We start from the raw sequence: 230,686 nt of genomic DNA on the forward strand, positions 1-230,686 counted from the left end.
TGCAGCTCCGGGGGAGTCTCCTCGAAGCGGACGAATTTGCGGTAGGCGTACACGCAGAACCAGGCGAACAGCGGCCACTGCAGCGCGTAACCCAGATTCTGAAAGGTGCCGTTGACCTCCTGGAACCGTGTCCACTGCCACCAGCCCAGTCCCAGACAGGCGCTGGCGGCGACGATCACCAGCACGACCAGTGCCGGTCTCCGACGCCGTGTAGTGGACACCCCATGACGGTACCGCGCGACCTGGTGCGATGGCCGTGGGGAAGGGGTTCGCGTTGTGGGATGCGGCGGGCTGGACGCTACGATGACTGCGTTTGCGGGCGTGGTGGAATTGGCATACACGATGGCTTTAGGTGCCATTGCGCGAAAGCGCGTGAGGGTTCGAGTCCCTCCGCCCGCACAAAATTTAACCCGATAATCCCATGTAGCGGGTGTTCGTCGGTGCCAGAATGGACGTCTTAGCCCTCCGCGTGATTGGTGCAGCGCTATGGACCGACGGCTGCTCGCAACGGTGTTCACTGTGGTGTCTGTGTGCCTTGCCGGGGCGGCCGCTCCGGCGGCATCTGCTGATCCCAGCGTTGATCCCCAGAACCAGGTGTTCTTCGACGAGCTGGAGCGTGAGGGGCTGCACCCCGACTACGACAAGCAGATCTGCGGCGACATCAAATGCGAATCGCTGCGCACTCTGCTGGTTCAAGAGGGACACGCGGTCTGCGTCGCACTCGCCGATTCACCCCGGCTGGTGCCCCTGTCGGTCATCGCGAATCTGGAAGTCAAACCCGGCGAGGCACACATCATCATCAACGCGGCCCGACAGGCTTACTGTCCGCAGCTGCCGGACCCGTACGGACATGTGCCCGGGCACTGAATCGTTCAGCGCTCGCCGGCTGCCACCAGCACGGGCTTTTCGCCCAGCGCTTCGGATTCCCGGGCCTTTCGTGCGTAGCTGACCACACCGATGGCGGCAACCGCCCACACGACGTACTGCAGCGTCCAGGCCAGCCGGAACGCGCTGAAGGAATAGCCGCCGGCCAGCGCGATGACCACGCCCATCGCCTGCATGACCAGCAGGGTGGCGATGAAGCCGCCGGTGTTGACCATGCCCTGCGCGGTGCCCAACGCGGCTGGCGGGTTGTAGGTGCGGGCGAAGTCGAAGGCCAGCATCGACACCGGCTGGCCTGCCGAGATCACCAGGATCAGCACCACCAGCAACCAGTGCGGCGCGGGGTGCGGGAGCGCCAACAACACCGTCCAGGTCACAACCATCAGCGCCATCATGGTCAATGCCACCTTCGGCCGGTGCCGGGGCCAGCGTGCGGAGAGGGTTCCGACCAACAATCCGACCACGATGAACGGTGCCACCGACAGCGTCAGCGCCGCACCCGCCATCCCCCGCGAGAGACCCTGCGCGGTGGTCAGGTAGGGCACCCCCCACATCAGCGCGAACACGCCGGGCGAGAACGCGTTGCCCATATGGGTAAAGAAACCAGCCTTGGTGCCCGGCCTCGACCACACCATCTTGATCTCACCGAAGGCCTCACGGAAAGTCCGCGCATGCGCGGCGGCCGGCGCCCCTGCGGGGGCGTCGCGGGCGACGATGATCGTCAAGACGCCAGCGAACAGACCCAGGCCGGCGGCCGAAAGATAGGCGGCCGTCCACCCGCCATGCAGCAGAATCGCCAGAAACGGCACCGCCGAGAGGAACTGGCCGAACTGGCCACAGATTCCGGTCAGCTGGGTGAGCAGGGGAACCCGCTCGGGGGCAAACCAATTGGGCAGCAGCCGGATCACCGAGATGAAGATGAACGAATCCCCGAGGCCGATCACTCCGTAGGCGCCAACCGCCACGGGCAGCGATTGCGTCAGAGCCAGCGCCGCCTGGGCAGCGGACAGCACGGCCACGCCGGTGGCGATCATCACTCGCGGACCGAAGCGGTCCAGCAGCACCCCAGCCGGAATCTGCATGGCCGCGTAGACGATCAGCTGCACGATCACGAACGACGACAACGTGCTGGGCCCGGCGTGGAAGCGCTCGGCGGCATCGAGGCCCGAGACTCCGAACGTGGTCCGGTCCAGCACTGCCACCAAATAGGACAACAGGCCGGTGCCCCACACGATCCAGGGACGCAATCTGGGCCCGCCTTGTCTGTCTGTTGCCGGACAACGCCTATGGTCGCACACGGTTTCACCGGGTATTTCGCCGGTGACCGGCCCCCTGCTGGGCCGGCTCCTGTCCTAGTCTGTTTCGCGTGGTGATTTCCCGGCGCGACTTGTTCAAGTTCGCGGTCTCAGTGCCCGCGGCCACCGGCTTGGGAGCCGGGCTCTCGACGCTGATCGCCGGAATCGCCGAGGCCGCGCCGCTGGGCATCTTGCTGGACTATTCGGCCGGTGTCCTGCCGGCCAGCGCGATCCGGGCCTCCGGGGCAGTGGGGGCCATCCGCTACGTGTCGGATCGCCGGCCCGGCGCCGACTGGATGCTCGGCAAGCCCATGCAGGCGGCCGAGGCGCGTGACCTGCAGGAAGGCGGTTTGGCGGTGGTTTCCTGCTATCAATTCGGCAAACAGGCCACCGCCGACTGGCTCGGCGGCGAGGCCGCCGGTGTCGAGCACGCCACGCGCGGCGCACAGCTGCACAGCGCAGCCGGCGGTCCGGCAACCGCCCCGATCTACGCGTCGATCGACGACAATCCGTCCTATCAGCAGTACCGCGAGCAGGTGGCGCCCTACCTGCGTGGATGGCAGTCGGTGATCGGGCCCGAACGCACCGCCGTCTACGCCAACTCCCCGACGATCGAGTGGGCCGTGCAGGACGGCCTGGGCTCCTTGTTCTGGCAGCACAACTTCGGTTCACCCGGCAGGATCGCCCATCCGGCCGCCAATCTGCACCAGGTGGAGATCGACAGCCGCACCGTCGATGGCATCGGTGTGGACGTTAACCAGATCCTCCAACCGCAGTTCGGTCAGTGGGCCTGAGCCGCGACCGGGCTGCCTAAAGGCCAGCAAACTGGCGCCGCGCCGGGTCTCTGATCGCGGCGTTCGCGGTGCCTGGCTCGGGTTCGATGCCTCAGGGGCCGCCGACGCCGGTTGGCCGGGCCGATAGAAACATAACGATTAGATAACAAAAGAGCCTTGATCTGCGCCGTTGTGGCTACTCGACCGTAACCCCGCGCACGCAGGCCGTTTGTTCTGGATCTTTGTGACGCTCGTAGAGCCCCGAGATATCCGGGGCTGGGTTACCCGAGCGTAGAACTCATCAGTAACCAATTTGCTGCGGAAACAGCACAGGTTCTTATGACACTCTTACTGCTGTAGCGCGGCCGCGGAAACGCGAGAGCCCGCAATAGGCCGGTGATTCCGGCGGGCGTCGAAGAGGACGCGACATTAACCAGTGCAGGGGAGAAACAAAACGTGACGATCCACGAACACGACCGGGTTTCCGCTGAGGGCGCTGGCTCGGGGCCGTTCGCCAGCGCCGCGTCCGCTCTGGTGGATCGCTTGACAGACGGCGAGCCCTACGCGGTCGCCTTCGGCGGGCAGGGCGCGGCGTGGTTGGAGTCGCTGGAGGACTTGGTCTCCTCGGCGGGGATCGAGACCGAACTGGCCACCCTGGCCGGTGAGGCGGACCTGCTGCTCGAGCCGATCGCCCAGGAACTTGTCGTGGTCCGGCCCATCGGTTTCGAGCCGCTGCACTGGGTGCGGGCACTGGCGGCCGAAGACCCCATCCCCTCCGCCAAGGAGCTGACCTCGGCCGCCGTGTCGGTGCCGGGCGTGCTGCTCACGCAGATCGCCGCCATGCGCGCGCTGCAGCGTCAGGGACTGGACCTGTCGGCCAACCCGCCCGTCGCCGCGGCCGGTCACTCGCAGGGCATCCTGGCCGTCGAGGCACTCGCGGCCGGCGGCGCCAAAGACGTGCAGCTGCTCGCGATCGCTCAGCTGGTGGGCGCTGCCGGAACTCTGGTCGCGCGTCGTCGCGGCATCTCGATCCTGGGTGATCGCTCGCCGATGGTGGCCATCTCCAACGTGGACCCGGAACGGATTCGGGACCTGTTGGACGAGTTCGCCCAGGATGTGCGCACGGTGCTGCCGCCGGTGCTGTCGATCCGCAACGGGCGCCGCGCGGTGGTCATCACCGGAACTCCCGAGCAGCTGTCGCGCTTCGAGCTGTACTGCGAGCAGATCGCCGAGAAGGAGGCCGCCGAACGCAAGAACAAGTTGCGTGGTGGCGCGGTCTTCGCTCCGGTCTTCGAGCCGGTCCAGGTCGAGGTCGGTTTCCACTCGCCGCGGCTGGCCGACGGTATCGAGATCGTGGCGCAGTGGGCCGCCAAGGTGGGTCTAGATGTGGAGCTGACCCGCCGGCTCGCCGACTCCATCCTGGTAGGGCAGGTCGACTGGGTTGATGAGGTCACGACGCTGCACGAGGCGGGCGCCCGCTGGATCCTGGACTTGGGGCCCGGCGACATCCTGACCCGGCTGACCGCACCGGTGATCCGCGGCCTGGGCATCGGGATCGTGCCGGTGGCGACTCGCGGCGGCCAGCGCAATCTGTTCACCATCGGCGCCGTCCCGGAGGTCGCTCGGCCCTGGACAAGCTATGCCCCGTCGGTGGTCGCACTGCCCGACGGCCGAGTCAAGCTCGACACCAAATTCACCCGGCTGACCGGCCGGTCGCCGATCCTGCTGGCGGGTATGACGCCCACCACCGTGGACGCCAAGATCGTGGCCGCCGCCGCCAACGCGGGGCACTGGTCCGAGCTGGCCGGCGGCGGGCAGGTCACCGAGGAGATCTTCGACGACCGGGTCGCGGAACTGACCGCGCTGCTGGAGCCCGGCCGCACGGTCCAGTTCAACTCCCTGTTCTTGGATCCCTACCTGTGGAAGCTGCAGGTAGGTGGAAAGCGGTTGGTGCAGAAGGCCCGTCAGTCCGGTGCCCCCTTCGACGGGCTGGTAGTCAGCGCCGGCATACCGGAGCTGGAAGAGGCCGTCGAGCTGATCGCTGAGCTCAACGACGCAGGTATCAGCCACGTGGTGTTCAAGCCCGGCACCGTCGAGCAGATCCGATCGGTGATCCGCATCGCCGCCGAAGTGCCGACCGCCCCGGTGATCGTGCACGTCGAAGGCGGACGCGCCGGCGGTCACCACTCCTGGGAAGACCTCGACGACCTGCTGCTGGCGACGTACTCCGAGCTGCGCTCGCGGTCCAACATCACCTTGTGCGTCGGCGGGGGAATCGGCACGCCCGAGCAGGCCGCCGAATACCTTTCCGGCCGGTGGTCACAGCAGCACGGCTTCCCCTCGATGCCCGTGGACGGCATCCTGGTCGGTACCGCGGCGATGGCGACCAAGGAGGCCACCACCTCGCCGGCGGTCAAGCAGATGCTGGTCGACACCGTGGGCACCGACCAGTGGATCGGTGCAGGAAAAGCCCAGGGCGGCATGGCTTCCTCGCGCAGCCAGCTCGGTGCCGACATCCACGAGATCGACAACGTCGCCTCTCGTTGTGGCCGCCTGCTTGACGAGGTGGCCGGTGACGGCGAGGCCGTGGCCGAGCGCCGAGACGAGATCATCGCCGCGCTGGCCGACACCGCCAAGCCTTACTTCGGTGATGCCACCGAGATGACCTACGCGCAGTGGCTGCGCCGTTACATCGACCTGGCCATTGGCGCGGGCGACTCGACCGCCGATACCGCCTCTCCGGACAGCCCGTGGCTGGCCGACACCTGGCGGGAGCGCTTCGGTTCGATGCTGCAGCGCGCCGAGGCGCGCCTGCACGAGGTCGAGTCTGGACCGATCGAGACGCTGTTCGCCGATTCCGAAGAGGGACAGGCGATCCTGGAACGTCCCGCCGACGCGATCGCAGCGCTGGTGGCCCGCTACCCGGAGGCCGAGACGGTGCGCCTGCACCCCGCCGATGCGCCGTTCTTCACCCAGCTGTGCAAGACCCCGGGCAAGCCGGTCAACTTTGTGCCGGTGATCGACAAGGATGTGCGGCGCTGGTGGCGCAGCGACTCGCTGTGGCAGGCGCATGACGCCCGTTACACCGCCGAGCAGGTCTGCATCATCCCGGGCACCGCCGCGGTCGCCGGCATCACCCGGGTCGACGAGCCGGTCGGTGAGCTGCTGGACCGCTTTGAGCAGACCGCAGTCGAGCAGGTGCTTGCCACCGGTGCCCAGCCCGTGCCGGTCGCTGCCCGTCGCCTGGGACGCGTCGACGTCGCCGGTCCGCTGGCCGTGGTGCTCGACGCCCCTGACGTGCTGTGGGCCGGTCGCACCGCCACCAACCCGGTGCACCGGATCGCCGCTCCCGATGAGTGGCAGGTGCACGAGAACCGCACCGCCACCCACCCGTCGACCGGGGCACGCCTGGAGGTGGCCTCGCAGTCCCACGTGGTGCTCAGCGTGCCGCTGTCCGGCGTCTGGATCAGCATCCGCTTCACGCTGCCGGCCGCCGTCGTCGACGGAGCCGCCCCGCTGGTGTCCACCGAGGACGCCGCTGCCGCAATGCGTTCGGTGCTGGCCATCGCCGCCGGAGTCGACGGCCCGGAGGCCCTGCCGCCGGTGCGCGACGGCGCAGCGACCGTCACCGTGGCGTGGAAGCCCGAAGAGGTCGCCGACCACACCGGGGTGACCGCGACGTTCGGCGCTCCGCTGGCGCCGGGACAGTCGATCGTCCCCGACGTGCTGGTCGGCCGATGCTGGCCGGCGGTGTTCGCTGCCATCGGTTCGGCCACCACTGATGTCGGGTTCCCGGTTGTCGAGGGCTTGTTGTCCCTGGTGCACCTGGACCACGCTGCGCAGCTGCTCGCCGCACTGCCTGCCGAACCGGCTGAATTGACCGTGACCGCAACGGCTTCGGCGGCCACCGACACCGAGGTCGGGCGCGTCGTTCCGGTGTCGGTCGCAGTCCGCGGGGCCGACGGAACACTGCTGGCCACGCTCGAGGAGCGCTTCGCGATCCGCGGGCGCACTGGTGCTGCAGAACTGACTGACCCGGTTCGGGCCGGGGGCGCCGTCTCCGACAATGCCACCGACACTCCGCGACGGCGTCGGCGCGATGTCACCGTCACCGCGCCGGTGGACATGCGGCCGTTCGCAGCGGTCTCTGGGGACCACAACCCGATTCACACCGACCGGGCGGCGGCGCTGCTGGCCGGCCTGGATTCGCCGATCGTGCATGGCATGTGGCTGTCGGCCGCGGCCCAGCATGTGGTGACCGCCACCGATGGGCAGGCTCGCCCGCCGGCGCGGTTGGTCGGCTGGACCGCGCGTTTCCTGGGCATGGTCAAGCCCGGCGACGCCGTGGACTTCCGGGTGGACCGGGTCGGCATCGACCTGGGTGCCGAGGTTCTGGAGATCAGCGCGCGGATCGGTTCGGATCTGGTGATGTCGGCGACCGCGCGGCTGACCGCCCCCAAGACGGTCTACGCGTTTCCGGGGCAGGGCATTCAGCACAAGGGCATGGGCATGGAGGTGCGTGCCCGCTCCAAGGCCGCCCGCAAGGTGTGGGACTCCGCGGACAGGTTCACCCGCGACGTCCTGGGCTTCTCGGTGCTGCATGTGGTGCGCGACAACCCGACCAGCCTGATCGCCTCCGGCGTGCACTACCAGCACCCCGAAGGCGTGCTCAATCTGACGCAGTTCACCCAGGTCGCGATGGCGACCGTGGCCGCGGCGCAGGTCGCGGAGATGCGTGAGCAGGGCGCGTTCGTCGAAGGTGCGATCGCCTGCGGGCACTCCGTCGGTGAGTACACCGCGCTGGCCTGTGTCAGCGACGTCTACGAGCTCGAAGCGCTGCTGGAGGTGGTGTTCCACCGCGGCTCCAAGATGCACGACATCGTGCCGCGTGACGCCATGGGACGATCGAATTACCGGCTGGCTGCCATCCGGCCGTCGCAGATCGATCTCGATGATGCCGACGTCACCGCCTTCGTGGCCGAGATCGCCGAGCGCACCGGGGAATTCCTGCAGATCGTCAACTTCAACCTCCGTGGCTCGCAGTATGCGATCGCCGGCACGGTGGCCGGACTGGAAGCGCTCGAAGCCGAGGTCGAGCGGCGTCGCGAGATCTCCGGCGGCAAACGGTCGTTCATCCTGGTGCCGGGCATCGACGTGCCGTTCCATTCGGAGGTGCTGCGCATCGGTGTCGACGACTTCCGACGCTCGCTGGAGCGGGTGATGCCGCGAGACACCGACCCCGAGCTGATCGTCGGTCGCTACATCCCCAACCTGGTGCCCAAGCCCTTCACCCTGGATCGTGAGTTCATCCAGGAGATCCGCGACCTGGTGCCGGCTGAACCACTCGACGAGGTGCTGGCCGACTACGACACCTGGCGCAACGAAAAGCCGAATGAACTGTGCCGCAAGGTCGTGATCGAGTTGCTGGCCTGGCAGTTCGCCAGCCCGGTGCGCTGGATCGAGACCCAGGATCTGCTGTTCATCGAGCAGGCTGCCGGCGGTCTGGGGGTGGAGCGTTTCGTCGAGATCGGGGTGAAGACCGCTCCGACCGTGGCCGGGCTGGCCACCAACACCCTCAAACTGCCCGAGTACGCCCACAGCACCGTGGAGATCCTCAACGCCGAGCGGGACGCCGCCGTGTTGTTCGCCACCGACACCGACCCCGAGCCGGAACCCGAAGAGGAATCGGCACCGGCTGAGGCGTCGGCGGAGGCCGCCCCGGCGGAGGCCGCCGCACCGGCACCTGCCGCCCCGGTCGCACCGTCGGGGGCTCCGCGCCCCGACGACATCGCGTTTGACGCCGCCGATGCCACGCTGGCGCTGATCGCGCTGAGTGCCAAGATGCGGATCGACCAGATCGAGGCGCTGGACTCCATCGAGTCGATCACCGACGGTGCGTCGTCGCGGCGCAACCAGCTGCTGGTGGACCTGGGCTCCGAGCTGAACCTCGGCGCCATCGACGGAGCGGCAGAGGCCGACCTGTCCGGGCTGAAGTCTCAGGTGACCAAGCTGGCGCGCACCTACAAGCCCTACGGCCCGGTGTTGACCGATGCGATCAACGACCAGCTGCGCACCATCCTCGGCCCGTCGGGCAAGCGGCCCGGCGCCATCGCTGAGCGGGTCAAGAAGACTTGGGAACTCGGTGAAGGCTGGGCCAAACACGTCACCGTCGAGGTGGCGTTGGGCACCCGCGAGGGCACCAGTGTCCGGGGCGGTGCTCTGGGCGGGTTGCACGAAGGTGCGCTGGTCGACGGCGCGGCCGTGGACAAGGTGATCGATGGGGCCATCCAGGCCGTTGCTGCGCGGCGTGGTGTTGCGGTGAGCCTGCCGTCGGCAGGCGGTGGTGGCGGTGGTGCCACCGTGGACGCCGCTGCACTCGGCGAGTTCACTGCGCAGATCACCGGTCGCGACGGGGTTCTCGCCTCGGCCGCCCGCCTGGTGCTCGGTCAACTCGGGTTCGACGACGCGGTGAGCGCTCCGACGGGAACCACCGACAGCGAGCTGATCGACTTGGTGACCGCCGAGTTGGGTTCGGACTGGCCGCGCCTGGTGGCGCCCGCATTCGACGGCCGCAAGGCCGTGCTGTTCGACGACCGCTGGGCCAGCGCCCGCGAGGACCTGGTCAGGTTGTGGCTGGTCGACGAAGGCGAGATCGACGCTGACTGGCCGCGTCTCGCCGAACGGTTTGAGGGTGCCGGCCACGTGGTCGCCACTCAGGCATCGTGGTGGCAGGCCCGCGCGCTGGCAGCCGGACGCCAGATCCATGCCTCGCTGTACGCCCGGATCGCTGCCGGTGCGGAGAACCCCGGCCGCGGCCGCTACAGCGACGAAGTCGCGGTGGTCACCGGTGCCTCCAAGGGCTCGATCGCCGCGTCGGTGGTCGGACAGCTGCTCGACGGTGGCGCGACCGTCGTCGCCACCACGTCGCGCCTCGACGATGAGCGGCTGAGCTTCTACCGCAACCTCTACCGCGACCACGCTCGGTTCGGTGCGGCGCTGTGGGTGGTGCCCGCCAACATGGCCTCTTACGCCGATATCGACGCACTGGTCGATTGGGTCGGTACCGAGCAAACCGAAAACCTTGGGCCGCAGGCGATTCACCTCAAGGATGCCCAGACCCCGACGCTGCTGTTCCCGTTTGCGGCACCGCGGGTGGCCGGCGACCTTTCCGAAGCCGGTGCGCGTGCCGAGATGGAGATGAAGGTCCTGCTGTGGGCGGTGCAACGCCTCATCGGCGGCCTGTCGAAGATCGGCGCAGAACGCGACATCGCCTCCCGGCTGCACGTGGTACTGCCGGGCTCGCCCAACCGCGGCATGTTCGGCGGTGACGGCGCCTACGGCGAGGCTAAGGCGTCGCTGGACGCGGTGGTATCACGCTGGAAAGCGGAGTCCTCGTGGGCATCTCGGGTCAGTCTGGCGCACGCCTTGATCGGCTGGACTCGCGGAACCGGGCTGATGGGCCACAACGACGTCATTGTCGACGCAGTCGAAGAAGCCGGCGTCACCACCTACTCGAGTGAGCAGATGGCGGCCATGCTGCTGGACCTGTGCAGCGTCGAGTCGAAGGTGGCGGCGGCCAACGCGCCGATCGAGGCTGACCTCACCGGCGGCCTTGCCGAGGCGAACCTGGACATGGCCGAGCTGGCAGCCAAGGCTCGCGAGGAGATGACAGGCGAAGCGCCAGCCGACGAAGACGCCGAAGAGGACTCCAACACCATTGCGGCACTGCCGAGCCCGCCACGCGGGTACAACCCGGCGCCGCCGCCGGCCTGGGACGACCTCGACGTCGACCCGGCCGATCTGGTGGTCATCGTGGGCGGCGCCGAACTGGGTCCGCTGGGATCGTCGCGCACCCGCTTCGAGATGGAGGTCTCCGGCGAGCTGTCGGCCGCTGGGGTGCTGGAACTGGCCTGGACGACCGGACTGGTCACGTGGGAGGACGACCCGACTCCGGGTTGGTATGACACCTCCACCGGCGAGTTGGTGGACGAGGCCGACCTGGTGGAGCGCTACCACGACGCCGTGGTGGAACGCGTCGGCGTCCGTGAGTTCGTCGATGACGGCGCGATCGGTGCCGACCACGCCTCGCCGCTTTTGGTCAGTGTGTTCCTGGACAAGGACTTCTCGTTCGTCGTCTCCAGTGAGGCCGACGCGCGCGCGTTCGTCGAGTTCGACCCCGAGCACACCGTGGTGCGCCCGGTGCCCGACTCGTCGGATTGGCAGGTGATCCGCAAGGCGGGCACCGAGATCCGGGTGCCCCGCAAGAGCAAGTTGTCGAGAACGGTCGGTGCCCAAATTCCGACCGGGTTCGACCCGACGGTGTGGGGGATCGGCCAGGACATGGCCAACTCCATCGACCGGGTGGCGTTGTGGAACATCATCGCGACCGTTGATGCGTTCCTGTCGGCGGGCTTCACCCCGACCGAACTGCTGCGCTGGGTGCACCCGTCGCTGGTGGCCAGCACCCAGGGCACCGGTATGGGCGGCATGACTTCGATGCAGACCATGTATCACGGCAATCTCATGGGACGGGCAAAACCGAACGACATCTTGCAAGAGGTGCTGCCCAACGTCGTTGCCGCGCATGTGGTCCAGAGCTACGTCGGGTCTTATGGCGCGATGATCCACCCAGTGGCGGCCTGCGCCACCGCGGCGGTCTCGGTCGAGGAGGGCGTCGACAAGATCCGACTGGGCAAGGCCGAACTGGTGGTCACCGGTGGCTACGACGACCTCACTCTGGAGGCCATCATCGGCTTCGGCGATATGGCGGCCACCGCCGACACCGAGATGATGCGCGCGAAGGGCATCAGTGACTCGAAGTTCTCTCGGGCCAACGACCGGCGCCGGCTGGGCTTCGTCGAGGCTCAAGGCGGTGGCACCATCCTGCTGGCCCGCGGCGACCTGGCCGCGAAGATGGGTCTGCCGGTCTTGGCAGTGGTGGCCTACGCGCAGAGCTTCGCCGACGGCGTGCACACCTCGATCCCGGCCCCTGGGCTGGGCGCCCTGGGCGCGGGCCGGGGTGGCAAGGACTCGATGCTGGCCCGTTCGCTGGCCAAGCTGGGTGTGGGGCCCGATGACATCGCGGTGGTCTCCAAGCACGACACCTCGACGTTGGCGAACGACCCCAACGAGACCGAGCTGCACGAGCGGCTGGCGGACTCGCTGGGCCGCGCGCCCGGTGCTCCGCTGTTCGTGATCAGCCAGAAGAGCCTGACCGGGCACGCCAAGGGCGGCGCGGCGGTGTTCCAGATGATGGGCTTGTGCCAGGTCCTTTCGCACGGGGTCATCCCGCCCAACCGCAGCCTGGACTGCGTCGATGACGAGCTGGCGACCGCCGGACACCTGGTCTGGGTGCGCGAGACCCTCGAGTTGGGGGAGAAGTTCCCGCTCAAGGCAGGGTTGGTCACCAGCCTCGGATTCGGTCACGTATCGGGACTGGTGGCGCTGGTGCATCCGGCCGCGTTCCTGGCGACGCTGGACCCGAGCCAGCGTGCGGCCTACCAGGAGCAGGCAGGCGCCCGGGTGCTGGCTGGTCAGCGCCGGCTCGCATCCGCGATCGCCGGTGGCACACCGATGTATGAGCGGCCCGCCGACCGGCGGTTCGACCACGACACACCGGAGAAGCGCCAGGAGTCGGCCATGCTGCTCAACCCGGCGGCACGGCTGGGCGACGGCGACGTCTACATCGGATAGCGTCGCCGCTATGGGGATCGTGGGTGTCGGGATCGACCTGGTGTCGATCTCCGACTTCGCCGAGCAGGTCGACCAACCGGGGACGGTGTTCGCAGCGACGTTCACCCCCGGGGAGCGCCGCGACGCCTCGGACAAGAGTTCTTCGGCGGCGCGGCATCTCGCGGCCCGCTGGGCGGCCAAGGAAGCGGTGATCAAGGCGTGGTCGGGATCGCGGTTTGCGCAGAAGCCGGTGCTGCCGGAGGCGATCCACCGTGACATCGAGGTGGTCACCGACATGTGGGGCCGCCCCAAGGTGCGCCTTTCCGGTGAGATAGCGCAACATCTGGCCGACGTAACGATCCACGTGTCGCTGACGCACGAGGCCGACACCGCGGCCGCTGTCGCCATCCTTGAGGTGTGATCAGCGGCTAATCTCGACGCCATGAGCGATCTGGTGCAGCTGGTCCGCGACGTCCTGCCGTCGGTGCGCGCCGACCTCGAGGACTTGGTGCGTATCGAGTCGGTGTGGGCCGACCCGGCCCGCCGCCCCGAGGTGCACCGCAGCGCCCAGCGGGTGGCAGATCTGCTGAGCCAGGCGGGTTTTCCCCAGGTAACGATCGTCGCCGAGGGTGGTGCGCCGGCGGTCATCGCCCACTACCCGCCGCCCCCCGGCGCCCCCACGGTGCTGCTCTACGCCCATCACGATGTGCAGCCTGAGGGGGACCCCGCCCAGTGGGATTCGCCGCCGTTCGAGCCCACCGAACGCGACGGGCGCCTCTACGGTCGCGGCACCGCTGACGACAAGGCGGGCATTGCAACGCATCTGGCGGCGTTCCGGGCGCACGGGGGACGTCCGCCGGTGGGTGTGACGGTCTTTGTCGAGGGGGAGGAGGAGTCGGGATCGCCCTCGCTGGGGGCATTGCTCGCCGCGCACCGGGATGCGCTGCGCGCCGACGTGATCATCATCGCCGACTCCGACAACTGGAGCGCCGAGGTGCCCTCGCTGACGGTGTCGCTGCGCGGTCTGGCCGACTGTGTGGTGGAGGTCGCGACGCTCGACCACGGCCTGCACTCCGGACTGTGGGGTGGTGTGGTGCCCGACGCGCTGACCGTCCTGGTCCGGCTGCTGGCAAGCCTGCACGACGACGAGGGAAATGTCGCGGTCGCCGGACTCCACGAAAGCACCGCTGCGCCCGTCGATTACCCCCCGAATCGGGTACGCGCCGACACCGGCCTGCTCGATGGGGTGACCGAGATCGGTACCGGATCTGTGCCGCAGCGGATGTGGGCAAAGCCTGCGATCACCGTGATCGGCATCGACACCACGAGCATCGCCGCTTCGTCGAACACCTTGATCCCGCGGGCCCGCGCCAAGATCAGCATGCGGGTGGCCCCCGGCGGTGATGCTGCTGCACACCTGGACGCCCTGACCGACCATCTGAAGCGCCATACCCCCTGGGGGGCGCAGGTGACGGTCACCCCGGGCGACGTCGGTGCGCCCTATGCCATCGATGCCACCGGACCGGTCTATGACGCGGCCCGGGCTGCGTTCGCCCAGGCGTGGGGGAACGAACCCATCGACATGGGCATGGGCGGTTCGATCCCGTTCATCGCGGAGTTCGCCGCCGCCTATCCGCAGGCCACCATCCTGGTCACCGGTGTCGAGGATCCCGGCACGCAGGCGCACAGCATCAATGAAAGCCTGCATCTGGGCGTGCTCGAACGCGCCGCTACCGCTGAGGCGCTGCTCCTGGCGAAGCTGGGAGCCGTTGCTCGCTTCGCCGGCCCACAACCGTGACTTGTGGTTGCATGAGGCAATGGCGCTGAGCTCCCGCATGCCCGACCTGTCGGCATTCGAGGTGCTGCTGGCCATCGCCAGAACGGGCAGCCTCGGGGCTGCGGGCAGGCAATTGGGGATGACACAGCAGGCGGTTTCAGCCCGCCTGTCAGCCATGGAGGCCCAGACCGGTGTGCGGTTGGCGCTGCGCAGTGCCCGTGGTTCGCAGCTGACGTCCGCGGGTGCCGTGGTCACGGAGTGGGCGGACCAGCTGCTGGAAATGGCCGGCCAAGTAGATGCCGGACTGGCCTCGCTGCGGGCGGAGAGTCGCCAAAAGATGAAAGTGGCCGCCAGCCTGACGGTCGCCGAACAGCTGATACCCCGATGGCTCGTGTCGTTGCAGACCTTCGCCACCCGCGCGGGCCGCGAGATCCCCGAAGTCATTCTGACGGCCACCAACAGTGAGCAGGTGATCGCGAGCATCCGAGCGGGATCGGCGGACCTGGGTTTCATCGAGAGCCCGGGCGCGCTGAGCGGAGTCCGCAGCCGGGTCGTCGCACAGGACAGTCTCGTGGTGATCGTGCCGCCTGACCACAAGTGGGTTCGGCGGGCGAAAGGCGTTACCGCAGAAGAACTCAGCCAGACGCCGTTGGTCGTCCGGGAACAGGGATCCGGCACCCGGGACTGGCTGACAGCGGCGCTGCGCGCAGCCCTGGGCGACGGTGTCGAACAGGCCCGCCCGGTATTGGAGCTGTCCTCCTCAGTGGCTGTTCGCGGCGCCGTCCTGCACGGAGCCGGGCCAGCGGTGATGAGCAGACTCGCTGTCGCCGAAGACCTCTCAATCGGCCGGCTACGTCACGTGGAGGTACCGGAATTGGACCTGCGCCGTGACCTGCGGGCGATCTGGACCGGTGGGCGGACCCCGCCGGCCGGAGCGGTCCGAGATCTGCTGAATCACGTCGGCGGCGCCGGCACACCACGCTGATGGGTGCCGGCGCCCAGGTGGACGCTAGGTGCCGTAGTTCAACCACAGCGGCAGAGCAGTATTGACGCGTTGCATGAACTTGATCAGGCCGATTCGGTACTGGCCAGACCCGAAGGAATCGATGCCGTACTCCGGGAAGGCGATGCCGACGCCGAACAGTCCCGGCGCGAGGATCCCATTGACCGGGTCGTATTCCAGCTCGCCCCACTGTGGGGTCGCCGGGAGCTGACGTCGACTGAAGCCGACGGTGTAGATGGCGTGAGTGCAGCTCTGCAGCTGCTCGGCGAACTCCGGGCTGTTCACCCAATACCGTTGCAGGCGCTCTGGATAGGTTCCATCGATGTTCTCCCGGGACCATACGGCCGCGTTGCCCTTGAGGCCGGTGTCGTCGAAGAGGATCTCCTCACCGAAGTACACCGCGTATTTGGTGGGGCTGCGGTAGAAGTTGACCACCTTGTTCACCTGCGTCGTCAGCAGATTGGGCAGGGCCACCATGGTGGAGTGTGACGATCCGAAGACGGCCACCGTGGCGTCGGTGAGATCTAATTGTCCGAGCTTGTAGGGATCCAACGCCACCTCTACCGGAATCTCTTCCAAGTGAGGGTGATCGAGCTTCTTGGGAATCGAGCCGACGGCAAGAATGACGTTCTTGGCCTCGATCTCGGCATCCGCGGTGCGCACCACCCACCGCCGGTCGTGCAGTGTGAGCTCTGTCGCCGTTCCCCGGAAGGCGTGGACCCGCTCGCGTAGATGTTGCGTGATCCACACCAGTGGTTCGGCAACCAGGCCCAGTAGGCAGGTCTGGCCGGGGTCGATGGTGGTCAGCTCGAACGGGGGTGCCTCGGCGAAGCGAAAAGACGGCGAGGTGTTCAAGTAGTCGAGGAACAGTGAGACGTGCGTGTTGCCGGGAACGGCACGCCATTTGGTACCGACGTCGCCGGCGGCGAAGTCCGGGTCGACCCAAGCGATCTGGTCTCCGCGGATGCCGTGGTCGAGCAACCTGCCCACCGCGGCTATCCCCGCCGGCCCTGCCCCGATCACAGCCCAGCTGTGCACAGTCATATTCCTCACCTTCCAACGGATTGGGAGTGGTGCGCCGTCGTGGCCGCTCGATCGGACGCGCTACCCGACCGTTGGTACCCATGGTTCGCCAGACACTAGCCCGTGGCTAGGGGGTTTGTCCTTGTTAGGCCACAAGTTCGTGTTGTGAGTTGGCCTGTTTGCGGCAGTCAGACGGACAGGTCTCGCCGGAGTTTCGCCACGTGCCCGGTGGCCCGGACGTTGTATTGAGCCTCGGCGATCTTGCCCTGCTCGTCGACCACGAAAGTCGAGCGAATCACGCCCTGCACGGTCTTGCCATACATCTTCTTCTCGCCGTAGGCGCCCCACGCCGTCAACACCGCCCGATCGGGGTCCGAGAGCAGCGGAAAAGTCAGCCCCTCGGCATCGCGGAACTTGGCCAGTTTGGCGGGCTTGTCGGGGGAGATGCCGACGACGTCTAGGCCGGCGTCGTTGAAGTCGCGCAGGTTGTCCCGGAAATCGCAGGCCTGCTTGGTGCAGCCGGGGGTCGAGGCCGCCGGGTAGAAATAGACCACGACGCGGCGTCCTCGGTAGTCCGCCAGTGACACGGTGTTGCCGTCGGCGTCGGGAAGACTGAACGCGGGCGCTTCGTCGCCGGGCGCCAGGCGTGCGGTGTCGGTCACTGAAAAGCCCCTTTCTGCTCGCCGGAGCGGGAGGCTGGCCCCGGCTGCTCTAGGGTAGTTCGACAGGGGCAGCATCGGACAGGGAGGACGACAGTGGCGGAGCGCGATCCCGACACGATCAAAAAGGACATCGATCAGGCCCGCGATCAGCTGGCATCGACGGTCGACATTCTCGCGGACCGGGCCAACCCCCGTCGTCTGGCCGACCGCGCCAAGGCCAGGGCGGTGGAGATCGTCACGCAGCCCGCGGTGCTGGCTTCGCTGGTCGGTGTCGGCGGGCTGGTCCTCGTTCTGGCGATTCGCCGAGTCCGCAACCGCTGAGATCCTCGCGCCCGGCGCGAAAATTGGGTCTGGCGGCGTGACGCTGCCGGGGTGAAGATATTGCGGTGCGCCCCCAACAGCCTCCGGCGCCGCGGCCCGACCCGATCGGCTATTCGCTCAAGCGGCTGCTGCTGGGACGGCCGCTGGTCACTGGTGCCCTGCGCTCCGAGCACTTGTCGAATCCGGTTGCGCTAGGGGTCCTTTCACCCGATGCGATTTCCTCGAACGCCTATGGCGTCGAAGAGATCCTGATCGAGCTGCTGCCGTTCGCCGGCTTAGCCGCATTCGCGCTGCTGTTGCCCATCACCGGGGTGGTGTTGGTGATCCTGGTGCTGGTCACGGCGTCGTATCGCCAGGTGGTGATGGCCTACACCCGGGCCGGTGGCTCCTACATCGTGTCGCGGGAGAACTTCGGGCCCCGGGTGGCCCAGGTCGCCGCCGCCGCCCTGCTCATCGATTACGTGGTGACCGTGGCGGTGCAAGCGGCGGCGGGAACGGTCGCTGTCGTGTCCGCGATCCGACCGCTGGGGCCCTACAGCCTGGAAATCACCGTCGTCGTGGTGATCGTGATGTGTTACGCGAACCTGCGGGGTCTGCGCGAAGCGGGCCGCCTCTTCGCGATACCGACCTACTTTTTCGCGGGCATGCTCGGGCTGATGATCGTCACCGGAGTGGTGCGCGAGATCTTCTGGGGTCTACCGGTTTACGACGCGGAGCATCTCCCCGGAGCGGTGCCGGTCCATCAGGGCAACGGGCTGATCATGGGGGCGACCATCCTGGTGGTGCTGCGAGCGTTCGCCAACGGCGGGTCATCGCTGACCGGTGTAGAGGCGATCTCCAACACCGTCAGCGTCTTTCACAAGCCACAGGGCGCGAATGCCCGGCGGGTGCTCACCACGATGGCGTGCATTCTGGGGTTTCTGCTGGCCGGCGTCACCTATTTGGCCTACCGCACCCACACCCCGCCATATGTGGCCGGATACCCCTCGGTGCTGTCCGAGGTGGCCCGCGCGGTGTTCGGTGGCGGCTGGCTGGGGCAGATCTGCTATGTCCTGGTTCAGACGGCGACGGCACTGATCCTGTTCACCGGCGCCAACACCAGTTTCAACGGGTTTCCTATGCTGGCCAGCTTCGTCGCCGAAGACCGCTTCCTGCCTCGCCAACTGACCAAACGGGGGCACCGGCTGGTGTTCTCCAACGGAATCATGGTTCTGACCGTCTTGGCGGTGGCCCTGCTGATAGTCACCGGTGGTTCGGTCAACGCGTTAGTGCCGTTCTATGCGATCGGCGTCTTCACCGGCTTCGCGATGGCCGGCTACGGCATGTCCAAACATCATGTGAAGTATCGGGAATCGGGATGGCGGTACAAGCTCGCCATCAACTTCTCAGCCGGGCTGCTGTCCACCGTCGTGGTGGGGATCTTCGCGGTGGCGAAGTTCACCGAGGGGGCGTGGTTGGTGGTGGTCGTCTTCCCGGTGCTAGTGCTGGTCCTGATCCGGCTCAACCGCGAATACCGAGCCGAGGCCGCCATCTTGGAGCGATTCCGCACCGACCGGCCGGACGTCGTCAAGTACGCCCGGCACAGTGTGATGGTCTTCGTCCAATCCCTGGACCTCGCGGTTATCGAGGCGCTGCGCTACGGCAAAGGCCTCTACGCCGACGATCTGACGGCGGTGCACCTGGTGGTCGATGCCGCCCATGCCGCAGTGTTGCGTCAGCGCTGGGAGTACTACGGTCTGGACACCCCGCTGCGGGTGGTCGACTGCCCCGACCGCCGGCTGACCCGCACCGCCCAGCAACTGGTCGACGCCGCGCGTGGCCGTTACCCCGATTCGCACGTAACGGTGCTGCTGCCGCGGCGGACCTACGCGCCGCTGCTGGGCCGGCTGCTGCATGACCGCACCGCCGACAAGATCGCCAAGGCCGTGAGCCAGGTTCCCGACGCAGCGGCGACCATCGTGCCCTACGACGTGGAGTCACGTGTACGGCAGGCGTTCCCGGACATGTTTGAACAGCGCCTCGCCCGAGAAGTGGGGAAGGTCCAACAGTGGGTGACGCGCCACGACCAGCGCGAGGTGGACCGCTACCAGCATCCGGCTCCGCCACCGGACGCCATCGCGGTGGACGCGCTGATCGTCGGTCACCTGGCCACGGTGGAGGGCCGCGTCAATGAGGTCGACGACTCTGGCAGTCGCGGCAAGCTGGCCAGGACTGTGGTGATAGGGGACGGTTCCGGAGAACTGCGTGTGACATTTCGTGCGGCGCGCGGCACCGAGATCAGTCCCGGCGACTTGGTGGCCGTTACGGGCAAGGCCCGCCAGAGCGGCAACGGGCCGGTCTACATGTCCGATCCGAGCTACCGGATCGTCCGCGCGGCAGATGAACCGGGACTGTCGCGCTGACCGGCCACGCCGGTGCCAGAAAGTACAGCGGCTGGGAGGGAACCCTAGGGGTTCCGTCCCAGCCGCTGACTGCGTTCTACAACTCTACGAAGCGATAGACCTCCTCAGGTCGACTTCTCCGTTTACCGACTTAGAGGCCGAAGACGTCCAGCAGGCCACCGCTCAGCAGCCCGCCGTCCAGCGCTCCGCTGTCCAGTGCAGCACCGTCCAGCAGGTCAGGACCGGCTTCCGCGCCCGACAGCAGTTCCACGGCGTTGACCGGCAGATCCGCGGTGCCGACCTCGAGAGCCTCGGCCGCGCGTGCCGGCCACTGGTTCAGCAGCAGATCGAAGAGGCCGTTCTCGGTGAGCAGGCCCCGGAAGACGCTCTCGGTCTCAGGCACGATGTAGCCGTTGAGCACGGTGTTCAGCACATCGGCGGGCATGTTGAAAAGTGCACCGATGTCACCGCTGAAGAATTCACTGGTGTTCTGGAGCGTCTGGTAGATGGCGCCGATCGCCGGAGACATCAGCACGTCGGCGACCTGCTTGATCATGGCCCAACCCACAAGCGGCCCGGTGAATTCGTTGAACAGGCTCGAGATGTTCTCCATCTCGCGGGCGGGGATGGACAGCACCGGCCCCAGGGCCTTGCCGGCCTCTTCGATGCCGTACAGCAGCCAGATGTTCACGTAGTTGAAGGCCCCGTAGATGTCGCCATCCTTGAGTGATCCGGAAATCTGCTCGAACAGGCCTTCCAGCCCCGGGTACTTTTCGTGGCCCTGTGCCATGCCAGGGGCGCCGAAGATCATCTTGTCGAGCGCCTCACCGATGCCGGCAAAGCCAGAGGTGATGGTCCGCGGCTCGGGGTCTTGCGGACGGTCGTCCAGGGGGGCGTTCTCCATGCCGATGATCAGGTGGCCGTAGTCGAACCAGTTGCTGCCGACCTGGCCGATCACGTCGAAGACGTTGGCGTTGTTGATCAGATCGGTGACGTTGTCTGCGGTCCGTTCGAACAGCGACGACAAACCGAGGAAGTCTGCGGTGAGCTGCACGGCATGGTGCTGGGTGCTCGGCAGTACCGGTGCGACCGGGGTCGCGGCGATCAGGCTGGCCCCCATCAGGGCAACTCCGGCGGCCGCGAAGCGGGATGTACGTCCGGTATGTGTACTACTGGTATCGGGATGCATAACGCTCTCCATGTCTGTGTCTCCTCATGCTCTGCTGTGCGATGGCTCATGGTTATGGCACAGTTTCCTGCGAACCAGATAATAGCGGTTAGTCTTAGGTCTGCCTAACTTGCAAGGTGAACGCTAGGTAAACTTTCACGGTTGCGCAAATGAGCAACCGACGACGCGGTGTGGCCGCACACGGGACCCCGGGCGGCGCCGAGCCGCCGAGTGGTACGAGTCGAGTTATCTACGGCGACGGCCTACGAGGCTTGGGGGGCCGGTCGCGTTCGTCGGTCGCGTCGGGGCCTGCCGCTGACGCCAATGCTTGCCTAATCAGGCAAACACGCCCTCTGAGCTGGGACTATTTGCATTTGGATTGGCGGTTCACTAATTGTCGTGGTAGTTATATAGCATGAAAATCTTAGGTTCGCTTAAGGAAAACGGGTCTGCGTCGGCACGGCGATTGGCCGCCGCGGGGGCATCTGTTGGGGCATTGGCGGCGTTCGGGTTGGCGCCTACGGCGCAGGCCGACTTTGACGATTTTCTTGCGGACCTGTTGGCTCCCACCGCCTGGGGGACACTGTTTGATCCTGGCTACTGGGATGGTTCAGGCTCAGCCTCAACGTTCGACCTCGCATCGTTGTTTAACGGTGACGACGTAGCTGGGGTGGCTTTGGGCACGGCACTCGACACGTCGTTCGCGGATCTGTACCAGAACCTGATTTACCTGCCGCTGCACGCGGCGATGCAGGATTGGATTGACAGTCCGTTGGGTTCACAGATCAACGATCTGATCAACCCGTTGTTTGCTTTCGGCGGTGCCTGCGGCTTGATCTGCAACGGTATCGACGGCACCGAGACCATTGTCGACGGCGGAAATGGTGGCTGGATCTTCGGCGACGGTGGCGACGGCTGGAGCAGTGCCGAAGACGGCGTGGCTGGTGGCGCAGGTGGCTATGGTGGCTGGCTCGGCAACGGAGGCGACGGCGGTGATGGTGGTGCCGGTGCTGACGGTGGTGCGGGCGGCGCGGGCGGCTGGATCGGCAACGGCGGCATCGGGGGCGACGGCGGCGCAGGCCTTGATGGCCTCATCGCCGGCGACGGTGGCAATGGCGGGGCAGGTGGTCAGGCTGGCTTCTTCTTCAGCACCCACGGTGATGGTGGCAACGGCGGCGACGGCGGCAGTTCGGTCGGTGACGGAGGCACTGGTGGCGTCGGCGGCAAGGGCGGTGACAGCGGAGGCATCTCCAGCCTGTATCTCATCGGTGGTAGCGGCGGTAACGGAGGCAACGGCGGGAACGGTGGCTCGGCCAGCGGGGTCGGCAGTCTTGCCGGTGCCGGTGGTAACGGCGGCGACGGTGGCGTGAGCACAGCGCTTAGCGGCCACGATGGTGGTGCCGGCGGTGACGGTGGAGATGGTGGTAACGGTACCGACGGCGCTGCTGCCAGCCACGGTGGTGCCGGCGGCACGGGCGGCGGCACCGGCGTTGGCGCTAGGGGCAGTGGTGGTCAGGGCGGTGCGGGCGGCGCCGGCGGCGCGAGCGACGGCGGAGTCGGCGGAGCGGGCGGCACCGGCGGCGCCGGAAACAGCGACAACTGGCTCATGCGCGCCGGCGGCGGCGGCGGAGGCGGCGGCGGCGCTGGCACCGGAGGTCAAGGGGGCAGCGGCGGCAACGGCGGTGATGGCGGCAGCGGCCGCGGGTCGGTATTCGGCACCGGTGGCACCGGTGGCACCGGCGGCGGAGCCGACGGCGGAATCGGTGGTGCCGGCGGCAACGGCGGTCACGGCGACGTCGGCTACGGGGGCAACGGTGGCGACGGTGGACGCGTTGGCCCCAACGGCGACGGCTCCGGCGGAAACGGCGGAAACGGCGGCGGCACCAGAGGGGCAAACGGGGCCGACGGCGGCAACGGCGGCGCCGAAGGTGGCCCCGGCGGAAACGGCGGCAACGGCGGAAGCGGTGGTCCCAGCTGAGCTCCCGGGTCGCCAAGCTCCAATCTGACCCACTGAAATAACTCTCGGCTCTAATGCTGACGGCGCCAGGTAGGCGGCGAGCTGTTAGCTATCGGCTAATCGGCGCTCGCGCGCCGGCGGCCGCGTTCAAGTCGAATCCGCCGTGGTGCCTGCACGCTGGATGGTTTTCGTTGTGCGTTGTCGCGCCGTCAGGCATCTCGCCGATTGTGGAGACTTGCACTCCAACGGACTCCACGACCGCCGCTTCGCCGTGGTCCGGTGTCAGGGTTTCGAATCCCGGAACCACTGATTAAGAGACAGGTGGTATCGCAGTGTCGCTGGCGATAGTTGGAAAGTCGGCCCGGTTAGTCGAGCCACGCGTGGACGCCGCCGTGGCGGGCGCACGAACCCCGACGGTGATCAGAAAACGAGTAGGAGCCATCGGTGCAGAGTGCGTTAGCGCCCCTCGGAGGGTAGGGGGCATCGCTGGGAAGCGGGACGCAGACACCCTTGACGTTGCGATAGCACCGAGGGTGCGTTGTCGTCGGCGGGGCGGGCGCCCGATAGGTCACCGTGGGCCTGCTCGTTGTCGTACCCACAGATGACGGAGCAATCGGCTTTCCGCACTGACGCAGAATGCCCTCCAGTGCCTCACGCTCGTCCTCGGTGACCCACAACCGGTATCGGGCTTTCACCTCGACGATGCGTGTCGCATAGGTGCAGCGGTAGGCATCGTTTGCTGGTAGCCAGGTGGCGGCGTCACTGGACCCCTTTTGCTGGTTTGCGGCCGCGGTGGTGGTTTGCAGGTTGATCGGGTCGTTGGCGAAGTTTCGGCGGGTCAAGTCGTCCCAGACCTGGGCGCCCTTCTGCCAGGCATCCAACAACGGCACGACGTGATCGATCTGGATAGGACTGAACTCTTCGGGAACCTGGTGGTAGATAACCGTCTTTCCGGTGTAGGGGTCCTTGAGGACACCGGAGGCGACGGCGCAACCGGAATCAGGCATGACTGCGCCGAGGTCGCGGCGCAGGATGTCGGTTCGGGTATCGCAGTAGTTGTGTCCACCCTCCACGGTGACGTCGTCGGACCAGGGGATCCCGAACAGTGCGCGGTCGTAGCCCGTCTTGGGTGCACGGCCTTTGACGGGGAGCGCATCGAGCCTCTCGAGTGGGGGCAGGGAACTTTTGGGGTAACTCGACGTCAGTGGTGGCTGCGGTGAAGTCGCTCCGGGACGGACGACCAAGGCCACGAGCAGGGCGATGACCGCGCAGACTGCTACGACGGTCAAGATGATGAGTGCGAGCTGGCGGCGGGTCACGGTAGTAACGCCTGACTCGTCTGCCGGTGGGCGCTCGACGTCGACATCGTGGATATCCACCGGGTGGACAGTAATCCACCTATTGGTAGCTCCAAGTTGGATCTACGGAAATCTGCAGGCCCACGGCCTATGCACTGAGATGCCCTGGTCGATGTCAGTCTTTTGCGTCCAGGTGCTTGTAGGCCTGTGTGGGACCGCGCCTAATGACCGCGCCCGCCGCTGCTCGATGTCCGATGGGTTGGACCGGCGGAGTTCCTGATAACGAACAAATATCCGATGGATCGGGCTGTTCTGGTGATGCCCAAAAACGCAAAGAAAGTGCGCCGTCAGGGTTTCGAACCCCGGACCCGCTGATTAAGAGTCAGCTGCTCTACCAACTGAGCTAACGGCGCTTTGCGGTCGTGACCGCGAAAGAGACAATAACAGGCGTCCTGCCGCGAGACGAAATCAGCTGGTGCGAGGGGGCGCAGGTGAAGGGCTCAGCGCGAGGGGCGATTACCCACTAGACTGCCTGCGAGCAGCAGCAGCACGGTCAGGTGGGAAAAGCATGGGGCAGGTTGGTTTGGCACACCGCTGCCGGGGGTTCGGGTCCCGGGCGGCGGCATTGCTGGTGGTTGCGGCCGCGGGGCTGAGCCTGAGTGCGTGCGGCGGCAACGCCGACGCCGAGGCGGCCAAGATCATCACCGACAAGGGCACCCCATTCGCGGACCTGTTGATTCCCAAGGTCACCGCGTCGGTCACCGACAAGGCTGTCGGCGTCGCGGTGGACGCACCGGTGACGGTCACCGCCGAGGACGGCGTGCTGGATTCGGTCACCATGGTCAACGAGTACGGCGCCGTGGTGGACGGCAAGCTCAGTGCTGATGGGTTGACTTGGGCGACTTCTGAGCAGCTCGGCTACAACAAGCGCTACACCGTCAATGCAAAGGCGCTGGGACTCGGTGGCGTCACCAGCCGGCAGATGACCTTTCAGACCCATTCGCCGCAGAACCTGACCATGCCCTACGTCATGCCGCGCGACGGCGAAGTCGTCGGTGTGGGCCAGCCGGTGGCGATTCGGTTCGACGAGAACATCGTTGACCGCGAGGCGGCCGAGAAGGCCATCACGATCACCACCGATCCGCCCGTGGTGGGTGCCTTCTACTGGCTGAGCAATCGCGAGGTGCGCTGGCGTCCGCAGGCGTTCTGGAAACCCGGAACCAATGTCGACGTGCAGGTCAACACCTACGGGGTGGACCTGGGCAACGGGGTGTACGGGCAGGACAACGCCGCCAGCCACTTCGTCATCGGCGACGAGGTGATCGCCACCGTCGACGATGACACCAAGTCGATGGTGGTGCGCATCAACGGCGAAGTGGCCAAGACCATGCCGGTGTCGATGGGCAAGGAGAGCACCCCGACCAACAACGGCACCTACATCGTCGGTGAACGTTTCGCGCACATCGTCATGGATTCGTCGACCTACGGGGTTCCGGTGAACTCGCCCAACGGGTATCGCACCGACGTCGACTGGGCCACCCAGATCTCCTACAGCGGGATCTTCGTGCACTCGGCACCGTGGTCAGTAGGTGCCCAGGGCTACTCCAACACCAGCCACGGCTGTATCAACGTCAGTCCCAGCAATGCCCTGTGGTTCTACGACCACGTCAAGCGGGGCGACGTGGTGCAGATCAACAACACCATCGGCTCGCCGCTGCCCGGCACCGAGGGGCTCGGAGACTGGAATGTGCCCTGGTCGCAATGGCAGGCCGGCAACGCCAAAGAGCCGGTGCGCTGACGTCTAGCCGCCCAGGTATTCCTCGCTGCCGCTGGGATAGCCGCCGCCGAACGTGGTGATGTGCACGTGGTCGAAATGACCGTTGCCGCGGCCGCTGGGCCCTCCCGGGGTGTAGTACGTACCGCGCCAGATCGCGTCCTGCATGGCGAAACGATCAGCATTCTGTCGGACATAGTCGACGATCTGGTCTCCCAGCGCGATGCCCTCCGGGCTGCCGGGATTGGGAATCATCACGTCGATCGCCAGGCCTGAGGGATGCCAGCGCTGGCCGTCCGGCCGCACCCCGATCATGTTGTTGATCTGTGGGAACGTTTCGCTGATGCTGCGCGCGACAAGGATCGTTTTGACCTGCATGCCGTGCTCGTTGACCACGCCCGGCGGCAAGGCATGCGGCGCCGGCATGGACCAGCTCGCCGCGAAATCGGGCGGCGGTGCCCCCCAATCCGGCGGCGGGGGCGGCGGAGCGTCTTCGGGTGGTGGGGGAGGCGCGAACTCCGGGGGCGGAGGCGGCGGGTCAAAGGGCGGCGGAGGCGGCCCGTCTTCTGGGGGTGGGGGTGGAACGTCTTCGGGTGGTGGCGGCGGCGCCTCGGCGGCCGCCGGAGGGGGCGGTTCGTCGTTGTTTCCCGGCTCGGCGCCAACGCTGCCAGCCAGGAACACGGCGGCCGGCAACAGAGTCGTCGCAGCCAGAACGGAGGATTTCATGCGCAGATCAACCAGTCCTTGCGTGAGCACGCAAGGCACCGTAACCAAAACGTTATCTCGACATCAACCCGGCACGCGGAAAGACGGTCGTACATCACACCTCGACCGGCCGCCTCAACTGCTCAGAAACCGAACCCGGCAACTGCCTCGAACAGCGGCGTCGTCAGCAGAATCCAAGGCTGGAACAGGTCGTTGAATGCATTCTGCAGGCCCTGCTGAGCAGCGTCGATGAGTGCCTGTTGGACCGCAGACCAGTCCAGATCGGTGGGGAAGAGCCCGAGCGGAGTCTCCAGATTGGCCGGTGTCGGAGACCAGCCGTCGCCGATATTGCCGTAGCCCAGATTCACCAGAATCCGCGTGGCGGGCTCCAAGAGGTCATAGAGCGGTTGCCCGATCCCCGGTAGGAGCAGCAGCGGTGACAGCACCGGCAGGGTCTGCGCTTGGATCATGTAGTAATTCGTCAGGCCGTCACCGGTGAGATCGGCCGAGCCCGGCAACAACACCGCGTTGCTGATCTGGTCAGCATCAACGCTCAGGTATTTCAGGTGCTGGGTGAAGACACCCATGAACGCGTTGAGCACGGACAGCAGATTGAGCGGGTAGCGGGGGAAGTCCGCGAAGCCGTCGTACTCGAAGTTGTAGATGTCGGTGGGGTAGAGGTTGTCCGGCGTCGCCGGGAACACTCCCAGACCCGACCAGATTCCCCCGTTGGGGGCGACGGGGTCGCCGACCAGCATGAAACGCACGAGGTCGCTGGGCACACTCTCGGCCTGCAGCTGTTGCATGGTCAGCGTGGAGAATCCGGCGCTCTGCGAATACCCGAACACCACCACGGGGTCCTCGGCGGTGACCCCTCCGCCGGCAATCTGTTGGAGGATCGCGGCGGTCACGATCTCAGCGCCCTCGATCCGCGACCCGGCCTTGTCGAAGAACAGGCGCTCGGGTGTGGTCAGGATCTCCATGGTGCCGGTGAAGCCATGCGGTTGCAGGTAAAGGTCATGGGCCAGGTCGGCGTAACGCTGCGGGGGTGTCGGAATCCCGCTGGGACCCACGATCAGGGCGGTGCCACCCCCGAGCTCGCCGGCAGTCAGCCGCACGCCGGCTCGGTGGGTGCCGTCGCTGGGCGACACCGGCACAACGGCCGCGGTCAGGCCTGCGGTGACGGCGACGGCGACGGCGGCGCCCACGATGGAGCACTGGCGGATCAGGAGAGTCGCCGACGACATAAGAGCTCCTCCCTGCGGCGCCAAAGCCGCTGCTCTACACCCTGGGGCGCACCTGCAGAGCTTCAATATCGGGGACGCAGGGGAGGGCGTCAATGCCCATAGTCGGGATTCGGGGCGCCCCGGCCGCCAGGGCGCGGCGTCTCGTTCGAGCGTGCCGCCGGATCCCCGCTGGGCGTTGCACGAGAAAACCCCGCCTACCTGCGTAGACGGGGTTCTCGTTGGGGTGGCTGACGGGACTCGAACCCGCGACACCCAGGATCACAACCTGGTGCTCTACCAACTGAACTACAGCCACCATTGCTGCCCACTAGCAGCAGCGTCGTCGATACTAGCCGCTTGGGCGCTCAGCGACCGAATCGAGCGAGTCAGGCGCGTCCGACGGCGGCCCCAGCTCGCCCGCCACCGCGGCAATATCGCTGGTCGAGGGCCCGGGCGGGGTGACGAAGGCCGTGCGTCGGTAGTACTTCAGTTCCCGGATGGACTCGTGGATATCGGCCAGTGCACGATGCGCCAGGCCCTTCTCCGGCTGGCCGAAGTAGATCCGCGGATACCAGCGACGGCACAGCTCCTTGATCGAGCTGACGTCGATCATCCGGTAGTGCAGGTAATCGTTGAGCGCGGTCATGTCGCGGGCCAGGAAGCCGCGGTCGGTGCCGATCGAGTTGCCCGCCAACGGTGCCGTCTTGGCCTGTTTGACGTGGGCGCGGATGTAGTCCAAGACCATCGCCTGGGCGGTGGCCATATCCACCGTCGAGGCTCTGACCTCCTCGATCAGCCCGGAGCGGGTATGCATCTGGGTCACCACGGGGCTCATCGCGTCCAGATCCGCGTCGTCGGCGTGGATCACCACGTCGATGCCGTCGCCCAGGATGTTCAGCTCACCATCGGTGACCAGGGCGGCGATCTCGATGAGCTTGTCTTTGCCCAGATCCAGGCCGGTCATCTCGCAGTCGATCCAGACCAGTTCGTCACGTGCAGCACTCACAGTTAGCCAACGTTAGCCGTTCCCCACTCCCATAGCCGCACAGCGGTCCCGACCGGCCAAGTAATGTCGTGACCTGTGAGTCCCGAGTCGGCGGCGAACGCCGCGCAGCAGATCGCGGCTGGCTACGCCGCCGACGGCCAGGCCCTGGAACTGGGCACGGTGGTCATTGATGGCGCCGCAGACGCCTCAGCGCAGGTCCGCATCCCCCTGGCCATGATCAACCGCCACGGCTTGGTGGCCGGAGCCACCGGGACCGGCAAGACCAAGACCCTGCAGGTGATCGCCGAGCAGCTGTCCGCCGCCGGTGTCCCGGTGCTGATGGCCGACGTCAAGGGCGACCTGTCCGGGTTGTCGCGAGCCGGGGAAGCGGGCGAGAAGGTCGCCCAGCGCGCCGCTGAGACCGGCGACGACTGGACGCCGACGGCGTTCCCGACGGAGTTCCTGTCGCTGGGCACCGGCGGGATCGGGGTTCCGGTGAGGGCCACGATTTCCAGCTTCGGCCCGATCCTCTTGTCGAAGGTGCTGGGCCTCAACGCCACTCAGGAGTCGACGCTGGGCCTGATCTTCCACTGGGCCGACCAGAACGGCTACCTGCTGCTGGACCTGAAGGATTTGCGTTCTGTCATCACGTTTTTGACCAGCGACGCCGGCAAGCCTCAGCTGAAGAACCTGGGCGGAGTGTCGGCTCAGACCGCCGGGGTGATCCTGCGTGCCCTGGTCAACCTGGAGGCCGAAGGCGGCGACACCTTCTTCGGCGAGCCGGAGCTCAAACCGGAGGACCTGCTGCGCACCGACAGTCAGGGCCGCGGGATCATCTCGCTGCTGGAACTGGGTGATCAAGCGACCCGCCCGGTGTTGTTCTCCACGTTCTTGATGTGGGTGCTTGCTGACCTGTTCACGCTGCTTCCCGAGGTCGGCGACATCGACAAGCCCAAGCTGGTGTTCTTCTTCGACGAGGCGCACCTGCTGTTCGCCGACGCGTCGAAGGCGTTCCTGCAGCAGGTCGAGCAGACCGTGAAGCTGATCCGCTCCAAGGGAGTCGGGGTGTTCTTCTGCACCCAGCTACCCACCGATGTGCCCAATAGCGTGCTGTCGCAGCTGGGTGCCCGGATCCAGCATGCGTTGCGGGCGTTCACCCCCGATGATCAGGCGGCGTTGAGCAAGACGGTGCGCACCTACCCCAAAACGAAGGTGTATGAGCTGGAGTCGGCGCTGACGTCGTTGGGGATCGGCGAGGCGATCGTCACCGTCCTGTCGGAGAAGGGTGCCCCTACACCGGTCGCCTGGACTCGGTTGCGGGCACCGCGATCGCTGATGGCCTCGGTCGGCGACGCGGCGATCACAGCGGCGGCCACCGCGAGCCCGCTGCACGCGGTCTACAGCGAGACCGTGGATCGCGAGTCGGCTTATGAGGTCTTGTCCGGCAAGCTCGCCGCCGGAGAGGGCAGTGCACCGCCGTCCGACCCCATGGGATACGACGAAGTGCCGCCGCCACCGAAAGTGCATTGGTGGACGCGGTTCGGTCGTTGGCTCGCTCACTTCCTCTCCACCCGGGAGGGCAAGCAGGTGACACGTGCTGTCACCACCGTGGTGGTCGGTCAGATCACCCGCGGCGCAATGGGTACCGGCCGCCGTCGGCGGTGAGGGCCGGCCCGACGCAGCATCTATTGCCGCGGGCACGGGAGTTGCCCGGCTTTGAGCGACAACACCGGTTAGGTGAATGAGCTTGTCGTCATGTGTCGCTCAGAGGCGGGCAAATGTCGACATGGGTCCGGCCCGTGTACACGGCGAGCCGCGACGCTGTTCAGTCGTGACTGAACGGGTTGGGCGTTAGCCCGATGGCGGCGACCCGTCCCCGCAAGCGGGAGGTGCCCCAGCGCCCGGCCCGGCCGCCGGAGGCGTTGATCACGCGGGGCTATCCGCCGCCCAGCTTCTTGTAGACCGCGCCCACGATGGGCGTGACGATGGCGCGCGGCGCATAGCCACTGGCCATCGACATGGCCTTGGAGGTGATCCCGGGAACCACGCGCATCTTGTTGCGCGCCAAGGCATCCAGGGACAGTTTCGCGGTGTGCTGGGTTGAGATCCACAGGAAGTCCGGGATCAACCTGTCGACCAGTGACGCCTCGGTGGCATCGGGCATCTCGGCACGCACCGGCCCGGGCGCCAGCAACGTCACATGCACCCCGGTCTTCAACAGCTCCCCGCGCAGCGATTCGCTGAAGGTGTTGGCAAATGCCTTGGTCGCGGCATAGGTGGCGTTGTTGGGAATCGGGGAGTTACCCGCCGCCGAGCCGGAGATCAGGATGCCCCCGGCCTGGCGTGCCAACATGCCCGGCAGCACTGCCAAGACCAGATCGTGCACCGCGACCGCGTTCAGCTGCACCTGCGCCTTCTCGGCCGCCGGATCCAGGCCCGCGATCGGGCCGAACGTCGCCGTACCGGCGTTGGCGCACAGTACCGAGATATCCCGCTCGGCCAACTCGGCGCAGAATGCTTCACGGGCCGGCGGATCGGCCAGGTCGACCGCGCACACCTCCACCGTGACGCCGTACTTCTCGCGCAACCGGGTGGCCACGTCGTTGAGTACCTCTTCGCGGCGTGCGGTGATGATCAGGGCGTGGCCGCGGGCGGCCAGTTCGGTGGCTAGCGCCTCGCCGATCCCCTGGGACGCTCCGGTGACGACGGCGCGGGCATCAGGGCTGGGGGCAGGAATGGGCATGGGGCAATCGTAGAGTGCCTGTCATGGGTGAGCCGGGGGCGGACAAGCCGGGGCGATCCCGGATTGTGGCGTGGGCACTGTGGGACACCGGTGCCGCCGGTATCAGCGCCATCGTCGTCACCTTCGTGTACTCGGTGTATCTGACCAGCAGCGTGGGTCGTGACCTTCCCGGCCAGGTGTCGGCGGCCAGTTGGCTGGGGCGCACCCTGGCCATCTCCGGGCTGACCGTGGCGGCCATAGCGCCGGTGATCGGGGTCTGGGTTGGCGCGCCGCACCGCCGGCGGGTGACGCTGGCGGTGCTGACCGGTACCGCGGCGGTGCTGACCGCCTCGATGAGCCTGATCCGAGACGAGCCGGCCTATCTGGCCCCGGGTTTGGTGCTGCTCGCGCTGACCGCCGCCTGTGGCGACCTGGCCAGCGTGCCCTACAACGCCATGCTGCGGCAGCTGTCGACGCCGCAGAATTCCGGCCGGATATCCGGTTTCGGCTGGGCGGCCGGCTACTGCGGCAGCGTGGTGTTGCTACTGCTGGTCTATCTCGGCTGCATCGCCGGCGACGGTCCCACCCGCGGGTTGCTGGGTCTGTCCACCGAGGGGGGATACAACGTCCGGGTGGCCATGCTGGTGGCCGCGGCGTGGCTGGCGGTGTTTGCGATGCCGCTGCTGTTGACCGCGCACCGTTTGGTCGGCGAGGGCGAGGTGGCGCCGCGGCGGCTCGGATTCTTCGGCGGCTACCGCCAGCTGTGGCGCGACATCAGCGTCGAATGGCACCGCGACCGCAACCTGGTCTTCTACTTGGTGGCCAGCGCGATCTTCCGGGACGGACTGGCCGGGGTGTTCGCGTTCGGGGCGGTGCTGGGCGTCAATGTCTATGGTGTCTCGGCCGGCGACGTCTTGATCTTCGGGGTGGCCGCCAGCGTGGTCGCCGCGATCGGGGCCGTCGCCGGGGGCCTCCTCGATGACCGGATCGGTTCCAAGACCGTCATCGTCGGATCGCTGGTGGCGATGATCATCGTCGGCACCACCCTCATGGTGCTGTCCGGTCCGGGAGCGTTCTGGGCCTGCGGGCTGTTGCTGTGTCTGTTCATCGGGCCGACGCAGTCCGCGGCACGCACCCTGCTGCTGCGGATGGCCGACGAGGGTATGGAAGGGGTGGCGTTCGGCCTCTACACCATGACCGGACGGGCGGTGTCGTTCCTGGCGCCGTTGCTGTTCTCGGTCTTCGTCGACGTCTTTCACACCGACCGGGCGGGCCTGGGCGGGCTGTGCACCGTCCTGCTGCTGGGCCTGTTGGCGATGCTGCCCGTGAAGGTGCCGCGCCGGATGTGACGGCGACCCGCGCCTTAGCCGGCCGCGGCGCACACCGTGAGGATCGACCCGGTGCGTTGACGCACCTGGGCGCCGTCCACCGACACCGAGCAGGTGACCTGCGCGCCGAAGTTGACCACGGTGACCGCGGCGGCGGTCGTCGCCGGCGGAGTCAGTGTCACCTGCTTGGTCCACGGCAGCGTCACATTGAACTCGGTCTGCAGGATCCCGCCGGAATCGATGTAGGCGATGCTGAGTGCCTTGCCGGTCCCGCTGACGCTGTAGACGATGGTCTCCGCGGCGCCGGGGCTGGTCGACGTGGTGGGCGGCGGGGTGGTCGTGGTGGTGCTGGGAGCCGGCGTTCGTGACGGTGGCGGCGTCGGGGTCGGGACGCGCTTAGGGATCGGGGTGCTCGGCGCCGTCGGCAACGGTGTCACGGGCGTCACGCTGGCCGAATTGCGCTGCGAGCCATTGGTGATAACCAACGCGATCACCATGCCCACCACCAGAAGAACGGCCCCGCCGGCTACCAGAAACAGCCAGTTCGGAAAGCGCGGGGGTTCCGGTGGGCCGCCCTCGCCGCCGCCCACCGGCCCGCCGGGCGGAGGCGGGTAGCCCTCCCAAGGCTGCCGCGGCAGTTGCTCGGTCGGATGGGGCGCCTGCGGCGGATAGCCGGGCGGGTACATCGGGAGTTGCCCGGCGTAGGCCGGGTCGACGTAAGGGGGAACGCCATAGGTCGGCGGTTCGGCTGCCCCACCGCGCTGCCAGGGCTGGTTCGAGCCCTCCGGTCGATACGGATCGGTCATGCCCACCTCATGGCTTGCAGGGTACCTGCGTGTGGCGTCCGCGGCCGGGACCTCGGCGCGCCCGGTCAGATTCCGGCCGCACCCAGTGCGCTGATCGTCATCGCCCGCAGCACCGCTCGCGAGCGTTCCGGACCGGCAGACTTGGTGCCGGTGGGCTTCATGCTGTGCGGGGTCGAATTCAACAGACCGAAGGCGGCATGAGCCATCAGCCGCGCGTCGGCTTCGGCTAGGTCGGTGTGCAGTGCGCGCAAGACGCTCACCCACACCTCGACGTACTGTCGCTGGGCGCTGCGCACCTGACGTTGCGCGGCGGCCGGCAGGTGCGTCAGATCGCGGTCTTGGATCCTGATCAGGTCCGGCTCGCCGAGGGCGAAGTCGAGATGAAAGTCGACCAGACCATCCAGCACTGCCTGCGGGCCGTCTCCGCCGGCTTCGACGGCGCGTGCGCCGGCCAGCAACCGGGTGCTGATGCCGACCAGTAGCTCCACCAGTAGTGCTTCTTTGCCCGCGAAGTGGCGGTAGATGGCCGGGCCGCTGACTCCTGCGGCCGCGCCGATGTCCTCCAACCGCACCGCCGGGTAGCCGCCCTGGGCGAACAGACGCTCGGCGGCCGCGAGCAGCTGACTGCGACGGTCGGACTTGAGCCGGCTGCGCCGGCTGGCCGGCTCGTCGTCGTCCGCCGAGCGCGTCGAGATGGACTTCGGATTGGAAGAAGCCATCGCACCTCCGCTCCTCGGTGAATTTCAGTTAATGGCCACTAACGTAACACCCGTGGCGCTGGCGACTATGTGAGTGCAAGCGATCGGAGTCTGCGCGAGCATGTTGTCTACCGTGGGACAGCCTTACGAAGGTGGCCGTGGCCCTCAAGCTCTGCGGGCAGACCATCATCCAAGTGGCCTCGACTCACGAAAATACTCTTGAGCATTGCCCCCATGCTGCAACAGGTTTGACCGCCCGAGGTCATGCATCTGTAGTTACCCGGGCGCTGCGCGTCTAGCACCGGATATGGGCGACCGGGATTGCCGGGAGGGCGGCGTTACCCGCGGTCTTCGCCGTTAACGCCGGGCGTGCCGGGGGTGCCGTCGGAACCACCGGCTCCGCCTGTGCCGCCTGGCTCGCCGACAAAACCGTTGAACCCCTTCCCGCCATCGCCGCCATCGCCACCGCGTCCGTCACCGTTGGGGCCGACGAGACCTCCCTTGCCTCCGTTGCCTCCGTTACCGGCCCTGGTGTTGTCGCCGCCGTCACCGCCGTTGCCGCCATTGCCGCCGGTGGCCCCAGGCGCGCCGGTGCCACCGCTGCCCCCGTTTCCACCGACGACGTACTTGCTGCCGCCACCAGTGCCGCCGGTTCCGCCTTCACCACCGACACCACCGCCGCCGCTCGCACCGCCGGTGCCACCAGTTCCTCCAGGGCCAGCGCGGCCTCCGCTCCCGCCGATTCCGCCGTCACCGCCTATGCCCCCGTCGCCGGCGCCGCCGCCACCGCCGCCGCCGCCACTGCCGCCTGATCCAAAGATGGCGCCGGGTACGGAGCCCTTGGATCCTCCGGCGCCTCCGATTCCGCCCGTACCGCCATTGCTAGCCCCACCAGCACCGCCGTGGCCTCCGCTGCGGGTACCTAGTCCGCCGCTCATGCCTCCGACGCCCCCAGAGCCTCCGTGGCCGGCAAATGCACCGTTGCGGCCGTCCCCGCCGTTGCCGCCGTTGCCACCGTCGCCAGCGGCGCCGCCGCCACCGCCGTTGCCACCGATACCCCCTATATGGCCGGGGCCATCACCGAGTCCGCCGTTCCCGCCGTTCCCGCCGTTGCCGCCCCAATCGTTGCTAGTGGAAACGCCGCTGTTGGCGCCGCCGCCGAGACCTCCGTTGCCGCCGTTCCCACCGGATGCGTTGCTGCCGTCCGGGGCGCTCCAGCCATTGCCGCCGTCGCCACCGGTGCCGAAGCTGCCGGATTTTCCCGAGGTGCCGGGTGGACCGTCGTTTGCGAAGAGGCCGCCCCACGACGATCCGCCCGAGCCGGGATTGCCTCCGTTGCCGCCATTGCCTCCGTTAGGCGCAAGTTCGGTGCCGTCCGCGCCCCTGCCTCCGGTCCCGCCGTTTCCGCCGTTTCCGCCGTCGCCGTTGGCTCCGCTAGGGCCGAACAAGAGTCCGCCTTTGCCGCCAATGCCCCCGGTTCCACCGGAACCGCCATCGCGACCAAAACCACCAGCGCCGTTGTTGATTCCGACTACACCTGAAGCCCCGGTAGCGCCCTCGCCGCCGTTGCCGCCAGCGCCTCCGCTGCCGCCTTTGCTGAATAGCAGCCCGCCCGCACCACCGGTGCCCCCTGCGCCGCCGTTGCCGCCGGTACCGCTGTTTATGCCAAGAACGCCTAAGCCTCCGTTGCCACCGCTACCGCCATTGCCACCATTGCCCCACAGGAAACCGCCGTCACCGCCGGCTCCGCCGACGCCGCCTCGGCCACCGAATTGGCCGTCGCCGCCATCGGTGCCGTTACCGCCGTGACCGAACAAGAACGCGGCGTTGCCACCTTCGCCGGGTCCGCCGTCGACCGGTGCGATTGGATCACTGGCAGCGGCAGCGCCCGGGATGTCTGACTCTGTGTACGCGGTGAAGCTCGGACCGTCGACGGAGCTGCCGGAGTTGCCGCCGTTGCCGAATATCCACCCGGCGTTACCACCGCTGCCGCCATAACCCCATCCGTCTCCGCCGTCGCCGAATAACAGCCCTGCGTTGCCGCCATCAGGGTTGTCGGCGGTCCCCGTGGAACCGTTGCCAATCAGGTACAGCCCCGATGCCTGGTTGATGAAGCCGTTGATCTGCTGTCCAAAGTCGCTGTCGATCCAGTTCGCCATGCCTGCGTGCAGTGGTTGGTAGACATAGTTGTCGAACCAGTCGCCACCGGTCGCCCAGCTCGCGGGCGCGAGACCGAGGCTGGAGGCGTCGCCGAGGCGCGAAGCGAGCCCGTCCCAGGCGGCTGGGTCAACAAACGACGCCCAATCGATACCATCCCATGGCTGAGCCCAGCTCGAAGGATCGACAAGGTCCAAGATCCCGAAGTCTTCGCCGTGAGCCACCGGCGCGGTGGTCAACGGCGTCACCCCGAATGCCAGGAATGCAGCCACCGAACTGGTTGACCCCAACACCAGGCGATGTAAACGACCCCGCTGCTCGCTGCCCTGACGACGATTCATTGAAAGCGTTCCCCACTGTCAAGGCCCACATGGCAGGCCAAGCTGACTCTCAGCAAGCATTAACTTAGCCGCCTGATTGACCTCTCGCCACTTGAGCGGGGAACCTCCGGAGGGGAAGCGGCCGGAAGGAAACAACGTGTCTGGCCGCCCCTTCGGTGGACCCCACAAGGCGTACTGGTTTGCGTCTTGGCTACTTCCCTTCGCCTACCTGCGCGACTACTGTTCAGGCGACACAACTTTGGCGCCATGACTATCCGTCGATGCTGCCAAGGAGCTGCGCGAGCTACGTGAAAATGAATCCCGGTCAATTGAAATGGATAGGGGAGGGCCACATTTCGGCCCATGTTCCACGAGGCTTCCGACATAGGTACATCTTGATACCGGTCTCCCAGATCTTGTCGCCGTTGCGGGCCCCAGGATGGTCAGCGCGCCTGCCTCAATGTAATAACCATTAGAGATGGGTACACGGGCGGGTACGGATGAAGCTACGGGCACTACCTGATTGATGAACTGTGGCCGGGTCTGCTGCACGGTTAGGTGAAGTGACCTGACCCACCGGTTGGGTTCCAGATTTGGTGACCAAGTGACGGCCAGTACGAAAGGCTGACCGTCATGCCACGCCCCTATCCGGCCGAGTTCCTTGCCCGCGTGATCGCGCTGGTCCGAGCAGGGATACCGCAGAAGCAGGCCGCCGACGACCTAGGCATCCATCCCGTCACGCTTTCCAAGTGGATCAAACAGGACGACATCGACCGCGGCGCACGACCTGGCGTGCCAACAAGCGAATCAACCGAGTTGCGCGCGGCTCGCCGTCGAATCCGCGAGCTGGAAACCGAGTTGGCCATCGTGCGCCAGGCCGCGACGTTCCTCGGGGAGGACAAACCCCGCCCAAAGGGATCTACCCGGTGATCGACCGACTGGTCGACGCCGGGGCTCCGGTAGACCGCTGCTGCAAAGTCCTTGCATCGCACGCCAGAACTACTACAAGCACAAACGAAAGCCGACTACTGCCACCGCGTTGCGCCGGCAATGGTTGACCGGACTGATCCGCGAGATCCACGTCGCCTCACGCGCCACCTACGGCTACCGCCGTGTTCATGCCGAGCTGACCCTCGGCATGGGGATCACGGTCTGCCCGCGCACCGCGTCGGTCCTGATGACCTTGGCCGGTATCTACGGCCTACCCGGACCGGTACGAATCAAGCGGCTACGAGGCGTCGCCACTGCCGATGATCTGGTCAACCGCAAGTTTCACCGGCTTGCCCCGAATCAGCTGTGGGTCACCGATATCACCCAACATCGCACCCGCGAAGGATGGCTGTATTGCTGCGCTGTTCTCGATGCGTTTAGCCGCAGGATCGTGGGCTGGTCGATGGATTCGAAGGCAGACGCCACGCTCGTGGTCAACGCGTTGGAGATGGCCATCCGCAACCGCCGGCCATCTCCCGGCGGCATCGTCCATGCTGATTACGGGAACCCAGTTCACCTCTTGGGTTTTCGGGGAGAAGATCCGCTCCGCAGGGTTGGTTCCGTCGTTCGGATCAATCGGTGATGGATTGGACAATGCCATGATGGAAAGCTTCTGGTCCTCGATGCAGATCGAACTACTCGACCGCCAGAAGTGGAAGACCCGTGTCGAGCTGGCCAACGCGATCTTCGATTACATCGAGATCTTCCACAACCGCCGACGCCGCCACTCAGCCCTGGGCTACCGCACCCCGATCGAGTACGAACTATCCTTCACCAACGACACCTTCACCGCCGTCAGTTAGCCACCGCGGCTGGAACCCAACGGGTAGGGCAGGTCAAGATGTCACCTATTCATGCAGCAGACCCGTGTACTGCGACACCACCTAGTGGTTTTCAGAACTGACCGGTATCCCTCCGGCGATGTCCCGTGTGCGCATCAAACTCGGCTTAGCGTGGGAGTGCGTGTTCCCTGGAACGCAAAGAAGCCCCGTTGGAGTGTGCTCAACGCACACCCCAACGGGGCTTCTTCGGCTAGGTTGTGCTGGTGAAACTCATCGCGGTGGCTCGTACCGACGCCAGTTCCTCCCGCAGAGATGCGATCTCCTCCCGCATTTCTGAGACCGGGTCAGACGGCGGTTCGTTCAGTTCGCTTGGGATGTCCAGTGGCGCAGGCCCCAGTCGCGGGGCCTCTCCGGTCTCTTCCACCGGAGTCAACAGCTCTCCGGTCTCCTCATCCCACTCGAACTCATAGTCCAACTGAAGCTCAGTCACGTGGCCCTCCTGTCCGGGTGACACTGAACCGGGTCACTAGACCCGTCGACTCACCCTTGAACGTAATTCCTGCGATGTTCGAGTTGGATACGACATACAACACGGGCAAGATGACCCCGTTGGCTGGGACGTACACAGCTACCGAGCCCTGCATGCGGTAGATCGGGGTGAACGGATTCCCCGACATGACTGTCGAGGTGAACAGGTTCGTGTACCCACCCACCGCTACGCCGATGCCGAACCGGCCGCCTTGGTCCCCGCTGGTATCCAGGCTCATCTCGCACATATAGAAGCCAGCTCGCTCTACCTGTACTGCACTGAACCCGGTGCCGCCGATGGTGACAGCGCCGAAGGCGAGGTCACCCGTCTTCCAGGTCGGGACAGCGTTGAAGAAGCCGGGGTTGAATCCGAAGGTGCCGGTTTGGCCGACTGAGATGGTGGTGGACGCCGTCGCCGTGCGTCCCACCGAGATCCCCGAGCCGATGATGGCGTCGTCCAAGTCTTGGGTCAGGCCTTCAACCTTCGACTGGAAGATCCCGTCTGGGATCGCATCCATGTCGATGACCGATCCGACGGTATTCCCGCCGAACAGCGTGCTCTTCAGCGCGGCGGTATCATTCGACGCCTGCGCGGCATTTGCCTGCGCCGGCTTCCACAGGGCGTCCCACCAGTCGAGGATCCACTGCACGGTGTCGTTGATCGGGTCCACGACCAAGTCGTTGAAGATGTCGCCGATCTGACGCAACGTCTCCTCCAGATCCGGTAGGCCGAAGATGTTGCCCTGCGGTATCTTTGGGAACCACTGGTTCAACAGGTTTTGGAAGAAGTTCGAGGTGTCGAGCGTGGGAATATCCAACGTCTCCAGGAACAATTCCCAGGCTGTGTCCAGCTTCGCCTGGGTCTGACCCGGGGTACCGGCCAGGACTCCAAAGAACACTTCTACGAGATTGGAAGCACGAAGCAAGAACCGCGTCGACCCTAGCGCGAACTTCCAGAAGTCCGATTCCGGGTTCGTAGCCAGCAACGCGTCCAGTGCATCTTCCAAGTCCTGTTGGGTGGCCCGATCCTGCGTCCGCTTGAAGTACACCAGAATCAGATCTGCCAGTGCTTCGGCAAATGGCTCTGACACCCATGGGGAAACGAGGATGGCGACGACGTTGCCCCAGAACCGTCCCGATTCGATGTTCAGGTCGACCAGCGTGTCGGTGATAACACCCCAAGCTTCGACGACGTCGTCCCACGTAGCGTCGCCGGTCACAAACTTGAACAGCGTTACTGCGAGCGTCGTGAACGAACTCCCCACCTTCGGGATGAGCGAGTTCATGACCGCGTCGACGGCGTCGACGACATTGTCGAAGTTGTCTTGGATGTCTTCGTCAAACAGCAACGCGAACGTCTTGAGTGCGTCCAGCGGTATGCGTCTGAGGTACTGGGCCAGCGTGTCTAGCGGGTTGGCCGCGTTGATGCCGGGGGGCCTGATGATGCTGTTGATGCCTTGCTCGGTGAGAGACTGCCCGTAGTCGTGGTCCCCTCCACCGATGATGTAAGCACCTAGGCCGGCTGCCTTCTCAATACTTTCGAGGTAGGGCGGTTGGGGCTTGGTCATCTGTCTCCTAGTAGTTCAGCTCCAGCTCCTTCGGGGGAGCCGGCGGCGTGTGGTCTGGGGCGTGGGTGTAGATCCAGGAATAGAGCGACCGGATGTGTTTGAGGGCCAGCCCCAGGCGGGACTGCGATGCCTCGTACTCGGTCTCCAGGGCCTCAACCCTGCTTTGCAATTCGGCGACCTGGTGCTGCAGGGGCGCCATCAGAGATACCGCGGTATTGGCGACGATCTGAGCTGCCTCGGCGTCGAGCCTAGGTATCGCCGCTGAGGCTTCTTTGGTCTTCAGTTTCCAGTCGAATACCTTCGTGATGAGGGAGCCGAGGACGCCGCTGCCTGCGGCGACCCCGGCCCACTCCAGGAGCGAACTCACTTGTTCTTGCGGTAGAGGTACCAGCCGAGGGAAGGGACCACGGTCAACGAGTAGACGTTGATGAGTGGGTCAAGCCACTCGGAGCCGATCTCTCGCCCCAGTACGGAGCCAGCCAGTGCAAGTGATGCCACGGCAACGGCGCGGACCAGTGCCACGTTGGACAGCGTCCGCAGTACGTCGCCGGTGCCTCCCTCATCCAGACCCAGTAGCGGCGCGGGCACAGGGTTTTGGCCTTCGCTCATGTCTGAGCCCTTTCGTCGTGTAGCTCGCCCGTAGCCGGCCCAGCAGGGTCGGCGGGGACCATCCCCAGCTCTTGGAACTGGTAGAGCAGCGCGTGCTGTTCCTGGATGGTGAGCTCCCGAATGTTGGGGATCCGAACGGGCTGTGGCTCTGGTGTGTCTGTTGCCACCCATGTGGCCGCATTGTTGTAGCCGTGTTGAGGCCCCCTGAACGCCGGCTGGAACCGGATCGCCTGCTCGGGGAGCCGACTGACGGGAATAGTCCCGTCAGCATCAGCTAGCCCGGAGAGATAATCCCGGTGCGCGAATCCGCACTCCCACAGGTGCTTTGACCACCCGCGCAGAATTCCTGGGTGGGTGACGGCGCCCACTCCGGCGAACATCGGCATAGAGCGCAGGGCCCAAACGAAATGCTCCTCGGGGTCCTCCGGATTGTGGTCCCCTTGCGAGGGAATACCGCTCTTGCTCATTTCTTCCTCTCGCTAGAAAGTTCCCGTTGGCCCTAGGCCGGTGAGTTCACGGAACCATTCCTCTACCTGCACCGCCAGATCTTTCGGCTCCCGCCGTCCGATAGTGATATCCCAGCCATTGGAGCCGTTCTCATCCCACTCGTACCGGATCTTGTGGACCCGTTCTACGAACACAAGATGAGGGTCGGGGAACCCGAGCACCGTTGTGCCGACCCGGTTCCCAAGCCAGAAGTGCCCGTAACCAGGCTCACCGATGATGTACGGTGACGCATCGGCGACCTTGAGTGTGTGCGATGTGTGGGCGCGGGTCGCGTAGATCTTCGCCCGAAGCGCAACCATCGCCGAGATCGTGAAAGCGCGATCTGCACCGTCAGCCCAACCCTCGAAGAGGTGGAAGTCGCCGAGACCGGTGACCTTGTCCTCCAGGCCAGGCAGAGGCAATTTGGTGCCAATGGCACGCAGCGTTGGAATCTCCATGAACGCCAGGAAGACATCCTCGTAGAAGAGCTTTGCCACGGCGTCCATCGACCCGCCTAGCGACGGGAAGTCGATAGCACCACCCGCCGCCGCCACGCCCGGAAGAGCGGCTATTTGCGTGCTGATGTACGAGGACAAGAGATCCCCGGCCATGTTCACTCCGGCGCTGATGGCTTCGTTGACACCAGGCATACTCATGCCGCCAGTCAAGAACGAGGTGTCCGTCGCTTCGTGGTAGACGAACTCCGACTGCTTGATACCGGTCAAAGGGCCCTCTTCGAAGACGACCCAAGGGGCCTTCGGTGAGGTTCCCAGGAACCCGGGCTGGTAGTACTCGTCGGGGAAGGTCGGATCCCCCATGAAAATATCGACGCCTTCGGTGTAGCCGTCGGACGCGATGTTCACTACAGACCGAACGAGACCAGTCAGTAGCGATCCGCCGAATGCGGTTTCGGTGCCCCAGCCGGAGTTGTCCACGATGTCCCATACCAGGCAGCCGTGCCGTAGCGGGATCAGATCCTCGATGGTGCTAGCGACACTGGGATCCAGGTTCTTCCAGAGGTCCGAGAACGGGTGTCGGTCTTCGCCTTTGAGGTAACGACGACAGACGACCGTGAGCTGAGCATCCTGCAGGATCTGCTGGACAGTGTCGTGCCATGACCGGAACCGGGAGAACACCACCTCAGTGTTCGAGTTATCCGACAAGATGTCGAACGGCTTGACGATGTTCCGCCAGTTGGCTGCGTTGAACGAGAGCCCCATCCACTCATTGATGTCCGTAGGATCATCAGGCAGCGTCCAGATCGACGACTCGAGTCGAAGAATGTTGACGAAAAGGGTTACCAAGCAACACCATTTTGCAGGACCGAAGATGGTCCACAGCTTCGGGAACTGCAGCTCCGGCCTCAAGAACGGGTTACACCAAACGTAGATATGCTTGGCCTGCTCGTAGTCGTTCAGGAAAGCGATCTCCAGGTAGTTGTCGCCGCCTTCGGTTTTCACTACCTTGTAGTAGTCCATGAATCCCGACCACCGAGAGCCATGCTTTTCGATGGTGACGTGGACGTTCCGCTTCTCGCGGCCCTTGAAGTCCAACACCCACTTGGCTAGGTGGTGCGACAGTGGCAATCTCAGCGTTGCTGTGCCGGTGTCGTTCTCGATGAATTCGTAGGCGAGGGATCGCCAGGTGGCAACCTCACCACGCAGCCGGTAGTCTCCGTCCCACAGTCGAACCGTTGGAGCGGCTAGCCGCGTCCGCTCTCGCTCGGCCCTGCGGTCCTGGAGCAGGTTCCAGAGGTCGTCCGACGCCTCGACAGTCGCTAGCCCGCTCATTCCATACCCCACGGACGCGACCACGGGCGAGGCAGCCTCAAGGTGATGACCTGGCCAGGGGCGCAGCCGCTTACGGTTATCTCGAAGGTCTTCGAGCGAGTGTACGGCGGGATCGCGTTGCGGAATCGAACACCGTTCATCCGCGACCAGATCGGCGCGCCGTTAGCGGCCGAGAACTGCTCTTCCCGCGGGTCGGTGTCGATGACACAGTCCTCGCCGTTGATCAGAGCCGGCGTACGCAGGCGCCTGTTCTCCTGCTCGGGATCCTCGAACGAGTAGTCCGGGATCACGAACTGAGTGAACGGTGCTTTCTCCCAGGGGATGTCGAAATGCCCGATTCCGTTGAAGTCAATTCCCGGGATCGGCTCGGCGGACGCCGGCACAGTCCATTTCGGGAAGATGTACTGGTCGGTCGGGTTCAATCCGCCCCTGGCATCCGAGGGATCGACCGTGATATACAACGTCTCTTTGGGCTGGTTGGCCCAAGACCAGGTGCCGCCGATGAACGCCGGCGTGAACCGCGTGTCGGTCCTCGTCTCAACCGAGTAGACGACGTCCTTTTCGTACCAGAACGGGTCGCCTGCGATAACCGTCATGTCAGCACGGTTGGCGGTGTTCTTCTTTGGATCGGTGAACAGCGAGATGTCGGGGGCCTTGCCCAGCCGACACTTGAGGTACCGGGTGCCGGATTCGTTGGTGGTGACGTGCAGCTTGCAGTCACGATCGAAAGCCCATGCCTTGCGCCACTCTGCATCCCGCGACAACCAGGAGCTGGAAGCTCCGCCGTCGTGAAGGATGTCGACGCTGAAGGCGATGTCTCGCCGAAGAATCCGGTGGTTCAAGTAACGAGCGCCAGGGTAATTTCCCAGCTCCTCGTAGACCACGTTCACTGAGGGGTCATACAGACCTGTGACCCCGGTACCTAGGTACACCCCCCGGTCGCCTGCACGGGGACCGGCGAGGGTGAACCACTCGCCGTCGACCCCTTCGAGCTCAACGACGGTTTCCATACACTACCTCCTGTTGTACTGACGGGCTCTTTTGTTGTCGACACGCTGCTTTGCTGCCAGTGTCTCGTCGACGGAGTTGACCTTGACGCTGGGCGCCAGCTGGACCTTGGGGCCCTGGCGTATCGATCTGGTCGATCTGGTGCTTTAGCTTGTCCCTGAAACTGATTGGACCCGAATGGGCGAGCGGGGGCGTTGCAGCCGGGGCTGCAGCCGATATCCGCCAGGTGCTGGATCAAGGAAGGTCCGGAGTGGGATCTCCCTCGTCGGCGGTGACCAACTCAGCGGAGATCCAGTCGTAGAGGCGCTTGCCTGGGTAGTCCAGGAAGGTCGCCCTAATCGGGAATCCGCTGACTACATTTACGGGAAGGTTGATGGCGTTGTCGCGCTCGACGGTGGCTTTCGCGGCGTAGAACCCGACGCGAATGTCGCCTTCCACGATAATGAGCAGCACTGCGCGTTTTACCGGATCGAAGTTGCCGCCGACGCCGAACACGCCGGGCTCGGTTGCCGGGTTCGCGGAATTCTTGCCGTAGTAGAGCTCCAAGGTCCGGAGGTTGAAGTCCTCCAGGATGAGGGCCACAGAGGCCGCAACTGGATCTCCGGGTGCGACCTTTCGGAGTCGCTTCTGCTGCCAGGTGGTCTTGGTCTGGGCTTCTCCACCGCCGAATGCGAACGTGGGAAGGTTGTCCTGGGACGTGTGGCCTACTTGATCCCATGCCGGATTCAGGTCAGAGAAGGTCTCCAGGTCAAGAGCATTCAGCTCTGCCAAGGTCGGCGCAGGCGTACCAGGCGGCGCGGTGAAGATATATCCGACCGCCTCTGTATTCTCGTCGTTGTCGAGTGCCATGTGGCGTTCTCCTTCGTGCTTTAGCGGACCGGCGCGAGCGAATCTGACCCGGTCGGTCTCTATGTCTTGGTTGTTCGAGTGCAGATGCCTTGCTGGAGTGGGGGACTGGTCTTCGTTCCCGTTAAATCAACATGTGGTATTTGTCAAGCTTGATTGAAGCGTGATGCCCAGTCGCGCACGTGCTGAGCCGCCAGTCCCAGGTAGGTCTGTCCCGGCCAGACTTCGGTGCTTTCGTAGCTGGTATGCGGTGTTGTTCCGGCGGCCGCGAACTTGGTCGCCACGATTGCTGCGTTGATCCCGGCGGCGAGATAGTCTGGCTCTCCGTCCAGGAGACCCGTCAGCGAGTGGAAGATCAGCGGTTTCGGGTTGCCCAGGCCAATGCTGGCCCAGGCGTCAGGGTTTCCGCTGAGCAGGCCGCCGAGGAGATCCTGTTGTTGCTTCGGGCTCTGGAACAAGGCCTTGGTTATCAGGTCCAACAGGTTGTTCAGCGGAGCTGAGGTCTCGTTCCGCCCCTCGCCTAGGATGCCGAGGTGGGTCAGAATGTTCGGTAGCTTCTCCAGGATCGCCCCGAATGTGCCCAGCGGGTCGCTGAGCTGAAGCCGGGAGATGATGTCGTAGAAGTCCCCGAGGATCAGGCCAGTGTCGCCCTCGGGGACCGAGGTGTACATGTCGCCCTTCTGGCTCAGCCAGCAGTGACGCCAGTCGGCGACGTCGCCATATCGCCAAGTCGAGATCCCGTGCCCTGGAGCGGGCGCACCGGCGAAGAAGGCGCCCTTCGATGGACGGGTGGGGTCACCGATGCTGAAGCTGCAGCAGTAGTTCTCCGCGTAGCTTTCCAGCAGCCACTGACGGAACAGTGCGGCGGCAACCGCGCCCGCCGAGTACCCGCCGATGACCACCCCGATGTTCGGATTCAGAGCGTGGCGGGCCAGGAAGATCCGCTTTGCGTCTTCGAAAGCGGTTGAGACAGCGCGCTGCATCGACGGGTCGCTAGGACTGCCAGCGGTCCCAACCGGGAGTCCTCCCATGGTTGCCGGGAACTCAGGGTGAACCTCTTCGACCAGTTCCGAAACTGCTTGGCAAACAAGGCTAACGTAGTCCTCACCTTCGACTCCTCCGGTTCCGCGAAACATCGGGCCGAGTAGGCGTTCGCTCACTTGGAGTCCACGGTGATGTCCGTACGAGAGCGGTAGACGAACTCGTCGATCCGATCCGCCAGTGCCTCGACACCACGCTTGAGCTCCGCGATGCCGTCCCGCTGTGTCAGCTCTTCTCCCTGGGCGTTCTTCCCGAAGGACGACTCGGGTCCCCACAGGTTAGGGCCGAGCTGATTTCGCAGCCAGCGGGTGTTATCCAGCAGTTCCTTCTGCTGGGCTTCAGTCAGTGCTGCCATGAAACTGTCCTCTTCGTCATCTTGGATCAGGGCTAGAAGCTCATCGCCTACGGCAAGAGCACGGTTGTAGCGGCTGACCCGGTCGGCGAGGTTGTTGTCGCCGCCGTTGATCCGGTACGTCACCGCGGTCACGTTCCGCGCGTCCGACAGTGCGTTGATGTCCGGGCGCTCGACAGTCCAGTACCAGGCAGCGCCAATGCCTGCCCACCTCATGTCGGCCAGCTGAGTGGGGTTGTCTACGAAGCAGCTCCGGGTTGGAACAAGCCCACGGTCGTAACACCACGACCCGAACCGGGCATAGTTCTCTTTCCAGGTGATTTGGATCCAGGTGCGGCCCTTGTACTTCCATCGATCTGTGCTGGTATCGCCGTTGCCGTACTCCTCGGTAACCCGGAACGAGTCCGATTCGTGGCCGAGCTGTGCGACAAACATGGCGATACGTAGCGGCGAATTGCAGTTCGCAGCGGCGAGACTTGCTTGCATCGTCGGGAGGATCGCCTGAGCGCTCGATACCGAGATACCGGCTGCGGTGGCGAGAACGTCAGCCGCGCTGCGTCCCTCGCTGATGGGACCCGGTAGGTAGGCCCAGGCGGTCGCATAGGCGTGGTCGATGGGCCAAGCGGCCTGGCCGGTCACCAGGCCCTTGCTGCCCGCGGATTCGATTCGCATGCCGTCTAGCTCGCCCCACATGTGCGAGGCCGCTCCACCTGACCCCTCGTGGTGGAACGCGATCTTGGCCGCGGCGTCAGCCGGGATGTCCTTGGGAGATCCGACTCGGATCGTCCCGAACGGGCCGACACCGCCGATTGGGATGTACCGGTAGGCCTCGGTGGTGTTGCCTTCGGCCTCTCGTCCCCAGATGAGACGACCCAGGGCGGTAGCAAGAACGTCATTCCACACCCCGGAGCAGTCCGTTCCCTGTCGAAGGTTGTAAGGATCGAACATCCCGCCGTAGACGTATGGTGCGCCGATCCGTTCCCGGACAAGGTTTTTTGCGTTTTCGACATCGTGCCGCGTCGGCATGTATCTCCTCTCGCAGTAACTGGGCTGGCCTCACAGAGGCGGGATGGTGTGCGTACTCGCCAGGAGTCGAACCTGGAACCGGCGGCTCTAGAGACCGCTGCTCTACCCAGTTGAGCTACGAGCACGTGTAGGCAGTTTTAGTCCTTGCCCAGGGACTTTGTCGGGTTACGGGGATGGTTCGACGTCGTCGATGGAATGACTTACGAACGTCCACCCGGAGACAGGGCCGGGCCCGATATCGATCTCGTCCAAGTACTGCAGGATCGCCCGCTTGGACGGGGCCAACTCACGGACCACATCGTCGCGCACCAAGATGTCGAAGTAGGCGACATCAACTGTTCCTGCCAACCCGTTCCCGGGGATGACGATCTCGATCGCTTCTCCGTGCTCTGCGGCGGCTGGGATCGTGATCGTGACGTCGTCTCCAAGACAGAAGACGACGTCACCAACTTCCGCCGTGTAATCCACCGAGGTGATGATCGGGTAGGACGAGGCGCCGCCTCCACCCGAGCCGGTGTCGCCCTTGGGGCCCTTCAACGAGGCAAGCCAGTCCGTTTCATCTCCGATGAATCCGTTGTCGACCGCGACCTCGTAAGCAGACTTGCCGTCTTCACCGTCTTCACCATCGGCGCCTGGGCTTCCGGGTGCCCCAGGTGTTCCAGGTGATCCGGGTGCGCCGTCCGTGCCGGCAGGCCCAGGTTCTCCGGGTTCCCCTTCGGCTCCTTGGATCACGGCTCCCTGTCCCTCGGTAGGCCAAGCCGTGCCGCTCCAGAGATACAACGACCCGTCGTCCTGGTTAAACGCAGTGAATCCGGCGTCGGCTCCAGTGAGATTGGTTGGCAGCAAAGCGTAACTAGCTACGACCTCGTCGATACGCAGGCCGTCGCCTTTTTCACCGCGTTGGCCTTCAGGACCGCGTTCTCCAGTTTCGCCGCGGAGGCCCTGAGGTCCAGTCTCTCCCTGGGGCCCCGTGGGCCCCTGGGGGCCGGCGGGCCCTTCCTGGCCGCGAGGTCCGGTCTTGCCAGGCAGTGGCAACAGATGGCCGATCGGTCGCGTTGAGGTTCCGACCAGCGACCCTTCTGGGGCACCGATGTACGACTGTGCCGGCCTACCGTCGGTGGGACGTCCGTTGAGCAACATCAGCGCTCTCCCTGCACGCGCACTCTCCCGAGCGCGATGGGATCACCGCCCTTGGCCTCGCCATCGGGTAGGAAGACGAGCTGCCAGTCGGTGCGGTCGACGATCTTGTCCGCCTCATCGGATTCGATCTTGAGGCTGGCTTCTGTTCCATCAATGTCGAACTGCCACACCGTCAGCGGTTGGCGTCCCGGCTTCAGGACGTCGACCTCGACCTTTTGCTCGTTGGTGTCACCGGTGAGCAGGCTGGTGTCGGTGGTCATCTTGGGGACTGGAGTTTCTGCCAAGTCGCCGATGAACTCCACCTGGTAGATGTGGTTCCAGTAGAAGTTGACCTGGATGGTGTCGAACAAGCCCACCAGAGCGGACACCGAGTTCAAGAAGCCCTCGATGGCGCTTCCGGTGACGTCAAGCGCGAACGTGATCAGATCGGACTCAACGAATGACCGCAGCGAGGTCGCCTTGATTGTCGTGTTGAGGTTGTCGTGCACCTCGTAGTCGAGATCGACTCCGAGGAGTTCCTCGAAGCTGTTGAAGAAATCGTTGACCGTCTTGTTCAGGACGTTCACGGTCTTCTCGTTGAACTTCGCGGAGCCAGGCACCAGGGTTGAGGTCTTGATCCCAGGCCAGTTGGTGCCGGTCAGGAAGAAGTCCAAGAAGTACCCCACGGAGTAGCCGATGAGCTGTTGGACGTCAGTTTGGGCCTTGGTATTGATGAATTCGACCTGGTAGCCGTCAGAGATCTTGTCGACCTTGACGTTTCCCGTACCGATACCCGCCAGCGCTTCTAGCTTCTGCTTGACCACTTCGGCGCTTGACCCGTAGGCGATTTTGTCGGTGAAGGCTAAGCCATACGACAGCTTGAAGTGGCCGCCGGTGACGTTCCCGGTGAACTGGATGAGCTGAATCTCGTTGTGTCCGGTGTCCAGTTTCAGTTTGATTTCCCAGACCGGATACAGCTTCGCGGGGTGCACCTTGACGTTTCCTGCGCCAACCGTCAGCAAGGCCTCGAGCGCAGTGGTGATGTCACCGGCCATCCCACGGGGGTTCTCCGTGGCGTCGTAGTAATCGATCGGCCCGGTCATCTCGTCGAAGACACCGAGCTTGTAGGTACCGCCGTCGGCGGCTTCGACCCGGACCTCCTGCAGGGCATTGTGCTGCCCGCCGGTCTCTAGTTCAAAGAACAGGTCCCCAGGGGGGAAGGGTATGGGGTCCTGGTTGTCGTCCTGCGTGACGTTCTCGAACGTCCATTTGAAGTCGCGGCGACGAGTCAGGACGAGCTGATCCCCGTCGAGTTCAACACCAATTACCGACATTCGGTTCCTTTCGTGGTTGGTAAGGCAGCCCAGAGAGGGAGCGGCGAGGCGCGCTGCAGCCTCCTCCCGGGGGCCTGGGCTATCCCATTGACAGTCGTGCGCGGACCAGATAAATGGCTTCCAACATGACCTGTTTCGGAATCCGAGTTGTGCTCGAACTCGATCCGCACGCGGCGCCTGCCGCCGTCGGGGAGCGCCGGCGGGGTTGTCATCTGAATGAGAACTCGGAGTTCTCACTGCACTTGAGCGGGCGAGACTTCTTTGCGTACCCGCCGGCAGGTGGCTGGGTTCGAAGCGCCTCTTCTCGTACGCGATCGTCGTCGAGTCCTAGGGAGCGACGGCGACAGATACGGATTGGGAGATCCAGACCGGCGAGGCCTCCCACTGCCCTCGGCCTTGTCGACGGGATGCCGTCGTTTGTCGGGCCGGGACCCCGTAGGTCCGACCGTTTGGGGACGAGGTCTCTGGGCCCTCCTTGCCGCTTCGTGGACTTCGAGTACGACGCCGGCCACTACGCCCGGGTGGTCCTCTCCCCAGTGGCGAAATGCAAGGTTGCTGCAGTGCCAGTGCTGAGAACAGCTTTCGGAGGGAACCGGTGTTTCCGACCAGGCAGCCGCTTGGAAGGGGCTGACTACACGGTGGCAGGCTTCGATGGCTTCCAACTGTGCAAAGTCAGCGATAGAAAGACAGCTTTTCTGGCCTGTGGCGCTGGGTATTAGGAGGGGTGCGCCCTTGCCACCCTTGGAGGTTCTCCCTCCAGTGCCCCTTCATCCTGTAGTAGGTTCCACTTTTTGCTATTGGCCAGGAAGTCGCCGACTCTGTGATGCACATCACAGATGGTGATGTTCTCCGCCGAGTGAATCCTGACGCTGTCGCCGGGGGATCGCGACACTGCATCGGTGGCTGCACGGAACCCGAAACCGGGCAGCGCCAACGTCAGGCAGCTTCTTAGAAAAGTCACAGATTAACTCTCGGCGTCGCCTGGAAACGTCCAGAACAGGCAATATGACTAGACAGATACCAGGAAATCAATGCCTGACCAGCTAATTCACGTCAACTGGACAGATACCGGAAAGGTGCTAATCTCAGCGTCATGAAAGCTCACGTGGCCAAGAATCCCAAGCGGGCTCCACCCGCTTAGCGCGGGGCATCGCCCCCAGCGACCTATGCCCGCTATGCCTGAGAAACGGCTGGTCGGCTCAGATGGTCAATGGGACACCACAACTACAGGCCGCCATCGGCTGAGGTAGCACAGAGAGTGCCCCGATGGACCACGGTGAAGCAGGGCAGCGCGAACGATAGGCGTTCCGGCGGATTGAGTTCCGTGCTCGGGTCGATTCCCGTCGCTGCTCGCGCATAGATGTAGACAGGGCGAACGGTGCGGGGCAATGCTGGGACTCAGGTGGCTGAAATGCTGGGCGATGATGTCGTCGCTGCTTCACGCCAGCGGCCGCGGTGATCTTCCGGGACCCGGTCGAAACCAGGCGCGAAGACGTCACTGAAGGTTTGAGGGGGCGAGCTCGCCGAGTTGTGAGTACGGCTACATCGATTGGGGTGCGCCAGCCGAGAGTTGCAAATAGTGGACTACTTCGCTTTCGGCTACCGACATGAGCTTGACGAGTACTGATTCGGTTGGGTCGATAGTGACCTTTCCTCACCTACGCGCCTTCGAGAATCATTCGAACGCTTTGGATTTGCACCGCGGGGGCAGGGGCGCATTCACGGCATTCCGGCCCCCCTGGCGACCGATAATGTTTCGACAGGTACATCTCCGCGCGGCTGGCGAATGGATCCCAACGGGGCTTGGGAGCCGGGAGACGTCCGCCAAGCCCGCCCGCGGGGCCGGGATTGCCGGCGCTCGCCGCAGCCGGTGGCGCTGGGATTGAAGATGTTGGCTTGGCTGCCGGACTCCACCGGTTGTTCGGCTGAGTACCGGTGGCTGCGCGGGCGGGTCTCGTCTGATCGGCTGGAGCTCGCGATTGCTCCTCCGCGTTGAAGTCTCCAGCTGAGTGAACGTCGGCGTGGTTGGTCCTAGCGATCAACGGAGGGGCTGCCCATCCGCTAATCGCTAGGTGCCTAACAGATACCACCCGGGGTCTAGCCAAGGGGTCGTCACAGTGACGAAACTGAGCGCGTGGAGGGGGAAAGAGGGGAAGGGGCTATGGCATCGCCGCCAGGCCCGGCGCTGCGCCGGGGTTGAAGGCATAGGCAACTCCTGCCTAGCCTGACGGTGGATGGGGATCGGCTTCGGGGCGGAGCTGGGGGGGATGGTGTCGTCACAGAAAGGCTTGCACTGTGACCGGCGTTACGTTTCAATTAACAAAGTTTTAACCCCCCAGACAGGTAAACCGAGGAAGGCCGGCAGTTGATTATTCATAACTTTACAGCTACCGTAGATAGTCACTCAATGCAATACGAGGCGGTAATAGGAGATGGAGCAACAGCAGCTCTCCCTTTCGATCATCGAAGACCTTAAGGGCAAGGGGTTTAACCAGTCCCAAATCGCTGAGATGTTCGGGAAGTCGAGGCAGGCAGTGTCCTGGCACAAGACGAGATATGGCGGTCACCGGACCCCGCGGGAGATCGTGATGGACGCGTGGCCGTTTGATGTCCCGCGAGCCATGGGCCAGACGCATCCGTTTCGTCGACTACGTGACCATGCAGAATACATGGTCACGGGCGGTAAGGGAATGCCTACGGACAAGCTGAAGCGCCTGCGGTCGTTCTACAAGCGTATGGAGAACGAGGTCCTGGAGTTCGACCCCAATATCGGGCCTATCGACGGCGTAAGCCGTTACGGCGGTTGGGCATATCGGACCCGTCGAGCATCTGACGCGGATCTTCTGATCAGAGTCAATGAATACACCAATCTCACTGAGGAAGCCAGAATGATCTGGCGGTTCCCTCCAGAAATACCCTAGGGATAGAGAGCTTGACCAAGGAATGTTCAGAGACCGTATTATCCATTTTCCGGCCCGGGCTACTCTTCGTCGAGGCGGTAACGGCTGGCGAGGGGATCGTCCTTTGGGTCTACCGCAGCCCCGTCGTGCGTGACACCGACCCGGTGTATCGCCCCGTCCGGGATCTCCTAGGAGCCCACAGCGTCTCGACCCTGGTCAGCGAGACCGTAGAAGACTCTCGGATGCTGTTCGGCAAGGCGGTTAGATCATGCCATTTATTGGCAAGAATGGCAGAAACGGCATGACAGATACCAAAATGAGATTGCGGAAGCGGGAGTGGCAACACAGCAATTCATGTGTTGTCATTTAGCGTATTTCCTCGTTGGAACAGAAAGGATGTGGCAGCGCCGCGCTTTGGTTAGTGCAAGGGACTCCGCCTTGCGGGTGGCGCGGGGCTGGAACGATCACGGTACGAGACGGATCGGGAGGCCGCCAAACACGCCTTGCGGAGTTGCGTCAGCGGAAGACCGGCGAAGCCTACGGTCAGCGCCTACGAGGAACTGCCGCCGCGTTCCCTACGTTATCTGCCGCGACCCATCTTGACGAGGCGGACGACAGGAACTCCGCCCCTGAACGGCTGTTGATCATCTGCCGGGCCGAAGGGTCCTGAACGATGAGGCGTCCGTCGCAGCATGCATGCCTTGATCTGGAGGATTGCTTAGGGGCGAGCTAAAGGTCGATGGATATCAACCGGTGCTGCGGTGGCTGACGTACCCGGACGGATTCGTGGCCGGACTTGGATTGAAGGCGCCCCAATATGCCCGCCAATGCCTAGTTTCGAGATGAAGAGCAATTCGGTCTATCTGCCACCGGATGTTTGAAGTGTTCTGGCGCGGAGCGGAGTTCATCGGCTGAGGCGGGGTTGTGTCTGTTGCGGGCAGGGCACGACACCGAGAAGGCGCGTCTCTTTAAGGGTGCCTCGATCCCGCCGAGTGGGGGGTGAGATGTGTCTTGGAGCTGGTGCCGATCATGCGTACCGAGTTGCGAGATGACACGTTCTCGGAGAGCGGCCGAGGTGTCGCCCGATGCGGAAATCCGCTGCAGGGCGGGAAACCCGAAATCTGGACCTGATCACCTAGAGGGTCGGCAGATGCCGCAGACAGGCCTCTTCAGTAACCCGCTACTGCACAAGATCGGAAAGGCATTGTGCGCAAAGAAAATCGGGACTACGTCGTCGTGTGGCGGAAGGGAACACCCACGGTGAAACAACGATCGAGTACTTCTTTCAAGACTGTGTCCAGGAGGTTGCTACCACCGGGATCCGCGGTATGACCAAAATTTTGGCTGCACCTTCTCTCTCGCGCGCGTTCAGTATGTCCGGCCGGAGCGTGCCCCAAAGAGCGGTTAACCAGGACGTACTACTAACGCTGGTCTCTTCCTCGGGGAAGACGAAGTTCGACCGAGGGCCGCGGACGCTGGATTTCAGGACCCACTACATGGGTTCGGTCCACGAGCCGGAGAGGCTGTTGGAACACGCCAGGCGCCAGTTGGCCGCGGTCGACTACGACACCTTGGTTGGTACCGGTCTATCCGGGGCTATCGCGGTCACGGAGCTGGCTCGCCAGCTGGAGAAGTGGTACCTAGTCGTACGGAAGCCCAACGACAGCAGTCACTCGAATCTCCCGGTCGAGGGGCGCCTAGGGGAACGGTGGCTCTTCGTCGATGACCTGATTGAGACTGGGGCAACGGCGCGGTGGGTGCGCGAAAAGGTAACTGAGGTGGCCAAGGGCGCGAACTTCAGGACCGAAATGGTCGGGGCTTTCCTGTACGCGGACGTGTGGAACTCAGAGGCCTTTTACGGACCCAATTCCGAGCTCATGCAGAGCGCATTCGCCCAACACTGGACAGATACCGAATTAGGGATGTCAGGAAAATAACCCGGCTCCGCCGGTTCGCCATCAGAGAGTAAGTCGTGTCCATCGCTACTGAGTCGAAGCCGGCGGCTCGTCCGAACTTGACCTACCAGCACATCCTGGGCGACCTGGTCGATAAGCAACCGGCGCCGTGGGCTCCGTCGAAGCAAGCATCCAATCGACGAGCTCCTCGTTCGCGCCGGCGAGCTGTGTTAGGCGATGGAGATCCACCCCAACCCGTGAGGATCGTTCCGAGGCTACTGCGAGGCCTCCGTCCGTGCGAGACCAACGAGCTGCGGTGCGGCTAGCCGAATCCGCATAGCCCCGAATGCAAAGGCAATCCTTTGTTCCGCAAACGAAGACAGTAGCTCAGTTGTGATCAACATAGGGAAGCGAGACCTGCTCGAAAGGATGAGATGAGAGAGCCCAGACTCGGCGATAGCGCCGAGACTCACGAGATCGGATGGTCCGGGTGCATCGACCCGGAACAGGTTCATGACTACATCTACGAAGGGGATGCTGAATGACGCCCACCGCCCACACTGGCGAAGAAGCGCTGATGTTGAACGCTGACAAGCGGGACGTTGATTGCGAATACGGCTGCGGATATTGCGAGGACTGAACCTTGACAGATACCAAAATTACTCTGCTGGATTCGAAGATCAGGAAGGCCGCCCGATCCGTCGCGTTCCAGTGGCCCACCGTGGTAGACCGCGACGAGGTCTACCAGATGATCTACGAGCGCTTGCTGAAGACCAACGGCTCTGTCAAAAAGATCCTCGCGATGGCCCCGGACGCGCAGTACCGGGCCATTGTTGGGATCGGGCATCAACTCGCCAGCCAGGAGCGCGCCGACTACGACTTGTTCAAGGGGTCGTATCGGTACTCGGTCAGCGAGGTCCGAAATGTTCTGACTGCCGGAGTTCTAGTCGAGGAGTTCGACTTCTGGATGGATACCGTCCATGACTTGCTGGAGGCCCTGGAGGCACTTCACAGGCGGACGCCCCAGTACGTCGATGCCATCGTCTCTCGCTACGCGGAATTCAAGATCCCTGCTGAGACCGCGGGGAAGGATGCCCTCAAGAACGGGGTCACCTCCTTGGTGGCCGAGATGAACAAGTCAAACAAGCGACGGTTTGCCGAGCGAGACGTCGGCGTAGGAACCCGTAAGCCATTGTCTTGCGAGCGGTCTCGGTGGGAGTCAAAAGGGTCGTGGGATGCCGACTACTTGCCTGCGCCAGCCCATATGCGGGACAACGCAACCGAACCTGAGGTGTGGTCGTGAGCTGGGACGATCCTTACGTCGATCTGGTCACAGGGCTCAACAACATCGACAACATTCTGGAGAGTGCCCGTGGCGGTGGTATCTCGTGCGGAGAGCCCAGTTGATCGCGTGCTCGAAGAATGTGCTCCATGAACAGATCGGCGGGAACATGCGCCGGGATCGCCTGAATCCTCGGGCTGTACCCGGACGCATGCGAGCAGATCGCTGGCACGAACAGCAGGCTCCTAGGCGATGTCTCTACCGGGGTTCCTTAGCAACGGCGGCGGCCCGGACAACGAATGCAAGGCCAAGTTCAAGACGGCAAGTAGGCAACTAGACAGATACCGCCAATGGGGTCCGGTTCTCCCGGTCCCCTTCCAGGTGAGAGGGGAATCATGCACCAGACAATCACGGTCGTCTTGCGTGACGGCAGAAAGATAATCGCTCATGGCGATGTCATCCATGACGAAGCGAACTCGCTGATCGTCTCTGGGGACCCCGGGACGTACATGAACTTCAACTGGGACTTCGTTGCCTACTACGTGGTCTCCCCGTACGAGGAGAATGCGGATGTTTGAGGTCACGCCCCAGGAGTTCGCTAACGCCATCGCCAAGCTCATGGGCGAGTGGAGCCGCTACGGGCAGCGGCTTGAGGAACAGCAAGGTGCCAACATCGACGAAAGCTGCCGATGGAACCGGAAAAAACTACGACCCAACGATGTTCGGGCCATTCGCGACATGAAGCTATCCGGTGAGTCGAACCGGAATATCGCAGACTTGTTCGGCGTCAACCCTGCAACCGTATCCCGAATCGTGCGAGGTATCTACCACAAGGAGGTCGTATGAGCAGCGAAACGGACATGGATCACGAAGGCCTTCGGGAACAACTGGATGAGCTGCTGCAGGACTTCGGATTGTGGCTTATGGGCCAGCGTCTTCTGAAGAACATGTACGAGGAGCCGGCCGATCGTCGGTCATTGTCTCAGCTAGTCAAAGACTTTCGCGGGGAAAGATAGGAGCAACATGATCGAGTGCAGGAACGCTACGCGCGGCGATTCGGTAGTGGCGGACCTGGTGGGCTCCCGGATCGCACCAGGTTCGCACTTGCCGATCCACGACGAGTTGTTGGTGCCGCCGCCGGCAGAAGAATCTGGAGAGATGGTGGCGTAGCTGGCGTGACTATTGCGAAGCGGATGGGGCTGGTGCCTATCGGCACTGAATCCTGAGGTTGGGAAGCGTTCGTCGGGCTCGCGCTACGGCGTTGACCACTGGCCCGAACTAGACAGATATCAAAAGAGAGGGCTTGGCGATGTACGCAAAGGAAAACTACAAGAGTGAGCAGTTTCCCGGAGCCGATGGATACTCTCCCATGGGCAGCAGCCTGGATAAGAAGGTCACCTATACCGAAACCGATCCGCTTCTGGTGGAAGCCCTTCGGCACTACTTCGAAAATGACCCGTGGACCAGCATCCCAGGCAAGCCCAGTTTCACTGTGTACGGGTGCTGGTCGGGCTGCTCCGAGTACACGATCACCTCGGAGTGGGATGAGATCGAGGTCGTCTGGGGTAAGCACCGCCGGGTTTGGGACTCGATGTCTCAATTCTTCTCGGATCTAGCTGACGCGCACCAAGACGTCCGGTGACTGAGTTTGTGCCACTGCTTCGTGCTGCGGTAGTGAACATTTTCTCCAAGGGCGGAAGGCGTTCGCCTATCCCTGGCGCAGGCCGGTGAAGTGTCGCGCCAGATGGGCGCTCTCAAGACTGAGGGTATTGGTCGAAACGCAGTGATTGATGACACCAAGTTTGGCTCGGGCTCGTAGTCATCCGACTCGAGAAGGGCTGCAAGGGAAAGGGTATTGACCGAATGGATGATGAAGAATTTTTCGACGTGCTGTACCAAGGATGGTCGACGACCACAGGCGCGGAGAACATGTTCTGGTCGATTGTCGAGCACCAGGATTTGGATACCGATAGGCGGTTCTCGGTAGACGCCATTGACCAAGACAAGCGCGCGATCCGGGTAGCTGAAGGCCTTACCGAGGACGACGCGGCATTCGTCACCGCGATCCACGGTTGCTTTGCGGACCTGCACCGGAGGCTACATGTAGCGCTGGACGCAGCCGAATGCTTCAACGTCGATCGGGACGAACGTGAGTGCCGCATAGCGGAGTTGGAGTTGGAGGTGCAAGAGTTAAAGGAGGCCAGGTGAGCGGTTGCAGCCACTGGGAGGGATTGCTCGGTGTACTGGCCAGGCTCTTGCTGGGTTTCTGACGGACGAGGGTTCACCTCCCCGGCAGCGAACGTAGGACGCGGCGGTTTGGGGACCGAAAGCGCTAGACCCTGCATGAGCGGATGTCCAACGATGATCACGGTACTCAAAAGGTTGAAAGCAATTGATGCGACTAGTGGATTGGCCCGGGGTTCTTGCGGAAGTGTTGTTCCTGGGTGGAACTCAGCGGGACTACTCGACACGGGGTTATGCTCGGGTGGTACCAAGGCGCAACCTCATAGATGAACAACGATGTTCCGTACTCTTAAATTGGCGGCAGCGCTTGCTACGGTGGCTGTGGGCGTGTCCCCAGTAGCGCAAGCTGACGCGGGTAGCTACCAGCAGTATCTTCGAGATCACGGGATCAACATCGGGATCATGGCTATGACCCCTGGATCCGAGGTTGCATGCGGCCTGAACGCTTGCAAGTTTCTCCGTTCGGGGCGACGGTTGATCAAGTCATTCCGATGGTGATCAACGCAGCTCAACGTGAGCTGTGCCCAGATACTCTCCACTGAGAATTGCCCCTGGCGAGCTTCGGCTCCCCAGGGGCAATTCTTGTCGCTACCGATGCATGGAGCTGCCTATATATCGCGGCTGTCCGGTCGCGATGGATCTCAAAGTCATCAGCGGGCGATCCGCCACAAAAGCCAAGACCCTCAGGGACTTCCGTGGTTCCTCAGGGTTCGCTGCAATTCAAGCATCCCCGTAGGTCGGGATGATTTCGATCTTGAACTAGACAGCTAGCTCGATACGGTCTTTCGCACAGCCCGTCGGCGGGATCTCGTTCGCCAAGACGCCGCGGGCGCAACGGGTTATGCTCGGACGCTACATCAACAGAGCAGCATGGGAGAACAACGATGTTCCGTATTCTGACGCTGGTAGCTGCGGTAGTAGCGGCACTGGGCGCCGCCCCAATGGCACACGCTAGTGACGACAGCTTCATGGCCGCTCTGGCTACGAAGGGGGTCTTCCCGACATGGACCACACCCGCGTCAGCGATAGTCGATGCCGGTCACACGATCTGTGCGACAGGCTCGGCTGCGGGAACAGTTCTTGCCGCCGCTGATATGCTCGGCGTCCCGGTGGTGCAGGTGGCGCGCCAAGAGCTCTGCCCGTGAATCTCGTTCCTCGGGCTGGGTAGGTCTCCGCGGGACGTTCTCCAGATCCCGCCGGAACTTGAGCCATTGGGCCGATAAGCCAGAATCGGCCGAGATGGACGCCGCCATCACGCCTCCGCTCCATCGTGGACATCTCAGTTAATGGCCACTAACGTAACACCCGTCGCCTCGAAACGCATCCGGCTTCGGGTGACACCGGTGGAGGCCCGATGGCAACTGCGGTACCCGCGGCACGCGACGACTTGTCCTATGCCCGCGGCGGGGCCCAGCCCGCCTTGTTGGAGACGACGATCGGCGCCAATCTCGCCGCGATCGCAGGTGCGTTCCCCGATCGCGATGCGTTGGTTGACGTTCGGTCGGGCCGGCGGTGGAGTTATGCCGAGCTCTTAGCCGACGTGCGCCGACTGGCAACCGGTCTCCTGCGCGCCGGAATCAGCACGGGCGATCGGGTGGGCATCTGGGCGCCCAACTGTGCCGAATGGGTGGTGACCCAGTACGCCACCGCCGAGATCGGCGCGGTTCTGGTCAACGTCAACCCCGCGTACCGCTCCCACGAATTGGCCTATGCGCTCAAGCTGTCCGGTGTCTCGATGGTCATCTCGGCATCGCGTTTCAAGACCGCTGACTATGTCGGCATGTTGGGGGAGGTGGCCCCCGAATGCCCGGATCTGCGCGAGGTGCTGGTCCTCGGCGGTCCCCGGTGGCAGGAGCTGGTCGGCACGCCGATCGATGCGACCGCACTGACACAGGTGGCCGCGACACTGCATGCCCAGGATCCGATCAATATTTAATACACCTCGGGCACAACGGGTTACCCCAAGGGTACGACGCTGAGTCATCGCAACATCCTCAACAACGGCTACCTGGTCGGCGAGCTGCTCGGCTACACCGAAGCGGATCGGATCTGCCTTCCCGTGCCGCTCTATCACTGCTTCGGTCTGGTGATGGGGAGCCTGGCGGCGACCAGTCACGGCGCGGCCATCGTCTTGCCGGGTCCCGGCTTCGATCCGGTGGCCACGCTGCGGGCCGTACAGGATGAGGCCTGCACCAGCCTCTATGGAGTGCCGACCATGTTCATTGCCGAGCTCGGCCTGCCCGACTTCGCCGACTACGACCTCACCGGCCTGCGCACCGGGATCATGGCGGGATCGCCGTGCCCGGCCGAGGTGATGCGACGAGTTATCGGCGACATGCACATGGCCGGGATCGCGATCTGCTACGGCATGACCGAGACCTCCCCGGTGTCGACCCAGACCCGCGGTGAGGACTCGCTGGTGCAGCGAGTCGAGACCGTCGGGCAGGTCTGCCCGCACCTGGAGATCAAGCTGACCGACCCGGGCACCGGTGCGACGGTGCCGCGCGGGCAGGTCGGCGAGCTGTGCACCCGCGGCTATTCGGTGATGACCGGGTACTGGAACGAACCGGACAAAACCTCGGCGGCCATCGACCCGGGCGGCTGGATGCACACCGGCGATCTGGCCGTGATGGACGCCGACGGCTATGTGCGCATCACCGGGCGGTTCAAGGACATGGTGATCCGCGGCGGGGAGAACATCTATCCGCGCGAGATCGAGGAATTCCTCTACACCCATCCCGACATCCGCGACGCCCAGGTCATCGGCGTGCCCGACGAAACCTACGGCGAGGAGCTGATGGCGGTGGTGATGATGCGCGACGGGGCGCCGCCACTGACCGTCGAGCGGTTGCGGGAGTTCTGCACCGGCCGTCTTGCGCACTTCAAGGTTCCGCGGTACGTGCGGGTCGTGACCGAGTTTCCGATGACGGTCACCGGCAAGGTTCCGCAAGGACGAGATGCGTCAGCAGGCAATCGAGCAATTGGGCGGCGGCTGACAGGGCTGCTCAAGAATGGTATTCTCTGGCATCAGTTAATGAACATTAACTGAAAATGAGGAGGCGTGAGTGGCGATGGACAAGGTCGTGGCGACGGCGGCAGAGGCCGTGGCCGACGTGACCGACGGTGCGTCACTGGCGGTAGGTGGATTCGGGCTCTGCGGAATACCGGAGGCGCTGATCGAGGCCCTGCTGAAACTGGGGGTCAGCGACCTGGAGACGGTGTCGAACAATTGCGGTGTTGACGGCATCGGGCTCGGAGTGCTGTTGGAGCACAAGCGTATCCGCCGCACCATCAGCTCCTATGTGGGCGAGAACAAGGAGTTCGCCCGCCAGTTCCTGTCCGGCGAGCTCGAGGTCGAGCTGACCCCCCAGGGGACGCTGGCCGAGCGCCTGCGTGCCGGCGGCGCCGGGATCCCGGCGTTCTACACGCCCACCGGCGTGGGCACCCAGGTAGCCGACGGCGGTCTGCCGTGGCGCTATGACGGGGCCGGAGGAGTGGCAGTGGCCTCGCCGCCCAAGGAGACCCGGGACTTCGACGGACGGACCTACGTCCTGGAGCGGGCCATCCGCACCGACTTCGCGCTGGTGCACGCCTGGAAGGGTGACCGGCACGGCAACCTGGTCTATCGCGAGGCCGCCGCCAACTTCAACCCCGACTGCGCCACGGCGGGCCGCATCACCATCGCCCAAGTGGAGCATCTGGTCGAGCCCGGCGAGATCGACCCCGCCACCGTGCACACCCAGGGCGTCTTTGTGCACCGGGTGGTGCATGTGCCCAATCCGCCCAAGCGAATCGAGCGAGAGACGGTGCGCACGTCATGACCCTCAGCAGAGACCAGCTGGCCGCACGGGTGGCCGCCGAGCTACGCGACGGTCAGTACGTCAACCTCGGCATCGGGCTGCCCACCTTGATTCCCAACCACATTCCCGACGGTGTCAGCGTGGTGCTGCATTCGGAGAACGGGGTTCTCGGAGTGGGCCCCTACCCGCTGCCCGAAGACCTCGACGCCGATCTGATCAACGCCGGCAAAGAGACGGTCACCACCTTGCCCGGTGCATCGTTCTTCTCGTCGTCGGCATCTTTCGGAGTCATCCGCGGTGGCCACCTCGACGTGGCGGTGCTGGGCGCTATGCAGGTTTCGGCCGCCGGCGACCTGGCCAACTGGATGATCCCCGGCAAGATGATCAAGGGCATGGGCGGAGCCATGGACCTGGTGCACGGTGCGCGTCGGGTGATCGTGATGATGGAACACGCGGCCAAAGACGGCAGTGCCAAAATCGTCGAGCAGTGCTCGCTGCCGCTCACCGGCGCACGTTGCGTCAACCTGATCGTCACGGATCTGGCCGTCATCGACGTCACCGCGGAAGGTCTGGCGCTGGTCGAAACCGCCCCGGGCGTCACCGTCGACGAAGTCCTTGCGAAAACTGATGCTCCGCTGGACCTTTCGGCCCTGTCATGACAGCCCCGAACTTCGCCGACGAACACCGCCGTCTGGTTGCCGAACTCAACACCAAGCTCGCGACGGCCGCCCTGGGCGGCAACGAGCAGTCGCGCCAGCGACACGTGGCCCGCGGCAAGCTGCTGCCCCGCGACCGCGTCGATCGGCTGGTAGATCCCGGCAGCCCCTTTCTAGAGCTGGCGCCGCTGGCCGCCGACGGGATGTATGACGACGAATGCCCCGGGGCGGGGATCATCACCGGGATCGGGCGGGTCTCCGGGCGTGAATGCGTGATCGTCGCCAACGACGCCACCGTCAAGGGCGGCACCTACTACCCGGTGACGGTCAAAAAGCACCTGCGCGCCCAAGAGGTGGCCTTGGGTAACCGACTGCCGTGCCTGTACCTGGTGGACTCCGGGGGAGCGTTCCTGCCCCGCCAAGACGAAGTCTTCCCTGACCGTGAACACTTCGGTCGCATCTTCTACAACCAGGCCACCATGAGCGCCCTGGGGATTCCCCAGATTGCGGCGGTGCTCGGCTCCTGTACCGCGGGTGGCGCCTACGTTCCGGCGATGAGCGATGAGGCAGTGATCGTCCGGGAGCAGGGCACCATCTTCCTGGGCGGGCCACCGCTGGTGAAGGCCGCCACCGGCGAAGTGGTGACCGCCGAAGAACTCGGCGGCGGCGACTTGCACTCCAAGGTCTCCGGGGTCACCGACTACCTGGCCGACGACGACGAGCACGCGCTGCGGATCGTCCGCCAGATCGCCGAGACTTTCGGGCCGCGCACCCCGAGTCCCTGGGAGGTAGCAGAACCTGTTGCACCTCGCCATGATTCGGCCGAGCTCTACGATGTTGTCCCCCCAGATCCGCGGGTTCCCTACGACGTGCGGCAGGTGATCGTCCGGCTGGTCGACGACAGTCAGTTCAGCGAGTTCAAAGCCGAGTACGGCAAGACGCTGGTGACCGCATTCGCGCGCATCCACGGCCACCCGGTCGGGATCATCGCCAACAACGGGGTGCTGTTCGGCGAATCCGCAGTCAAAGGGGCGCATTTCATCGAGCTCTGCGACAAACGCGCTATCCCGCTGGTCTTCCTGCAGAACATCGCTGGGTTCATGGTGGGGCGTGACTACGAGGCCGGTGGCATCGCCAAACACGGCGCCAAGATGGTCACCGCGGTGGCCTGCGCGCGAGTGCCCAAGCTGACGGTCGTGATCGGCGGGTCCTACGGGGCGGGCAACTACTCCATGTGCGGCCGGGCCTATTCGCCGCGTTTTCTGTGGATGTGGCCCAACGCGCGGATCTCGGTGATGGGCGGCGAGCAGGCAGCCTCAGTGCTGGCCACCGTGCGCAGCGATCAACTCGACGCAGCCGGCAAGCCGTGGTCGGCCGCCGACGAGGAAGCCTTCAAAGCCCCGATCCGCGAGCAGTACGAGGTGCAGGGCAATCCGTACTACTCGACCGCCCGGTTGTGGGACGACGGGATCATCGACCCGGCTGACACCAGAACAGTGCTGGGCCTTGCGCTTTCGGTCTGCTCGAACGCGCCTTTGGACCCGGTCTCCTACGGCGTATTCCGGATGTGACCCAGATGAATTCAGCCATGTTCACGACGGTCTTGATCGCCAACCGCGGTGAGATAGCGGTGCGGGTGATCCGCACCCTGCGCCGGATGGGAATCCGCTCGGTGGCCGTCTACAGCGACGCCGACGCCGATGCGCGCCATGTGCGTGAAGCAGACACCGCGGTACGCCTTGGGCCTGCGCCCGTGCTGCAGAGCTACCTGTCGATACCCAAGGTGATCGAGGCCGCTGCGGCCACCGGCGCGCAGGCCATTCACCCCGGCTACGGGTTTCTTTCCGAGAACGCCGGATTCGCCGCCGCGTGCGAGCGGGCCGGGGTGGTCTTCATCGGCCCGCCGGCGCGGGCCATTGAGGTGATGGGCGACAAGATCTCAGCGAAGAACACCGTCACCGCCTTTGATGTGCCGGTGGTTCCAGGCATCGCCAAACCCGGTCTGTCCGATGATGACCTGGTGGCCGCCGCCGGAGAGATCGGCTACCCGGTACTGATCAAGCCGTCGGCCGGTGGCGGCGGAAAAGGCATGCACTTGGTCGACGATCCAGCGCGGCTGCCTGCCGCGCTGGCCACCGCGCGCCGCGAGGCGGCCTCGGCGTTCGGCGACGACACCCTGTTCTTGGAGCGCTTCGTGCTGCGACCGCGCCACATCGAAGTCCAGGTGCTCGCCGACACCCACGGCAACATCGTGCACCTCGGCGAACGCGAATGCAGCCTGCAGCGACGCCACCAGAAGGTGATCGAAGAGGCGCCCTCGCCGCTGCTCGATGCCGCTACCCGAGACCGGATCGGGACGGCGGCGTGCAACACCGCGCGCAGTGTGGACTACGTCGGCGCCGGCACCGTGGAGTTCATCGTCTCAGCAGATCGTCCCGATGAGTTCTTCTTCATGGAGATGAACACCCGCCTGCAGGTGGAACACCCTGTCACCGAGGCGGTCACCGGCCTGGACTTGGTCGAGTGGCAGCTGCGCGTGGCAGCCGGGGAGAAGCTGTCCCTCACCCAGAACGACATCGCCCTGACCGGGCACGCCATCGAAGCCCGCGTGTATGCCGAGGACCCCGCTCGCGGGTTCCTGCCCACCGGCGGGCGGGTGCTGGCGGTGCACGAGCCGACCGGCGGTTCAGCGAGGCTCGACGGAGGAGAGGCGACGCTGGGACCGCCGCATGGACCCGGCCCGAGCGTGCGGGTGGACTCGTCGCTGCAGGACGGCACCGTCGTGGGTAGTGACTATGACCCGATGCTGTCCAAGGTGATTGCCCACGGGTCCGACCGTGCGCAGGCACTGGCGCGCCTGGATGCCGCTCTGGCCGACACCGCAGTGTTCGGGGTGCAGACCAACGTCGAGTTCCTGCGGTTCCTGCTGGCCGATGCACGGGTGGTCGCCGGTGACCTGGACACCGAACTGCTGGACGCCCGGTCGGGAGATTTCAGACCGATGCCCGCCCCCGACGATGTGTTGGCCTCCGCTGGCCTCTACCGCCAGTGGCAGCTGGCCCAACTCGGCCGCAGTGACTTGTGGGCGACCCCGAGCGGTTGGCGGATCGGGGCAGCGGCGCCGGTGCGCACCGAGATGCACACCCCGCTGCGCACCGAGACGGTGTCTGTGTGGGGCTTGCCCGGTGACGCGCGCGTGCAGATCGGCGACGGCGAGATTCACCCGGCGACCGTCGAAGTCCACGGCGACCAGCTCATCGCGACGGTGGCCGGGCGCTGCCGTCGCTACGTGTTCGCCGAGGAACACGGTCACCTGTGGATCGCCGACGAACGCGGAACCTGGCAGTTGCGCGAAGCTGAAGTGGTGCGGGTGCACCGCGGCGGCGGAACTCGCAGCGCAGAGATCGCCAGTCCGATGCCGGGCACCGTGATAGCTGTCGCTGTGGAATCCGAATCCACTGTCGGCGAAGGTGAACCGGTGGTCGTGGTGGAGGCGATGAAGATGGAGCACACCCTGACCGCCCCGATTTCCGGCCGCGTGCAGGTGTTGGTGGCGGTGGGCGATCAAGTGAAGGTGGATCAGGTGCTGGCGCGGCTGATCCCGGAGGAGACCGAGGAAGCTAAATCATGACGACGATCGAGGCAGGAACCCTGCCGAGCCACTACCAGGACCTGCGCGACACCGTCGCCGAGTTCGCCCGCACCGTCGTCGCTCCGGTGTCGGCCAAACACGACGAAGAACACAGCTTCCCCTACGAAGTCGTCGCCAAGATGGGGGAGATGGGCCTGTTCGGCCTGCCGTTCCCCGAGGAGTACGGCGGCATGGGCGGCGACTACTTCGCCCTGGCACTGGCCCTGGAGGAACTCGGCAAGGTCGACCAGTCGGTGGCGATGACGCTGGAGGCCGGGGTCGGCCTGGGTGCCATGCCGATCTACCGGTTCGGTACCGAGGAGCAGAAGCGGACCTGGCTGCCGGATCTGGTCACCGGTCGCGCGCTGGCCGGATTCGGCCTGACCGAGCCGGGCGCCGGTTCCGATGCCGGCGGCACCCGCACCACCGCCCGCCGCGACGGCGACGAATGGGTCATCAACGGCACCAAGCAGTTCATCACCAACTCCGGCACCGACATCACCTCACTGGTGACCGTCACCGCCGTCACCGGCACCCGGCCAGATGGCAAGAAGCAGATCTCCACCATCATCGTGCCTTCGGGCACAGCGGGATTCACGGTGGAGCCCGCCTACAACAAGGTCGGTTGGAACGCCTCGGACACCCACCCGCTGACTTTCGCCGATGCCCGCGTTCCGCAGGCCAACCTGCTGGGCGACGAAGGCCGGGGCTACGCCAACTTCCTGTCCATCCTCGATGAGGGCCGCATCGCGATCGCCGCGGTCGCCACCGGCGTGGCGCAGGGCTGCGTCGACGAAAGCGTGAAGTACGCCGGCGAGCGCGAGGCGTTCGGCCAGACCATCGGCTCCTACCAGGCGATCAGCTTCAAGATCGCCCGGATGGAGGCCCGTGCCCACGTCGCCCGTACCGCCTACTACGACGCCGCCGCGAAGATGCTGGCCGGCAAGCCGTTCAAGAAAGAAGCGGCGATCGCCAAAATGATCTCCTCGGAGGCGGCGATGGACAACGCCCGCGACGCCACCCAGATCCACGGCGGCTACGGCTTCATCAACGAATACCCGGTGGCCCGGCACTACCGGGACAGCAAGATCCTCGAGATCGGCGAAGGCACCACCGAGGTGCAATTGATGCTCATCGCACGGTCGCTGGGACTGTGACGGTGACATCCCGCGAGCCGGAACCTGGCGACACTGCTGCGGCGTGTCGCGTCGCAGAATTCCGGCTCGGCGGCCGAAATAGCGAAAGGGAAGCGGCGTGAGCAAGACGATCGAGCAACGCGGACTGTGGTTCGAGGAATACGAGATCGGCACCACCTACGCCCACCGGCCCGGACGCACGATCACCGAAGCCGACAACGTGCTGTTCACCACGCTGACCATGAACACCCAATCGCTGCACCTGGATGCGGCCTGGGCTGCCCAACAGCCCGGCTTCCGCGGTGAGCGCCTGGTCAATTCGATGTTCACCCTCTCCACGTTGGTCGGCCTGTCGGTCTCGCAGCTGACGCTGGGCACCATCGTGGCCAACCTGGGCTTCTTGGAGGTCACGTTTCCCAAGCCGGTCTTTCACGGTGACACGTTGTATGCCGAGACTGTCTGCACCGACAAGCGTGAGTCCCAAAGCCGTCCCGGCGAGGGCATCGTGACGTTGGAGCACGTCGGCCGCAATCAGCACGGCGACATCGTCGCCCGCGCGGTACGCACCACGCTGGTACGCAAGCGGCCCGCCGAGGACGGACGGTGAGGCCCGGCCCGGCCTGGCTATTCTGCCCGGCGGATCGGCCTGAGCGATATGGCAAAGCCGCCGCGGTCGCTGACGTGGTGATCCTCGACCTGGAAGACGGTGTGGCCGCCGCAGATCGGCCCGCTGCCAGGGAAGCGTTGCGGGCCAACCCCCTTGACCCGGAGAAGACCGTCGTGCGGGTCAATCCCGCCGGCACCGAAGACCAGGCTCGCGATTTGGAGGCCCTGGCCGACACCGCCTACACCACGGTGATGCTGGCCAAGACCGAATCCGCCGCCCAGGTGGCGGCGCTGGCACCTCGGCAGGTGGTTGCCCTGATCGAGACCCCGCGCGGCGCGGTGTTCTGTGCCGATATCGCGGCCGCACAACAATGCATCGCGATGATGTGGGGCGCCGAAGATCTGGTGGCCGCCCTGGGTGGCGGATCTAGTCGCCATCCTGACGGCCGATACCGCGATGTGGCCCGCCACGTGCGTTCCAGCGTCCTCTTGGCGGCATCGACATTCGGCCGGGCCGCGTTGGACGCCGTCTACCTCGACATCGGCGACCTGGACGGTCTGAAAGCCGAAGCGGTCGATGGCGCCGCGGTTGGCTTCGCTGCTACGGTGTGCATCCACCCGAGCCAGATCGCGGTGGTCCGCGATGCCTATCGGCCCGCCCCGGAAAGGGTCGACTGGGCGCGCAGGGTGCTCGCCGCGGCACAGACCGAGCGCGGGGTGTTCGCGTTCGAAGGACAGATGGTCGACTCCCCGGTGCTACGGCACGCCGAAGCGATCTTGCGACGGGCGAATTGACCCACCAGGAGGACTGACAGCGCATGCGCATCACCCAGATCATCGAGACACCGGTGCGGCTGCGCGGGGAGATCGCCAATGCGCTGGTGGACTTCTCCCGCCACACGGTGTCGCTGGTCGCGGTGGTCAGCGACCAGATCCGCGACGGCAAGCCGGTGACCGGTGTCGGCTTCAACTCGATCGGCCGGTTCGCCCAGGGCGGCATCCTGGCAGAGCGGATGATCCCGCGGGTACTGCGCGCCGACCCCGAGTCGTTGCTCGATGACGCCGGCCGAATCGATCCCGCGCTGGTGCTGAGGTGTGCGCTGACCGACGAGAAGCCCGGCGGCCACGGCGACCGGGCCGGAGCCGCGGCGGCCCTGGAGCTCGCCTGCTGGGACCTGAACGCCAAACTTGCCGACGAGCCCGCCTATCGCACCATCGCCGGCTACTTCGGTCGGGACACCGTCCCCGCCTCCGTCCCGGTCTACGCCGCCGGCGGCTACTACTACCCGGGCGACGACTCCGGCGCCGGCCTGGACCGGCTGCACACCGAGATCCGCGGCTACCTCGACATGGGTTACGACGCGGTGAAGATGAAGATCGGTGGAGCCTCGATGAGCCAGGATCTGGCGCGCATCGAGGCGGTGATCGACGTCGTCGGCAGTGGTGCGCGGGTCGCGGTCGACGCGAACGGCAGATTCGAGGAGGCGGCGGCCGTCGAGTGGGCGCGGGCGCTGAGCGGCTATGGCCTGCGCTGGTACGAAGAGCCCGGCGACCCGCTCGACTTCGCGGTGAACGCCGCGGTCACCGCCGACTATGACGGCGCCATCGCGACTGGCGAGAACCTGTTCTCGGTGCGTGACGCGACCAACTTGGTCCGCTACGGCGGTATGCGGCCCGGTATCGACATCTTCCAGATGGACGCCGGCCTCAGCTATGGGTTGACGGAGTACGCCCGGATGATCGACATGGTCGAAGCGCACGGGTTTGATCGTCGTTGCGCCTTCCCGCACGGCGGTCACCTGATCAACCTGCACATCGTGGTCGGGCTGGGTCTGGGGGGCTGCGAGTCCTACCCCGGGGTGTTCGCTCCGTTCGGCGGCTACGCGCCGGATTGTGTGCTGGCCGAGGGCACCATCGCCCCGACCGACGCGCCGGGCTTCGGGCTGGAGTGCAAGCCCGACCTGGCCGCCGTCATCGCCGACCTGGTGGGATGAGCAGATGAAGATCGCGGTCATCGGATGCGGCGCTATGGGTTCCATCTATGCCGCCAAGCTGGCGGCGGCCGGCAACGATGTGCTGGCCGTGGACCGGTCGAGTGCGCACGTCGACGCCATCGCCGCGGGCGGCCTGCACATCAGCGGACCCCAGCCGGACCAGGTGGTGCGCATGCGGGCCGCCACCAGCGCACCGGACGAGCCGATGGACCTGGTGATCTTGGCGGTCAAGGCCGCCGACGTCGCCGCCGGAGCTGCCCAGGCGCTATCGCTGCTGGGGGAGAACACATCGGTGTTGACCATCCAGAACGGGCTCGGCTCGGCCGACACCGTGGCGGACATCGTCGGTGCGGCCCGAGTGGCAGTGGGCATCGCCAGCGGGTTCGGGGCCTCGCGGCCCGCCCCGGGGCATGTGCACCACAACGCGATGCGAGCTGTCCGGTTCGGAGCGTATGCGGCGCTGCCGTTTTCGACGGTCGATCAGATCGCCGGGGTGTGGTCGGACGCGGGTTTCGACGCGGCCGCAGTGGCCGACATCGCCGCCATGCAGTGGGAGAAGCTGATCTGCAACGCGGCCTACAGCGCACCCTGCGCGCTCACCGGAATGACGGTGGGACAGGTCATGGACGACGCCGAGATGGGTCCGGTCAGCCGCGCCACCGCGACCGAGGCCTGGACGGTGGCCCGCGCCGCCGGCATCGGCATCGATGTGGCAGACCCGGTGGCACACGTTCGAGCTTTCGGCGCGCAGATGCCCAACGCCAAACCCTCTGCGCTGCTGGATCATCTGGCCCACCGGGCCAGCGAGATCGACGTCATCAACGGTGCCGTGGTGCGCACGGCCGAGCAGGTGGGCGAGTCCGCCCCGGTGAACGCCACACTGACTGCGCTGGTCAAAGCCGTCGAACGGCAGTGGAGTGCGCCGCAGCGCTGAACACCACGCCGACGGGCATTCAGCGGGTTCCGCCCTTCGGCAAGCAGGACTAGCGTCCGATGGCATGACCGGGGACAAGGAGCGGGTGCACCTGAGCGGGGCTCTGCAGACCATGCTTGCGACGCTGTACGCCAAGGCGCTGGACGCTGACCTGCCCGAGCCCATCCTGGGCGATCGCTACGCCAAGGACGTGGTCGAACATATCGACTACGACTGGCGCAAAACGACTATCACCGCGGCGCGATCACCGGCGGTGACCACTCGCTCGGCGCACTTCGATGCCTGGACCCGTCGGTTTCTGGCAGTCCACCCCGACGCTGTGGTGCTGCACGTGGGCTGCGGGCTCGACGCACGCTTTTTTCGGCTGCGACCCGGTGATGGCGTCGACTGGTATGACGTCGACTACGCCTCCGTTGCCGAGTTGCGCCGCACACTGCTGCCCACCGACAGGCGCAACCACGTGGTGGCGGCGTCGGTCACCGACCCGGCGTGGTTCGACGAAATTCCCACCGGCCGTCCAACATTGATGATCGGGGAAGGCCTGACCATGTACCTCACCGAATCGGACGGGTTGGCGTTGCTGCGCCGGGTCGTCGACCACGCTCCCAGCGGTGAGTTGCAGTTCGACGCGTTCAACTGGCTGGGCATCAGGTCGCAATGGTCCAACGCGGTGGTGCGGCGATCGGGGGCGAGGCTGCACTGGGCGATCAACGGACCCGACGACATCCTTGCCGCGGTACCGGGCACCCGACTCCTGGAATGGCAGCGCTGGTTCGAGTCGGAATCCTGCAGCAGGCTGCCCCCCGGTTACCGGGCGCTGGGCGCCGTGATGTCGCAGATTCCCGTGGTGGCGAACATGTCGCAGTACCACCGTTACGCCTTCTGAACTGCGCGGCCGCGTACCGTTGACTAATTACGTTACGTAATGTAACTGTTGTGGGTATGGCGTGTCGGCCACGGACCCAACAGTGACCGCGGACCCCGACCGCAGCCCGGCCGGCCGCGGCCGACCACGCGACCCACGCACCGAGCAGGCAATCACCGAGGCCGCTCGCCGGCTGCTGGACAGCGACGGCTACGACCAGGTGTCCATCGAGGCGGTCGCCCGCGAGTCGAACGTCAGCCGTCCCACCGTCTACCGGCGCTGGCCGTCGAAGACGCATCTGGTGTTCGACGCCGTCTTCGGTGCCGCCGCGACCGGCGACGTGCTCAGCAGCACCGGCGATTTCGAATCCGATCTGCGTCAGTTCGTGTGTGGTGTGTTCGAGTTTTGGCGCACGCCGGAAGTGGCCGCCGCGGCGCTGGGCATTCTGGCTGACCGGCACCGTGACCCGGAGCTGTTCATTCGCACCCAACAGCTGCTCGACGAGAAAACGCGCACCGCATTCGGTGCGCTCCTTCGTGCCGGCATCGACCAAGGCGTGCTCGATGCCGCTGTCGACATCGAGATCGCCTACGACGCACTGGTGGGCACCAGCTTCTACATCACTCAGGTACTGGCCAGCGAGACCGTTGACGCCGCGGCCGAACGACTCTGCGCCCTATTGCTGTCCGGCATGCGAACGAAGGAGAACCGCGATGAGTGACGAGTTGCCGGAGCTGTCTGAAGCCTTTGGGTCGCTGCTCGACGAAGTCCGTGCTGTGGAGCGGCGGCTGCTGGAAGCCGATCCGCCGTTGGGGGAGGCTGACGTTCTCGACGGCTACCGCTGGGCTTTGAGCCTGCTGCGCGTCGCCGCCGAGGCTTACATCTGGGGCGACGCCGGCAATCCCATCCTGGTCGATGTCATCGGGCCCTATCTCAAATGGGGCGGCGACAATTCGGATGCCTTCTACCAGCTGGCGCCCATCGAGCCCGGCCGCAGTTACCGGGTCACCGGAAACCGCGGCGACGCGGTCTACCTGTCCATGACCGTCTACGGCGGGCCCGACGACGGCCGCTACAGCGACCGGATCGTCGACACGATCAATGACCGCGATCTGGCGCCGGACGCCGACGGCAACTTCGAATTCGTGATCAGTGCGCAAGAGCAGCAGGGCAATTGGCTCAAGCTCGAACCCGACGCCGTGTTCATCCTGACCCGCGACTACCTGACCGATCCCGGCGTCCATCGACGCGTGCAGTGGCAGATCGAGCCGCTCGACGACATTGGCCGGCGCCCCGACTCCCGGGTCGATCTGAGCCGGCGGATGCGCGCGGCGCGCACCTGGATTCGTGAACAAGCGGCCATGGCACCCGTGCGACTGCCGGCCAACGTGCTGCAGGAGCCCTACCCCGTGCCGAGTCGCACCGTGGGCTGGGCTGCCGGTGATGCTGCCTATTCGATGGGCGCCTACGACTTGCAGCCCGGCCAGGCGCTGGTCATCGAGGGCACCTCGCCGGAGTGTGTGTTCTGGAATCTGTGTCTGTGGAATCCGTTCCTGCACACCTACGACTACACCCGGGAGCGAGTCACGATCAACGGTGCACACGTCAGCTACGCCCCCGACGGGTCGTGGCAGATCGTGATCAGCGACACCGATCCCGGGCACCCAAACTGGGTGTCCACCGCGGGTCGCTCCACAGGCCTGATCTGGCTGCGCTGGTTCCTGCCTGAGGCGACTCCCGACCCACTGACCTGCCGGGTCATCGACGTCGCAGAGCTGGCCTCGTGAGCGGGGCCCTTCGGCCCGGCGTCATCCGGCTCGACGACCTCGCCAGCCCGGTCTTTCCCGCGGCCGCCGCCCCGATGCGGGAGGGGCTGGCCGGCTACGGCGCGGTCCTGCAGCTCGCACCGGAAGCTCTCTTGCAGGCCGCAACCGAACGAACAGGCCTGGGCAACTGGGGCGACAACGCATTCCGCGAACGTCTCGACGTACTGTGCGAATCGCTGGTCGCCGAGGCCGACCTGTCCGGAGCCGGGCGAGCGATAGCGTTCGAACAACTGGTGGGCCACCTGGTCAACCGGCTTCGACTGGAAGATCTGATCGCGGCGCACCCCGAGATCGAGAGCACCGAGATCGAACGTCCGATCATCATCTGCGGGCTGCCACGTACCGGCACTACCCACCTGCACAACCTGATCGCCGCCGACCCGGCACTGCGCTACCTGCCGTACTGGGAGAGCATGGAGCCCGTCGCCACCCCGGGCGAACCCGATCCGCAGGCCCGGCGCGACCGCTGCGCCGTCGGGCTGGATCTGGTCAACACCTCGATGCCCGAATTCAAGCGCATGCACGACATGACCGTCGACCATGCGCATGAGGAGATCCAGCTGTTGGGCAACGACATCTCCGGAATGCTCTTCGAATGTAGTTACTACCTGCCGACATTTACGCAGCACTACAAGACACACGATCAGAGTGCGTCGTATGCGTACATGAAGCGCACCCTGCAAGCGTTGCAATGGCTGCGTGGTGGGACCCGCTGGGTGCTCAAATCGCCACAGCATCTGGAGCAGTTCCCCGCACTGTATTCCACCTTCCCCGACGCCACTTTTGTTGTCACCCATCGGGATCCGGTGGAGGTGACGCGTTCGATGGCGACCATGATTAGCTACGCCGCCCGGATGGCCTGCGACAAACCCGATCCGGTCAAGATCTCGAAGTACTGGCTGGACCGTGCCGATGACCTGCTCACCGGTTGCCGGCGCGACCGCGACGTCCTGCCGGCAGCGCAGTCTGTCGACGTGCGGTTTGAGGACTTCATGGCCGACGAGGACGGGACCGTCGCTGCCATCTACGAACTCGCGGGCCAGCCGCTCGACACGCGGGCCAAAGACGCGATGACCCGGTTCTGCTTAGACCACCCACGCGGACGCTATGGCGCGGTGGACTACCAGCCCGACGATCTCGGACTGGCCGCCGCCGAAGTGGCACAACGCCTGCGCGACTACCGCGACCGTTTCGTCGCCTCAGGCTAGCCGAGACCAGCCTGCTGGACCCGCTGCTCCAGCCGCAGTCGTACCTTCGGCCAGTCCTCCGCGGTCACCGAGAACAGCACCGAGTCGCGGACGGTGCCGTCATCGCGGCGGAAGCTGCGGCGCAGGGTGCCTTCATAGTTGGCGCCGAGCCGAGCAATGGCCTGCTGCGACCGATGATTGCGGGTATCGGTCTTGAGCTGCACACGGCCGGCACGCAACGTGTCGAAGGCGTAGCCCAACAGCAGCAGCTTGGCCTCGGGATTGACCGATGTTGACCACACCGCCGGGGTGTACAGCGTGAAGCCGACCTCCAGCCAAGCATCGCGCGGATGGGCCTCCAGATAGGAGCTCGTCCCGACGACGGAGCCGGCGGGCAGCCCACCGACACCGCGACACGTGCGGATCACCCAAGACTGCCAGTCACTGAGCCCGCACCGCTGCTCCAGGGTCTCCTGGAAATCTGCCAGATCGCGAGGGCGGCCGGGCACGTGCGCCCAGACCGCGTCGTGATCGAGTGCCCGCAGCAATTCGGCGGCGTCCGCGGCCGGATTCAGGGCCGTCAGGCGGATCGTCTCGCCGACCAGCTCCGTGCCAGGAGGAATTGGCCAGATCATCGTCGGCCACGCGGTGTCCGCGGGGCGTGGATCGGTGATCGGCGTGAATCGCTCGGGCTCGTCACTGCGCTGCACAGCCGGACTATAGGAGGGCCGGCAGTGTCGAGGCGAGCTCTTTTCCCAAGCCGCTACCGGACCGCCGACACGATGCACGTCGGCCCACAGGATCTGCGGGTCCTCGCGTGTTCGCTGGCATAATGAGATCAGCGTCACAAGGAGGCTCGCATGGGCCAGCTGCCAGGCATTATCGGTCCGCAGGTCGCGCTGGAACCGGTGCAGTTGATCGGTCCGGACGGATCGCCCACCGCCGAGAGTCGCTACAGCCGGGATCTTCCCGAGGAAACCCTCTGCTGGCTCTTCGAGCTGATGGTGCTGACTCGTGAGCTGGACATCGAACTGATCAACTTGCAACGCCAGGGCGAGCTTGCGCTCTACGCATCGTGCCGTGGACAGGAGGCGGCCCAAATCGGCGCCGCGGCATGCCTGCGCAAAACGGACTGGCTGTTCCCGCAATACCGCGAATTGGGGGTCTTCGTCACCCGGGGGATCCCGCCCGGGCATGTCGCCGCCGCCTGGCGCGGTACGTGGAACGGCGGCCTGGAATTCACCACGAAATGCTGCGCACCGATCTCGGTACCGATCGGCACCCAGACGCTGCACGCGGTGGGTGCGGCGATGGCCTCCCAACGCCTGGCAGAGGACTCCGTCACCGTCGCCTTCATCGGCGACGGCGCAACCAGCGAGGGAGACGTCCATGAGGCACTGAATTTCGCCGCAGTCTTCGCCGCCCCCTGCGTGTTCTACGTGCAGAACAATCAATGGGCCATCTCTGTACCGCTGCACAAGCAGACAGCCGCTCCGTCTCTGGCGCACAAGGCCATCGGCTACGGGATGCCGGGCATTCGGGTGGACGGCAATGATCCGCTGGCCTGCTATGCGGTGATGACCGAAGCGGTCGAGCGGGCGCGCCATGGCGGTGGGCCGAGCCTGATCGAGGCCGTCACCTATCGACTCGCCCCCCACACCACCTCCGATGATCCGACGCGCTATCGCAGCAGCGTCGAACTCGACCATTGGGCAGCGCTCGACCCGATCCCGCGCTACCGCACCTACCTGCACGGCATCGGCGTGTGGTCGCAGCGTCTGCAGGACCGCGTCGATGCTCGGGCCCGGCGACTGCGCACCGACCTGCGCGAGGCCACCGTCGGCGCCGCCGACGTCGACATCGCCGAGGTGTTCACCGCGGTCTACGCCGACATCACCCCCGAACTGCAGCAGCAGTGTGCCGCCTTGGACATCGAGCTTGGACGGGACCGGCGATGACCCAGATCCTCGAACCCCCCACTCGCTCGCCGGCGCCGACCTCAGCGGTCGAGGCCGGCACGCGCACCGAAGACCTGACCATGGTGGCGGCGCTCAACCGGGCGCTGCGCGACGCGATGAGTGCCGACCCCCGCGTGCTGGTCTTCGGAACGGATGTCGGCGTGCAGGGCGGAGTGTTCCGGGTGACCGAAGGCCTGACCGAAGCCTTTGGTGAGCAGCGGTGTTTTGACACGCCGCTGGCCGAATCGGCGGTGATAGGTATCGCCATCGGAATGGCGATACGCGGCTTCGTCCCGGTTCCGGAGATCCAGTTCGACGGGTTCAGCTACCCGGCGTTGGATCAGGTGGTCAGTCACCTGGTCAAGTACCGGACACGGACTCGTGGTGCCGTGTCGATGCCGGTCACCGTGCGTATCCCGTCATTCGGTGGAATCGGTGCGGCCGAACACCATTCGGAATCCACCGAAACCTACTGGGCACACACCGCCGGTCTGAAGGTGGTGGTTCCCGCCGATGCATCGGACGCCTACTGGCTGCTGCGCCACGCGATCGCCGCCCCCGACCCGGTGATATTCCTGGAGCCGAAGCGGCGGTACTGGGCCCGCGGGCCCGTCGACACCGAACACCCGGCGCCGGGGCTCGGGTGTGCCCTCGTACGGCGGGCCGGTACTGACGTCACGGTGCTGACCTACGGCGGTGCGGTGGCCACCGCGATGGCCGCCGCCGACCTTGCCGCACAACAACACGGGTGGAGTCTGGAGGTGGTCGACCTGCGCTCACTGGTCCCGCTGGACTTCGCCGCCGTCGCAGCGTCAGTGCGCCGAACCGGGCGATGCGTGGTGCTACACGAGGGCCCACGCAACCTCGGCTACGGCGCCGAATTGGCGGCCCGCGTCTCCGAGGAGCTGTTCTACGAGCTGGAGGCGCCGGTCCTGCGCGCCACCGGGTTCGACACCCCCTACCCGCCGGCCCGCCTGGAACGCCTGTGGCTGCCGGGCCCCGATCGGCTGCTGGACTGTGTCCAGCGGGTCATGGAGGCGCCGTGAGCGCCGAGTCGATCAAGACCTTTGCCGTACCCGACCTCGGTGAAGGACTCACCGAGGTGACGCTGACCTGTTGGAATGTGGCGATCGGCGATCAGGTAGACCTCAATGCGGTGTTGTGCTCGGTCGAGACGGCAAAAGCCGAAGTGGAGATTCCCAGCCCCTTCGCCGGCCGGGTCGTCGAACTCGGCGGCGCCGTGGGGGAGATGCTCGCTGTCGGGGCGCCGCTCGTGCGGATAGAGACCGGTCCGCCGGCCGGACCCGCAGTGGGCCGTGCCCCGGTGTTGGTGGGTTATGGCACCGACGACACCGTCGACACCAGTCGCCGGACCTGCGCATTGAGCCCTGCGCGCCCCAAGGCCAAGCCGGGCGCCCGCAAGCTCGCCGCTGAGCTGGGCATCGACTTGAGCCGGGTGCAGGCAGGCCCCGGTGGCGTGATCACCGCCGACGGCGTTCTGGCGGCCTCCGGTGCGGCCTCCGCCGGTGATGAGCTTCGTCCGCTGAGCACGGTGCAGGCGGCCATGGCTCAGCGGATGACGTTGTCACGCAGTGTGATTCCCGATGCGCATGGCAGCGTCCAGGTGGACGGCACCAGATTGCTGCAACTGCGTGACCGCTTCGTCGGCGCCGGTGGCGGCGCTGTCACCCCGTTCGTGCTGATTCTGCGCCTGCTGGTCATCGCACTGATCCGCCATCCGGCGCTCAATTCCGCCTGGGTCGACACCCCCGAGGGGCCGCAGATCTGCACCCACCGCGCCCTGCATCTGGGCTTCGGGGTGGCCGCGCCTCGCGGCCTTTTGGTACCCGTCATCGTCGACGCGCACCGCAAGACCACTCGCGAACTTGCCGAGGCGGTGGCACGCTTGATCGCCGATGCCCGAGCCGGCACGCTCAAGCCGGCCGAGCTGCAGGGCTCAACGTTCACGGTCTCCAACTTCGGCGCGCTCGGTCTCGATGACGGAGTGCCGGTGATCAACTATCCGGAGGCGGCCATTCTGGGGATCGGCGCACTGAAACCCCGGCCGGCCGTGGTGGACGATACCGTCGCTGTTCGCCAACAGCTCACGCTCACCTGCGCCTTCGACCATCGTGTCGCCGACGGCGCCCAGGTCGCCGAATTCCTGTGTGCGCTGCGCGATCTGATCGAGCAACCCGAGATGGCCCTGCTGGACCTCTAGCCGGCGCTACTTGTGTTGGGCTGCTGCCAGGCGAGCGGCGAAGTCCGGCGATTCGATGGTGGCGGCCTGCGGTCCCAACTCCGTGCGCTTGGCGAACTCGTGCTGCTCGCCTTCGAGCGCGCCGGGGCTGGCGGTGGCCCGCATCGTCGCCTTGGTCGCCAGGACCACCTGCCGAGGCGCCGAAGCCGGGCCCGCGGCCAGCGCCAGGGCGGCGGCGACGGGGTCGTCGTCGACCTGCAGCGCCAAGCCGTGCCGCACCGCGGTTTCGGCGTCGAACCTCATCCCGAACAACAACGCAGCCCGAGCCACCTGTGGCCCCACCGCGCGGTGCAGCATCCAGGTGGCGCCGCCGCCGGGATGCAGGCCCAGTTTCTGGAAGCGGGCATCGAACAAGGCCGCCGGCCCCGCGATGCGCACGTCGGCTGCCAGTGCCAGATTCAGTCCCGCGCCCACGGCGGCGCCGTTGACCGCAGCGATGGTGGGCAGCGTGCACTCGGCAAGGGCCATGAATCCGTCGTAGAGCGCCAGCAACCCATCCTGGGTGGCGACACCCAGAGCGGACAGGTCGGCGCCGGCGCAGAATGCCCGACCGGCGCCGGTGACCACCACCGCGTGTACAGCGGGGTCGGCTTCGGCACGGGCTACCGCGGCCCGCAGCTGTACCGACATCGCGCCGGTGACCGCGTTGCGCCGGTCCGGGTCATTGACGGTGATCAGCGCCACGCGGTCGGTGACGGTGTAGAGGACGAGATCGGGACGAGTCACGGCGGGTCGGAAGTCCGGCGGCGATCTGTCAGGCCAAGAAGGCGACGACGGCCGCGACGGCAGCCACCAGTCCGATCATGAAGACGGTGAAATACATGATCGTGCGTTCCTCGTTCATGGCCTGCCTTTCCAGCAGTTCGGCATTTCGCGGCGACATCGCCGTGCGTTGACACGATGGGATGCGGCATCCCGGAGACCTCAGGCTAGTGGCCAGGCCCCTACGGGCCGCGCCAGGCCCACATGTCTGCGCCTGTGCGGCTAGTCGACGAGCCGCAGTGACCGCAGGATGGTCGCGTGGCGCAGGAGAAAGGTGGTCTCGTCAAACCTCTTGCGGCGAAGCCATTCGGTGACCTCGCTGTTGTGCTTGCTGGCGTTACAGGAGGCGCACGCCGGAACCACGTTGTCCAGTGTGTAGCGACCGCCACGAGAGATCGGAATGACGCAGTCGCGTTGCAGGGCCGGTCCGCTCCCTTGGCAGTAGGCGCATCGGCTCCACGCCTCAAGCAGGCTTTCCCATTGGGTTGCGGTGAGGTCGTTGTCCACGCGGGCGAGCCGTCGTTGTCGCCGCTTCGCGTAGCGCGCGCGAGCCACGCCCGTGGCGGTGGGAAACCTGCGTCGAGGTGGCACCCCGTGACGGTAACCCCGGAGATCACGTCGGTTAGTCAGACGCGCGGCGGAGGCGCCCCCGGCAGGACTCGAACCTGCGACCACAAGATTAGAAGTCTAGTGCTCTATCCACCTGAGCTACGGAGGCAATGCGGGCTCAGTTTATCCGCTGACGACGGTAGCGCTGCGTCGACCGAGCAATGCCGTAATCATCGGTTTCCAATTCAACCGGCCAACAGAGTATTTCGATTTGTCGACAGCGTCCTGGATCTACCCGAATCGACACCCGTCGCCGTAGGCAAACAACTAGCGTTGAATGGTGCTCGTGACGTCTGTGAATCAAGAGGGATGTGTGGCGGTGGCAACCTCGGTGGGCCGGGCCGGTCGGGCCCGTTCGACTGCATTGGAGGCGCGGCGTGGGTGAGCTCGTCGACGCCGCTGGGCTGCCCACCGAACTGGGTGCCCTGGACTACCTGCTGCACCGCGGTGAAGCCAACCCGCGGACCCGCTCGGGGATCATGGGGCTAGAGCTGCTCGACAGCACCCCGGACTGGGACCGGTTCCGCAACCTGTTCGAGAACGTCTCCCGGAAAGTCTTGCGCCTGCGCCAGAAGGTGGTGGTGCCCACGTTGCCGACGGCTGCGCCGCGCTGGGTGGTGGATCCCGACTTCAACCTTGATTTTCATGTCCGACGGCTCCGGGTGCCCGAGCCTGGTGGCTTGCGTGAAGTCCTCGACCTGGCGGAGGTGGCCCTGCAGTCACCGATGGATATTCAGCGCCCGCTGTGGTCAGCGACTCTGGTGGAGGGCCTGGAGGGCGGCCGGGCCGCCACATTGATGCATTTGAGTCACGCGGTCACCGACGGTGTCGGGGGAGCGGCCATGTTCGGGCGGATCTATGACCTGGAACGCGACCCGCCGGCCCGGGCGATGCCGCCGCAACCGGTACCGCAGGACCTGTCGGCCAACGACCTGATGCGTGACGGCATCAACCACCTGCCGTTCACGGTTTTTGGTGGCACCCGCGACCTGCTGTTGGGCGCACTGTCGATGGCGACCCGCACCGTGCGTGATCCGCTGTCGGCCGTCACCGGTGCCCTCACCTATGCCCGGTCGAGTTCACGGGTGATGAGCCAGGCGGCGGAGCCTTCGCCGCTGCTGCGGCGGCGCAGCCTGACCAGCCGGACCGAAGCCCTCGACATCCGGTTGGCCGACCTGCACCGAGCGGCCAAAGCCGGCGGAGGGTCGATCAACGACGCGTACCTGGCGGCAGTGTCGGGAGCGCTGGGGCGCTACCACCGGGCGTTGGGTGTGCCGATCGCAACCCTGCCGATGGCGATCCCGGTGAACCTGCGCGCGGATGCAGATCCTGCCGGGGGCAACCGGTTCACCGGGGTGAACCTGGCCGCCCCGGTAGGGGTTGCCGACCCGGTCGAGCGAATCAGGCGGATTCGGGCCCAGATGACCCAGCGTCGTGACGAGCCCGCGATGGACGTGATCGGCTCCATCGCGCCGCTGCTGAGCGTCGTTCCGGCACCGGTTCTGGAGAAGATGAGTGAATCGGTCGTCAGTGCCGACGTTCAGGCCAGCAACGTGGCGTTCTATCCCGGCGAAACCTATATCGCCGGGGCGAAGGTGCTGCGACACTACGGAATCGGGCCGCTGCCCGGCGTCGCCATGATGGTGGTGCTGATCTCCCGCGGTGGTGAGTGCTCCATCACGGTCCGCTATGACCGCGCAGCGGTCCGCGACGAGAAGCTGTTCGCCACGTGCCTGGTAGAGGGCTTCGACGAAGTGCTGGCGCTGGCCGGTGATCCGGTGCCGCGTTGTGTGCCGGCCTCGTTCCGTATCGGTGCTGAGTCATGACCGACGACGCGAAGCCGCGGTCGCGTGACATGCGGCTGCCCGGATCGGTGGCCGAGATCGCCGCTAGTCCGCCGGGCCCCAAGGTCGGGGCGTTCTTCGACCTCGATGGCACCCTGGTAGCCGGCTTCACCGCCGTCATCCTCACCCGCGAGCGCGTCCGCAGTCGCGACATGGGATTGGGCGAGCTGTTCGGCATGATCCAGGCCGGGCTCAACCACCAACTGGGCCGCATCGAGTTCGAGGAGCTCATCACCACGGCGTCGACCGCGTTGCGTGGCCGCTCGATCAGTGACCTCGACGAGATCGGTGAGCGGCTGTTTGTGCAGAAGATCGCCAAGCGCATCTACCCGGAGATGCGCGAAGTGGTCCGAGCGCACCAGGCCCGCGGGCACACCGTGGTGTTGAGCTCTTCGGCGCTCACCATTCAGGTCGAGCCGGTGGCCCGCTTCTTGGGCATCACCAACACCCTCACCAACGCCTTCGTGACCGACGAGAACGGCGTGCTCACCGGCGAGGTCGTCGAGCCGATCCTGTGGGGTCCGGGTAAGGCTGCCGCGGTGCAGAAGTTCGCCGCCGAACACGACATCGACCTGCAGGACAGCTACTTTTACGCCGACGGGGACGAGGACGTCGCGCTGATGCACCTGGTGGGCAATCCGCGACCCACCAACCCCGAGGGCAAGATGGCCTCGGTCGCCCGCAAGCGTGGTTGGCCGATCCTGCAGTTCAGCAGCCGCGGCAGCGGCGTCGTCGGTCAACTGCGGAACCTGGCGGGTCTGTCCTCGATTGTCCCGGTGGGCGCAGGCGCGATTGGGCTGGGCCTACTCAGCGGAAGCCGCCGGCGCGGCGTCAACTTCTTCACCGCACTGTTCCCGCAGGTGCTGCTGACGCTCAACGGTGTGCAGCTCAACGTGATCGGCAAAGAGAACCTCACCGCGGTCCGGCCCGCGGTGTTCATCTTCAACCATCGCAACCAGGTCGATCCGGTGATCACCGCGTCGCTGGTGCGCGACAACTGGATCAGTGTCGGAAAGCGGGAGCTGGAGAAGGACCCGATCGCCGGAACGCTGGGCAAGCTGACCGAGATGGTGTTCATCGACCGAGATGACGCGGCGGCCGCCGTGGAGTCCCTGCAAGAGGTCGAGGAGCGTGCCAAGCGCGGCCTGTCGGTGGTGATCGCGCCGGAGGGAACCCGGGTGGACACCACCGGAGTGGGCCCGTTCAAGAAGGGGCCGTTCCGGCTCGCGATGGCGGCGGGCATTCCGATCGTGCCAGTGGTGATCCGCAACGCTGAGGTGGTCGCCGCCCGGGACTCGATCAGTGCCCACCCGGGCACCGTCGACGTCGCGGTGTTCCCGGCGATCTCGGTCGAGGATTGGACCGTCGAAACGTTGCCCGAGCGGATCGCCGAAGTGCGCCAGCTCTACCTCGACACGTTGGCCGACTGGCCGGTGGACGAGTTACCGGCCTGGCCACCCCAGCCGCCGATTCCAGACCCGAAGGCTCCGGCGAAGAAGGCTCTCGCCAAGAAGGCGGCTGCCAAAAAGGCTCCGGCGAAGAAGGCACCCGCGAAAAAGTCGGCCGCCAAGAAGGCGCCCGCCAAGAAGGCTCCGGCCAAGCGGCCACCGGCCCCGAAGGGGGAGCAGTGACATCGTCATCGGCCACCGAACCCTCTGGGGCCACCACAACCGCCGACACGCTGGTCCTGGCCTACGTGTCGTCTCCGGTGGAGGCGGATCTGGTGCACGAGTGGCTGGAGCGATACCGCGACGGCCGACCGGGTGCCCGGATCGAACTGCTGGAGCTCGACCCGTCACAGCGCTCGTCTGGCGCCATGGCTCGGCTGGTGGGGCATCTTGAGCGTGACGAACAACGGTCGATCCTTCCGGTTCGGGTGTTCTGGATGCCGCGTGCCGAAGCCTCCGCGCTGAAGCGGGTGTCCGCGTTGTTGCCCGGGCGCAATCCCTATCGGCCCAGCGAACGCCAACAGCGGCAGATTCTGCGCACCGAGTCTTCGCTGGCCCGCGTGGTGGTGGGTGAACCGGCCAGCGTCGCCGACCTGCGCAGTCAATGGAGTGAGCACACCGCCGGAGAGAACCCGCGCGACTTCGCGCATTTCGTCACCCGCCGCGCGGTGCTGGCCCTTGAGCGCGCTGAGAATCGGATCCTGGGTCCGCAATACAAGTCTCCGCGCCTGGTGAAGCCGGAGATCTTGGCCTCCAGCCGATTCCGTGAGGGCCTGGAGGCCATTCCCGGGGCGACCATCGATGAGGCCGGAAAGATGCTCGACGAGCTGTCCACCGGCTGGAGTCGGGTCTCGGTCGACCTGGTCGCGGTATTGACCCGCATGCTCAGCCGGGGCTTCGACCCCGACATCGACTACGACGAATACCAGGTGGCCGCGCTGCGCACCGCCCTGGAGAACCATCCCGCGGTGCTGCTGTTCTCCCACCGGTCCTACATCGACGGCGCGGTCATGCCGGTGGCGATGCAGGAGAACCGGCTCCCGCCGGTGCATGTCTTCGCCGGCATCAACCTGTCATTCGGATTGATGGGGCCGTTGCTGCGCCGCTCCGGGGTGATCTTCATCCGACGCAGCATCGCTAACAACCCGCTCTACAAGTACGTACTCAAGGAGTACGTCGGCTACGTGATGGAAAAGCGGTTCAACCTCAGCTGGTCTATCGAGGGAACCCGGTCACGCACCGGCAAAATGCTGCCGCCCAAGCTCGGTCTGATGACCTACGTCGCGGACGCCTATCTCGACGACCGCACTGAAGATGTTCTCCTGCAGGGCGTTTCGATCAGCTTCGACCAGCTCCATGAGACCGATGAGTATGCCGCCTACGCCCGAGGCGGGGAGAAGACTCCGGAAGGAATCCGCTGGCTCTATCGGTTCATCAAGGCCCAGGGCGAACGTAACTACGGCAAGATCTACGTGCGGTTCCCCGAGGCCGTGTCCATGCGCCAGTACCTAGGCGCCCCAGACGGTTCTACGGCGACCGATCCGGATGCCAAACGGCTGGCTATGCAGAAGATGGCCATCGAGGTGGCCTGGCGAATTCAGCGTGTCACTCCCATCAGCGCGGCCGGACTGGTGTCGGCGCTGCTGTTGACCACTCACGGCTTGGCTCTGACTTTGGAGCAGATCCATCACTCGCTGCAGGCCGGGCTGGACTACTTGGAACGCAAGCAGACTCCGATCTCCACCAGCGCACTGCGCCTGCGCAGCCGCGACGGGGTACGTGCAGTGATGGACACGTTGTCCAACGGGCATCCGGTCACCCGCGTCGACGGCGGCCGTGAGTCGGTGTGGCGGATCGCCCCCGAGGATGAACACGCCGCGTCGTTCTACCGCAACTCGGTGATCCACGCCTTCCTGGAGACCTCGATCGTCGAGCTCGCGCTGGCGCACGCCGGACGAGGCGAAGGCGACCGGCTGGACGCCTTCTGGACTCAGGCGATGCGGTTGCGGGACCTCCTCAAATTCGACTTCTACTTCGCGGATTCCGCGGCGTTCCGTGACAACATCGCCGAGGAGATGTCGTGGTTTGCCGACTGGCAGACGCGGGTCGCGGCAGGCGGAGCCGAGATCGACGGGATTCTGTCGGAGAAGACTCCGGTGACCTCCGACGTCATGTTGCGGGTGTTCTTCGAGTCCTACGCGATAGTCGCCGACGTGCTCTGCGACGCCCCCGCCGATATCGGCGTCAACGAACTTACGCAGTCGGCGCTGGGAGTCGGTCGCCAGTACGTGGCGCAGGGGCGGGTCCGCAGCAGCGAATCGGTGTCCACCTTGTTGTTCGCGACCGCCTGCCAAGTGGTCGCCGATCAGGGTCTGCTGGACCCCGCGCCGGACCTGGCGGAGCGGCGGAAAGCGTTCCGGTCCGAATTGCGTCGCATCCTGCAGGACTCCGACCACATCGCCCGGATCGCCCGGGAGGCATTCGCCGCCCGCGACATGGAGGTACGACGGCATTGGCGGGGCATCGGTAGCTAGCAACCGCGCCCGCCTGGCATGCGGCCGGGCGGACGCGCCCCATACGCTGGGAACCATGACGGCGATTTCGGCGACCCGCAGCCGCCCGGCGATCATCGCGCCGGTGCTGGCCGGCGTGGCGATCCTGGCCGGCTGCATCGCCGCGGGTATCGGGGCGCTGTCGCTGGCCGATGCCCTGACCGCCACCGGCCTGCCCGATCCCGGTCCGGTGACCACGCTGGGACTGCCCTTCGTCCGGGCTGCAGGGGAGATCGCCGCGGTGGTAGCGGTGGGATCGTTTCTGCTTGCGGCGTTCCTGGTGCCGCCCCAAACCAGCGGCGTGCTCGACGTCGCCGGCTATCGTGCGTTGCGATTGGGCACGGCCGCCTCGGGAGCATGGGCGGTGTGCGCGGCGCTGCTGGTTCCGCTGACGATCTCCGATGTCTCCGGGCATCCCCTGGCGGAGTTCCTCGACCCCGCAACAGCCTGGTCGTTCGCCGGGCTGGTCGACACCGCCTCGGCGTGGCGGTGGACCGCGCTGTTGGCCGCGATCGTGACTCTGGTCAGCTCGCGGGTGCTGCGCTGGTCGTGGACTCCGCTGTTGCTGGCGGGTTCGCTGTTGACGCTGATCCCGTTGGGTCTGACCGGACATTCGGCGGCCGGCGGGTCACACGACCTGGCCACCAACAGCCTGCTCATTCATCTCATCGCCGCGGGACTGTGGGCCGGCGGCCTGCTCGCGCTACTGGTACATGCGCTGCGTGGCGGCGAACACGGTGATCTGGCGGCCCGGAGATTCTCCACCGTGGCGTTGTGGTGCTTTGTGGCCATGGGCTTGTCGGGGGTGCTCAACGCGCTGGTGCGACTGGCACCGTCGGAGTTGCTGACCAGTGAATACGGTCGGCTGGTGGTGGCCAAATTCGTCGCCCTGTGTGTGCTTGGCGTCCTTGGGGCGGGGCAGCGGCGCCGCGGTGTGGCCGCGTTGCAGGCCGACCCGGGCAACCGCGCCCCCTTGATCCGCCTGGCGCTGACGGAAGCCGCCGTCTTTGCGCTGACCTTCGGCGTCGCCGTGGGCTTGGGCCGCACTCCACCGCCTCCGCCGGCCGCGCTCAACCCGTCGGTTCCCATGGTCAAGATCGGCTACGACTTCGCCGGCCCGCCGACGGTGGCGCGGGTTCTGTTCGACTGGCGTTTCGATGTGGTCTTCGGCACGGCCGCGATAGTGCTGGCCGGGGTGTACCTGGCCGGTGTGCTGCGGCTGCGCCGGCGCGGCGACGCCTGGCCAGCAGGCCGCACGACCGCCTGGATGCTGGGCTGTTTCACCCTGCTGTTCGCCACGTCGTCGGGCACCGGCCGCTACATGCCGGCCATGTTCAGCATGCACATGGTGGTGCACATGCTGCTGTCGATGCTCGTGCCGATCCTGCTGGTGCTCGGCGGTCCGACCACGCTGGCGCTGCGGGCACTGCCGGTCGCCGGTCGCGGTGAGCCGCCGGGGCCGCGGGAGTGGCTGCTGGCCGCCCTGCACAGCCGGCTCTCTCGGCTTCTCACCAACCCGATCATCGCTGCGGTGATCTTCGTGGTCGGCTTCTACGGGCTGTACTTCAGCAGCCTGTTCGATTCGATCGTCGGCAGTCATGCCGGGCACCTCGCAATGAACATCCACTTCATCCTCAGCGGGTACCTCTTCTATTGGGTGGTGATCGGTGTCGACCCGACCCCCCGGCCGATCTCCCCGCTGGCCAAACTGGCGGTGGTGTTCGCCGCGCTGCCACTGCATGGTTTCTTCGGGGTCTTCCTGATGGGGATGCATACCGTGCTTGGGGAGTGGTTCTACGGCGAGTTGGGCCTGCCCTGGCACACCGATCTGGCCGGTGACCAGCATCTGGGCGGCGGCATCACCTGGTCGGCAGGTGAATTACCCCTGGTGATGGTGATGGTCGCGCTGCTGGTGCAGTGGCATCGCAGTGACCGGCGCACCGCCAAGCGGCTGGACCGGGCCGCTGACCGCGATGACGACGCCGAGCTTGCCGCCTACAACGCGATGCTGGCCGAGATGGCCCGCCGCGATGGAACCGTGCAGCGCTGAGTCAGCTCAGCTGGCCGGCCGCCGCGAGTACGGCTGCGCGCACCCGGTCGGCAATCACCTGCTTCGACGAGGTGTCGAGTTTGCCGTCCAGGTGCAGGAAGGCCAGGCCATGCACCAGCCCCCACACGGCGATGGCCATGGCCTCCGGATCGGACGACGGAAAGACCTGCCGCACGATCGAGTTCAGGTATTCCTGGATCGCCGTCACCGCCGCGGCCCGCTCTGCGTCGGTGAGATCGCACTGCTCGGTGAACATCACCCGGAACAGGCCCGGGCGGTTCACGGCGAACTGAACGTAGGCGACGGCGAGAGCCGCGAAGTCGTCCGCCGTCTTCGGCGACGGATGCGCTGCGATCAGCTCGGCCGCCAACTCCTGATAACCCACCGCGGCGATCGCCGACAACAGCGCGTTGCGGTCGGCGAAGTGCCGGTAGGGCGCCGCGGTCGACACCCCGGCGCGGCGAGCCGCAGCACGCAGCGACAGTTCGGTGGCGCCGTTTTCCTCAAGGAGATCCATAGCGGCGCGCAGGAGGGTTCCGGGCAGGTCGCCGTGGTGGTAGGTCTTGATCGACGCTGACATCTGTGACTACCCCGTGTTGACGGCGCTTACATGAGCTCTTAATGTTAGCAGCCCGCCGCGTGTAAGCGTCGCTAACATCAGGCGCTCGGCGGCGTCATCGAAGGAGACCGTGCAGTGACTTCACCCCGAACGATCGTGATCACCGGCGCCAGCGACGGTATCGGTGCCGTGGCAGCGCGTGCCCTGGCCGGCCCCGAGGTCAACCTCGTCGTCGTCGGCCGCTCGGCCGCCAAGCTCGCGCCCATTGCCGCCGATACGGGGGCCATCCCGCTGACCGCTGACTTCGCCGACCTGGACCAGGTCCGTGCGCTGGCGCAACAGATCCGCGACAAAGTCGGCGTGATCGACGTCTTGATGAACAACGCTGGCGGAACGTTCGCGCCCCGACTGCGGACGGTCGATGGCCACGAACCCAATTTCGGTATCAACCACCTGGCGCCGTTCCTGTTGACCAATCTGTTGCAGGACCGGTTGGCTTCGGCCGACGCCGCGCTGGTGCTGAACACCTCAAGCGGCGGCAACCTGTTAGGGCACGTCGATCTCGATGACGTGGACTATCGGCGCAGGCACGCATGGGAGACCCGCGCCTACGGCACGAGCAAGCTGATGAACATCTTGTTCACCCGCGGTATCGCCCAGCGCTGGGCCGGCGACGGGATCATCTCGGCCGCAGTGCATCCCGGACCGGTGGCCACCAGCTTCGGGCGCGACTCATGGTTTATCGGCCTGGTCTTCCGGACGCCGTTGCGCCACATCGCGGCCATCACCCCGGCCCAGGGCGCCGCGCCCCTGATCGAGCTGGCCAAGCGGGGGGCCGACCCCGAGATCAACGGCGTCTACTTCGACCGCCACAAAGCCGGCGGCCGCGAAAACCGGCAGGCTCACGACCCCGAGCTCATCGACGGGCTATGGACCCTCTCCGCCGAGCTGGCCGGCCTGCGCTGACTGCCAGGGTTGATTGCCGAATCGGTCCACGTGCACCACGTCACCGATGTCCGGTCGCTGGGTGGGGCCGTATCGCCCGCGAGCCCAGCCGATCGGGATGATGCACACCGGCACCATCTCGGGAGGTAGCTGCAGCACCTTGCGGGTGCTGCGGACCAGCCACAGCGGCAGCGTCTGCAGCGAAGCCCCCAAGCCCACGGCTCGGCACGCCAGCAGCAGGTTCTGCACCGCCGGGTAGACCGACCCGTAGAACGACGAGACCCTGAGCTGCGGCCGTCCGACGGGCCGGTGCTTGAGAGTGCGCCGGTAGCAGGCCACCACCAGCGTCGGAAGTTCGTGGAAGTGCTCACGCTGCCACTCCGACACTCGCAACTGACGTCGCGTCGCCTCATCGGGGGCGGCGCGACGGGCGAACCACCCGAACAGTTTGAAGGCTCGTTGATAGCTGCGCACCAGTCGCCGCTTTTGCACTGCGTCGTTGACCACGACAAAGGCCCAGTCTTGGCTGTTGGAACTGGTCGGCGCCTTCAATGCGAGCGCAAGCACCTCGCGGAGCACATCGGTGTCGACGGGATCCAGGTGCAGCCGACGGATCGCACGCTGGGTGCGCATGGCATCGGCGAGCGGCATGCTCAATCCGGCGAGCGCCGCGGTGGCGTCCGGCGGCACGAAAGGCCCCGAGCCGGTGGTCATGGCTTGTCCGCGATGACCTCGAAGGTAAGGCCCGCGTCGGTGAGGCGGCGCAGCAGGTTCTCGCCCATCGCCGCGACGGTCGTCACCTGACCCGCCGTCACCGGATTGTCGTCAAAGGCCAGGGACATGGCTGCCTCGGCGATCATCTTCGCGGTCTCGCCGTAGCCCGGATCGCCGCCGCGGACCTGGGTGTGGACCTGCTTCCCGCCACCTTCGCCGATGAAATCCACGGTGAACCACGAACTGGCCCTTCGTGATTCCGACGGGCCTTCGCCCTGCGGGATGCGCTGACCGAGCAGCCGGCGCAGCCGCGGCACCTGCGCTGCGGCGACGAACGCGCCTAGGCCGGCAAGGAGGCCGGCCAGCGTTGTGACGCGCTGGACACCCGCATAGTGCGCATAGCTGAAATCGGGACCGTACTCGGAGCGGGCGACCGCGGACCGCTGCACGATCTGCGGGTCGACGGTCGGCATGGGCAACAGCCAGATGCCGAGGGTGGCGTCGTGATGCGGAATACCGGACCGGACACGGGATCGGCGGTCACTGGTCTGCGGCTCGGCTTTGGTGCGTGCGATCGCGGCCTGCCGCATCTGTCGTGGACGCGACATCTGCGCCAGGGCGGAGTGCAAGGTCCCACCGGAGATCATCATCTTGGTGCGGACCACCCCGCGCAGTGTCAACGGCACTCCGTCCGGCAGGTGCGTGACCGTGAAGAAGGCCCCCAGGTCGTGGGGGATGGAATCGAAGCCGCAGGCATGAACGAGCCGAGCGCCGCTCGCCACGGCCCGGGCGTGGTGGGTCAGGTACATCTTGTCGACGAATTCCGGCTCGCCGGTGAGGTCGACGTAGTCGGTGCCGGCCGCGGCGCACGCGGCTACCAGCGGCTCGCCGTGCTCCAGGTACGGACCGACCGTGGTGATCACCACGCGTGCGGACTCGGCGACGGTGCGCAACGAGTCCGGGTCGCCGCTGTCGGCCACGAGGACGGAAAGGGTGCCGGCAGCAGGGTTGATGGCGGCGAGTCGGTCGCGTACCGCTTCCAGCTTCGTCGGGTTGCGGCCGGCCAGGGCCCATCGGGCATCGCTGGGAAGGTTGGCCGCGAGATATTCGGCGGTCAGGCCGCCGGTGAAGCCGGTGGCGCCGAAGATCACCAGATCAAAAGGGCGGCGCGGAGTTTGGTCGGGGATGCTCATGGCCCATCTTCTTCGGGTGGGATAGATGTTAACAGTGCTTACGTCAGCATAGGAGCTCAAGTAAGCGGCGTCAACATCAAGCCGGCAGCCCGTCGTCGCCTGTCTCGCGCAGCCCGGACTTCGCGATGGCCTCGGCCTCTTGCTCGGTGGCCACCGACGGTCCCGAACCCGGCAGCCGCTTGCCGGCTACTTCGGGGGTGAACCAGAGCGTGATGGCCCCGACGACACCCGCACCCATCAGCAGGTAGGCCGGGACCAGCACGTTGCCGGTTCCCGAGACCAGCGTCTCGGCGACCAGCGGGGTGGTACCGCCGAACATCGAGACCGAGATGTTGAACCCGATTGCCACCGCGAAGTAGCGCACCTCAGACGGGAACAGGGCGGGCAGCGTGGAGGGCGTGGTGCTGTAGAAACACAGCAGCATCACCCCGATGATCAGCACGCCGAGCAGGCGCAGCGCGTAGCTGCCGCCCTGGCCGATCAATAGGAACGCCGGAACCGAGCCGACGATCAGCAGGGCGCTGCCGGTCCACAGGATCGGTTTGCGGCCGATGCGGTCGGAAAGCCTGGCCAGTGGGACCACCGCGACCAGCATCAGCAGCAACGCCACCACGATCATCGTCAGGCCGCCGCTGCCGCTGATCCCGCCGACCTGTTTGAAATACGTGGGCAGGTAGCCCGTCAGCATGTAGTTGGTGACGTTCTCCGCCAGCACCAGGCCCATGCAGATCAGCAGGCCGGTGCGTTGCCGCATCACCGTCCGCTGGAACTGCCCCCAGCCGTTGCCGCTGGCGGCGCTGTGGTTGCTGCGGAGCTGCTCGTAGACCGGCGACTCGTCGATGCGCAGCCGCATGTACAGCGCAATGGCGGCCAGTGGGACGCCCAACAGAAACGGCACCCGCCAGCCCCACTGCAGCATCTCGGCAACGGGCAGCTGGGTCTTCAGGGCGGTCACCACCGCCGCGCCCAGCACGTAGCCACCGAGTGTGCCCAGCGGTAGAAAGCCGGCGAGCGCTCCGCGATTGCGATCGGGCGCGTGTTCGCTGATGTGGGTCATCGCGCCCACGTACTCGCCGCCGGTGGAGAAACCCTGCATGATCCGGGTGACGATGAGCAGAATCGGCGCCCAGATTCCGATGTCCTCATAGGACGGCAGCAGTCCGGTCAACGTGGTGCCGACCGCCATCAGAGTGACGGTCATGATCAGAACTCGCCTGCGGCCGATCCGGTCGCCCAGCGCACCGAAGATGATCCCGCCGAACGGCCGCACCGCGAACGCCGCCGCCAAGGTTCCGAACGTGGCGATCAAGCCGACCGCGCTGGAGCTGTCGCCGGGATAGAAGACCTGCGCGATCGTGGTGGCCAGGAAGCCATAGATGCCGAAGTCGTACCACTCCATGAAGTTGCCGATCGCCGTGCCGGCGATCGAACGCTGCATGGCGGCCGGGTCCGAGACCCGGATATCGTCGCGGGCCCATGTGGTGCGGCTCGTGTGTTCACCGCTGCCGGACCGGCCCCTGGTATCCACCGCAAGCAACGTATACCAACCGCTGGTAGACGTCCCGCCTCACCACAGGACCTGGCCGGGCGGCTCGGAGGGCCTCTACGCTGGCGACCATGCGCAGGCTCGTCGCCGTCCTGTCCGTGGTGAGCGCCGCTGCCGCCCTGGCCGGCGGTTGTGCACCTGCACCTTCCCCGAGCATCCCGGGGTCGCTGTCGGCGTCGACGGCACAGGTCTCGCCGAGCGGCGCGCCGCCTGCTGCGACCGCCACATCGTCGAAGCGGTCCACCGAACCTCTGCCGGATGCGGCGGCGATCCTGCGGGAGGCCAGCGATACCGTGGCGCAAGCCGACAGTGTGCACCTGTCGCTGTTGGTGATCGGCAACGTGGAGAACATGGCGGCCACGGCGGTGGATGCCGACGTGACCCGTAGCCCCGCCCCTGCGGCGCGGGGCTACGCCAAGATCGCCTACCGGGGCGCTCCGGCGTACGTACGGTTCGTGGTGTCCGGCGGCCACTTCTTCGTGTTTGAAGAGGGTGGCCGCTGGATCGATTACGGGCCGGCCGGCGATCTGTACGACGCGGCGGGCATCCTGAGCCCCGGCACGGCATTGGCGGGGATGCTGACCGACTTCGTCGATCCCGAGGTCGAGAGCCGCGAACTGGTCGACGGCGTGCATACCGTCCGGATCACCGGCCAGATCTCAGCCGACACGGCGACCAGGATCGTGCCGCAGCTGCGCCCCGGCAAGCGGACCTCGTGCACGGTCTGGATTCAGGAGACCGGCGATCACCAGCTGGTCGCGCTGAAGCTCGACGCCGGCGACGACGCCGTGCAGATGGACTTCTCCAACTGGAACGCCCCGGTCAGCATCGCGCCGCCGCGCTCCTGACCGAGGCGGGGGAGGTTATCCCCAATCCGCAGTTCGTCCCCAATGGCCGCTGTTCAGGACTTCCGGATCGGCTTGCATGTCGGGCCTGTCCGGCCCAATGGGTGCAGCACCGGCAGGCGCGTCAGGCCCGCCGGCAACCAGGAAAGGAAGCCTGCACATGTATGAAACGCAACTGACCGTGGTAGGAAACATCGCCTCAGACCCGATCCGCCGCCGCGTGGGTGACCATGAGCTGATCAAATTCCGGGTCGCCAGCAACTCGCGCAAGAGGGCCGCCGACGGCAGCTGGGAGACGGGCAACTCGTTATTCGTGACGGTCAACTGCTGGGACCGGCTGGTTACCGGGGTGGGCGCGTCGTTGAGCAAGGGGCTGCCGGTGATCGTCATGGGGCACCTCTTCACCAGCGAGTACGAGGACAAGGACGGGGTGCGCCGTTCATCGGTGGAGTTGCGCGCCACCGCCGTCGGCCCCGACCTGGCGCGGTGCGCGGCGCGGGTGGAGAAGATCATCGCGGCCGGACCGGACAATCCGTCGGTGACCGCCCGCGCCGACCACGCCGAAGGCCCGGACTGCTCCGAGGCTGAATCCGACACCGACGCCGAGGCCGGCGACGAGATGGCGGGCATGGCAATGGCGCCCTGAGCGCAGCCGACAGCTGTGCAGGGTGACCCCCTAGGATGGTCAGCGAGCAATTTCGCGCGACCAGGAGGCGACACCCCGGCATGGCTGAGTTCATCTACACGATGAAGAAGGTGCGCAAAGCGCACGGCGACAAAGTCATCCTCGACGATGTCACGCTGAATTTCCTGCCCGGCGCCAAAATCGGTGTGGTCGGCCCCAACGGTGCCGGCAAGTCCAGCGTCTTGCGGATCATGGCCGGGCTGGACAAGGCGAACAACGGTGACGCTTTCCTGGCGCCCGGCGCCAGTGTCGGGATCCTCATGCAGGAGCCGCAGCTGGACGAGACCAAGACTGTCCGGGAGAACGTCGAAGAGGGCGTGCCCATCAAGGGCAAGCTGAATCGGTACAACGAGGTCGCCGAGCTGATGGCCACCGACTACACCGACGAGCTGATGGACGAGATGGGCAAGCTCCAGGAGGAGCTTGACTCCGCCGACGCCTGGGACATCGATTCGCAGCTCGAGCAGGCGATGGACGCGCTGCGCTGCCCCCCGCCCGACGAGCCCGTCACCCACCTCTCCGGTGGTGAACGCCGGCGGGTGGCACTGTGCAAGCTGCTGCTGAGCAAGCCTGACCTGTTGCTCCTTGACGAGCCGACCAACCACCTCGACGCCGAGAGCGTGCTCTGGCTTGAGCAGCACCTGGCCTCCTACCCGGGCGCGATCCTCGCGGTCACCCACGACCGCTACTTCCTCGACAACGTGGCGCAGTGGATCCTGGAACTCGACCGCGGCCGGGCTTACCCCTACGAGGGCAACTACTCGACCTATCTGGAGAAGAAGGCCGAGCGCCTCGATGTTCAGGGCAAGAAGGACCAGAAGCTGCAGAAGCGGCTGAGGGATGAACTCGCCTGGGTGCGCTCGGGCGCCAAGGCTCGCCAAGCCAAGAACAAGGCCCGGCTGCAGCGCTACGACGAGATGGTTGCCGAGGCGGAGAAGACCCGCAAGCTCGACTTCGAGGAGATCCAGATCCCGGTCGGCCCGCGGTTGGGCAACACCGTCGTCGAGGTCGAACACCTGGACAAGGGCTTCGACTCTCGTCAGCTGATCAAGGATCTCTCGTTCACGCTGCCGCGCAACGGCATTGTCGGTGTGATCGGCCCCAACGGCGTCGGCAAGACGACCCTGTTCAAGACGATCGTGGGTCTTGAAGAGCCGGACAGTGGCACGGTCAAGGTCGGCGAGACGGTCAAGCTGAGCTACGTCGACCAGAATCGCGCGGGCATCGATCCGAAGAAGACGGTCTGGGAAGTGGTCTCCGATGGTCTGGACTACATCGAGGTAGGCCAGAACGAGATTCCGTCGCGGGCCTACGTCTCGGCGTTCGGCTTCAAGGGTCCCGACCAGCAGAAGCCGGCCGGCGTGCTCTCCGGCGGTGAGCGCAACCGGCTGAACCTGGCATTGACTCTCAAGCAGGGCGGCAACCTGATCCTGCTGGACGAGCCCACCAACGACCTCGATGTCGAAACACTCGGCTCGCTGGAGAACGCCCTCGAGCAGTTCCCCGGCTGCGCGGTGGTGATCAGCCACGACCGCTGGTTCCTCGACCGGACCTGCACGCACATCCTGGCGTGGGAGGGCGACGACGACAACGAGGCCAAGTGGTTCTGGTTCGAGGGCAACTTCGGTGCCTACGAGGAGAACAAAGTGGGACGTCTCGGTGCCGAGGCGGCGCGTCCGCACCGAGTGACCCACCGCAGACTCACCCGCGACTAGGGTTGGTCCGGTAGCGGCGCTGCCGGAACTGACACGGTCAGGAGGGGTGGGGATGACAAAGTCCACCAAGGAATCAACCGCGTGGACAACATTTCCCGATCCCTCTGAGCCGCAAGGTATTCCCGATTGGGTTTCGTCGGCCTACATCCAGACTTACCGGGGCTCGCACAGCGACTCGCTGGTCAGTGATGAGCCGACGGACACCGACCCGGCCAGCCGAGCCGCCGCCACCGCCGTCGTGACCCCGGCCCTGGTGGCCGCGCACGCCCGGTTGGCCCGGACCCGGCTCCCCGGCGAATCCCGGATCGCGATCTATCCCGCCGACGACGGTTGCGGATTCGGTCCCGCGCTGCAATTGGTCACCGACCACGGCGGCATGCTGATGGACTCGGTTGCGGTATTGCTGCACCGACTCGGGGTGGCCTACGTCGGGATCATGACCCCGGTGTTCGCGGTGCAGCGCGACACCGCCGGGGAACTGCGCGCGGTGGAGCCGAGATCCGCGGACCGCGCCGACGCAGAAGAGGCCTGGATTCACGTCCAGCTCTCGCCGACGGTCAACCGGCACACCCTCGCTGAGACCGAACGACTGCTCCCCGATGTGATGGCCGACGTTCGCCAGGTGGCGATCGATTCCAAGGCGATGCGTAACGCGCTTACCGAACTGGCCGCCGACGTCGAGGCGAACACGCAGGGGCACTACACCGCTCCGGACCGCGACGATGTCGCCGCGCTCCTGCACTGGCTGGCTGACGGACACTTCGTCCTGCTGGGCTATCAGCGCGGGGTGGTCCGTGACGAGCACGTGCTGGTCGAGGACGCCGCCCGGCTGGGCGTGTTGGCGCTGCGGAAGTCTTTGCGGCCCAGGCTCATCGGTGACAACTTGTTGACCCTGGCGCAGGCCACCGTGCCCAGCTACATGCGATTCAGCTCGCACACCTACGTGGTGGTGATCCGGGAGGACACCGGCGACAGCATCGTTGCGCACAGATTTGTCGGACTGTTCACCGCCGGCGCCATGAACGCTGACGTCTTCGAAATCCCGGTTATCTCCCACACTGTCCGGCACGCGCTTGCGCTTGCGGAGAAGGAGCCCGGGCACCCCGGACAACTGCTGCTCGACATCATCCAAACCGTCCCTCGCTCAGAGCTCTTCGCGATTACCCCAGAGCAGCTGCTGAGCATGGCGATGGCGGTGTCCGACCTTGGTTCGCGGCGCGGGACCCTGCTGTTCCTCCGCGGGGACCGCACCGGCCGCTTCGTTTCCTGCCTGGTGTATCTGCCGCGTGATCGCTACACCACTCCGGTGCGGCTGCACATGGAGGACATTCTGGTCCGCGAATTCGGCGGAGTGGGTCTGGAATACAGTGCGCGCGTGAGTGAAGCGCCCTGGGCGTTGCTGCATTTCATGGTCCGCATGTCGGACGATCCCGGGGCCCGTGCGGTCGACACCGGGGAAGCCAACCGGGTCCGGATACAGGGATTGCTGGCCGAGGCCACCCGCACCTGGGGTGACCGGCTACTGCAGACTGCGGCGCAGGACTCCATCGACGCCGAGGTGGCGGAACACTATGCCGTCGCCTTCGACGAGATCTACAAGCAGGCCGTCACGCCGGCCGAGGCCGTCGGTGACATTGCCATCATCGAAGGACTGGCTGACGATTCGGTCAAGTTGGTGTTCTCCGACTACGGCGAAGCCGACGGGGGACAGTTGGCCTGGTTCCTCGGTGGGCACGGTGCCTCGCTGAGCCAGCTCCTGCCGATGCTGCAGTGCATGGGGGTGGCGGTCCTCGAAGAGCGGCCGTTCACCGTGACGCGAGCCGATGGCCTGCAGGTGTGGATCTACAAGTTCAAGGTGTCGGCCGATCCCACCATCGAGATCCCGGCGGCCGGATCTGCGCGCAGCGACGCACAACAGCGGTTCGCCGACGGGGTCACCGCGATCTGGGAAGGCCGGGCCGAGGCCGACCGATTCAACGAACTGGTCTTGCGCGCCGGGCTGACCTGGCAGCAGGTGGTGGTGCTGCGGGGCTACGCGAAATACCTGCGCCAGGCCCGTTTCCCCTACAGCGAGCACCACATCGCCTCAGTGCTCAACCAGTACCCGGGCATTGCACGGGCCCTGGTGGCACTGTTCGAGGCACTGTTCGACCCGTCGCGCACGCATCGCAGCCGTGACGCGCAGGCCGCGGCCGCCGACGTGGCGGCCGGTATCGACGCAGTGGTGAGCTTGGACACCGACCGGGTACTGCGCGCATTCGCGTCGCTGATTCAAGCGACCTTGCGTACGAATTACTTTGTCACCCGCCCGGATTCAGCTCGGGCGCGCAATGTGCTGGCACTCAAACTGGACGCAGCCCTGATCGACGAGCTGCCGTTGCCCCGGCCCAAGTTCGAGATCTTCGTGTACTCGCCCCGCGTCGAAGGGGTACATCTGCGGTTCGGTTTCGTGTCGCGCGGTGGGCTGCGCTGGTCGGACCGACGCGAGGACTTTCGCACCGAGATTCTGGGATTGGTCAAAGCCCAAGAGGTCAAGAACGCCGTCATCGTCCCGACCGGCGCCAAGGGCGGGTTCGTGGTCAAACGGCCGCCGGTACCCACCGGCAACCCGGTCGCAGACCGGGACGCGGCGCGTGCGGAAGGGGTGGCCTGCTACACCCTGTTCATCTCTGGCCTGCTCGACGTGACCGACAATGTCGACCACGCGACCGGTGCCATCAGTGCGCCCCCACAGGTCGTGCGCCGCGACAGCGATGACGCCTACTTGGTGGTGGCCGCTGACAAGGGCACCGCCAGCTTCTCCGACATTGCCAACGGCGTTGCCGCGTCCTACGGCTACTGGCTGGGCGACGCGTTCGCCTCCGGCGGCTCAGTGGGCTACGACCACAAAGAGATGGGCATTACCGCCAAGGGCGCCTGGGAGTCGGTCAAGCGGCACTTCCGCGAGATGGGAGTCGACACCCAGAGTCAGGATTTCACCGTCGTCGGAGTGGGCGACATGAGCGGCGACGTGTTCGGCAACGGCATGCTGCGCAGCAAACACATCCGGCTGGTGGCGGCCTTCGACCATCGGCACATCTTCCTCGATCCCAACCCGGATCCCGCTCCATCCTTCGCTGAGCGGCAACGGATGTTCGACCTGCCCCGGTCCAGTTGGGACGACTACGACACGTCACTGATCAGCGCCGGTGGCGGCGTCTACCCTCGGGACCTGAAATCGGTGCCGGTCAGCCCGCAGGTAGCGACCGCGCTGGGGTTCGACGGCGGCGTCACCGAGCTGACGCCGCCCATGCTGATTCGGGCGATTCTGCGTGCACCGGTTGACTTGCTCTTCAACGGCGGAATCGGCACCTACGTCAAGGCCGAGTCTGAGTCCGACGCGGATGTGGGCGACCGCGCCAATGATCAGGTGCGGGTCAACGGAAACCAGGTGCGCGCCAAGGTGATCGGCGAAGGCGGGAATCTGGGTGTCACCCCGCTTGGCCGGGTCGAGTTCGACCTGGCCGGCGGCCGGATCAACACCGATGCCCTCGATAACTCCGCAGGGGTCGACTGCTCCGACCATGAGGTCAACATCAAGATCTTGATCGATGCCCTGGTCACGGTCGGAAAGGTCGGCACCGCAGACCGGCCGCAGCTGTTGGCTTCGATGACCGATGAGGTCAGTGCTCTGGTACTGGCCGACAACACCGCACAGAACGACCTGATGGGCACCAGCCGCGCCAACGCCGCGAGCCTGCTGCCGGTGCACGCCGAGCAGATCCGGCACCTGGTCGCCGATCGTGGCCTCAACCGTGAACTGGAGGCCCTGCCGTCGGAGAAGGAGATCGCCCGACGCGCCGAGGCCGGGCTCGGCATGGCATCCCCAGAGCTCGCCACACTGATGGCGCACGTCAAACTGACCCTCAAGGCGGCGGTGCTGGCCACCGATCTACCGGACCAAGACGTGTTCGCCAGTCGGCTGCCGGAGTACTTCCCGCGCGTTCTGCAGCAGCGATTCGGCGCCGAGATCCGGACGCATCAACTGCGTCGCGAGATCGTCACCACGATGCTGATCAACGATGTGGTGGACACCGCGGGCATCACGTACGCCTACCGGATCACCGAGGACGCCGGCGTGGGTCCGGTCGATGCCGTGCGGGCCTATGTCGCGACCGACGCCATCTTCGGGGTGGGGGATCTGTGGCGCCGGATTCGCGCCGCCGGTGAGCACGATGGGCTTCCGGTGGCGGTGACCGACCGGATGACCCTGGACCTGCGGAGGCTCATCGACCGGGCTGGCCGGTGGCTACTGAACTATCGCCCGCAGCCGCTGGCGGTGGGTGCCGAGATCAACCGGTTCGCCGAACAGGTCGCCCAACTGACGCCGCGGATGTCGGACTGGCTGCGTGGTGACGACGCCGACATCGTCGCCACGCACATTCGCGAGTTCGAACTGCAGGGCGTACCGAGCGACCTGGCCGCAGACGTCGCCATCGGCCTGTACCGCTACAGCCTGCTCGACATCATCGACGTGGCCGACATCACCGAACGCGGCGCCGACGAGGTCGCGGACACCTACTTTGCGCTGATGGATCGGTTGGGCACCGACGGCCTGCTGACCGCGGTCGCGCAACTGCCTCGCGACGATCGTTGGCATGCCTTGGCGCGGTTGGCGATCCGCGACGACATCTACAATTCGGTGCGGTCGCTGTGCGTGGATGTGCTGGCGGTCGGGGAACCGGACGAGGACGGGATGCAGAAGATCAGCGAATGGGAATCGACCAACGCCTCGCGCGTGCAGCGGGCGCAGCGCACGCTGACCCAGATCTACGAATCCGACCAGCACGATCTGGCGACGCTGTCGGTGGCGGCGCGTCAGATCCGCAGCATGACCCGCGCGAGCGGACAAGGGGCGGCATCGTGAGTGACACGGCTGGATCCGTCGGGGAGACCGTGGGCTTCGTGGCATCGGTTCCGGTGCGCTGGTCGGACATCGACATGTACCAGCACGTGAACCACGCGACCATGGTGACGATGCTCGAAGAGGCGCGGGTGCCCTTCCTGTCGCCGGCCTTTGCCGTGGACATCACCAGCGTCGGTCTGCTGATCGCCGAGGTCAAAGTCGCCTACAAAGGACAGCTGCGGCTGACGGATTCGCCGCTGCAGGTGACCATGTGGGTGTCACGGCTGCGGACGGTGGACTTCACCATCGGCTACGAGGTGCGTTCGGTACACGCGGCCCCGGACTCGCGGCCGGCCGTGATCGCCGAGACGCAGCTGGCCACCTTCAGCATCGACGAGCAGAAGCTGGTGCGACTGTCCCCGGACCATCGCGCCTACCTGGAGAAGTTCATCCGCTGACTGTGCCGGCGCTGGATCATCCCTCGGTGAGCATGGCGTCGAGAAGTCGGTGCACAACGATGCCCACGTCGGCGCGCGCCTGCTCGCGGTCCTCGGCGGTGGCGATCACCATCGCCGCTTCGTCGAGTGCGCCGATGAGTACGTGGGCCAGGGCCCGCACGGGCTGGTGGGGGAGTTGTCCCGCCTGCATGGCCGCGCTCAGCAGTTGCTCGGTCATGCCCAAGCTGTAGCGCTGGGCTACGTCGCGAAAGCCGTCCCAACCCAACACGGTGGGCGCATCGAGCAGCAACAGCTGGCGCACTTCGGGGTCGTCGGCCACCACCAGCCAGCTTTCGGCCGCCGAGCGTAGCGCCGCGGCGGGAGTGGTGGACGCCGAGGCGGCCACCGCTTCGGCCAGCCGTGCCATGACGTCGGCCTCCACGGCCTCCACGACCGCCAGGAACAGCCCCGCCTTGTCCGGGAACTGGTGGTACATCGCGCCGCGCGTCACGCCGGCGGTCTCGGCGATCTCGGGGGTTCCCACGGCCGCGTAGCCCCGCGCCCCCCACAACGTTCGCGCGGCGGTCATCAGCGCAGCACGGGTGGCCGCCGAACGCTCGGCCTGAGTCCGACGCTTGATTTCCGTACAGGCTGTTGGTAACTTATCGGCAGGTTGCACGTAACTATCTTAGGAGCGCCCCATGCCCACCGTCGACATTGACGCCGGAACCATTCACTACGACACCGTGGGCCCGAGCGATGGCCGCCCGGTGCTGTTCGTCCACGGTTACGCGATGGGCGCCTCCATGTGGGGTCCGGTGAGCGAACGCCTGGCGGCGCGCAACCTGCGCTGCATCGCCCCGAACTGGCCGCTGGGCGCCCATCCGACGGCGTTGCGGCCCGGAGCCGACCGGACCCTGCCGGGTATTGCCGCGATGGTGGACGCCTTTATGGCCGCGCTCGACCTCGACGACGTGATCCTGGTGGGCAACGACACCGGCGGCCTGGTCAGTCAGCTGGTCGCGGTCAACCACCCCGGCCGACTAGGGGCGCTGGTGTTGACCAGCTGCGATGCCTTCGAGCACTTCCCGCCGCCCATCATCAATCCCTACATTGTGGCCGCCAAGAGCGCGGTCACCTTTCGTGTTGCGCTGCAGCCGATGCGGCTGCGGCCGTTTCGCAACTACGCCTACGGGCAGCTGGCACACCGCGACATCGACGGCCTGGCACGTGAATGGGTCGCGCCCGCCCTGAAAGACGCGGGAGTCGCCGAGGACCTGCGCCTGCTGACCAAGTCGCTGAACCAGCAGACTTCCCTCGATGCCGGGGCGCGACTGTCCGGGTTCGCCAAGCCGGCGCTCATCGCCTGGTCCGCCGACGATCTGTTCTTTCCCGCCGAGGACGGCAGACGCTTGGCGCAAACATTGCCCAACGCGCGTTTCGAACTCATCGAGGGTGCACGCACCTACTCGATGATCGATCAGCCGGAACGGCTCGCGGACCTGGTCGCCGAATTCGCCGGCGCAACAAGCGATCGGCACTGACCGGACCTCCCGTTCAGGCCAGCCACGCCGCCGCGTTGGGCGGCAGCAGGCCTCCGGCCACCGGTGCGCTGGACAACAGCAGCCGGCCCTCCGGCAGATCTACCGGGCTGTCACCGGCGTTGAGCACACACACCAGTCCGCCGCGCCGAAACGCCAGCATGCCCGCCGGCGTCTCCAGCCAATCGACACGTCGTCCCGCGAGTTCTTCTCGGCTCTGTCGTATGGCCAGCGCCTGCCGGTAGACCGACAGGGTCGAGCCGGGCTCGCTGCGTTGCCGTTCGACCGTGTGTTGCGCCCAATCCGCCGGTATCGGCAGCCAGGTGTGTGGGTTGTCGGAGAAGCCGAACGGCGGAGTGTCTCCCGACCATGGCAGCGGCACTCGACAGCCGTCGCGGCCACGCTCGGTGTGACCGGAGCGCTCCCACACCGGGTCCTGCAGGGCCGAATCGGGCAGTTCGACATTGGGCAAGCCCAACTCCTGACCGTTGTAGACGAACACCGCGCCCGGCAGGGCCAGCAGCACCAGGGCCATGGCGTTGGCCCGGTCCAACCCGACGGCTCCGCCCCCGTAGCGGGTGACAGCCCGCTCGACATCGTGGTTCTCCAATGCCCAGGTGGCACTGGCGCCAACCGAAGCGACCGCGGCCAGGGAGTTGTCGATCGCGCTGCGGATTTCCTCGGCGTCGAAGTCGGCCTGGAGCAGCCGAAAGTTGAAGGCGAGGTGCAGTTCGTCGGGCCGCAGATACTCGGCGAACGCAGCGTTGTCGTGCACCCATACCTCGCCGACGCTCACCGCGTCCGGATAGTCGTCGATGACGCGGCGAATCGCTCGGTGAATCGCGTGGACGCCGGGCCGATTGAACCGGGGATCGTCGTCCTGGTGGGCCAGCAGCTTCACATCGGTGACCGGCATGTCCGGCAGGCCCGGCGGCTTGGCCATGCCGTGGGACACATCGATGCGGAAACCGTCCACGCCGCGATCCATCCAGAACCGCAGGGTCCGCTCGAAATCGGCGAAGACCTCTGGATTATCCCAGTTCAGATCCGGTTGTGACACATCGAACAGATGCAGGTACCACTGGCCCGGGCCCTCGGCTTCGATGACCCTCGTCCAGGCCGGCCCGCCGAAGATCGACACCCAATTGTTGGGCGGCAGCTGCCCATCGCGGCCTTTGCCGTCGCGGAAGAAGTAGCGGTCGCGGGCGGGGCTGCCCGGCTTGGCGGCCAACGCCTCGACGAACCAGGGATGCGCCGAACTGGTGTGGTTGGGCACCAGGTCCATAGTCAGCTTGATCCCGCGTTCGTGCGCGGCAGCCACCAGCCGGTCCAGTGCCGCCAGGTCGCCGAAGAGCGGGTCGATGTCGCGGGGGTCTGCCACGTCGTAGCCGTGATCGGCCATCGGCGAGACCATCACCGGGTTGAGCCAGAGGGCGTCGACACCCAACCAGCGCAGGTAGTCCAGGTGGGCGGTCACCCCATCCAGATCGCCGACCCCGTCGGAGTTGCTGTCGGCGAAGGAGCGGGGATAGACCTGGTAGAACACACAGTCTGTCCACCACGGGGCGTGGTCGGGGTGGTCGTGGGCGGTCATCAGATCGGCGCGTTGACCATGAAGTCGGCCGCCGACTGCAGGTAGCGCAGCAGCTCGGCGCGGTGGGCATCGTCGAGGGTCTGGGGGTCGATCTCGTCGACGGCGGTCACCATGCAACGCAGCCAGGCGTCGCGCTGCAGGGGGCCTATCCGGTAGGGGATGTGGCGCATCCGCAGTCGCGGGTGCCCGCGCTGGTCGGAGTAGGTACGTGGCCCGCCCCAGTACTGCTCGAGGAACATGCGCAAGCGCTCTTCGGCGCCATCCATGTCGTCGGCGGGGTACATCGGTCGCAGGATCGGATCCTGGGCGACCAGTTGATAAAAGCGCGACACGATGGCGTGAAACGTCTGCGCACCGCCGACGGCGTCATAAAACGAGGGTTCTTCTACCGGCTGCATCGTCCACCATTGTGGGGCATCGCCGGGGCCGACCGGTGAACACACAGCAAATAGGCGTGCGACCAGCGCCGAATCATGGTGAACTGTTCGGCGGAGGTCAATGGTGCGACAACTCAACCGGCTTCAAGACCGGATATGAAACGTCGGGGCCACCGCACCCCCGGTGCCCCACCGGCGAGCCTGAGCGGGCTTGCCAGCGCTCCATGCCTGCACTCGGTCGCTTCCGGGTCGGCGAGCGGCAATGAGGCCGCGTCGATCTGGACTCGACGGCGGGTGTTGCTGCTGAACTCCACCTTCGAGCCGCTGACGGCACTTCCGCTACGGCGAGCCGTGGTCATGCTCATCTGCGGCAAGGCCGACATGGTGCATGACGATCCGACCGGCCCGGTGATCCACTCGGCGACCCGAACGGTGCCGGTGCCCTCGGTGATCCGGCTGCGGACCTATGTCCGGGTGCCCTACCGGGCGCGCATCCCGTTGACCCGCGCCGCGCTCATGCACCGTGACCAGCACAGCTGTGCCTACTGCGGCGGCAAGGCCGACACCGTCGACCACGTGGTCCCGCGCAGCCGCGGTGGTGACCACTCCTGGGAGAACTGCGTGGCGGCCTGCTCGACCTGCAACCACCGCAAGGCCGACCGACTGCTCGCAGAGATCGGCTGGACCCTGCGGTTGGTACCCACCTCGCCCAAGGGACAGCATTGGCGGCTGTTGGCGGTGATCAACGACCTCGACCCGGTGTGGATGCGCTATCTGGGCGAGGGGGCTGCTTAGAGCGGCTGCCCGCGCTGCAGCCAGCCGGCCACGAAGCCGGCCAGCAGGACCGCGAAGCCGCCCATCTCACCGGCGATCAGTAGCACCATCGAGACGTGTAGAGCCGCACCGGGATGCTCGAACTGGTTGGTGGTGTCCTGCCGGGCCCCGTGCACGATGTAACTGCCGATGGCGGCCACGAAGTAGAACACCAGCACTGCGGCAGCGGTCATGTTCACCCAGGTCGGCCAGGCACTCAGCTCGACGAAGACCGCGGCCAACAAGGTGGCGAAGGCATACAGCAGCGCGGCGCGGTGCGCGATGTCGACGTAGGGATGGGCGCACCCTTGCGGGCGGGTGGCCATCTGGCGGTATTTCCACACACCCAGCCCCAGGGCGAGCAGGAATATCAGGCCAGCTGCCATCAGCGTCGCCAAGGTATCGGTGCCCAGTGCGTTCCCGGTCCACTCCACGATGAAGCCTCCTCTAGCTGTTCTGCAGGGTATTACGCCGATACCAGCGCCGCCCGTGCCAGCGCTGGTAGTGCCACACCGCGGCGGGCAGGGCTCCGCGGGGGTGCAGCCAGAAGCCGTGCGGTGTGGGCAGGGCAGGTCGACGCTGCAGGGTGATCTCGCCCAGCACCACTCCTTCGCCGGCGGCGGCGGGCCGTTCGGCGATCACGGTGCCGTCGGCGGCGGCGATGAGGGCGGATCCTTCGAAGTGCCCGCGGTAGGACATCGGTAGCCACGGCATTGCGCAGGTCAGTGGGCCGGCGTGGGCGGCGTGCACCACCGGCGCGCCGATGTAGCGGGCGAATGTTGCCGCCGCGCGCCCGGCGGTGGCGGCGTTGCTACGTTCCAGCCGATCGAACAGTCGATGCGGCCGCCACCGGGGAATCGACCACCAACCCGATCCCGTCATCGCTACGTCCACTCGGCCACGTAGACGTCGCACCGTTTGAGTGCGCATCAGCTCCCAGCAGACCGCGGCGCCGACGGTGCGATCGCCCGCGGTGAGCACACCGTCGTCGTCACCCCCGGTGTAGAACGCGTTCTCCCACATCGTCGGTAGGTCTTTGTCGTGTCGACCCACCACGCCGCTGGGATCGGCCAACAGGTAGGCGTTGCGCACATGGCCGTCCAGATCGCGGCACAGGAATGAACCGCCGACCAGTGCCCGATGCCGACGAGCCAGGCTGGTCAGCAGCGCGGTGGCCGCGCCGTCCGGTGCCAGCGCCGCGGTGGCCAGTGCCGGCTCAAAGCCGATTCCGGTGGTGAAGAACTCCGGCAGCGCGATCAGGCGTGCACCGGCTCGGCCCGCCTCGTCGGCGAGACGCTCGCACGCGGCCAGGTTCGCCCGGACGTCTCCGAGGGTGGCCTCCAACTGGACGGCCGCGGCCAGAACCACCGTCATGGCTGCCGCTCCGGGACCAGCGCACAACCCTGCACCTCCAGCAATGCCTCGGGTAGGCCGAGCCGCGTTACGCCGATCGACGTCAGCGCCGGCCGGTGCTCGCCGGCCCATGGGGCGTAGACCTGCGCCAACGCCATCGACAGATCGTCGATGGCGGTGCTGTAGATCGTCATGGCGACAATGCGCGTCCGGTCCGAGCCCACGGTGGCCAGCATGGCGTCCAGCTTGTCCAAGATCAATGTCAGCTGGCCGGCCATGTCGGTGTTCGGTATACGGAAGCCCTCTGAGTCAGCTTCCGCGGCAATGATTCCTGACCAATGAACCATGCCCTGGGCGACCACGAGCTGGGAGATCCCCAAGCTGTCCAACAGTGACGAGGGCAAGTTGCCGACATCGGGGTTGAGGCGCTGGATCATGCGGTGTTCTCCTCTGCTGGATGGGGTTTCGGTTCGAATCGGACGACGTCGCCGACCTGGACTTGGCCTGTTGCAATGATGTTGGCGTACACCCCAGCGCACGCCAGTCTGCCTAGATCCGGGACGGGTTTGCTGTTGTGTTTGGCGATCGTGCGCAGGGTTGCCCGGTCCAGAGGCACGTCCTTGCCGTGCGCCAGCGTGGACATCACGCACCGCGGCGTCCACATATCGACGCTGGCCAGACATTCCCCGCCGATGCCGAGTCGCCCCCGAGCCAGGCGTCTTCGACGAGGCCGGTTGCGGGTGTGTCGATGACCATGGTCGGTCGGTAGCGGCGCGGGTTGAAATTGGCTGCGGGCTCCAGACTGCGGAGGTGGGCGATCGTTGGGGTAGTGATGAAATGCAGGGGCGTCAGGTCGAAGAACCTGTGGGCCTGAAGCGGACCGTAGGTCAAGACTTCGTCGCCATCGGCGTTCGTGGTGGTGTGGCTGTAGACACCGGCTTTGGGCAGCCCGGTGGTGGCGTCCCAGACCAACTCCGTGGCCGCATCGGCAGGCAGGTGTCGGCCAGGCAGCCCTTCCTCACGCTGACTGCCAGTGCGAAGGTACGGCGGTCACCCTAGCGACGGCGGTTCATGACGCGCAAGGGGCCGATTGAGCCAGTGGTGCGGGCTGATCGCACCGGAGGTGGGGGAGTAATGGGGCCGGGTTCTCGCACCGCGTCATAGGCCGTGGGATACCGTCTACGGCGTGAGCCTGTTGGAAACCCTCGGCATCTTCATCGGCATCCCGGTAGCAATGTTCGCATTGCTCGCCGCGCGGACTCTGACGCAGAAGGGGCCGCGCGCGGCCGTCTATCAGATGTCCGAGCGGTGGACGCACCCGCCGATTCTCTGGGCGGCGATCGATGAGTCCATCGGCGGCGGACACGGCCACGGCAAATCCGAGTTCAGCGTGGGGGGTGGAGCCAGTGGCAACTGGTGACGTTGTGACGATCGATCCGGCGGACCTGCCGTACGGCTCGGTGATCACCAACAGTGGTCGGATTTCCGGAGTCACCGAGCCCGGCGAAGCCTCGTTGCACTACCCCTTCCCGGTCAAGGAACTGGCCGCGCTGGACGACGCACTGACCTACGCCTCCCGGGCGACTGGTGCCCGCTTCGCCACCTACATCGGCGACCTGGGCTCTGACACCGCCGCGCGGGCCCGCGAGATCCTGGCGAAGGTGCCGACCCCCAACGACGCGGTGCTCATCGCGGTCTCCCCGGACCAGAAGGCCATCGAGGTGGCCTACGGCGCCGGCGTTGCGAACCGCATCGCACCGGCAGCCGCACCCCAGGGCGTGGCCGCCGCAGCGGCGGCATTCCGCGAAGGCAACCTCATCGAAGGCCTGGTCAGTGCGGTGCAGATCATCAGCATCGGCGTCACCCCGGCCTAGCGGCTGGTAGCAACGCCGGACGATCAGGTGGCCGCGGCTGTGAGCGCGCCCGCGTCTCCGGCGCATCGCTCCTGGCTGGCCAACATCGATCGCTATGGTGCCGGTCCGCACGCGGTAGCCGACATCGTTCGCGCGCAACGCATCACGCGTGACAGCTTCCGGCGGCTCGATGCCATGGAGCAGATCACCGACCCGGACGGCAAGAGCTACTTCGTCATCCCGCGGACAGCCGGCGGTGACGCAGCGCGCCAGGCGGTGCTGCTGACCTACATCCTCAACGCCGGCACCGGCTACGGCCGACCCGGCACCCGCACCGACTTTCCCGCGACGCCCTACACCGGCGCCGAAGTACACCGCATCACGCAACGCCAACGTGCGAATCGCTGGAGCTACGCGGCGGTCCGGGGCATCTGCAACACCGGGGGCACGGTGGCCACGACACCGAACGGGTTGCTGATGGTGCTGGGCGGCAACCGTGTCCACGGATCGTTCAGCCATCGCGGCGGCACCATGTGGGGAGATCTGTTCCTGGTGAACACCCGAGGCATTTCCGACCCGGCCCGCAGGGTGCGCGAGATCATCGAATCCGGCCGCCTCGGCCAGGGCGGACCGGACCTGGCCTGCCTACTGCACCACGAAGAGATCCACGCCCAGCAGTGGGCTGCCTTGGGCCCGATGCGGATGCCGGCGCGCTATCTCGCCGAAGAGGCCAGGTCGCGAGTCCTGGGCGGTGTCAACAATTTCGAAGAAGAAGCCGGACTGCGTGACGGGGGTTACCGCTGATCAGGCGGTATCGAAGGTGCGCGCCCGCAGCGACCTGGCCACCCCGGCCCTGCCCTCGGTGACCAACCGCCGAAGGGCGGGAGGCAACGCGGGATCGGCAAGGAAGGCATCGGCGGCGTCCAAACCGGCCTGGCTGACATCCCAGCCGGGGTACAGGCCCACCACCACAGTCTGTGCCACTTCGCTGGAGCGTCGCTCCCACACACCGGTGATCGACTCGAAGTAACGCGCGGTAAACGGTGCCAACAGTTCGCCCTGGCCGGGCTGCACGATCCCGGCGATGATCGCCCGGCCGGTGATGTTGGCCAGTGTGTCGTCCTCGATCACCTGTTGCCAGGCCGCTTCCTTGACAGCGGGCTGCGGGCGGGCTGCCGAAGCCTGGGCGCCATGGCGTCGGCCGGCCGCGGTCGGGTCACGATCGATCTCGGAGTCGATAGCCGCAGAGTCCAGCGCGCCGGAGCGGGCCAGCGCAACCACGATCCGCCAGCGCAGGTCGGTGTCGACGGCCAGACCCGCCAACCCCTGGGTGGCCGGGTCCGTGTCCAGCAGCGCGCCCAGCACCGTGGCATGCCGCTCGGCGAGCACGGAAGTACACAACGCGTTGACATAGGCCAGCTGGTGATCGGAACCGGGATCGGCCTCGCGGGCCAGCTCCAGTAGCCGGTCGGCGAAAGCCGGCCAACCCTGCTCGGCGGCCCAGACCGGATCTGCATAGGCCCCCAGCGCGGTCTGCGCCTGCAGCAACAGCCGCGAGGCGACGCCGACCTCGGTTTCGGCGCCGATGCCGCGCTGCACCAGCGCCAGGAAGTCCCGGGCGCGCAGCTCGGCCTCGCGGGTCATCTCCCAGGCCGCCGACCACACCAGGGTGCGCGGCAACGACTCGGCGATATCGGCGATGCGTTCCGTCGCGGCCGCCAACGACTGCGGGTCCAGTCGCAGAGCGCAGTAGGTCAGGTCGTCGTCATTGACCAGGATCAGCTTTCCGCGGGTAACCCCGACCAGGCCAGGTACCGCCGTGCTGGGCCCGTCGATGTCCAGCTCCTCACGGTGCACCCGCACCAACCGGCCGGACCCGGTGGGGTCATCGTCATAGATGCCGATGGCCAGCCGGTGCACCCGGGTCTCACCGGCGCCGGGGGCGGCACCGCTTTGAGTCACCGCGAACCGCGTGAACTGACCGTCACCGTCGACATCGAAGTCGGCCCGCAGGGTGTTCAGGCCGGTGGTCTTCAGCCACTGCCGCCCCCAGTCCGACAGATCCCGGCCGGACGCCTTTTCCAGGGCTGTCAGCAAGTCGTCGAAGGTGGCGTTGTCAAAGGCGTGCGCAGTGAAGTAGTCGCGCAGGCCGGCCAAGAAATGGTCCAGACCGACATAGGCCACCAGCTGCTTGAGCACCGAGGCGCCCTTGGCGTAGGTGATCCCGTCGAAGTTGACCTCCACGGCGGCCAGGTCACCGATGTCCGCGGCGATCGGGTGTGTCGACGGCAGCTGGTCTTGGCGGTAAGCCCACGACTTCTCCGCGTTCGCAAACGTGGTCCAGGCGCTGGTGTACTCAGTCGCCTCGCTCTGGCACAGCACCGAGGCGAACGTCGCGAACGACTCATTGAGCCACAGGTCGTCCCACCAGCGCATGGTGACTAGGTCGCCGAACCACATGTGCGCCATCTCATGCAGCACGGTCTCGGCGCGCCGTTCGTAGGACGCCCGAGTCACCTTGCTGCGAAAAACATAGTCCTCCAGGAACGTCACCGCTCCGGCATTCTCCATGGCTCCGGCGTTGAACTCCGGCACGAACAGCTGGTCGTACTTGCCGAACGCGTAAGGCACGCCGAAGTTGTTGTGGTAGAAGCCGAATCCCTGCTTGGTCTCGGTAAACAGCCGCTCGGCGTCCATGTGCTCGGCCAGTGATGCCCGGCAGAACAGGCCCAGGTCGATCTCGCCGTGCTCGTCGCGATAGACGTCGTCCCACCGCGCATAGGGCCCGGCGATCAGCGCCACCAGATACGTGCTCATCTTCGGCGTGGTGGCGAAGGTGTGCACTCCCTCGTCTACCGCCGCGGTGGCACCGTTGGAGACCACCTGCCAGTGCGACGGCGCGGTGACGGTGATGTCGAAGGTGGCCTTGAGGTCTGGCTGGTCGAAGCAGGCGAACATCCGCTTGGCGTCGGCGGTTTCGAACTGCGAGTACAGGTAAACCTCGTCGTCGACCGGGTCGACGAAGCGGTGGAGACCTTCGCCGGTGTTGGAGTAGTGGCACTGGGCGTCGATCTCGACGACGTTGTGCTCGGCTAGACCGGTCAGTGCGACTCCGGTCGACTCGTCGTAGGCCGAGACGTCGAGGGCGCGGCCGTTGAGAGTGGCGCGGTGAATCGTCTCGGCGGCGATGTCGATGACGGTGTCGCTGCCGGCCAGTGCGTCGAAGGTGACGGTGGTGGTGGAGCGAAAGGTGCGCTCGCCCGGTTTGCCGGCGCCATCGGTCAGGTCCAGCGCGATCCGGTAGTTGACGACGGTGACCAACGCGGCCCGTTCGGCGGCCTGGTCGCGGGTGAGGTTAGGAAGTGCCACGTCCGCCTACAGTAGCCGCCAGACGCTGCGGGCGGGCGCCAGACCGAGTTTAATGAGGCCATGGATGTCGCTGGTTTGATCTTCGCCGCGTTGGCCGCAGTCCTGCACGTCTATATCTTCATGCTGGAGTCGCTGAGCTGGACTTCGCCTCGGACCCGAGCGGTGTTCGGTACCACCGCCGAAGAGGCCGAAACGACCAAGGCGCTGGCCTTCAACCAAGGGTTCTACAACCTGTTCCTGGCCATTGTCACCGTCGTCGGTATCGCTGCGGTTGCCTTGGACCACAACACTGTTGGGCTCGCGTTGATCTTCGCCGGGGTGGGGTCGATGCTGGCTGCGGCCCTGGTACTGCTGCTGTCGTCACCTGACAAGGCCCGCGCCGCACTCACACAGGGTGCCTTCCCGGCGGTCGCGGTCATCTTGCTGGCGCTGAGCCTGTAATCGGGCCAGCGGGCATAGATGTGCTCCGCGCTGCGTTGATCGCTTCAGAGATGTCCGCCCTTGGCCGAGAGGATCGCCCATGCCCGTGAAGTCGCGCGCCGAATTCTGGTTCGATCCGCTGTGCCCGTGGTGCTGGATCACCTCTCGCTGGATCCTGGAAGTCGAGAAGGTCCGCGACATCGACGTCAGCTTCCACGTGATGAGCCTGGCCGTGCTCAATGAGGGGCGCGACGACCTGCCCGAGCAGTACCGGGAACGCATGAAGAGCGCGTGGGGGCCGGTGCGGGTGGCGATCGCCGCCGAGCAGCTGCGCGGCAACGAGATCCTGCGCCCGCTGTACACCGCGATGGGAACCCGGATCCACAACCAGGACAACAAGGACTTCCCCGACGTGATCGCCGGTGCGCTGGCCGAGGTGGGCCTGCCTGCCGAACTGGCCGAGGCCGCCACAACCGATGCCTACGACGAGGCGCTGCGTGCCAGCCATCATGCCGGGATGGACGCCGTCGGCAAAGACGTCGGGACCCCGACGATCCACGTCAACGGGGTGGCGTTCTTCGGGCCGGTGCTGTCCCGGATTCCGCGCGGCGAGCAGGCCGGGCAGCTGTGGGACGCGTCGGTGACCTTCGCGTCCTACCCGCACTTCTTCGAACTCAAGCGTTCGCGGGACGAGGCTCCCGTATTCGACTGACGGCCGGCCGGGGGAGCAGACCGGGTCTGAGACAATGGCGCCATGCGCGTCTACCTCGGCTGCGATCACGCCGGCTATGAACTCAAAGAACAAATCGTCGAGCACCTGAAGAAGACCGGCCATGAGCCAGTCGACTGCGGGGCCTTCAGCTACGACGCCGAGGACGACTACCCAGCGTTCTGCATCGCGGCGGCGGCCCGCACGGTGGCCGACCCGGACAGCCTCGGAATCGTGATCGGCGGGTCCGGCAACGGCGAGCAGATCGCAGCCAACAAGGTTCCGGGGGCGCGTTGTGCGCTGGCCTGGAGCACCGAAACCGCGCAGTTGGCACGGGAACACAACAACGCCCAGCTGATCGGGATCGGTGGCCGGATGCACTCCAGCGCGCAAGCGCTCGCGATCGTCGACGCTTTCCTGAGCACCCCGTGGTCGCAGGCGGAGCGTCACCAGCGGCGCATCGACATCCTGGCGGCCTACGAACGCAACCACGAGGCACCCGCGGTGCCGGGCGCCCCGGCCTGACGCGGGTTCAGGCCGGCCGGACATGCCGGAGGGGCACATCCTGCACCGGCTGGCCCGGCTGCATCAGCGCCGCTTCGCCGGGGCGCCGGTAGCGGTCTGCAGCCCGCAAGGGCGCTTCGAGTCCGGTGCCGCCGTGGTCAGTGGGCGGCCACTGCTGCGGGCCGAGGCGTGGGGCAAGCATCTGTTCCACCACTATTCCGGTGGGCCCATCGTTCACGTCCATTTGGGGATCTACGGCCACTTCACCGAGTTCGCGCTCCCCGACGGCGGTCTGCCTGAGCCGGTCGGCCAGGTCCGGATGCGCATGGTGGGTGCGCAGTACGGCACCGATCTGCGCGGGCCGGCCGCCTGCGACGTGGTCGATGAGGCGCAGGTCGCCGGCGTGATCGCGCGGCTGGGCCCCGACCCGCTGCGAGCCGACGCTGATCCGGCGTCGGCGTACAGGCGAATCGCCAAGTCCCGTAAAAGCATTGCCGCGTTGCTGATGGATCAGTCGGTGCTGGCCGGAGTGGGCAATGTCTACCGCAGCGAAGTGCTGTTTAGGCACCGGATCGAGCCCTACCGGGCCGGCACCGAGATCGACGAAGCGCAGTTCGCGGCGATCTGGGCTGATCTGGTGTCGCTGATGAAGATCGGACTGCGGAGCGGCAGCATCGTGGTGGTCCGCCCGGAGGACGATCACGGGGCGCCGGCGTACGCGACCGGCAAACCGCGCACCTACGTCTACCGCCGGGCGGGCGACCCGTGCCGAGTGTGTGGGACCGCCGTGCGCACCGCGGAACTGGAGGGCCGCAACATGTTCTGGTGCCCAGCCTGCCAGGGCGGTCAGTCGTCGTAGAAGGTTTCGCGACGCGGCCGCAGCGCCACGCCGAGCGCCCGGTAGATCTCGTTGGACAACACCACACTGCGGGGGTCGGCATTGGCCTGAGTGTGGTCGAACCGGTTCATCACGTAGCCATAGCCGATCCGTTGCTCCAGATCGGCGAAGGCAAACGACCCGCCAAGTCCGCCGTGGCCGAAGATGCGCCGATTGGGCCCGTTGACGCCCTGCGCGTTGAGCATGTAGCCCATGCCCCAGCCGTGCTCGGCGACTCGGGGCCCGAGCACCAGATCGGTCTCGGTCCCGCCCTGCAGCACCCGCAGACGGTCCATAGCGGCTCTACTGAGCAGTTTCTCCTGCACCAGCGCGTTGTAGAACGTGGCCATACCCAGGGCGGAAACCTGCGCGTTGGTGCCGGGGAACTCCAGTTGCCGCCACAGCGACAGGTCGTTGGTGGCGATCTCGTCGTCGGGGGCGAAGCCCATCGCCACTGCCAGCCCGGCCTTGGAATGGTCGTCCAGGGATGTCGGACGCTTGGGTGCTCCGGCCGAGGCGAGCATCTCCCGGATCGTCGGCTTGCCGACCGGGTCGGCGCAGCGGTGGGGCTGCTGGTCGGCCGGCACGCCGATGTGCACTTCGGCGCCGAGCGGCCCGGCCACCTCATTGCGCAGATAGTCGCCCACCGTCCCGCCGGTGACCCGCTTGACGACCTCGCCGATGATGAAGCCGTAGGTGGTCATGTGGTAGCCCTGCCCGGAGCCCGGACGCCACCACGGTTCGGCGGCGGCAAGGCGCTCGCAGACCAGGTCCCAGTCGGTCACGTCGCGCCAGTGCATCGGCTCGCGTGGCCCGATAGCTCCGGAGCGGTGCGCCAGCACCATCGCCAGGGAGATGTCGCCCTTGCCGGCCCGGCCGAACTCCGGCCAGTAGTGGGCCACCGGAATCCGCAGGTCCAGCTCGCCGGCCTCGGCCAGCCGGTGGACGCAGGTGCTGGTCAGGCCTTTGCTGCCGGACAATACGGTGCTCAGCGTGTCTTCTTGCCACGGGCGTTGGCCCTCGGCGTCGGCGGTGCCGGCCCAGAGATTGACCACGAGTTCGCCGTCGACATAGGCCGCGACTGCCGCGCCGAGTTCGTCGCGCTCGGTGAAGTTACGTTCGAACTCCTCGCGCACCTTCGCGAACCGTGGAGAGCACGTCCCATGGATCTGGACGTGCCGTGTGCCGCCCATGGCGTGCCTTCCTGCTAGGGAGAATCCCCTTCCGCGGGGGCGACGGGGCGATCTGACCCGCGCAGCTTTGCTTGGAAGGATAAGTCCGCGGCGTCATGGGAGTACAGCAGGCCCCGGCCGCGGTGTGCGGCGGCGTTGGCTTGGAAACGGTGAGATGGGGATACCCCCCCTGGCGGTGTCCGCCGAACAGCATGTCGGCGGACACCACGCAGGTCTTGATGGAGCGGGCGACGGGAATCGAACCCGCGTAGCTAGTTTGGAAGACTAGGGCTCTACCATTGAGCTACGCCCGCATGAACAGCTAGAGCGAGACTGTACCGGCGCGGCGGACTCGAAATCCAATTGCCCCGCCGCTTTGGCTTCGTGGGGCGTTGACAGTAGGTCATTTGTGATCGCACATCTGCCGGGCCGTAGGATCGCCTGGTCAGTGCGGGGTGTAGCGCAGCTTGGTAGCGCATCCGCTTTGGGAGCGGAAGGCCGCAGGTTCAAATCCTGTCACCCCGACCAGCAGCGCGCGCCGCACCGGCACGACCGACCACGTCAACGATATCGAGGAGTACACCCGTGAAGAGCACCGTCGAGCAGCTGACCCCGACCCGGGTTCGCATCAACGTTGAGGTGCCGTTCACCGAGCTTAAGCCGGACTTCGAGCGGACCTACAAGGAGTTGGCGAAGCAGGTGCGGGTGCCGGGCTTCCGGCCGGGCAAGGCTCCGGCCAAGCTCATCGAGGCCCGCTTCGGTCGTGCCGCGGTGTTGCAGCAGGTGGTCAATGAGGCGCTGCCGAGCCGCTACACCGAGGCGGTCACGAGCTCGGACCTCAAGCCGCTGGGTCAGCCTGACATCGAGGTCACCAAGCTCGAAGACGGTGAGAACATCGCCTTCACCGCCGAGGTCGACGTGCGGCCGGAGATCACGCTGCCCGACTTGGCGCAGCTCAAGATCGCGGTGGATCCCATCGAGGTCGACGACGCCGAGGTCGACGCCGAGCTCGACTCGCTGCGCGCCCGCTTCGGCACCCTGACCGGTGTCGACCGCCCGGCCGCCAAGGGTGACTTCGTCTCGATCGACCTGGACGCCACCATCGACGGCGAGACGGTCGAGGGGGCGGCCACCGAGGGCCTGTCGCACGAGGTCGGATCGGGTCAGCTCATCGAGGGACTGGACGACGCGATCGTCGGCCTGTCGGCGGGCGAGAGCAAGACCTTCACCACCAAGCTGGCGGCCGGCCCGCAGGCCGGCAAGGACGCTGAGGTCACCGTGGTGGTCCAGTCGGTCAAGGAGCGCGAGCTGCCCGAAGCCGATGACGAGTTCGCCCAGCTGGCCAGCGAGTACGACACCATCGGTGAACTGCGGGAGAACCTCGTCGAGCAGGTGAGCCGCACCAAGCGCATTCAGCAGGCCGAAAAGGTCCGTGAGGTGACCTTGGAGACGCTGGTTGAGCAGGTCGAGATGCCGCTGCCCGAGGCCGTGGTGCAGGCCCACATCGACAACGCACTGCACAACGCCCTGCACGGCCTGGACCACGACGAGAACAAGTTCGCCGAGTCGCTGGCCGAGAAGGGATCTTCGCGGGCTGAGTTCGACGCCGAGACCCGCAGCGAGGCCGAGAAGTCGGTCAAGACCCAGCTGCTGCTCGACGCGCTGGCCGACGAGCTGGACATCAAGGTGGGGCAGAACGACCTCACCCAGCACCTGGTGCTGATGGCGCGTCAGTACGGTGTCCCGCCGCAGCAGCTGATTCAGTTCCTGCAGGAGAACAAGCAGCTGCCCGCCGTGCTCGCCGACGTGCGCCGCGGCATGTCGCTGGCCGCAGCGGTGCGTGCCGCCGAGGTCACCGACACCACGGGCAAGGAGATCGACACCGCGGAGTTCTTCGGCTCCGACACTGACGACGCGGCGGACGACGACGCCGCGCAAGAGGCCGCCGAGGCCCTGGCCGCCGCGGAAGAAGCCGATGAGGCCGAAGAGGCCGACGCGGCCGAGGCATCTTCTGACGAGTGACGCTGTAAGCGAACGAAGCCGGTTCGGACCGCCCTCGGCCGCGCTGGTTGGTTAGTGTCTTAAACATGTCTCGGCAGATGAATCTCGAGAAAGCAGGTACCCCACTGTGAGCCAGCCCGGTCTGAATCTCGTCGACTCCGTATACGAGCGCCTACTGCGAGAACGCATCATCTTCCTGGGGTCGCAGGTGGACGACGACATCGCCAACCGGCTGTGCGCTCAGATCCTGCTCTTGGCCGCCGAGGACCCGACCAAGGACATCTCGCTCTACATCAACTCCCCGGGTGGCTCGATCAGTGCCGGCATGGCGATCTACGACACCATGGTGCTGGCGCCGTGTGACGTCGCCACGTACGCGATGGGGATGGCGGCCTCGATGGGCGAGTTCCTGCTCGCCGCGGGCACCAAGGGCAAGCGTTACGCCCTGCCGCACGCGCGGATCCTGATGCACCAGCCGTTGGGTGGGGTGACCGGCAGCGCTGCCGACATTGCCATCCAGGCCGAGCAGTTCGCGGTCATCAAGAAGGAGATGTTCCGGCTCAACGCCGAGTTCACGGGTCAGACCATCGAACGTATCGAGGCTGACTCCGACCGGGACCGCTGGTTCACCGCCGCCGAAGCGCTCGAGTACGGCTTCGTCGACCACATCATCACCCGTGCCCACGTGAACGGAGATGCATCATGAACCCCGAAACCTTGCGTGCCATCGCTCCGCAGGCTCGTTACATCCTGCCGTCGTTCGTCGAGCACTCCAGCTGGGGCGTCAAAGAGTCCAACCCGTACAACAAGCTGTTCGAAGAGCGGATCATCTTCCTGGGCGTTCAGGTAGACGATGCCTCGGCCAACGACATCATGGCCCAGTTGCTGGTGCTGGAGTCGCTGGACCCGGACCGCGATATCACCATGTACATCAACTCCCCGGGTGGCTCCTTCACCTCGTTGATGGCGATCTACGACACCATGCAGTACGTGCGGGCCGACATCCAGACGGTCTGCCTGGGCCAGGCCGCCTCGGCGGCGGCGGTGCTGCTGGCCGCGGGTACGCCGGGCAAGCGCATGGCGCTGCCCAACGCCCGGGTGCTGATCCACCAGCCGTCGCTGTCCGGGGTGATCCAGGGGCAGTTCTCCGACCTGGAGATCCAGGCGGCCGAGATCGAGCGCATGCGGACCCTGATGGAGTCCACTCTGGCTCGTCACACCGGTAGGGACGCCGAGCAGGTCCGCAAGGACACCGACCGCGACAAGATCCTCACCGCGGCCGAGGCCAAGGAGTACGGGATCATCGACACCGTGCTGGAGTACCGGAAGCTGTCGGCACAGACCGCATAGTTCTTCCGCCGAGCAGACGTGAGGGCCCCCTAGTCGCACCGCGCTAGGGGGCCCTCACGTTTGTTCGTGCACGGCGGCGGCCACTCCGGCGATATCGGCCGGGCCGACCCGGCAGCAGCCACCCACGATGCGTGCCCCCGCGGCTATCCAGGCCGGCACCAGTGTGGGGGAGAACCGGGCAGGTCCGTTCCAACCCCCGCAAGTCCAGTGCTCACCACTGTTGGGGTAGACGATCACCGGCTTCCCGGTGACCGCGCGGGCGATCTCGATCGCCGGCAGGACATCGGACGGGGCACAGCAGTTGACTCCTACGGCGACGATCTGTGGCACTCCGGAGGCCACCGCGAAGGCCTCTTCGAGTGACTGACCGGCGCGGGTCGCGGTGCCGTCGATCGTGTAGCAGAGCCAGGCCGGCACGTCCGCGGCGCGGACCAGACCCACCAAGGCTTCCGCCTCGTCGAGGTCCGGCACCGTCTCCAACGCGAGCAGATCGGCGCCGGCGCTGGCCAGCACCTCTAGCCTGCGCTGGTGCCACGCCGCCAACTGGGCCACCGAAAGCCCATATCGGCCAACGTATTCCGAGCTGTCTACGCGGGCCGCGCCGTAGGGTCCGATCGATGCCGCAACCCAGCGCTGCCCGGCGCCGCCGGTGGCGGCGCGGGCCAAGTGCACACTGCGCTGCAACAGCGCCTCGGCGGTGCCGGCGTCGACGCCGCGAGCCGAGAAGCCCTCGAAGCTCGCCTGATAGCTGGCGGTGGTCGCAAACTGCGCGCCTGCGGCGAAGAACGCGCGATGGACAGCTTCGATCTCGTGGGGAGCCTCGATGAGAAGCCGGGCCGACCACAGCGGGTCGGACAGGTCGGCCCCACGGGCTTCCAGCTCCGTCGCCAGGCCCCCATCGGCGACCAGCACGGTATCGTCGGGCACGGTGAACCCCACAGTGGCCACTGTAGGGCGGAAGGCCCCGGCTGTCTCACATCCGGGTAACACCCCCGAAACGCTTACGCCACGCCAGCGCGTCACACCCCGGGTGGGGCGCCTCGGGCGATATGTTCTTGGAGCAGCAGGCGGGGCCAGTGATGAATACCAACGACGCGATTCGGCCTTATCGGTCGCCTCGCACCGGAACTAACGGGTAGCGTCGGAGCAGAACACCGGCACCTCGAACGACAGACGGCGAACAGGAAGTAGGTCCTAACGCACTATGGCGCGCATTGGAGACGGCGGGGACTTGCTGAAGTGTTCGTTCTGCGGCAAGAGCCAGAAGCAGGTGAAGAAGCTCATCGCAGGTCCGGGCGTCTACATCTGCGACGAGTGCATCGACCTGTGCAACGAGATCATCGAAGAGGAACTCGCTGACGCCGACGACGTCAAGCTCGATGAACTGCCCAAGCCCGCTGAGATCCGGGAGTTCCTCGAGGGCTACGTCATCGGCCAGGACACGGCCAAGCGGACGTTGGCGGTGGCGGTCTACAACCACTACAAGCGCATCCAGGCCGGCGAAAAGAGTCGGGATTCCCGCTCCGGGGAGTCGATCGAGCTGACCAAGTCCAACATCTTGATGTTGGGGCCCACCGGCTGCGGCAAGACCTACCTGGCCCAAACGCTGGCCAAGATGCTCAATGTCCCGTTCGCGATCGCCGACGCCACCGCGCTGACGGAAGCGGGCTATGTCGGCGAGGACGTCGAGAACATTCTGCTCAAGCTGATTCAGGCGGCCGACTACGACGTCAAGCGTGCCGAGACCGGCATCGTCTACATCGATGAGGTCGACAAGATCGCCCGCAAGAGCGAAAACCCGTCCATCACCCGCGACGTCTCCGGCGAGGGTGTCCAGCAGGCGCTGCTGAAGATCCTGGAAGGGACCCAGGCCTCGGTTCCCCCGCAGGGCGGCCGTAAGCACCCGCACCAGGAATTCATCCAGATCGACACCACCAATGTGCTGTTCATCGTGGCCGGAGCATTCGCCGGACTGGAGAAGATCGTTTCGGACCGCGTGGGCAAGCGGGGCTTGGGCTTCGGTGCCGAGGTCCGGTCCAAGGCCGAGATCGACACCACCGACCACTTCGCTGAGGTCATGCCCGAGGACCTGATCAAGTTCGGGCTGATCCCCGAGTTCATCGGCCGGCTGCCGGTGGTGGCCTCGGTGACCAACCTGGACATGGAGTCGCTGGTCAAGATCCTGTCTGAGCCCAAGAACGCGCTCGTCAAGCAGTACACCCGCTTGTTCGAGATGGACGGGGTGGAACTGGAGTTCAGCCAGGATGCGTTGGAGGCCATCGCGGAACAGGCCATCCACCGTGGTACCGGTGCGCGCGGGCTGCGGGCGATCATGGAAGAAGTCCTGCTGCCGGTGATGTATGACATCCCCAGCCGCAACGATGTCGCCAAGGTCGTGGTGACCAAGGAGACCGTGCAGGACAACGTGCTGCCGACCATCGTGCCGCGCAAGGCGTCACGCGGCGAGCGGCGCGACAAGAGCGCCTGATCGGGACGGCGCTCGGCGTGCCGAGCAAAGTTACTCGCCAGTACCGCGCTTTCTTAGACTTGGTCGGCGGGCAAGCGTGATGAAAACCACAATTGCGCGTCAACTTGCCCGTGAACCCCGGTGTGACATCGACATTTAACACTGAGTAAGCCCATTTCTGACCCGGTGTGGCGTCGTATGGTCTATAAGAGCGGTGCAATAATCGGTACTGCCAGTGACAGAAAAATTTTTGGGGTGCGCCAGCAGTGCTGTGCGGGCCCGAGTCCGACAGTGAGGGAAGGCGGGGCCGTGGGGCCGAGCGGTAACGGAGTCGGGTCGGCACCCGGACGCCAAAAACTCGAGAAGGTCGTCATCCGGTTCGCCGGTGACTCCGGCGACGGCATGCAGCTCACCGGCGATCGCTTCACCTCTGAAGCGGCCCTGTTCGGCAATGACCTCGCCACCCAGCCGAACTACCCTGCCGAGATCCGCGCACCTCAGGGCACCCTGCCGGGCGTCTCGTCCTTCCAGATCCAGATCGCCGACTTTGACATCCTCACCGCCGGCGACCGCCCCGACGTGTTGGTGGCGATGAACCCGGCGGCGCTCAAGGCCAACATCGGTGACCTGCCGCGCGGTGGAATGGTGATCGTCAATTCCGACGAGTTCACCAAGCGCAACCTCGCCAAGATCGGCTACGACACCAATCCGCTGGAGACCGAAGAACTCTCCGACTACGTTGTGGTTCCGGTCGCCATGACGTCTCTGACACTGGGTGCGGTGGAGGCGATCGGCGCGACCAAGAAGGACGGGGCGCGCGCCAAGAACATGTTCGCCCTCGGCCTGCTGTCGTGGATGTATGGCCGCGAGCTGGCGAGCAGTGAGCGCTTCATCAAGGAGAAGTTCGCCAAGAAGCCCGACGTGGCCGACGCCAACGTACTGGCGCTCAAGGCGGGCTGGAACTACGGCGAGACCACCGAGGCCTTCGGCACCACCTATGAGATCGCCCCGGCCAAGTTGCCTGCCGGTGAGTACCGCCAGATCTCGGGCAACACCGCGATGGCCTACGGCGTGATCGTCGCCGGCCAGCTGGCCAACACCCAAGTGGTGCTGGGGACCTACCCGATCACCCCGGCCTCGGACATCCTGCACGAGCTGTCCAAGTACAAGAACTTCAATGTGCTCACCTTCCAGGCCGAAGACGAGATCGCCGGTATCGGCGCGGCTATTGGCGCCTCCTACGGTGGTGCACTGGGTGTCACCAGCACCTCCGGTCCCGGTTTGGCGCTCAAGGCCGAGGCGCTGGGCCTGGCTGTGATGACCGAGCTGCCGCTGCTGCTGATCAACGTCCAGCGCGGCGGCCCGTCCACCGGCCTGCCCACCAAGACCGAGCAGGCCGACCTGATGCAGGCCCTCTATGGGCGCAATGGTGAGTCGCCGGTTGCGGTGCTGGCTCCCTGCACGCCGTCGGACTGTTTCGACGCGGCCGTCGAGGCCGTTCGGATCGCGGTGACTTACCGCACCCCGGTGGTGCTGCTCTCCGACGGCGCGATCGCCAACGGTTCCGAGCCGTGGCGCATCCCGGACGTGGCCTCAATGGAGCCGATCGAGCAGAACCTGGCCAAGGCCGGCGAGGACTTCGCCCCGTACGCGCGCGACCCGGAGACGTTGGCTCGGCAGTTCGCCATCCCCGGCACCCCTGGCCTGGAACACCGGATCGGTGGGCTGGAGAAGGCCAACGGCTCCGGGGCGATCTCCTACGAGCCGGCTAACCACGACCTGATGGTGCGGTTGCGGCAGGCCAAGGTCGACGGCATCGAGGTGCCCGACCTAGTCGTCGACGACCCGTCTGGGGACGCCGAGCTGCTGATGCTGGGCTGGGGTAGCTCCTACGGTCCGATCGCCGAGGCCTGCCGGCGGGTCCGGCGCAGCGGCATCAAGGTCGCTCAGGCTCACCTGCGCAACCTCAATCCGCTGCCGGCCAACCTGGGTGAGGTGCTGCGCCGCTACCCCAAGGTGGTGCTGCCGGAGATGAACCTCGGCCAGCTGGCACTGCTGCTGCGCGGTCGCTACCTGGTTGACATCCAGTCGGTCACGAAGGTGACCGGCCAGGCGTTCCTGGCCGATGAGATCGAGGGAATCATCGACGACGCGCTGGCCGGCACGCTGGCCGATCGGGAGAACGAGAAGGCGTCGCTGGCCAGGGCCGCGGCGGTCACCATTGCGGGCACAGCGGGAGCGAACTCATGACCACCACCGAATCAGCAGACACGCTCGTCGGTCTCGACCTGGGGCTGACCTCGCTGAGCGGGGTGCCCACCACCGACGAGCCGCAGAAGGCCAAGGACTACACCTCCGACCAGGAGGTGCGGTGGTGCCCGGGCTGCGGTGACTACGTCATCCTCAACACGATCCGGGGCTTCCTTCCCGAGCTGGGGCTGCGTCGGGAGAACGTGGTGTTCGTCAGCGGTATCGGCTGCTCGAGCCGGTTCCCGTACTACATGAACACCTACGGGGTGCACTCGATCCACGGTCGTGGCCCGACATTCGCCACCGGCCTGGCGACCGCCCGCGAAGACCTGAAGGTGTTCCTGATCACCGGTGACGGCGACGCGCTGTCGATCGGCGGCAACCACCTGATTCACACGCTGCGACGCAACGTCAACATCACCATCCTGCTGTTCAACAACCGGATCTATGGCCTGACCAAGGGCCAGTACTCGCCGACGTCGGAGACCGGCAAGGTCACCAAGTCGACGCCCTTCGGGTCGCTGGACAATCCGTTCAACCCGATCTCGCTGGCCCTCGGCGCCGAGGCGACGTTCGTCGGTCGTGCCTTGGACTCCGACCGCAAGGGCCTCACCGAGGTCCTGCAAGGGGCGATGGAGCACCGCGGTTCGGCGCTGGTGGAGATCCTGCAGGACTGCCCGGTGTTCAACGACGGCTCCTTCGACCTGCTGCGCAAGGACGGAGCGGACAGCCGCATTATCAATGTCCGGCACGGTGAGCGCATCGTGTTCGGTGCGGAGGGGGAGCACTGCGTCGTCAGGTCCGGTTTCGGGCTCGAGGTCGCCAAGACCGCCGATGTCTCGGCCGAGCAGATCGTGGTGCACGACGCCACCCAGGCCGACTCCTCGTATGCCTTCGCGCTGTCGCGGCTCTCTGAGCAGGATCTGTCGCACTTCCCGATGGGTATCTTCCGCAAGGTCACCAAGCCCACCTACGACGACCTGGCACGCGCGCAGGTGGCCGAGGCCCGGCAGTCGACCCCCAACGACACCGCGGCACTCCAGTCGCTGTTGCGTGGCCGCGACACCTGGTCCGTCGACTGACGCCATGACAGCCGGTCGGTTGGCCGGTGTCGTGCTGGCCGGCGGCGCATCGCGCCGGATGGGCCGCGATAAGGCCACGCTGACCGTGCCGGGCCGCTTCGCCGGCTTGAGCCTGGTGCAACATCTTGTGTCGGTGGTGGCGCAGCGTTGCGATCCGGTCTTCGTGGTGGCGGCCCAAGGGCAGCAGCTGCCCGACCTGGCGGCACACGTGCTGCGTGACGAGGTCCCCGGGCTGGGCCCATTGCCAGCCATCGGGCTGGGGTTGCGCGCTGCGGCGCTCCACGGTGCTCTTCGCGCCTTTGTCTGTGCGGTCGACATGCCTTTTCTGACACCGGACCTGATCGACGAGTTGGGCACGGAGTCGAGCGAGTCCGAGGCCGACATCGTGTTGCCGACCGCAGGGCGTGACCACTATCTGGCGGGGGTCTATCGCACCGCCTTGGCCGACGTTGTCGAGGCCATGGTTGCGGCGGGGGAACGACGCGTGGGCGCCCTGGTCGACAGGGGCAGCGTCCGGCGCGTCATGTTCACCGACGCATCCCCCTTGGCCAATCTCAACTCGGTCGACGATATCAACGGGTTGCTCTGATTCGCAGGACAGCAAATTCGATTGTGGGGCCATAGAGACCTCGCCAAGCGGATCTACGACTGCCGAAAATAAATCGTCATATTATCTGCGCGAGATGCAAAAAATATCAGTATCACGGGCAATGGGTGCGACGGGACAGTGGTGGCGTGGGGTTGGAAAGGGTTGTAGCGCAAGGGGATTGGTTGAGGCCTACTGGCTAATGGTGCTGGTACGCGGCTCGGGCGGTGGCGCTGCTTGTTCATGGCCAATCTCATGCGGGCCCTGGGGGCCGCGGGTGTTTCTCCCCGTCGAGGCCGGTTCGAACGTTCCTGGCGCTGTGAGCTGCGAGTATTGGGACGAAAGTTGCTACTGGGGCACCTGTAGCCACTGATTTTCGATGGTATCGGCGTTAAACAGACGCCCCGACTCCTCATTTATGGTGGTCCAGGCCACAAAAACCTCGTGATCTGACTCACGGCCGTGTTCGGGCGGTCTTCGGCCAAGTGGTGGATCAAACTGCCTGCTGACCTGCAAGAATGAAACTCTGCGGCAACGTGATTGTTTCGTTATCTGGACGAGATATTCACGCCATGCGGTTGGACTTGTCGTATGAATGTTTCGTAAGTTCCATTCGCCCTAATACAGGGCAAACAAATTGAATCGACGGAACCGCGTGTGAGCGGGGCCGCGGGCGGCCCCTCAAACGCCACCGCGGTGCTGGGTGTCACCCCGGCGGGCACACCTGCCCCCGCTGTCGTGCCTGACCTAGACGGCACGCCTCGAAGACCATTCCCCGCCTGGAACCCAGGCATGCCGACCCACAGCTGTGGGCGCATTCGGCGCGCGCGCTGCGAAAGGAACGATGTTGAAGAACGTCCGCAAGCCCCTCACCTTGGCGGCGGTCGCCGGCGCCCTCGTCACCGGCGCGATCGCGCTGTCCGAGGCCACCGCCAGAGCTGACAGCGTCAACTGGGACGCCATCGCGGCCTGCGAGTCGGGCGGCAACTGGTCGATCAACACCGGCAACGGCTACTACGGCGGCCTGCAGTTCAACTCGGGAACCTGGCGCGCCAACGGTGGCAGCGGCATGCCGCACAACGCCAGCCGTTCCGAGCAGATCCGGGTTGCCGAGAACGTTCTGCGCAGCCAGGGCATCGGCGCCTGGCCGGTGTGCGGCCGTCGCGGCTGACCATCACCCCAGTTCTAGGACGACGGTGCCGGGCGAGCAGCCCGGCACCGTCGTCATCGAAACGAGTCTCAGCCGCCGAGTAGCGTCGGGCAGGTGTCCGACACCTCACGTGAGCTCGACGTCATCCTCTATGGCGTCACCGGATTCGCGGGGAAGCTGACCGCTCAGTACCTGGCTCGGGCCGGCGGCGGCGCCCGAATCGGATTGGCGGGCCGGTCTGCGGCGCGGTTGCGCGCGGTCCGCGACCAACTCGGCGCTGCCGCCCGAGATTGGCCGATCGTGGTAGCCGAGGCAGACCAACCCGCCACGCTGGATGCGATGGCGGCCCGTACCCGAGTAGTCATCACCACCGTCGGCCCCTACACCCGCTATGGCATGCCCTTGGTGGCAGCCTGCGCCGCGGCCGGCACCGATTACGTCGACCTCACCGGGGAGACGCTGTTCGTGCGGGAGAGCATCGACCGCTACCACGAGCAGGCCGCCGCCAGCCAGGCCCGGATCGTGCATGGCTGCGGCTTCGACTCCATCCCGTCGGACATCAGCGTGTATGCCCTGTATCGGGCGGCCCACGATGACGGCACGGGCGAGTTGCTCGACACCGACCTTGTGGTGCGGGGAGCCTCCGGCGGGGCATCCGGTGGCACGCTCGCCTCGATGGTGGAGTTCCTGGGCACTACCGCCGGAGACCCGCAGGCTCAGCGACAGCTTCGCGATCCCCACACACTGAGCTCCGATCGGCGCGCCGAACCTCGTTTGGGTTCCGAGCCCGATCTGTCCTGGCGGCGGGGCGGCGATATCGCGGCGGAACTGGACGGCATCTGGACGGCCGGTTTCGCTATGGCGCCCGTCAACACCCGGATCGTGCGCCGTAGCAACGGCCTGCTGGGCTGGGCCTACGGTCGCCGTTTCCGCTACGCCGAGCACCTGAGCTGCGGCTCGTCAGCCGCCGCACCTGCTCTGGCCGGGTTGGCGACCGGGTTGAGCAAGGCGAGCTTCGCCGTCGGGGGGCACCTCGTGCGGCTGGTGCCGCCCGCGCTACTCGAACGGATCTTGCCTAAACCGGGAACCGGACCCAGCCAAAGCCGCCGCGAGAACGGCTACTACCGCATCGAGACCTACACCACGACGAGCGGCGGAGCACGCTACCGCGTGGAGATGGCGCAGCAGGGTGACCCCGGCTATCAAGCCACCTCGGTGCTTCTGGGCGAGAGCGCGCTGGCGCTGGCGCTGGACCGAGACGCCCTGCCCGATCGCTACGGTGTGCTCACTCCGGCGGCCGCGATGGGCGACGTACTGCTGGCCAGGCTGCCTGCGGCGGGCGTGACACTCGAGGTCACCCGGCTGCACTGACCGTGGCGAAATTCGCCGGTGCCGGTCACAGATCTTTCGGCTAGTGTCGTTTTCGACCGCTGCCCCTAGCAGCACCCAGCAAAGAAGGTGGTATCACTCATGGCCGGCCTCGACGATCTCTTCGCTCAGATCCCCATCCAAGACATCGCCAACCAGCTCGGCGCCGACTCGAGTGAAGTCGACAGCACCATTCGCACCCTGGTGCCGGTACTTGTCGGTGGGTTGAGCCAGAACGCCCAAGACCCGGGTCAAGCCGACAGCATCGTCAACTCTGCCGCCACCTTCGCGGCCGCTGGGCTGTTGGACAACGCCCTGGGTGCCAGCCAGTCCGAAGGACAGCAGGTGATCTCCACCATCTTCGGCGGCAATGACACCAGCCAGGTCGCGTCGGCGCTGTCGGGCGCCGGTGCCGGCAACAACGATCTGCTGCAGAAGCTGCTGCCGATCATCGCGCCGATCGTGCTGGCCTACATCGGCAAGCAACTGACCGGCCAGAAGGCCGAGCCGGCCCAGGAACAGGCTTCCGGCGGCGGCCTCGGCGACGTTCTGGGCAGCATTCTGGGCGGTATGGCCGGTGGCAGTGCCCCCAAGAACCAGTCGATGGGCAGCATCCTGGGCAACATGATCGGCGGCAAGACCGGCGGCGCGATCGGCGACATCCTCGGCGGTCTGCTCGGCGGGAAGAAGTAGTAACTACTCCGTCAGCGCAGGGGAGGGGCTCGTCTCGGGGCGAGCCTCACCCTGCCTGCACCAGCCTATTGCGCGTATTGGGGGCAGTAGACCCCGGTGGTGAGCATCACGTAGCCCATCATGTCGTTGCGGGTAGCTACATGTCCGGACCGGCCGCTGCTTGGCGGCGTCAGCCCGTCGGCGACCTGCTCGGGGGTCTTGCCGCTGGCCAGGTCTGCGCACATCTGGTAAGCGCCACGGATCGTGTCCGAGGCGTTGTGCGAGGTGATGTTGTGCTGGGCGAGCAACTGCAGATAGTGCGCGTCGATCCCGAGTGGAGCTCCGCCGATCGCCGGTTCGGGTGCCGGCGTGGCCGTCTCGGTGACGGTCGTGACTGAGGTGAGGGTTGTCGCGGGCCGGCCGGCGTGACCGGCCAAGAACGCGCCGACAGCGATACCGACGACGCCGACACTGGTCAGGAACCAGCGCAGCGGCCGGCCCAGCGGCCGGCGCTCGACCAGCTCGGGTACCGCGGCGTCGGTTGACCATGCGAGTTGCTCCGCGAACTCCTGACGGGCCGGTGCAGAGGCGGATTCTCGGGTCGGTTCTTCGGCGTTCACAGCTCAACTTGTATCTGTCGCACACCGCAGCTGTCCACCGGTTCGCTGACCCGGCGGTCACGTGTCGGCACGGCGAACGCCCGCGGTGAACTGCGAGTATGGAACGGCGGCAGGCTCTTGTCGGTGCCGATTCGGGGGCCGAGTAAGCCGGTCACGCAGGACGTACCCGTCATTCCTAGAATTGACCGGTGACTGACACTTCCAACGCCGCCAACACCGATCACCTGCCCAAGTCTTGGGAGCCGGGTGCGGTCGAGGACGCGATCTACCAGCGTTGGGTCGATGCCGGCTATTTCACCGCGGACCCCACCAGCGACAAGCCGGGCTATTCGATCGTGCTGCCGCCGCCGAACGTCACCGGCAGCCTGCACATGGGCCACGCCATGGACCACACCCTGATGGACGTGCTGACCCGTCGTAAGCGGATGCAGGGCTATGAGGTGTTGTGGCTGCCGGGCATGGACCACGCCGGCATCGCCACGCAGAGCGTGGTGGAACGCCAGCTGGCCGCCGATGGCAAGACCAAGGAAGACTTCGGCCGCGAGCTGTTCATCGACAAGGTGTGGGACTGGAAGCGGGAGTCCGGCGGCACCATCGGTGGCCAGATGCGCCGGCTCGGCGACGGCGTGGACTGGAGTCGCGAACGATTCACCATGGACGACGGCCTGTCGCGGGCCGTGCGCACGATCTTCAAGCGGCTCTACGACGCCGGGCTGATTTACCAGGCTGAACGGTTGGTCAACTGGTCGCCGGTGCTTCAGACCGCGATCAGCGACCTCGAGGTGAAGTACGAAGACATTGAGGGTGAGTTGGTGTCGTTCCGATACGGCTCGCTCGATGACGCAGAGCCGCACATTGTGGTGGCCACCACCCGGCTGGAGACCATGCTCGGTGACACCGCGATCGCGGTACATCCCGACGACGACCGGTACCGAGGCCTGGTGGGCAGCTCACTGCCGCACCCGTTCTTGGACCGCGAGATCGCGGTAGTCGCCGACGCTCACGTCGATCCCGAATTCGGCACCGGGGCGGTCAAGGTCACCCCCGCTCACGACCCCAACGACTTTGAGATCGGGATGCGGCACCAGCTGGACATGCCAACGATCTTGGACGAACGTGCACGGATCACCGGAACCGGAACACAGTTCGACGGCATGGACCGTTTCGAGGCCCGGGTCGCGGTGCGCGAAGCGTTGGCGGCGCAAGGTCGCATCGTCGCCGAGAAGCGGCCCTACCTGCACAGTGTCGGGCATTCCGAGCGCAGCGGCGAGGTCATTGAGCCGCGGCTGTCCATGCAGTGGTGGGTCGACGTCTCTTCGCTGGCCAAGGCCGCCGGTGACGCCGTCCGCGACGGCGACACGGTGATCCACCCCAAGAGTCTGGAACCGCGCTGGTTCGCCTGGGTCGACGACATGCACGACTGGTGCATCTCTCGGCAGCTCTGGTGGGGGCACCGCATCCCGATCTGGCACGGGCCCAATGGCGAGAAGGTCTGCGTCGGCCCGGACGAGACCCCGCCGGAAGGCTGGGAGCAGGACCCCGACGTGCTGGACACCTGGTTCTCCTCGGGGTTGTGGCCGTTCTCCACGATGGGCTGGCCGGACGCCACCCCGGAGTTGGAGAAGTTCTATCCGACCAGCGTTCTGGTGACCGGCTACGACATCCTGTTCTTCTGGGTGGCGCGGATGATGATGTTCGGCACCTTCGTCGGTGGCGATGACGTGCTGCCCAACGGCAAAGTTCCGTTCCAGAATGTGTTTCTGCACGGCCTGATTCGCGACGAGCACGGCCGCAAGATGAGCAAGTCCAAGGGCAACGGCATCGATCCGCTGGATTGGGTTGAGACGTTCGGCGCCGACGCCCTGCGGTTCACCCTGGCCCGCGGTGCCAGCCCCGGCAGTGACCTCTCGATCGGGGAGGACCACGCTCGGGCGTCGCGCAACTTCGTAACCAAGCTGTTCAACGCGACCCGATTCGCGCTGATGAACGGCGCCGCCCTGGCGCCGCTTCCCGCGGCCGCGGAGCTGACCGACGCCGACCGGTGGATCCTGGGGCGCCTGGAAGAGGTTCGCGCCGAAGTGGATTCGGCGTTCGATGGTTATGAATTCGGGCGGGCCTGCGAGTCGCTGTACCACTTCGCCTGGGACGAGTTCTGTGACTGGTATGTCGAGTTGGCTAAAACCCAGCTGGGGCAGGGGATTACGCACACGACCGCGGTTCTGGCGGCGGTGCTCGACAACCTGTTGCGACTGCTTCACCCGGTGATCCCATTTGTCACCGAAACGCTGTGGCAGGAACTCACCGGCGCCGAGTCGCTGGTGATCGCGGATTGGCCGACGGCCTCGGAGCTCGCGTTCGACCAGGTTGCCGTGCAACGGATCACCGACATGCAGAAGCTGGTGACCGAGGTGCGCCGATTCCGCAGCGACCAGGGACTGCGCGACCGGCAGAAGGTTCCGGCCCGGCTGACCGGCATCGAGGAGGCCGACCTGGCCACCCAGGTAGCGTCGGTGGCCTCGCAGGCCTGGCTGACCGAGCCCGGTGACGGATTCACGCCGTCGGCCACTGTCGAGGTCAGGCTGGGCGCCGGTGCGAAGACGAGCACCGTGGTCGTCGAACTGGACACCTCCGGCACCGTCGACGTCGCCGCTGAGCGTCGGCGGCTGGAGAAGGATCTGGCCGCCGCACACAAGGAGCTCGAGGCCACCTCGGCGAAGCTGGGCAATGAGGCGTTCCTGGCCAAGGCGCCGGACGCGGTGGTCGAGAAGATCCGCGGTCGCCAGCAGCTGGCCAACGACGAGGTGGAGCGGATCACTGCGCGTCTGGCGGGCCTGACGTGACCGATCATCCGATCGGAACCACGGAGCCCACCCCCGACGAGATCGCGGCACTGCTGCAGGTTGAGCACTTGCTCGATCAGCGTTGGGGCGAGACCACGATCGAACCGAGCCTGACCCGGATCAACGCCCTGCTGGAACTGCTCGGCTCCCCGCAGCGCAGCTATCCCTCCATCCACGTCGCCGGCACCAACGGCAAGACCTCGGTGGTTCGGATGATCGACGCGCTCCTGATGGCCTTCAGCCGTCGTACGGGGCGGACCACCAGCCCGCATCTGCAGTCGGCGGTGGAACGCATCGCCATCGATGGCCAGCCGATCAGCCCGGCACGCTACGTGGAGACCTACGCCGAGATCGAGCCCTTCGTGCAGATGGTCGATGCGTCCTCGCAGGCCGACGGCGGGCCGGCCATGAGCAAATTCGAGGTGCTCACCGGCATGGCGTTCGCGGCATTCGCCGACGCCCCGGTCGATGTTGGTGTGGTGGAGGTCGGCATGGGCGGCCGCTGGGACGCCACCAATGTCGTCGGCGCGCCGGTGGCGGTGATCACCCCGATCGGAATGGACCACGTCGACTACCTCGGCGACGACCTCGCCGGGATCGCGGCGGAGAAGGCCGGAATCATCCATCGATCGTCGGATGATCTGGTCGACACCGTGGCCGTGATCGCCCGCCAGGTGCCGGAGGTCATGGAGGTGTTGCTGGCGCAGTCCGTCCGGGCCGACGCCGCGGTGGCTCGGGAGAACTCAGAGTTCGCGGTGCGTAGCCGCCAACTCGCGGTCGGCGGGCAGCTGCTGGAACTGCAGGGCTTGGGCGGGGTGTATACCGACATCTTCCTGCCTCTGCACGGTGAGCACCAGGCGCACAATGCGGTGCTGGCGCTGGCTGCGGTGGAGGCATTCTTCGGCGCGGGTGCTGAACGTCAGCTCGACCTCGACACCGTTCGGGCGGGCTTCGCCGCGGTGCGCAGCCCCGGACGGCTGGAGCGAATGCGTAGTTCGCCTACGGTCTTCATCGACGCCGCGCACAATCCGGCCGGTGCCGCCGTGCTGGCCCAGGCCTTGGCCGAGGACTTCGACTTCCGCTATCTGGTCGGGATCGTCAGTGTGATGGGCGATAAGGACGTGGACGGAATTCTGGCGGCGTTGGAGCCGGCTTTCGATCGAATTGTTGTGACCCACAACGGTTCTCCTCGGGCCCTGGATGTCGAGATGCTCACCGTGGCAGCGGCGCGGTGGTTCGGTGACGATCGGGTGGTCACCACGGAGACGCTGGAAGACGCGATCGACGCGGCGACCGCCCTGGTCGATGAATTCGATTCTGAGGGGGAAGCCTCGGGAGCTGGAATCGTGATCACCGGATCGGTGGTCACCGCCGGGGCCGCTCGATCCCTGTTCGGGAAGGACCCGGAATGACTGAACAATCAGCCGCACCTGATCCCTGGCGTGGTTTTCGCGGCGTGATGGCCGCCACGCTGATATTGGAGGCCATTACGGTGCTGTTGGCGCTGCCGGTGGTCAGCGTCGTGGGGGGCGGTCTGACGCCGTTCTCGCTGACGTATCTGATCGGCCTGGCCCTGGTGCTGCTGCTGCTCGCGGGAGTCCAGGGCCGGACCTGGGCGATTTGGGCCAATCTGGCCGTGCAGTCGGTGCTGGTGGCCGGGTTCGTGGTCTATCCCGGTGTGGGGGTGATGGGCTTGGTGTTCACCGCGGTGTGGGTGCTCATCGCTTACTTCCGTGCCGTGGTCTTGCGACGCTCGTGAAGGGGGCCTGCGCCTAGGCCGGTACGCTGTCGCCCGTGCCGCCGGCGACGATGCCGGGCGGAGCAACGGGACAGGAGCGACGCGTCATGACTGAGCGGACGTTGGTACTGATCAAGCCGGACGGCGTAAACCGTCGGTTGGTGGGCGAGATCATCAACCGGATCGAGAAGAAGGGCCTGACGTTGGCGGCCCTGGAACTGCGGCCCGTGCAACAGGCGGTGGCCCGGCAGCACTACGCCGAGCACGACGGCAAGGCGTTCTTCGCCTCTTTGCTGGACTTCATCACCTCGGGCCCGGTGGTCGCTGCCGTGGTGGAGGGCCCGCGCGCGATCGAGGCGTTCCGGCAGCTCGCCGGTGGAACCGACCCGGTGGCCAAGGCCACCCCGGGGACCATTCGCGGCGATTTCGGCTTGGAGACCCAATTCAACTTGGTGCACGGCTCGGACTCGCCGGAGTCGGCCGAGCGCGAGATCGCGCTGTGGTTTCCCGACTTGAAGCCCTCGGTGCAGACGTCGCCGATGACCCTGGCCTGACGCCGGGTTAGCGCCTTTCGTCCGGCTGCTGTGGATTGTGTGGGATACTGACTAACGGGTGAACGTCACCGGATCGGTTTCCGACACCCGAATGAAGACTTCGGCGAGTGCGACGATCGCGATCTGTGATGCGGCGCCGATCGCTGGGCCTCATTCAGCCAGGCACCGAGTCGGTTCAACCCGAGCCCCTCGGAGCGAGACCACTACAAGCCCGGAGAAGCGATCCGGGCCCATAACGAGAAGTCCTCGAGTGGCCGCGTCGTAACGACGCGCCCGGGGGCTTGAGGAGACTTACGTGGAAGACCCTTCTCTTTTCAAAGGCTTCGAAGGCCCTGAGTTCAAAGGCCCTGAGTCGGAACGAGCAGCAGTTGCCGCCGAGCCTCAGGAGTTGCCCGAACGACTGCGGGTCCATTCCCTGGCACGGGTCCTGGGCACCACAAGCCGACGGGTTCTGGATGCGCTGACCGAGCTCGATGGCCGGACTCGCAGCGCCCATTCCAGTGTGGACCGCGTCGAGGCGGTTCGGGTTCGCGACCTTTTGGGTGCAACCGGGGAGCCCGCTGTCGGGGGGCTGTTCCAGGAGGCGGGCTCGGCCGAGGAAGCCGACGAGATTCCCGACGAGCCCGAGTCCCGGCTGCTGCTGGAGACCGCCCCGGAACCGGTCGCCACTCGGGCCGACTACATGCCGCTGTTCGTCGCACCGCAGCCGGTAGCTCTTGACCGCGCGGTGGTTCGCGCCGCCGAGGACGACGTCGCCGATGACGATGACGATGACGACGAGCCCGGCAGTGCCGAGGCTGAGGCCGACGTTGACTCCGACGCCGACGATGGTGACCGGCCCGCCAACCGGCGCCGCCGCCGTGGTCGCCGCGGCCGGGGCCGCGGCCGCGGCTCCGAAGGGTCAGCATCCGACGATGTTGCGGACTCCGAGGACGAGACCGAGGACGACGATGTCGCCGCGGAACCGGAAGAAGCCGGGGACGCCGAGGACAGCGGCGACGAGGACAGTGGCTCGGGTGAAGACGCAGGCAACCGGCGTCGTCGGCGGCGTCGTCGGCGCAAGGCCGGGACCGGCGAGGACGATGACACCGCCGCGTCGGATGACCCGCCCAACACCGTCGTGCACGAGCGGGCCCCGCGGGCCAAGACCAACCGATCCGCCAAGGGTGACCGGGGGACCGGTGACGACGAGATCCAGGGCATCACCGGCTCGACCCGGCTGGAGGCCAAGCGGCAGCGCCGCCGCGACGGCCGCGACGCCGGCCGCCGTCGCCCGCCGATCCTGAGCGAAGCGGAGTTCCTGGCCCGCCGAGAGGCCGTGGAACGCCGGATGGTGGTCCGTGATCGCGTCCGGACCGAGCCGCCGCACCAGGGTGCCCGCTATACCCAGATCGCCGTGCTCGAAGACGGCGTGATGGTCGAGCACTTCGTCACGTCCGCCGCGTCGACCTCGCTGGTGGGCAATGTCTACCTGGGCGTGGTGCAGAACGTGCTGCCGTCCATGGAAGCGGCCTTTGTCGACATCGGGCGGGGCCGCAACGGCGTCCTCTACGCCGGTGAGGTGAACTGGGAAGCGGCCGGGCTTGGCGGCGCCAACCGCAAGATCGAGCAGGCCCTCAAGCCGGGCGACTACGTCGTCGTACAGGTCAGTAAAGATCCGATCGGTCACAAGGGTGCCCGGCTCACCACCCAGGTGTCGCTGGCCGGCCGCTACTTGGTCTACGTGCCGGGTGCGTCCTCCACGGGAATCAGCCGCAAGCTGCCGGACACCGAGCGTCAGCGACTCAAGGAGATCCTGCGCGAGGTGGTTCCCGCCAACGCCGGTGTGATCATTCGCACCGCTTCGGAGGGCGTCAAAGAAGAAGACATCCGGACCGACGTGGAGCGACTCCAGGAACGCTGGAGCCAGATCGAGGCCACCGCGGTCGAGACCAAGGGCAAAGCGGCCGGTGCCGCGGTAGCGCTCTACGAAGAGCCCGATGTGTTGGTGAAGGTGATTCGGGACCTCTTCAACGAGGACTTCTCCGAGCTGGTGGTCTCCGGCGACGACGCCTGGGCCACGATCAACGAGTACGTGGGCTCGGTGGCGCCCGAACTGGTGTCGAAGCTGACCCGCTACCAGTCGCCCACCGGTCCGGACGGCCAAGCCGGTCCCGACGTGTTCGCCGTGCACCGCATCGACGAGCAGCTCGCCAAGGCACTCGACCGCAAGGTCTGGCTGCCCTCTGGCGGAACGCTGGTCATCGACCGGACCGAGGCGATGACGGTGGTCGACGTCAACACCGGCAAGTTCACCGGGTCCGGGGGCAACCTCGAGGAGACGGTGACCAAGAACAACTTGGAGGCCGCCGAGGAGATCGTGCGGCAGCTTCGGCTCCGCGACATCGGCGGGATCATCGTCATCGACTTCATCGACATGGTGTTGGAGTCCAACCGAGACCTGGTGCTGCGCCGGTTGACCGAGGCGCTGGGCCGGGACCGGACGCGTCATCAGGTCTCTGAGGTGACGTCCCTGGGGCTGGTGCAGCTGACCCGTAAGCGATTGGGCACGGGGCTGATCGAAGCTTTTTCGACGTCGTGTCAGCACTGCGCCGGGCGTGGCATCGTGCTGCATGCCGACCCGGTGGATTCGGCTGGGCCGGGCCGCAAGTCCGAGCCGGGTGGCAGCACTACCAGCCGTCGCAGCAAGCGCTCGAAAAAGCCGAAGGTCGATGAGCCGGCGGTCGTCAAGGTTCCGGTGCACACTCCGGGTGACCATCCGATGTTCAAGGCGATGGCCGCGGCCAGCGACCGGCACGACGAGGACGATGAGCACGAGACTGCGCCCGACGCCGACGAGCAGGTGGTGGTCCTCACCGATCGGAGCGCCGACGGCACCGAGGAGGCCGAAGGCGCCGACGAGGTCGGCGAGGACGACCTGGAATCCGACGCGACCGATGAGGACCGTGCGGACTCGGATGGGGACGCTGACGACGAGGTCGTCGACGATGACGACACCGACGACGACGATGACGATGACGATGACGACGACGTCGAAGAAGTCGATCTCGACGAGGACGACGATGACGACGATGACGATGACGACGTCGAAGATGTCGATCTCGATGACGATGACGATGACGATGACGATGACGATGACGATGACGATGACGATGACGACGACGATGACACCGACGATGACGATGACACCGACGATGACGATGACACCGACGATGACGACGACACCGACGATGACGACGACACCGACGATGACGACGACACCGACGACGACGACGAAGACCTGGACGTCATCGACGAAGCCGACGATGTCGAGGAGCCCGAAGCGCCTGTTGCGCTGGTCGAGCGTCCGCGGCGGCGGCGCGCGGCGGCCCGGCCTGCCGGACCTCCGATCTAAGGCGGGCCGGTTTGACCCCTTAGCTGCTGGTCACGTACCCTTGACCAGTTGTCGCCAGGCGGGAATAACCACAGCTCGGCGGACAGAACCCCAGACACCTGCGCAAGTCCCGATGGCGTGCGCGCCTGAGAAGCAGAGGTAGAAACCAACGATGGCGACGTACGCAATCGTCAAAACCGGCGGCAAGCAGTACAAGGTAGCCGTTGGCGACGTGCTTAAGGTTGAGAAGATCGAGTCCGAGCCGGGATCGTCGGTCTCGCTGCCGGTCGCGCTGGTCGTGGACGGTGCCACCGTCACCACCGACGCCGCCAAGCTGGCGAAGGTCGCGGTCACCGGCGAGGTGCTCGAGCACACCAAGGGCCCCAAGATCCGCATCCACAAGTTCAAGAACAAGACCGGCTACCACAAGCGGCAGGGTCACCGTCAGCAGCTGACCGTGCTCAAGGTCACCGGAATCAAGTAGCAGCAGGAGGCAGCGAGATGGCACACAAGAAGGGCGCTTCCAGCTCACGTAACGGGCGCGACTCAAACGCCCAGCGACTCGGCGTCAAGCGATTCGGCGGCCAGGTCGTCAAGGCCGGCGAGATCTTGGTCCGCCAGCGCGGCACCCACTTCCACCCCGGCGTCAACGTCGGGCGCGGCGGCGACGACACCCTGTTCGCCACGGCACCCGGTTCGGTTGAGTTCGGTGTGAAGCGCGGCCGCAAACTCATCAACATCGTGCCTGTCGCCCGCGACTAGTCGCCGGCGTAACTGGGCGCCGTAGGGCGCCGGATAGGTAGTAACGCCATGTCCCGGTTCGTCGACCGCGTTGTCATCCATGTGCGGGCCGGCGACGGGGGCAACGGCTGCGCCTCTATTCACCGGGAGAAGTTCAAACCGCTCGGTGGCCCCGACGGGGGTAACGGTGGGCGCGGCGGCAGCGTCGTGCTGGTCGTGGATCCCCAGGTGCACACCCTGCTGGACTTTCACTTTCGGCCGCACATCGACGCGGCATCCGGCAAGCAGGGCCAGGGCAACAACAAGGACGGCGCTTTCGGCGCCGACCTGGAGATCAAGGTTCCCGACGGCACCGTTGTGCTCGACGAGCACGGTCGACTGCTGGCCGACCTGGTTGGGACCGGTGCCCGGTTCGAAGCAGCCGCCGGTGGGCGAGGCGGCTTGGGCAACGCGGCCCTGGTGTCGCGCGCCCGAAAGGCGCCCGGCTTTGCGTTGCTGGGGGAGAAGGGCGAGACCCGCGACCTCACCCTGGAACTCAAGACTGTCGCCGACGTCGGGCTGATCGGATTCCCCTCCGCGGGCAAATCCGCACTGGTGTCGGTGATCTCGGCAGCCAAACCCAAGATCGCCGACTATCCGTTCACCACGCTGGCACCGAACCTGGGCGTGGTCTCGGCCGGCGACAGCACTTTCACCGCGGCAGACGTGCCCGGCCTCATCCCAGGCGCCTCGACCGGGCGTGGACTGGGATTGGAGTTTCTCCGGCACATCGAACGGTGCGCGGTGCTGGTCCACATCGTGGACTGTGCGACCGCCGAACCTGGTCGCGACCCCCTCTCCGATATCGAAGCGATCGAAGCCGAACTGGCTGCCTATACCCCCACCATGCAAGGGGATTCGGCCCTCGGTGACCTGGTGGACCGGCCAAGGGCAGTGGTGCTCAACAAGATCGACGTGCCCGAGGCGCTGGAGATGGCGGAGTTCGTCCGCGACGACATCGCCGACCAGTACGGCTGGCCGGTGTTCATGGTCTCGACGGTGAGCCGTGCCGGCTTGCGGCCGTTGACGTTTGCGCTGGCCGAGATGGTGTCGGCGTATCGTGCGGCGCAGCCGGAGCCGGTGGCGCGCCGGCCGGTGATCCGCCCCGTGCGCGCCGGCGATACCGGGTTCACCGTGGAAGCCGACGGCGAGGGCGGCTTTCTTGTGCGCGGCACACAGCCCGAGCGTTGGGTGCATCAGACCAACTTCGATAACGACGAGGCGGTCGGCTACCTGGGTGACCGGCTGGCCCGGCTCGGGGTCGAGGACGAACTGCTCAAGCGGGGTGCCAAGCCGGGCTGTGCGGTGACCATCGGGGAGATGACGTTCGACTGGGAGCCCGCCACGCTCGCCGGGGTGGACATCACGTTGTCCGGCCGGGGAACCGACACACGGTTGGAGCGCACGGATCGAGTGGGCGCCGCGGAACGTAAGGTTGCACGCAAGCAGCGTCGTGAGCAGCCGGAGGAGTCGTGAGCCACGGTCAATCCGCGGCACGCGAAGCGATTCGCACCGCGCGCAGTGTCGTGGTCAAGATCGGAACCACCGCCCTGACCACGGAGATCGGCATGCTCGATGCCGCGCGGCTGGCCGGGCTGGCTGAGGCGATCGAAGCCCGGATGAAGGCCGGTTCGGACGTGACGATCGTGTCCTCGGGCGCTATCGCGGCCGGCCTGGAGCCGCTTGGCTTGTCAAGGCGGCCAACGGATCTGGCCACCAAACAAGCCGCCGCCAGTGTGGGCCAGGTGGCGTTGGTCAACGCGTGGAGTTCCGCCTTCGGGGGATTCGGCCGCACCGTCGGCCAGGTGCTGCTCACCGCCCAGGATGTCGCCATGCGGGTGTCGCACACCAATGCCGCTCGCACCCTGGACCGGCTGCGTGCCCTGCACGCCGTAGCTATCGTCAACGAGAACGACACGGTGGCCACCAACGAGATTCGGTTCGGTGACAATGACCGGCTCTCGGCGCTGGTGGCGCATCTGGTGGGCGCCGACGCGCTGGTGTTGCTCTCCGACATCGACGGTCTCTATGACTCCGACCCGCGCAAGGGCCCCGCCCGCCTGGTCTCCGAAGTGTCTGGGCCGGATGATCTCGCTGACGTAGTAGCCAGCGAAGGCAGTCACCTGGGCACCGGTGGGATGGTGTCGAAGCTCTCGTCGGCGTTGCTGGCGGCGGATGCCGGAGTCCCGGTGTTGCTGGCCGCCGCCACCGACGCGGCTGAGGCACTCTCCGACGCGTCGGTGGGAACGGTCTTTTCGCCTCGGGCGCAACGGTTGTCGGCACGCAGGTTCTGGGTGCGTCACGCCGCGGATGCGGTTGGGGTGCTGACGCTGGACGCCGGTGCGGTGGAGGCGGTGCTGACCCGGCGTGGCTCCCTGTTGCCCGCCGGGATCACCGCTGTCGCAGGCCGGTTCTCCGGCGGCGACGTGGTGGAGCTGTGCGACCCGCACGGTTCTGTGGTGGCACGCGGCGTTGTCGGCTATGACGCGACGGAGTTGGACGCAATGATCGGCCGGTCCACCGCGGAGCTGGCGCCGGACGCCCGCCGCCCGGTCGTCCACGCCGACGATCTGGTCGCGGTCTAGTACCAGCCGACATGGGCACCGTATTCACCATCGACGGGGCCGGGTGGAGCGGGTTTCTCCGGTTCATGTGCCGCGGCGCGGTCACCAGAGGCAGTACGGTTCGCAACGTCAAGTACCCGAATACCTACTTCGCCGGTCTGCGCTACGTCCCTGCGGTGGAGGCGGTTCGGCGCGGCGCACAGGCACTCGACGACATGCTGGTCGCGCACTTCGCCGACTCGCCGGACGCCGACGAGGTGTTGGTCTACGGCGTGAGCATGGGCTCGCAAGTTGCCTGCAAGTGGCTCCGTGAGTGGGGGCCGACGTCGGCGGTTCCGGTCGACAAGGTGTCGTTTCTGCTGCTGGCCAACCCTGAACAGCCGTTTCACGGCATCTATCGGGCCGACCCCACGCTGGTGACCTTCATGCGACTGCCGGACTATGGCGGCGTCGGAGTACCGGCGAATACCCCGTTTGCGGTGACCGACCTGTGCCGTCAGTACGACGGCATGGCAGATTTCCCGAATCGTCCTGCAGCGCGGGTCGATTCGCTGGCTGTTCGAAATGCCCTGCTGGGCCTGGTGCTGATCCACAACAACTACTTCAGGGTCGATATCGGCAGCACCGACAACATTCGGGTGAGTCGCGGCAATGTCAGCTATGTCTTCTCGCCGACGCGCGTGCCCCCAGCCTGCACGATGAGCAGATTGCTTCCCGCCCGGCTGAGGCGGCGCCGTCGCATTATCGAGAACTCTTATGACCGCTCGGCCTGGGGCGGGCCGACCGCGCCATAGTGTCTGGACCGGTTTACTTGGCGGGTGTGAGGTAGAGCGCCCCCCACACGACTTCGGTCAACGCGGTCGCGAGCTCGGAGTCGTAGTCGGGGCCATGATTCGGCAGGTTCTGATAGCAAGCCCTTTCCACCATCCAGGTCAGCGCACTGGCGGTGGTGGCCGCGGGCAACTCGCGGCGAATGGAACCGTCATCCTGACCGTCTTCGATGACCTGCGCCGCCCGGCCCGCGATGGCGGCCAGAAGCTCCCGGTAAGTGGCTGCCACCTGGGGGTCGTAGCCGGCCATCTCGCTCAGGGCGACCAACAGCGGCTGGTGCTGTCGATAGCTGGCGATGATGGCGGTCATCGCAGCGCGGACATCGTCGGGGTCCCGGCGCTGCGCCACACCCCACCATCGCTGGCCACTACTGGCCAGGTCGCCGAATACCTGTCCGGCGAGCCGGCGCAGCAGATGGCCCTTGTCCTCGAAGTAGATGTAGAAGCTGGCGCGCGACATTCCGGCCTCGGTGGCGAGGCGGTCGACGCTGAGCTCGGTGTAGCTGGCGCCCGCGCTCATCAGGCGCTCGGTGGCGTCGAGCAGGCGCCGCTCGATCTCGGCACGCCGATCCTGGCGGCCCGTAGGGGGCTTGCGGGTCACAGAGGCCACGTCGGCAAGCGTACTGGCTGAGGCAACATCTTGACTAGACATACTGTCTAGATTTATTGTCGGCGATGATCCGACTGTGATCGGTGTCATAAGACCAGGAGGTCAGATGTCAGCTCCATCCGCCACGATCCACGGATACGACCCCGTCGACCTGTCCTCGCGTGCGTTTTGGTCCGGCACCGCGGCCGAGCGGGAGCGCTCATTCGCGACACTGCGCTCCGAGCGGCCCGTCAGCTGGCATCCACCGGTGGAAGATGCCCTGCTCAACGATCCCGACGACCCCGGGTACTGGGCCGTCACCCGACACGCCGACATCGTCACCGTGAGCCGCACCAACGAGGTGTTCTTGTCGGGTAAAGGCGTTCAGTTCGAGAACATTCCCCAGGAGATGCTGGAAACCACCCAGTCCTTCCTGGCCATGGATCCGCCCCGGCACACGAAGCTGCGCAAACTGGCCACCGCGGCCTTCACGCCCCGGCAGATCAGGCGCATCGAAGACTCGATCAAGTCCAACGCCGCAGCGATCGTCGCCGAACTGAAAGCCGCCGGCAGCGGGGCCGACTTCGTCGAGTACTGCGCCAAGGAACTGCCACTACGCACCTTGGCCGACATGGTCGGCGTGCCGGATTCCGAGCGCGCGCAGGTGGCCCATGCCGCCGACGCTCTGGTGTCGACCAACGATCCGGCCTACCTCAACGGACGTGACCCGATGGCGGTGATGGGCGAGAACATCATGTATCTGCATCAGGTGGCCGGCGCATTGGCCGCCCAGCGCCGCGAGCACCCCGGTGACGACCTGTTCAGCAGCCTGGTCAACGCCGAGGTGGACGGTGACCGGCTCACTGACGCCGAGGTATCCGCCTATTTCGTGTTGCTGGCCGTGGCGGGCAATGACACCACCCGCCAGACCGCCAGCCACGCCTTGCGGGCACTCACCGACTTCCCTGCGCAACGTGCCTGGTTGGTCGACGACTTCGACCGCCGGATCGGGACCTCAGTCGAGGAGTTCGTCCGCTACGCGACGCCGGTCATGACGTTCCGGCGCACCGCCGCAACCGATTACGAGCTTGGCGGACAGACCATTCGGGCCGGTGACAAGGTCGCGATGTTCTACGCCTCCGGGAACTGGGACACGCAGGTGTTCGATCAACCCGACCGTCTGGATCTGAGTCGCGACCCGAACCCGCACCTGGGTTTCGGTGGGGGCGGGCAGCACTACTGCCTGGGAACCCACGTGGCGCGTGCGCAGCTGCGCGCACTGTTCGGGGAACTCCTGCGCGAGTTGCCGCAGATCGAGGCCGGCGAGCCCGAATACCTAGCGGGCAGCTTCATCCACGGGATCCGTGCCCTGCCCTGCACCTTCTGACCCGGGGGACTGTGCCAGGGGCTGACCGAAGTGCCGCCCCGTGGCGTCCTTGCCGACTGCGGTCAGCACGACGACCGCGAGAAGCGTCGGGACCACCGTGACGACCAGGGCGTAAGGGTAGCCATGGGAGGCCGCCAGGTGCTCTTGGATCGGCAGGTTGAACGCGGCGAAGAGGTTGCCGAGCTGATAGGTGACCCCCGGGTAGAAGCCGCGGATGGCGTCCGGTGACATCTCGGTCAGGTGGGCCGGGATCACGCCCCAGGCGCCCTGTACGCAGACCTGGATCAAGAACGAACCAAGACACAGCATGCCGGCGGTGCGCGACAACGCGAACAGCGGCACGATCGGCAGGCCCATCAGGGCGGCCCAGATGATCGCGTAGCGCCGGCCCAGGCGCTGCGACAGCGATCCGAAGAGCAGCCCACCGATGATTCCGCCGATGTTGTAGATCACCGCGATCCACTTGGCCGTGACATGGGACAGGCCCGCGCCGTCAGCGGAGGTCAAGAAGGTCGGGTAGATGTCGTGGGTGCCGTGGCTCATCCAGTTGAACGCCGTCATCAGCAACACCAGGTAACAGAACCTGCGGATCACCTTCGCGTCGGTGAACACGTCACGAATCTTGGTGCTGGTCAACCGCATCTGATCTTGGGTGGCCTGCCAGACCTCGGACTCGGTGACGCGGTAACGGATGAGCAGGCTGACCATGGCCGGCAGGATGGAGAGTCCGAACAACCAGCGCCAGGACAACCCCAGCACGTCGTTCACCAACAGCGAGGCGACGGTCGCGGCCAAGTAGCCGAACAGGTATCCCTCCTGTAGCAGCCCGGAGAAGAACCCGCGGCGCTCGGCGGGGATCTTCTCCATGGCCAGCGCGGCGCCCAACCCCCACTCGCCGCCCATCCCGATCCCGTACAACAGGCGCAGAATCACCAGCACGGTGAAGGTCGGCGCGAAGGCGCACAAGAAACCCACCGTCGAGTAGAAGATCACGTTCACCATCAACGGTATTCGCCTGCCGACCCGGTCGGCCCACAGCCCGAAGACCAGGGCGCCAAGCGGGCGCATCATCAGGGTGGCAGTGGTGAGAAACGCAACCTCGGTCTTGGTATGGCCGAAGGTCTTGGCGATGTCGGCGTAAACGAACACCACGATGAAGTAGTCGAAGGCATCCATCGACCAGCCCAGTACTGCGGCGAGGAATGAATTGCGCTGGTCCGGCGTGAGCCGCTGCTGTGTCACCCGAGCATAGTGCCGGATTTCGGCGTGCCTGTGGGCCCAGAATGCGCGTTTGTTTACGCGGGACGCAGGGTATGTGCTCCGGAATCGAGCCGCCGGGCGACAATGGCAGGTAATGGACGCTTCTGGGGACTTCTTCAACGCCTACCGTCACGGGTTCGCGCGGGTCGCCGCGTGCACTCACCGCACCACTCTCGCCGACCCGGCCGCCAACGCGGAGTCGGTACTGCGGCTGGCCCGGGAGTGTCACGACGACGGCGTCGCGGTCGCCGTTTTTCCCGAGCTCACGCTGTCCGGCTACTCCATCGACGACATTCTGTTGCAGGACACCCTCCTCGATGCCGTCGAAACGGCACTGGTCGAGCTCGCCGCCGCCTCGGAGGCGCTGCTGCCGGTGTTGGTGGTAGGGGCGCCGCTGCGCCACGGGCACCGGGTGTACAACACGGCCGTGGTCATCCACCGTGGGCGGATTCTCGGGGTGGCCCCCAAGTCCTACCTGCCTACCTACCGGGAGTTCTACGAGAGCCGCCAGATGGCAGCCGGAACCGGGGAGCATGCGGCGGTGCGAATCGGCGGGGCGCAGGTCCCATTCGGGCCAGACCTGTTGTTTACCGCGACAGACCTGCCCGGGCTGGTCCTGCACGTCGAGGTGTGCGAGGACATGTTCGTACCTATTCCGCCCAGCGCAGGCGCGGCGCTGGCGGGAGCCACGGTGCTGGCCAATCTGTCGGGCAGTCCGATCACCGTCGGGCGGGCGGAGGACCGCGCGCTGCTGGCCCGGTCTGCGTCGGCACGTTGTCTGGCTGCCTACCTCTATGCCGCCGCCGGCGAGGGCGAGTCGACCACCGATCTGGCCTGGGATGGCCAGACGATGATCTGGGAGAACGGCACACTGCTGGCCGAGACCGAGCGTTTTCCCACCGGTGCACGCAGGTCGGTAGCCGACGTCGATCTGGGATTGCTACGCGCTGAGCGGCTGCGGATGGGCACCTTCGACGACAACCGCCGACAGCATCGGGATGCGGCGGCGCAGTTCCGCACCGTCGAATTCCGCCTGTCACCACCGGCCGGGGATATCGGACTTCGCCGCGTGATCGAGCGGTTCCCGTTCGTTCCTTCCAATCCGCAGCGGCTGCAGCAGGATTGCTACGAGGCGTACAACATTCAGGTGTCGGGTCTAGAGCAGCGACTGCGGGCACTGAGTTTCCCCAAGGTGGTCCTTGGGGTATCCGGTGGGCTCGACTCCACACACGCCCTGATCGTCGCCGCCAGGGCCATGGACCGGGAAAACCGCCCGCGCAGTGACATTCTGGCTTTCACGCTCCCCGGATTCGCCACCGGTGACCACACCAAGGCCAATGCCGCCGCATTGAGCAAGGCGCTTGGGGTGACGTTCGCTGAAATCGACATCCGTGACACTGCGAAGTTGATGTTGACCGAACTCGGACATCCCTTCGCTCGGGGTGAGGCCGTCTATGACGTCACGTTCGAAAACGTCCAGGCCGGCCTGCGTACCGATTACCTGTTCCGGATCGCCAACCAGCACGGCGGCATCGTGCTGGGCACCGGTGACCTGTCCGAACTGGCCCTCGGGTGGTCCACCTACGGGGTGGGCGATCAGATGTCGCACTACAACGTCAATGGTGGGGTTCCCAAAACCCTGATCCAGCACCTGATTCGCTGGGTGATCAACTCCGGTGAGTTCGACACCGACGTCTGCGCCGTGCTGGCATCTGTGCTCAACACAGAGATCAGCCCTGAGCTGGTTCCGGTGGGTGAGGGTGAGGAGATCCAGCGCAGCGAGGACACCGTCGGCCCCTATGCGTTGCAGGACTTCACGCTGTTTTCCGTGCTACGCCACGGGTTCGCGCCGGCCAAGATCGCATTCATGGCATGGCATGCCTGGCATGACGCCGCAGCCGGCTCCTGGCCACCGGGCTACCCGGCGGACGGACGGACGGCCTATACCCTGGCGGAGATCCGTCGCTGGCTGAAAGTCTTTGCCCAGCGGTTCTATTCGTTCAGCCAGTTCAAGCGGTCCGCGCTGCCCAATGGGCCGAAGGTGTCACACGGGGGTGCGCTGTCGCCACGGGGAGACTGGCGGGCTCCATCGGACATGTCCGCGCGGATCTGGCTTGACGAGATTGAACGGGACATTCCACCCGAGTAGGCCAAGTGCCTGAGGTCGACGCTCTGAGAAGGTAGGACTATGCCCACTGTCTTGATCGAAGTTCGCCGCCACTACTCGCAGGCCGAGGAAGTCGCGATCATCGACGCCGTCCACAGCGCTCTGGTGACCGCTTTCCAGATACCGGCAAAGGACAAGAACGTCCGGTTGGTGGTGCATGAGCCGCACCGCTTCGCGGTGCCCGCACAGCTCGCCCAGCCCGAGTTCCGGACCTTGGTCTCCATCGACTGTTTCTCCGGCCGGTCAGTGGAGGCCAAGCGACTGCTCTACGCCGGCATCGTTGAAAATCTTGCAGAACTTGGTATTCCAGGCGACCACGTGATGATCACCCTGCACGAGTCGGATCGCGACAACTGGGGTATCCGGGGCGGGCAGGCGGCCTCCGATGTCGATCTGGGGTTCACAGTTCAGGTGTGACGCCAGCCAGCGCGGCGTCGATCGCCGCGATGCGCGGGGCACAGTTTCCCGCTCCGGCCACCAGAGTTGCCAACGACCCCGCCACGGTGGCGCGTGGTAACGCATGGTCGATACCACCCGCCCATCCGGCGGCCAGAACGCCCGCGAAGACGTCGCCCGCACCCGTGGTGTCGATGGCAGCTACCGCTGGTGCAGGAACTCTGCGGGTTACGCCGTCGCCCCGATAGTGCGCTCCGCGTGAGCCGAGAGTGACCACGAGGTGCGGCACCTGGTGACCGACGTGCGCGGCTTCGGATTCGTTGACCACCGCCACGTCCGTCAGGTCGATCAGCCCGGCCAGCTCAGCCGGGTCCGCGGCAGGCGGCGACACGTTGAGCATGACCGTCGCGCCGGTGGAGCGGGCAAGGGTGGCGGCCTCCAGCGCTACCGGGACCGGAATCTCCAGCTGCATCAGCAACACGTCGCAACCCGAGATCAGGGCACGCTGGACCGAGTCCAGGCTCAGGTGCGCGTTGGCCCCGGGGACCACCATGACGGTGTTCTCGCCGGCCGGATCCACCGTGATGACCGCCGAGCCACTGGGGCCGGCCACCGTCGAGAGGCCGTCCGTTCCGACGCCGTTGTCCTGCAGGTGCCGCCGCAGCCGCGATCCGGCGTTGTCGTCACCGACGGCACCGACGAACTCCACCAGCGCTGCCGCCCGTGCCGCAGCCACTGCCTGGTTGGCGCCCTTTCCGCCCGGGTGGGTGCTGGGCGGGGAGGCCGCAACGGTGTCGCCGGGGCGGGGGAGCGCGGTGACGGCGAACACGCAGTCGGAGTTCACGCTGCCCACCACGCACACCCGCGTCGCCATGGGTTCCAGCTTGGCATTCGCGAACGCGGGATGTCGCGTATCCCCTAGGGTGGAGAACCATCCGGCAACCGGGGAAGGGAGCGGCCGAGTGGACCCGGCACTGTCGACAGTGACGACACCAAACAATGAGCCCCGGTATCAACGGTTGGCGTCGCGGCTCAGCATAAAGACCAAGCTGATGGTTGTTCTGCTGCTCACCAGCATCGTGTCGGTTGCGGTCGTCGGATTCGTCGAGTTCCAATTCGGCGCACAAGAATTGCAGCGCGCCGGCATCAACAAACTGGTGGTGGCGCGCGAGGCGCAGCGGCGTGCTGTCAGCAGCCTGTTCGAAGAGATGACCAATTCGCTGGTCGTCTTCAGCGGGGGAGTAACCGCGACGAGTGCACTCAAGGCGTATTCCGCCGGATTCAACGAACTCGCCACTGCCGCAGTCACACCCGAGCAGCAGCGCAGCATCGTGGGCTACTACCAGGACCGCTTCACCAAGGCACTCGCCGAACGCACCGACGAGCAGGCCGACCTCGCCGCGCTACTGCCCACGTCGAACGCTCAGCGTTACCTGCAAGCGCACTACACCGCGGCCGGGGCGGCCAGGAACCTCGATGACGCCGGTGACGGCAGTGCGTGGTCGGCGGCCAACGCGCAGTACAACGATCTCTTCGCCCAAACCGTCCACCTCAACGAATACCTCGACGCGCTGTTGTTGGACACCCAGGGCAATGTGGTCTATTCGGTCAACAAGGGGGTGGACCTGGGCACCAACGTGCTCACCGGCCCCTACCGTGAGTCCAGTCTGCGTGACGCCTACCGCAAGGCATTGGCGGCCAACGCGGTGAACTTCGTGTGGATCACCGATTACGAGACCTACCAACCCAACTTGGACACCCCCACCGCCTGGTTGGTGTCGCCGGTCGGAAACAAGGGCGCCGTCGACGGCGTGATGGCCTTGGCTCTGCCCAGCGAGAAGATCACCCGGATCATGACCGCCGACCGTGACTGGGACGCCGCCGGGCTGGGCCAGACGACGGAGACATACCTGGCCGGTCCGGACGACTTGATGCGCTCCGATTCGCGTCTGTTCCTGGAGGATCCGGAGCGATACCGGAGGGAGGCCGTGGAGGCCGGCACGTCGCAGGCGACGGTGGAGCGGGCGCTACGGCTGGGGACCACCACCTTGGTGCAGCCGGTGAACGGACCGGGCTTGCAGGCCGCACAGCGCGGTCAGACCGGCACGCTGACCAGCGGCTACGACTACCTGGGCAAGCGGGAACTGACCGCGTACTCGCCATTGACTGTGCCGAACTCGGACCTACAGTGGTCGATCCTGGCGACCAGGGAGTACTCCGATGCCTTCGCCGGAGTCACCGCCTTCAGCAGAAGAGTGGTGCTGGCCACCACCGCGGTCATCTTCGCCATCTGTGTGCTGGCGATGCTGGCCGCCCGACTCTTCCTGCAACCGATCCGGCGACTGCAGGCCGCCGCACAACGGATCAGCGCCGGCGATTACAGCGCGGTAGTGCAGCCCCGGTCCTCCGACGAGATCGGCGAGCTGACCAAGGCATTCAACGACATGAGCTACAGCCTTCGGACCAAGCAGGCCCAACTCGACGAGCAGCGCCAGCAGAACGATGAACTGCTGCTGTCCCTGATGCCGGAGTCGCTGGTACAGCGCTACCGCGGGGGCGAGCAGGGCATCGCCGATCAACATCACAACGTCACAGTGATCTACGCCGAACTGCAGGGCATCGACCAGCTGTCCACGGAGGTCTCCGCGAGCGAATTGGTCACGATCGTCGACGAACTGGTCAGACAGTTCGACGCGGCCGCCGAAGCGGTGGGAGTGGAACGAATTCGGACCATGTACAACGGCTATCTCGCCGGCTGTGGCCTGACCACGCCGCGGCTTGACGGCGTCCATCGCATCGCGGAGTTCGCGTGCGAGATGCAGCGGATCGTCGATCGGTTCGCCGTCAAGTCCGGCTACCGGCTGAGCTTGTGGGCCGGTGTCAACACCGGCGAGGTGATCAGCGGACTGGTCGGCCGATCCGGCGTCACCTATGACTTGTGGGGCTCTGCGGTCAACCTCGCGTATCAGTTGCGCAGGGAAACGCCGGAATCCGGCATCTACGTCACTGAGTCGGTGCGTGACATGCTCGGCGACACCGAGGAATTCGTCTTGGTCGGCACCGTCAGAAGTGGTGACGCCGAAGAACAGGCCTGGAGATTGACGGAGGCACCGTGAACGTCTTCGGGCCGTGGCTCTATTGGGCGATCGGGGTCGCAGTCGGATTTCCCACGGGCCTGGTCCTGCTCACCGAAGGTCATGGCGCGCTTGCGCGCAGAGGAAGTCATCTGGCTCGGCCGGTGGCGCTGGCCCGCAACTACCTGTTGCCGCTGGGGGCGTTGCTGGTGTTGCTGGCGAAGGTGGCCGGAGTACGGGGTGAGGATCCCACAGTACGGATCATCTACACCGCGTTTGGCGTGGTCCTGCTGGTGCTGCTGCTGTCGGTTCTCGACGTCACCTTTTTCCAGAGCGCGCCGAAAGGCTCGTGGCGGGGCCGGATACCGACCATCTTCGTCGATGTCGCCCGCTTCCTGCTGATCGGTGTCGGCCTGGCGTTGACGCTGTCTCATGTCTGGGGCGCCAGGATCGGCGGCCTCTTTACCGCGCTGGGTGTGACCTCGGTGGTCATCGGTCTGATGCTGCAGAACTCGGTCGGTCAGATTGTTTCGGGCCTGTTCATGCTGTTTGAGCAGCCGTTCCGGATCGGCGACTGGCTGTCCACCCCCACCGCGCGCGGCCGAGTCGTCGAAGTGAACTGGCGGGCGGTGCACATCAACACCGCGGACGGCCTGCAGATCACCCCCAACTCGGTTCTGGCCGGAACCTCGTTCACCAACGTCAGCCGGTCCAGCGGCGCCCATCGGGTGTCCATCACGACCACCTTTGCCGTCGAAGACCCGCCGGATCGGGTGTGTGTGCTGTTGTCGCGGGTGGCCACCGCCCTGCCGATGAGAACCAGCGGCGCCGCGCCGCATGCGGCTGCCCTGGGATCCGGGCAATACCGCACCGCGATCGAGGTGGACTCGCCGAGCGAGGACAGCGCCGCGCAGGCGACCTTTCTGCGGTGGCTCTGGTACGCCTCCCGGCGGGAGGGACTGCATCTTGACGGCGCGGACGACGAGTTCGGTACACCCGAACGGGTGGCCGACGCGCTGCGTACGGTGGTGGCGCCCGCGCTGCGGCTCACCGAGTCCGACCAGCAAGCGCTGGCGCCCTACGCCAGGATGGTGCGTTACGGCGCGGACGAACCCCTGCAGCATGCCGATCAAGTGCCGACTGCGATGACATTCCTCACCGAAGGCAGCGTCCGCGTCACCGGCGCGGACCCGGATTTTGCCGGCGCCACGCTGGGCCAGGGTGCCTTCCTCGGAATCACCACCCTGACCCGCCAATCCAGCCAGTTCGATGCTCGCGCACTGGAGGAGGTAACCGCGGTGGTGATCGATCGTGAACACATCGAGGAACTGGTCAAGACGAAGCCACTGCTCCTGCAGGAACTGGGCCGGATGATCGATCAGCGACGTGAGGCCGCGTTCGCCAATGGTGACGGGTCCGGTCGAAGCGGCTCGTCGCCGTCGACACAGCGGGGCCGTTTTACCTGATCGGGCGTTCGCCGATACGCTGGCCTGATGAGCGTCCCCGTCCTGCCCGACCTGCGCCAAGAGGTCCACGACGCCGCCCGCCGAGCAAGGATCGCATCGCGCTCCCTGACGGCGTTGTCCACCGTGGCCAAGAACACCGCGTTGAACGCTGCGGCCGATGCGCTAGGGGCGCACTCTGACGACATCCTGGCCGCCAATGCGCGCGATGTCGCCGCCGCCCGTGCGGCCGGCACGCCCGAGGCCATGGTGGATCGGTTGGCGCTGTCGAAGGACCGGATCGACGGTATTGCCGCCGGCCTGCGTCAGGTCGCCGGACTGCCCGACCCGGTCGGGGAGGTCTTGCGCGGTTACACCCTGCCGAACGGACTGCTGCTGCGTCAGCAGCGCGTGCCGCTCGGTGTGGTGGGCATGGTCTATGAGGGCCGGCCCAACGTCACTGTCGACGCGTTCGGGCTGACGCTCAAATCCGGCAACGCCGCCCTGCTGCGCGGCAGTTCGTCCGCGGCGCAATCCAACCAGGCACTGGTCGACGTGCTGCGCGGCGCCTTGGTGGCCGAGGACCTGCCCGCCGACGCCGTACAGCTGCTGTCCTCGGTGGATCGCTCCACCGTCACCCATTTGATCCAGGCCCGCGGGCTGGTCGACGTGGTGATCCCGCGCGGCGGGGCCGGGCTGATCGAGGCCGTGGTGCGCGATGCGTTGGTGCCCACCATCGAAACCGGCGTGGGCAACTGCCATGTCTACGTCCATGAGGCCGCCGACCTGGACATCGCCGAACAGGTGCTGCTGAACTCCAAGACTCGACGGCCCAGCGTGTGCAACGCCGCCGAGACCCTGCTGATAGATCGGGCCATCGCCGCGTCTGCGGTGCCGCGGCTGATGGATGCGCTGACCGCCGCCGGGGTTGCCGTGCACGGTGACGCCGACGACGCTGCGGCTGAGGACCACCTGCGCCGCGAGTACCTGGCGATGGACATTGCACTCTCGGTGGTCGACGGGCTCGAGGAGGCCATCGACCACATCAACGAATACGGCACCGGCCACACCGAGGCCATCGTGACCACCAACATGGCTGCTGCCCAGCGGTTCAGCGAACAGGTCGATGCGGCTGCGGTCATGGTCAACGCCTCCACCGCCTTCACCGACGGCGAGCAGTTCGGCTTCGGCGCCGAGATCGGCATCTCCACCCAGAAATTGCACGCCCGCGGCCCGATGGGGCTGCCGGAGCTGACATCGACCAAATGGATCGTGTGGGGCGACGGCCACACCCGTCCCGCCTAAGGAGCCCGTAGCCCGCATGGAAAAGCCCACCACCCCCGCACCACATGCCTCGCTGTTCGCCGACATCGACGACGTGGTCCACCGCCTGGCCGAGACCGGCTACCTGGCGGACACCGCCACGGCCACCGCGGTGTTCCTGGCCGACCGGCTGGGCAAGCCTCTGCTGGTGGAGGGCCCGGCGGGCGTCGGCAAGACCGAGCTGGCCCGCGCGGTGGCCGCCGCCACCGGCGCCGAGTTGGTGCGGCTGCAGTGCTACGAAGGCGTTGACGAGGCCCGGGCGCTGTACGAGTGGAATCACGCCAAACAGATCCTCCGCATTCAGTCCGGCAACACTGCGGGTCACGGTGGCGACTGGGATGCCACCAAGATGGACGTGTTCTCCGAGGAGTTCTTGCTGTCGCGTCCGTTGCTGACCGCGATCCGGCGCACCGATCCGACGGTGCTGTTGGTCGACGAGACCGACAAGGCCGATATTGAAATCGAGGGCCTGCTCCTTGAGGTGCTCTCCGACTTCGCCGTCACCGTCCCGGAACTGGGCACCATCACCGCTACGCGTACCCCGTTCACGGTGTTGACCTCGAACGCCACCCGAGAGCTGTCGGAGGCACTCAAGCGCCGGTGCCTGTTCTTGCACATCGACTTCCCCGACCCGGATCTGGAACGTCGCATTCTGCTGTCGAGGGTGCCTGAGTTGCCCGAACATCTGGCCGCCGAGCTGGTCCGCATCATTGGGGTGCTGCGCGGCATGCAGCTCAAGAAGCTGCCGTCCGTGGCCGAAACCATCGACTGGGGCCGCACCATCTTGGCTCTGGGTATGGACACCATCGACGATGCCACTGTCGCAGCAACTCTGGGGGTGGTGCTCAAGCACCAGTCCGACCAGGTGCGGGCATCCGGGGAACTGCGACTGAACTGATGGTCCGCCGTACCCGCCCGCAGCAGCCGCTGGCCCCGCATGGAATTCCCGGGCATCTCGTGGGGTTCGTCGAGGCGTTGCGTGGGCAAGGCATCGCGGTGGGTCCCTCCGAGACGGTCGACGCCGGGCGGGTGCTGACGGTGATCGGGTTGGACGACCGGGAGGTGCTGCGCGAGGGCCTGGCCTGTGCAGTCCTGCGCCGCCCGGATCACCGGGACACCTACGACGCCATGTTCGACCTATGGTTTCCCGCCGCGCTGGGCGGGCGCACAGTGGTGGTCGACGGGGATGAAGCCGATCCGGAATCCACGCCGCTGCCCGAGGACGCCGAGGACATGCGGTCGCTGCTTCTCGATCTGTTGAACGACAATCCCGAACTCGCCGACACCGATCCGCGATTGTCGGCGATGATCGCCGCCATCGTCGGATCCTTCGGCCAGTACCGCTCAAGTCGTGGCCCGTCCTTCTCGGCCTATCAGGCGCTCAAGGCGCTGGCTCTGGACGAGTTGGAGGGCAAGCTCCTGGCCGGACTGCTCGCTCCCTACGGTGACGAGCCCAGCCCCACCCAGGAGCAGATCGCCAAGGCGATGGCCGCGCAGCGCATCGCCCAGCTTCGCAAGCTCGTCGATGCCGAGACCAAGCGGCGTACCGCCGAACAGCTGGGGCGCGAACATGTTCAGATGTACGGCATCCCGCAACTGAGCGAGAACGTGGAGTTTCTCCGGGCGTCCGGCGAGCAGTTGCGTCAGATGCGTCGGGTGGTGGCCCCCCTGGCCCGCACCCTGGCCACGCGGCTCGCGGCGCGACGACGACGTTCCCGTGCCGGCACCATCGACCTGCGCAAGACGTTGCGGAAGTCGATGTCGACCGGCGGGGTTCCGATCGACGTGGTGCTGCGCAAACCGCGCCCGGCCAGGCCCGAGCTGGTGGTGTTATGCGATGTGTCCGGGTCGGTGGCCGGGTTCAGCCACTTCACCTTGCTGTTGGTTCACGCTCTGCGTCAACAGTTTTCCAGGGTTCGAGTGTTTGCCTTCATCGATACCACCGACGAGGTGACGCATCTGTTCGGCCCGGAGGCCGATCTGGCGGTGGCAATACAGCGGATCACTCGGGAATCCGGTGTCTACACCCGCGATGGCCATTCCGACTACGGAAACGCCTTCGTCTCCTTCGTCGAGAACTTTCCGAATGTGGTGTCGCCGCGCAGTGCATTGCTGGTCCTCGGTGATGGCCGCACCAACTACCGGGATCCCGGGGTCAGTGTGCTGTCACACCTGGTGACCGCCAGCCGCCATGCGCACTGGCTCAACCCAGAACCCCAACATCTTTGGGGCAGTGGGGATTCCGCTGTCCCGCGCTACGCCGACGTGATAGCCATGCATGAATGCCGCTCGGCCAAGCAACTGGCCGGGGTCATCGACGCGCTGCTGCCGGTCTAGACCGGGGCGCTCCGTTGAGAAAGCGGAGGCGATCAGAGAGGGTTGAATCATGACGATGATTGATCCCGGCGCCGCGGTGCTGGTCACCGGCGGCAGCGGATATATCGCCAGCTGGATCGTGCGGTACTTGCTCGAGGACGGTCACACGGTGCGGGCCACGGTCCGCGATCCCGAGAAGCCGAACGGCCTCGAACACCTGCACGCGCTGGCGGCCCGACACCCTGGGAAGCTGAGTCTGCACCGGGCTGACCTGCTTGAGCCGGGCAGCTTCACCAGCGCAGTCCAGGGTTGCCAACTTGTCATTCACACGGCGTCGCCTTTCCTGCTGGGCGCCATCCGCGACCCCGAGCAGCAGCTGGTGCGGCCGGCGCTGGAAGGCACCCGCAACGTCTTGTCCGCTGTCGACGAAGCCCCTTCGGTGGCCCGCGTCGTGTTGACCAGCAGTGTCGCGGCCATCTTCGGTGACAACGCGGACATGTTGGGCAAGGACTGCTTCACCGAGGCGGACTGGAACACCACCAGCACTCTCGATCACCAGCCCTATGCCTACTCCAAGACGGTCGCTGAACGGGCGGCCTGGCAGATCCAGCACGCCCAGAAACGTTGGGACCTGGTCACGATTCATCCCTCACTGGTGTTGGGGCCGTCACTGACCACGGCCAGCGCATCGGGAAGCATGGACACGATGCGCCACTTCATCGACATGTCGATGGCGTTGGGTGCACCGGCACTGCAGATGGGCTGCGTCGACGTGCGTGACGTGGCTCGGGCACACATCACCGCCGGATACACGCCCGGTGCCCAGGGGCGCTACGTGGTGAACTCCGAAGTTGTCAGCATGCTCGAACTCAGCCGAATGTTGCAGCAGCACTTCGGATCTCGGCTATCTTTTCCGACACGCGAGTTGCCGAAGTTCCTGGTGAAGCTGGTGGCCCCAGCAGCGGGTCTCACCCGCCCGTTCGTCGAGCGCAACGTGGGCTGGCCGCTGTGCCTGGACAGTTCACGCTCGCGTGCCGAGCTGGCGATCAACTTCCGGGACGTCGACATCTCTGTTGTGGAGCATTTTCAGCAGATGATCGACGACGGAATGGTTCGCCGCTAACCCCACCGCAGCGAGCCCGGTTTACCGGTGGTTCAGTACGTGCGCTGGTAGATCAGCCAGCGCAACTCCATCGGGCTTTCCTCGCGGGTAGTACGGAACGCATCTTGTCCGCTCACCCATTCGATGTACCAGCTGGTGGGCGGCCACGCGCCGTCAGGCAGGTTCGCCTTTTCGTAGTCGTGCACGGACTCGTCGGACAGCAGTTGCAGCGGCAGACCAGCCGAAGCCGCCGCCATCTCGGTGCGGGTATACAGGCCTGAGTACACCTGCTGGCAGAACTCGCGGGCGGCGGCGTCGGGTTCGTAGCCGTCGTGCGCCAGGAAGCTGTTGAACACCAACCGCCCGCCCGGAGCCAGGCATCGAGCGGCGAGCTCGAACAGGCTGCGCAGCTCTGCCGTCGATCGGAAGTCGGTCAACACCTCAGACAGCACCATCATCTGGTAGTCGTCGCGCAGGTCGTCGGCGTGTTCGAACACATCCCGGACGATGACGCGGACGTCCAGGGACTCCGCCGCAGCGTCGGCCACGAGCATCTCGGCGAACTTCGGGGTCATCTCGACGACGTCGACCGGATGCCCACGGCGTGCCAGCGCCAGGGCGTTACGCCCGGTGCCTCCACCGATTTCGAGCACCCGATGCGCGGCAGGATTGGCGGCCTCGCTGGCCAGATTCCAGACCCGAGCGTCGGGTTCCGTGCCGAACAACGGTGGCTTCCGAGTGTCCAACCAGGCGGCGTAAGCGTCCGCGACGGAGTTCCACTGGGCGCGGACCGTGTAGTCCAGGGTGGGGCCGATCGGGGCGGTGTAGGAGATGATGATGTGGGAGCGCAGTGAGTGTGAGTAGGCCTCAGCCAGTTGGCCTTCCAGCACCTCTCTGAGGCGGTCGAGTTCGGCCTCGCTGAAGGGCTTGCCCAGCCCCGCGAACACCGCTGAACACATCGTGACGTATTCCTCGAGCATGCTCGGCATGGCCGGAAGTCGGATTTCACCGCTGGTCTGCGCGCGGGTGTAGAAACGCCTGACCATGGCCTCTTGGGCCGCCTTGGCGCGATCAATTGAGCTCACCGGAAAATCTTCCACAGACATCTTCTACACGATTGGCATCCGCTTCGCGGCAGCAACGCCACGTTGCATCCTCCGATGAGCGTAGTTGCATCGGTCGGCCGCGCCGAGCGGGAGCGGTACCACCAGTACGCTCGTGGCGGCCAGCAGCCCAAGTAAGCTGGCCTATCGTGCGAAAACGGCGGCTGGGAGTCATGGGTGGGACCTTCGATCCCATCCATCACGGACACCTGGTCGCGGCCAGCGAAGTGGCCGACCTTTTCGAGCTCGACGAGGTGGTGTTCGTCCCGACCGGACAACCCTGGCTCAAGGACCGCCGCGTCACCGCCGCGGAGGATCGCTACCTGATGACGGTGATCGCCACGGCATCCAATCCCCGTTTCTCGGTGAGCCGGGCCGACATCGATCGCGGCGGGCCCACCTACACCAAGGACACCCTGCGTGACCTGCAGGAACAGAACCCCGGCGCCGAGCTGTACTTCATCACCGGTGCGGATGCGCTGGCAACCATCCTCTCCTGGCAGGATTGGCCGGAGATGTTCGAGATGGCGCGGTTTGTGGGAGTGAGTCGACCCGGCTATGAGCTGAACGGCGATCACCTTGCGGACGCGCTTGAATCGTTGCCGCCGCACGCCTTGACGCTGGTCGAGGTGCCGGCGCTGGCGATCTCATCAACCGATTGCCGACGGCGCGCGGCAGAATCCCGTCCCATCTGGTACCTGGTGCCCGACGGGGTGGTCCAGTACGTCTCCAAGCGCTGCCTCTACCAACCGACCCCCGGAGATCACATATGACCGCGACACCCGAGGCCGTGCGGATGGCCACCGTGGCGGCCGGCGCCGCCGCGAACAAGCTGGCCGACGACGTCGTCGTCATCGACGTCTCTGCGCAGTTGGTCATCACCGACTGCTTTGTCATCGCCTCGGCGAGCAACGAGCGCCAGGTCAACGCGATCGTCGACGAGGTCGAGGACAAGATGCGCCTGGCCGGGTACAAACCGGCCCGCCGGGAGGGCACGCGGGAGGGGCGCTGGACGCTGCTGGACTACGTCGACATCGTCGTGCACATCCAGCATCAGGACGAGCGGGACTTCTACGCCCTGGAACGTCTGTGGAAGGACTGCCCGCTGGTTCCGATCGACCTGAGCAGCGAGGCGGCGTCGGGAGGGGACGCCTCGTGAGGGTGCGCAGGCTGATCCTGCTGCGCCATGGTCAGACCGAGTTCAACGCTGGTAGCCGGATGCAGGGCCAGCTGGACACGGTGTTGAGCGATCTGGGCCGCGCTCAGGCGGAGGCGGCGGCGGAGGTGCTGCGCAAGCGGCACCCGCTTCTGATCGTCTCTTCGGACCTGTGGCGGGCCTACGACACCGCGACCGTGCTGGCCGAACACAACGGATTGCAGGTCCGGGTGGACACCCGACTACGCGAGACACATCTCGGCGATTGGCAGGGGCTGACCCACGACGAGGTCGACGCCACCGCCCCCGGGGCCCGGCTGGCCTGGCGTGACGACGCCCGCTGGGCGCCGCACGGCGGAGAGAGCCGAATCGACGTCGCAGAACGCAGCGTTCCCCTGGTGCAGGAGTTGGTGGCCGGTGAGCCGGAGTGGGGGAGAGCCGATCACGCCGATCAGCCGGTGGTGCTCGTCGCGCACGGCGGGCTGATCGCCGCTCTGACCGCAGCCCTGCTGCGACTGCCGGTCGAGAACTGGCCTGCCCTGGGCGGGATGGCCAACGCCAGCTGGACGCAGCTCAGCGGTTACTCGGGTGAGTCGGATGCCGGCTCGGATTCAGACCAGGACGACTTCACCGCAGTCCGTTGGCGGCTAGACGTGTGGAACGCCTCAGCACAGGTGGCCAGCGATGTCCTCTGACGCGCGGACGCCCGCGAACCGGCGCCCCACGCTGTTGGTCTTCGCCGATTCGCTGTCCTACTACGGTCCGACGGGCGGCCTGCCCGCCGACGATCCCCGGATCTGGCCGAACATCGTTGCCAACCAGCTCGACTGGGATGTCGAACTCATCGGCCGGATCGGCTGGACCAGCCGCGACGTGTGGTGGGCGTCCACCCAGGACCCGCGCGCGTGGGCTGCCCTGCCCCGGGCGGGCGCCGTCATCTTCGCCACCAGCGGGATGGACTCGTTGCCGTCGGTGTGGCCGACAGCGCTGCGCGAGTTGATCCGCTACGTGCGGCCGTCCTGGCTGCGGCGGTGGGTCCGTGACGGTTACGGCTGGCTGCAGCCCCGCTTCTCGCCGATGGCGCGGGCCGCACTGCCACCGCATCTCACGGTTAGCTATCTCGAGATGACCAGGGGAGCGATCGATTTCAACAGGCCGGGAATTCCCATTGTGGCCTCCTTGCCGTCGGTGCACATCGCCGACACCTATGGCCGAGCCCACCAGGGGCGGGAGCCCACAGTGCGGGCCATCGCAGCCTGGGCGCAGGAATACGACGTTCCCCTGGTAGACCTCAAGGCGGCGGTTGCCGATGAGGTGCTGAGCGGCAGGGCCAATCCGGACGGCATCCACTGGAACTTCGAAGCGCACCGGGCGGTCGCCGATCTGATGCTTAAGGCGCTCGTTGAGGCCGGCGTCCCCGGTCCGGCGGTATGAGCGGGCGATGAGCGTCGTCGTCGTCACCGACTCGTCGGCGTGCCTTCCCGCCGAGCTGCGTGACCAGTGGGCCGTTCGCACAGTTCCGCTGCACATCCTGCTCGACGGAGCCGACCTGCGTGACGGTCTCGACGACGTTCCCGAGGACATTTATGCGCGTGAGCGCGTCACCACCGCCGGTGCAGGCCCGGAGGAATTGGCTGCGGCCTACCGGAATGCGCTCGCCGACAGTGCCGGCGCCGGAGTAGTGGCAGTGCACATCTCCTCGGCACTGTCCGGGACCTTCGGCACCGCCCAGCAGGCCGCCATCCAATTCGGTCCTGGGGTGCGGGTGATCGATTCGAGATCGGCGGCGATGGGCACGGGTTTCGCGGCATTGGCCGCTGCCCGGGCCGCTGCCGCAGGCGCCGATCTAGCCGGCGTGGCCGCCGCGGCGGACGCGGCGGTGCAACGGGGCCACGCCTACATGGTGGTGCAACGGTTGGACAATCTGCGGCGCAGCGGCCGGATCGGCAGCGCGGCGGCCTGGTTGGGGACTGCACTGTCGCTGAAGCCGCTGCTTGCGGTCGAAGACGGCAAGCTCGTTCTGACGCAGCGCATCCGCACTGTCGGCAAAGCGGTGACCGCGATGATCGACCGGGTATGCGATGTGGTCGGGGATAGATCGGCTGCGCTGGCGGTGCATCACGTGGCCAATCCGCAGGGAGCCCACGACCTCGCGGATGCCTTGGCGCAGCGTTTGCCGGCCTGTGAGCCGGCAGTCATCACCGGCCTGTGCCCCACGCTGGCCCTGCATGTGGGCGCCGGTGCGGTCGCGGTGTGCGTCGATGTCGATCCGGTGCGGGACTGAATGCGTGGCACTGTGCTGCGCAGCCCCGAATGCAGACTCGATGTAGGGCTGTGGCACCTCGAGTTCAGCACCAACCGCAGGACTTCAGTAGCATTGCCGCTGATGCACGCTCTGGGAAATATCGTCCGATTCGGTGCAGTGGTCATCGTGGCAGCGCTGGCGCTGTCCGGCTGCAGCAGTAATGGCAGGCCGGGCTCGTCGTCGGAGGAGTCGGCCGCTCCCGAGACGTCGTGGACACGCCCCGACGCGCCACCGGACCCGCTCACTTTGCTTCGCGCTGGTGACCTCGCCGTTTCGCAGGTCCCCGAGAGCGTGTTGACCTTCATCGAGAGCCAGACCAGCGACGCCGGTACCTGGAAAGCCAGGGTGGTCACGCCGGACGGTACCGAACATCAGCTCAAGATCGCCTCCGATGGAGTGACGGTGCTGGTCGGTCCTGACACGACCGAGGACAACGACGCGGACAAGGCCAAGCGCCGCGCCAACGTGGACGGCACCCACTTGGACTACCGCGGCGCCGTGGACCGAGTACTGCGTGCAGTGCCCGACTGTTCGATCACCGAGTTGAGCCTGCTCGATATGAACGGCACCGTTGTCTGGGAAGCCGACGTATGGGACGCCGAATTGGCCGAGCGAGAACTCACGTTGGACGCGGCGACGGGCAACGTCACCGGCAATCGTCAGGTCTGACTCGCGCCGGCGCGTCCGGTGACCGGCGGCAGGTCTGCCAGGGTGACGATGCCCGGTTCGGCCGCGACCACCGACGGGACGGCGTTGGTCACCGGCATGGCCGTGTAGATAGAGCCCAATCCGTTGAAGTTCGGTTCGCTCCAGTCCTTCGGCGGAAGACAGTTGATCACGGTGCGCATGTTCGGCAGCCCGAACACCTGAATGACGTGGCCGTGCGCCACGGGCTTGGGCGGTGTGACCTGATTACCCATGATCCAGTTGAAGCCGACGCTGACCACATTGCGGTCGCCCACCCAGCCCCGGTGGTAGCCGAAGACGCTGCCCACAGTGCCGGCCGGGATCTTCATGAAGCCTAGATCGCTGTCACCGCTCGCGGCGGTGAACTGCACGTCGAAGGTGATGCGATCCAATTGTGCGCCGATCGCATCGGCCATCATCGCCGCCGACTCGGCGAACACCTCGCTTTCGAGGCGGACGCTTTCGGCCAGCCCGGGGGTTTCGGGGTCCTGAGCGAAACCCATGGCCGCCATGGTGGCTGCCGACTCATACGTCGAGCAGTCCACCGATTCGGTGATCCGGATCTCGTCGACTCGCTCGCACGCCCCGGACAGCACCATGCCGACCATGTTGGTCAGACCCGGGTGCGCGCCACTGCCGAACATGGTGGAATTCCCGGCCCGGCAGGCGTCCTCGATACGTTTGCGGTCCTGCGCGCTCTGTTTGCCGCCGGTGATCCAGGCTGCGGTTGAGCACACGTTCACACCCGACTCCAGCAACCGGACCAATTCGTCGATGCTCGGCCACAGCGGGTTGTAGCAACAGGCGTCGGGGCGCAGTGCGATCAGAGCCTCGATGTCGTCGGTGGCGGTGATACCGGTGGGCTCCGGCCATCCCGCCAGCTCGGCGGCGTCCACACCGATCTTGTCCTTGCCGTGGGCGTAGACACCGACCAGCTCCATATCGGGCCTACCGATGATGGCGTGCAGCGAGCGTTGCCCGATATTTCCGGTGGTCCATTGGATGACGCGAAGTGGGCGGTCGGAAGTGGGCATCATGCTCCTCGGTGATGGGCGTACCCACATTATTGGGGTGCGGTCCACGAGCGTTTATGGCAGCCTCGATCGGCGTGACCGGCACCGTATCCCCACCAATGACCCTGCGGACCGCCACCGATGGCGATTGGGCTGCGATGGCAGTGCTGGGCGCCGTCGGCTTCGGTGAGGACTGGGACGCCGAATCGATGGCCGCCTGGCGAACGCTGAGCGCCCCGGACAGGTCCCTGGTGGTCTGCGACGGCGACACCGTCGTCGGCATGTCGGGCTATCTCGATATGGAGCTGACCGTGCCCGGCGGTGCGGTGCTTCCGGCGGCTGGGATCAGCTACGTCGTGGTGGCACCCACCCACCGGCGCTGTGGCGTCCTGCGAATGATGTATGACGAATTACACCGGCGCATAGCTGATTCGGGCTATCCAATTGCGGCGTTGACTGCCAGCGAGGGCGGCATCTACGCCCGGTTCGGCTATGGCCCCGCGACTATCGATCAGCAACTCACCATCGACCGGCGGTTCGCCCAGCTGCACCCCGACGCACCCGACCCCGGCGGGGTACGGCTGGTGAAGGCCGCCGACAGCGGCGCCGAGTTCGCGGCCATCTACCAGCGATGGCGCCGGCGAGTCCCGGGTGGATTGGCTCGCCCTCAGGCGCTCTGGGATGACCTGCTCGCCGATCGGGAGAACACCCGAGAAGGCGGCACCGAATGGTTCGCGATGCTGCACGCCGACGGCTATGTGCTCTACCGCGCACACGGTGAGCATCCAAAAACGGTGCGAGTCGGTGAATTCCGCGCGGTCACACCTGCCGCCCATGCCGCGCTGTGGCGAGCGCTGCTCGGCCTGGATCTGATGGGCAATCTCGTCATCGAGACCTCACCCGACGACCCGATGCCGTACCTGCTGACCGACACCCGGTTGGCCACCACGACGGGGCGGACAGACGCACTGTGGCTGCGGATGATGAACATCCCCGCGGTGCTGAAGGCTCGCCGCTACAGCTCGGAATCAGCTGAGTTAGCCGTCGTCATGGCGGTGCATGACGGATTCCGCGGCGACGGTGGACGATTCGCCCTGACCATCAGCGAGGGAGTCGCCGACTGCGTGCCGACCCAGGCCGAGGCCGAGGTGGAGCTTGGCCTCGACGTCCTAAGCAGTCTGTACCTGGGTGCGCACCGGGCTTCGGCGCTGGCCGCGGCAGGCAGACTGCGCTGTCGGGACGACGCCCTGGTCCGTCGATTGGACGCCGCGTTTGTCACCGATGTGGGCGCCCAGATCGGCTACCACTTCTGAGGGCTACAGCTTGGCCAGGCCGTAGCCGCCCACGTTGTCGATCAAGACGTGCAGCTGATCCTGCGATGAACCCAGGGTGTGCTCGATCGCGGTGAGCCGGGCCGCAAAGTGGCCGACCGGGTATTCCCAAGTCACGCCGATCCCGCCGTGCAGCTGGATGGCCTCCTGAGCGATGTGCCGCCCGGACCGGCCGACCTGCAGCTTGGCGCGCGCCGCGATCACCGGGTCGTAGTTGTCGTCGGCGAGCGACATCGCCGCGTACATGCTCATGCTGCGCGCAAGCTCCAGGGACACGTACATGTCGGCGGCCCGCTGCGTCAGGGTCTGGAACGTGTTGAGCGTGACCCCGAACTGCTTGCGTGTCTTGAGGTAATCGGTGGTCAAGCGCAAAGACTCTTCCATGGCCCCCACCGCCTCGGCGCACAGTGCCGAGGAGATACGGATGAGCGCGCGTTCGATTGCTGCTGTGGCGTCGGTCGGCTCGCCAAGCGCGGTGGCCGGGGTGTCGGCGAGGTCGATCTGGGCGCCGCGCTGACCGTCGAACGTCCGGTAGCCATGGCGGGTCAGGCCGTCGGCGCTGCCGTCGACCAGGAACAGGCCCGTCCCGCCGTCCGGCAACGCGGCGCTGACCACCAGCGTGTCGGCGCGATCTCCGGTCAGGACGGGGTTCTTGCGTCCGCTCAGCCGCCACGAGTCGCCCTGCGCGACGGCCGTTGTGGCCACCGTCCCTGTTGTACCGCGCATCCCGGGCTCGGTGTGCGCGAAGGCCAGCACATGCTCGCCCTCGGTTACGGAGTCAAGCAGTGCACGCTGCTGCGCGTCACCGCGCTCGACGATCAGCGCGCCCGGTCCGAGTGCTCCGTGCACGACGGGTTCCGGGGCCAGCCGGCGACCGAGCTCGGTGAGCACCACCATGATCTCCAGCGGGCCCGACTCCTCCGGGTCGAAACCCAGACCGAGAATGCCTACCTCTGCCAGCTGATTCCATACCTCGGGGTTGAATCCGGGTTCGGTCTCGATGACCTTGTTGCGAGTCTCGGTGTCGTAGCCCGACAACATCGAACGTGTGGTGTCACGCAGCAGAACCTGCTCGTCGCTGAGTTGAAAGTCCATGGCCGTCATACCTCCTAAAGGCCGAGAATGGTCGACGCGATGATGGTGCGCTGAACCTCGTTGCTACCGCCGTAGATCGAGGTCTTGCGGTAGTTCAGGTACCTCGGTGCCGCATCCTGTGCCCAGGCGGGCGTGCCGATGCCGTCTCCTGCCTCGAACGGCAGCGCATCCGGGCCGGCCAGTTCCACGAACAGCTCGGTGGCAGCCTGCTGCAGCTGACTGCCCCGCAGCTTGAGCACCGACGAGGCCGGGCTCGGCTTGCCGTCGGCGGAATCGCTGGATACGCGCATCTGGGTGAGCTCCAGCGCCAACAGATCGTTCTCGAGTTCGGCGACCCGCGCCGCGAACAGCGGATCGTCGAGTGCTCCCAGCGCCTTGGCGCGTTCCTTCAGTTCGGCCACGCGCACCTTGGTGTGAGTCACCCCGGCGATACCGGTCCGCTCATTGCCCAGCAGGAATTTCGCGTAGGTCCAGCCGTGGTTCTCCTCGCCGACCAGCTGGTCAGCGGGCACCCGCACGTCGGAGAAGAACACCTCATTGACTTCGTAGCCACCGTCGATCAGCTTGATCGGTCGCATGGTGACACCTGGAGTGTCGACCCGGAACAGTAGGAAGGAGATACCGGCCTGCTTCTTGGGTGCCTGCGGATCGGTGCGTACCAGGCAGAAGATCCAGTCGGCGTACTGGCCGAGCGTGGTCCAGGTCTTCTGGCCGTTGACGATGTAGCTGTCACCGTCGCGCACCGCCGTGGTGCGCAGGCCGGCCAGGTCGGAGCCGGCTTCGGGCTCGGAAAAGCCCTGGCACCACCAGATGTCCAGGTTGGCGGTGGCGGGCAGGAAGCGTTCCTTGATCGCCTGGGAACCGAATTCCGCGATCACCGGCCCGACCATCTTCGCGTTGAAGGTCAGCGGTTCGGGCACCGAGGCCAGGTTCATCTCGTCGTGCCAGATCTGGTGCTGGGTCGGCGTCCAGTCCTTGCCGCCCCACTCGACCGGCCAGTTCGGTACCGCAAGCCCGTTGGCATTGAGGATCCGCTGGGTGGTGACGATGTCGTCGGGGAAGATCGAATGGCCGGCATGACTGCGTTCGCGGATGTCAGCGGGGATCTCGGTGGTGAAGAAGGTGCGCATTTCATCGCGGAATGCGGCCTCCTCCGTGGTCAATCCCAGTCTCACGTCGACCTCCCGGTTGGTTGGGTGAAATCACGGTTGGTATGCACCCTAATCGGCTCTCCCGTGGCGCTGTGGGGGAGGGCTTAGCGTGGGTGTTTGCAGTCAGGGTGGGCTCAGACGGCGATGTCGGACGCGACAGCTAAGGCGTGGCTGAGCCTCCTGCCGCAGGTGGTTGCACACAGTCCCCCGTTGATCCACAGACCCTTCTGGATCGTGCGCTGGACGAGCCGCTCGGACGGTCCCAGCACCTACCGTCGGCACATGGCAACAGAACTACCTGGTGAGCGGCTGCAGCGTCGACTCGGCCTGCTGCCGGAACCCGAGCACGGCGAAGACCCCGCGCAAGCAGATACCGAAGCCGATCCGAATTCGTTGCTGCCCCGCTGGCTGCCCGACGGCACAGCCGATGCAGGCTGGCTGGCCGCAGTGCGGGCCGATCCGGGCCGGGCCGGGGCGTTGGCCCTGGCGCTCATTGCCGCGGTGGCGGTGCTCGTCACCGTGTTCACCGTGCTGCGCGATCAGCCTGCGCCGGTGACCAGCGCCAAGCTGCCGCCGGTAGAGATGGTTGCGACCGCCAGCCCGCGCACCGACGACGCCGCTGACGTCTCCGCGGCGGCGCCGGCAGAGCAGGTCGTGGTCAGCGTGGTCGGGCTGGTGCACAAGCCTGGGCTGGCGACACTGTCGCCCGGCTCACGCATCGCCGATGCACTGACGGCGGCCGGCGGGGCCCTCGACGGCGCGGACACCATCGGCCTGAATCTGGCCCGGCCCGTGACCGACGGTGAACAGATCGTGGTCGGCCTGGCACCGCCGACTGGGCTGCCGGTGCTGGGCAGTTCGGTAGGGGCAGGGGCGCCGACCCCAGAAGCGCCCCGCACCAGCACCGCCCCCGCCGGTCCTGAGCCCCCATCTGGTGAACGACATGAGCCGGTCAACCTCAACACCGCGACAGTGGAGCAGCTCGACGCCCTGCCCGGGGTGGGGCCGGTGACCGCGGCGGCGATCGTGGCCTGGCGCGACAGTCATGGGAAGTTCACTCGGGTTGATCAGCTTGGCGACGTCGACGGGATCGGCCCGGCGCGGCTGGACAAGCTACGCGCCCTGGTCCGTGTCTAGGCGTGACGTCACCAGCTGCCGCGCCGGGGCAGGCGACCCGGCTCGATATTCGGCTGGTACCCGCGGCACTGGTCGGTTGGCTTGTCACCGCGGCCGGCATCCAATGGCGGATGGGTGCCACGCTGGCGGTCCTGTGCGCAGTGCTGGGCGTTGGCGCTGTCGCGCTGTGCCGGTACGGCGGGCGGATCGGGCAACCCGGCTGGCGGCTGGCGGGTGCGGCGGCTGCCGCGGCGTCGGTGACTGGGGTGGGCTTCGGCTGGGCCGTTGCACTGCGTACCGCGGCAGTGGAGCAGCACCCGATCACCGCGGTGTTCGGCATGACGGCGTCGGTGGCGGTCACCCCGACGGAGAGCCCGTTGCCGGCCGGATCCCGACGGGTGATGTTCCGTGCCAACCTGCGTCGCCTCGACGAGGCTGCTGCCACGGGCCGGGTGGTGGTGTTCGCCTCCGGCTCGGATTTCGGTGAGGTGATGGTCGGTCAGCCGATGGCGTTTCGCGCCCGAGTCTCCCGCCCGGCTCGCCGTGACCTTTCGGTGGCAGTGCTTACGGCCGGCGGGGCCGCGATGCGCGGGCCGCCCGGACCGGTGGCGCGGGCGGCGCATCGGGTCCGGAGCCGGTTCGCGGACGCTGCTGTGCGAGTACTCCCCGCCGAGCAGGCCCGAATGCTGCCCGCCCTGGTGTTGGGCGACACCTCGGCGATCACCGCGTCCACGGGGCGAGACTTTCGCGCCGCGGGGCTCACACACCTGATGGCGGTGTCCGGCGCCAACGTGACGATCGTCTGTGGCGCGGTGTTGTTCTCCTCGCGGCTGATCGGTCCGCGGATGGCGGCAGTGCTGGCCGCCGTAACGCTGGTGGCGTTCGTGATCATCGTGCAGCCGACGGCCAGTGTGCTGCGGGCGGCGGTGATGGGCACGGTCGCACTGTTGGGTGTGCTGTCCGCGCGCAGCCGTCAGGCGGTGCCGAGCCTGGCTGCCAGTGTGCTGGTGCTGCTGGCCTTGGCCCCACACCTGGCTGTCGATATCGGGTTCGCGCTGTCAGTGGTGGCTACCGCGGCACTGGTACTTCTTGCTCCGGTGTGGACAGCGCGATTGGTGGCCCGTGGGTGGCCCCGGCCGTTGGCGGCCGCACTGTGTGTTGCGTGGGCTGCCAATCTGGTGACCGCGCCGCTGATCGCCGGCATCTCCGGGAGGCTAAGCCTGGTCAGCACCCTGGCCAACCTGGTGGTGGCGGCGCTGGTCGCACCGATCACGGTGCTGGGCAGCGCGGCGGCGGTGTTGTGCGCGTGGTGGCCGACGGGCGCGGAGCTGCTGATTCGGTTCACCGGACCAGAGCTGTGGTGGGTGTGCCACGTCGCGCAGTGGGCGGGGGCCGTTCCGGCCGCCACCGTGTCGGTACCTGCGGGCGGGGCCGGAGTCGCCGGGGTCGGCGTCGGTGCCGTCATGGTGGTGGTGGGCTGGCGGTGGCGCTGGTGCCGTCGGGTGCTGGCCTGCTCGGCACTGTGCCTGCTGGCGTGGTCTGCCACGCAGATGTTGACCGCGTGGGCGGGTGTCGGCGCATCGTGACACGATTGCCGGGTGGGCCAATCGGTTTCGCCGTTGCATCTGATCCTCGGCGATGAGGAACTGCTGGTCGAGCGGGCTGTTGGCCAGTTGGTGGCCGGTGTGCGCGCGCAGGCCGGCAGCACTGACATCCCGGTCGACCGGTTGCGGGCCGGTGAGGTCGAGGCGGGTGAACTCGCTGAGCTGCTCAGTCCGTCGCTGTTCGCCGACGAGCGGGTGGTTGTGCTTGAGGCTGCGGCCGAAGCGGGAAAAGAGGCTGTGGCGCTGATCGCCGCCACCGCCGAGGACGTGCCTTTGGGCACCGTGCTGGTGGTGGTGCACTCCGGCGCGGGACGGGCCAAGGCGCTGGCCGGACAGTTGCGCGAACTCGGCGCGCAGGTCCACGCCTGCGCCCGCATCACCAAAGCCTCGGAGCGGGCCGACTTCGTCCGGGCCGAGTTCCGCGCCCTCAAGGTCCGAGTCGACGACGCATGCGTGACGGCGCTGCTCGACGCCGTGGGCTCAGACATCCGTGAATTGGCGTCCGCGTGCTCGCAGTTGGTCGCTGACACCGGCGGAAACGTCGACGCGGTGGCGGTGCGCCGCTACCACAGCGGCAAAGCCGAGGTGAAGGGGTTCGACGTCGCCGATCGGGCCGTCGTGGGCGACGTCGCCGGTGCTACCGAGGCCCTGCGCTGGGCGATGATCCGGGGTGAGCCGCACGTAGTGCTGGCTGACGCGCTGGCCGAGGCGGTTCACACGATTGCCCGGGTGCGGTCCAAGTCCGGAGATCCCTACCGGTTGGCCGGTGAATTGGGGATGCCACCCTGGCGGGTACAGAAGGCGCAGAAGCAGTGCCGGTACTGGTCGCCGGAGTCTGTTGCGGCCGCGGTCCGGCTGGTGGCGGCCCTCAACGCCAACGTCAAAGGTGCGGCGGCCGACGCCGATTACGCCTTGGAGGCCGCGGTCCGCGGGGTCGCCGAGCTGGCCGCCCGCTGATCGCGGGCAACACAAAGGCCCCTGTTCGCCGATGCGATCAGGGGCCGAAGTGTACGGATAACCCGCCGAGTCAGAGCTGGTTGAGCGCCTTGGCCAGTGCCGACTTCTTGTTGGCGGCCTGGTTCTTGTGAATGACGCCCTTGGTGGCGGCCTTGTCCAGCTTCCGGCTGGTCGCGGCCAGCAGCTCGCCGGCCTTGTCCTTGTCGCCGGCTGCGGCGGCCTCGCGGAAGGCACGGATCGCGGTGCGCACCGCCGACTTCACCGACTGGTTGCGCAGCCTGGCCTGCTCGTTGGTCCGGTTGCGCTTCACCTGCGACTTGATGTTGGCCACGGAGTAATTCCTTCGCAAAAGCTTGAGTTGGGTTTGCCTCCCGACGCGGGAGCAACAGCTGTTCAGGGTAGCAGCTGGTCTGGCAACTCCCCAACTCGCCTCAGCGGCGGGCGGTCACCTCCACGCGATGCAAGTCGTTGCCCAGTTCGATCGGGCCGTCGAATTCGGCGGCGGCCAACGCCCGCCACTGATCCTCCTGACCGGGCACGAGGGCGGGCACGTAGTGGGTCAACACCAGGGTGCCCACCCCTGCCCGGCTGGCGGTCTCGGCTGCTTGAGCCACCGAGGAGTGGTAGTCGCAGATGTCGCGGATCCGCTGTTGGGGCAGTGCCTCGATGAGGTCGTTGCGGATCACCGTGTGCACCAAGGCGCCGGCCCCGAGGGCCAGCTCGTCGAGACCGGCACAGGGCACGGTGTCGCCGGCCATCACCACCGAGGCGGTTCCATCACCATCGGTGTGCTCGATCCGGAATCCGATGGTCGGCGTCACCGGACGGTGGTCGGTGGGCGCCACCGAGATGCGCACTGCGTCGCGATCCCAGACCTGACCCTCGGTGTGCTCCTGCACGTCGACCGGTGGCGGGGCGTTCAGATCGTCGTGGTGGGCAATGCGGTAGCCGATGTCTCGGCCGAACGCTCGCAGGGTCGCCTCCACGACCTCGGCCGTGCCGGGCGGCCCGATGATCGGCAACGGGGGAGCGTCGGGGGTGAAGGTCGTGACCCAACGAGTGATCAGCAGGTCACCCAGATCGGCAATGTGATCGCTGTGCAGGTGTGTGAGCAGCAGTGCAGACAGGCTGCTGGCGGAGGCTCCCGCTGCCGCCAGACGTTGGAGCACCCCCCGCCCGCAGTCGACCAGCAGTTGCTGGCCGCCGGCCCGGATCAGGGTCGAAGGTCCGGCGCGGTTCGGGTCGGGGATCGGGCTTCCGGTCCCCAGCAGGGTGATCTCGATGGTCATGACGTCACATATGCCACAGATGTGGGCTCGATGCCAGGCGATCGGCGGAGTTTTGTTTTCGGCGCCCCCTGTTCCGCCCAATGGCCTAGCCTGGTGTGAAGCAGATCACTGCGGCGGGAGGCTTCGATGCGGATCGCGGATGTATTGCGGAACAAGGGTGCGGCGGTGGTGACCATCCACCCCGACGCCACGGTCATGGAATTTCTTGCGGGCCTGGCGGAGCACAACATCGGGGCCATGGTGGTGATCGGAGGCGACGGGCTGGAAGGGTTGGCCTCCGAGCGTGACGTGGTTCGCCAGCTGAACGTCCACGGCGCCAGCCTGCTGGCTCGGCCGGTATCGGCGATCATGACGCGGCTGGTGGCGACATGCAGCAAGACCGACTCCGCCGATGACGTCAGCATGCTGATGACTGAGCAGCGAGCCCGTCATATACCGGTGCTCGAGAACGGTCGACTGGCCGGGATCGTCAGCATCGGCGACGTAGTCAAGTCGCGGATGGAGGAGTTGCAGGCCGAGCATGCTGCACTGCGTTCCTACATCAGTCAGGGCTAGTCAGCTCCACGAGTAGTCGCCGCGAAGGCGGCCGGCCACCACCTCGAAGACCGAGCGGGCCAGGATCGCGCCCTCGCGACGAATCGATTCCTCGGGCACATCGAGTACCCGGTCGAGCCGCACCCAGCTGAGCCGGTTGCAGTCGTCCCAGCTTCCGGCGCCGATACCCACCCAATTCGTATCCTCGGCGTGCCGCTGCTGGCTGGACAGCATTAAGCCCAACAGTGTGTCGCGGTCGCGTCCGACCACCAGCACCGGCCGGTCTTTGCCCTGTTCTGGTTCGTCCTCGTAGGCCACCCAGGTCCAGACGATCTCGCCGGGGTCGGCGCGGCCGTTGAGGTCGGGTGCGTAGACGATCCGGCGCGCGCGGTGCGCGGTGGGCATGCTGTTCTCGGTCACGGGGCGCCCCGCTGGGATCGGAGTCGCCTCGGCTGGGGAGCCGTTGAGGATGTCCAGTCCTATCTTGATGCCCTGTTCGATGCCGCGCTGGATGCGCTGCTGTATCGCCGGCGCCTGCTCGAGTTGCCGGATAAACCGGGGGGCTTCGTTGAACACCAAGTTCTCGGCAAAGCGCTGCACCGTCTCCCATGGAGTCTTCCGCGGGGAAGCCATGTTCGCAGCATAGGCGACGCGTGTGCGAGCCGGTCATCTGTTGACGCGTGCGCACCGGGAAATCGCCAGGAAACTGTTTGAAAACTGATGTGGCGCTTGCATTGTCCCTAGAGCCATATCGGCGTAGGGTCATCAGAATAATTGTTCACATGGGGGTCGCTGCAAGGCTGCAGGAACGCGCGGCGGGGAGGTTTCGGTTGGTGACTCCAGGATCGCTCGCCTGAGCGCGAGCCCCGGCCAGCAGCACGCTGATTCTTCACTGCCAGTGGAGCGAGATCATGACTCAACAGGACAGCCTTCGCGGTGGGATCGCCGTCGGGGTGACCGCCCTGGCCGTTCTTTCCGCGGCCGCAGTGGGAGTGATCGGCATCGCCGACCACTCCGACCGTGTCGCCCAGCGGGACATCACCCTGGTCAGTGCGGTCGACTGGGCCCAGCAAGACATCTTCGAGGTGCCAGTTGGTCCAGACCAGAACCGGCTCCTCGACGACGTCGCGCTGCAGCAGAGCAGCTACTCATGGGCACTTGAATCCGTGGCCAACGGAGACTTCGGACTGCCCGACGACTCGCTGTTGTTCGTTGGCGCCGCCGGTGACCCGACGGAGGGCCTCTTCAACGTGTCGTCCTCCCGGTTCGCCGAGGCCGATCTGGTGGACCAGGCGTTGATGCAGGCTCAGCTGGACCATCTACTCGGGCTGAACCAGGGCCTTGATGCCGGCGGCTACGCATCGGCCATTGACCTGCAATTCTTCGACGATCTCAATGGCGCCAGCATGGCACCGGACTCGGCCCTGAGCGCCGGCATCGCCAACCTGATCGAACCCAGCGCCCTCGCCGGCGCGGGCGGCTTCCAGGAAACCCTGTTGTCCGTCCAGGGTGACCTGATGCAGGCAGCTTGGGCTGGTCTGTTCGGCATCTTCAGCGTCGCCGACGTGACTCCGTAAGTACGCCGATGTGTCGCCGGTAAGTGAACCTTGCATTTAATCACAGATCTCCGTTAGATTTAACGACACTTGCAGCAACGCTGCTGGGGGGAACATCCGAGGGCGGTTGGGGAACCGGCCATCGGAAAGCCGTTGTGAATGTCCCGTGGGGGGAATGGATATGCGAAAGTTTGGCGTGCTGAGCGGCATTGTCGTCGGAGCGGCCATCGCGGTGGCACCGGCGGCGGCCGCCGACGACGACTCTGCCGGTGTCGACTTCAGCGGGGTCCTGGCGAGTCAGATCCAGTCGATGAATTTCTTGTTCGAGTCGCAGGCCACCCTGGCCGGCGTCGGCGACAAGGTTATCGACGTCTCTGACTCCAACCCATTTCTCACCATCGCCCAAGAAGACGTCAACGCCGCATTAGGGGCGATGCTCTACGGCATTAACTGGGAAGACGAGATCTCCGCGGAACCGGGCGCCTACAGCCTGTTCAACGGCGCGTTGACGCAGTTCATCGACAGCAACAACGTGCTGCTGTTCGCGATCCTCAACGGCGGCGACCAGATCGATTTCGAGGACGCCGCTGACTATCTGTTCGGATCCGATGCCGCGATCACCGCCGGTCTGGCCGGCGACAGTGCCTGGGAAGACGCCGCGCTGTTCTTCCAGGCGGGCATCGCCGACATCGGCGGTTACTTCGCGATCGACGTGTAATTGGCGTTCGGAAACGCAAACCCCTGGAGCGGCGCCTCCGGGGGTTTCGTTTTGACGCCACCGCCTCGCTACCCTGACTAGGCAGTACGCATATCACCGCACCCGTTCACCAGGAGATTCCCATCAGCAGTTTCGCCGACCAGACCTTCACCGCGCCGGCGCAGATTCGGAACTTCTGCATCATCGCCCACATCGACCACGGCAAATCCACCCTGGCCGACCGGATGCTGCAGCTCACCGGCGTGGTCGACGACCGATCGATGCGGGCCCAGTACCTGGACCGGATGGACATCGAGCGGGAACGCGGCATCACCATCAAGGCGCAGAACGTTCGGCTGCCCTGGACTGTCCAGGATCGCCCGAACGAGACCGCCGGGCAAGGACCCGTCGCAGGCGACTACGTGCTGCACCTGATCGACACCCCTGGTCACGTCGACTTCACCTACGAGGTGTCTCGCGCGCTTGAAGCTTGCGAGGGCGCAATCCTGCTGGTCGACGCCGCCCAGGGGATCGAGGCTCAGACCTTGGCCAACCTGTACCTGGCCCTGGACCGCGGGCTGACCATCATCCCGGTGCTCAACAAGATCGACCTGCCTGCTGCCGATCCGGAGCGTTATGCAGCCGAGCTGGCCCACATCATCGGGTGCGAGCCCGAAGACGTGTTGAAGGTGTCCGGCAAGACCGGGGAGGGCGTCGCTGAACTGCTCGACGAGGTGATCAGGCAGGTACCGCCACCTACCGGCGACGCCGACGGACCGACTCGGGCCATGATCTTCGACTCCGTCTACGACATCTACCGGGGTGTGGTGACCTATGTCCGCGTCGTGGACGGCAGAATCACACCGCGCGAGAAGATCGCAATGATGTCCACCGGCGCCACTCATGAGTTGCTCGAAGTCGGCATCGTCTCCCCGGAACCCAAGCCGACCAAGGGCCTGGGCGTCGGCGAGGTGGGCTATTTGATCACCGGCGTGAAGGACGTCCGTCAGTCCAAGGTCGGCGACACCGTCACCACTGCGCGGGGCGGGGCCACCCAGGCGCTCACTGGCTATCGCGAGCCCAAGCCGATGGTCTACTCCGGGTTGTACCCAGTTGACGGCTCCGATTACCCCAACCTGCGTGAAGCCCTGGACAAGTTGCAGCTCAACGACGCCGCGCTGACCTACGAGCCCGAAACGTCGGTGGCTTTGGGCTTCGGTTTCCGCTGCGGCTTCCTGGGGCTGCTGCATATGGAGATCACCCGGGAGCGTCTGGAACGCGAGTTCAACCTCGACCTGATCTCCACCTCGCCCAACGTCGTCTACCGAGTGGTTGCCGAGGACGGTAGCGAGATCATCGTGACCAACCCGTCGGACTGGCCCGAGGGCAAGATCCGATCCGTCTACGAGCCTGTCGTCAAGACCACGGTGATCGCACCGAGCGAGTTCGTCGGCACCATCATGGAGCTGTGCCAGTCGCGGCGCGGCGAGCTCGGTGGCATGGACTATCTCTCACCGGAACGCGTCGAACTGCGCTACACGATGCCGTTGGGCGAGATCATCTTCGACTTCTTCGACTCCTTGAAATCACGTACGCGGGGCTACGCCAGCCTGGACTACGAGGAGGCCGGCGAGCAGGAGGCCGACCTGGTCAAGGTGGACATCCTGTTGCAGGGCGAGGCTGTGGACGCGTTCAGTGCGATCGTGCACAAGGACTCGGCCTCGGCCTACGGCAACAAGATGACCACCAAGCTCAAGGAACTGATCCCGCGTCAGCAGTTCGAAGTTCCGGTGCAGGCCGCCATCGGTTCGAGAATCATTGCCCGCGAGAACATCCGGGCCATCCGTAAGGACGTTTTGTCCAAGTGCTACGGCGGTGACATCACCCGTAAGCGCAAACTGCTGGAAAAGCAGAAAGAGGGCAAGAAGCGGATGAAGACCATCGGTCGGGTCGAGGTGCCGCAAGAGGCGTTTGTCGCGGCGCTGTCCACCGACAGTGGGGGCTCTGCCGGGGATAAGGCCAAGAAGTAGTGGCCGCCCGGGCAGGCGCAGTCGCGGCGGGTGCGGTGGCGGTCGCGCTGCTGGCCGGTGGGTGCACCACGGTGGTTGCTGGAACGGTGCGTCCCGCAACGGGACTGGCGCCTACCCCGGTCACCGGCATGGCCGTCCGGCAGGTATTGCTCGACGACTCAGAGTTGTCGAAACTGACCGGCCAGCCCTTCCACAGTGATCCCTCCCTGCCGCCGCGCTACGGCGGCCTCGACGACCTGCCCGACGCCTGGGAGTCGGCCGAACCGCAAGAATGCGTCGGCGTGGCGGTGGGCGGCCAACGCAGCGTGTATAGCTCCGCCAGCGTGCGAGACGTCGCCCACGAGTTCTGGGACAGCTCGAGCGAGGAAGATTCTCCGCTGACAGGAGTGGCCGAGGCGGTGATCGCGCTGGACAGTGCGGTAGACGCCGAGGCGCTGTATGAGAAGTTCGTCCAGCAGTGGGGCAGTTGTGACGGCGTGGTGGTGACCCGCGATGGCGGCAGTGACAATGAAGCCAGCGGTGAGGTCACCGACGTCTCCGAGCAGGACTCGGTACTGGTGGCGACGGTGCGTACCAGTGTCGACGAAGATGCCGGACTGCATGTCTCGCGGGCGGTCGCGACAAGAGTGAACTGCGTCGTCGACGTCGACGTCTTCTGGTTCGTCGATGAGGATGATCACTCCGGAGAGCCGGCCGGCGACAGCACTGCCGCCGACCTGGCCCGGGCCATGCTGGACAAGGTCCGCAACCTCAGCGGGTAGGTCGCGGGCCGGGCCGGAAGGCGAGCTACATCGGCGCGTTTGCGGGCTGGAACCCGCCGGTCGAGTCGGCCTCTTCCTCGGCCCGGATCACGTGGACGACGGCGTTGATCAGTGCCAGATGGGTGAAGGCTTGGGGGAAGTTTCCCAGGTGCCGGCCGGTGCGGGGCTCGATCTCCTCGGCGTAGAGGTGCAGAGGGCTGGCGAACGACAGCAGTCGCTCACACAGGTGCTTGGCGCGGCTGACCTCGCCGATCTCCACCAGTGCCGAGACCAGCCAGAACGAGCAGATGGTGAAGGTGCCTTCGGCCCCGGACAGGCCGTCGTCGGTCTCCTCGGTCCGATAGCGAAGCACCAGGCCGTCTTCGGTCAGCTCTTCGGCGATCGCCATCACCGTGGCACGCACGCGCGGATCGTCGGCAGGCAGGAACCGGGTCAGCACCACCAGCAGCAGCGACGCGTCCAGCGCCGTGCTTCCGTAGGTCTGGGTCAGCACTCCGCGGGAATCCACCCCGTTGGCCAACACATCGGCCTTGATCTCCTCGGCGATCGCTCGCCACTGCTTGGCGTAGGAGACCGCCCCCTGCAGCTCGGCCAGCTTCGACCCGCGGTCCAGTGCCACCCAGCACATCACCTTCGACGAGGTGAAGTGCTGGGGTTCGCCCCGGACCTCCCAGATGCCCCGGTCAGGCTCGCGCCAGTGCTTGATCGCTTCCTCCACCTGGCGCTTCAACACTGGCCACAGGGTTTCGGGGATCTGCTCGCGAGACTTGGCGTGCAGGTACACCGAGTCGAGCATGGTGCCCCAGATGTCGTGCTGTTGCTGGTTGTAGGCGCCATTGCCGATCCGCACCGGTCGGGCGTTGTCGTAGCCGGACAGGTGGTCCAGTTCCTGCTCGACCAGCTCGTGCTCACCGCCGACCCCGTACATCACCTGCAACGGGTGCTGCTGGCCATTGTTGACGCCGGACACATCGGCGATGAACGAGAAGAAGTCGTCGGCTTCGCGGTCCAGTCCCAAGGTGTACAGGCCCCACAGCGTGAATGCCGAGTCTCGTACCCAGCTATAGCGGTAGTCCCAATTCCGTTCGCCCTGAGGAGTTTCCGGCAACGAGGTCGTGGGAGCGGCCAGCAGCGCCCCGGTCGGCGAGTAGGTCAGTCCCTTCAGCGTCAGGGCACTGCGTTGCAGATAGGACCGCCACGGATGGTCGGGGAAGTTACCGATGTTGATCCATTGCCGCCAGCATTCGGTGGTGTTCCACATCTTGTCGGCGGCTTCTGCATAGCTTTGCGGCGCAGGGTGTTTCGACCAGCTCAAAGCCACGAAGACGTCGTCGCCCTCGGTCAGGCGGGTGCGGGCCCGGGCTTCACGGCCCTCCAGCCCCAGCCGCAGGTTCGTCGTCAAACGCAGGGTCGGGTGGGCATCTGGATTCTCCCGAGCGCGCGCGATGGCCTCGCCGTAGGCGTTGGCCGAGTACTCCCAGGTGGCGCTGGTGCGGTGATAGTCGAAGGCCGGCTCGCAACTCATCGTCAGCTCGACGGTGCCGCTGACGCAACGCACCGTACGCAGCAGGATGTGTTCGGCGTCCCAGTCGGTGGGGGTGCGCCGGTGTGTCTGGGACCGCGCCTCGATGTCGTGCCACTTGCCCATCACCAGCGCGTCGCGAACGATCATCCAGCCGGTGTGGGTCTGCCAGGTGGTCTCCATGATCGGGCTGCCCGGCAGGTAGCGCCGCGCTGCGGGCACCGACACCCCGTACGGGCCCAGCCGAAAATGCCCGGCACTGCGGTCCAGCAGCGCGCCGAACACGCTGGGAGAGTCCGGGCGGGGCAGGCACATCCACTCCACCGACCCGGCCGCCGAGATCAAGCAGGTGTTCTCGCAGTCGGACAGGAAGGCGTAGTCCGCGATCGGTGGAAAAGGGTTGCGGACCTGACTCTGCGTCGCGGCATAGGGAACCGGGGCAGTCGCCGACAACGGAGGTGTCGGCGAGGCCGCGTTGCCGCCACCCTTGGCGGACTTGGTCAATTCCGGGCCACTCGTGGCGGGTGCATCGCCCGGCGGGGTGTGCAGGTCCATGCCGCAATCATCTCTGGCGGCCTGCCGCGCGTCTACCCGGATCGGCTGCTCGTAACATCGCCCGCACCAAATCACCGCTGTGTTAATACCGGCGACCCGCTTCGCCCGGCTTCGCCGCGCTTGCGGTCGCCGGCGTGTTAATACCGTTGACCCGCTTCGCCCGGCTTCGCCGCGCTGGCGATCGCCGCTAAAGTAGTCGGGGTGGTGGGCTTCCTGAGCTGGTGGGACGGCGTTGAGCTGTGGCTGTCCGGTCTCGGCTTTGTGGTGCAGACCGCCGTTGTGATGCCGGTGGTGTTGTTGCTGGCCTATGGCCTGGCTTCGGTGCTGGATGCGGCGTTGGGGGAGGGAATCCGGATGCAGGAGCGGGTTCGCCATGGTGGCGAAGGCGGCGACCGCTGATGCCGCGCTCGCAGGTGACCTTGGTGCTGGTCAGTCTGATCCTGTTGGTGATCGTGACTTGGCTGTTGACCCGCTGACTCACTCAACTGGGTGGGTCGCGGCCTTGCCGGCCTCTGTTATGCTTCCCCGCATGTTCGCAGCGACCGGTGACCGGAAGCGCCCAGTGGTGGCGCTTCTGATGCTTGCCGTGGTGACTTCCGCTGTGGCCGACCTGCACTGTTGTCGCTGATACCGCACCCGTCGGCGTACCGGTGTCGTCTTAGTTGACGCACGTTCTGGAGAAATCGAACGCCTTTCGCGATCCGACGGACAAGCATTCTTGCCGACGTCTATACGGATTCGCCCGGAAAGGTCATCAATGCCCAATACCATCGCGCGCAGTATCGCGCTGGCACTGGCTGCCACCCTGGCAGCCACCACGCTCGCCGGGTGCGGCGGCGGGCCCAGCGATGTCGTTGGGGGCGGTGAGCGCTCCGACGCGCACACCACTCTGACGCTGGTGGCCTACGCGGTACCCGAGCCCGGCTGGAGCAAGGTGATCCCGGCCTTCTACAACACCGAGGCCGGCGCCGATGTCCAGGTCGTCACCTCCTACGGCGCATCGGGTGATCAGTCCCGCGGAGTCGCCAGCGGCAAGCCCGCTGACATCGTGAATTTCTCGGTGGAGCCCGACGTCACCCGGCTGGTCAAGGCCGGCAAGGTCGCCGAGGATTGGAATGCCGGTGTCACCCGCGGTATCCCGTTCGGTTCGGTTGTGACCCTGGTCGTGCGTCAGGGCAACCCCAAGCACATCAACGGCTGGGACGACCTGCTGCGGCCCGGAGTCGAGGTGATCAGCCCCAGCCCGCTGAGCTCCGGATCGGCCAAATGGAATCTGCTGGCCCCGTACGCCGTCAAGAGCCAGGGGGGCAAGAACCCGCAGGCTGGCCTGGACTTCATTGAGCAACTGGTCGGAGACCATTTCAAGCTGCGCCCGGGCTCGGGCCGCGAGGCCACCGATGTGTTCCTTCAGGGCAGCGGTGACGTGTTGATCAGCTACGAGAACGAGGCGATCGCCGTCGAGCGCAAGGGCAAGCCGGTGGAGCACATCAACCCGTCGCAGACCTTCAAGATCGAAAACCCGTTGGCCGTGGTGACCTCCAGTCGGCACCTCGACACCGTCACCGCGTTCAAGAACTTCCAGTACACCGCCCCGGCGCAGCGGCTGTGGGCCGAAGCCGGCTTCCGGCCTGCCGACCCAGGCATCGCCGACGAATTCCGCCATGCATTCCCGGATCCCGACAAGCTGTGGACCATCGCCGACCTCGGTGGGTGGGAGATTGTCGACAGCGCTTTGTTCGACAAGTCGACCGGCTCCATCACTCAGATCTATACCCGGGTCACCGGATGAGCGCGGCAGTGGTTACCGATGCGGCGCGACCCGATGAGGAGGGTGCCACGCGCTCGAGGTTCCGGCGGGAAGGCGTATCACTGCGGGTGGGTGCTGCCACCGTCTGGCTGTCGCTGATCGTGTTGGCGCCGTTGGCCGCGATCGCCTGGCAGGCGGGGGGCGGTGGTTGGCGTGCGTTCCAGTTGGCGGTCACGTCGCACGCTGCCGTGCAGTCCTTCCGGGTGACGCTGACAATCGCTGCCGGGGTCACCATCCTCAACCTGGTGTTCGGCCTGCTGATCGCGTGGGTATTGGTGCGCGACGACTTCTTCGGCAAGCGCTTTCTGGACGTGATCATCGATCTGCCGTTTGCGCTGCCCACCATCGTTGCGAGTCTGGTGATGCTCGCGCTCTACGGACCGGCCAGCCCGGTGCACCTGCACCTGCAGCACACCGCCGTAGGCGTGGGGCTGGCGCTGGCCTTTGTGACGCTGCCCTTCGTGGTGCGTTCCGTACAGCCGGTGCTGCTGGAGATCGATCGCGAAGTCGAGGAGGCCGCCGCGTCGCTGGGCGCCTCGGGGCTGACCATCTTCCGTGCCGTGGTGCTGCCTGCCCTGACCCCGGCCCTGCTGACCGGTGCGGGGCTGGCATTTTCCCGGGCGATCGGCGAGTTCGGCTCGGTGGTGTTGATCGGTGGTGCGGTACCCGGCAAGACCGAGGTGTCGTCGCAGTGGATCCGCACCTTGATCGAGAACGACGACCGCACCGGTGCGGCGGCGATCTCTTTGGTGCTGCTCGGGGTCTCGTTCCTCGTGCTACTCGCGTTGCGGGTGCTGGGGTCGCGGGTAATCAAGCGGCAGGAGAGGTCCTGATATGACGTCGACGCGGAAAGTCCGCTACCTGTTGCGCTTCCTCGCGGTGGCCTACATCGGCCTACTGCTGGTTGTTCCGGTGTCGTTGATCCTGTGGCGCAGTTTTGCGCCTGGTCTCGGACAGTTCTACGACTACATCTCCACTCCGGCGGCCATCTCTGCGCTGCAGTTGTCACTGCTGGTGGTGGCGATCGTGGTGCCGTTGAACGTCATCTTCGGTATTCCGACAGCATTGGTTCTGGCACGCAACAAATTCCGGGGAAAGGGCGTGCTTCAGGCGATCATCGACCTGCCCTTCGCGGTGTCGCCGGTGATCGTCGGTGTGGCGCTTGTCGTGTTGTGGGGATCGGCGGGGCTGCTGGGCTTCGTCGAGAACGACTGGGGATTCAAGATCATCTTCGGCCTGCCCGGCATCGTGCTGGCCAGCATCTTCGTGACGCTGCCGTTCGTGATCCGGGAGGTCGAACCGGTGCTGCACGAGCTGGGCACCGATATGGAAGAGGCTTCTGCCACCCTGGGTTCGAGTTGGTGGCAGACGTTCTGGCGGATCACGCTGCCGTCGATACGTTGGGGGCTGACCTACGGGATCGTGCTGACGGTGGCGCGCACCCTGGGGGAGTACGGCGCGGTGCTGATCGTGTCGTCGAACCTGCCCGGAAAGTCGCAGACGCTGACACTGTTGGTGTCCGACCGTTACAACCGCGGCGCCGAGTACGGCGCCTACGCCCTGTCCACACTGCTGATGACGGTGTCGGTGTTGGTGTTGATCGTTCAGGTGGTGCTCGACGTGCGGCGGGCCGGAAAGGGAGATAAATGAGCAACGCAATTACGGTGCGCGGGGCGAATAAGCGCTACGGCGACTTCGTCGCACTGGACAACGTCGACTTCGCGGTTCCGTCCGGCTCGCTTACGGCGTTGCTCGGCCCCAGCGGCTCGGGTAAGTCCACTCTGTTGCGCGCCATTGCCGGCCTGGATCACCCGGACAGCGGCACGGTCACCATCAATGGCGTCGACGTCACCGGCATCCCTCCGCAGCGGCGCGGCATCGGCTTCGTCTTCCAGCACTATGCGGCGTTCAAGCACATGACGGTGCGTGACAACGTCGCGTTCGGGCTCAAGATCCGCAAGCGACCCAAGGCTGAAGTCAAGGAGAAGGTCGACAACCTGCTGGAGGTTGTGGGGCTCAGTGGTTTTCAGAACCGTTACCCCAACCAGCTGTCCGGCGGTCAGCGCCAGCGAATGGCGCTGGCGCGGGCGCTGGCAGTAGACCCGCAGGTGCTGCTGCTCGACGAGCCGTTCGGGGCGCTCGACGCCAAGGTCCGCGAGGATCTGCGGGCCTGGTTGCGTCGCCTGCATGACGAGGTACATGTCACCACGGTTCTGGTCACCCATGACCAGGCCGAGGCCTTGGACGTCGCGGACCGGATCGCGGTGTTGAATCAGGGGCGCATCGAGCAACTCGGCACCCCGACCGAGGTCTACGACGCCCCCGCGAACGCCTTCGTCATGTCGTTCTTGGGCGCGGTATCGGCGCTGAATGGGGCCCTGGTCCGCCCGCACGACATCCGGGTGGGCCGCACCCCCGACATGGCGGTGGCCGTTGCCGACGGTGCGGGCGCCTCGGCGGTGGTGCGCGCGGTCGTCGACCGGGTGGTGACCCTTGGTTTCGAGGTGCGGGTGGAGCTGACCAACGCCGCCACCGGAGTTCCGTTCACGGCGCAGATCACCCGTGGCGACGCCGAGGCGCTCGCGCTGGCCGAGGGGGACACCGTCTATGTCCGGGCCACTCGGGTGCCCCCACTCAGCGACGAGCCGCCGCTGAAAGCGTCGGTCGGGGCGAGCTAGTAGACGTCCCGCAGATAGCGGTGACTTCTGACCAGCTGGTTGACGTAGGCGTGCGCGTCGGCGCTGCTCATGTTTCCGGCGTCGGCCACGATGGCATGCAGGGTTGCGTCGACATCCTTGGCCATGCGCTCGGCATCTCCGCAGACGTAGAGGTGCGCGCCGTCTTCGAGCCAATCGAAGAGTTCGGCTGAGTTCTCCCGCATACGTTGTTGGACATAGCGATTCGGTGCGTCAGTGGCACCGTCGCGGGAGAACGCCAGGTCGAGCCGGGACAGTGTCCCTGAGCTGTGATGTTCTTCGAACTCCTCCTGGTAGAGGTAGTCGCGGGCCCGGTGTCGATTTCCGAAGAACAGCCACGAACGTCCCGTCGCACCGACGGCACGGCGCTCCTGCAGGAACGCGCGGAATGGCGCCACTCCGGTGCCCGGCCCCACCATGATGATGGGCACGTCGGGGGCCGGCAGCCGGAAGGAATGGTTGGGGCGCAGGTGAACCCGCATGGTCTCGGCGCGATCGGCCAGGAACGTGGTGGCCACACCGCCATAGCGGCGGTCAGCGAGGGCGTACCGCACCGTCGCCACGGTCAGGTGCACGTGATCGGGGCTCACCACCGGGCTCGATGCGATCGAGTAGTCGCGAGGTTGCAGGGGGCGCAAGGTGTCGATCACCTCGTCGACGTTCAGCGCCCCCAGCCGGATCAGATCGAGCACATCGCGGCCATAGAGCCACGAGTCGCGTGCCGCGGGGACAGCCCCGCCGAGGGCGACCGCGGCGCGTGAATCTGCGGTGCGGGTCGCGGTCAGTTCCCGCAGTGCCCGTGAGGGTGTTCGGATCTCGAGCTCATGGGTGAGCAGCTCGCCGAGCGGTGCGTCATGACCCGCCACGGTGTGTCCGGGGCCGACGCCGAACTCCGCCAAGAGCGCGTCGACCAGGGCGGGATCGTTGCTCGGGTGCACGGCCAGGGAATCGCCTGCGGTGTAGGTGATTCCGGTTCCGGTGAGGTCCAGCTCGTAGTGGCGGACCTCCTTGTCGGTTCCGGGGGCGGTGAGCATGCGATTGACCCTCACACGAACCTCGATGGGATGGTCGCGATCCGCGACCGGCGGCACGGCCGGACCGGGGGAGCCCACCTGGTGGTTCGCCCGGGCAACGCCCGCCGAGGCGGTGGTGTGCTCGGCTGCCAGCTGCTTGACGACGTCGCTCGTCCACGCCGCAGCCGGCTTGGCGTAGGAGCCGTCGATGTCGAGGCGGTCGGCCAGCCGGATGGCCCCCAGCTGCTCGAGACGTTCGTCGAGAAGGCGGCCGGCGTTGCAGAACAACTCGTAGCCGGTGTCACCGAGGGCGAGCACGGCGAAACCGAGGTGCTCGAGTCGCTCGGTGGTGTCTGCGATCAAGGCCTCCCAGAACAATGCGGCGTTGTCCGGAAATTCGCCGTCGCCCCAGGTGGAGGTGACGACAATGAGGTGTGTGGCCGAGTGCAGGTCGTCGATGTCGACCTGGTTGAGTTCGACTGCTTCGGCGTCACGACCGGTGGCTTCGGCGAACGCCTCGGCGAACGACATCGCGGCATCCTCGGCGTTGCCCATGTCGCTGCCGTAGCCGACGATCATCGAGAATTCCGGGCGGGCGCTCACGGCTTAGCCCCGGCGCGGCTCGACGCGGCGACCGGCCGTCGAGTGGTCCTGGGGCGAAATGGCGGCATTGCAGCTCCACGTACCGGCAGTCCGAAGCCGACCATTGCATCGAGGATCGCTTGACTTCGCCGGCAGTTGGTGGCCTCGGCGTTGTCGGTGCGTCGCGGTAGCTGGGCTGCCGCGACCACGACGGTTGACCCCAGGAGCTGCCACATCGCCGTGACCGACATCGCGCCCTCGCACGCCTCATGAAGCCAGACGAACAACGGCGCCAAGGTCCGGTGGCAGCGGTGGGCCGCCCAGGTCGTCAGGGCCGACTCGTTGGGCAACACGACCATGGTCTCGGCGCGGTCGAGTCCGTCCTTGGCGTGAATCCACGGGTCATCGGGAAGGGCACGCAGCGTCGGGTCCACCACGGCCACCCAGTCGATGTCGTTTTCCGCGTCGAAGTGCACCCAGAGGTTCTCCAGGCCGGTGTCCCACGCGCGTCCCTCGAGCAGAACCAGCGGAAGGAGGCGTCCCAGGACTTCGTGGATGAGGCTTGCCGCCAGGACGTTTGCTGCCGCTCGGGGGTCCGTCTTCGCGGCGGTCTCGTAGAAGCGGACCCGCAGACGATCAAGGGTGAAGACCGAGTCCAACGGGAACCAGCGGCGTTTGTTGACGTCCGCCAGTACCGCCACACCGTAGGTACGGGGGCAATGCGGGTGAAGTTGTTGAAGCCTGGTACAAGATTCGTGCAGCGCCGCACGCCGCCGAATGACCATTCTCGCGATCAGGGGATCGTCGCCCGTCGACACCACCAAGCTCCTAACGTAGGTTAGGCTAACCATACTAAGAGCGGCGGCTGGTGAGGAGTGCTGTGACGGGTTTCACGCGACAGCAGGCGTGGGCGGGCGGTGACCCGTCAGGCGGCGGCCGGTGCCGCCAGAGCGCTTTCGGCGCGGTCCAACGCGGTCGCGGCCACCAGACGGTGGGCACCCAGTGGCTCAGCCATCGGGATACCGGCGTGGTCGGCGTAGGCGGCGACCCGATCGGTGATTCTGCCGTGGGCCAGGAACCACGGGGCGATCATCAGCTTGGTGGCTCCCCGCGCCCGGAGGCGTTCGACGGCTTCGGGAACCGAAGGCTGGAGATCTTGGGTAGCGAAGGCGACTTCCACGCCCGCCCAACGCGTTCCGCGAGCGAGCGGCGCGGCGATCGTAGCGGTCTGCGCATTGGCGGCTGCGTGCGAGGAGCCCACCGCGACCACCACCACACCCAACTCCGGATCGAACCGGGAGGCCCCCGCTCGGGTCAGTCGCTCACCGAGAACGTGGACCAGGCGGCTGTCCACCCCCAGGGTCGGAGCCACTCGCACACCGACTCCAGCCTGCGCGATCATCGCTGGAATATCGATGCGGGCGTGGTACGCGCTGGCCAGCAGCAGCGGGACGACCACCGTGTCGCCGTCGCGACCGTCGGGGACCGAACCCAACACGTCCTGCAGATTGGGGGCGCTGTTCTCGCAGAACGCCACGCGCACGTCATATTCGGGCGCTACCCGGCGCAGGTGCCCGGCGATCGCCCGGGTATTGGCGGCTGACCGTGGATCCCGGCTGCCGTGTGCGGTCAGCACCAGCGTGCTGGTCACGAGGCGTGCAGTCCGCATTCGGTCTTGGCCAGCCCGGCCCAGCGTCCGCTGCGCGGATCCGAGCCGGTCGCGGGCTTGACCGTGCAGGGCGCGCAGCCGATCGACGGGTAGCCCTCATCGATCAGCGGGTTCACCAGGACGTTGTTGGCGATGATGTAAGCGTCCATCTCCTCGTCGGTCCATGCCGCCAAGGGGTTGACCTTCACCAGCCCGAACTGCTCGTCGAAGCTGATCAGCGGTGCGTTGGCGCGCGTCGGAGCCTCCACGCGACGCAACCCGGTCACCCACGCCGAGTAACCACCCAGGGTGCGCGCCAGCGGCTCGACTTTGCGCAGCCGGCAGCACAAAGCCGGGTTGGAATTGAACAGGTCTTTGCCGTGGGTGGCGTCCTGCTCGGCCACGGTCTGCTCCGGGGTGACATTGACCAACTGGATGTCGTACATGGCTTCGACGGCGTCGCGGGTGCCGACGGTCTCGGCGAAGTGGTAGCCGGTGTCGAGGAACAGCACGGGAACCCCGGCGCGGACCTTCGACGCCACATCCACCAACACCGCATCGGCCATGTTGGAGGCCACCACGAAGTTGCAGGCCGTCGATGAGTCACCGCCGAACTGTGCGGCCGTCCACTCGAGCAGCTCGGTGGCACTGGCGCCGTCGAGTTCAGCCGCCCCCTTGGCAGCCAGTTCGCGCAACTCCGCCTCGGTGTGCGCCCTCATCGAAGATCGTCTTCTTCGGCACGCACCGCCCACTGTGCGAAACGTTCACCGGCGCTGCGCTGTGCGATGAAGTTGCGGATCACCCGGTCGATGTAGTCGCCGAGTTCATCGTTGTAGACCTTGTGCTGGCGCAGTTTGCGCCCGAATCCGCTGTCGGCGCCCAGGCTGCCGCCGAGGTGCACCTGGAAACCGGGAACAGAGTTGCCCTCGCCGTCGTCGATCATCTGGCCCTTGAACCCGATGTCGGCCACCTGAATCCGGGCGCACGAGTTCGGGCAACCGTTGATGTTCACCGTGACCGGCACGTCCAGCAGCTCATTGAGATCGGCCAGGCGGCTCTCCAGTTCCGGAACCAGGCTTTGTGCTCGTACGCGGGTCTCGACGAACGACAGCTTGCAGAACTCCAGCCCCGTGCAGGCCATCAGGTTGCGGCGCCACTGCGACGGGTTTGCCGGCAGGCCCAGCGCGTCCAGTCCGGCCAGCAGGCCGTCGAGCTTCTCGTCGGACACGTCGAGGATGATCAACTTCTGGTGCGTGGTGAACCGCGCCCGGTCCGTGCCGGCCTGTTCCATCAGCTCGGCGACCTTGACCAGGGTCTGGCCACTGACCCGTCCGGAAATCGGGGCAACTCCCACCGCGTTGAGGCCGTTGCGGGTGCGCTGGACACCGACGTGGTCGATCGGGGCGGTGGGCTTCTCCGGTGCCGGTCCATCGATCAGCGGCCGCTTGAGGTATTCGGTTTCGAGAACTTCCCTGAATTTTTCGGGCCCCCAGTCCTTCACCAGGAACTTCAGCCGGGCCTTGGAACGCAGGCGGCGGTAGCCGTAGTCGCGGTACAAGCTGGTGACGGCTTCCCAGACATCCGGTACCTCGGCCAGCGGCACCCAGGCGCCGAGCCGCTGTGCCAGCATCGGGTTGGTCGACAGGCCGCCGCCGACCCACAAGTCCAGGCCGGGGCCGTGTTCGGGGTGATTGACCCCGATGAAGGAGATGTCGTTCACCTCGTGGGCGACATCCTGCAGGCCGGAGACGGCGGTCTTGAACTTGCGGGGGAGGTTGGCGAACTCGGGGTTGCCGATGTAGCGCCGAATGATTTCGTCGAGCGCAGACGTGGGATCGAGCACCTCGTCGAGCGATTCACCGGCCACCGGGGAACCCAGCATGGCGCGCGGGCAGTCGCCGCAGGCTTCGATGGTCTGCAGGCCCACGGCGGCCAGCCGGTCCCAGATCTCGGGTACCTTCTCGATCTCGATCCAGTGGTACTGCACGTTCTGGCGGTCGGAGATGTCGGCGGTGTTGCGGGCGAAGTCGACGGAGATCTGACCCAGCGTTCGCATCGCGGCGGCCGACAGTGCCTTGCCGTCGCAGCGCACCCGCATCATGAAGTACTTCGCCTCGAGCAAGTCGGCGTTCTCGTCGCCGGTGAAGGTGCCGTCATACCCCTGCTCGCGCTGGGTGTAGAGGCCCATCCAGCGGAAACGCCCGCGCAGGTCGTCCTTGGTAATGGAGTCGAAGCCCTGCTTGGAGTACACATCGAGGATCCGGGCCTGCACGTTCAGCGCCGGGTCTTCCTGCTTGAACTGCTCGTTGGGGTTGACCGGTTCGGTCTCGCCGAGCGCCCACTGGGCCTCGCTGCGCTTGGGCCTGCTCGGCGGGGCAGTCGGAGTGGCGGTCATCGATTCTCCTTCGAAACAAGGAGCTGGCGTGATGGAACGCGATCCACCGGCAACTGTCTCCGGCGGCGCAGATCCGGCGGCCAGCTGGAAAGTTCAGGTGGGCGGTTCTACGACATCAAGACAGACAGCGACAGCTGCATACACGCTTGAGATCGATATGCCGCCGAGCCACCAAGGCAACCCCGGATGCGGTGCAGTAGGCGGCGGTCACAGTGGCGATTATGCCATGGATGCCGAAAATCTTCCTTACCGGCGCAAAGTTGTGATCAGCGTGAGCAAAACTCATTCTCGGGCACGACATCGACGAGGTCGGGCCGGGGGAACGGCTCGGGGGCGGTGTGCCCCGCCGTAGACCGACAGTCGATCGGAAGGCGGGTGGGACGGGTGAGTGTCGACTTCGGATGGGAACCGGCGTGGGATCCGGTGCCGGTGGCAGACCCGCCACCGCGAACGAGCGGCCTGGCTCGGCTGCGGCGCGGGCTGGCCGTCGCTACGTTGGCTGCCACCGCGTGCTGTGGGGGATGGCTGGCCGTGCAGCACTACCAGACCCACCTCGCCGGCGCACAGGCTCTGGAGGCCGCCGAGACGTATATGTTGCGGCTCAGCGATATCGATGCCGACAACATCGATCGCAGCTTCGCCGATATCGCCGAAGGGTCCACCGGTGAACTCGCGGCGCGGCACACCCGCGCCGGGGTGCGGCTCCGTCAGGAGCTGATCGACAACAAGGTCATGGCCCGGGGAAGCATCGCCGAGGCGGTGCTGAAGTCCGCCGACCGCAACCATGCGGTGGTGGTGTTGTTGGTGGACCAGGCGGTGCGCAACTCCGACAACCCCGAACCTGTGATCGACCACAGCCGGATCCGGATGACGATGGACAGGGTCGACGGCCACTGGCTGGCCAGCAAGGTGGAACTCGTATGAGGAAGTTCACAGTGCTGGCGACCGGGGCCCTGCTGGTGGGCGCGGCCGAGTGGGCCGGTGCGGCCCACGCCGAACCCATCGACTGGGAGGCGATCGCGGTCTGCGAGTCCGGGGCGAACTGGTCGGCCGATACCGGCGACGGCGGCTATGGCGGATTGGGGATCAGCGCCACGGACTGGGAAGCCAACGGCGGGATCGGTCTGCCCTCCCAGGCGACGGCGCAGCAGCAGATCGCCGTCGCCAAACGCATCATGGCGAACCGGGGCCCCGGGGCGTGGCCGGGATGTGTGTCGGGGGGCGGTGCCGCCGGGACCGCGCCGGTGGGTTCTCTGACGCACTATGTGGCTGCCCTGGAGCAGGCCGCTCAGCGGACCGGCGCGGCCTCGGACTGAGGCGCCCGACGCGCGGCGGGGTGTGGGGGGCCGTGGGATGATCAGGCCCTATGACACCGACCCCGACTGCCGTAGCGCTGCCCGAGGTGGCGCAGGCCCGGCGCGGCCAGGACGGCCCCTTCGGGGTGTATGTGCACGTGCCGTTCTGCTTTACCCGGTGCGGCTACTGCGACTTCAACACATACACGCCGGCGGAGCTGGGCGGCGCGAACCCGGATGCCTGGGTGGCGGCGCTTGCCACCGAGCTGGAGTTGGCTGCGGCACGCCTGGGCGGTCGGCGCGCCGACACCGTGTTCGTCGGGGGCGGTACGCCGTCTCTGTTGGGTGGGCAGCGCCTGGCGCGCGTCCTGAGCCATGTCCGCGAGCACTTCGGATTGGCCGATGGTGCCGAGGTGACCACCGAGGCCAACCCGGAGTCGACGTCGCCGGAGTTCTTCGAGGCGATCCGTGCCGCCGGATACACCCGGGTGTCGCTGGGCATGCAGTCCGTGTCGCCGTTCGTGCTGGGAACTCTGGACCGCATTCACTCACCGGGCCGGCCGGTGGCCGCCGCACGGGAGGTGCGCGCCGCGGGCTTTGAGCATCTCAACATCGACTTGATTTACGGCACCCCTGGTGAGACCGACGATGATCTGCTGCGCTCGGTGGACGCCGCCTTGGAGGCGGGCGCGGATCACGTGTCGGCATACAGCCTGATAGTCGAGGACGGCACCGCCCTGGCCCGCCGGGTGCGGAGCGGCGAGCTGCCCGCTCCCGAGCCCGATGTGGCGGCGCATCGCTACGAGCTGGTCGACGCCCGGCTGCGGGGCGCGGGGATGGACTGGTACGAGGTGTCCAACTGGAGCCGTCCCGGCGCGGCCTGCCGGCACAACCTGGGCTACTGGGGTGGTGGCCAGTGGTGGGGTGCGGGTCCGGGCGCGCACAGCTTTGACGGGGCGTTGCGCTGGTGGAACGTCAAGCATCCCAACACCTATGCGCAGCTGCTGGATCAGCGCGCATTGCCGGTTGCGGGCTTCGAGCAGCTCTCGGCCGCCGACCGGCACACCGAAGAGGTGATGCTGGCGCTGCGGATGCGCGACGGGCTGGCGCTGTCGGTGTTGGATGCCGGCGAGCGCGAGCGCGCCGCCACCGCGGTCAGCGACGGCCTGCTGGATACCGACGGTCAGCGGTTGGTGCTGACCGACCGGGGTCGGCTGCTGGCCGACGCGGTGGTGCGTTCGCTGCTGGGCTAGCGGGCGCCGCCCTGTGATCAGCCGCTGAACCACCCGCGGTTGCTGTCCCAGCTGCCGCAGATGCCGTTGAAGCAGCCATGGCCGAAGCCGCCCTGGCCGGGAATGAAACCGCCACATCCCTGCCAGTCGACGTCGTGGCCGCAACCGCTTCCGCCGCCGTTTCCGTCGGGTCCGCCGGAGCCATGCGGTTCAGCGAGCACAGTGTGACTGGCACCCCCTGACCCGGTCATCAGCATCACGCCAGTCGGGGCGAGCGCGATCGCCGCGGCGGCTGTTGCCACAAACATCGATCCCACGATCTTGCGAATACTTAGCATGACTCCATAGTCCGCGCGGACCGCGTCCTTGCCAACCGTTGTGTGAGGACCGATACCGGATCGTGAACGCCGGTAAGGCATTACTTCACATCTCGGCGGTGGCCGGCGTCACCGCCTGCCTGAAGCCGCGGTCCGGTGGCCGGGCGCAGGGGGCGAGACGCCCATCACCGGGTAGGTTAGGCTACATTTACTAATCGTGTCCGAGCTCGGTGTCGAAACATTCTCCGAATCTTCGCTGACGGTGCCGCTGCCGCCGGGTGTCGAGCCGGCCGAACTCGCCGCCGCGTTGGCTGCGGAACTGCCCGACCGTGACGGGCAGGAGTATCTGCTCTACGAACGTGGCGGAAGTTGGACGCTGGCGGCCGGTGTGCGCGCCGCCGTGGAACTGGACAGCGACGAACTGCGCACGGTCCGTGATGGAGTGGTGCGTCGCGAACAATGGCGGGGCCGGCCGGCCGCAGTGCTGGGTGAGGCGGTGGACCGGTTGCTGCTGGAAACCGCCGAGGTGTTCGGCTGGGTGGCTTTCGAATTCGGCACCTATCGATTCGGCCTTCAGGAGCGGTTGGCGCCGGGAACCGCCTTGGCTCGCGTGTTTTGGCCACAGACCCGCATCGTCGTCACCGCGGGGCAGGTCGAGCTGTTCGGTCACGACGATCGCGCCGTGGCGGTACTCGAGCAGCTGCTGACCGACGGTGTCTCCGTCCTGGCCGAACCGTCTCCGATCGTGGTCGACGAGGACGCCGCGGGATACCGCGATCGAGTCGCGACCGCTATCGAGGAGATCCGTGCCGGGGGCTACCGCAAGGTGATCCTGTCGCGTTGCGTGGACGTGCCGTTCGCACTGGATTTTCCGTCGACCTACCGGCTGGGCCGGCGACACAACACCCCGGCGCGATCGTTTCTCCTGCGGCTCGGCGGGATTCGGGCGCTGGGCTACAGTCCCGAACTGGTGGCCGAGGTCCGTGGCGACGGCACGGTGGTCACCGAGCCGCTGGCGGGGACACGTGCGCGCAGTGGGGATCCCGCGATCGACGCAGCGGTGCGGGCCGAACTGGAATCCGACGCCAAAGAGATCGTGGAGCATGCGATCTCGGTGCGGACGTCGGTGGAAGAGATCACCGAGATCGCCGAGCCCGGAAGCGCTGTCGTCGCCGACTTCATGACGGTGCGCGAGCGCGGCAGTGTTCAGCATCTGGGTTCGACGGTGCGCGGGCGTTTGGATCCCGCGCGGGATCGGATGGATGCTCTCGAGGCCCTGTTCCCGGCCGTCACCGCGTCGGGGATTCCCAAGGCGGCGGGGATAGACGCCATTCTGCGGCTCGACGACTGTCCACGGGGGCTGTACTCCGGTGCGGTGCTGATGTTCTCTGCGGAGGGCGGGCTGGATGCCGCGTTGACGCTGCGGGCCGCCTACGAGCGCGATGGCCGTTGTTGGCTGCGAGCGGGAGCCGGTGTGATCGAGGAGTCGCGTCCGGAGCGGGAGTTCGAGGAGACCTGCGAGAAACTGGCGACCCTGGCGCCGTACCTGATCGCCCAGCGCTGAACCCCGTGGGCCCCGGCCGCGGGACACGATACCCTGTAGGGTATAGAGAACGGCTCGGGGAGAGGACCTCACGTGCTTGATGACGAAGAGAGTGTCAAGTCGGTGTTGAACCGGCTGCGACGCGCCCACGGCCAGCTCGCCGGGGTGATCGCGATGATCGAGGCCGGCCGCGACTGCAAAGACGTGGTCACTCAGCTGGCCGCGGTCTCGCGGGCGCTGGACCGGGCGGGTTTCAAGATCGTCGCCAGTGGCCTGCGGGAATGCCTGGCCGGCGAAGCTGCCGGAGGAAAGGCCCCACTCTCCGAGGACGAGCTCGAGAAGCTGTTCCTGGCCTTGGCCTGAGCCAGCCCTCGGCTCGTGTCAGTGCAGCAGTGACTCGGCGAGCAAGCCGCTGACCATGGACTCGATGGTCGACTCGATGGACCCGGCCAGGGTGGCGGTGACTGAGGCGACGGCCTGCGTGCGGAATCGCACCAGCATCCCGATCAGCTCGGCGATCTCGGTGTCGGGCGGCAGTGGTGCCCCGGGTTGCAGGCGGGTCAGCACGTGTTCGGCGCCGGCTCGCACCAGCATCTGGCTGATCGCGTCGATATGCGGCAGGGTCTGCTCGTAGAGGTCGATGAGCTTGTCGATCCCGATGCCGTAGCCGCGGACTTCGTTGAAGGCATCGATGAGCTTGGGCCGGGTGATGGTGGCCAGCGAGCCGTCGGCGCCGTTGAGGCGGATCACGCCGAGCTGCACCAATCTCTGCATCGCCGGGGCGTCGCCGATGCGTCGCTCGGCCTCCGCCCGTGCCACCGTCTCGGGTCGCTCGGTGGTCCAGGTTCCGGCGATCGCGCTTTCCAGACCCAGGATGTCGCCGAGATCCTTGCCCTGCTCCCAGGCGCCGATCATCTCTTTGACGTGGGCGATGGTGTAGCCGCGGTCAAGCATCGAGGTGATCAGTCGCAGCCGGGTCAGGTGCGTGTCGTTGTACAGCGCAATCCGCCCGACCCGCCGAGGCGGGGGCAGCAGGTCTCGGTCCCGGTACACCCGGACGTTGCGGGCCGTGGTGCCGCCCAGCCTGGCCAGATCGTCGATGCGGTATTCCCGGGAGGCGGTGGTGCCCCCCGGGTGGCGCACGACGATCTCAAAGAGCTGGGTGACCGCGGCCTCGACCACCTCGCGGGACTCGCGCCGCACCCGGCGGGGGAGCCGTCGCAGGTTCGCCAGCACACCGGCGATGGAGTCCGGCTTGGCGGGCCGATCGGGTGTGCTCATGCCACCGCGTGGTAATCGGAGAGTCGGAAACTGCGCATCTGCCGAAGATACTGCGTTGCGAACCCCGGGTACATCGAGGCGTTGAAACCGTCCTCGGTCAGATACCAGTTGCGGCACCCCGACATCCAGGTCGTTTTGCCCAGTCGCCGCTGGATCTGCTCGTTGTGACGGCGTTGCACCTCGTCGCGCACATCCAGATAGCGCAGGCCGCCGCCGCGGATGGCGCCCACGGCGCGCACCACATAATCGATCTGCCCCTCGACATAGACCAGCAGGGAATTGTGCCCGGGACCGGAGTTCGGGCCGGTCATGAAGAACAGATTCGGATAGCCATGGGCCTGAATGCTTTTGAACGCCTGACCGCCGCCGCGCCAGTCCGCGGCCAATGACCTGCCGCCCAGCCCGGTGACGGGAAAAGGCGGGCCGGTCAGGTGCACGTCGTAGCCGGTCGCGAAGACGATGGCGTCCAGCTGGTGTTCTACGCCGTCGCTGGTGCGGATGCCGTGGGGACTGATCGTGGCGATCGGCCAGGAGATCAGCTTGCAGTTGTCGCGCTGCAGTGCGGGGTAGTAGTCACTGGAGATCAGCATGCGTTTGCAGCCCGGGGTGAAGTCCGGGGTGAGCTGGCGGCGCAGCCACGGGTCCTTGACCGCCGCACGCAGGTGCGCTTTGCCCAGTTGCGCCACCAGCCCACTGAGCGGGGTGTTCCACACCAACGCGGTGGCGCTGGCCTCATGTCCCCAGAACAGGGCCTGGCGGGCTAGCTGCTGGGCGGCGGGGACCTTGGCGAACAACTCCTGGACGCCTGCCGGCAGGGTCACGTCCAGGCGCGGGATCACCCATCCGGGCGTGCGCTGAAAGACCTTGACGAATCCGGCCCGCTCGACCAACTCCGGGATGATCTGCACTGCGCTGGCGCCGGTTCCGATGACCGCGACCTTCTTGTCGGTGAAGTCGTAGTCGTCGTCCCAGCGGGCGCTGTGGATCTTGTGACCGCCATAGCTGGCTAGGCCGCGGATGGCTGGGAAGCTGGAGTCGGGCAGCGGCCCGCCCGCCATCACCACCGTGCGAGCCCGAAACTTCTTGCGCCCGGCCGACACCGTCCACACGCCGGTGCCCTCGTCGAACGCCAGAGCTGTGACCTCGGTGCCGAATCGGATGTGACGGCGCAGGTCGAACCGGTCGACCATGTCCTCGATGTGGGCGCAGATCTCGCCCGCCGACGGGTAGGCCCGCGACCAGCCGGGGTTGGCCACAAAGGAGAACGAGTACAGCAGCGAAGGTATGTCGCACGCCGCGCCGGGATAGCGGGTGTCGCGCCAGGTGCCGCCGACCCGGTCGCTGCGCTCCAGGATGACGATCTCGTCGTCGCCGTTGTCAGTACTGCCCGCTAGGCCGGCCTCGGCCAGCTTGATCGCCACGCCGATCCCGGTGAAACCGGCGCCCACGATCAGGGTCTGATAAACGTGCGCCCTCGCCATGTCAGGCCGCCGGTTCGTGGGTGAGCTCCTTGAACCAGCTGGGGATGGGTTTGAGCAATCGCTTGGGATAGAAGCTGGACAGCCACACCGCGGGGTTGGCCAGCAGGTGGTAGGGGCTGTCGGGATTGGCCATCCAGCCTGAATAGCGTTTGACGATCTGATAGGCCGGTACCCGCCGGGTGTGTTCGCCGCGTTCACCGAACTGGGTGAAGCGCATCAGGGCCGCGTAGAGGCGCTGGGGATCCAACCCCATACCGATCACCTCATTGCGGACGCGGTTGAGCAGGGGGATCGAGATGAGTGCTCCGACGATCAGGGAGGGGGAGGCGACGGTGCCGACGAATTCGATGGCCAGCCGGCGCGCATCGGCGTGGCCGATCATCTCGAGCACCTCGAAATCCACAGCGATGTGCCGGGATTCGTCGTTGTTGATCTTCTCGAAAACTTGGTGGCAGACCGGGTCGTCGACCTCGTCCAGCAGGAACTTGAGCAGCGCGCCGTCGAGTGCGACCTCCAGCATCGGGATCACGGTGCCCAGAACGGACAGGGGCAAGTCGTCGGAGTAGTCGTCGAGCCATTGCATGGCCAGCCGGATGTTGACGTTGGGCTCGGGCATCTCGCCGTCGTCGAGCATGCCCCAGCGCTTCATCAGTGCCAGCTCGGCGTTGGCGTGGCGTTGTTCCTCGGCATGGAAGTAGCGGTAGATCTCGGCCAGTGTCGCGGTGGGCGCCTTGCGCGCCATGGCCGCGAAGCCGCGGGCGCCGATGTTCTCGATCCAGCACAGGTCGGCCATGAACTTCTTGAGCCGGGGTTTCATCTCGGGGCGGATCAACTCGGCTCCCGGTGCGTCCCAGTCGATGTCGGCCAGCGCCCATTGCCGATCCTTGATCTTGGTGAGCATCACGTCCATATCGAGAGCCATCGTGATCTCCTTTAGTCGGACCTGCCTGGCAATGCCGCGCTGGCACGGAATGCCAGCCCGATGGTTCGGGTGAACGTCTCCGGAGCGAAACGCTTGATGTTCCATCCGATCTTGGCGTCCAGCTGGGGCATGCAGTAGAGACCGCCGCGGTCGTGGGTGTCCAGGCAGTCGCGGGCGACCCGTTGTGCGGACAGTCCGGTCCAGCGCATCAACGCTTTCGCGGCCTCGCTGGAGTGGGTGGCGATCCGGCCGGATTCGACGATGTTGGTCTTGACGAAGGTCGGGCACAGCACGGTGACGCCGATGCCGGTCCCCGACAGTTCGGCCGCCAAGGTCTCCGACAGTGACAGCACGCCGGCCTTGCTGACGTTGTAGGCCGCCATATCCGGTGCGGCGCCGAACGATGCGGCGGAGGCGACGTTGATGATGCCGCGCGGCTGATGTCCGGCGGATTCGCGCAGCAGCGGAGTGAAGACATGGCAGCCGTGGATCGGTCCCCACAGATTGATGCCGAGCGTCCAGGACCAGTCCTCAAGGGGCATGGTTCCGATGGGTTGTCCGCCCGCGCCGACACCGGCGTTGTTGATCACCAGGGTGGGCGGGTGGCCGAACCAGGACTGCGCGGCGTGGGCCAGCGCGTGCACCTCGTCGATCGCCGAGACGTCACAGTGCACGGCGGTCGCGTGGCCGCCCGCGGCGGTGATGGCCTCGACGGTGCGCCTCGCGGCGTCATCGTCGATGTCGCTGCAGACCACGGCGCTGCCGCGGTGGGCCAATTCGAGGGCGAATGCGGCGCCGATTCCGCTTCCGGCGCCGGTGACGACGGCCGACGCGTTGTGGCTGCGTTGCGGCGAGCGGCCAAAGATCATGTGACCGAGTCAACAGCCAATGGTGTCATTAGTCAATGGCAATGTTTACGGCCTGGTGCGCGCGGGCTGGAGTGACCTCCAGCCCGCGCGACACCGGTGGTGCTGCTAGTTGAACAGGCTGTCGAGCCAGCCGAAGTCCAGCAGGCTGGCGCTCGCGGCGGCGTCACCCGGGTCGACGTCCACGTCGGGAACCGGGATGGTCGAGGTCAACGCGTTGCCGATCATCTCCGGCAGCTTGTCGAACAGGTAGGCAAAGGTGCCGTTCGCAGTGAGCAGGCCGGTCCACGGCGCCCGCGGAACGCCGCCGTCCTCATCCCAGACGATGTAGCCGTTGAGCAGCGCGTCGAACGGGTCCTGTGCCTCGTGGTCCGAGTTGAAGCTGAAGTTCTCCGCCAGTGCGAACTGGAAGCCGAGGAAGGGCTCCCACACGGACTTGGCGGCGCTCTTCCAGAAGCTGAAGTCGTCGAAGATGTCCATGACGTTGGTCCAGACCTGGCTCATGTCGGTGCCGATGCCGAAAGCTCCGAGGACCTCTTCGCCGGCGACCGGGTGGTTGAACAGCGGCTGGAAGATGTACTGGGCACCGAACACCATGTCCCAGTTGATCAGGTTCCAGGCGTGGGTGACGTCACCCTGCTTGAGGAACTCGATGATGTCCGGGAGGGTGTTCTCCAGGCCCTTGATCGGCCCGATGCCCGACCACATGCCCTCGATGCCGTCCCACGACCCCTGCAGGCTGTCGCTGGTGGCCTGTCCGTAGTAGCCGGACAGCTCGCCGAGGGCGGAGAAGATCGGGTTCGGGCCCGACAGCAGCTCGGCGAGCGCGTCGAGGTTCTCCGACGTGGTGGCGGTGAGCTCGACGGCGGCCTGGTGGCTGGCCGAGATTGCCATCGGGGCGGTCGGGACGGCGATCAGTCCGGCGCCGGCCAGGGCGATCCCGGCGGCGAGGAGCCCGGTGGTCCGGGTGGTGGAAACAGAGCCGGGATCGTTTGATCCTGTGGCCATGGCGAGCTGCATTGCATCTCCTTATCGCGACCTCAATTTTTATGAGGTTCCTGTTATGTAGAACGCGGGTTCACCTTAGGCACCCACCTTCGCGCCAGGCAAGCCTTACCTAACAGTAGTGTTAAGGGTCACAAGGAAGGGCACGCTAACCTTACTTACGGGTTTGGTGTACCGTCGCACTTCATGAGCGCTTCCGTTCCCGATGCCATCAACGTCGCTCTGCGCGAGATCCTGCGTGACGACTTGAATGTCGACCTCAACCGGGTGACACCGGAGTCGCGACTAGTCGACGATGTCGGCCTGGATTCGGTGGCGTTCGCGATCGGCATGGTGGCCATCGAGGACCGGCTCGGCGTGGCGCTGTCCGAGGAAGACCTGCTGACCTGCGACACGGTCGGGGACCTCGAGGCCGCCATCCGGGCGAAAGCCCCCGCCGACGCGTGAGCGTGCTCGCCGAGGCCCTGACCCGAGCTATGACCGGGTCGACGCATGACCTGGTGGTCTACGACACCGACGCCGGCGCATGGCAGCGCCACCCGTGGCAGCAGGTCCACTCGCGCGCCGAGAGCATCGCAGCCCGCATCCTCGACGGCCACGATGACGGGGCCGTCGGGCTGGTCGGCGAACCGACCGCCGACCTGATCGCCGCGATCCAGGGGACCTGGCTGGCCGGCCGCAGCGTGTCGATCCTGCCCGGGCCGGTCCGTGGCGCGGACCCGGGGCAATGGGCGCAGGCGACACTGGACCGGTTTCACGGTGTCGGTGTCCGAACGGTGCTCAGCCATGGTCCGGTGTTGGATCTGCTGCAGACGGCCGAAACCGGCCACCCACTGGCGGTGGCCGACGTCGCCGAGGCCGCCGGCGCGGGGCGTTCGGTCACACCGGTCGCCGCGGCCGTGGATGTGCCCGCGGTTTTGCAGGGCACTGCCGGGTCCACCGGCACTCCGCGTACCGCCCAGCTGTCCCCGGCCGCCGTGCTGGCCAATGTCTCGGGGCTGAGCAGGCACGTCGATGTCGACCCCGCGGCCGACGTGGGCTGCAGCTGGCTGCCGCTCTATCACGACATGGGGCTGACCTTTCTGCTCAGCGCGGCGCTGACCGGCTCGGAACAGTGGTTGGCGCCCACCGCAGCGTTTGCCGCCTCGCCGTTTCGGTGGCTGTCGTGGCTGCATGACAGCCGCGCCACAATGACCGCCGCACCGAACTTCGCCTACAGCGTGATCGGCAAGTACGCCCGGCGCGTCCCCGAAGTGGACTTGGGCCGGCTGCGGGTCGCCATCAACGGCGGCGAACCCGTCGACTGCGAGGGGCTACAGCGATTCGTCACCGAACTGGCCAAGTTCGGTCTGAACCCCGGTGCCCTGATGCCGTCCTACGGCTTGGCCGAGGCCACCTGCGCCGTGACCGCGCCGCGCCCCGGCGCCGGTCTGCACTACGACGAGGTGCTCCACCCGGACGCCGCGAGCACCCGCCGGCACGCGGTGCTCGGCGAGCCGATCCCCGGGATGCAGGTCCGGATCCGGCCGGTGGCCGACGAGCACGAGGAGCTGCCGCAACGGGAGGTCGGCGAGGTCGAGATCCGCGGGACCTCGATGATGTCGGGCTATCTCGGCCAGGACGCGCTGGCCCCGGATGACTGGTTTCCCACCGGGGACCTCGGCTACTTCACCGACGCAGGCTTGGTGGTCTGCGGCCGCGCAAAGGAGATCATCTCGATCGCCGGACGCAATGTGTTCCCGACGGAGATCGAGCGGATCGCGGCCGAGGTGCGGGGGGTCCGTGAGGGCGCGGTGGTGGCAGTCGGCACCGACGGCATCCGCCCGGGACTGGTGATCGCCGCGGAGTTCCGCGGCCGCGACGAAGCCGGAGCGCGTGCCGACCTGATCTCCCGGGTGGCATCACAGTGCGGGGTGGTACCCGCGGAGGTGGTGTTCCTGGCGCCCGGCTCGCTGCCCCGGACGTCGTCGGGCAAGCTGCGGCGCCTCGACGTCAAACGCAACCTGGAGGCGATGAAGTGACCGACGCGACCACCGGGTCCGATATCGACAGCTACCGCGCCTTACTGGACCAGGTCTTCGACCAGCAGGTGGTTGACTGGACGGCCGAAGCCGAAGCGACCGAGCGCTTTCCGCGCGCGCTGATCGAGCACTTGGGACGTACCGGGGTATTTGCGCACAAGTGGAGCAACGGCCAGCACCCCGACGTTGCCAAGCTGGTAGCCCTGGCCGCCAAACTGGGCCACCTGCGGTCGGCCGGCATCGGGGTCGGGGTGAGTCTGCACGACTCCGCCATCGCGGTCCTGCGCCGGTTCGGCCGATCGGAGCATCTGCAGAGCATCTGCGAGCGGGCGATCGCGGGCCAGGCGGTGCTGTGCATTGGCGCCTCAGAGGAGTCCGGCGGTTCCGACCTGCAGATCGTCGAAACCGAAGTGCGTTCCGTGCGTGACGGTTTCCATGTGCGCGGGCGTAAGAAGTTCGTGTCCCTGTCACCGATCGCCGACCACATCATCGTGGTGGCGCGCGGTGTGGACCACGACGAGAACAGTCGGCACGGCAACGTCTTGGTGATCGCGGTACCGATGTCCCAGGTGCACGTCAATGAGCCCTATCGCAAGGTCGGGGCCGGACCGCTGGACACCGCGGCGGTCGATATCGACACCTGGGTGCCCGCCGATGCCCTGATCGCTCGCCCGGGAACCGGGCTGGCCGCCATCTCTTGGGGATTGGCGCATGAGCGCATGTCGATCGCCGGGCAGGTCGCGGCGTCATGCCAGCTGGTGCTGGGCCTCACCCACGCCCGGATGATGCGCCGCCGGCAATTCGGTGCCACCCTGTTCGAACATCAGGCATTGCGGATGCGGGTGGCTGATCTGCAGGCGCGGGTGGACATGCTGCGTCACGCGCTCAACGGCATTGCCGCCGACGGGCGGCTCGATCTGCGTGCCGCGGCGGCCATGAAGGTCAGCGCGGCCCGGCTCGGTGAAGAGGTGTTCTCCGAATGCATGCACATCTTCGGCGGCTCGGGCTATCTGGTCGATGAGACGCCGATCGGGCGCTGGTGGCGGGACATGAAACTGGCGCGTATCGGCGGGGGCACTGACGAAGTGCTGTGGGAATTGGTCGCGGCCGGCATGCGTCCCGACTACGACGGCTACGCCGAGTTGTTCGAGAGCGGATCGTCCTCGGGGTAGCGCAGTACCCCGTAGAGCGCCATGCGGCGGTAGCCCATGTCGTGCTCACCGAGGAAGGTGCCACCCACATACTCGGCCAACCGTCGCATCGCCGTGTTGCGGTACTCGGGCTCGAACATCATTCGCCGGCACTGCGGTTCAAGGTCGAACACGCTTTTCATCACGCGCGGCAACAAGATGGCCGCGAACCCCCGATTGACCGCCGCGAGGTCCGCGACGGCCCCGTGCATACCCAGGTCATACGGGTGTGCGTCGTAGTACTTGCCGATGGAATCCTTTGACGCTCGGTACAATTCGATGTAGCCGCTGTCCTGCTCGTGCCGGCTGACGATCAAAGGTCGGGTGAAGCTGCCGGTGACCAGAGCGCTCAGGTAGGCGTGCCAGCGTTCCGGCGGCCAGGCGGACTCCCAGGTTTCGGCCAGATGTGGCCGGTTCATCCACTCGGAGACCATCTCCGCGTCGGCATCCGGGTCGGCTACCCGGATCGAGTAGGGGGCGGCCAGAACCGGGATCGGGGGTGCGGGAACGCGGCGAACCTCATCGGGGATGTCCGTGCGCTCACGGGGCACAATGTTGGCGGCGTCAGTCATAACGAACGGTCAGCCTACCCCGAGCCTTCCTCCGGAAAAGTGAGGCTAGGGTAACCTAGGTTCGATGTGGCGGCGGGCGCCGCGCCCGGCTCCGCGGGTGGGCCACCGTTGGCGAAAGGACCGTGATGGCGCGCGGCTTGCAGGGTGCGATTCTGCGGGGCTTCGGTGCCCGCGACCACACCGTCACGGTTCTCGAGACCAGCTGGATCACCCCGCACTGCGTGCGGGTGTGGATGCACTCGCCCACCCTGTTCACCGATGCCGCCGTCGAACCGAGTGCCTGGCTGAGGTTCTGGTTCCCCGACCCGGACGGATCCAGTACGGAGTTCCAACGCGCGTACACCATCGCCGAGGGGGACGCGCAGACCGGACGCTTCGCGGTCGACATGGTGCTGCACGAACCGGCTGGGCCCGCCACCCGCTGGGCTCGCACCGTGGAAGCGGGAGCCACCATCGCAGCGATATCCCTGATGGGCTCGTCGCGCTTCGAAGCCCCCGACGCCGATGCCCAACCCGCCGGATACCTGCTGATGGGCGACTCGGCGTCGATTCCGGGAATCAACGGGATCATCGGCACCATCGCCCACGACGTCCCGATCGAGCTCTACCTGGAACAGCACGACGACAACGACCTGCTGATCCCGATCACGGCGCACCCTCGGCTGCGGGTGCACTGGGTGCACCGGCGCGACGCAGGTTCGTTGGCCGCTGCGATCGAGGTCAGGGACTGGTCGAACTGGTATGCCTGGGCCACCCCGGAGGCCGGGACACTCAAGGCCCTGCGGTCGCGGCTGCGCGACGAGTTCGGCTTTCCCAAGTCCGAGGTGCATGCGCAGGCCTACTGGACCGCCGGACGCGCCATGGGCACCGAACGCGACGCCGCGGACATCGCGACGACTCCGCCGCCACCAGAGACAAGTTCGCGGGAGGCCTCTGGTGAGCGCAGCGTCAACGCGCCGAAGGCGCAGTGGCGCGCGCAGGCTGCGGGCCGGCTGCTGGGCCCGCTGCGGGTGCCGCTGATCCTCTCCGGTGTTCTGCAGGCACTGATCACGCTGCTGCAGTTGGCGCCCTTCGTGCTTCTGGTGGAGCTGGCGCGGCGGTTGGTCGCCGGCGCCGACGAGTCAGCGCTGTGGACCGTCGGGATCGCCGCGCTGTCGCTGCTCGGCCTGGGCACGCTGCTGGGTGCGGGCCTGACACTGTGGCTCCACGTTGTCGACGCCCGTTTCGCCAGCGAGCTGCGTGCCCGGCTGCTCAGCAAGCTCTCGCGCCTGCCGCTGGGCTGGTTCACCGCGCGGGGGTCCGGCTCGATCAAGCAGCTGGTCGCCGACGACTCCCTGTCGTTGCACTACCTGGTGACCCACGCGATCCCCGACGCGGTGGCCGCCGTCGTGGCACCGGTGGCGGTCCTGGTCTACCTGTTCGTCGTGGACTGGCGAGTGGCGCTGGTGCTGTTCGTGCCGGTGTTGGTCTACATGGTGCTGATGTCGGTGATGATGACCCAGTCGGGCCCCAAGATCAGCCAGGCGCAGCGCTGGGCCGAACGGATGAATGGCGAGGCCGGCACCTATTTGGAGGGCCAGCCGGTGATCCGGGTGTTCGGCGGGGCCGCGGCCTCCACCTTCCGCCGACGCCTCGACGAGTACATCGACTTCCTCGTCACCTGGCAGCGGCCGTTTGTCGGCAAGAAGACACTGATGGACCTGGTGACCCGCCCGTCGACGTTCCTGTGGCTGATCGTGCTGACCGGCACCCCGCTGATCGTCACCGGCCGGATGGATCCGGTGAACCTGCTGCCGTTCCTGTTGTTGGGCACCACGTTCGGTGCCCGCCTGCTGGGCATCGGTCTGGGGGTCGGCGGTATTCGCGGGGGCATGCTGGCGGCTCGACGGCTGCAGATCGCCCTGGACGAGACCGAACTGGCAGTCGAGCAGCACGAGTCCGCGACCGCCGAGGCGGCCGGGACAGTGACCTTCGACGCGGTCACCTTCGGCTACCGCCCCGGAGTGCCGGTGATCCGTGAGGTGTCGTTGTCGCTGCGGCCGGGCACCGTGACCGCACTGGTCGGTCCGTCGGGGTCGGGCAAGTCGACCCTGGCCGCCTTGCTCGCCCGATTCCACGATGTGGATTCCGGTTCGATATCGGTTGGCGAACAAGACATCCGGTCGATGACCGCCGACGAGCTCTACCGGCAGGTGGGCTTCGTCCTGCAGGAAACCCAACTGGTGCACGGCAGCGTGCGCGACAACATCGCGTTGGCCGTCCCGGATGCCACCGACGAACAGGTGTGGGCCGCCGCCCGCGAAGCGCAAATCCATGACCGGATACTGCGGCTGCCCCAGGGTTACGACACTGTGCTCGGTGCCGCTGCCGCGCTGTCCGGCGGGGAACGGCAGCGACTCACCATCGCTCGGGCCATCCTGGCCGATACGCCAGTCCTGATCTTGGATGAGGCCACTGCATTCGCCGACCCCGAATCGGAGTATCTGGTGCAGCAGGCGTTGAACAGGTTGACCCGGCATCGGACCGTGCTGGTGATCGCCCACCGCCTGCACACCATCACCGGTGCCGACCAGATCGTCGTTCTCGACGACGGCGGCATCGTCGAACAGGGCAGCCACGAGCAGCTGTTGGCCGCCGGCGGCCGCTACCTCCAATTGTGGGAGACCGGCCGTAGCGCGGCCACCGTCGGCGCGGAGGCCCACCGATGATCCGCACCCTGATCCGGCTGATCCCCCCGGACCGTCGCGGCCGGATGTACGTCTACGCCGTGCTGACGTTTCTGTCCGTGGCGGTGCGGGCCGCCGGGACGGTGCTGCTGGTTCCGTTGGTGAGCGCACTGTTCTCCGACACCCCGAGTGCGGCGCTGGCCTGGTTGGGTTGGCTGACTGTGGCGACGCTGGCGGGTGGGGTGGTGGACTTCGTCTGCGCCCGAATCGGATTCGACCTGGGATTCGCGGTCCTCGACCACACACAGCATGACGTGGCCGACCGGCTGCCCGGTGTCCGGCTGGGCTGGTTCAGCGCCGCCAACACCGCCGACGCGCGGCAGGCGATCGCCGCGACCGGCCCCGAACTGGTCAGCCTGGTGGTCAACCTGTTGACCCCGGTGATCGGCGCGATTCTGCTGCCGCCGGCTATCGCGGTGGCGCTGTTGGGGGTGTCCTGGCAGCTGGGGCTGGCCGCGCTGGGTGGAGTGCCGCTGCTGCTGGGTGCGCTGTGGGCGTCCAACCGGCTCAGTGCGCGCGCCGACACCGCGGCCGGTGAGGCCAACACCGCCCTGACCGAACGCATCATCGAGTTCGCCCGGACGCAGCAGGCGTTGCGCGCGGCGCGGCGGGTGGAACCCGAACGCAGCACGGTCGGAGCAGCCCTGGCCGCCCAGCACGGCGCGGCGATGCGGTTGCTGCTCATGCAGATTCCCGGCCAGCTGCTGTTCAGTCTGGCCAGCCAGGGCGCACTGATCCTGCTTGCCGGAACCACCACCGCGCTGACCGTCACCGGCACCCTGAGCGTTCCCGAGGCGGTCGCCTTGATCGTGGTGGCGGCGCGGTACCTGGAACCGTTCACCGTCATCAGCGAGCTGGCGCCTGCCCTGGAGTCCACCCGGGCCTCCCTCGAACGGATCCGTGCTGTCCTCACCGCACCGACGGTGACGGTCGGTTCCGGCCGGCTACCCGAGGGCGCCGGTGCACCGCGCATCGAGTTCGACGACGTCACCTTCGGCTACGACCCCGCCGGTCCGCCGGTGCTCGACCGGGTTAGCTTCGCGCTGGAGCCCGGCACCACCACCGCCATCGTCGGGCCCTCCGGATCCGGCAAGAGCACCATCTTGTCGCTCATCGCCGGGCTGCACGAACCGACCGCCGGCCGAGTACTGCTCGACGGGGCCGATGCTGCCGAGCTGGACGCGTCATCGCGGCGGGCGGTCAGCAGCGTGGTGTTCCAGCATCCGTACCTGCTCGACGGCACGATCCGCGACAACATCCTGGTCGGAGATCCTGACGCCGATAAGGAGACGCTCGGGCGGGCCACCCACTTGGCCCGAGTCGACGAGCTGGTCGCCAGGCTGCCCGACGGCCCCAACACCAAGGTCGGCGAAGCCGGCGCGGCGTTGTCCGGCGGTGAGCGTCAACGGGTCAGCATCGCTCGCGCCCTGCTCAAGCCCGCCCCGGTGCTGCTGGTCGACGAGGCGACCAGCGCCCTGGACACCGAGAACGAGGCCGCTATCGTCGCCGCGTTGAGCGCCGAACTGCGTCCGCGTACCCGGGTGATCGTCGCGCATCGGCTGGCCAGCATCGCGCAAGCCGACCGCGTGCTGTTCATCGACGGTGGCCGGGTGATCGAAGACGGCACCATCGACGAACTGCGCTCCGCCGGTGGGCGATTCGACGAGTTTTGGCGACAGCAGAACGATGCCGCCGGTTGGCAGATCCACGCCGGCTAGCGCGACGGAGCCGATTAACCGCTCGCGCTCGTCGTAACGGCCGTCGCCGCCGGGTCCGCTGTGGGAGCATTTCTAGCGTGAGCACCGACGAGGACCCCGAAGCCCGAATTCGGGCATTGGAACGTCAGCAGTCGGGCTTTGAGCGGGCTGTGGAACTGACAGCCCCGTCGGTCGGAACCGAAGACCACGCACCCGCGCGGCGTGGTGTGGGCCTGGGTCTCGTGGTCGTGGGGGCGATGGTCGCGGTGGTGGCGATAGTGGGCGCGTTCGCGATCTACCTGGTATCCCACGGCTCCAGTCGCTCCGTGCCGGGGCTGCCGACGGCCAGTCGTACAGCTCCGACACCGTTGCGGGTCGACCCCGCCCCCGAGCCTGCGCCTTCGGCTGTGCCCGTTCCGATTCCGCCCGTCGCGGCGCCACCGCAGGTGCCGGACTCCGGCAGCGGCGTCACCCTGTCCGTCACCGGGGCCGGCGAGAACAAAACCCTGCCCTGTGCCGGTCGCTATGCCTCCGTGAGCGGGGTCAACAACACGGTGGAGTTCGTCGGCGAGTGTGCCGGCCTGACCGTGTCGGGTATCGGCAACATCGTCACCGTGACGTCGACACCCACGATCACGGTGTCCGGCCTGCAGAACCGGGTGACGTATCGCGCCGGGGATCCCCAGGTGAGTACCTCCGGTTTCGACAACGCCGTCGAACGTGGTTAGCCCGTCCGGTCAGCCGAGTTGGCGGGCCAGTGCCTTCTTGTCGATCTTGCCGACTGCGGTGGTGGGAAGCGCCGGCAGTACCGCCAGCTGATCTATCCGGGTGTGGGTGGCAACCCCGCACTCGTCGAGGTGTCGGTTGAGGTCTGCGAGCAGCAGCGGTGCGCCGATGAATACCACGGCAGCGCAGACTTTTTCGCCAAGGTATTCGTCGGGCAGGCCGACCACTGCTGCCGACTGGATCCCCGGATGACTCAGCAGATGCACCTCCAGCTCATCGGCGGCGATGTTCTCACCGCCCCGCACGATCACGTCCTTGATCCGGCCGGTGACCTCCAGATAACCGTTGGCGCAGCGGCGTACTCGGTCACCGCTGCGGTAGAAGCCGTCCGGGCTGAACGAACGCGCATTGGCCTCGACCGCGTTGTAGTAGCCGTTGATCGTGTACGGACCGCGTACCAGCAGCTCGCCCTCGGGTGCCTCCATTCCGTCCTCGTCGACCACCCGAAGCTCGTCGTCGTCGCACAACGGCCGGCCCTGGGTGGTGTCGAGCACTTCCGCGGCGTCGCCGGGCCGGGTATAGCAGAGCAGACCCTCGGCCATCCCGAACACCTGCTGCAGGCCCGGGGTCAATGCCTCGCGGATCCGCGCCGCATCACTGGGGGCCAGCTTGGCGCCACCGACCTGCAGCAACCTCAGCGTGGTCGGCCGCTGCGGCTCCCAGTCACAGGCCTGTGCCCACAGCGCGGCCAACGCCGGCACCAACGCGGTGACCGTCACCCTGTGACGGGCGATGGTGGCGAACGCCGCCTCCGGGCTGGGATCGGTGCCGAAGACCGTGGTCGCCCCCACCGACATGGCGCCCAACAGTCCCGGGCAGGCCAGCGGGAAGTTGTGGCCGGCCGGCAGTGCCACCAGGTAGACGTCATCTGTGGTCAGCTCACATAACCGTGCACTGGCAATCGCGTTGTAGACGTAGTCGTTGTGGGTACGGGGAATCAGCTTGGGCATTCCAGTGGTGCCGCCGGAGACCAGCAGCAGGGCCGGTGCGGCAGGATCCGGGGCGAATTGCGGCGCGGGGGAGAGCCCGGGTTCGTCCTCGATGGTGATCCGCCGCAAGCCCAGTTTGGCGGCCATCGCCGGATAGTCGAATCCTGCAGTGGCGTCGGGGATCACGATCCCGACCGCATCGCTGACTCCGGCCAGATGCCCGATCTCGGCGGCGCGGTGCCCGGGCAGGCACAGCACCGGAATGGCCCCCACTCGCAGCAGTGCGAACAGCGTGACCGCGAACGCACAACCGTTGGGCAACTGCACCAGCACGCGGTCGCCGGGGCCGACGCCCCGCCGGTGCAAGGCGGCCGCCGCGCGATCGACCGCGCCGTCCAACTGTGCGTACGACATCGTCGTGGTCGCGTCGATGACCGCGGGGCGGTCCGGCCAACTGGCGGCGGCGTCGTCGAGCAGCGATCCCACCGGGCGCCCGCTCCAATAACCGGCCGCCCGGTAGGCGGCGGCCCGCTCGTCGGGAAACGGTACGAACCCGTGCATATGTACTCCCTGGCTGGCCGACGACCGAACGTAGATAGAGTAGCTTCGAGGAAAATTAGGGCAGCCTAACGAAAGGTGGGGTGGCGCGGTGGGGCCGGACGACATTCGCGCGCAGGTCGCGGAGCTGCTCGGTGCCGATGCCAGCGCCGTCGACCCCGAGGCCGACCTGGTCGGTCAGGGCTTGGACTCGATCCGGATGATGAGCCTGGCCGGCCGCTGGCGAAAACAGGGCATCGACGTCGACTTCGCGGCGTTGGCCGCAGACCCGCGCATCGCCGCGTGGCAGGAGCTGGTGGGGGATCGGAATGGACCTGCGCTCGCCCAGGTGACCGCCGACGATCCGGCAGACGCCGCCGCACCGTTCCCGCTGGCGCCCATGCAACACGCAATGTGGGTGGGCCGCGACGACGACGTCGCCCTCGGCGGGGTGGCAGGGCATCTGTACGTGGAATTCGAAACCAGCCCCGGGCGCGCAGGCATCGACCCAGATCGCCTGGCGGCGGCCGCCGCGGCGCTGGCCGTCCGCCATCCGATGCTGCGGGTCGGATTCTCACCGGACGGCACCCAGTACATCCGCGCCGATGCGACCGTGCCCGTCGCGGTGCAGGATCTGCGCGGCCTGGATGCCGGAGCGGCGGCCCAGCGTCTGGACACCACCCGCGCGGCGAAGTCCCATCAGCAACTCCAGGACGCGGTCTTCGAGCTCACGGTGTCCCTGCTGCCGGACGGCACGGCGCGTCTACACGTCGACCTGGACATGCAGGCCGCCGACGCCATGAGCTACCGCACCCTGATGGCCGACTTGGCCGCGGCCTATCGAGGTGAGGCGCTGCCGGAGTTGGGCTACACCTATCGGCAGTACCGCCAGGCCACCGCTGCGCGCGAACCCGACGAAGACCACCGCCAGTGGTGGGAGCAGCACATCCCCGACCTGCCGGATCCACCCAAACTGCCGCCACCGGCAGTCGCCCCGGCCGACCCGAGGCGCAGCACCCGGCGCTGGCACTGGCTGGACCCGGAGACCCGCGACGCGCTGTACGCCCAGGCGCGCGCCCACGGCGTCACACCGGCCATGACGCTGGCCGCCTCGTTCTCGCACACCCTGGCCAGATGGTCGGATGCACCGCGATTCCTGCTCAACGTCCCGCTGTTCGGCCGGGAACCCTTGCATGACGACGTGGATCGGCTGGTCGGGGATTTCACCTCGTCACTGCTGTTGGACGTGGACCTGAGCCAGGCCCACACCGGCGCGCAACGCGCCCACGCCGTGCAAGACGCCATGCGCACCGCCGCCGCGCATGCCGACTACCCGGGCCTGGCGGTGTTGCGCGACCTGAGCCGTCACCGCGGCACTCAGGTGCTGGCACCGGTGGTGTTCACCAGTGCGCTCGGACTCGGGGAACTGTTCGCCGATGAGGTCACCGGCGCGTTCGGCACCCCGGTCTGGATCATCTCCCAGGGCCCACAGGTGCTGCTCGACGCGCAGGTCACCGAGTTCGACGGCGGCGTCCTGGTCAACTGGGACGTCCGCGAGGAGATGTTTGCCCCCGGGGTGATCGACGCCATGTTCGCCCACCACATCGCCGATCTGACCCGGCTGGCCGCCGGCCAGGGCTGGGCAGAACCCGCGCCGGTAGCCTTGCCGGCCGACCAGGCGCAGCTGCGAGCCGCAGTGAACGCGGGCACCGCGCAACCCAGCGGGGAAGCGTTGCACGACGGGTTCTTTCGTCAAGCCGACCACGACCCCGAGGCGGTCGCGGTACTGCACGGCTCGGGCGAGATCAGCTATGGCAGGCTGCGCGAGCAGGCGTTGTCGGTGGCCACCGAGCTGCGCGAACACGGCGTGCGTCCCGGAGACACCGTGGCGCTGCTGGGTCCTAAAGGCGCCGAGCAGATTCCGGCCCTGTTGGGCATCCTCGCCGCCGGTGCGGTGTATCTGCCGATCGCCGCCGATCAGCCGCCCGAACGCAGGGATCGGATCCTGGCCCTGGGCGGTGCGGTATCGGCCCTGGTGACCGGGGACACGCGCCCGTCCCTGGAGATTCCGGTGGTGGAATTCTCCGAAGCGCTGCGACGTCCCGGCGTTGATCCGGTGCGCGCCGATCCAACCGAGCTGGCCTATGTGGTGTTCACCTCCGGCTCCACCGGAGAGCCCAAGGGTGTCGAGGTCACCCATGACGCCGCCATGAACACCGTCGAAACGCTCAGTGCTCGTTTTGGATTCGCTCCCACTGACCGCAGCCTGGCGTTGCTCACGTTGGATGCCGACATGTCGGTGCTCGACGTGTTCGCCATGCTGCGTGCCGGTGGGGCCATCGTGATGGTCGACGAAGCCGACCGACGCAGTCCCGAAGTGTGGGCCCAACTCGTGGCGCGGCACCGGGTCAGCGTGCTCAACCTGATGCCGGGGGCGCTGGAGATGTTGGTCGCCACCGGCGGGGAGCTGTCTTCGGTGCGGGCGGTGTTGACCGGCGGCGACTGGGTTCGGCCCGAACTGGCCCGGCGGTTTGCCCTGGCGGCGCCCGGGGTGCGATTCGCCGGGCTGGGTGGGGCGACCGAAACCGCCATCCACGCCACCCTGTGCGAGGTCGAGGGTGACCCGCCCGCGCACTGGGCAGCGGTGCCCTATGGCACCCCACTTCCCAACATCGCCTGCCGCGTGGTGGACGCCGACGGCGCCGATCGGCCGGACTGGGTGGCCGGCGAACTGTGGGTGTCCGGGCGCGGGATCGCCTCGGGCTATCGCGGACGGCCAGACCTGACCGCCGAGAAGTTCGTCGAGTACGAAGGCCGCCGCTGGTATCGCACGGGCGATCTGGCTCGCTACACCTTCGACGGCTCCCTGGAATTCATCGGTAGGGCCGATCACCGGGTCAAGATCAGCGGGTATCGCATCGAGCTCGGCGAGGTCGAAGCCGCACTGCGCCGGCTGCCCGGGGTCGCCGAGGCGGTGGTGGTGGCGCTGCCCGAGTCCGGTGGGCGTGAGGTGTTGGCGGCCGCTGTCCGATCCGATGATCCCGCGGTGAGCGTTGCCGCCGTGCAGGCCGGGCTGGCCGAGTCGCTGCCCGAACACATGATTCCCCGGCAGTTGCAGGTGGTTACCGCCATTCCCTACACCGTCTCCGGGAAGATCGACCGCCGGGCCGTGACCGCCGAATTGGCCGCGGCACTGGCGGCCACCGACGGCCACCGCGAGCCGGCAGGCCCGTTGCAAGGTGCCCTGGCCGCGATCATCGCCGAGGTGCTCGGGCGCGGCGTCGCGGGACTCGGTGCCGATGACGACTTCTTCGCCCTGGGTGGGGATTCGGTGCTGGCGACCGCGGTGGTGGCGCGCATCCGCACCTGGCTGGATGTGCCTGGCGCGGTGGTCGCCGATATCTTCGCCACCCGAACCGTGGCCAAACTGGCCGAGCGACTGACTTCGCGGGACACCGATCCGGGCCGCTTAGATGCGGTCGCCGAGGTGTATCTGGAAGTGGCGCAGCTGGACGCCGCCGCGGTGGCCGACGCATTGAGTTAAGGGCTGGTGGACCCCGGTTGCGATGTGTCAGCATCGACAGTATGAAAACGCGCCGATCGGTCGTGTTGCTCGGTGTTTCGGCGGTGACGGGCGTGGCCTGCCTTGTCGGCGCCCCGAAGGTGGGCACCGCCGCGGCGGCCAGTTGTCCCGACGTCGAGGTGACGTTCGCCCGGGGTACCGCGGAGGCGCCCGGTGTCGGCGGAGTCGGCCAGAGATTCATCGACGCATTGCGCTCGCAGGTCGGTGGGCGGTCCCTGGAGGTGTATGCGGTCAATTACCCGGCAGGGGAAGACTGGCCGCCGTCGGCATCCGAAGGCGCCGCTGATGCGAACGCCCACGTGCAGTCCATGGTGGCGACCTGTCCCAACACCAAGCTGGTGCTCGGCGGTTACTCCCAAGGCGCCATGGTCATCGATCTGATCACCATTGCGCGGGCCTCGGTGGCGGGGTTCACCGCGGCGACCCTGTCGGCGGAGGAGGCGGAACACGTGGCCGCGGTCGCGGTCTTCGGGAATCCGACCGACCGGTACCTGGGCGGACCGATCAGCGAGATCAGCCCCTGGTACGGGGCCAAGGCCATCGACCTGTGTGCCGACGGCGACCCGATCTGCACTCCGGGAGCACTGGCGCTGCCCACACATGACGAGATGGTCTCGGCGCCACACCTGTCCTACGAGCAGTCGCCGATGCCTGAGCAGGCCGCGACCTTCGTCGCAGGCAAGCTCTGAGGCCGGCGCGTCAGGCGACGGTCTCCGACGTCCAGTACTCGCGCAGGGCGGCGATCTGCTCGCCGGCGAATTCCAGGATGGCGACTTCACGCATCCGTTTGCGTACGTGCTGTGCGAGATCGTCGAACGTTGCCTCCCACTCGGCGATCACTGTGGTGCCGTCGGTAGCCGTGTAGAGGTTGAGCAGTCGGGCGTCGATGTTGGCCTGTCCCTCGACGACTTTGCGCTGCCAGTAGTCGGCGATCCCGGTTCGTGTGCGGATCGGTTCGCCCAGCACCCGCTCGTGGTACGTGGCGTCTTCGGTGAAGATCGTGACGATGAGCTCGGGATCCTGCTGCATCCAGGCCTGCAGGTAGGTGTCGAGCGTTGCGCGGGCGTCCATCAGGGCAGTGTGGCCGACGACGGGGACTACCCTTCGCCGAACGTGTATTGAGACCGGAAAATGGTCGGCAATCTCGTGCTGAGTGCACGCTCGGCGCGAGGGCGGTCCAAGACGGGCCGACAAGCGCCGGGATGCCCCGCCCCACCTCGGTAAGGTAATCTGACGCAGGCTAATTAGGGCAGCCTTTACTAATACTTGCGAGGGGATCGGATGGCCGTCGACGACACCTCGGCCGTCGCGCAGTTCCCGCCCTGGATCGGCCGCTTTTCCGGACCCGGCGTCGCGACCCTGCTCTTTCCGCATGCCGGCGGGACGGCGGTCAACTACCGCCCCCTGGCCCTGGCACTGGCCCCCGCCGCCGACACCTATGTCATGCAGTATCCGCAGCGTGCCGACCGTTTCCGCGAGCCGGCGGCCGAGACCCTGCCGGAGCTGGCCCGCAGTCTTTTCGATGCCGCACCGTGGCACCAGCTCGGGCCGCTGCGCCTGTTCGGCCACAGCATGGGCTCGCTGGTGGCGTTCGAGTTCGCCCGGATCGCCGAGGAGCGCGGCATCGAGATCCAACGCCTGTGGGCCTCGGCCGCCCCCGCGCCCGGGATCGTGGCCGGACTGCGCAAGGTGCCCACCGGCGACGCCGACCTGCGTGCCGAACTGGCCCAGCTCGGCGGCACCGACCCGCGCCTGCTGGCCGACGAGGAGTTCCTGACCCTGCTGTTGACCCCGGTCCGCTCGGATTACCTGGCGTTCAACCGCTACCACTGCGCACCCGATGTCACGATCCGTGCCGACATCACCGTGCTCGGGGGCCGCTCCGACGACCGAATCGGCACCGACGTGCTGGAACGCTGGGCCGACCACACCACTGGGGCCTGCACGATGTCGCTGTACGACGGCGGGCACTTCTACCACTACGAGCACATCGAGACCCTGGCGAAGCGGATCATCGCCGATGAATGATCGGCGCGAGGACCCGGTCGTCATCACCGGCCTCGGCGTCGAGGCGCCCGGCGGCATCGACACTGCCGAGCAGTACTGGTCGCTGCTGGTCGACGGCCGTGAAGCGCTGAGCGCCCTACCTGAGGACCGTGACTGGGCGGTGCGCGACCTCATTGAGGGATCGCACCGCGAAGGCTTCAAGCCCATCTGCAATGTGGGTGGATTCCTTTCGGGCGCAGCCGAATTCGACCCCGGGTTCTTTGGCATCGCGCCGCGGGAAGCCGTCGCGATGGACCCGCAGCAGCGGGTCGCGCTGCGCGTGGCCTGGCGCGCCCTGGAAGACGCCGGCATCAATCCCGACGAACTCACCGGCCACAACGTCGGCGTCTACCTGGGGGCCTCGGTCACCGGCTACGGCCCGGACATGGCGCAATTCAGCGCGCACAGCGGCCACCTGCTACCCGGCACCGCACTGTCGGTGATCTCCGGCCGGATCGCCTACACCCTGGGCCTGGCCGGCCCGGCGCTCACCGTCGACACCTCGTGTTCGTCGGCGCTGTCTGCCCTGCATCTGGCGGTTCAGGCGATCCGGACAGGTGACGCCGACATGGCGCTGGCCGGCGGCGTGTGCGTCATGGGTTCGCCCGGATTCTTCGTCGAGTTCTCCAAGCAGCATGCGCTCTCCGATGACGGCCACTGCCGGCCCTACAGTGCCGCCGCCACCGGAACGGTGTGGGCCGAGGGCGCCGGAGTTTTTGTGCTGCAACGCAAATCGTCCGCACTGCGCGAGCGCCGCCACATCTACGGCGAGATCCTGGCCAGCCGGCTCAACCAGGACGGTCACACTGCCGGGCTGCTGACCCCCAGTGAGCAGGCCCAGCAGCGTCTGTTCCGGCACACGCTGGCCGACGCCGGCGTGCATCCTGGACAGGTCGGGATGATCGAGGGACACGGAACCGGGACCAAGGTCGGTGATCCCGTCGAACTGCGCTCGCTGAGCAGCGTTTACGGCGCCGAGAAAACACCCGAAGCCGGCCCACGGCTGGGCTCGGTCAAATCCAATATCGGGCATACCCAGGCCGCAGCTGGGGCACTCGGGTTGACCAAGGTGCTGCTGGCCGCCGAGTACCAGACCATCCCGCCGACCCTGCATGTCGGCGACGGCCGGCACGACGGCATCGACTGGGACGCCAGCGGCATCAGCCTGGCCGAGATCAGCACCGCCTGGCCGGCGAGCGACGGCCGGCGGATCGGGTCGGTATCGGCCTTCGGCATGAGCGGCACCAACGCCCACGTCATCGTGTCGGTCGCCGAGAGCGCGGAAGCGGTGCCGGCGTGCTGAGCAACCATCCGGACACGCTGCCCGACGGCCGGATCCCCGTCCTGATCTCCGCGCACGCCCGTGACCTCGTGGCCGCCGAGGCGGGTGCCCTGGCGCGCTACCTGCACACGCATCCCGCCGGAGTGCCACAGGTCGCCCAAACCCTGCGAGCCACCCGTCCGGTCCGCCGCCACCGGGCGATGGTCCGGGCCCGCGACGTCGGCGAACTCATCAGTGGCCTCGACGCGGTCTATCGCGGCGCCGAGCATCCCCTGGTGGTGCGGTCGCATCAACCCGAGGCTGCGCGCACCGCGTTCGTGTTCCCCGGGCAAGGCAACCAGTGGCCCGGCATGGGAGCCGACCTGCTCGCCGTCGCGGCCTACCGCGCCGAGGCGGATCGCTGCCACGACGCCTTCCTGCGCGCGGGTCACGCGTCGCCGCTGAGCTACCTGCGCGGCGCCGACGAGTCTGACGACACCGATCCGGCGGTTCAGCGAGGTTCGACGCAGGAGAGCCGAAGCTGGGACCGCCGCGATGAACCCGTGGTGGTGCAGGCTGCGCAGTTCACCCACGCCGCAGCCCTGGCCGCCACCTGGCGGCACTTCGGCGTGTTGCCCGACATCACCGTCGGCCACAGCCTGGGGGAGGTGGCCGCGGCATACACCGCCGGAGTGGTGGATCTGGATGCCGCCGTGGCCGTGGTGGCCGCACGGGCGCAACTGACCGACTTGCTCGCCGCCAACGCCCCGGTCCGATTCGGCATGGCGATGATCGCCGTGAGCGCCGAGACCGCGAGCGAGATCATCGCGGAAACCCCCGGCTGGCTGGAGCTCTCGGTGGTCAACGGCCCCGAGTCGGTGGTGATATCGGGTGAGTGGCCGGCCATACAGCAGGTGCTGAACGCCGCCCAACGACGCGGGGTGTTCGCCCGCGAGCTGCCGGTGCGCTACCCCGCCCACACCAGTGCCCTGGAACCGCTCCGAGACCAGCTGACCGCGCAGCTTCCCGACGCTCAATTCCACAGCACCCCAGTGGAGTTCCTCGGTTCGGTCTACGGAGCTCCGATCCCGGCCGGAGCGGCGTTCCGCCAGTACTGGTTCGACAATCTTCGCCGGCAGGTCCGATTCGACCTGGCCGCAGCTGCCGCCGTCGCCCGCGGCGTCACAACGTTCATCGAGATGTCCGCCCACCCGACCCTGCTCATCGCGCTGGGCGACTCCGCCGGCACCGCCCTGGTGCTGGGCAGCACCGACCGCGACCGGCCGGCCGCCGAAGCGCTGGCTGCCAACATCGCCGCTGCCGCGATCGCCGACCCCGGCTATCGCTGGCGGGACTTCACGCCGCCGGATGCTCCCGCGCCGCTGCGGCACTTCCCCCACGCACCGATGCACACCAACCGGTTGTGGGCCGGCGCGCAGGCATCGGCGCCCCGCCATCGGGCGCCGGTGGTCATGACCGAACGCTGGGTGCCGGCCGGCGAGCAGGAACCCCGGCCCGCCCGGGTTGCCGTCAATGACTACACCGGGCAATCGGCCGAGCTGACCGCACAGCTGGTGGCTGCCCTGGAGACCTCACACGTCGCAGTAGTGACGGACCCGGAAGAGGCCGAACTGCTGCTCCTGATCGCCCCGCCCGCAGACACCACGGAGATTGGTGCGGCCGCCGCCGAGTTCGCCCAGTACGCAGCCGCCCAAACCGCTCTACACCCAGGCCGGAACTGCCGCCGGGTATGGCTGCTGACCCGCGGTGCCGAGCAGCTCGAGGCTGATCCACCGGCACGCCCGGGCCCCGCCGCGCTGGCCGCGCTGCACCGCAGCACCGGATTCGACTACCCCGACCAGACCTACGCCCACATCGACCTGCCAACGCAGACCACCCACGACGATCTGCGGGCCGCCGTCGGAGCACTTGCGCTCAATGACACCGAGGTCGCGGTCCGTGGCGGGCAGCTGGCAACCCGCCGCTTCGTCGAGTCCCCGGCTGCCCAGACGGTGCCCGCTGTCCCGCACAGCGTGGTGATCACCGGTGGCACCGGTGCCATCGGCATGGCCTACGCCGCCTACTGCGCCGAACACGGTGTCCGAGACATCGTGCTACTGAGTCGCAGCGGCGGCACCGACACCATTGCGGCTCAGCTGGCGGTGCTGCGCGCGCGCACCGGAGCGCGGGTCACCGCGATCCGCTGCGACATCACCGACGATGCCGCGGTTGCAGCGGTGATCGCGCACCATCGGCCCGCACCGGTGGGTCTCCTGGTGCACACGGCGTCGGCGGAGGCCGTTGCCACGGCGAAAGTCACCGAGACGGCCGTTCGGGATGCGCTCGGCGCCAAAGTGATCGGCTTGGACAACGTGGTTCGCCACTGGCCGCTGCGCGCCGATGCGCGGGTGCTGGTCTGCTCCTCGGTGCTGGCCCTGTGGGGTGGGTCCGGACATGGTCTCTATGCGGCCGCCAATCGGATGGCCGATATCAAGGTGGGACAGCTGCGGGCGCAGGGCCACGACGCCAGCTCCATCCGCTGGGGCCTGTGGCGCAGTGTGGCCGTGGTCAGCGGGGAGGAGAAAGACCGGATCGGCCGGACCGGCCTCACACCGATGTCGCCAGAAGCCGCCATCACCGCAGGACTTTCCGCCGCGCCGAACGATCCCGCCATCCTGTCCGCCGATTTCGACCGGCTGGCAGTGTTCTTCGACAGCCAGGGCGTGCCGTCGCCGTTCGATGCAGCCCTGAGCGCCGACCTGTTCACCCCGACTGGCGCCGGCGCCGAGCGCCCGGTCGCCGAGGTGGTGGCCGACGAGCTGGTGACCGTGCTTGGCCTGGAAGGCCCCGACGACATCGACATGCACCGGGCCCTGGTCGATCTGGGCCTGGATTCCCTACTCGCACTGGATCTGCGCAAGCGCCTGGGGCGAGCCACCGGCCTGCGCGTGGCACTCGGCCCGCTGCTGGCCGGAATGACCGGAGCCCAGCTGACGGCGGTCTTGCGTGATGACGCAGCACCGTCGCCGGCAACGGAAAGGACTGTATTCACCCATGACTGACACCGGCGGTTTAGTGAGGCTCGACGAAGGAGAGGCGAAGCTGAGATCGCCGAATGACACCGGCGGTTTAGCGAGGCTCGACGAAGGAGAGGCGAAGCTGGGATCGCCGAAGGACACCGGCGGTTTGGCGACCGACGCGAACGAGCTGCGCTTGGAGCTGATGCGCCGCCGTCTCGCCGAACGCGGGCTGGCCGCCGCACAGCGGGATCCCGAACCGGCCAACGGGTCTGGACCGCTGACCATGAGCGACGGACAGCGCCGGATGTGGTTCGTCCAAGAGCTCGACCCCGACGGAGCCCTCGCCAACATCTCGGTCTCCTACCGGCTCACCGGTCCGCTGGACGCCGCCCGGTTGCAGGACGCGCTGGCCGCGGTGGCTGCCCGCCACCCCGCACTACGCACCATCTATACCGTCGACGACGCGGGTGAACCCCACCCGGCGATCGCCGAGGTCACACCCGGTTTTGCCGCACATGATCTGGCCGAGCTTCCCGATCAGGCGCGGGCGTTGCGGCTGGAAGTGCTCGCCCAGCGCGAATTCGCCACCCCGTTCCGGCTGGACACCGATGCGCCACTGCGGCTCACCCTGGTCCGGGTCCGTCCAGACGAACACATTCTGTTGCTGGTGGCGCACCATATCGCCTGGGACGACGACTCCTGGGCAGTCTTCTTCGCCGACCTCACCGCCGCCTACTCCGACCCCGAGAAGTTTGCGGCGCGCCCGACGGTGCCGCACGCCGTCGCAGCGGCGGGTGCCAACCACGAAGCCGAGCTGACCTACTGGCGGACCCTGCTGGCCGACCCACCCGACCCGTTGGAGTTGCCCGGCCCGCACGGCTCGGCGATCCCCAGCACGCTGCGCGCCGGCCTGTGCACCCGCACCCTGCCCGCCGAACTGATGGCCGGCGTCGCCGATCTGGCACGCAGCAACGGCGCGACGCCCTACATGGTGATCGCCGCGGCGTTGTCCGCCCTGATCTATCGCTACACCGCCACCGATGACTTCCTGATCGCCTCACCGGTGCTCAACCGCACCGGCGGCACCGAAGGGGCCATCGGCTACTTCGGCAACACCGTCGTGCTGCGCGCGAAGGTCGACGGCGCTGACCGATTCAGTGACCTGGTGGTCCGCACCCGTGATGCGGCGCTGGGCGCGTTCGGACATCAGGGCATCAACCTGGACCGGGTGGTGCGCGAACTCAACCCGGATCGCCGCCATGGGGGAGTGGAACGTCTGACCCGCATCAGCTTCGGGTTCCGCTCCACCCACGGCGAGGGCTTTCAGCCTGACGGGATCACCTGCACCCGAGCCGATTACCGCGGAAAGATCGCCCAACTTCCCCTGGGCATCATGGTCGAGGTCGGCGGCTCCCACGAGGGCGGCGCGTTGATCGAGGCCGAGTACCTGCACGACGTGCTCGATGAGGCGCTGGTCGACCAGGTGTTGCGTCACCTGGTGCAACTGCTGGCCGCCGCGGTCGCCCAACCCGACGGCCGCGTCGGCGAGCTGGACATGCTCGGCGACCAAGACCGGACCTGGCTGCAAGCGGTCTCACGCGGACCGGACTACACCCCGTCGCCGGAGGCTCCCGCCACCCTGGGCTCCCTGGTAGCCGATCGCGCAGCGGCCACCCCCAATGCCATCGCCATCGTCGACGATCACGGCCGCTACAGCTACGCCGACATCAACGCCCGCGCCAACCGGATTGCGCACCACCTCATCGCGGCCGGCATCGGCACCGAGGACAAGGTCGCGGTGCTGTTCGGCCGCTCAGTGGATCTGGTGGTCACCGCGTTGGGCATCGCCAAGGCCGGCGCCGCCTATGTACCCGTCGACCCCGAATACCCCGCGGACCGCATCGAATTCATCCTGGGTGATGCCCGGCCGTCGATGGTGCTCCGTGAGCCGCTGACCGCCGATGAGGTGGCCGACCGGCCTGACACCGACCCCACCGATGCCGACCGGGTGCGCCCGCTGAGCCGGGAGAATCTCGCCTACCTGATCTACACCTCAGGTTCGACCGGTTTGCCCAAGGGCGTCGAGGTCTCTCATGCCCCGATCACCGAATACCTGCTCTGGTTCGGCGCCGAATACGGAATCGATGACTCCGACGTCTTGCTGCAGGTCGCCTCTCCGAGCTTCGACGTGTCGATCGGCGAGCTGTTCGGCACACTGGGAAACGGTGCACGACTCGTCATTCCGCGTCCGGACGGGCTGCGTGACATCGGCTACCTGACCGATCTTCTGCAGCGCGAGGGCGTCACGGCCATGCATTTCGTGCCGTCGCTGCTGGGCCTGTTCCTGTCGCTGCCCGGCGTCAACCAATGGCGGACACTGCGGCGTATCCCGATCGGTGGCGAACCACTGCCCGGCGAACTCGCGGACAAGTTCCACGCCACTTTCGATGCGATGCTGCACAACTTCTACGGACCGACCGAGACCGTGGTGAACTCCTGCCGATACAAGGTCGAAGGCACCCAGGGCAATCGGATCGTGCCGATCGGCAGCCCAAACATCAACACCACCATGTGGCTGCTTGACGACGCCCTGGCACCGGTACCGGTCGGAGTGATCGGCGAGATCTACATCGGCGGAACGCATGTGGCCCGCGGCTACTTCGACCGTGCCGGACTGACCGCGGAGCGCTTCGTCGCCGACCCGTGGACGCCCGGCCAGCGGCTCTACCGCACCGGTGACCTCGCCCGCCGCAATGCCGAGGGCGACCTGGAGTTCATCGGCCGCGCTGACGACCAGGTCAAGGTGCGTGGCTTCCGGATCGAACTCGGGGAGGTGGCGGCCGCCATCTCGGTGGACCCCAGCGTCGGCCAGTGTGTGGTCGTCGTATCGGACCTGCCCGGCCTGGGCCGCAGCCTGGTCGCTTATCTGACCCCCGCTGGGCCCGGCGCTGCGGAAGACACCGTCGAGATTCCGCGGATCCGCGCCCGAGTTGCCGCTGCGCTGCCGGAATACATGGCCCCCGCCGCCTACGTGGTCGTCGCTGACATCCCAATCACCGCGCACGGCAAGATCGACCGCGCTGCGCTGCCGGACCCGAAGCCGATCGAGAGCACCCCCTACCGGGAACCGCAGACCGACACCGAACACCTGGTGGCGCAACTGTTCGCGCAGCTGCTCTCCCGCGACAAAGTGGGCGCCGACGACTCCTTCTTCGACCTCGGTGGGCACTCGCTGCTGGCCACGAAACTGGTCGCGGCGATCCGCTCTCGATGCGCGGTGGAGATCGGCATCCGCGAGATCTTCGAAGCCAGTACGGTGGCCAGGCTGGCCGCGGCCATCGACCGGGCACCGGCTGCGCAACAGACCGCCGGGCGACCGGCGCTGGTCGCCGTGCCGCGTTCCGGTGACCTTCCGGTCTCGGCATCGCAGCTGCGCACCTGGTTCGCCTACCGACTGGACCCCGGCGCTACCGGTGACAACATTCCCCTGACGGCCCGGCTCAGCGGCCCCTGCGACACCGCAGCCCTGATCGCCGCGATCAGCGACGTAGTCGCTCGACACGACAGCCTGCGCACCACCTTCCGCGAGATCGATGGACTGCCACACCAAGTCATCAATGCTGCGGCGCACGTTCCGGTGACCGAGCTGCGCTGCCCGGAGACCGATCCGGCGGCTGTGACGGCCTGGACTCAGGCCCGTCTGGACGAGCAGCGTGGCGCAGCGTTCGATCTTGAGCATGATTGGCCGCTTCGCGCCGCGCTGCTGCACCTGCCCGGCGACGAGCGGGTGCTGTCCCTGGTGGTGCATCACATCGCCGCCGACCACTGGTCGGTCGAGGTGCTGTTCACCGACCTGTTGATCGCCTATCGCTCCCGGGCTGCCGGTTCGGCGCCGGGGTGGGCGCCGCCGGCCTTGCAGTACGCCGACTTCGCGCACTGGCAGGGCGAACTGCTGCGCGACGAATCCGGATTGATCGACGCGCAACGCCGCTATTGGATGGAGCAACTGGCCGGCCTGGCCGATGACACGGGGCCCCGGCCGGACTTTGCCCGTCCCGCCACCGCCAACGGCTCCGGTGACTCGGTTGCCTTCACTGTGCCCCCGCAGGTGCGGGCCGGCTTGGCGGCCCTGGCACGCGAGACCGGTGCCACCGAGTTCATGGTGGTGCAGGCCGCGGTGGCGGTGTTGATGCATCTGGCCGGTAGCGGAGACGACATCCCGCTGGGGGTGCCGATCGCTGGACGCACCGACGAGGCCCTGGACAATCTGGTCGGGTTCTTCGTCAACATCGTCGTTCTGCGAAACCGGTTGTCGGGCAACCCGACTCTGCGCGACGTGGTGACGCGGGCACGGGAGGCCGCGCTGGGTGCCTACGCGCATTCCGACCTGCCCTTCGACCGGCTGGTGGAGGCCCTGAACCCGGTCCGGACCTTGTCGCGCAACCCGCTGTTCCAGGTGGTGGTCCACGTGCGCGAAGCGGCCGATGTCACCCACGTCATCGACACCGGGTCAGACGGCGACCTGGTCTTCCGCACCGTGATGCCGACGTTCGACATTGCCCACGCCGACTTGTCGGTGAACCTTTTCACCGCGGCCGGTGACAGCGCCGAGGGCGCCGGCTATGACGGGCATCTGATCTATCGGACCGATCTCTACGAGCGCGCCACCGTGGCGCGACTGGCCGATTGGCTGGGCCGGGTGCTGGCGACGATGGCCGGTGACCCGGGCCGGGCACTGCGCGACATCAGCCTGGTCGATGACGCGCAACGCGAACAGATCCTGGACCAGTGGAGCCGCGGCGCCGAGATGCCGGCGGATGACCCGCGCACCATCGCCGACGTCCTTGCCGCCAGCCGGGACTTCGACGGCGTTGCCGTGCGCTGTGCTGGAGCCGAACTCACCTACCCGCAGCTGCATCAGCGTTCCGACCGGCTTGCCGAACTGCTGATCGCTGCCGGGGTCGAACCCGGAACCCTGGTGGGTCTGTCGGTCCAACGCGACCTCGATCTGCCGGTGGCGTTGGTCGGCATCATGAAGGCCGGTGCCGGTTACTTCCCCTTAGACCCGACCTACCCGCGCCAGCGTCTCGAGTTCATGATCGACGATGTCGAGCCGAAGGTGATCCTGGTCAGCGGTACCACCCGGGATGCGATACCCGCGCCCGACGGTGTCACGCGGTTGTGCCTGGACGACACGGATGTGCAGGTCGAGCTGGCGGAACAGGCTGTCGGAGTGGTGCTTCCGGTGCCCAACCCGGATGACCCGATGTATCTGGTGTTCACCTCCGGATCCACCGGCGTGCCCAAGGGTGTGCTGGGAACCCATCGCTCGATGAGTGCCCGTCTGAACTGGCAGATCGCCCACTATCCGGTGTCCGGAGACGACATCCGGCTGGCCCAATCGTCGATGACGTTCCTCGAAGGCGGCATGGAGATGCTGGCCGGGCTGGCTGCTGGGGCAACGCTGATTCTGGCCGACGACAACGAGTTCCGCGATCCTGAAGCCCTCGCCCGGCTGATCGTGGGCGAGCGGGTGGCTCAGGTGACCGCGGTGGCCAGCCTGATCTCGGTGCTGGCCGATGAACCCGACACCCTGCGTGGCCTGCGCCGGCTGGTGTGCAGCGGGGAGCCGGTCTCCGCCGACCTGCTGGCCCGATTGGGCACGTCGCTAGATCCGAATGCTCAGCTGCTCAACAACTTCGGAGCCACCGAGACCTCGGGCGCTGCGGTGCGCGGTGAACTGGAGCCGCCCACCCCGAAACTGGGTCGGCCCACCCCCGGGTCTGCGGCCTATGTGCTCGACGACGCGCTGCAGCCGGTGCCGCCCGGCGTGGTGGGCGAGGTGTACTACGCCGGCCCGCAGATCGTCCGCGGTTACTGGAAGCGACCGGGACTGACCTCGACCCGTTTCGTGGCCAACCCCTTCTCCACCTCCGACGGTGACCGGCTCTACCGCAGCGGGGACCGGGCCCGCTGGAGTGTCGACGGCGTCCTGGAGTTCGTCGGCCGTACCGACCACCAGGTCAAGGTGCGGGGTTTCCGGGTGGAACTGGCAGAGGTGGAGGCTGCACTGCGCGCCGCGCCCGGAGTGGCGTCAGCAGCTGCCCGGACGTGGGAGCAGCGCGGTGTCACCACACTGGCCGGTTACCTGGTGTCCGCAGGCCCGGTCACCGACGCGGCGGCCTTCATCGCCGCGGTACGCGCTGAGGTGGCCGCGGTGCTGCCCGGCTACATGGTTCCGGCGTCGCTGACGGTGTTGGAAGCCTTGCCGCTCACCGACTCCGGCAAGCTGAACCGGCCGGCGCTGCCGCAGCCGGCGGTGGCTACCCGCGGGGAGTCGGACCCTGCGGTCACCCCCACCGAGCAGGCCCTCGTGGGTATCTGCGCCGAACTGCTGGGTCTTGCGGCGATCGGTCGCAGCGACGGCTTCTTCGAACTCGGCGGGGACAGCATCTTGTCGGTGCAGCTGGCTGCGCGGGCTCGAGCGGCGGGGCTGGACGTGGACCCGCGGATGATCTTCGAGCATCCCACGTTTGCCGAACTGGCTGCCGCCGTCGACGCCGCCGGCAGCACTCCGCAAGCCGCGGACACGGCTTTTGAGCCGATGAGCGTCTCGGGTCTGAGCGGCGATGCGCTGGCCGGTCTGACCGCGGCGTGGGGTGATTCGCCGTGACCGAGACAACAACACAGGCCAACTCCGCACGCACTGCGGCCATCGAGGACGTGCTGGCGCTGTCCCCGCTGCAGCAGGGACTGTTCTCGCTGGCCAAACTCGCCACCGATGACGGTGGCGAGAGCGACGGCCTCGACGTCTACACCGTTCAGTTCGTCATCGACATCGAGGGGGCTGTCGACGCTGCGCTGCTGCGCCGCAGCGCCGATGCCATGCTTGCCCGGCACGCCAATCTGCGGGCCTCTTTCTGGGATGTCGACCTGCCGCACCCGGTACAGATCATCCCCGCGGCCGCGGGCCTTCCGTGGCGTGAAATTTCTGCTGGTCCAGACGAGTTCGATGAGATCGCGCGCATCGAACGCGCCACCAACTTCGACTTGGCGCGCGGTCCGCTGCTGCGCTTCGTGCTCATCGAGTCCGCACCCGAACAGCGCCGGCTCATCGTCACCGTCCACCACCTGCTGCTCGATGGGTGGTCGATGGCGGTGTTCTTCGACGAGATGGTCGCCGTCTACCGCGCCGGTGGAGCGGATCCGCTGCCCCCGCCGCGGCCCTACCGCGACTACATCGGGTGGCTCGCGAGCCAGGACAGTGACGCAGCAGTGGCGGCGTGGCGCGAATACCTGGCGGTGCTGAACGCCCCGACCATCCTGGCCCGGGGTACGCAGCCGGTGGTCGGCAGCGCCTTACCCCTGACTCACGAGGTCGCGTTGGACAGCGAGGCCACCGCGCGCCTGACCGAATGGGCCCGCCGACACGGGTTGACGCTGAACACGGTCCTGCAGTTCGCCTGGGCGGTGCTGCTGGGCCGGCTCACCGACCGGACCGACGTGGCCTTCGGGGCGGTGGTGTCGGGACGTCCGCAACAGCTGACCGGCGTCGAGACCATGGTCGGCCTGTTCATCAACACCGTCCCGGTGACGGCGTCCACGCCGCCGCGGGCCGAGGTGGTCGCCGCCTGCCAAGCGCTGCAACGTGATACCGCTGCAATGCGCGACCTGGGGTACTTGAGCCTGTCGACGGTGCAGCGGGCCAACAGCAACGCAGTTTTCGACACCCTGCTGGTCTTCGAGAATGCCCCGATCGGCTCGGCGTCGGCCGGGGTCACCACCGACGACGGGGTGCGGTTCATCCCGATCGCCGTGGAAAGCCTCACGCACTACCCGCTGACACTGGTCAGCTACCCACCCCGCGACGGCCGGTTCACCGTGCTGCTCGAGGCGATCCCAGAAGCACTGGGGGAGTTGTCGATTCCCGATCTGGGGCAGCGGCTGCTGCAGATCCTGGGCCAGTTGTCCGATCCGGCGCGGCCCCGCATCGCCGACCTGGAAGTCCTGCTGCCTGCCGAGCGGGCACACGTTGTTTCCGGTCAGGTAGCGGTGCAGGCGAAGTCGGTGCCGGATTTGTTCGCCGCGGCCGTTGCCGCAGGACCGGACAGCCCGGCACTCACGGACCAGAACCGCAGCCTGACCTATGCCGAACTGGCATCCGAATCGGCCCGGCTGGCTCGGGTGCTGGCCGGGCAGGGGATCGGCCCCGAAGACCGGGTCGCGATAGCACTGCCACGCTCGTTGGACTCGGTCATCGCGATCCTCGCGGTTCTGCAGGCCGGCGCCGCCTACGTTCCCATCGACATCGGTCTGCCCGACGCGCGCATCGAATCGATTCTGCGCCAATCCGGTCCGAAGCTGACACTGAACCCCGAGCTTATGACGCAGCTGCGCGCCGACGGGGCCGTGCAGCGCCCGACGCCGTCGACGATCCACCCCGAGTCGGCTGCATACGTCATCTTCACCTCCGGTTCCACCGGCGAGCCCAAGGGTGTTATCGGCACCCACAGCGCCCTGGCGTCCTACTTCGCCGACCACCAGCAACGAATGTACGCACCGGCCATCGCGCAGCTCGGTCGGCCATTGCGGATCGCGCACGCCTGGTCGCTGAGTTTCGACGCGAGCTGGCAGCCGCTGGTCGGGCTGCTGGGCGGGCAGAGTGTGCACCTGTTCTCCGCCGAGGACATGCGCGACGCCGAGGCGATCATCGACGGTATTCGCCGGCATCGCCTGGACATGATCGACACCTCGCCCTCGATGTTCACCCAGCTCTTCGACGCCGGACTGCTCAACGCCGAGTCCGACCATCGGCTCACCGTGCTGGCGCTCGGCGGCGAGGCGATCGCCCCGCACGTGTGGGCGCGGCTACGCGCCGCGCCGTCGACCGCGGTGCACAACTGCTATGGACCCACCGAAACCACGGTGGAAGCCGTGGTCGCTGACGTCGCCGACACCGATGTACCGGTGATCGGGCAAGCGGTGCGGGGCATGGTCGCCCACGTACTGGACTCGGCGTTGCGTGAGGTGCCCGCCGGGGTGGCCGGCGAGCTGTACCTGTCCGGGGCCCAGGTCACCCGGGGTTACCTGGGCCGTGCCGGGGCGACCGCAGCCCGCTATGTCGCCGATCCCGCCGGCACCGGTGGCCGGATGTATCGCACCGGGGACCTGGTCCGGCGTCGCGCCGACGGTCGGCTGGTCTACCTCGGCCGAGCCGACGACCAGGTCAAAGTGCGCGGCTACCGGGTCGAGATCGCCGAGGTCGAAGGGGCATTAGCCGCGGCGACCGGGGTGACCGCCGCGGCGGTGGTCGCCGTTGTCGGCCCGACCGGCACTCAATTGGCCGGCTTTGTCGCGGGCACGGGCGTCGACACCACCCGGGTCCGCGCCGAGATCGGTTCCCGGCTGCCGTCGTACCTGATCCCCGCGCGGCTCCTTGCGGTGGAATCGATGCCGTTGACTCCCAACGGAAAGCTCGACACCGAGCACCTAACGGCGCTGCTGGCGCAGTCTGGTCCGCTCGGCGGCGGGGCCG

At 66.5% G+C, this 230,686-nt stretch carries 193 protein-coding genes, 6 tRNA genes and 3 pseudogenes (2 of these 202 cut by a window edge); 128 read left to right on the top strand and 74 right to left on the bottom strand.

The window, feature by feature from the left end:
- Positions 1-221, bottom strand: the 5' portion of a protein-coding gene (locus G6N09_RS14585; RefSeq protein ID WP_179959841.1) for a hypothetical protein. 151 nt of this gene lie to the left of the window's left edge; the window shows 221 of its 372 coding nt (coding positions 1-221); the start codon lies at positions 219-221; its stop codon lies beyond the left edge, outside the window.
- 94 nt (positions 222-315) lie between these two features.
- Here G6N09_RS14585 and G6N09_RS14590 point away from each other — a divergent pair.
- Positions 316-399: transfer RNA gene (locus tag G6N09_RS14590), tRNA-Leu, on the top strand.
- 87 nt (positions 400-486) lie between these two features.
- Positions 487-867: a DUF732 domain-containing protein gene (locus G6N09_RS14595; protein WP_083027601.1), complete on the top strand. Its 381-nt coding sequence runs from the start codon at positions 487-489 to the stop codon at positions 865-867.
- 5 nt (positions 868-872) lie between these two features.
- Here G6N09_RS14595 and G6N09_RS14600 read toward each other — a convergent pair whose 3' ends face one another.
- Positions 873-2,129 carry an MFS transporter gene (locus G6N09_RS14600; protein ID WP_083027600.1) on the bottom strand — a complete coding sequence of 419 codons (1,257 nt, stop codon included), beginning with the start codon at positions 2,127-2,129 and terminating at the stop codon, positions 873-875.
- Positions 2,130-2,248: 119 nt separating this feature from the next.
- Here G6N09_RS14600 and G6N09_RS14605 point away from each other — a divergent pair, with 119 nt between their 5' ends.
- The 5 genes from G6N09_RS14605 (at position 2,249) to G6N09_RS14625 (ending at position 15,384) form a co-directional block, all read left to right on the top strand.
- Positions 2,249-2,971, top strand: a complete 723-nt coding sequence (locus G6N09_RS14605; RefSeq protein ID WP_083027599.1) for a DUF1906 domain-containing protein — start codon at positions 2,249-2,251, stop codon at positions 2,969-2,971.
- 435 nt (positions 2,972-3,406) lie between these two features.
- Positions 3,407-12,643 (top strand): type I polyketide synthase, encoded by a 9,237-nt coding sequence (locus G6N09_RS14610; RefSeq protein WP_083027598.1) that lies wholly within the window; start codon positions 3,407-3,409, stop codon positions 12,641-12,643.
- A 10-nt stretch (positions 12,644-12,653) separates the two neighbouring features.
- Entirely contained in the window at positions 12,654-13,043 is a 390-nt protein-coding gene (gene acpS / locus G6N09_RS14615) for a holo-ACP synthase AcpS (RefSeq protein ID WP_083027597.1), read from the top strand.
- A 21-nt stretch (positions 13,044-13,064) separates the two neighbouring features.
- On the top strand, positions 13,065-14,420 hold the full coding sequence (locus G6N09_RS14620; RefSeq protein WP_083027596.1) for a dipeptidase: 1,356 nt from the start codon (positions 13,065-13,067) through the stop codon (positions 14,418-14,420).
- Positions 14,421-14,439: 19 nt separating this feature from the next.
- Complete coding sequence (locus G6N09_RS14625; protein ID WP_083027595.1) at positions 14,440-15,384, top strand: LysR family transcriptional regulator; 945 nt, start codon at positions 14,440-14,442, stop codon at positions 15,382-15,384.
- A 24-nt stretch (positions 15,385-15,408) separates the two neighbouring features.
- On the opposite strand, the gene G6N09_RS14630 is transcribed toward G6N09_RS14625, so the two are convergent.
- Both G6N09_RS14630 and bcp read right to left on the bottom strand, forming a co-directional pair.
- Complete coding sequence (locus G6N09_RS14630) at positions 15,409-16,446, bottom strand: FAD-dependent oxidoreductase (RefSeq protein WP_179959842.1); 1,038 nt, start codon at positions 16,444-16,446, stop codon at positions 15,409-15,411.
- 167 nt (positions 16,447-16,613) lie between these two features.
- Positions 16,614-17,087: a thioredoxin-dependent thiol peroxidase gene (gene bcp, locus G6N09_RS14635; protein ID WP_083027594.1), complete on the bottom strand. Its 474-nt coding sequence runs from the start codon at positions 17,085-17,087 to the stop codon at positions 16,614-16,616.
- A 93-nt stretch (positions 17,088-17,180) separates the two neighbouring features.
- Here bcp and G6N09_RS14640 point away from each other — a divergent pair, with 93 nt between their 5' ends.
- Together G6N09_RS14640 and G6N09_RS14645 are read left to right on the top strand one after the other, a co-directional pair.
- Complete coding sequence (locus G6N09_RS14640; RefSeq protein ID WP_083027593.1) at positions 17,181-17,408, top strand: DUF3618 domain-containing protein; 228 nt, start codon at positions 17,181-17,183, stop codon at positions 17,406-17,408.
- 65 nt (positions 17,409-17,473) lie between these two features.
- Positions 17,474-19,810 carry an APC family permease gene (locus G6N09_RS14645; protein WP_083027592.1) on the top strand — a complete coding sequence of 779 codons (2,337 nt, stop codon included), beginning with the start codon at positions 17,474-17,476 and terminating at the stop codon, positions 19,808-19,810.
- Between the two features lie 130 nt (positions 19,811-19,940).
- On the opposite strand, the gene G6N09_RS14650 is transcribed toward G6N09_RS14645, so the two are convergent.
- A complete protein-coding gene (locus G6N09_RS14650) occupies positions 19,941-20,990 on the bottom strand; it encodes a hypothetical protein (protein WP_083027591.1) in 1,050 nt (349 codons plus the stop codon).
- 382 nt (positions 20,991-21,372) lie between these two features.
- Between G6N09_RS14650 and G6N09_RS14655 the strand changes: the two genes are divergently transcribed.
- Entirely contained in the window at positions 21,373-22,935 is a 1,563-nt protein-coding gene (locus G6N09_RS14655; protein WP_163752815.1) for a PGRS repeat-containing protein, read from the top strand.
- A gap of 344 nt (positions 22,936-23,279) precedes the next feature.
- Here the strand turns inward: G6N09_RS14655 and G6N09_RS19540 are convergent, their stop codons facing one another.
- Entirely contained in the window at positions 23,280-24,293 is a 1,014-nt protein-coding gene (locus G6N09_RS19540) for a GmrSD restriction endonuclease domain-containing protein (RefSeq protein ID WP_133053104.1), read from the bottom strand.
- A gap of 259 nt (positions 24,294-24,552) precedes the next feature.
- Positions 24,553-24,625: transfer RNA gene (locus G6N09_RS14665), tRNA-Lys, on the bottom strand.
- A gap of 155 nt (positions 24,626-24,780) precedes the next feature.
- On the opposite strand from G6N09_RS14665, the gene G6N09_RS14670 reads away from it, so the two are divergent.
- Complete coding sequence (locus G6N09_RS14670; protein WP_083027590.1) at positions 24,781-26,010, top strand: L,D-transpeptidase; 1,230 nt, start codon at positions 24,781-24,783, stop codon at positions 26,008-26,010.
- 3 nt (positions 26,011-26,013) lie between these two features.
- Here the strand turns inward: G6N09_RS14670 and G6N09_RS19545 are convergent, their stop codons facing one another.
- The 4 genes from G6N09_RS19545 to orn form a co-directional block, all read right to left on the bottom strand.
- Positions 26,014-26,712 carry a VldE C-terminal domain-containing protein gene (locus G6N09_RS19545; RefSeq protein ID WP_170309972.1) on the bottom strand — a complete coding sequence of 233 codons (699 nt, stop codon included), beginning with the start codon at positions 26,710-26,712 and terminating at the stop codon, positions 26,014-26,016.
- A gap of 122 nt (positions 26,713-26,834) precedes the next feature.
- Positions 26,835-27,938, bottom strand: coding sequence for a PE-PPE domain-containing protein (locus G6N09_RS14680; RefSeq protein ID WP_083022145.1), 1,104 nt, complete (start codon positions 27,936-27,938; stop codon positions 26,835-26,837).
- A 219-nt stretch (positions 27,939-28,157) separates the two neighbouring features.
- Positions 28,158-28,233: transfer RNA gene (locus G6N09_RS14685), tRNA-His, on the bottom strand.
- A gap of 33 nt (positions 28,234-28,266) precedes the next feature.
- On the bottom strand, positions 28,267-28,881 hold the full coding sequence (orn, locus tag G6N09_RS14690) for an oligoribonuclease (RefSeq protein ID WP_234806869.1): 615 nt from the start codon (positions 28,879-28,881) through the stop codon (positions 28,267-28,269).
- Between the two features lie 117 nt (positions 28,882-28,998).
- Between orn and G6N09_RS14695 the strand changes: the two genes are divergently transcribed.
- Positions 28,999-30,567 (top strand): helicase HerA-like domain-containing protein, encoded by a 1,569-nt coding sequence (locus tag G6N09_RS14695; protein ID WP_083022147.1) that lies wholly within the window; start codon positions 28,999-29,001, stop codon positions 30,565-30,567.
- Between the two features lie 271 nt (positions 30,568-30,838).
- On the opposite strand, the gene cmrA is transcribed toward G6N09_RS14695, so the two are convergent.
- The gene (gene cmrA, locus G6N09_RS14700) at positions 30,839-31,645 is read right to left on the bottom strand and encodes a mycolate reductase (protein ID WP_083022148.1); all 807 of its coding nucleotides are present in this window, start codon (positions 31,643-31,645) and stop codon (positions 30,839-30,841) included.
- Between the two features lie 23 nt (positions 31,646-31,668).
- Here cmrA and G6N09_RS14705 point away from each other — a divergent pair, with 23 nt between their 5' ends.
- A complete protein-coding gene (locus G6N09_RS14705) occupies positions 31,669-32,973 on the top strand; it encodes an MFS transporter (protein ID WP_083022149.1) in 1,305 nt (434 codons plus the stop codon).
- Positions 32,974-32,987: 14 nt separating this feature from the next.
- Here G6N09_RS14705 and G6N09_RS14710 read toward each other — a convergent pair whose 3' ends face one another.
- From G6N09_RS14710 to G6N09_RS14720, 3 genes are all read right to left on the bottom strand, one after another.
- Positions 32,988-33,758, bottom strand: coding sequence for an MmpS family transport accessory protein (locus G6N09_RS14710; protein WP_109558745.1), 771 nt, complete (start codon positions 33,756-33,758; stop codon positions 32,988-32,990).
- A 65-nt stretch (positions 33,759-33,823) separates the two neighbouring features.
- Positions 33,824-34,477 carry an SACE_7040 family transcriptional regulator gene (locus G6N09_RS14715; RefSeq protein WP_083022151.1) on the bottom strand — a complete coding sequence of 218 codons (654 nt, stop codon included), beginning with the start codon at positions 34,475-34,477 and terminating at the stop codon, positions 33,824-33,826.
- A gap of 317 nt (positions 34,478-34,794) precedes the next feature.
- Positions 34,795-36,954 carry a PE family protein gene (locus tag G6N09_RS14720; RefSeq protein WP_163752817.1) on the bottom strand — a complete coding sequence of 720 codons (2,160 nt, stop codon included), beginning with the start codon at positions 36,952-36,954 and terminating at the stop codon, positions 34,795-34,797.
- 612 nt (positions 36,955-37,566) lie between these two features.
- Between G6N09_RS14720 and G6N09_RS14725 the strand changes: the two are divergent.
- A pseudogene (locus G6N09_RS14725) lies at positions 37,567-38,726 on the top strand (IS3 family transposase).
- 229 nt (positions 38,727-38,955) lie between these two features.
- Here the strand turns inward: G6N09_RS14725 and G6N09_RS14730 are convergent.
- From G6N09_RS14730 to G6N09_RS14785, 12 genes are all read right to left on the bottom strand, one after another.
- A complete protein-coding gene (locus G6N09_RS14730) occupies positions 38,956-39,195 on the bottom strand; it encodes a hypothetical protein (RefSeq protein ID WP_083022153.1) in 240 nt (79 codons plus the stop codon).
- Positions 39,188-40,801: a hypothetical protein gene (locus tag G6N09_RS14735; RefSeq protein WP_083022154.1), complete on the bottom strand. Its 1,614-nt coding sequence runs from the start codon at positions 40,799-40,801 to the stop codon at positions 39,188-39,190. The genes G6N09_RS14730 and G6N09_RS14735 overlap by 8 nt, the downstream gene beginning before the upstream one ends.
- 7 nt (positions 40,802-40,808) lie before the next feature.
- Positions 40,809-41,168 (bottom strand): hypothetical protein, encoded by a 360-nt coding sequence (locus G6N09_RS14740; RefSeq protein WP_083022155.1) that lies wholly within the window; start codon positions 41,166-41,168, stop codon positions 40,809-40,811.
- Positions 41,165-41,410 carry a hypothetical protein gene (locus G6N09_RS14745; protein WP_083022156.1) on the bottom strand — a complete coding sequence of 82 codons (246 nt, stop codon included), beginning with the start codon at positions 41,408-41,410 and terminating at the stop codon, positions 41,165-41,167. Before G6N09_RS14745 ends, G6N09_RS14740 begins: the two co-directional genes overlap by 4 nt.
- Positions 41,407-41,877 carry a phage gene 29 protein family protein gene (locus G6N09_RS14750; RefSeq protein ID WP_083022157.1) on the bottom strand — a complete coding sequence of 157 codons (471 nt, stop codon included), beginning with the start codon at positions 41,875-41,877 and terminating at the stop codon, positions 41,407-41,409. The genes G6N09_RS14745 and G6N09_RS14750 overlap by 4 nt, the downstream gene beginning before the upstream one ends.
- A 12-nt stretch (positions 41,878-41,889) precedes the next feature.
- Positions 41,890-43,710 (bottom strand): Gp37-like protein, encoded by a 1,821-nt coding sequence (locus G6N09_RS14755; RefSeq protein WP_308214846.1) that lies wholly within the window; start codon positions 43,708-43,710, stop codon positions 41,890-41,892.
- Positions 43,683-44,696: a phage tail family protein gene (locus G6N09_RS14760; RefSeq protein ID WP_083022159.1), complete on the bottom strand. Its 1,014-nt coding sequence runs from the start codon at positions 44,694-44,696 to the stop codon at positions 43,683-43,685. Before G6N09_RS14760 ends, G6N09_RS14755 begins: the two co-directional genes overlap by 28 nt.
- 232 nt (positions 44,697-44,928) lie before the next feature.
- Positions 44,929-45,543 (bottom strand): phage tail tube protein, encoded by a 615-nt coding sequence (locus G6N09_RS14765; RefSeq protein WP_083022160.1) that lies wholly within the window; start codon positions 45,541-45,543, stop codon positions 44,929-44,931.
- A 143-nt stretch (positions 45,544-45,686) separates the two neighbouring features.
- Positions 45,687-46,523, bottom strand: a complete 837-nt coding sequence (locus tag G6N09_RS14770; RefSeq protein WP_083022161.1) for a hypothetical protein — start codon at positions 46,521-46,523, stop codon at positions 45,687-45,689.
- Between the two features lie 173 nt (positions 46,524-46,696).
- Complete coding sequence (locus G6N09_RS14775; RefSeq protein ID WP_133053058.1) at positions 46,697-47,959, bottom strand: glycoside hydrolase family 19 protein; 1,263 nt, start codon at positions 47,957-47,959, stop codon at positions 46,697-46,699.
- A gap of 165 nt (positions 47,960-48,124) precedes the next feature.
- Positions 48,125-48,691, bottom strand: coding sequence for a collagen-like triple helix repeat-containing protein (locus tag G6N09_RS19745; protein ID WP_220096725.1), 567 nt, complete (start codon positions 48,689-48,691; stop codon positions 48,125-48,127).
- Positions 48,692-49,098: 407 nt separating this feature from the next.
- Entirely contained in the window at positions 49,099-50,412 is a 1,314-nt protein-coding gene (locus G6N09_RS14785) for an LtfC-like domain-containing protein (RefSeq protein WP_083022164.1), read from the bottom strand.
- A gap of 2,432 nt (positions 50,413-52,844) precedes the next feature.
- Here G6N09_RS14785 and G6N09_RS14790 point away from each other — a divergent pair.
- The 23 genes and pseudogenes from G6N09_RS14790 to G6N09_RS14905 all read left to right on the top strand — a co-directional run bounded on the left by G6N09_RS14790 (position 52,845) and on the right by G6N09_RS14905 (position 75,389).
- Entirely contained in the window at positions 52,845-53,333 is a 489-nt protein-coding gene (locus G6N09_RS14790) for a hypothetical protein (protein ID WP_083022165.1), read from the top strand.
- A gap of 143 nt (positions 53,334-53,476) precedes the next feature.
- Positions 53,477-53,617 (top strand): hypothetical protein, encoded by a 141-nt coding sequence (locus G6N09_RS20460; protein ID WP_407662695.1) that lies wholly within the window; start codon positions 53,477-53,479, stop codon positions 53,615-53,617.
- A 1,023-nt stretch (positions 53,618-54,640) separates the two neighbouring features.
- Positions 54,641-55,249: a phosphoribosyltransferase gene (locus tag G6N09_RS14800; protein ID WP_133053059.1), complete on the top strand. Its 609-nt coding sequence runs from the start codon at positions 54,641-54,643 to the stop codon at positions 55,247-55,249.
- Between the two features lie 601 nt (positions 55,250-55,850).
- A complete protein-coding gene (locus tag G6N09_RS14805; RefSeq protein WP_083022167.1) occupies positions 55,851-56,510 on the top strand; it encodes a hypothetical protein in 660 nt (219 codons plus the stop codon).
- A 374-nt stretch (positions 56,511-56,884) separates the two neighbouring features.
- The gene (locus G6N09_RS14810; RefSeq protein WP_083022168.1) at positions 56,885-57,067 is read left to right on the top strand and encodes a hypothetical protein; all 183 of its coding nucleotides are present in this window, start codon (positions 56,885-56,887) and stop codon (positions 57,065-57,067) included.
- A complete protein-coding gene (locus tag G6N09_RS14815) occupies positions 57,060-57,335 on the top strand; it encodes a helix-turn-helix domain-containing protein (protein WP_197745882.1) in 276 nt (91 codons plus the stop codon). Before G6N09_RS14810 ends, G6N09_RS14815 begins: the two co-directional genes overlap by 8 nt.
- On the top strand, positions 57,332-57,505 hold the full coding sequence (locus tag G6N09_RS14820; RefSeq protein WP_163752821.1) for a hypothetical protein: 174 nt from the start codon (positions 57,332-57,334) through the stop codon (positions 57,503-57,505). The genes G6N09_RS14815 and G6N09_RS14820 overlap by 4 nt, the downstream gene beginning before the upstream one ends.
- A 287-nt stretch (positions 57,506-57,792) precedes the next feature.
- The gene (locus G6N09_RS14825; protein ID WP_133053060.1) at positions 57,793-58,131 is read left to right on the top strand and encodes a hypothetical protein; all 339 of its coding nucleotides are present in this window, start codon (positions 57,793-57,795) and stop codon (positions 58,129-58,131) included.
- Positions 58,132-58,352: 221 nt separating this feature from the next.
- The gene (locus tag G6N09_RS14830; RefSeq protein WP_083022170.1) at positions 58,353-58,697 is read left to right on the top strand and encodes a hypothetical protein; all 345 of its coding nucleotides are present in this window, start codon (positions 58,353-58,355) and stop codon (positions 58,695-58,697) included.
- Between the two features lie 1,390 nt (positions 58,698-60,087).
- Positions 60,088-61,729, top strand: a pseudogene (locus tag G6N09_RS14840) (AMP-binding protein).
- A 75-nt stretch (positions 61,730-61,804) separates the two neighbouring features.
- The gene (locus G6N09_RS14845) at positions 61,805-62,554 is read left to right on the top strand and encodes a CoA transferase subunit A (RefSeq protein ID WP_083022172.1); all 750 of its coding nucleotides are present in this window, start codon (positions 61,805-61,807) and stop codon (positions 62,552-62,554) included.
- On the top strand, positions 62,551-63,192 hold the full coding sequence (locus tag G6N09_RS14850; protein WP_083022173.1) for a 3-oxoacid CoA-transferase subunit B: 642 nt from the start codon (positions 62,551-62,553) through the stop codon (positions 63,190-63,192). The genes G6N09_RS14845 and G6N09_RS14850 overlap by 4 nt, the downstream gene beginning before the upstream one ends.
- The gene (locus G6N09_RS14855; protein WP_083022174.1) at positions 63,189-64,760 is read left to right on the top strand and encodes a carboxyl transferase domain-containing protein; all 1,572 of its coding nucleotides are present in this window, start codon (positions 63,189-63,191) and stop codon (positions 64,758-64,760) included. The genes G6N09_RS14850 and G6N09_RS14855 overlap by 4 nt, the downstream gene beginning before the upstream one ends.
- A gap of 17 nt (positions 64,761-64,777) precedes the next feature.
- Positions 64,778-66,820: an acetyl/propionyl/methylcrotonyl-CoA carboxylase subunit alpha gene (locus G6N09_RS14860; protein ID WP_083022480.1), complete on the top strand. Its 2,043-nt coding sequence runs from the start codon at positions 64,778-64,780 to the stop codon at positions 66,818-66,820.
- Positions 66,817-67,977 (top strand): acyl-CoA dehydrogenase family protein, encoded by a 1,161-nt coding sequence (locus tag G6N09_RS14865; RefSeq protein WP_109558747.1) that lies wholly within the window; start codon positions 66,817-66,819, stop codon positions 67,975-67,977. The genes G6N09_RS14860 and G6N09_RS14865 overlap by 4 nt, the downstream gene beginning before the upstream one ends.
- Positions 67,978-68,074: 97 nt before the next feature.
- The gene (locus tag G6N09_RS14870; RefSeq protein WP_083022176.1) at positions 68,075-68,563 is read left to right on the top strand and encodes a MaoC family dehydratase; all 489 of its coding nucleotides are present in this window, start codon (positions 68,075-68,077) and stop codon (positions 68,561-68,563) included.
- On the top strand, positions 68,560-69,357 hold the full coding sequence (locus G6N09_RS14875) for an HpcH/HpaI aldolase/citrate lyase family protein (protein WP_083022177.1): 798 nt from the start codon (positions 68,560-68,562) through the stop codon (positions 69,355-69,357). The genes G6N09_RS14870 and G6N09_RS14875 overlap by 4 nt, the downstream gene beginning before the upstream one ends.
- A 23-nt stretch (positions 69,358-69,380) precedes the next feature.
- Positions 69,381-70,556: an enolase C-terminal domain-like protein gene (locus G6N09_RS14880; protein ID WP_083022178.1), complete on the top strand. Its 1,176-nt coding sequence runs from the start codon at positions 69,381-69,383 to the stop codon at positions 70,554-70,556.
- 4 nt (positions 70,557-70,560) lie between these two features.
- On the top strand, positions 70,561-71,490 hold the full coding sequence (locus G6N09_RS14885; protein ID WP_083022179.1) for a ketopantoate reductase family protein: 930 nt from the start codon (positions 70,561-70,563) through the stop codon (positions 71,488-71,490).
- Between the two features lie 64 nt (positions 71,491-71,554).
- The gene (locus G6N09_RS14890) at positions 71,555-72,376 is read left to right on the top strand and encodes a class I SAM-dependent methyltransferase (protein WP_083022180.1); all 822 of its coding nucleotides are present in this window, start codon (positions 71,555-71,557) and stop codon (positions 72,374-72,376) included.
- Between the two features lie 82 nt (positions 72,377-72,458).
- Positions 72,459-73,076: a TetR/AcrR family transcriptional regulator gene (locus tag G6N09_RS14895; protein WP_083022181.1), complete on the top strand. Its 618-nt coding sequence runs from the start codon at positions 72,459-72,461 to the stop codon at positions 73,074-73,076.
- On the top strand, positions 73,069-74,142 hold the full coding sequence (locus tag G6N09_RS14900; RefSeq protein WP_083022182.1) for a DUF1214 domain-containing protein: 1,074 nt from the start codon (positions 73,069-73,071) through the stop codon (positions 74,140-74,142). The genes G6N09_RS14895 and G6N09_RS14900 overlap by 8 nt, the downstream gene beginning before the upstream one ends.
- Positions 74,139-75,389: a sulfotransferase family protein gene (locus G6N09_RS14905; RefSeq protein ID WP_083022183.1), complete on the top strand. Its 1,251-nt coding sequence runs from the start codon at positions 74,139-74,141 to the stop codon at positions 75,387-75,389. The genes G6N09_RS14900 and G6N09_RS14905 overlap by 4 nt, the downstream gene beginning before the upstream one ends.
- Here G6N09_RS14905 and G6N09_RS14910 read toward each other — a convergent pair.
- On the bottom strand, positions 75,386-76,078 hold the full coding sequence (locus G6N09_RS14910; RefSeq protein WP_234806853.1) for a GNAT family N-acetyltransferase: 693 nt from the start codon (positions 76,076-76,078) through the stop codon (positions 75,386-75,388). The two genes, G6N09_RS14905 and G6N09_RS14910, sit on opposite strands and share 4 nt — an antisense overlap.
- A 150-nt stretch (positions 76,079-76,228) precedes the next feature.
- Between G6N09_RS14910 and pdhA the strand changes: the two genes are divergently transcribed.
- From pdhA to G6N09_RS14925, 3 genes are read left to right on the top strand one after another with little or no spacing between them, the layout of a single operon-like run.
- The gene (gene pdhA, locus G6N09_RS14915) at positions 76,229-77,326 is read left to right on the top strand and encodes a pyruvate dehydrogenase (acetyl-transferring) E1 component subunit alpha (RefSeq protein WP_083022184.1); all 1,098 of its coding nucleotides are present in this window, start codon (positions 76,229-76,231) and stop codon (positions 77,324-77,326) included.
- Complete coding sequence (locus tag G6N09_RS14920) at positions 77,323-78,372, top strand: alpha-ketoacid dehydrogenase subunit beta (RefSeq protein WP_083022185.1); 1,050 nt, start codon at positions 77,323-77,325, stop codon at positions 78,370-78,372. The genes pdhA and G6N09_RS14920 overlap by 4 nt, the downstream gene beginning before the upstream one ends.
- Positions 78,369-79,547, top strand: coding sequence for a dihydrolipoamide acetyltransferase family protein (locus G6N09_RS14925; RefSeq protein WP_083022186.1), 1,179 nt, complete (start codon positions 78,369-78,371; stop codon positions 79,545-79,547). Before G6N09_RS14920 ends, G6N09_RS14925 begins: the two co-directional genes overlap by 4 nt.
- Before the next feature lie 6 nt (positions 79,548-79,553).
- Here the strand turns inward: G6N09_RS14925 and G6N09_RS14930 are convergent, their stop codons facing one another.
- From G6N09_RS14930 to G6N09_RS14940, 4 genes are all read right to left on the bottom strand, one after another.
- Complete coding sequence (locus G6N09_RS14930) at positions 79,554-80,312, bottom strand: enoyl-CoA hydratase (protein ID WP_083022187.1); 759 nt, start codon at positions 80,310-80,312, stop codon at positions 79,554-79,556.
- Between the two features lie 28 nt (positions 80,313-80,340).
- The gene (locus G6N09_RS20355) at positions 80,341-80,469 is read right to left on the bottom strand and encodes a hypothetical protein (protein WP_264074262.1); all 129 of its coding nucleotides are present in this window, start codon (positions 80,467-80,469) and stop codon (positions 80,341-80,343) included.
- A 101-nt stretch (positions 80,470-80,570) separates the two neighbouring features.
- Positions 80,571-80,939, bottom strand: a complete 369-nt coding sequence (locus tag G6N09_RS14935) for an HNH endonuclease (RefSeq protein WP_234806854.1) — start codon at positions 80,937-80,939, stop codon at positions 80,571-80,573.
- Positions 80,940-80,992: 53 nt separating this feature from the next.
- A tRNA-Arg gene (locus tag G6N09_RS14940) sits at positions 80,993-81,066 on the bottom strand.
- A 268-nt stretch (positions 81,067-81,334) separates the two neighbouring features.
- Here G6N09_RS14940 and G6N09_RS14945 point away from each other — a divergent pair.
- Genes G6N09_RS14945 through G6N09_RS14960 form a run of 4 tightly spaced genes read left to right on the top strand, consistent with a single transcriptional unit; the run spans position 81,335 to position 88,851 of the window.
- Positions 81,335-82,783, top strand: coding sequence for a wax ester/triacylglycerol synthase family O-acyltransferase (locus G6N09_RS14945; RefSeq protein WP_083022189.1), 1,449 nt, complete (start codon positions 81,335-81,337; stop codon positions 82,781-82,783).
- Complete coding sequence (locus tag G6N09_RS14950; protein WP_083022190.1) at positions 82,780-84,432, top strand: HAD-IB family hydrolase/lysophospholipid acyltransferase family protein; 1,653 nt, start codon at positions 82,780-82,782, stop codon at positions 84,430-84,432. Before G6N09_RS14945 ends, G6N09_RS14950 begins: the two co-directional genes overlap by 4 nt.
- A complete protein-coding gene (locus G6N09_RS14955; protein ID WP_083022191.1) occupies positions 84,429-86,783 on the top strand; it encodes a glycerol-3-phosphate 1-O-acyltransferase in 2,355 nt (784 codons plus the stop codon). Before G6N09_RS14950 ends, G6N09_RS14955 begins: the two co-directional genes overlap by 4 nt.
- Before the next feature lie 55 nt (positions 86,784-86,838).
- Positions 86,839-88,851, top strand: coding sequence for a bifunctional copper resistance protein CopD/cytochrome c oxidase assembly protein (locus G6N09_RS14960; protein ID WP_083022192.1), 2,013 nt, complete (start codon positions 86,839-86,841; stop codon positions 88,849-88,851).
- 1 nt (position 88,852) lies between these two features.
- Here the strand turns inward: G6N09_RS14960 and G6N09_RS14965 are convergent, their stop codons facing one another.
- A complete protein-coding gene (locus G6N09_RS14965) occupies positions 88,853-89,431 on the bottom strand; it encodes a TetR/AcrR family transcriptional regulator (RefSeq protein WP_083022193.1) in 579 nt (192 codons plus the stop codon).
- A 114-nt stretch (positions 89,432-89,545) separates the two neighbouring features.
- Here G6N09_RS14965 and G6N09_RS14970 point away from each other — a divergent pair, with 114 nt between their 5' ends.
- Entirely contained in the window at positions 89,546-90,376 is an 831-nt protein-coding gene (locus G6N09_RS14970) for an SDR family NAD(P)-dependent oxidoreductase (protein ID WP_083022194.1), read from the top strand.
- Here G6N09_RS14970 and G6N09_RS14975 read toward each other — a convergent pair.
- The 3 genes from G6N09_RS14975 to G6N09_RS14985 all read right to left on the bottom strand — a co-directional run bounded on the left by G6N09_RS14975 (position 90,338) and on the right by G6N09_RS14985 (position 93,700).
- Positions 90,338-91,069, bottom strand: coding sequence for a nitroreductase family protein (locus G6N09_RS14975; protein ID WP_083022195.1), 732 nt, complete (start codon positions 91,067-91,069; stop codon positions 90,338-90,340). The genes G6N09_RS14970 and G6N09_RS14975 overlap by 39 nt on opposite strands.
- Entirely contained in the window at positions 91,066-92,262 is a 1,197-nt protein-coding gene (locus G6N09_RS14980; protein ID WP_083022196.1) for a saccharopine dehydrogenase family protein, read from the bottom strand. Before G6N09_RS14980 ends, G6N09_RS14975 begins: the two co-directional genes overlap by 4 nt.
- Before the next feature lie 76 nt (positions 92,263-92,338).
- Complete coding sequence (locus G6N09_RS14985) at positions 92,339-93,700, bottom strand: MFS transporter (RefSeq protein ID WP_083022482.1); 1,362 nt, start codon at positions 93,698-93,700, stop codon at positions 92,339-92,341.
- A 179-nt stretch (positions 93,701-93,879) separates the two neighbouring features.
- Between G6N09_RS14985 and G6N09_RS14990 the strand changes: the two genes are divergently transcribed.
- From G6N09_RS14990 to G6N09_RS15010, 5 genes are all read left to right on the top strand, one after another.
- Entirely contained in the window at positions 93,880-94,656 is a 777-nt protein-coding gene (locus G6N09_RS14990) for an LppX_LprAFG lipoprotein (RefSeq protein WP_083022197.1), read from the top strand.
- A gap of 157 nt (positions 94,657-94,813) precedes the next feature.
- Positions 94,814-95,299, top strand: a complete 486-nt coding sequence (locus G6N09_RS14995) for a single-stranded DNA-binding protein (RefSeq protein ID WP_083022198.1) — start codon at positions 94,814-94,816, stop codon at positions 95,297-95,299.
- 80 nt (positions 95,300-95,379) lie between these two features.
- On the top strand, positions 95,380-97,053 hold the full coding sequence (ettA, locus tag G6N09_RS15000; protein WP_083022199.1) for an energy-dependent translational throttle protein EttA: 1,674 nt from the start codon (positions 95,380-95,382) through the stop codon (positions 97,051-97,053).
- 52 nt (positions 97,054-97,105) lie between these two features.
- Entirely contained in the window at positions 97,106-101,959 is a 4,854-nt protein-coding gene (locus tag G6N09_RS15005) for an NAD-glutamate dehydrogenase (RefSeq protein ID WP_083022201.1), read from the top strand.
- 74 nt (positions 101,960-102,033) lie between these two features.
- Positions 102,034-102,396, top strand: coding sequence for an acyl-CoA thioesterase (locus tag G6N09_RS15010; protein ID WP_109558763.1), 363 nt, complete (start codon positions 102,034-102,036; stop codon positions 102,394-102,396).
- A 16-nt stretch (positions 102,397-102,412) separates the two neighbouring features.
- On the opposite strand, the gene G6N09_RS15015 is transcribed toward G6N09_RS15010, so the two are convergent.
- Positions 102,413-102,964 carry a TetR/AcrR family transcriptional regulator gene (locus G6N09_RS15015; protein ID WP_083022204.1) on the bottom strand — a complete coding sequence of 184 codons (552 nt, stop codon included), beginning with the start codon at positions 102,962-102,964 and terminating at the stop codon, positions 102,413-102,415.
- Between the two features lie 112 nt (positions 102,965-103,076).
- Between G6N09_RS15015 and G6N09_RS15020 the strand changes: the two genes are divergently transcribed.
- Positions 103,077-103,919 carry an alpha/beta fold hydrolase gene (locus G6N09_RS15020; protein ID WP_083022206.1) on the top strand — a complete coding sequence of 281 codons (843 nt, stop codon included), beginning with the start codon at positions 103,077-103,079 and terminating at the stop codon, positions 103,917-103,919.
- A 13-nt stretch (positions 103,920-103,932) separates the two neighbouring features.
- On the opposite strand, the gene G6N09_RS15025 is transcribed toward G6N09_RS15020, so the two are convergent.
- Both G6N09_RS15025 and G6N09_RS15030 read right to left on the bottom strand, forming a co-directional pair.
- Entirely contained in the window at positions 103,933-105,510 is a 1,578-nt protein-coding gene (locus tag G6N09_RS15025) for a glycoside hydrolase family 13 protein (protein ID WP_083022208.1), read from the bottom strand.
- Positions 105,510-105,908 (bottom strand): globin, encoded by a 399-nt coding sequence (locus G6N09_RS15030; protein ID WP_083022210.1) that lies wholly within the window; start codon positions 105,906-105,908, stop codon positions 105,510-105,512. Before G6N09_RS15030 ends, G6N09_RS15025 begins: the two co-directional genes overlap by 1 nt.
- 135 nt (positions 105,909-106,043) lie before the next feature.
- Between G6N09_RS15030 and G6N09_RS15035 the strand changes: the two genes are divergently transcribed.
- Complete coding sequence (locus tag G6N09_RS15035) at positions 106,044-106,682, top strand: HNH endonuclease (protein ID WP_083022212.1); 639 nt, start codon at positions 106,044-106,046, stop codon at positions 106,680-106,682.
- Here G6N09_RS15035 and G6N09_RS15040 read toward each other — a convergent pair.
- From G6N09_RS15040 to G6N09_RS15060, 5 genes are all read right to left on the bottom strand, one after another.
- The gene (locus tag G6N09_RS15040; RefSeq protein WP_083022484.1) at positions 106,679-107,086 is read right to left on the bottom strand and encodes a hypothetical protein; all 408 of its coding nucleotides are present in this window, start codon (positions 107,084-107,086) and stop codon (positions 106,679-106,681) included. The genes G6N09_RS15035 and G6N09_RS15040 overlap by 4 nt on opposite strands.
- Positions 107,087-107,147: 61 nt before the next feature.
- Positions 107,148-108,068: a carbon-nitrogen hydrolase family protein gene (locus G6N09_RS15045; protein WP_083022483.1), complete on the bottom strand. Its 921-nt coding sequence runs from the start codon at positions 108,066-108,068 to the stop codon at positions 107,148-107,150.
- Between the two features lie 2 nt (positions 108,069-108,070).
- On the bottom strand, positions 108,071-108,490 hold the full coding sequence (locus G6N09_RS15050; RefSeq protein WP_163752823.1) for a RidA family protein: 420 nt from the start codon (positions 108,488-108,490) through the stop codon (positions 108,071-108,073).
- Positions 108,487-108,696, bottom strand: coding sequence for an MOSC domain-containing protein (locus G6N09_RS15055; protein WP_163752825.1), 210 nt, complete (start codon positions 108,694-108,696; stop codon positions 108,487-108,489). The genes G6N09_RS15050 and G6N09_RS15055 overlap by 4 nt, the downstream gene beginning before the upstream one ends.
- A complete protein-coding gene (locus G6N09_RS15060; protein WP_083022216.1) occupies positions 108,696-109,025 on the bottom strand; it encodes a hypothetical protein in 330 nt (109 codons plus the stop codon). The genes G6N09_RS15055 and G6N09_RS15060 overlap by 1 nt, the downstream gene beginning before the upstream one ends.
- A gap of 223 nt (positions 109,026-109,248) precedes the next feature.
- Here G6N09_RS15060 and ctaJ point away from each other — a divergent pair, with 223 nt between their 5' ends.
- Genes ctaJ through G6N09_RS15075 form a run of 3 tightly spaced genes read left to right on the top strand, consistent with a single transcriptional unit; the run spans position 109,249 to position 110,710 of the window.
- Positions 109,249-109,473: an aa3-type cytochrome oxidase subunit CtaJ gene (gene ctaJ, locus G6N09_RS15065; RefSeq protein ID WP_407662696.1), complete on the top strand. Its 225-nt coding sequence runs from the start codon at positions 109,249-109,251 to the stop codon at positions 109,471-109,473.
- The gene (locus G6N09_RS15070; RefSeq protein ID WP_083022219.1) at positions 109,460-109,927 is read left to right on the top strand and encodes a DUF5130 family protein; all 468 of its coding nucleotides are present in this window, start codon (positions 109,460-109,462) and stop codon (positions 109,925-109,927) included. The genes ctaJ and G6N09_RS15070 overlap by 14 nt, the downstream gene beginning before the upstream one ends.
- Positions 109,928-109,966: 39 nt before the next feature.
- On the top strand, positions 109,967-110,710 hold the full coding sequence (locus tag G6N09_RS15075) for a hypothetical protein (RefSeq protein ID WP_234806855.1): 744 nt from the start codon (positions 109,967-109,969) through the stop codon (positions 110,708-110,710).
- Here G6N09_RS15075 and pepN read toward each other — a convergent pair whose 3' ends face one another.
- Positions 110,711-113,275, bottom strand: coding sequence for an aminopeptidase N (gene pepN, locus G6N09_RS15080; RefSeq protein WP_083022221.1), 2,565 nt, complete (start codon positions 113,273-113,275; stop codon positions 110,711-110,713). It abuts the gene before it with no gap.
- 60 nt (positions 113,276-113,335) lie between these two features.
- Here pepN and G6N09_RS15085 point away from each other — a divergent pair, with 60 nt between their 5' ends.
- The 4 genes from G6N09_RS15085 (at position 113,336) to G6N09_RS15100 (ending at position 115,767) form a co-directional block, all read left to right on the top strand.
- Entirely contained in the window at positions 113,336-113,716 is a 381-nt protein-coding gene (locus tag G6N09_RS15085) for a DUF1304 domain-containing protein (protein ID WP_083022223.1), read from the top strand.
- A gap of 79 nt (positions 113,717-113,795) precedes the next feature.
- Entirely contained in the window at positions 113,796-114,407 is a 612-nt protein-coding gene (locus G6N09_RS15090; RefSeq protein WP_083022225.1) for a DsbA family oxidoreductase, read from the top strand.
- Positions 114,408-114,449: 42 nt separating this feature from the next.
- Complete coding sequence (locus G6N09_RS15095) at positions 114,450-114,929, top strand: ribose-5-phosphate isomerase (RefSeq protein WP_083022226.1); 480 nt, start codon at positions 114,450-114,452, stop codon at positions 114,927-114,929.
- Between the two features lie 22 nt (positions 114,930-114,951).
- Positions 114,952-115,767, top strand: coding sequence for an Fpg/Nei family DNA glycosylase (locus G6N09_RS15100; RefSeq protein ID WP_083022228.1), 816 nt, complete (start codon positions 114,952-114,954; stop codon positions 115,765-115,767).
- Here the strand turns inward: G6N09_RS15100 and G6N09_RS15105 are convergent.
- Both G6N09_RS15105 and G6N09_RS15110 read right to left on the bottom strand, forming a co-directional pair.
- Positions 115,755-116,978 carry a serine hydrolase domain-containing protein gene (locus G6N09_RS15105; RefSeq protein WP_083022230.1) on the bottom strand — a complete coding sequence of 408 codons (1,224 nt, stop codon included), beginning with the start codon at positions 116,976-116,978 and terminating at the stop codon, positions 115,755-115,757. The genes G6N09_RS15100 and G6N09_RS15105 overlap by 13 nt on opposite strands.
- Before the next feature lie 219 nt (positions 116,979-117,197).
- Positions 117,198-117,271, bottom strand: a tRNA-Gly gene (locus tag G6N09_RS15110).
- A 137-nt stretch (positions 117,272-117,408) separates the two neighbouring features.
- Here G6N09_RS15110 and G6N09_RS15115 point away from each other — a divergent pair.
- The 4 genes from G6N09_RS15115 (at position 117,409) to clpP2 (ending at position 120,308) form a co-directional block, all read left to right on the top strand.
- Positions 117,409-117,485 (top strand) — tRNA-Pro (locus tag G6N09_RS15115).
- A gap of 57 nt (positions 117,486-117,542) precedes the next feature.
- Positions 117,543-118,979 (top strand): trigger factor, encoded by a 1,437-nt coding sequence (gene tig / locus G6N09_RS15120; protein ID WP_083022232.1) that lies wholly within the window; start codon positions 117,543-117,545, stop codon positions 118,977-118,979.
- A 106-nt stretch (positions 118,980-119,085) separates the two neighbouring features.
- Positions 119,086-119,664, top strand: a complete 579-nt coding sequence (clpP1, locus tag G6N09_RS15125; RefSeq protein ID WP_046187628.1) for an ATP-dependent CLP protease proteolytic subunit ClpP1 — start codon at positions 119,086-119,088, stop codon at positions 119,662-119,664.
- On the top strand, positions 119,661-120,308 hold the full coding sequence (clpP2, locus tag G6N09_RS15130; RefSeq protein WP_083022233.1) for an ATP-dependent CLP protease proteolytic subunit ClpP2: 648 nt from the start codon (positions 119,661-119,663) through the stop codon (positions 120,306-120,308). The genes clpP1 and clpP2 overlap by 4 nt, the downstream gene beginning before the upstream one ends.
- A gap of 54 nt (positions 120,309-120,362) precedes the next feature.
- Here the strand turns inward: clpP2 and mmuM are convergent, their stop codons facing one another.
- The gene (gene mmuM / locus G6N09_RS15135) at positions 120,363-121,217 is read right to left on the bottom strand and encodes a homocysteine S-methyltransferase (RefSeq protein ID WP_234806870.1); all 855 of its coding nucleotides are present in this window, start codon (positions 121,215-121,217) and stop codon (positions 120,363-120,365) included.
- A gap of 295 nt (positions 121,218-121,512) precedes the next feature.
- Between mmuM and clpX the strand changes: the two genes are divergently transcribed.
- The 7 genes from clpX to G6N09_RS15170 all read left to right on the top strand — a co-directional run bounded on the left by clpX (position 121,513) and on the right by G6N09_RS15170 (position 129,904).
- The gene (gene clpX, locus G6N09_RS15140) at positions 121,513-122,796 is read left to right on the top strand and encodes an ATP-dependent Clp protease ATP-binding subunit ClpX (RefSeq protein ID WP_083022235.1); all 1,284 of its coding nucleotides are present in this window, start codon (positions 121,513-121,515) and stop codon (positions 122,794-122,796) included.
- Between the two features lie 288 nt (positions 122,797-123,084).
- Complete coding sequence (locus G6N09_RS15145) at positions 123,085-125,025, top strand: 2-oxoacid:acceptor oxidoreductase subunit alpha (protein ID WP_083022237.1); 1,941 nt, start codon at positions 123,085-123,087, stop codon at positions 125,023-125,025.
- Positions 125,022-126,107, top strand: a complete 1,086-nt coding sequence (locus G6N09_RS15150) for a 2-oxoacid:ferredoxin oxidoreductase subunit beta (protein ID WP_083022238.1) — start codon at positions 125,022-125,024, stop codon at positions 126,105-126,107. Before G6N09_RS15145 ends, G6N09_RS15150 begins: the two co-directional genes overlap by 4 nt.
- Before the next feature lie 4 nt (positions 126,108-126,111).
- Complete coding sequence (gene mobA / locus G6N09_RS15155; protein WP_083022240.1) at positions 126,112-126,696, top strand: molybdenum cofactor guanylyltransferase; 585 nt, start codon at positions 126,112-126,114, stop codon at positions 126,694-126,696.
- 844 nt (positions 126,697-127,540) lie between these two features.
- Positions 127,541-127,864, top strand: a complete 324-nt coding sequence (locus tag G6N09_RS15160; protein ID WP_179959913.1) for a transglycosylase family protein — start codon at positions 127,541-127,543, stop codon at positions 127,862-127,864.
- A 93-nt stretch (positions 127,865-127,957) separates the two neighbouring features.
- Positions 127,958-129,214, top strand: a complete 1,257-nt coding sequence (locus tag G6N09_RS15165) for a saccharopine dehydrogenase family protein (protein WP_083022244.1) — start codon at positions 127,958-127,960, stop codon at positions 129,212-129,214.
- Between the two features lie 99 nt (positions 129,215-129,313).
- A complete protein-coding gene (locus G6N09_RS15170) occupies positions 129,314-129,904 on the top strand; it encodes a DUF937 domain-containing protein (RefSeq protein ID WP_083022246.1) in 591 nt (196 codons plus the stop codon).
- 65 nt (positions 129,905-129,969) lie between these two features.
- Here G6N09_RS15170 and G6N09_RS15175 read toward each other — a convergent pair whose 3' ends face one another.
- A complete protein-coding gene (locus G6N09_RS15175) occupies positions 129,970-130,503 on the bottom strand; it encodes a DUF732 domain-containing protein (RefSeq protein ID WP_083022248.1) in 534 nt (177 codons plus the stop codon).
- 188 nt (positions 130,504-130,691) lie between these two features.
- Between G6N09_RS15175 and G6N09_RS15180 the strand changes: the two genes are divergently transcribed.
- From G6N09_RS15180 to G6N09_RS15225, 10 genes are all read left to right on the top strand, one after another.
- Positions 130,692-133,343: a valine--tRNA ligase gene (locus G6N09_RS15180; RefSeq protein WP_083022250.1), complete on the top strand. Its 2,652-nt coding sequence runs from the start codon at positions 130,692-130,694 to the stop codon at positions 133,341-133,343.
- A gap of 11 nt (positions 133,344-133,354) precedes the next feature.
- Positions 133,355-134,755 (top strand): bifunctional tetrahydrofolate synthase/dihydrofolate synthase, encoded by a 1,401-nt coding sequence (gene folC, locus G6N09_RS15185; protein ID WP_083022487.1) that lies wholly within the window; start codon positions 133,355-133,357, stop codon positions 134,753-134,755.
- Positions 134,752-135,102 (top strand): DUF4233 domain-containing protein, encoded by a 351-nt coding sequence (locus G6N09_RS15190; RefSeq protein ID WP_083022251.1) that lies wholly within the window; start codon positions 134,752-134,754, stop codon positions 135,100-135,102. The genes folC and G6N09_RS15190 overlap by 4 nt, the downstream gene beginning before the upstream one ends.
- 86 nt (positions 135,103-135,188) lie before the next feature.
- Positions 135,189-135,635: a nucleoside-diphosphate kinase gene (ndk, locus tag G6N09_RS15195; protein WP_083022253.1), complete on the top strand. Its 447-nt coding sequence runs from the start codon at positions 135,189-135,191 to the stop codon at positions 135,633-135,635.
- A 295-nt stretch (positions 135,636-135,930) separates the two neighbouring features.
- The gene (locus tag G6N09_RS15200) at positions 135,931-139,029 is read left to right on the top strand and encodes a ribonuclease E (protein WP_083022255.1); all 3,099 of its coding nucleotides are present in this window, start codon (positions 135,931-135,933) and stop codon (positions 139,027-139,029) included.
- Between the two features lie 151 nt (positions 139,030-139,180).
- Positions 139,181-139,492, top strand: a complete 312-nt coding sequence (gene rplU / locus G6N09_RS15205) for a 50S ribosomal protein L21 (RefSeq protein WP_046286653.1) — start codon at positions 139,181-139,183, stop codon at positions 139,490-139,492.
- 17 nt (positions 139,493-139,509) lie between these two features.
- A complete protein-coding gene (rpmA, locus tag G6N09_RS15210; RefSeq protein ID WP_083022256.1) occupies positions 139,510-139,770 on the top strand; it encodes a 50S ribosomal protein L27 in 261 nt (86 codons plus the stop codon).
- Positions 139,771-139,818: 48 nt separating this feature from the next.
- The gene (gene obgE / locus G6N09_RS15215) at positions 139,819-141,264 is read left to right on the top strand and encodes a GTPase ObgE (protein ID WP_083022258.1); all 1,446 of its coding nucleotides are present in this window, start codon (positions 139,819-139,821) and stop codon (positions 141,262-141,264) included.
- A complete protein-coding gene (gene proB, locus G6N09_RS15220) occupies positions 141,261-142,373 on the top strand; it encodes a glutamate 5-kinase (RefSeq protein WP_083022260.1) in 1,113 nt (370 codons plus the stop codon). Before obgE ends, proB begins: the two co-directional genes overlap by 4 nt.
- Positions 142,374-142,384: 11 nt before the next feature.
- A complete protein-coding gene (locus G6N09_RS15225) occupies positions 142,385-143,146 on the top strand; it encodes a PE-PPE domain-containing protein (RefSeq protein ID WP_083022262.1) in 762 nt (253 codons plus the stop codon).
- 13 nt (positions 143,147-143,159) lie between these two features.
- Here G6N09_RS15225 and G6N09_RS15230 read toward each other — a convergent pair whose 3' ends face one another.
- Positions 143,160-143,792 (bottom strand): TetR/AcrR family transcriptional regulator, encoded by a 633-nt coding sequence (locus G6N09_RS15230; protein WP_083022263.1) that lies wholly within the window; start codon positions 143,790-143,792, stop codon positions 143,160-143,162.
- Positions 143,793-143,898: 106 nt separating this feature from the next.
- Between G6N09_RS15230 and G6N09_RS15235 the strand changes: the two genes are divergently transcribed.
- Complete coding sequence (locus tag G6N09_RS15235) at positions 143,899-145,158, top strand: cytochrome P450 (RefSeq protein ID WP_083022265.1); 1,260 nt, start codon at positions 143,899-143,901, stop codon at positions 145,156-145,158.
- On the opposite strand, the gene G6N09_RS15240 is transcribed toward G6N09_RS15235, so the two are convergent.
- Positions 145,108-146,400, bottom strand: a complete 1,293-nt coding sequence (locus G6N09_RS15240) for an MFS transporter (protein WP_234806856.1) — start codon at positions 146,398-146,400, stop codon at positions 145,108-145,110. The two genes, G6N09_RS15235 and G6N09_RS15240, sit on opposite strands and share 51 nt — an antisense overlap.
- 112 nt (positions 146,401-146,512) lie before the next feature.
- Here G6N09_RS15240 and G6N09_RS15245 point away from each other — a divergent pair, with 112 nt between their 5' ends.
- Both G6N09_RS15245 and G6N09_RS15250 read left to right on the top strand, forming a co-directional pair.
- Entirely contained in the window at positions 146,513-148,567 is a 2,055-nt protein-coding gene (locus G6N09_RS15245; protein WP_083022267.1) for an NAD(+) synthase, read from the top strand.
- Between the two features lie 39 nt (positions 148,568-148,606).
- A complete protein-coding gene (locus G6N09_RS15250) occupies positions 148,607-149,002 on the top strand; it encodes a tautomerase family protein (protein ID WP_083022268.1) in 396 nt (131 codons plus the stop codon).
- On the opposite strand, the gene G6N09_RS15255 is transcribed toward G6N09_RS15250, so the two are convergent.
- Positions 148,986-149,855 (bottom strand): ribokinase, encoded by an 870-nt coding sequence (locus G6N09_RS15255; protein ID WP_083022270.1) that lies wholly within the window; start codon positions 149,853-149,855, stop codon positions 148,986-148,988. The two genes, G6N09_RS15250 and G6N09_RS15255, sit on opposite strands and share 17 nt — an antisense overlap.
- Before the next feature lie 178 nt (positions 149,856-150,033).
- Here G6N09_RS15255 and G6N09_RS15260 point away from each other — a divergent pair, with 178 nt between their 5' ends.
- From G6N09_RS15260 to G6N09_RS15285, 6 genes are read left to right on the top strand one after another with little or no spacing between them, the layout of a single operon-like run.
- The gene (locus G6N09_RS15260) at positions 150,034-152,097 is read left to right on the top strand and encodes an adenylate/guanylate cyclase domain-containing protein (protein ID WP_234806857.1); all 2,064 of its coding nucleotides are present in this window, start codon (positions 150,034-150,036) and stop codon (positions 152,095-152,097) included.
- Complete coding sequence (locus G6N09_RS15265; RefSeq protein WP_083022274.1) at positions 152,094-153,521, top strand: mechanosensitive ion channel domain-containing protein; 1,428 nt, start codon at positions 152,094-152,096, stop codon at positions 153,519-153,521. Before G6N09_RS15260 ends, G6N09_RS15265 begins: the two co-directional genes overlap by 4 nt.
- A 27-nt stretch (positions 153,522-153,548) precedes the next feature.
- Entirely contained in the window at positions 153,549-154,802 is a 1,254-nt protein-coding gene (locus G6N09_RS15270) for a glutamate-5-semialdehyde dehydrogenase (protein ID WP_083022276.1), read from the top strand.
- A gap of 16 nt (positions 154,803-154,818) precedes the next feature.
- Positions 154,819-155,718 carry an AAA family ATPase gene (locus G6N09_RS15275; RefSeq protein ID WP_083022278.1) on the top strand — a complete coding sequence of 300 codons (900 nt, stop codon included), beginning with the start codon at positions 154,819-154,821 and terminating at the stop codon, positions 155,716-155,718.
- Entirely contained in the window at positions 155,715-157,157 is a 1,443-nt protein-coding gene (locus G6N09_RS15280; protein ID WP_407662697.1) for a vWA domain-containing protein, read from the top strand. Before G6N09_RS15275 ends, G6N09_RS15280 begins: the two co-directional genes overlap by 4 nt.
- Positions 157,158-157,206: 49 nt before the next feature.
- Entirely contained in the window at positions 157,207-158,259 is a 1,053-nt protein-coding gene (locus tag G6N09_RS15285) for an NAD-dependent epimerase/dehydratase family protein (protein ID WP_083022282.1), read from the top strand.
- Positions 158,260-158,291: 32 nt separating this feature from the next.
- Here G6N09_RS15285 and G6N09_RS15290 read toward each other — a convergent pair whose 3' ends face one another.
- The gene (locus tag G6N09_RS15290; RefSeq protein WP_275985420.1) at positions 158,292-159,344 is read right to left on the bottom strand and encodes a class I SAM-dependent methyltransferase; all 1,053 of its coding nucleotides are present in this window, start codon (positions 159,342-159,344) and stop codon (positions 158,292-158,294) included.
- A gap of 170 nt (positions 159,345-159,514) precedes the next feature.
- On the opposite strand from G6N09_RS15290, the gene nadD reads away from it, so the two are divergent.
- From nadD to G6N09_RS15320, 6 genes are all read left to right on the top strand, one after another.
- A complete protein-coding gene (gene nadD, locus G6N09_RS15295) occupies positions 159,515-160,114 on the top strand; it encodes a nicotinate-nucleotide adenylyltransferase (protein WP_234806872.1) in 600 nt (199 codons plus the stop codon).
- Positions 160,111-160,500, top strand: coding sequence for a ribosome silencing factor (gene rsfS / locus G6N09_RS15300; protein ID WP_083022289.1), 390 nt, complete (start codon positions 160,111-160,113; stop codon positions 160,498-160,500). Before nadD ends, rsfS begins: the two co-directional genes overlap by 4 nt.
- Positions 160,497-161,192: a glucosyl-3-phosphoglycerate phosphatase gene (gpgP, locus tag G6N09_RS15305; RefSeq protein WP_083022292.1), complete on the top strand. Its 696-nt coding sequence runs from the start codon at positions 160,497-160,499 to the stop codon at positions 161,190-161,192. Before rsfS ends, gpgP begins: the two co-directional genes overlap by 4 nt.
- Positions 161,182-161,931 carry a diglucosylglycerate octanoyltransferase gene (gene octT, locus G6N09_RS15310; protein WP_083022294.1) on the top strand — a complete coding sequence of 250 codons (750 nt, stop codon included), beginning with the start codon at positions 161,182-161,184 and terminating at the stop codon, positions 161,929-161,931. Before gpgP ends, octT begins: the two co-directional genes overlap by 11 nt.
- Positions 161,932-161,938: 7 nt before the next feature.
- Positions 161,939-162,781, top strand: a complete 843-nt coding sequence (locus tag G6N09_RS15315) for a DegV family protein (RefSeq protein WP_083022296.1) — start codon at positions 161,939-161,941, stop codon at positions 162,779-162,781.
- A 102-nt stretch (positions 162,782-162,883) separates the two neighbouring features.
- Complete coding sequence (locus G6N09_RS15320) at positions 162,884-163,471, top strand: PepSY domain-containing protein (protein WP_133053061.1); 588 nt, start codon at positions 162,884-162,886, stop codon at positions 163,469-163,471.
- On the opposite strand, the gene G6N09_RS15325 is transcribed toward G6N09_RS15320, so the two are convergent.
- A complete protein-coding gene (locus G6N09_RS15325; protein ID WP_179959914.1) occupies positions 163,462-164,523 on the bottom strand; it encodes an NAD(P)H-dependent amine dehydrogenase family protein in 1,062 nt (353 codons plus the stop codon). The two genes, G6N09_RS15320 and G6N09_RS15325, sit on opposite strands and share 10 nt — an antisense overlap.
- 98 nt (positions 164,524-164,621) lie before the next feature.
- Here G6N09_RS15325 and G6N09_RS15330 point away from each other — a divergent pair, with 98 nt between their 5' ends.
- Positions 164,622-165,815, top strand: a complete 1,194-nt coding sequence (locus G6N09_RS15330; RefSeq protein ID WP_083022302.1) for an enhanced intracellular survival protein Eis — start codon at positions 164,622-164,624, stop codon at positions 165,813-165,815.
- Positions 165,816-165,818: 3 nt separating this feature from the next.
- Here the strand turns inward: G6N09_RS15330 and G6N09_RS15335 are convergent, their stop codons facing one another.
- On the bottom strand, positions 165,819-166,928 hold the full coding sequence (locus G6N09_RS15335) for an acyl-CoA dehydrogenase family protein (RefSeq protein ID WP_083022489.1): 1,110 nt from the start codon (positions 166,926-166,928) through the stop codon (positions 165,819-165,821).
- A gap of 14 nt (positions 166,929-166,942) precedes the next feature.
- The gene (locus G6N09_RS15340) at positions 166,943-168,103 is read right to left on the bottom strand and encodes an acyl-CoA dehydrogenase family protein (RefSeq protein ID WP_083022304.1); all 1,161 of its coding nucleotides are present in this window, start codon (positions 168,101-168,103) and stop codon (positions 166,943-166,945) included.
- Positions 168,104-168,361: 258 nt separating this feature from the next.
- Between G6N09_RS15340 and G6N09_RS15345 the strand changes: the two genes are divergently transcribed.
- From G6N09_RS15345 to holA, 3 genes are read left to right on the top strand one after another with little or no spacing between them, the layout of a single operon-like run.
- Positions 168,362-169,216, top strand: coding sequence for a ComEA family DNA-binding protein (locus G6N09_RS15345; protein WP_083022306.1), 855 nt, complete (start codon positions 168,362-168,364; stop codon positions 169,214-169,216).
- Positions 169,217-169,263: 47 nt separating this feature from the next.
- Positions 169,264-170,781 carry a ComEC/Rec2 family competence protein gene (locus G6N09_RS15350; RefSeq protein ID WP_083022490.1) on the top strand — a complete coding sequence of 506 codons (1,518 nt, stop codon included), beginning with the start codon at positions 169,264-169,266 and terminating at the stop codon, positions 170,779-170,781.
- A gap of 12 nt (positions 170,782-170,793) precedes the next feature.
- On the top strand, positions 170,794-171,756 hold the full coding sequence (gene holA, locus G6N09_RS15355; RefSeq protein WP_083022307.1) for a DNA polymerase III subunit delta: 963 nt from the start codon (positions 170,794-170,796) through the stop codon (positions 171,754-171,756).
- A 70-nt stretch (positions 171,757-171,826) separates the two neighbouring features.
- Here holA and rpsT read toward each other — a convergent pair whose 3' ends face one another.
- Together rpsT and G6N09_RS15365 are read right to left on the bottom strand one after the other, a co-directional pair.
- Positions 171,827-172,087, bottom strand: a complete 261-nt coding sequence (gene rpsT, locus G6N09_RS15360; protein WP_083022308.1) for a 30S ribosomal protein S20 — start codon at positions 172,085-172,087, stop codon at positions 171,827-171,829.
- Between the two features lie 100 nt (positions 172,088-172,187).
- Positions 172,188-173,045, bottom strand: a complete 858-nt coding sequence (locus tag G6N09_RS15365; protein ID WP_083022309.1) for a ribonuclease Z — start codon at positions 173,043-173,045, stop codon at positions 172,188-172,190.
- 126 nt (positions 173,046-173,171) lie between these two features.
- Between G6N09_RS15365 and G6N09_RS15370 the strand changes: the two genes are divergently transcribed.
- Positions 173,172-173,600 carry a CBS domain-containing protein gene (locus G6N09_RS15370; RefSeq protein ID WP_083022310.1) on the top strand — a complete coding sequence of 143 codons (429 nt, stop codon included), beginning with the start codon at positions 173,172-173,174 and terminating at the stop codon, positions 173,598-173,600.
- Here G6N09_RS15370 and G6N09_RS15375 read toward each other — a convergent pair whose 3' ends face one another.
- Positions 173,601-174,212, bottom strand: a complete 612-nt coding sequence (locus G6N09_RS15375) for a type II toxin-antitoxin system PemK/MazF family toxin (RefSeq protein ID WP_083022311.1) — start codon at positions 174,210-174,212, stop codon at positions 173,601-173,603.
- A gap of 278 nt (positions 174,213-174,490) precedes the next feature.
- Here G6N09_RS15375 and G6N09_RS15380 point away from each other — a divergent pair, with 278 nt between their 5' ends.
- From G6N09_RS15380 to G6N09_RS15395, 4 genes are all read left to right on the top strand, one after another.
- On the top strand, positions 174,491-175,156 hold the full coding sequence (locus tag G6N09_RS15380) for a hypothetical protein (protein WP_083022312.1): 666 nt from the start codon (positions 174,491-174,493) through the stop codon (positions 175,154-175,156).
- 160 nt (positions 175,157-175,316) lie between these two features.
- Complete coding sequence (locus G6N09_RS15385; RefSeq protein ID WP_234806858.1) at positions 175,317-175,853, top strand: hypothetical protein; 537 nt, start codon at positions 175,317-175,319, stop codon at positions 175,851-175,853.
- Positions 175,854-175,945: 92 nt separating this feature from the next.
- A complete protein-coding gene (lepA, locus tag G6N09_RS15390; RefSeq protein ID WP_083022314.1) occupies positions 175,946-177,862 on the top strand; it encodes a translation elongation factor 4 in 1,917 nt (638 codons plus the stop codon).
- The gene (locus G6N09_RS15395) at positions 177,862-178,623 is read left to right on the top strand and encodes a sensor domain-containing protein (RefSeq protein WP_197745883.1); all 762 of its coding nucleotides are present in this window, start codon (positions 177,862-177,864) and stop codon (positions 178,621-178,623) included. The genes lepA and G6N09_RS15395 overlap by 1 nt, the downstream gene beginning before the upstream one ends.
- Positions 178,624-178,648: 25 nt before the next feature.
- Here G6N09_RS15395 and G6N09_RS15400 read toward each other — a convergent pair.
- Positions 178,649-180,553 (bottom strand): annotated as a pseudogene (locus G6N09_RS15400) (glycoside hydrolase family 15 protein); the annotation flags it as partial.
- A gap of 348 nt (positions 180,554-180,901) precedes the next feature.
- Here G6N09_RS15400 and G6N09_RS15405 point away from each other — a divergent pair.
- From G6N09_RS15405 to G6N09_RS15425, 6 genes are all read left to right on the top strand, one after another.
- The gene (locus G6N09_RS15405; protein ID WP_083022316.1) at positions 180,902-181,099 is read left to right on the top strand and encodes a hypothetical protein; all 198 of its coding nucleotides are present in this window, start codon (positions 180,902-180,904) and stop codon (positions 181,097-181,099) included.
- A 130-nt stretch (positions 181,100-181,229) separates the two neighbouring features.
- On the top strand, positions 181,230-181,328 hold the full coding sequence (locus G6N09_RS20465) for an Ms4533A family Cys-rich leader peptide (RefSeq protein ID WP_407662617.1): 99 nt from the start codon (positions 181,230-181,232) through the stop codon (positions 181,326-181,328).
- Positions 181,329-181,457: 129 nt separating this feature from the next.
- Entirely contained in the window at positions 181,458-182,489 is a 1,032-nt protein-coding gene (locus G6N09_RS15410) for an extracellular solute-binding protein (RefSeq protein WP_083022317.1), read from the top strand.
- Complete coding sequence (cysT, locus tag G6N09_RS15415) at positions 182,486-183,340, top strand: sulfate ABC transporter permease subunit CysT (protein ID WP_083022318.1); 855 nt, start codon at positions 182,486-182,488, stop codon at positions 183,338-183,340. Before G6N09_RS15410 ends, cysT begins: the two co-directional genes overlap by 4 nt.
- Position 183,341: 1 nt before the next feature.
- Entirely contained in the window at positions 183,342-184,157 is an 816-nt protein-coding gene (gene cysW, locus G6N09_RS15420) for a sulfate ABC transporter permease subunit CysW (protein ID WP_046294231.1), read from the top strand.
- The gene (locus G6N09_RS15425) at positions 184,154-185,185 is read left to right on the top strand and encodes a sulfate/molybdate ABC transporter ATP-binding protein (RefSeq protein ID WP_083022319.1); all 1,032 of its coding nucleotides are present in this window, start codon (positions 184,154-184,156) and stop codon (positions 185,183-185,185) included. The genes cysW and G6N09_RS15425 overlap by 4 nt, the downstream gene beginning before the upstream one ends.
- Here the strand turns inward: G6N09_RS15425 and G6N09_RS15430 are convergent.
- From G6N09_RS15430 to G6N09_RS15450, 5 genes are all read right to left on the bottom strand, one after another.
- Positions 185,182-186,819 (bottom strand): diflavin oxidoreductase, encoded by a 1,638-nt coding sequence (locus G6N09_RS15430; protein ID WP_083022320.1) that lies wholly within the window; start codon positions 186,817-186,819, stop codon positions 185,182-185,184. The two genes, G6N09_RS15425 and G6N09_RS15430, sit on opposite strands and share 4 nt — an antisense overlap.
- Positions 186,816-187,649: an iron reductase gene (locus tag G6N09_RS15435; protein WP_083022321.1), complete on the bottom strand. Its 834-nt coding sequence runs from the start codon at positions 187,647-187,649 to the stop codon at positions 186,816-186,818. The genes G6N09_RS15430 and G6N09_RS15435 overlap by 4 nt, the downstream gene beginning before the upstream one ends.
- Positions 187,650-187,723: 74 nt before the next feature.
- Entirely contained in the window at positions 187,724-188,467 is a 744-nt protein-coding gene (locus tag G6N09_RS15440) for a sirohydrochlorin chelatase (RefSeq protein ID WP_083022322.1), read from the bottom strand.
- Positions 188,446-189,165 carry a phosphoadenylyl-sulfate reductase gene (locus G6N09_RS15445; RefSeq protein WP_083022323.1) on the bottom strand — a complete coding sequence of 240 codons (720 nt, stop codon included), beginning with the start codon at positions 189,163-189,165 and terminating at the stop codon, positions 188,446-188,448. The genes G6N09_RS15440 and G6N09_RS15445 overlap by 22 nt, the downstream gene beginning before the upstream one ends.
- Positions 189,162-190,841, bottom strand: coding sequence for a nitrite/sulfite reductase (locus G6N09_RS15450; protein WP_083022324.1), 1,680 nt, complete (start codon positions 190,839-190,841; stop codon positions 189,162-189,164). Before G6N09_RS15450 ends, G6N09_RS15445 begins: the two co-directional genes overlap by 4 nt.
- 384 nt (positions 190,842-191,225) lie before the next feature.
- Between G6N09_RS15450 and G6N09_RS15455 the strand changes: the two genes are divergently transcribed.
- From G6N09_RS15455 to hemW, 3 genes are read left to right on the top strand one after another with little or no spacing between them, the layout of a single operon-like run.
- Positions 191,226-191,765 (top strand): Rv1363c family protein, encoded by a 540-nt coding sequence (locus tag G6N09_RS15455; RefSeq protein ID WP_234806859.1) that lies wholly within the window; start codon positions 191,226-191,228, stop codon positions 191,763-191,765.
- Positions 191,762-192,157 (top strand): transglycosylase family protein, encoded by a 396-nt coding sequence (locus G6N09_RS15460; protein WP_083022325.1) that lies wholly within the window; start codon positions 191,762-191,764, stop codon positions 192,155-192,157. Before G6N09_RS15455 ends, G6N09_RS15460 begins: the two co-directional genes overlap by 4 nt.
- Before the next feature lie 50 nt (positions 192,158-192,207).
- Positions 192,208-193,389, top strand: a complete 1,182-nt coding sequence (gene hemW / locus G6N09_RS15465) for a radical SAM family heme chaperone HemW (RefSeq protein ID WP_083022326.1) — start codon at positions 192,208-192,210, stop codon at positions 193,387-193,389.
- 17 nt (positions 193,390-193,406) lie between these two features.
- On the opposite strand, the gene G6N09_RS15470 is transcribed toward hemW, so the two are convergent.
- The gene (locus tag G6N09_RS15470; RefSeq protein WP_407662618.1) at positions 193,407-193,676 is read right to left on the bottom strand and encodes a hypothetical protein; all 270 of its coding nucleotides are present in this window, start codon (positions 193,674-193,676) and stop codon (positions 193,407-193,409) included.
- A gap of 226 nt (positions 193,677-193,902) precedes the next feature.
- Here G6N09_RS15470 and G6N09_RS15475 point away from each other — a divergent pair, with 226 nt between their 5' ends.
- Together G6N09_RS15475 and G6N09_RS15480 are read left to right on the top strand one after the other, a co-directional pair.
- Positions 193,903-195,249 (top strand): salicylate synthase, encoded by a 1,347-nt coding sequence (locus G6N09_RS15475; RefSeq protein ID WP_083022328.1) that lies wholly within the window; start codon positions 193,903-193,905, stop codon positions 195,247-195,249.
- 72 nt (positions 195,250-195,321) lie between these two features.
- Entirely contained in the window at positions 195,322-195,591 is a 270-nt protein-coding gene (locus tag G6N09_RS15480; protein ID WP_083022329.1) for a metal-sensitive transcriptional regulator, read from the top strand.
- An 18-nt stretch (positions 195,592-195,609) separates the two neighbouring features.
- Here G6N09_RS15480 and G6N09_RS15485 read toward each other — a convergent pair whose 3' ends face one another.
- The 5 genes from G6N09_RS15485 to G6N09_RS15505 all read right to left on the bottom strand — a co-directional run bounded on the left by G6N09_RS15485 (position 195,610) and on the right by G6N09_RS15505 (position 200,786).
- A complete protein-coding gene (locus tag G6N09_RS15485; RefSeq protein WP_083022330.1) occupies positions 195,610-196,509 on the bottom strand; it encodes a MerR family transcriptional regulator in 900 nt (299 codons plus the stop codon).
- Positions 196,506-197,990, bottom strand: a complete 1,485-nt coding sequence (locus G6N09_RS15490; protein WP_083022331.1) for a flavin-containing monooxygenase — start codon at positions 197,988-197,990, stop codon at positions 196,506-196,508. The genes G6N09_RS15485 and G6N09_RS15490 overlap by 4 nt, the downstream gene beginning before the upstream one ends.
- A gap of 1 nt (position 197,991) precedes the next feature.
- Entirely contained in the window at positions 197,992-198,912 is a 921-nt protein-coding gene (locus G6N09_RS15495; RefSeq protein WP_083022332.1) for a reductase, read from the bottom strand.
- 11 nt (positions 198,913-198,923) lie between these two features.
- Entirely contained in the window at positions 198,924-199,781 is an 858-nt protein-coding gene (locus G6N09_RS15500; RefSeq protein WP_083022333.1) for an SDR family NAD(P)-dependent oxidoreductase, read from the bottom strand.
- A 105-nt stretch (positions 199,782-199,886) separates the two neighbouring features.
- Positions 199,887-200,786 (bottom strand): hypothetical protein, encoded by a 900-nt coding sequence (locus tag G6N09_RS15505; RefSeq protein ID WP_234806860.1) that lies wholly within the window; start codon positions 200,784-200,786, stop codon positions 199,887-199,889.
- Positions 200,787-200,969: 183 nt separating this feature from the next.
- On the opposite strand from G6N09_RS15505, the gene G6N09_RS15510 reads away from it, so the two are divergent.
- The 3 genes from G6N09_RS15510 to mbtN are packed head-to-tail and all read left to right on the top strand — an operon-like array spanning position 200,970 to position 203,976.
- Positions 200,970-201,230: an acyl carrier protein gene (locus G6N09_RS15510; protein WP_083022335.1), complete on the top strand. Its 261-nt coding sequence runs from the start codon at positions 200,970-200,972 to the stop codon at positions 201,228-201,230.
- Positions 201,227-202,804 carry a long-chain-fatty acid--ACP ligase MbtM gene (mbtM, locus tag G6N09_RS15515; protein WP_083022336.1) on the top strand — a complete coding sequence of 526 codons (1,578 nt, stop codon included), beginning with the start codon at positions 201,227-201,229 and terminating at the stop codon, positions 202,802-202,804. Before G6N09_RS15510 ends, mbtM begins: the two co-directional genes overlap by 4 nt.
- Complete coding sequence (mbtN, locus tag G6N09_RS15520; protein ID WP_083022337.1) at positions 202,801-203,976, top strand: mycobactin biosynthesis acyl-ACP dehydrogenase MbtN; 1,176 nt, start codon at positions 202,801-202,803, stop codon at positions 203,974-203,976. The genes mbtM and mbtN overlap by 4 nt, the downstream gene beginning before the upstream one ends.
- Here the strand turns inward: mbtN and G6N09_RS15525 are convergent.
- The gene (locus tag G6N09_RS15525; protein ID WP_083022338.1) at positions 203,937-204,566 is read right to left on the bottom strand and encodes a GNAT family N-acetyltransferase; all 630 of its coding nucleotides are present in this window, start codon (positions 204,564-204,566) and stop codon (positions 203,937-203,939) included. The genes mbtN and G6N09_RS15525 overlap by 40 nt on opposite strands.
- A gap of 125 nt (positions 204,567-204,691) precedes the next feature.
- Here G6N09_RS15525 and G6N09_RS15530 point away from each other — a divergent pair, with 125 nt between their 5' ends.
- The 3 genes from G6N09_RS15530 to G6N09_RS15540 all read left to right on the top strand — a co-directional run bounded on the left by G6N09_RS15530 (position 204,692) and on the right by G6N09_RS15540 (position 209,717).
- On the top strand, positions 204,692-207,274 hold the full coding sequence (locus G6N09_RS15530; RefSeq protein ID WP_083022339.1) for an ABC transporter ATP-binding protein/permease: 2,583 nt from the start codon (positions 204,692-204,694) through the stop codon (positions 207,272-207,274).
- Positions 207,271-209,010: an ABC transporter ATP-binding protein gene (locus G6N09_RS15535; protein WP_083022340.1), complete on the top strand. Its 1,740-nt coding sequence runs from the start codon at positions 207,271-207,273 to the stop codon at positions 209,008-209,010. Before G6N09_RS15530 ends, G6N09_RS15535 begins: the two co-directional genes overlap by 4 nt.
- 77 nt (positions 209,011-209,087) lie before the next feature.
- Positions 209,088-209,717, top strand: a complete 630-nt coding sequence (locus G6N09_RS15540) for a DUF3060 domain-containing protein (RefSeq protein ID WP_083022341.1) — start codon at positions 209,088-209,090, stop codon at positions 209,715-209,717.
- A 9-nt stretch (positions 209,718-209,726) separates the two neighbouring features.
- Here G6N09_RS15540 and G6N09_RS15545 read toward each other — a convergent pair whose 3' ends face one another.
- The gene (locus tag G6N09_RS15545) at positions 209,727-211,265 is read right to left on the bottom strand and encodes a (2,3-dihydroxybenzoyl)adenylate synthase (protein WP_083022342.1); all 1,539 of its coding nucleotides are present in this window, start codon (positions 211,263-211,265) and stop codon (positions 209,727-209,729) included.
- A gap of 88 nt (positions 211,266-211,353) precedes the next feature.
- On the opposite strand from G6N09_RS15545, the gene G6N09_RS15550 reads away from it, so the two are divergent.
- Positions 211,354-214,785, top strand: coding sequence for a non-ribosomal peptide synthetase (locus G6N09_RS15550; protein ID WP_083022343.1), 3,432 nt, complete (start codon positions 211,354-211,356; stop codon positions 214,783-214,785).
- A 41-nt stretch (positions 214,786-214,826) separates the two neighbouring features.
- Entirely contained in the window at positions 214,827-215,513 is a 687-nt protein-coding gene (locus G6N09_RS15555; protein WP_083022344.1) for a cutinase family protein, read from the top strand.
- 10 nt (positions 215,514-215,523) lie between these two features.
- On the opposite strand, the gene G6N09_RS15560 is transcribed toward G6N09_RS15555, so the two are convergent.
- Positions 215,524-215,895 carry a nuclear transport factor 2 family protein gene (locus G6N09_RS15560; protein WP_083022345.1) on the bottom strand — a complete coding sequence of 124 codons (372 nt, stop codon included), beginning with the start codon at positions 215,893-215,895 and terminating at the stop codon, positions 215,524-215,526.
- A 210-nt stretch (positions 215,896-216,105) separates the two neighbouring features.
- Here G6N09_RS15560 and G6N09_RS15565 point away from each other — a divergent pair, with 210 nt between their 5' ends.
- The 5 genes from G6N09_RS15565 to G6N09_RS15585 form a co-directional block, all read left to right on the top strand.
- Positions 216,106-216,852: a thioesterase II family protein gene (locus G6N09_RS15565; protein WP_083022346.1), complete on the top strand. Its 747-nt coding sequence runs from the start codon at positions 216,106-216,108 to the stop codon at positions 216,850-216,852.
- The gene (locus G6N09_RS15570) at positions 216,845-218,173 is read left to right on the top strand and encodes a beta-ketoacyl [acyl carrier protein] synthase domain-containing protein (RefSeq protein WP_083022347.1); all 1,329 of its coding nucleotides are present in this window, start codon (positions 216,845-216,847) and stop codon (positions 218,171-218,173) included. Before G6N09_RS15565 ends, G6N09_RS15570 begins: the two co-directional genes overlap by 8 nt.
- Positions 218,167-221,193, top strand: coding sequence for an SDR family NAD(P)-dependent oxidoreductase (locus G6N09_RS15575; RefSeq protein ID WP_083022348.1), 3,027 nt, complete (start codon positions 218,167-218,169; stop codon positions 221,191-221,193). Before G6N09_RS15570 ends, G6N09_RS15575 begins: the two co-directional genes overlap by 7 nt.
- Before the next feature lie 160 nt (positions 221,194-221,353).
- Positions 221,354-227,824 (top strand): non-ribosomal peptide synthetase, encoded by a 6,471-nt coding sequence (locus G6N09_RS15580; RefSeq protein WP_083022493.1) that lies wholly within the window; start codon positions 221,354-221,356, stop codon positions 227,822-227,824.
- On the top strand, positions 227,821-230,686 hold the 5' portion of the coding sequence (locus G6N09_RS15585; RefSeq protein WP_083022349.1) for a non-ribosomal peptide synthetase. Its footprint extends 1,550 nt past the window's final position; only the first 2,866 of its 4,416 coding nucleotides appear in the window; the start codon lies at positions 227,821-227,823; its stop codon lies off the right edge, out of view. The genes G6N09_RS15580 and G6N09_RS15585 overlap by 4 nt, the downstream gene beginning before the upstream one ends.

The sequence above is a fragment of the Mycolicibacter minnesotensis genome (genome assembly GCF_010731755.1).
In the GTDB taxonomy this organism is placed as follows: Bacteria; Actinomycetota; Actinomycetes; order Mycobacteriales; family Mycobacteriaceae; genus Mycobacterium; species Mycobacterium minnesotense.

Coding starts and splice junctions, on each gene's coding strand:
- G6N09_RS14595 (WP_083027601.1), top strand. CDS start 487: ATGGACCGACGGCTGCTCGCAACGGTGTTCACTGTGGTGTCTGTGTGC.
- acpS (WP_083027597.1), top strand. CDS start 12,654: ATGGGGATCGTGGGTGTCGGGATCGACCTGGTGTCGATCTCCGACTTC.
- G6N09_RS14620 (WP_083027596.1), top strand. CDS start 13,065: ATGAGCGATCTGGTGCAGCTGGTCCGCGACGTCCTGCCGTCGGTGCGC.
- G6N09_RS14625 (WP_083027595.1), top strand. CDS start 14,440: ATGGCGCTGAGCTCCCGCATGCCCGACCTGTCGGCATTCGAGGTGCTG.
- G6N09_RS14630 (WP_179959842.1), bottom strand. CDS start 16,446: ATGACTGTGCACAGCTGGGCTGTGATCGGGGCAGGGCCGGCGGGGATA.
- G6N09_RS14650 (WP_083027591.1), bottom strand. CDS start 20,990: ATGGAGAGCGTTATGCATCCCGATACCAGTAGTACACATACCGGACGT.
- G6N09_RS14655 (WP_163752815.1), top strand. CDS start 21,373: ATGAAAATCTTAGGTTCGCTTAAGGAAAACGGGTCTGCGTCGGCACGG.
- G6N09_RS14670 (WP_083027590.1), top strand. CDS start 24,781: ATGGGGCAGGTTGGTTTGGCACACCGCTGCCGGGGGTTCGGGTCCCGG.
- G6N09_RS19545 (WP_170309972.1), bottom strand. CDS start 26,712: ATGAAATCCTCCGTTCTGGCTGCGACGACTCTGTTGCCGGCCGCCGTG.
- G6N09_RS14680 (WP_083022145.1), bottom strand. CDS start 27,938: ATGTCGTCGGCGACTCTCCTGATCCGCCAGTGCTCCATCGTGGGCGCC.
- orn (WP_234806869.1), bottom strand. CDS start 28,881: ATGACCGGCCTGGATCTGGGCAAAGACAAGCTCATCGAGATCGCCGCC.
- cmrA (WP_083022148.1), bottom strand. CDS start 31,645: ATGCCCATTCCTGCCCCCAGCCCTGATGCCCGCGCCGTCGTCACCGGA.
- G6N09_RS14705 (WP_083022149.1), top strand. CDS start 31,669: ATGGGTGAGCCGGGGGCGGACAAGCCGGGGCGATCCCGGATTGTGGCG.
- G6N09_RS14710 (WP_109558745.1), bottom strand. CDS start 33,758: ATGACCGATCCGTATCGACCGGAGGGCTCGAACCAGCCCTGGCAGCGC.
- G6N09_RS14715 (WP_083022151.1), bottom strand. CDS start 34,477: ATGGCTTCTTCCAATCCGAAGTCCATCTCGACGCGCTCGGCGGACGAC.
- G6N09_RS14720 (WP_163752817.1), bottom strand. CDS start 36,954: ATGAATCGTCGTCAGGGCAGCGAGCAGCGGGGTCGTTTACATCGCCTG.
- G6N09_RS14735 (WP_083022154.1), bottom strand. CDS start 40,801: ATGACCAAGCCCCAACCGCCCTACCTCGAAAGTATTGAGAAGGCAGCC.
- G6N09_RS14745 (WP_083022156.1), bottom strand. CDS start 41,410: ATGAGCGAAGGCCAAAACCCTGTGCCCGCGCCGCTACTGGGTCTGGAT.
- G6N09_RS14750 (WP_083022157.1), bottom strand. CDS start 41,877: ATGAGCAAGAGCGGTATTCCCTCGCAAGGGGACCACAATCCGGAGGAC.
- G6N09_RS14760 (WP_083022159.1), bottom strand. CDS start 44,696: ATGGAAACCGTCGTTGAGCTCGAAGGGGTCGACGGCGAGTGGTTCACC.
- G6N09_RS14765 (WP_083022160.1), bottom strand. CDS start 45,543: ATGGCACTCGACAACGACGAGAATACAGAGGCGGTCGGATATATCTTC.
- G6N09_RS14770 (WP_083022161.1), bottom strand. CDS start 46,523: ATGCAGCGCGCTGTCTCAACCGCTTTCGAAGACGCAAAGCGGATCTTC.
- G6N09_RS14775 (WP_133053058.1), bottom strand. CDS start 47,959: ATGCCGACGCGGCACGATGTCGAAAACGCAAAAAACCTTGTCCGGGAA.
- G6N09_RS14785 (WP_083022164.1), bottom strand. CDS start 50,412: ATGTCGGTAATTGGTGTTGAACTCGACGGGGATCAGCTCGTCCTGACT.
- G6N09_RS14790 (WP_083022165.1), top strand. CDS start 52,845: ATGGAGCAACAGCAGCTCTCCCTTTCGATCATCGAAGACCTTAAGGGC.
- G6N09_RS14800 (WP_133053059.1), top strand. CDS start 54,641: ATGACCAAAATTTTGGCTGCACCTTCTCTCTCGCGCGCGTTCAGTATG.
- G6N09_RS14810 (WP_083022168.1), top strand. CDS start 56,885: ATGCACCAGACAATCACGGTCGTCTTGCGTGACGGCAGAAAGATAATC.
- G6N09_RS14815 (WP_197745882.1), top strand. CDS start 57,060: ATGTTTGAGGTCACGCCCCAGGAGTTCGCTAACGCCATCGCCAAGCTC.
- G6N09_RS14820 (WP_163752821.1), top strand. CDS start 57,332: ATGAGCAGCGAAACGGACATGGATCACGAAGGCCTTCGGGAACAACTG.
- G6N09_RS14830 (WP_083022170.1), top strand. CDS start 58,353: ATGGATGATGAAGAATTTTTCGACGTGCTGTACCAAGGATGGTCGACG.
- G6N09_RS14845 (WP_083022172.1), top strand. CDS start 61,805: ATGGACAAGGTCGTGGCGACGGCGGCAGAGGCCGTGGCCGACGTGACC.
- G6N09_RS14850 (WP_083022173.1), top strand. CDS start 62,551: ATGACCCTCAGCAGAGACCAGCTGGCCGCACGGGTGGCCGCCGAGCTA.
- G6N09_RS14855 (WP_083022174.1), top strand. CDS start 63,189: ATGACAGCCCCGAACTTCGCCGACGAACACCGCCGTCTGGTTGCCGAA.
- G6N09_RS14860 (WP_083022480.1), top strand. CDS start 64,778: ATGTTCACGACGGTCTTGATCGCCAACCGCGGTGAGATAGCGGTGCGG.
- G6N09_RS14865 (WP_109558747.1), top strand. CDS start 66,817: ATGACGACGATCGAGGCAGGAACCCTGCCGAGCCACTACCAGGACCTG.
- G6N09_RS14880 (WP_083022178.1), top strand. CDS start 69,381: ATGCGCATCACCCAGATCATCGAGACACCGGTGCGGCTGCGCGGGGAG.
- G6N09_RS14885 (WP_083022179.1), top strand. CDS start 70,561: ATGAAGATCGCGGTCATCGGATGCGGCGCTATGGGTTCCATCTATGCC.
- G6N09_RS14890 (WP_083022180.1), top strand. CDS start 71,555: ATGACCGGGGACAAGGAGCGGGTGCACCTGAGCGGGGCTCTGCAGACC.
- G6N09_RS14900 (WP_083022182.1), top strand. CDS start 73,069: ATGAGTGACGAGTTGCCGGAGCTGTCTGAAGCCTTTGGGTCGCTGCTC.
- pdhA (WP_083022184.1), top strand. CDS start 76,229: ATGGGCCAGCTGCCAGGCATTATCGGTCCGCAGGTCGCGCTGGAACCG.
- G6N09_RS14920 (WP_083022185.1), top strand. CDS start 77,323: ATGACCCAGATCCTCGAACCCCCCACTCGCTCGCCGGCGCCGACCTCA.
- G6N09_RS20355 (WP_264074262.1), bottom strand. CDS start 80,469: ATGTCGCCGCGAAATGCCGAACTGCTGGAAAGGCAGGCCATGAACGAG.
- G6N09_RS14950 (WP_083022190.1), top strand. CDS start 82,780: ATGACCGACGACGCGAAGCCGCGGTCGCGTGACATGCGGCTGCCCGGA.
- G6N09_RS14960 (WP_083022192.1), top strand. CDS start 86,839: ATGACGGCGATTTCGGCGACCCGCAGCCGCCCGGCGATCATCGCGCCG.
- G6N09_RS14965 (WP_083022193.1), bottom strand. CDS start 89,431: ATGTCAGCGTCGATCAAGACCTACCACCACGGCGACCTGCCCGGAACC.
- G6N09_RS14975 (WP_083022195.1), bottom strand. CDS start 91,069: ATGACCACCGGCTCGGGGCCTTTCGTGCCGCCGGACGCCACCGCGGCG.
- G6N09_RS14980 (WP_083022196.1), bottom strand. CDS start 92,262: ATGAGCATCCCCGACCAAACTCCGCGCCGCCCTTTTGATCTGGTGATC.
- G6N09_RS14985 (WP_083022482.1), bottom strand. CDS start 93,700: ATGCAGCGTTCGATCGCCGGCACGGCGATCGGCAACTTCATGGAGTGG.
- G6N09_RS14990 (WP_083022197.1), top strand. CDS start 93,880: ATGCGCAGGCTCGTCGCCGTCCTGTCCGTGGTGAGCGCCGCTGCCGCC.
- G6N09_RS14995 (WP_083022198.1), top strand. CDS start 94,814: ATGTATGAAACGCAACTGACCGTGGTAGGAAACATCGCCTCAGACCCG.
- ettA (WP_083022199.1), top strand. CDS start 95,380: ATGGCTGAGTTCATCTACACGATGAAGAAGGTGCGCAAAGCGCACGGC.
- G6N09_RS15005 (WP_083022201.1), top strand. CDS start 97,106: ATGACAAAGTCCACCAAGGAATCAACCGCGTGGACAACATTTCCCGAT.
- G6N09_RS15010 (WP_109558763.1), top strand. CDS start 102,034: ATGTACCAGCACGTGAACCACGCGACCATGGTGACGATGCTCGAAGAG.
- G6N09_RS15015 (WP_083022204.1), bottom strand. CDS start 102,964: ATGACCGCCGCGCGAACGTTGTGGGGGGCGCGGGGCTACGCGGCCGTG.
- G6N09_RS15020 (WP_083022206.1), top strand. CDS start 103,077: ATGCCCACCGTCGACATTGACGCCGGAACCATTCACTACGACACCGTG.
- G6N09_RS15025 (WP_083022208.1), bottom strand. CDS start 105,510: ATGACCGCCCACGACCACCCCGACCACGCCCCGTGGTGGACAGACTGT.
- G6N09_RS15030 (WP_083022210.1), bottom strand. CDS start 105,908: ATGCAGCCGGTAGAAGAACCCTCGTTTTATGACGCCGTCGGCGGTGCG.
- G6N09_RS15035 (WP_083022212.1), top strand. CDS start 106,044: ATGAAACGTCGGGGCCACCGCACCCCCGGTGCCCCACCGGCGAGCCTG.
- G6N09_RS15040 (WP_083022484.1), bottom strand. CDS start 107,086: ATGGCAGCTGGCCTGATATTCCTGCTCGCCCTGGGGCTGGGTGTGTGG.
- G6N09_RS15050 (WP_163752823.1), bottom strand. CDS start 108,490: ATGATCCAGCGCCTCAACCCCGATGTCGGCAACTTGCCCTCGTCACTG.
- G6N09_RS15055 (WP_163752825.1), bottom strand. CDS start 108,696: ATGTCCACGCTGGCGCACGGCAAGGACGTGCCTCTGGACCGGGCAACC.
- G6N09_RS15085 (WP_083022223.1), top strand. CDS start 113,336: ATGGATGTCGCTGGTTTGATCTTCGCCGCGTTGGCCGCAGTCCTGCAC.
- G6N09_RS15090 (WP_083022225.1), top strand. CDS start 113,796: ATGCCCGTGAAGTCGCGCGCCGAATTCTGGTTCGATCCGCTGTGCCCG.
- G6N09_RS15095 (WP_083022226.1), top strand. CDS start 114,450: ATGCGCGTCTACCTCGGCTGCGATCACGCCGGCTATGAACTCAAAGAA.
- G6N09_RS15100 (WP_083022228.1), top strand. CDS start 114,952: ATGCCGGAGGGGCACATCCTGCACCGGCTGGCCCGGCTGCATCAGCGC.
- G6N09_RS15105 (WP_083022230.1), bottom strand. CDS start 116,978: ATGGGCGGCACACGGCACGTCCAGATCCATGGGACGTGCTCTCCACGG.
- clpP2 (WP_083022233.1), top strand. CDS start 119,661: ATGAACCCCGAAACCTTGCGTGCCATCGCTCCGCAGGCTCGTTACATC.
- clpX (WP_083022235.1), top strand. CDS start 121,513: ATGGCGCGCATTGGAGACGGCGGGGACTTGCTGAAGTGTTCGTTCTGC.
- G6N09_RS15150 (WP_083022238.1), top strand. CDS start 125,022: ATGACCACCACCGAATCAGCAGACACGCTCGTCGGTCTCGACCTGGGG.
- mobA (WP_083022240.1), top strand. CDS start 126,112: ATGACAGCCGGTCGGTTGGCCGGTGTCGTGCTGGCCGGCGGCGCATCG.
- G6N09_RS15170 (WP_083022246.1), top strand. CDS start 129,314: ATGGCCGGCCTCGACGATCTCTTCGCTCAGATCCCCATCCAAGACATC.
- G6N09_RS15190 (WP_083022251.1), top strand. CDS start 134,752: ATGACTGAACAATCAGCCGCACCTGATCCCTGGCGTGGTTTTCGCGGC.
- ndk (WP_083022253.1), top strand. CDS start 135,189: ATGACTGAGCGGACGTTGGTACTGATCAAGCCGGACGGCGTAAACCGT.
- rplU (WP_046286653.1), top strand. CDS start 139,181: ATGGCGACGTACGCAATCGTCAAAACCGGCGGCAAGCAGTACAAGGTA.
- rpmA (WP_083022256.1), top strand. CDS start 139,510: ATGGCACACAAGAAGGGCGCTTCCAGCTCACGTAACGGGCGCGACTCA.
- obgE (WP_083022258.1), top strand. CDS start 139,819: ATGTCCCGGTTCGTCGACCGCGTTGTCATCCATGTGCGGGCCGGCGAC.
- G6N09_RS15225 (WP_083022262.1), top strand. CDS start 142,385: ATGGGCACCGTATTCACCATCGACGGGGCCGGGTGGAGCGGGTTTCTC.
- G6N09_RS15235 (WP_083022265.1), top strand. CDS start 143,899: ATGTCAGCTCCATCCGCCACGATCCACGGATACGACCCCGTCGACCTG.
- G6N09_RS15245 (WP_083022267.1), top strand. CDS start 146,513: ATGGACGCTTCTGGGGACTTCTTCAACGCCTACCGTCACGGGTTCGCG.
- G6N09_RS15250 (WP_083022268.1), top strand. CDS start 148,607: ATGCCCACTGTCTTGATCGAAGTTCGCCGCCACTACTCGCAGGCCGAG.
- G6N09_RS15255 (WP_083022270.1), bottom strand. CDS start 149,855: ATGGCGACGCGGGTGTGCGTGGTGGGCAGCGTGAACTCCGACTGCGTG.
- G6N09_RS15260 (WP_234806857.1), top strand. CDS start 150,034: ATGGTTGTTCTGCTGCTCACCAGCATCGTGTCGGTTGCGGTCGTCGGA.
- G6N09_RS15270 (WP_083022276.1), top strand. CDS start 153,549: ATGAGCGTCCCCGTCCTGCCCGACCTGCGCCAAGAGGTCCACGACGCC.
- G6N09_RS15275 (WP_083022278.1), top strand. CDS start 154,819: ATGGAAAAGCCCACCACCCCCGCACCACATGCCTCGCTGTTCGCCGAC.
- G6N09_RS15285 (WP_083022282.1), top strand. CDS start 157,207: ATGACGATGATTGATCCCGGCGCCGCGGTGCTGGTCACCGGCGGCAGC.
- G6N09_RS15290 (WP_275985420.1), bottom strand. CDS start 159,344: ATGTCTGTGGAAGATTTTCCGGTGAGCTCAATTGATCGCGCCAAGGCG.
- nadD (WP_234806872.1), top strand. CDS start 159,515: ATGGGTGGGACCTTCGATCCCATCCATCACGGACACCTGGTCGCGGCC.
- rsfS (WP_083022289.1), top strand. CDS start 160,111: ATGACCGCGACACCCGAGGCCGTGCGGATGGCCACCGTGGCGGCCGGC.
- octT (WP_083022294.1), top strand. CDS start 161,182: ATGTCCTCTGACGCGCGGACGCCCGCGAACCGGCGCCCCACGCTGTTG.
- G6N09_RS15315 (WP_083022296.1), top strand. CDS start 161,939: ATGAGCGTCGTCGTCGTCACCGACTCGTCGGCGTGCCTTCCCGCCGAG.
- G6N09_RS15320 (WP_133053061.1), top strand. CDS start 162,884: ATGCACGCTCTGGGAAATATCGTCCGATTCGGTGCAGTGGTCATCGTG.
- G6N09_RS15325 (WP_179959914.1), bottom strand. CDS start 164,523: ATGCCCACTTCCGACCGCCCACTTCGCGTCATCCAATGGACCACCGGA.
- G6N09_RS15330 (WP_083022302.1), top strand. CDS start 164,622: ATGACCCTGCGGACCGCCACCGATGGCGATTGGGCTGCGATGGCAGTG.
- G6N09_RS15335 (WP_083022489.1), bottom strand. CDS start 166,928: ATGGACTTTCAACTCAGCGACGAGCAGGTTCTGCTGCGTGACACCACA.
- G6N09_RS15345 (WP_083022306.1), top strand. CDS start 168,362: ATGGCAACAGAACTACCTGGTGAGCGGCTGCAGCGTCGACTCGGCCTG.
- G6N09_RS15365 (WP_083022309.1), bottom strand. CDS start 173,045: ATGACCATCGAGATCACCCTGCTGGGGACCGGAAGCCCGATCCCCGAC.
- G6N09_RS15370 (WP_083022310.1), top strand. CDS start 173,172: ATGCGGATCGCGGATGTATTGCGGAACAAGGGTGCGGCGGTGGTGACC.
- G6N09_RS15375 (WP_083022311.1), bottom strand. CDS start 174,212: ATGGCTTCCCCGCGGAAGACTCCATGGGAGACGGTGCAGCGCTTTGCC.
- G6N09_RS15380 (WP_083022312.1), top strand. CDS start 174,491: ATGACTCAACAGGACAGCCTTCGCGGTGGGATCGCCGTCGGGGTGACC.
- G6N09_RS15385 (WP_234806858.1), top strand. CDS start 175,317: ATGCGAAAGTTTGGCGTGCTGAGCGGCATTGTCGTCGGAGCGGCCATC.
- G6N09_RS20465 (WP_407662617.1), top strand. CDS start 181,230: ATGTTCGCAGCGACCGGTGACCGGAAGCGCCCAGTGGTGGCGCTTCTG.
- G6N09_RS15410 (WP_083022317.1), top strand. CDS start 181,458: ATGCCCAATACCATCGCGCGCAGTATCGCGCTGGCACTGGCTGCCACC.
- cysT (WP_083022318.1), top strand. CDS start 182,486: ATGAGCGCGGCAGTGGTTACCGATGCGGCGCGACCCGATGAGGAGGGT.
- cysW (WP_046294231.1), top strand. CDS start 183,342: ATGACGTCGACGCGGAAAGTCCGCTACCTGTTGCGCTTCCTCGCGGTG.
- G6N09_RS15425 (WP_083022319.1), top strand. CDS start 184,154: ATGAGCAACGCAATTACGGTGCGCGGGGCGAATAAGCGCTACGGCGAC.
- G6N09_RS15435 (WP_083022321.1), bottom strand. CDS start 187,649: ATGGTTAGCCTAACCTACGTTAGGAGCTTGGTGGTGTCGACGGGCGAC.
- G6N09_RS15440 (WP_083022322.1), bottom strand. CDS start 188,467: ATGCGGACTGCACGCCTCGTGACCAGCACGCTGGTGCTGACCGCACAC.
- G6N09_RS15445 (WP_083022323.1), bottom strand. CDS start 189,165: ATGAGGGCGCACACCGAGGCGGAGTTGCGCGAACTGGCTGCCAAGGGG.
- G6N09_RS15450 (WP_083022324.1), bottom strand. CDS start 190,841: ATGACCGCCACTCCGACTGCCCCGCCGAGCAGGCCCAAGCGCAGCGAG.
- G6N09_RS15460 (WP_083022325.1), top strand. CDS start 191,762: ATGAGGAAGTTCACAGTGCTGGCGACCGGGGCCCTGCTGGTGGGCGCG.
- hemW (WP_083022326.1), top strand. CDS start 192,208: ATGACACCGACCCCGACTGCCGTAGCGCTGCCCGAGGTGGCGCAGGCC.
- G6N09_RS15470 (WP_407662618.1), bottom strand. CDS start 193,676: ATGTTTGTGGCAACAGCCGCCGCGGCGATCGCGCTCGCCCCGACTGGC.
- G6N09_RS15485 (WP_083022330.1), bottom strand. CDS start 196,509: ATGAGCACACCCGATCGGCCCGCCAAGCCGGACTCCATCGCCGGTGTG.
- G6N09_RS15490 (WP_083022331.1), bottom strand. CDS start 197,990: ATGGCGAGGGCGCACGTTTATCAGACCCTGATCGTGGGCGCCGGTTTC.
- G6N09_RS15495 (WP_083022332.1), bottom strand. CDS start 198,912: ATGGCTCTCGATATGGACGTGATGCTCACCAAGATCAAGGATCGGCAA.
- G6N09_RS15500 (WP_083022333.1), bottom strand. CDS start 199,781: ATGATCTTTGGCCGCTCGCCGCAACGCAGCCACAACGCGTCGGCCGTC.
- G6N09_RS15505 (WP_234806860.1), bottom strand. CDS start 200,786: ATGGCCACAGGATCAAACGATCCCGGCTCTGTTTCCACCACCCGGACC.
- G6N09_RS15510 (WP_083022335.1), top strand. CDS start 200,970: ATGAGCGCTTCCGTTCCCGATGCCATCAACGTCGCTCTGCGCGAGATC.
- G6N09_RS15525 (WP_083022338.1), bottom strand. CDS start 204,566: ATGACTGACGCCGCCAACATTGTGCCCCGTGAGCGCACGGACATCCCC.
- G6N09_RS15530 (WP_083022339.1), top strand. CDS start 204,692: ATGGCGCGCGGCTTGCAGGGTGCGATTCTGCGGGGCTTCGGTGCCCGC.
- G6N09_RS15535 (WP_083022340.1), top strand. CDS start 207,271: ATGATCCGCACCCTGATCCGGCTGATCCCCCCGGACCGTCGCGGCCGG.
- G6N09_RS15545 (WP_083022342.1), bottom strand. CDS start 211,265: ATGCACGGGTTCGTACCGTTTCCCGACGAGCGGGCCGCCGCCTACCGG.
- G6N09_RS15555 (WP_083022344.1), top strand. CDS start 214,827: ATGAAAACGCGCCGATCGGTCGTGTTGCTCGGTGTTTCGGCGGTGACG.
- G6N09_RS15560 (WP_083022345.1), bottom strand. CDS start 215,895: ATGGACGCCCGCGCAACGCTCGACACCTACCTGCAGGCCTGGATGCAG.
- G6N09_RS15565 (WP_083022346.1), top strand. CDS start 216,106: ATGGCCGTCGACGACACCTCGGCCGTCGCGCAGTTCCCGCCCTGGATC.
- G6N09_RS15570 (WP_083022347.1), top strand. CDS start 216,845: ATGAATGATCGGCGCGAGGACCCGGTCGTCATCACCGGCCTCGGCGTC.
- G6N09_RS15580 (WP_083022493.1), top strand. CDS start 221,354: ATGCGCCGCCGTCTCGCCGAACGCGGGCTGGCCGCCGCACAGCGGGAT.